Here is a 196489-nt window from a genome sequence, read left to right on the forward strand (position 1 = left end):
TAACCAAGGCTAGAATGAGGTCGAAGTCATTGCGCTTATTGTTGTTTAATAATTGTCTACTCAAGGCTGACGTCACATCGAGTGATACGTCTGGATAGCGCACGCTGAACTCGCCGATAATGCTAGGCAACAAACGAGAAGCAAATTCGCTGGGAATGCCAAGACGCAGACGACCGCGCAAGGTATCTTGTTCTAAGTGTCGGAAGATGTCGTCATTGATCGCCAACATCTGTTTGGCTTGTTCAAATAACCATTGACCATCGGCATTGGCTTGGTAACGTTGACCAACTTTATCAAAGAGCTTCTTGCCGAGCTGACCTTCTAGCTTTTTTATCTGCAGGCTGATAGCGGGCTGTGAACGACCTAATAACTCGCCTGCTTTATTGTAGCCACCTAGCTCGATTATGGTCACAAAGGTGCGCAAATTATCCAGTGATAGTTGTTTCATTAGTTTTCCTTTGTGATATTTCAAAGCTCAAAAGCTCAAAAGCTCAAAAGCTCAAAAGCTAAAAAGCTAATAAAAGCTAACACACTTAAAGCACGGCATGTAGCAAAGGCGCTTCAAGCCCATCCATGGGTCGCTTGGCAATCGGCGTCCTGCCGATTGACACTTTGCTACATGCCGTGCTTCAAGTGCATCAGCTTTTCATCGCAGTATGATGGTCACAAAGCATGCAGCAAAGGCGCTTCAGGCCCATCCATGGGTCGCTTGGCAATCGGCGTCCTGCCGATTGACACTTTGCTACATGCCGTACTTTAAGTGCATCAGCTTTTTACATTTCCGCCTTTGGGATCGCAATGCATGCTCAAAATGCTTCAAGCCCATCGACTTTTCACCAAGGGATATTTTTATCAGTAGTTTTAATGCATTGTAGTGAATACATTTAAAAAGTAAATGTATTCATTAGGACTTTTAATTAGAAAAGTAGGGGGGCACTCCATATACTTTGATGCATTAAATCGATAGCGAGAGATCAAAAATGAACACGACTGCACTATACGACGCGCATATTAAAGCTGGCGCTAAAATGGTTGATTTTTTCGGTTGGAATATGCCGATTAATTACGGCTCACAGATTGAAGAGCACAATGCCGTTCGCCAAGATGCGGGTATGTTTGACGTGTCGCACATGACGATTGTTGATGTGATTGGTGCAGAGGCGAAAGCTTATTTGCGTTACTTGTTAGCTAACGATGTTGAAAAGCTACAAGCCAAAGGCAAGGCGCTCTATAGCGGTATGTTGAATGAAGCGGGTGGTGTTGTCGATGATTTGATTGTGTATCACTTCGAAGCAACGAACTATCGCTTGGTTGTGAACTCGGCAACCAAAGAAAAAGATTTAAACTGGTTGAACAAGATTGCGGATGGCTTTGACGTGACCATTACTGAACGTGATGAATTCGCCATGATTGCTGTTCAAGGGCCAACAGCTCAAGCAAAAGCGCAGAGTTTGTTTTCAGCAGCTCAAAAAGAGGCGGTTGCTGACATGAAACCTTTCTTTGGTGTGCAAGCTGAAGACTTGTTTATTGCAACAACGGGTTATACCGGCGAAGCCGGATACGAAATTATGGTTCCAGCAGCGCGAGCTGAAGAATTTTGGGATCAGTTGCTTGCTGTCGGTGTCGTGCCTTGCGGCTTAGGCGCTCGCGATACGCTTCGTCTTGAGGCTGGTATGAACTTATATGGCCAAGACATGGATGAAACAATATCGCCTTTAGCGGCAAACATGGCTTGGACCGTTACATGGGAACCAGCAGAGCGTGACTTTGTTGGCCGTAAAGCGCTTGAAGCTCAAAAAGCCGCAGGCCACGATAAACTTGTTGGTTTAGTGATGACAGATAAAGGTGTACTGCGTGCTGGTTTGAAAGTAATTGCTGCGAACGGTGAAGGTGTTATTACTTCTGGTACCTTCTCTCCAACATTGGGCCACAGTATCGCCATGGCGCGCGTTCCGGCTGGCACTGAAATTGATGGCACGGTAGAGGTGGAAATGCGCAAAAAATTGGTTACAGTTAATGTAGTAAAACCAAGTTTCGTGCGAAATGGAAAAAGCGTGCTATAGCAAACGACTGTTTGCAATATGCCTAAACGAATAAGAACAACTGACTAATAGCTAGGAAAGATTATGAGCAATATACCAACTGATTTACGTTATGCGAGCACTCACGAATGGGTTCGTCCTGAAGGCGATGGTGTTTTCACTGTCGGTATTACTGAACACGCCCAAGATTTGCTTGGTGATATGGTGTTTGTTGATTTGCCAGACGAAGGTGATGCGGTAACTACCGGAGATGATTGCGCTGTTGCTGAATCTGTAAAAGCGGCTTCTGACATTTACTCTCCTCTTACTGGTGAAATTGTTGGTGTAAACGAGCAATTAGAAGATTCGCCAGAATTGGTTAACTCTGACCCTTACGGTGATGGTTGGTTATTTAAAGTAAAAGCAGAAGATCCTGCTGAAGTTGAAGGCCTAATGGATGCAGAAGCATACGAAGGCTCAATCGAAGAAGAATAAAACGCTTCTTTAGCGGACTTGGTTTTACTTAATATTCTTTACTGAACAACTCCGCAAACAAACATAAAGGCTGCAAGCCTTGAGTCAAGACGCCGCTTTTTCAGTGGCGCTTTGATTTTTATTTTCAAATTTGTTTTTAGGTCGCCAATTTATGAGTACATCAAATACCCCAGTTTCTTTGCTAGATTTAGAGCAACCAAACGACTTTATTCGTCGTCATATTGGCCCTGGCCGTGACGAAATGGCGTCTATGTTGGATTTCATCGGTGCGGATTCATTAGATGATTTAATGCAACAAACTGTGCCGGCCGGCATTCGTTTACCTGAACCTTTAAAAGTAGGTGAAGCGCAAACTGAAGTGAATGCCTTAGCTGAGCTAAAAGCCGTTGCCAAAAAGAACGTCATCAATCGTTCGTTCATCGGCATGGGCTACAGCAATACGCATACGCCTAACGTTATTCTTAGAAATGTACTTGAAAACCCAGGTTGGTATACGGCGTATACACCTTACCAGCCAGAAATTGCGCAAGGTCGTTTGCAAGCGATCCTAAACTTCCAGCAAGTGACAATTGACTTAACTGGTTTGCCATTGGCATCTGCTTCTCTGTTAGATGAAGCAACGGCTGCCGCGGAAGCAATGGGTCTTGCTAAGCGCGTATCTAAAAACAAAAAGTCAAATAGCTTTTTCGTGTCTCAAGGCGTTCATCCGCAAACACTTGATGTAGTAAAAACACGTGCTGAAATGTTTGGTTTTGAAGTGATCGTTGGTCACGCATTGGAAGCAGCAAACCACGATGTATTCGGTGTGTTATTGCAGTATCCAAGCTCAACTGGCGAAATTAAAAATATTTCCAAAGTGATAGCTGACGTTCAAGCAAATAAAGGAATTGTTGCCGTTGCCTCAGATTTGATGGCACTTACCATGTTGACACCTCCCGGTGAGCTCGGCGCTGATGTCGTACTTGGTAGTGCGCAGCGTTTCGGTGTACCAATGGGTTATGGTGGTCCACACGCAGCATTCTTTGCAACTCGTGACTCTTACAAACGTTCATTACCGGGCCGTATTATTGGTGTGTCAAAAGACACGCGCGGCCGTCCAGCGTTGAGAATGGCTCTGCAAACAAGAGAGCAACACATTCGTCGTGAGAAAGCCAATTCGAATATTTGTACGGCTCAAGTTTTACTAGCAAACATGGCAAGCTTCTACGCGGTATATCATGGCCCGATAGGCTTAAAAACAATAGCTAATCGCATACACCGTTTTACCGACATTCTCGCTGCGGGCCTAGTTCAAAAAGGTCTTGAGCTTGCTCACACAACTTGGTTCGATACCATCACTGTGAAAGTAGCTAACAAAGCAGAAGTGTTAAGTAAAGCGACTGCAAAAGGTATGAACTTCAGAGCTGATTTGGACGGAGCCGTTGGTATCAGTCTTGATGAAACCACTACTCGTACTGATATCGATGATTTGTTCGCTGTATTGGTAGGTGACAATCATGGTTTAGATATCGCAGCCTTGGACGCGGCTATCGTTGAAAATGGTTCTGAATCTATACCGCAAGAACTAGTGAGAACAACTGACTTCCTAACACATGAAGTATTTAACAGCTATCATTCAGAAACTGAAATGTTGCGCTATATTAAGTCGCTTGAAAACAAAGATCTTGCGCTTAATCACAGTATGATTTCATTGGGGTCTTGTACCATGAAGCTCAACGCAACAGCCGAAATGATTCCTGTGACGTGGCCTGAATTTGGTCAGTTGCACCCGTTTGCGCCAATTGATCAAGCCCAAGGTTATAAAGAAATGATTGATGAGCTGAGTGATTGGTTGATTGATATTACTGGTTACGATTCACTATCAATGCAGCCAAACTCTGGTGCACAAGGCGAATACTCTGGCCTACTAGCCATTACTCGTTATCACCAGAGTCGAGGTGAAGGTCACAGAAATGTGTGCCTGATCCCACAATCTGCTCATGGAACCAACCCTGCGTCTGCACAGATGCTGAGTCTTAAGGTTGTAGTGGTTAACTGTGATGCAAAAGGTAACGTTGACTTAGACGACCTGCGCACCAAAGCGGAAGAAGTCAAAGATAACTTGAGTTGCGCGATGATCACTTACCCATCAACGCACGGTGTTTACGAAGAAACGGTAAAAGAAATTTGTGACATTGTGCATGAATTTGGCGGACAGGTTTACATGGATGGTGCCAACATGAACGCTCAGGTAGGCATTACCTCGCCTGGTTTGATTGGCTCTGATGTTTCGCACTTGAACTTACACAAAACCTTCTGTATTCCACACGGTGGCGGTGGCCCGGGTATGGGACCTATCGGCGTTAAAGCGCACTTAGCTCCATTTTTACCAAGCCATTCTGTTGTTGGTTTAGAAGCCGGTGGTACAGGCGAAGATTTAGCAAACAATGGCGCAGTTTCTGCTGCACCATGGGGCAGCGCGTCAATTTTGCCTATTAGCTACATGTACATCAAAATGATGGGTAGTGAAGGTTTGAAAAAAGCATCAGAAGTCGCGATTTTGAATGCAAACTATGTGGCGAAGAAATTAGAAGGTCATTACCCAGTCTTGTATAAAGGCAATAATGACCGTGTTGCTCACGAATGTATAATCGACCTACGTCCATTGAAAGAAGCATCTGGCGTAACTGAGATGGATGTGGCCAAGCGTTTGAACGACTATGGTTTCCACGCGCCAACTATGAGCTTCCCGGTTGCTGGCACATTGATGATTGAGCCAACGGAATCCGAAGCTTTAGCTGAATTGGACCGCTTTATTGAAGCGATGATTTGCATACGAGAAGAAATCGCAAAAGTAGAAAGCGGCGAGTGGGATGCAACGGATAACCCATTGCACAACGCACCGCATACACTAGCCGATATCTGTGACAGCAATTGGGATAGAAGCTACGACAGACAGCTAGCTGCTTATCCAGTTGATGCTGTCGCAAAAGACAAGTTTTGGCCAACAGTGAATCGAATTGACGATGTGTATGGCGATAGAAACTTGATCTGCTCATGCCCTGATTTGGATAGTTATCGGGATTTTGCTGAATGATGATGATCTGTAATTAAGTTTGTGACTGTTTTAATAAAGTTTGTGACTTTAATTAAGATTGTGACTTTGTAAAAAGGGCTACTTGTGGTGAGGTAGCCTTTTCTATATCAATTTAAGAGTATTTAGGCGATATCAGCTTTCCATGGATTTAAATCGCAGCAAATGGAATAACACACTCCTTTTCTGTAGTCAGTGATACCATTTGATATAAAAACTGTTTTGGAGACAAGCTTGCAAATTCACTTACTAAAGGCCTCAATTCGCCCTCAAGTAATGATTTAACTTCAAGCGGTCTATACCTAGCAGCACTACCTAAGTAGAACATAGCAAGCAAGGTGTAGGATAACTGGGGTAGTTCCCCTGGGCGCAGGTCAGCATAATATCTATAACCTTGTTTCGTCAATATTGGTACTACGTCCAGCTTCTTGTATTCAGCTAAAATATTTTTATAGATTCTGTGGATGTTAGATTGAGTGAAAGATTTTCTTTTTGCTGCTCTATAGACGATTCTATTTTCTCTGGGAAAACCCTCTTTGAAATAGGTCTTTCTTGAGTTTTTATAAAACTTTGAGACTTCTACCTTTGCTTCTTGCTCTTTTTGAAAAATGATTTCAGTAAATATTTTATCCTTTGCGTCATTAACCTGAAATTCTATTTCCACAGGCAGCAACTTTCGCTTTTCTAAATGGCCTAGGCTTGTATAGATACTGTGCACTTCTGGAATATGGGATAGCGCTTGCTGAAATTGGATGGTTGAAGAAGTTTTAATCGGTTTTCCTAATAGCTTTGTAAATTCATAGAAGATGTTCACAGCTCCTTTCATCTTCCCTTTTACATCAATTTCTTGTTTTTTACCGACTGGTAATATAAGGCCGTGGTGCTCATGAGTGGATTCCAAGGGCACATTATTGAGGCTGAGGTAGCATTTAACAAGGTCGAGCATGCCATAATATAACAGTGCCCCCTTCGCCGGCAGAGGACTGACTGACGCAGCGTTATAAAAATCTTCGGCTAGCCCCGCGTAATATATAGCCCGTTCTATTTTTATTCTGTTATTACCCCTAGTATTATTAAGTCTTACTTGAAGATAAGAGCTTAAAAATGACCAAGGATCACTAGTGAGTATTTGTTGCTCACCAGCGTTCAAAGGCACAAAAGTAAACCTAATTTTATTATACTTAAATAGTGCTAATTCACATTTCTCTATTGCTCTGGCCATAATTTTCCTTAGTTACCCCATAGCCCTTTCAAATCAACATCCCCACTATCAGGTTGATGCTCTTTGGGTAGCGACTTGAATTGCACCACCATCGGAATATCAAATGATGTCCCTGTGATTACCGCGCAGCCTTTTGACAGATTTGGGATCATAGAGCGCGATAATGAATCTAATGTACTTATAGAATTATCAAGCAGTAACAAGTCCCTATCGTTTACCAGTCTATGAATAAAAAAATTGTGTATCTGCGACATTATCGTTGCTGAGATATCAGCAGGTCGTTGGCTTGATAAAGTTAAATAAAAGCCAAATTTTCGACCCTCTTTAATAATTTCTTCAAATAATTCTAATCTATAATCCTTCCAGCTTTCACTTTCTCGATTGGATTGCATTGATAATATATTGTGAGCCTCATCAATGATCATATGAAAGGTGTGCTTTGGTGGACTATCTTCAATAACTCTGTCTTTGTGGCTCCCGTAATAATACTTAGCCAATAAAAGCGGGATAATCTTTTTAACTTCTTGGTTCGTTTTTCGAAGCGATACCACAGTTAGCAAGCTATTTTCAGGGTTGTTTCCAATTGAAAAAACACGTTCGAGTGATTTAATAGAGGATTCAACTCGTTTGAGTAATGGTTGAATATGCTCAAACTGAACGTATCCGCTTATCAAATCAGACAGTAATTGCAGGTTTACCCTTAATTTCAACTCCCGAAAAGGACTTAGTTGTTCTACCTGAATATCCTCTACATGAGCACTAAAATATTGTTGATAAGTGTCATCATCATCGCCACCATTTAAAACAATGCTAGTATTTAAATAATAAAAATTACTATTTTTGCTATGCCAACTTAATTGCATAATTGTGCTCTTCAAATCGTCGGCAGCAACAATGCCAGCAATTTCCCTAATTAGCTCTGCAAATTCCTTTTTGGGTGATGTACTAGTAAGTGCTCTAGTAATAGTTTTCTTAGTATAATGCTCAAGACTATCCTGCGTATCTTTAAACCGTTCCCTGCCCGAAACAATTCGTTTCAAAAAAGGCTTCTGGGTGTTCTCAGTAGCTTTAAACAAAATGCCAAATACTTCTTCATCCCAAAAGACATTTTCACTCAATGGGAACTTATCACCTTCGCTTGATCGTGTGTCTAAGTCGTAAACGTTCTTGTGTTCAGGGTTATCTACAAGTTGGTTACCGGTATATTCACCATTAAAATCAATTACCACAAAATGACTTTTGTCATTTAGTTGCTCTAACTTATTTTTAAATAATGTTGTATATAGGTTTGTCAGGGTATTTGACTTTCCACTACCAGTATTACCAAATACACCTATATGCGTATTGAATAGCTTTGACCAAGGCAACGATATAGGTAATTCTTCTTTTAAAATTTCACCAACAACGAAACTTTCATCCGGCTCACCATATATTTGCCTAACTTGATTTTCATTCATCAAATAAGCAACATCACGGATCATTGGTAGATGTTTTATACCTTCAGAAAAATCATTTTGATGATAAAAACCAATAGGTTTTAATTCGACTTTTCTAACATAACTTTTGCCATCTTTAGACTTAATGCGTTCATCCAAAAACTCGCCCTGCACCAGTGTAACAATATCTTTAAATCCACGTTTAATCAGAATGTGTTCTTGTATTGATACGCCTTTAAATTTTTCACCATCATAAAAAAGGGTTTCTTTATTTGACTCATCATAAAGCTCAATAACAATATTGACACCCTTAACCGATATAACTTCGCCAATAGCAATACTCATTTACTCATCGACCTTTTTAAGAGTAAATACACGTTTATTAAAACGAGTAAAAGTCAAGTCCTCATCAATTGTGATGTATTTAACATTGTTATAACCCTTAAACTTTTTGCGCATTTCACGCTTTTCATCATCGTTAAAACAAGAGATATAAACCGTCAAACTTGGGTTAGAGAGTGAACGCTGTACCAAATGTAATATATGCTCGTCAGCGAACGAGAAGCCAAAAGTTATTAGAGCTGAATTTGGGCGTTCTAGTTCAAAGCTGAGGTGACGAAGTATCTGATAATAAGCTTCTTCAAATACAGTTTCATGGAACTTCCATTTGGTTGGATTAACGATGGGGATAGCATCGTAATGCTCCCAAAATTCGGCAGTCCGTAGTAATGTCCAATCTTCCATAAATTCACCACCAAACTGAATTAAGTCCTCTAAAACCTTGCTATCGTCATTAACTATTTCTTCAAATGCTGTTAGCAACCTTAGTTGTTCAGCATCAAATTCAATTTCATAGGGCGTATGCCCATAATTAACAGCGATGCCCTGCGCCTCTTTTTGCCAATAAACTGAACCATGCGGGTGAAGAATGTTAATTTGAGGTATATATTCAGCGTGTTTATCAAAAATACCTTGCTGCAAAACTCGGTTATTATAGTTTTTAGTGTGAAATCTACGTTGCTGAAAACCAGCACTGCCATCGTTAACCACACAATTGACAGCTTGCTCTGTTAACAAGGCATCTGCTGAAACTTCAAAGCAATAGTCATAATTGGTTGTATAAATATTGCATTTTTTATCATTTCGATTTTGTTTTTCTAACGCTGACAATAAAATAGCTAAAAATTTCTTATACTCATTTAACACAAGACTACGACGTCGTCTTCCAACAACAGGCTTAGGTAGCCCAGGCTGAATACATGTTTTATAATATTGCATGAACAGCAATGTATAGAGGTTGTTCGTATTTTCTTTATCTAACGCTTTTGCCAGAGTCTCAAATGTATAGGATTCTCCATCAGTATTTTTGATACTTAATGCCAATGTTGGTAAAAAGCCGAATGATGCACCAGCACCAAAAAGAAAATTTAAGTTCTGTTCATAAACATCATAAAGGTTAAATTTATCTGACATATTAACGTCCTTGTTATTAGTATAATTAGAGTTGGCCGGAAAAGGCTTTTTGGCTTAGTGATTCAAAAATCGTTTCATTTCTAAACTCCGATAAAGATTTTGCTAAGTTTAAAAATTTTACTTTTAGCAATGTAAATTGTCTTATAGCTTCATCACTTGGTACAGGTATTTGAATATTACCGACAATTGTTTTATTCAAGTTTGCCATGGTTGCCCCTTGTGATTCTGACTCCAAATGATTTTTAATTGCTTGGCTTGAAAGAAGCTTATTTAAGTATTCTGAAAACACTCCCACTTTCTTCGGTCTGATATACAAGCTCCCAGTGCCACACATCCAACCGTTTTCCGCGTCATTGACAATTGCACAACGTCCCATTTCACCTCTTCGACCCATGATTATGTCACCAACTTTCAAATGATACTCCGGAAGAGAGCCGTGCTTTATTTCAGATATGGTTCGGTTAGATTTCGGTACTATATTTCCCTTAACAATATGAGTTGGGTTAATTAATGGGATTCCATTTTCAATATAATCTTCTTTGTGTAACTGAGTACCAAATGGTCCTATTTGAATTTTTGCAATGTCCTTCAAATCCCTAACCTCCCACCCCTTCGGATTGGTAACCGGATCGCCAAACATATCCAAAAACACGGCGCGGAGGAAGTCGTCGGCGAGTAGGATGGCTTGTTGGCGCTTGCGGCGGATGGCGTCGGCTTTGTCGAGTATGGCGGCGATGCGTTTTTGTTCGGCTAGTGGGGGGAGAGGGATTTGTAAAGTACGAATATTTCCCAAGGAAACAAATTTTTGTGTACCTCCTCTAGAATTACTCTGAAACTGCCTGATGGCTAATTCACAGTTTAAGAAATGGAAAATGAAGCGATTATAAACATGATTACTTTTTGTAAATTTAAACAGAGCAACATTCTTAATTGAAAATTCGAATTGTTTTTCAACTACAACAGGATTACCTATCGTACCTATCATGGCATACAGGATATCGCCATTGTCTACCGCTGAACGTTTTGATATGGATTCATGATCTGTTTCTGATATATGAGTACAAGTTGAAAAGTCTATTTTTCCATTAACTAAGTTTTTTGAAGTAACCAAAGGGATGCCTGTGCCCGTTGGTTTTGGCGAATCATGTGTTCCGTCCCGAACATCCATGATTTCATTAGCTTCGCACCATTGCCATCCTTTGGGTAATGATTCGCTACTACCAATCTTTATCACAGCATTCTCTCCAACTCATCAAGATCAGCCATAATCTCGCTTTCCAGAACTTTCAACTTTTCAAGTATGACTTTAGGATTTTCATACTCTTCCTCTTCATAAACCACTTCTTTATAGCGATTGATAGAAAGGTCAAACTTATTGCTGATGATATCTTTGGCATCCACCACAAAGGCTTTTTGCGTTTTATCACCAAAGGCTTTTTCGATGTCTGTTGCTGGTGCATTGCTCATGACCAACTCGCGATATTGCAGCCATTTGACTTTAGCATCTGGCAAGTCGTTACTGCCTTCGCCTTTAAGTTCACTGCGTTTGTCGTCGAGGGAATAACCATCGGCTAATAGGTCGTAAAACCATACGCGCTCAGTACTGCCTCCTTTGGTGAAAAACAAAATAGCGGTGCTAACACCGGCATAGGGTTTAAACACTCCGCTAGGTAAACTGACTATGCCTTCAAGCTGGTTATTTTCAATCAACTCTTGGCGTAATTGTTGGTGGGCTTTTGATGAGCCAAATAACACACCGTCGGGCACAACTACTGCAGCACGGCCACCTAATTTAAGTTGGCGTAAAATAGAGGCAACAAAAAGCAACTCAGTCTTTTTGGTTTTCACCATTTCGATGACTGAATCGCCACAAATTTCCTAGACGCCTCTTAGTTAGATGTATTAAATAATGTGCTACTCTTCAAACCGTGAAGTGTTTATTACTTTTTACATTTAGCAATTTGTTGAATCTCAAGAGAGGGCTTGAGAGCCTAGGTTTTAAAACTCATACAAAGTCCTTAAAAAAATCAAAAAAGAGTGTCTGCTCTTGTATGTCACTAAGTTGTAGTCATTTTTTCCGAGCTATAATCTTCACTAAAATTGCATATTCAAAATCTTCATTTTGAAACGCACCTTCTTCAATAAAGAAGCTTTTAAATGAACGTAATTCTAATTGGTAGTCTTTGGTCACCCCATTTATCGACTCAAGTAAATGCGATGATTCGCTAAAGTCATTACTATACAAATGCAGGACGCACACAAATTGTTTACAATCACTTGAATGTAAGCGAGTCACGTCGCCATTTACATGAAGAATGAAGTAGTCACTCAAAAGCGTCTGCAGCTCATAAGACGATGAGTCTGAATCATCCATTTCATTAAACACTTTATAGTCAAGCCACTCCTGTGCTGATAGGTGGTCTTGTAGCGATTCAAAAGAAGTCCCAATTAATCGAGGGTCAATGTACGAGGTCGCTTCTTTTAGAGCATCCAACCTTGCTTTTGCAGCACGATACCTGTTATTGAGGTTTGTATATTCGCTATTAAGAGTTATAAGTTCGATACGAAGGCGTGTTACTTGTTGCTGATAAGCGTTATCAAGTTGCTGTTTTTGTTGAGTGTCAGTAATCAACCTATTTTCTGTTACCAAACCTTCATGAACTGACTTGGATTGCTCTTTATCAGTCAACTCCTCAATGTCATTACTCAAATTAGTGCTTTCTATTGCTCGTAATGAGGTAACAGCTGAAACAGTTGAAGTCGCCTTGAGATTAGCTTGATGTGAATGGTCCTGCAAATGAAGATTAGCGAAGAACCCTAGTGTCAACGATAAAGAAATTGTACCTAATTGAAATATTCTATTCATTGGTTTCAATTCCTGACGAAGCCGGCAAGAGATAGGACAATATAAATGCCGAGTTCAAAACACCATTGTTATCGTAAGTGTATGACATAAAGCCATTTACAATGAAGTCTGATGCCCAACCCTGTCTTTGTAGTAAGTCTACTGATTTGAATATAGCGTTGCGTTCTGACTCAGAAAGAAAAAGTTTGCATTGTTTTAATCTACAATCCACTTTATGTAGCTCTATAGAATGCTCAGTTTCTTGAGTTGCAAAGAAGTTACCAATTAAAGCCTCATAATTATAAGTTTGTGAGTTTTTTTCTTCAGAACGAAAGAACCCTTTAAATGCCTCATATTCAGTTTGGTTAAACTTAGCTAAAAGTAAATCAAAGGGCTCAGATACATAATCAGCAAAAACTCTTGGAGATATTTCTCCTAAATCCTCTAGACTCCTGTTGAGCGTTTCATGCTTATTTAACAATTCTGCATGCATTGCTTTTCTCTCAATTAAGGCCTTTTTTAGTTTTGTTATGTCTTTTTCAAGCTTGTTTAAATTTGCATTCACGCTTTCATTGATGACGTTTTGTGCGGGTACTCGAAGAGAGCTATTCTCTTGTTCATAGCGAGATGATTTACTTGCATTTACATCTGGATTTTGTGGTTTAATCGCACTTTCTGAATTTTGAGAGTCAGTACTTTCGGCATCGTTTTGATTTATTGACAATTCCGCTACAGAATAGCCTATGAATGCAGCTAGGAAGCAACTTGCGACATGGATATAAATTTTAATAAATACTAATCCTTGTATAAACCAATTATCATAAGTGACAGATTATCATAGGATGAAGCGATAAGCTCATTTTTGTTAGGTTATAATGGGTTGCGCTCACTTTTTATAACAATTGGCAGCCTTAAATTGAGGTTTGTTCAAGCTTCTTTTTCATTCATCCACAAACATTCCAATTCTTTAAAGATATGGTTGACCAGTTAAGCTCTAAGCAAATTGCGCCTGTTGCTCATTGGTCCAATATACCGCGCCGCTAAGCATCAATCATGACATTGACGTAATCGTTTCCTGCGCAAGCGATTCGCAGATAGAAAACCGTAAAATTTCTAATAATCTGATTATTGGGTCTTAATCAGCAATCAGTCTGTTTCATTGATATATATGAAAGTACTTTGGCAAGAACTTAATAAATTAAGCTGTTGAAGATTCATAAGAATAAGCCATATTGCAAGCTCCAAATAAGAAGTCAGACGCAGTCACAAACTTTATTAAAATAGGATTTTTATCAAATTGATTTTTTTGCTATAAAGTCACAATCTTAATTAAAGCTTCCCCCCTGACTTTATTAGCTTTGCGCAACACAATTGTCACAAACTTAATTACAGATTATCAAATGATTGATGTCAGACACAATCAAAAATGAAACCCAGAACCGTCAAAGTTGCAATCATAATGAAAAATGCAATCGAGAGTAAGTTTTGATCTTTGAAAAAACCGCCTTTCGGCGGTTTTTTTATTGATGCTCCTTTTTGAAATATCAATAAGGGGTTGACCTATCCCCGAGATTAGTACCAATCCTCGGAGGAGGTTTAGAGTATATTGCATTATCTTTTTTGTGTGGTATAGACATCTAGACGTCCGTAATTTAGCGTGGTAACATTAACTCCGTCATTAAGAGAAAGTCGCCAGACTTCACCAACCTGCTTGCCTTTATTGGCGAGTAAGGTGGTTTCTGCCGCATCAGGTAGAATGAGCCCCTAAATTTGACCAACAAATTTAGTTTATGGGAATGGTTACTTTCTTCATTGCTAACCATAGATGGAGAAATTAAAAAATGGGTAATGATTTTAACAACCTTTACTTTATTAAAGACAAACGCAACGAGCAGTTCCAACCTTATCTCTTTGTAGAAACTTATTTTGAGCGCAAACGCGAGATGGTTATTGCCGTTGCATTCTGTGAGGGTCAACGTCGCATAAAGCTCTCTAGCAGAGTTGAGCAGATGAAATTCGAAGTTCGCCAAATAATAATAGGTGAAATATGCGCGGTACATTACAAAGCATCAAAAAAGGAGCTTCCTATTTTTGGTAGCATTCAGTGTTACAAATATTTTTATCAACCAGATAAAGCATGGGTATTTGATGTCGCGGGTAATTTCATTGAAACAATATCAGAGGCTGAACCCGACAAAGCAACTGCTTCGGAAGAGTTGGAAATAACATAAACAACACTTATTTAATTACGATATTACTCTATTTTATTGATTTTAATTTTCTTCTTTTACATCGACGCGCGCCTTTACTATGCAATTTCTTTGACCATTCAAGTAGTGTCAGGTAGCGCGTGTTCAGCCATGACCGTAAAGGCCATTTATGAAGAGCGATTGGACAATGTTATTATGTAGTTTTCACGGCTTAACTGTGCGTTAAATTCCTATAAACAAAAAGAACCAATCCCGTAGCAACTTACTGTGTCTTTGATTAAGCAACAAAACCATCCCAGCCTTTCATGTAAGTCACAAACTGATCGCTCAATCCTTCTTTCTTCAAATGAGCCTCACTGACTGGCAATTCTACAGGGGAAAAGTTTGAGTCTGCTATCACACGTTTTGGAAAATCATGGTGCAAGATCGCTGAACGTCCAATTGTCACAAAGTCGACACCGGCATCCATGACCGCACTTACATCTGCGCCAGAGGTGATTTTGCCCGCGACAGTGACTTTTACGTCTTTAAAATCGAGTTCCATGAAATGTGAAAGTAGTGTTTTTCCTTCATGCTCAGATTCATTCGGTTGTTTGAATACATCCCATAAAGATAAGTCTAAAAAGTCGATATTGTGTTCGTCAATTAACACTTGGCATAAGGTTTTTATTTCGGAAAGGACCATTCCAAAGCGCTCTGGCGACAGGCGTACGCCGAGCAAGAATCTATCGCCGCAAGCATCGCGAATGCCTTTGATTATTTCAAATAAAAGTCGAGCTCTATTTTCTAGTGTCCCGCCATACTCATCGTCACGTTTGTTAATGTCTGCACTCAAAAACTGAGTCAATACGTACCCATGCGCTCCATGCACTTCAACACCATCATAACCCGATGATTTTGCGCGAACGGCGGCGGCAATAAAGTCATCACGTAATGTACGAACCTCTTCTAAAGACAAAGCTCTGGTGTTGTGCTTTTCCACTGCCGATGCTGAAACGGGTTGTTGTCCTATTAAGTCTTCTGGTGAGCGCATCCCAGCATGGTGTAGTTGGGCAACAGCGATGCTACCATGGGACTTAATTTCTTCGGCTAAGCGCTTGTGCCCCGGAATATGTTCATCCCCGTAAATCCCCAATTGGCCAGGAAAGCCTTGGCCAATTTTCTGTACGTGAGAAGCGCAAGTCATGGTGAGTCCGAATCCACCTTCAGCGCGCATCGTTAACCAATGAAACTCATCGTCAGATAGCGTACCGTCACTGTGACTTTGTGTGTTTGTGAGTGGTGCGAGCATAAATCTGTTTGGCATTTCATGGCCACTTTTGAACTGAACAGGATTGCTGACTTTCATAGATTGTGTTTGCTTTGGCATAGGTTTCAATGATCGATAAATAATGCTCTTAGCATATAACCACCTACTCAAAACTACGAATTGATAGTGTTTATACACAGATAAAAGTGCTGAAAATATTGATACTTTGGCCGCTAAATCCAAGCGCTTTTTACCTCTAAGAAAACGTCGCTACTGTTGGTTAATCTCACCATAAACGCAATTGCTTTCAGATTTTTTCACCTCTTTTTTAATAAGCCGCGTATAAGCCTTATCACAACAGACAAGGTTGAAAAAAATATGCAAACTTTTGGTCCAAAACTGCTAACAATAGCAACCATTTCTATCATGCTGACGGGTTGTTCTCTGTTCGGAGACAGCGGCGTCGAGTCCGCGCCTTATGAGCTAGTAATGGCAGATGAAACGAAAGAGATTGAAGTACGTAATTACGAATCGATGGTTTTAGTCTCTGCGAGCATCGATGGCACGAGCGACAACAGTGCATTTAGAAAATTATTTAAATACATTACGGGTGCAAATGAGGGTGCAACAGAGATTGCGATGACGGCGCCGGTGTTTATGGATGAAGATCAAAAAGGTACAGAAATTGCGATGACAGCGCCTGTATTTATGGCTGAAAATACAAATGAACCTTCTATGTCATTTGTCATGCCAGCTAGCTTTACGCTTGAAAGCACACCAAAGCCGACTGATCCCAGCCTCACGGTCAGCGAAGTCAGCAATTATAGGGTAGCTGCGATTAGGTTCAGTGGCACACTTAGCGATAGTAACGTTGATGAGCACACTCAGATCTTACTCAATTGGATGCAGAGCAAAGGTCTTAAGCAAGTGGGTGAGCCTGTTAAAGCTGGATACAATGGGCCGTTAACATTGCCGTTTTTAAGACACAATGAAGTATTGATTGAAATAGAGTGATGGTTTACCTGGGCCAATCGTGTCCAATCAGTGGGGCACTTAAGGCTATAGTCATTCAAATACAAGTGAAAAGTGTTTTTAAAAACAAGACTATTCGTGCCCTACTGAATATCGTTTATTTGCTTTAATATCTTTCATGATATGTTGGCTACCATCTGGCCATTGTATTGTTATGTGATCAACGAGTTGGGCTTTACCTAAGCCAAAATATACTGCAGATTCACTATGGGACAAATAGCCTTTTGTTGGCATCATTCGTTTCTTTTGTTCGACACCGTTATACTTTATCGAAATAGTTGTTCCAACCGTCGAGTAAGTCTTAGTTTTTGAATAGAGTGTAAATGCAATCCAATTATTTTGGTTGTCAGTGTCATTTCTATACAATCGTACTCTTTCTTGAATTGAAGATATCGCAAAGTCTAAATCTCCATCATGGTCAATATCGGCATAAGCGATTCCTCTCCCTGCTATTGGATTAGAGAAATCACCTAGTTGGCTAACATCTAATTGAATAAATTGCCTTTCGCAACTCCCGTTACACTGCCAAAAAACTTGTGGAGGTTGCTTATATCTCAAATTGCTTTGTACTTTTTGAATATCAGGTTCTACATTACTATTTATTTGAATAAATTCATCTTGTCCATCAAGATCTAGGTCTGCAAAAACTACTCCCCAAGTAAAGGAAGTACGTGTTGGTCCTCCGATACCAATGAGAGGAGACACATCAACAAAGAAACCATGTGAGTTATAACGATAAACAGAGGTCATCTCGTCTGTAAAGTTACCCATAGCGATGTTGAAGCTCTTATCACGGCCCAACCATGCGCCATCCATACCCATTGCTGCAGTGGGCAGGCCTAAGTTATTATAAGACAGCCCGAAAGAGTCAGCCTGCTCAATAAACTTTCCATTCCCTTGGTTTATAAAAGCGAAATTTTTAATAGAGTCATTGGCTACCACAAAATCGATTAAATTGTCATCATTTAAGTCAACAGGTAACACACCTAGAGCTTTTGTTAATTCTTCTTTTTTGCCAAGATTCAATTCGGTGAATGGTTGAGGGTATTGATTAATATAAATCTTTGAAACAGATCCGCTGAAAGAGTTGGGGTGAGGGTACATTCGATTAGCGCCATCATAGTTGATGTCTAGTTGCTCGTTTTTATCTATACTCCAATTTAAATAGTTTCCAACAAACAGGTCCAGATCCCCGTCGTTGTCAATATCAACGAAACTCGCAGCAGTTGAAAAGTCTCTTTGGTCACCACCAACTTCCATTTCGTCAGTTATGTCTTTAAACCCTTCACCTCTTTCGTTTTTGTACAATTTATTCATTCCGAAAGCCGTGATATACAAATCGTCATAACCGTCTGCATCGAAATCTCCAATTGTCAATCCTTGCCCATACCCTAAAAACATCAAGCCTAAATCTTCAGTTACATTTACAAAACGCTTCCCCTCTTCATTTTTATAAATAGCTATATTATTACTTTTACTTTCTGCGGCATTCTTAACAGAACTACCCGCTACTGCAACGAGATCTGCAAAATCGTCATTGTTATAGTCAATAAACCCAATACCTCCCATCATGCTTTCAGGGAAAAGTTTATCTCCCTCTGCACCATTAGTGTGTATAAATTCGATACCATAGACTTCGGCAACTTCTTTAAAGTCTATAGTAGGCGAATTCAGTTTGTTATTTGAGCTTTTCTGGATTTCAGGTTGTGACGGTAATTCGAAGTTTTGCTTTTCTTTTTTTGAACACCCATTTATTGCAACTATTAGCAAAATAATAAAGGTGAGAGTAAAATTATTTGACGAATATTTATTGCGCATTTTCAAGCTCTATCAATTGAGTGAATAAATTACTACGGCATTGACGATTTTATCAATATAGGAGTCTTTTGCTCGGGCTAGGGTCACAGCACTAGATTCTGAATGTTCGTCCAGCTTATATTTTTTATATAGTGTTGAGTGATAATTTGCCTTATCACTATCTCCTTGAGTTCGGGCTATATTAGCAATACCGAAATGTGCACTTGCGTTTTCAGGATCAAGACTTAATAACCTACTATAAATCATATTAGCTTCCTTGATTAAAGAGTTATATTTCAATATATCTCCTTCGTTTATTGTTGCATATAAAAATAAGGTTTCTGCTAACTTAATTAATAGGTCGTAATCTTTAGAAAAATCAAATCCTCTTTCTTTCGCAGTAGGCCAATTATCAATATTCATTAGTTTATTAAGCGACTGTATACCTTCATTTATAAAACCGTTGTCAATGCTTATTAGCGCAGAATACCACTCTGCTGACCAACTATTGTCAATGCCAGTGCTGTGAAGATAATCGAGCTTTTTAAAAGCTTTCTCTAGTTGCCCTTCGTTGTAATAGAGTCGAACTAAATTCATCGTTCCTTGGGCTTCTCCGTATTGCTCTACCAACTTAAAGATCTCTTCTGCTTGTCTATATTGCTTTTTACTTGGCTTGCGTAACAGACCAATACCGTAATCATTTAATCTTTGAGGTGGAGTTGCTTTCGCGCGACTGTTAGCAATTTTAACTTTGTCGCCCACTATAGATACTGAATCCTGTGAAATAATTGTCGTTGGTAATGCTTGCTCTAATAATCCAGCAGCCTTAAAGCTCTTGTTAGCATAATCTTTGTCGAATTTTCGATAGTTGAGTTTTGCGTCTATTCTTAGTTTTTCTGAATAGCCCGAGGGTAAAGTGAATTTGAAATGAACGACATCAGCCGCTCCAGGTGGGATTTGATGGCTTTTTGCTGATGTAAAAATGTCTTCGACATTTCTCTCTTTGATTCGTTCTCCTTCAGCGTCCACTAAAAAGTTTTTAATGAAATGTGTTTCTAATTCAGGTATTTCGCCTGTTGCAAGTGGCTTACCACTGCTTCCAATCTCTAAATCGTCATCAAATAATTGTAGTTGAACCCATAGCTGATTGGAATCTGCTGTACCATTTGTAAACAGATGACCCAAAGTTTTAGTTCGTATAACAACTTCTATAAGATACGTTTTGTTCGCGGCTAAGTTGACATTACTTTCATTTTGAAGAAATTGAAATTCACCATTGATTTTTCCGTTTTCTCTTATGCCGACGATATCTAACGACACGGATTCCTCAAGAAGATCCTTATGCCTCTGTATAACACTGTCACGATCATAGCTCAATGTCGCTGCAATCGCAGTGTTGCCGCTCGCAAATAGATGGTCTCTTATAGAAAGCTCAGAGGAAATGCTTTGCATTTTTGCACCGCTATCTTCGTCTGAGATTTGATAACTCATATGACAGCTGTTGCAATTATTCTTCGCTTGCTTAGGATAATAGAAACTGTCTACATTATGCCCACTAACTCCGCTTTGCAGAAAAGAATCATAATGGTTTTGACCTCTCAACCATCTATACTTATTAACCTTCTCCGGTATATGTACTTTATGACACGAACCACAAAACTCTGGCGTTTTGTGCAGTGGTTTTAAAAATGTTTCTTTGTGAAAATCCGGATTCGATTTAAGTAAAACATTACTAAATGATTGAAGTAAATCTGAATCACTAAATGCAAATGGATAATGAGTGGGTTTTTGTAAGGTAAAATCAGCATTTCCTTTTGTCGAATCAATACTGATAACTGAGTGGCATACGGTACAAGTTATGCCTGCTTTAGCAGACTTTTCGTTATTAGATGGAAAGCTAGGACTATCGAAAACGCCCGAAATTAGTGGTAAAGGATCATGACATCCAGCACAAAACCTAGAGGCAACAACATCTCCATCTCGCTCTAACATATGCGCCCTCGTGTTGTTCACAGAGAAGCTATAGAACGGATTGTTGAATGATGAAAACTTATGTGCACTACTAGACCATTGGTTGTGAGTATCTTGATGGCAGCCTTGGCAATATTTATCGAGCATAAATGATTCAGATTTAATGACGCTATCAGTTTTCACTTTGAGTAAAGAAGGCAGAAAATCTAAGGTCTGCTCATCTTCGTCGAAACTGATTACGCTAATGCCAGTAAGCGCAATCAAAACTAGAGTAGAGGCACTCAGTTTTGTCCAGAACCATTCTATTTGAATGGGGTGGCGGCCGTTTTTTCGGTGGCGAAAATAGAGCAATATAGCTAGCAAAGGAATTATAATATGCGCGGCATAAACCAAATTTCTCAAAATGGATGCATTTAGTTCAAAATCAAATACACCGCGGATCAAAAGTGCGCCAGTTAATGAAGTTAACACGACACTAAGAGACAAGTATATGCCTGCTGTCCGTGCACGGGTATTTCTAATATGTTTGATGGCAATTAAATGGGACGTTAGATACAAAGCAAATAGAAGAATAAATGGAGCACTAACTAATAGGTGGATAGCAAAGACATATTGAAAGTTTGCTTTTTCAAGGTTTTCTCCTAAAATTCCCTCCCACACCGAAATGCCAGTAAGATATATTCCACTTATGAAAAGCAAAACCGTAGTCACTAATAAAGTTTTAGCAAGTCTTTTGCCTAGACTCGTATTCACGTCATTTCTTGGGGAGATCATTTCTGCGTTGCCAAGCGTGTCAACCTTTCTTTTAATTGGTTTGGAATATTAAACCCCAGTTCTTCAGCTTTTTCTAGGTGAAAAAAAGCTTTTTCAAACCTACCAAGGTCGGCATTTACTCTCATTAAGTCCATTTGAAAAATAGGATTGTCTTTCCATAACGCTGCAGCTTCGTTCAATAGGGAAAGCGCTCGTTCAAACTCTCCTTTACTTGCAATAATTCTAGCAATACCTTGTAATGACCTGGCTTTGTCGTTATCTGATTCCTGCATAGACAGAGCATTCTCATAATGCTCTCGCGCCAACTCATACTTTTTTTCACTTAGCGCTATATCAGCAAAGCCAAGATGGAATGTCGACGAACTAGGAAACCTGTTTATTGCTTTTAGGTAAGTTTTTTTAGCTTCATTTAACCTTCTCTCAAAAGTTAAATAATGTGATAGTTTCAGAAAATCATCTTCTTGAACGCGATCGTTGTAATGTGTAATTAGTAATTTAAGGTACTTAATTGTAGCTAGACTATCCTGTTTGCTAATTGAACGATTTATGTTAAATCTCAAATCGTTCAAAGTCCGTCCTTCAGTCATTACCTCCTCATAATAAGGATGCGGTAAACTTAACTGTGCCTCATTGTAGGCTAAATTTTCTGCTGGTATATCGATACTAATATCGACTATTTTTGATAATCGAATCAAGTATGCTCTCGCAATCGACGACTTTGGTGACAATTGCATTGCTTTTTCCAGATAGTCGCGACTTCTTTCATATTGCCCCATATTAAACAATAGCTTTCCAAGGGCAAAATTGCTCTCAACAATGTCAGGAAACTTAGAATATACAATTTGGTAATAGTGTTTTGCTCGTTCGTAATTTCCTGTTTCTTCCATCAGTCTCGCTTCAAAGAAAAGAGAAGCGATATGGTCGTCATTTAACTGGTTTGCCTGCCTTATGTAATCTAGGGCTTCTTTTGTTTGCCCCAAATTGTGAGATGTTACTGCTAACATTGAAAACCACTTATGTCCACTAGGTTCTATTACAGCCAAAGTCATATACGCATCTTTCGCATCGTTGTAAAAGTAGTTTATAAACAATGCGTCTGCATACCTAGCAAAAGAAGCTCTATTATCATCAGCTTCCTTAGCCTCAATAAATAAGTATTGCAAATGCTCTCTAACAATGTCGGTAGAGTTAGTTAGATCCGGGAGGGTGAAACTTTGATTCAGGGAAGGCTTGCTAGAAGAGTTAGATTTGTTTTGGTTTACATCAGGCTCAACAGCTACGTGTTCATCACAACCGCTTACTATTAATGAGATGATAACGAATAATAATAAGGTTGCGTTGTTGGGCATACTAAAAGCCAATTGGTTGATAATAAAAAAGTGGGCTAATAAGCCCACTGTGTTTAGATGTACTTAATGTCGTAATAGCTATGGCAAAATATTATTTACGCTCGTTTTCTTCGAGCTAAAAGGCCAAGTAAACCAATTGATAAAAGCACTGCGACGCCTGGGGCTGTTACCTCATCATAAGTATATGCAACAGAGATATTACCTCTCCAGTAAGCGTCATTGTATCCACTACAACGGTCTCCATTATCGTTATTGTCGCAATACCCTGTCATAGCCGCATTTATGTTAAAGGAGAAATCTAAATCATCAGATCCAATAAAATCGTTAAGAGAAAACATACTTGTATCTAGGACGCCATTGAATATACCGTCGTCATTAGTACTGTCCGAACAACCAACAGAACCTGAGGTGCTGTAACTGCGTGAACAATTGTCATAATTAGAATCGCGTGTAGCGGAAGTTGATTGGAACGGGTCTATCAAGGACAAAGAGAAATCTGCAGACGAAGTCATGTTCACGAAGGTATCGTTTCTGTATCGATAGTATGTAGAGCAACTGCCCCACCAATTGCAGTCTCTATAAGAAGATCTTTCTGAACTGTTATCGTACGCTGACGCATAGGAAAAATGGTCCCATTCACTAGTGAAGCTGACTTCTACATCAGTCAATGTTCCTAAACCTGAATCGAATCTAGCGAGCGAGAGAGATGAACTTGTTAAGTTAGAGTCGCCAAACGAATATCCATATGTTGTATTATAATTGGACGTGTTATTCGTGGAGAAACTAGAGTTGTACTCAATAATGGCAGCATGACTTGTTAACGACAAACCACCAAGCAGCACTGTAAAAGATAAAGTCTTCAACAATTTACTTAGCATGATATGTTCCCTTGGTTAATTTATGTTTGCAACAAATCAAAAAACCAGATTTGTCGTGTAATGTTTCATATACACCAAGCATAAAGTGTTCCATTTTTAAATTTGCATAGTTATTAGCTGGTTACGCGATTTTCATTTGTTAATAATAATTTTTTGTAAAAAAAACTGACATTTTAAAAGCAGTTCGAGCTAGATTAATTATACAAAAAGAAGCTAGGGTTACTTGTTTTCAGACACACCCATGCAGTTGAATAGTCAAACTTAAAAAAATAGTGATCAAATAGGTAGTCTGCGCAGAAAAGCTAGAAACCTCGAGTCTCTTCGATCAAGAATAGAGCTGACTATAAAACTCACGAATTTACTTTAAAGGGATCAGAATGAGCCTATGGAAGGCAGCACTAAAGACAATATTGATTTTCATCGGATTATTCATATTGTTATTGGCCGGTTTAGCAAGTTACATATTTGTCGACTTTAGCCCAAACGAACCGGCAATAAAGCGTTCGCCCGAATGGGTGAACGATATCACTCAGCTAAATCCCATTTTGGTTAATAATGTTCTTGCCCCAACAACTGTCCAACAAATCAAAGATGCCATCATGGTTTCTTCTGGCAAAATATCCATTGGCGGAGGTCGTTTTAGTCAAGGTGGACAAATTGCCTTAGAAGAGTCGCTTCACCTCGACATGAGGAACTTCAACAAAGTACTATCGCTAAATGTTGAAAGCCAAGAAATTACTGTGCAAAGTGGTATTCGTTGGCGAGATATCCAAGAAGTGATCGACCCCGAAAACCTGTCAGTTAAGATTATGCAATCGTACGCTAATTTCACTGTCGGTGGCTCGCTAAGCGTGAATGTGCACGGAAGATATATGGGCGAGGGGCCGATTATTCGCTCAGTTAAATCTTTCAAATTAGTGCTTGCTGATGGTTCGTTAGTGGAAGCTTCGCCACAAAAAAATTCAGAAGTATTTTATGGTGCAATTGGTGGGTATGGTGCTTTTGGTGTCATCGTTGAAGCAACTCTAACCCTTGTATCGAATACTAAGATCGAACGTCAAAGCGAGGTGATGTCACGAAGCGATTACCCATCATTTTTCGCTAAAAACGTAAAACCGAATACCGGCATTGTGTTTCATAATGCAGTGATTTATCCCCCTGAGTATCAAAATTTGCGCAGCGTATCTTGGATAGAAACAGAGAAAGTACTCACTATTGAAGAGCGGCTTATTGACCATAATACCGACTATTGGTGGCAACCGAAAGTGAGTGAATTTGTTGCCGATCATCGAATCGGAAAATGGTTACGACAGTATGTTTTGGATCCATCTATTAACCATGGTGACGTCGTTCAGTGGCGCAATCGCGAAGCCAGCTTAAATCTATACGAGCTAGAGCCAAATAGCAGGAAAGACACAAGCTATGCCCTTCGAGAATACTTTGTGCCTGTAGATCGTTTTAACAGTTTCGCGGAAAACATGGCTGAGATATTTCAGCGCTATGAGGTAAACGTGCTCAATGTCTCCATTCGTCACGCTTTGCCGGATACCGGTTCTTTGCTTGCCTGGGCAAGAGAGGAAGTCTTTGCTTTTGTGGTTTATTACCGACAGGGCACCAGTGAAGATGACAAAGCGAGAGTGAAAGTGTGGAGCCAAGCACTCATTGATGCTGCCATTGCGGAAGGAGGAGCTTATTATTTGCCTTATCAATTGCACGCAAGCACCGGACAATTTCATGCCAGCTACCCTCGCGCGAATGAGTTCTTTAAGTTAAAAAAGCAGTTTGATCTAAACAATCGATTCAGTAATAAGATGTGGGAACAGCATTATCCTTCTAACAAAAATGCAGAGAGCGAAAACTAAGGCAAAATAAAGATTTGCAGAATTGGATTGCGCAAAAATGGGGTCAGAGTTAATTTTTTCGCGGTTTGTTCAGGCAATTGATAATGTAAACCTTCAAACGGCATGGATGCCGTTTGGGAGCGGGCAGGATGCCGTAAAGCGTGTTTACATTATCAATTGCCTGCTCAAACCTGAAAGGGAAAATTAACTCTGACCCCTTTTTATTTTAACTCTGACCCCTTTTTTTATTTACCGCGGCGGTGCTTCGGTTTGCCTTTGGTTTTTGGCTTGGCTTTTGACGCTTCTTCTGCCGCCTTGTTATGAGGCTGGTTGTCACTAAACCTTGTTAGGCCCTGCTGATGCTTTGGTGTTTTACCTTTCGCAACAGCTTTGTTCACAGAGCGTTTAGCGTAAGCGCGTTGCTCACTGCCTTTGAGTTCATTGCGGCTTTCAAAAGGTACTAGGCACTTGGCGCCATTACCTATTAAGTATCCTTTGCCCATTTCCGTTAACGCTCGGCGGATAAGTGGCCAGTTAGCGGGATCGTGATATCGCAAAAGTGCTCTATGCAGACGGCGACGAATATCTCCCTTAGGTACTTCAACCTCTTCACTTTTATGATTCACTTTGTGTATCGGGTTTTTATTGGTGTGATACATCGTTGTCGCGTTAGCCATTGGCGAAGGATAAAAGTTTTGTACTTGATCCAACTTAAAGTTTCTTTCTTTCAACCATAAGGCCAAGTTCAGCATATCTTCGTCGCTTGTCCCAGGGTGTGCCGAAATGAAATAGGGAATGAGAAACTGTTCTTTACCTGCTTCCTTGGTGTACTTATCGAACATTTCTTTGAAGCGGTCATAAGTGCCCATACCCGGCTTCATCATTTTATCTAATGGGCCTTTTTCAGTATGTTCAGGGGCTATTTTTAAATATCCGCCAACGTGATGAGTAACCAGTTCTTTAACGTAGTTCGGATCTTCAATGGCTAGGTCATAGCGAACGCCAGAGGCAATGAGTACTTTCTTCACGCCCTCGACTTCGCGTGCCTTGCGATACAGGTTTACGGTGGGTGTTTGGTCGGTATCTAGGTGACCACAAATATCTGGCCAAACACAAGATAATCGACGACAAGTTTGCTCTGCTTTTGCACTCTTGCATCGCAGTTTATACATATTCGCGGTTGGGCCACCTAGGTCGGATATCACACCAGTAAAACCTGGGACCTTGTCACGAATTTCTTCAATTTCACGAATAATAGATTCTTCAGAACGACTTTGAATAACTCGCCCTTCATGCTCAGTAATAGAGCAGAAAGTACACCCGCCGAAACAGCCTCGCATGATGTTGACCGACGTCTTTATCATATCGTAAGCCGGTATTTTGGCCTTACCATAACTAGGGTGCGGTACCCGTGCATAAGGCAAGTCGAAGATAGCATCCATTTCCTCAGTTTCTAAAGGAAATGCAGGAGGGTTTATCCAAACCAATCTATCGCCATGGCGCTGCGCCAATGCTCTAGCGCAACCAGGGTTGGTCTCTTGATGCAGTATCCTTGAGGTATGAGCGTAATGTGTTTTTTCAGCACGCACAACATCATAGGGCGGTAAGAGAACGTAGGTTTTTTCCCATGGTTTCACGCGTTTTGTTTTTGATGTGAAGGGCTGAACCACTATTGGTTTAGCTTTTTCAGCATCGATTGCTGCTTGCTTGTCTTCTTCCGATTGAATCGCACACTTGTCTTCAATTATTTCATAAGGACTAACAATCGGGTCTATTTTGCCGATCGTATCAACGTGTGTTGAGTTAACGCCTTGCCAGCCTGGCAGGGGTTCTTTTCTGATAACAGCGGTACCGCGAATGTCCTGCATTTGGTCGATAGTTTCGCCTGCAGCAAACCTGTGTGCCATTTCTAATAGGGGGCGCTCAGCGTTACCAAACATCAACATGTCTGCTTTCGAGTCAAACAAGACAGAACGCCTTACTTTATCTGACCAATAGTCATAGTGTGCAATGCGACGCAAACTCGCTTCTATCCCACCAATAACGACAGGTTTTTTGTAAGCTTCCTTACAGCGTTGGGTGTACACAGTTACCGCGCGATCGGGGCGCTTGCCACCTTCATTGCCTGCTGTGTATGCATCATCATGGCGAAGTTTACGATCAGCAGTGTAGCGATTGATCATTGAATCCATGTTACCGGCTGTCACACCGAAGAAAAGATTGGGTTCACCCAATTGCATGAAATCGTCTTTTGAATGCCAGTTTGGTTGAGAAATAATACCGACTCTGAAACCTTGTGCTTCTAAAGTGCGCCCAATAACCGCCATACCAAAGCTAGGATGGTCAATGTAAGCGTCGCCAGTCACAATAATGATATCGCAACTATCCCAACCGAGTTGGTCCATTTCTTTGCGAGACATTGGTAGGAATGGTGCGGGGTCGAAGCATTCAGCCCAATATTTGGGGAACGAAAACAGGCCTCGTTCAGCCTTCATCCTTGGCGTGTGTTTTTTTCGGGAAGCTGGCTGGATAGAAGGCATTCATTTCTCTTTCGTTGGTGTTACATTACAGTCATTGGTAGCGTGCAGCCAAATTGATAGCTGCGCTAATCAGGCATTCGAAAATGCTAGCGAGTGGCCATTATAATTGAAGGAGGATGGTATGACAGCAAAAAGATTCCCACCCCCGAAGCGTTTTAACGCTGCGGTGTCTGAAAAAGCTTACACTAACTAATCTTCGTTTTTAAATATTCATAATAGGGCATCACTTCGTCGACCACTTTTTGCTGTGACTTATTGAGTGTAAATGACGCTTCTTTTGGTTTTGCAAAACCAGTGGATGCTTCAACACTATGATACCAGTGACTTGCCCAAACACCGTCACTTTCACGCTTGCCTTTGCGCCAAGAAAGCATCTTATCTGAGAAAGGGATATCGAGACTGTCACACAGATGAGGAAGAGCGGTTTCTGGACTGGCTAGAATAGACGCTGAATCGATGACAGGTATTGGTCGCTCACTAAACTGACTGAAGTAGTCGTAGAGTTCTACTTGTCGGCGGATACCAATGTCGTTTGCTGTGCAGTCGCCCCTACTATTTGTGTACGAATTGACAACATAAGCGGGGTCTCTGATTAAAACGCAGTGACGCAGATTTTTTGCCCAAGCTAAGTCACACTCATTGAGCATATGCTGCGTCATGTGTTTTTGATATTGAACAGGCGTATCACACTTACCTTCACTCATCTCGTTCGCTACTTCATTATAAAATCGCGATTGCGAGCTGAGCACCTCCTCAAACATGGGGTGGGGGCTTTGAGTTTGTTGAAGATAATATGCATAAAACGGTTCATCGACGACGCTACAATCCTCCCTGTTTTCCCAACTTCGCATCATTGCTGTGGATATATTTCTTGGACCAGACCACATTGCTATTCGAATTGTCATGCTTTGGTTCTCCTAGCAAAGTTGTGTACGTTGATTTGCCGCGTGATCTGCTTCGATCATTTGTACATACAGGGCTTCTAATTTTTTGGTTAATTGGTTTGTACGTTTGCCAATCGCACGGCCATCTACTTCAGATACGGGTGTTAAGCCTGCAAAAGTACCGGTAATAAATGCTTCGTCTGCGGCATAAACATCAGCAAGTGTAAAATTGCGCTCGTAAACCGGAATGCCATGTTGTTTGCACACATTAATGACATTGCGTCGAGTGATACCATCTAAACAAAAATCACCAGAAGACGTCCATACTTCGCCGTCCCGCACAATAAAAAAGTGAGTGGAGTTACAAGTGGCGACAAAGCCATGAGGATCTAACATCAGGGCTTCGTCTACTTGTGCCTTAGCTGCTTGAATACAGGCAAATATACAGTTCAATTTGGAATGCGTGTTCAATTTTGGGTCTTGCACATCTGGGTAACCTCTGCGCACATGTGAGGTGAACAAGCGCACCCCTTCACCATCAGCTAAACCAAGTGCTTTCTTGTGCTCTGCAATAATTACAATAGTCGCAGGAGAAATAGTCACTCGAGGGTCTTGATAGGGCGTCGCTTTAATACCACGGGTCACCATCAGACGGATATGCACACCATCATGCATGTCGTTTGCCTTGCATGTATCGTAAATTCGTTTCACGAGATCTGTTTGACTGATGCCAATATCTATATCTAGGGCTTTTGCACCATCATAGAGTCGTCGCATATGTTGCTGAATAAATGCAAGGTGGCCTTGATGCAGTCGAATTCCCTCCCACACCCCATCGCCAAGGATAAAGCCACTATCAAATACTGATATTTTGGCTTCACTGCGAGGGAAGAGTTCACCGTTAATGTTAATCAAAATAGTCTCGTTGCGAGGATCGTCTTGATATTGGTGTGTACCTTTTGCCATTATTTATTTCCATGATATTTTTTATCTACGTTATGCAAATTGGCCGAGAAAATAAACATCTTTATTTTCATATACTGCGTAACAGACTTACGTTATTTATAAAAAAGAGGGAAGTGAGTGAAAACCTTAAGACAAGTTCTAAGCATTGCAGTATTAGCTTTGGCGATCAGTGCCTGTGCTAATTATAATTATCCGAGCCAAGTGCAATTGGGGGAGACACTCCCAGAGGCCAAAGGTCAGAGTCTTGAAGGTGAGACTGTGATCATACCTAAGGACTTCGCTGGCGAAATGACCTTACTTTTATTTGGCTACAAACAAGATTCTCAATTCGATATTGACCGCTGGTTGATTGGCCTAGATATGACCGAAACGCCGGTTAATGTTTACGAAATTCCTACAATCCAGGGTATGGCACCAAGAATGTTCAGCGGCTTTATCGACGAAGGCATGCGTAAAGGGATCCCGAAAGAATTATGGAAAGGTGTAATAACTGTTTACGAAGATGGTGACCAAATTCAACGTTACACTGGCAATCAAAACCCGAATAATGCCAGAGTGATGTTGCTGGACGCAGATGGAAAAATCTTGTATTTCTACGACCGTGGTTTTTCTGTTGATGCCTTAAAGGCAGTCAGAAATTTAGTGAAAAGTTAGGTCGTATTTATCTTGCTTAATGTGTAATCTAGGCTCTTCGCAGAAATATAGTACGGAATGCTATGCAAAACAAAGAACCTATTCACGGCGCTGACGCTACGAAAACAGCTCATCCATCAAGTGTCAGCGACCAAAGCGGCTTACTCAGCAGCAAACGTTTTTTACCTTTATTCGTTACGCAATTCTTTTCCGCACTGAATGACAACGTATATAAACAAGCGGTTTTACTTCTATTAATATTCCAAGCTGCGAGCGTCGCCGACGGTGCACTTTACTCTAACTTGGCCGCTGGTTTGTTTATTCTTCCTTTCTTCTTGTTTTCGGGGATGGCTGGCCAACTGGCAGAGAAAAATGAGAAATCGCGCCTGATCCGCATCATCAAGTTTTGTGAAATCCCGATTATGGTAATTGGTGCTATTTCTATTCTAACTCAGCTCATATGGCTTATGTTGGCAACAGTATTCTTAATGGGGTTGCAGAGCACCTTTTTTGGCCCATTAAAATACTCGATTCTGCCTCAACATGTTGCTCGCGATGAGCTTACCAAAGCAAATGGTTTAGTCGAATCTGGTACTTTCGTCGCCATATTATTAGGCACGATTTTTGGCACTTACTACATCACCCAAGAAGCGGGTCCGATGTATATCAGCATTGCAATCTTAGTGCTGGCCACTGTCGGTTTTATTAGTAGCCGATTTATTCCGCTTAGCCCAGCGAACGATCCAGAGCTAAATTTTACGTTTAATATTTTTTCTTCAACCAAAGACGTGTTTAAAACGCTGAACGCCCAGACTGAATCGGTAGGAAAGTCAGTTGTCGGCATCTCTTGGTTTTGGCTGATTGGGGCCATTATACTCACAGCCTTGCCTAACTATGTAAAGCACGAGATGGGCGGGGATGAACTCGTCGTGACAGCTGCCCTAGTGGTGTTTTCGTTGAGTATAGCGATAGGTTCTTTGCTGTGTGAAAAGCTGTCTCGTTCTCGAATCGAATTAGGTATTGTGCCGTTTGGCGCCATTTTGATTACCGTTTTTCTATTCCTACTGAGTCAAGAGCCTAACATTAGCGCTTATCGTGATGTCCCTGAAAGTCTGCTCACAGTGTCAGAGGTGTTTGCCAGCGGCGATATGATTTATCATCTTATTTGGATGGGGGCTATCGGTATTGCTGCAGGGTTCTACACGGTACCTTTATATGCATTGATTCAGCAGCGCACAGAGGAAAACAGTCGTTCGCGGGTCATTGCCGCAAACAACGTGCTCAATGCTTTGTTTATGGTCGGTAGTGCCATCATCAGCATCGTGACTCTATCTGTCTTAGAATGGAGCATTCCACAGCTATTGCTGCTACTTGCCGGTTTGAACCTTCTCATTTCTGTCTATATTTATACTAAAGTCCCTGAGTTTTTCCTTCGTTTCGTTATTTACATGCTTGCTATTTGTATGTATCGAGTTCGCACTAAAGGTGAAAAGAATATTCCGGATGAAGGTCCCGCTGTCATCATTGGGAATCATGTGAGCTTCGTGGATTGGATGTTTATTCTAGCAGCCTCCCCACGGCCTATTCGTTTTGTTGTATTTGCCCCAATCTACTATTCAAAGTCCTTGCATTGGTTGTTCAAGATGGCGAAAGCAATTCCAATTGATAGTGAAAAGGCTAATCCTGTCGCATTTCAACGCGCATTCGATGACGTTGCTCATGCGCTGGAGCGTGGTGAGCTAGTGGGCATATTCCCTGAAGGTAAATTAACGGGTGATGGCAGTATTGATACTTTTAGACGGGGAATAGAAAGAATTATTTCGCGAAGTCCTGTGCCGGTTGTTCCTTTGCACCTAGGTGGTTTATGGGGCAGCATGTTTTCACGCAAAACCAAGTGGCGTCTGCCTCGATTGCGTTGGTCGTTAGTGTCAGTAAGTATCGGTGAAGCCGTGGCACCTAAGGATGTGGAGGCTGATGCATTAAGAGCCAAAGTCATCGCCTTAAAAGAAGAGCATTCGCCAGATATAGATTAGCTTTTGTTTGCTTTTTGTACAATACTAAGCCTTATGTGCCAAAACCCACACAAGGATGTACGAAAATGCAAAACACAGTATTCCACTATAGAACCCTCAGAACACTGATTGGTCTCGCTGCTTTCGCGATCATCATTTTATGTGTCATTCTTTACCATGTGAACGCCTCTGCCGAGGTTGAGACGGCTGCTTATCCCACGAGCTTAAGTTTAACTTATCACTTAGGCTCAAGAGATGTGTTTGTGGGTATCCTATTTATTGTTGGTTCATTTTTATTGGCTTACAAAGGGCACACGTCTTCAGAGAGGAAAGTGGCTTCGTTGGCAGCTATATTCGCCGCATCAGTCGCTCTTTTCCCCACAAGTATGGACAAACTTTGGGTGGTTGAGAACGGTTTTGTTATCGATCAGCGTGTATGTGAAGCGCCTTACTCATTAGAAGAGCTAAGGGCGCTGGCGCCAGACGATGATAGAAAGTATTGCAATGCAAGTCTGGTGAGCGCTGCCCCGACCATTCATATGGTGGCTGCGGTTCTGTTGATTCTCAGTCTTATTTATTTTTGCCGAGTGTTTTACCTGAGAGCTGGGCGAAAGTTAAAGCTCGCGGGGCTTAGCACTAAAGATAAAAGCACCTTGAAAAGCCGAATTTTAATCTATAAAGCGTGCTTAGTTGCCATGGTCGTGTCTATTCCCTTGTTTATTGGAATTGCTTATTTTGTCCCAACTTTCGATACAGCGGTGTTTTGGATAGAAGTGGTTTGTTTATCGGCATTTGGCGTTTCTTGGCTCGTTGCCGGAAAACAACTCATCTTGAAGCTGCCAAACAAAGACGATGAGGGCGATGAAGAAGATCGCTTGAGTTACGCAGTAGACAAATTAACTCAAGAGGCGAAATAAAAAATGAAAAGGGACTGTGAGTTAGTATTCACAGTCCCTTCAATTTAAGACTATCAGCTATTTGGTATCAAACAGCTTAGAAAGAATAGCGAACTGATACTGAAAGCTGTTCACCATCATCGTTTGTTGATACACCAGCGCCCAGTGCTAGTTGCTCATTTAAGTAATAGTGGCCACTTAAACTAAGCGTGTTGTCGCTAAAATCACCAAAACGTTCGTGAGCAAGAGATGCATCCACTTCAATTTCATCAGATAAACGAGCGCGAGTACCTACCTTATACACTGTACCATCGTCATCAGCTTCGAAGTCGTTCACTTCCACATTGATTGATCTGCGACCGATTGAACCATAGATATCAGTGGTTCTTGTAATACCGTAGCGATAACCAATGTTGATATCGAAGTTTGTGATATCAAAATCACTACCGTCTACATCATCAGTCAGGAACCTATATTTTCCGTCGATGAAAATGTTGTCTGTGAGCAAGTATGAACCCTTTAAACCAAAGCCAAATGGTGCAAGCTCGTCTGTATCATCAATATCGAACTTTTCAAGTGAACCCTCTACAAAATTCCAGTCTGGAGATTCAGCCGCCAGCACTGCAGGTGAAGAGATAGTCGCAGTAATTAGAAGAAGTGACGCTAATGTAGTTTTCATATATTTCCTTATTGGATAAAAGTGTGATGCAAGGTTGCAATGCATCATGTTGTTTTCGATAAGGATAATAGGGCGAGATGCCTGAACGATAACTGAATTAAAAATGAATTTTACCTGAATAGTAAAACTTAGATCCCCACCTTCGTGGGGGCGACGGTTTTCTCATCATCGTCATTCCTGCGAAGGCAGGAATCTAATTGGTAATAAGTACAAAGTAAAACCTGAATAGTAAAACTTAGATCCCCACCTTCGTGGGGACGACGAGGTTGTCACCGCTGCAGCTTAGATCCCCACCTTCGTGGGGATGACGGTATTGTGGGGATGACGGTATTGTGGGGATGACGGCTTTCTTATCATCGTCATTCCTGCGAAGGCAGGAATCTAATTGGCATAAGTACAAAGTAAAACCTTACAATTAGTTTACTTTTGTATTATATGTTCCAAAAAATAATAATTTTGAATCAAAACGTCCATTTATAAACACTAAAATTTACCCCATTGATAGAGCAAGACTTAACACATTTTAATTTGCTACTCCGCGGTAGCGCTATCTGGGGAAATGATGAAATCTAATCTTTTACAGTTTTTTAAACACTTTATTGTCGCACTTACTTTCTTTGCAGGGGTTTTGGCAAGTACCTATTCTTTTGCAACTGCAAGCCTTGACTCGGATATTAGCAAATATGCCGTATCGGCTGGCTATATCCACGGCGAAGGTGATGTTCGGGGAATAAAAATCGCGCTGCAATATCATAGCGATTACTTGCAACAATATAATTCAAATCTGAATCTATACTTTGAAACTAGCGTTAACTTCTGGGAATACGGCGTTGAAAACAACTATGACAGCAATTTTGTTCTAGCATTATCACCAGTATTTGAATATCAGTTCTCAGAGTATAAATCGAATCCAATCTTCGTTGAGTTCGGAATAGGTGTGTCCCTTTTAGATGATACTCGCTTTGCTGGTAAAAATGTTAGTACACACTACCAGTTCGAAGATCGTCTCGGTATTGTGATGAAGTTTGGTAAGAACAAGCGTGATTCAATCGCCTTGCGCTATTTACACTACTCGAATGCAGGCTTTAAAAGACCGAACCCGGGTTTAGATTTCATTAGCTTGGCGTATACAGCGTTTTTATGATCTAGGTCTCCGCCTTCGCGGGGATGACGGAAGAGCGGAGATGACGGAAGGGTTTAGGTCCCCGCCTTCGCGGGGATGACGGAAGAGCGGAGATGACGGAAGGGTTTAGGTCCCCGCCTTTGCGGGGATGACGGAAGAGCGGGGATGACGGAAGGGTTTAGGTCCCCGCCTTTGCGGGGATGACGGAAGTGCGGGGATGACGGAAGAGCGGGGATGACGATGGTTTTGCTTAGGGTTGCTTGGTATCGTCGCCTGATGCATCTTTAGGAGCATCTTGCTCTGCTTCGGCTTGTGCCTCTTCATTGCGCAAATAGCCAGCGGCTTCTTCGTCTTCCTTCAAGTCCAAACGACTATCAATCGAACCACTCTCGAATGCTCGAGATTGTTGATTGATTTGGTGAATTTGACTCGCATTAGATAAATCACGTTCGTTAGTGATCGCAGCAATTGCTTCACGTTCGCGTAAGAAGCCTTTGATTTCATCGACGATCGCCGCCATTTCCTGCTCATTTTTGGTCATGGACATTATAAAGCGTGGTTGCTCTAGGTTCTTCATGCCGCTAGTAGCAAAAATTGAAGTTTTGATGCGAGAGGTGATTACCCAAGGTGTGATACTTGAACGCACAACCGTATTTTCTGAGCGGGTGCTGTCATGAATGGACATACCGGTAGAAAGTTTCGACTCTGTATAAGTCCCTTCGGTTTTTAAATACATCAATAAAGAAGTAAAGTGCATTTCGCCCCAGAAGAGGTGAGATGCCGCATCGAGTATCTTTGATGCACTTTTAAACGTTAACCATGCGAACAAAGTAAATAACCCGCCGCTTACTGCTTGCAATAGCAGCGTTAGGTTTTCGTCTGTGCCAAGGGCTTTGTGGTCATTGTAAGCGCCAATGGTGTCGATAACGTTTTGGCCCAAGAAATAGAATGACACAGCGCTAGCGATAAAGAATATTTGCCCAACGAGCGATAAGATACTTTTCTTGCCGTCTTGCTGGGTATTATTTTCTTCTTCTGCCAGAGCCGGTTGTGTTTCTATCAGCAATTCGCCATTGAAGCTACCTTTACCATCTGACTGTTCGTTAAGTTGCGGGTCAAATTCGCGGTAGATACGGTTTGGCATTTCTTTATAGCGGCGATTCGCCAATACGATATTTTCGATATTGATGAATATTTCGTTAGGATGAACAGACTCTTGCATGTTTTCACGGTATTCACTCACCTCTGTTTGCGGAGCAGCCTTGGCCATTCTTGCGAATAAGAGTGGGAGTACAGCACCTAACACTGCAATAGTAGAGATCGCCAACAGACCTAAGTTGCCCCAAGCGCTGAATATGCCACTTGCCTCAGTAAATACTTCTTTCGTGTTGTCACTAACGCTGAGCCATTCATCGAGGTATATACCGGCAATGACGGGAACCAGGATCGATAAAGCAAGCAAGCCACCAAAAGATGCGCCGCCAGCACTTTTCAGAACAGTCTCTCGGTTTGAGTTGATAGCTCTGGCAGCAGATGACCACGTGACCACCAAATAAAGAAGTAGTAAAACACCCATGATAGGCAAAGCAAACAGCTGCGCAGTTTCACCAGCTAAGCCCGTGGTGACAACAAAAAACACGATCAAAAACGACAAGATACCCGTTAAGAAGTTAATGGTAACGCCCGCTATTTCTTGCGCCATTTTACGCAAAGGGTAGGGTAGGAATGTGAGTTTTGGGAAAATAGAGTGCACAAATCGGCCTAAGAAGCCAACCGGTTCGATGAATGTCGTATTTTTACGACCCATCATCATGGAGTGAAGAGACTTTGCACTATAAAGAAGTGCCGGCTTCTCCATTTTCGCTGAATCTTGCTCAGAGCGAGATAAGTTGAATGCTAAAGATGTTGGTACCGAGCGACCAACGAAATATCTAAATAGTTGGAAGAAGCCAACACCTGTGTGTCTAGCACCACTAACTAACAAATAAAAACCGATAATTGCGTAAGTCCAACCAATTATTTTGTCTTCTTTCAACGCGCCTGATACTTGAATTAGCGTATATACGCCAATTAAGGCGACAAGCGTTCCGGCAATAGCTTTAAACAATCCCTCTTTTTTAAAGGGGTTTTTGATTCCGAGGGTTTGTGAGCCAAAATCATATGCCATCTAAGGATTCCTTTGTAATAAATGGAGAAGTCGCTAAGTATGCCTAAGTTACTGGCAGGTGAAAAGGCTAAAAAAGCAATATCCCAAGCTTTTGTTTTCCATTATAATAGTAGGACAGCGCAAGGCCTTTAGCGGGCTGGAATCTTATCTCGATAATTCAAAAGTTGTACCGGATTACACCTAATTATAAAAAAGGAACTACCATGAAAAAAATTACCTCTCTATTGCTCGCCGCAAGCTTAACTTTTTCCGCATCTTCGCATGCTGAAGAGGGTTGGTTCGACTCTTTCAAAAGCATGCTCGGTTTTGGCGATAGCGCTGAAGAAGTTGCCGTACCTGAAATGCCAAGTATCGATGGTATGTTGGGCGCGCTGACTGAAAATCTAGGTGTTACCAGTGAACAAGCAGAAGGCGGCTTAGGTTCAATCATGAACTACGTTAAGAATAATGTATCAAGTGAGTCATTCGGCGATTTGAGCGCGTCATTACCTGGCTTAGACCAAGTGTTGAACTCAGTGCCAGACATTAAAGAACTAGGTTCGTCAGATGGCATATCAGGCCTTTTAAACAAAGCGTCTGAATACAGCGACTCTTTGAAGGGAATAAATGAATTAAAACAACAGTTTGAAGCCCTAGGCTTGAAACCGGAAATGATCACAGACTTCATTGAACAAGCAAAAGCTTATCTTGATACTGAACAAGGTCAAGAAGCGAAGAAAATGCTAACTGAAAGTTTTTCATCTCTAATTTAAATTCATTAGGTGGTAAATAGAATGAAACGAGTAAAACAGCAGCCGTTGATACTGCTTGTCAGTACTTTTTTGCTGTTAGTAGTTAGCTCGACGAAGTTAATGGCCGCTGATATTTACTTGATCCGTCATTTTGAAAAACAAAAGCAGAGTACCTCTGTCGACGTGCCTAACAAGGCGCGTCCTGACAAAGGTCCCTCGCTAACTCAAATAGGCGTGAACAAAGCTGAGAGCTTAGCTGAATTCTTGAAAGATAAGAATATTCGTTTTATTTACTCCACTGACTACACCCGCACTTTTCAGTCCGCTTTGCCTTCTTCTATGCGTTTGGATATAGCTGTTACGCTTTATTCGCCGAAAGACCTGGCTAGTTTTGCAGATGAATTGAAAGCGCTTGATGGCAATGTTTTAGTTCTTGGGCACAGCAATACAACACCGCAGCTTCTTTCGTTATTAGGCGGCCCTGACAAAACCCTCAGTGAAAAAGACTATGGCGATCTGTTTATTATTACGCAAGATGGCCAGCGTTTTCGCCATGTTGTCATAGAGGAATAATGAGCTTTAACGAATTTGTCAGCGGCTTTTTTGGCAGCAATACAATTGAAATAAGTGCCGCGATATGCGGTTTTATTTGTTTGGTGTTGCTTATTCGCGGGAATATTTGGAATTTTGCGTTTGGCTTTGTTCAAGTCACACTGTACGTGTGGGTGTTTTATCAAGCAAAGCTATACTCTGACGCTGGTTTGCACGTGGTGTACATGGCATTGCAGATTTATGGTTGGTGGCAATGGTCGCAACATTTACACACTAAAACGACGGTGAATGTCGAGACGATTTCGGCGAAGCATTTAACCATTTTCCTTGGTATTTCTCTGGTCTCCTTTTTATTGCTTGGTACTGCAATGAAGCAGTATACAGATGCGAGCTTTGCTTATGCCGATGCGTTCACAACCTGTGTGAGCTTAGTGGCGTTTTTCATGATGACAAGGCGATATATATTAAATTGGGCGTTCTGGATTGTGGTCGATATTGTCGCAATTTACGTTTATCTTCAAAAAGCCCTTTATCCAACAGCCATATTATATGCTTGTTTTTTGATTATGGCGTGCGTAGGCCTTTACGCTTGGCATCAACAAAGCAAACAACAATTAAAGAATTAAACGAGTTTATTTTTGAATACATTAGCTTCAAATCCCGTAAAAAAAGTCGTTTTTATGGGCGCACCTTCCACCGGAAAATCGACTATCTGCCAAGCTGCTGCTAAGTACTTCAATACTAAGCATGTTGATGAGTTCGGTCGCACATATTGGGAACAAAATCAGTCTAATCGTCGCTTGAGTCCTGAACAGTTACTGTATATCGCGCAAGAACATATCGCGATTGAAGAACGCACGATTGTTGATGCAAACTCGTATCTATTTGTCGATACAAACGCACTAACAACCTGGCATTTTGCTTTGGATTATCATGACTCAGCACTCCCTGAACTTAGTCGACTTGCCGACGAGAGTAAAGCACGCTACGACCATGTTTTTTTATGTGCAGATGATATTCCTTTTGAGGATACTTGGGAGCGCTCAGGCGATGTAAAACAGAAAGCATTCCAAGACTTCATTTCAAATGAGCTTGTTAAGCGTAAGATCAAATTCACGGTGCTCTCAGGCAGCGTCGAAGAACGCCTTCAAACCATCATTACCACTTTAGAAAGCAACTAAACAATACCGCTGATCTCAGAATGTTAGCGAGAATTGAGCTTATACTATAAAAATGTAAGCGCTTGCATTTTTCTTCACAAATTGTTTACATTAGCGTGAGGCACATAAACGTCGGTGCCCAAAAACAATTAAACATACAACAACAATAAAATATTGTGAAAAGTGAATGGACAAAACAATGCACAGCATAATTAAAATAATATTGGGCGCTGGACTATTGCTCACCCAAAGCGTTTTGGGTGCCGCTCTTGCTGCAGATAAATCAAAAGAGGTTGATTTGATTTACAGCAAATTGGTTTCAGCTCTGCCGAAAGATGGCGCAATCATGATTTCTCCCTATGCAGATAGTTTGCAAACCTTTGGCGAAAATATTCAAGCTGCCTTTAATAGAGAAAGCGATGCTCTCGGTGGTGTCGCTTTGGAAGTGAAAACCAATCTTAGCAAAAACCCATGGGATGCTGGCATATTCAATGTGCTAGGCGCGCCTATTGAAAAAGGTGATGTGATCTACATGGCATTTTTTGCCAAAGCACTAGCACTGCCAAGCGAGGACGACGCGGCAGTCATAAAGAACGTAGGCGTTCAAAAAGGTTCTGAGCCCTATACTACCGTTATTGGTCGTGATTTTAATCTCACCACAACTTGGCAAAGTTTTGCACTAGCTGGGGTCGCGAAGGAAAGCTACGATGCCAAAACAACACAGGTTTCAATGCAAATAGCGACGGGTAATTTTGAACTGGCTGTTGGACCGGTATTTGTGTTCAACCTTGGAAAAGATGTCGATCCAACAGTTTTGCCTTTTATCACGAAATAGAATTACCAGGAAATAGACATATCACAAAATAGAAGTTAGTGAGTAATCGTGACGACAATCTGTCTTGAGCCAGCGTGGTCACGATGCTCCCCTAAGTAAATGCCTTGCCATGTGCCTAACAACAATCGGCCCTTATTGATTGGTATGCTGACACTGCTCCCAAATATAGATGCTTTGATATGAGCAGGCATATCGTCTGGTCCCTCATATGTGTGACGGTAATGTGGCGCGTTCTCAGGTGCCAATACGTTTGCATGGGCCTCTAAGTCACTTCTCACCGTGGGATCTGCATTCTCGTTGATTGTAAGGGACGCTGATGTATGTTGTATGAACGCATGAAAAACGCCGCAATCTATTCCTTTTAAATCATCACAGTGTCGTATGATTTCCTCGGTGACTAAATGAAAACCTCGGCTCTTTGCTGATAATTTGATCGTATATTGAAATGCCATGTTCAAGGTCTCTTGTTTGTATGCAATATTCGTTTTATCAATGGTAGACTCTTAGCCCTATCTTCGACAAGGAATTCAATCGGTGCAAACTAAATTTCAGAATATATGGCCTGTTAAACAAACAATTATCAACTCTTTATTCATGGCGCTGAGTATGGTGATTTTTAGTAGCCATTCTCAAGCGCAGCAGACTGAACTCATCGACTTTCCGAGTGCCGAGAAGAATACGCCATACAAGCTAGTGTCGGCCTTGTCATTTCGCGAGCCAGATCAAACACACAAATATGGTAGCGAACATGCCGATCAATATGCAGCATTTTGGTCACCGCCAGAACGTAGTAGCAAACCCCTTATTGTGTTTATTCACGGAGGTTGTTGGTTGAGCGCGTTTGATATTAAACATTCTTACGCATTAGCAACCGCCTTATCGCAACAAGGCTATCCAGTCTGGTCAATGGAATATCGCCGCGCTGGCAATGGTGGCGAATGGCCAGTTGCTTTGGATGATCTTAGTGCTGGCTTAAAAGCCCTAGGAACCTTAAATGACCAAGGTTATGACACTAAAAATATACATATTATCGGCCATAGTGCTGGTGGTCACTTAGCAGCCATGCTTGGCGCAAAGCTGGAGGATGCATTACCAGAAGAAGTTAAGCGGGTTGATATCGTCGGGCTTGCCGGCATCATGAATGTTGTAGACTATGCTAACGGCAGCAATAGTTGTCAGTCGGCAACGCCCAGTTTTCTATCTGGACTTCCCGCGGAGTCAGTTCAGAACTATTATTTAGCTAATCCACAAAACTATCAATTAAGTGGAGAGAAGTTAAGGTCCTTTATCTTGCTGCAAGGCACGCAGGACAGCATCGTACCGTCTTCACAAGCGAAGCATGTGCGAGCTAAAACAGTAATGCTCGAGGGTGTTGGACACTTTGATTGGATCCATCCTGGTTCCTATGCGTTTAAACAGCTTCTTACCACTTTAGAATCACTGAGATAAAAATACACCATGAGTGAAAATTCGAAATCCCAGCACGTAAGCACACAAAGCCACGCAGCTTCTGCGATCGCAAGAGACCAACAAGACGCGATTGCGCATTTACGCGATCATTATGAGTTGCCAGAAGACACTATTTATTTAGATGGTAACTCTCTTGGCGCTTTACCAAAGGCAGCTAAAAAGCGTGCTCTGGAAGTTGTCGAAACACAATGGGGTAAAGATTTAATTACTAGCTGGAATAAGCATGCATGGATAGATTTGCCAATTAATGTGGGTGATCGCATTGCGCCACTAATCGGCGCAAAGCAAGATATTAAAAACGACCCCGCATCTGCTCAAGTGATTTGCTGTGATTCCATTTCGGTTAACCTTTTTAAACTGCTATGTGCCGCCCTGTCACTGAATAGTGATGATGGCAAGCGCACTAAAATCTTATCTCAGCGCGATAATTTTCCTACCGACCTGTATACCGTAGAAGGTTTGCAAGCATTAATTGGCGCTGGAAAATGTGAACTTGTGCTATGCGAGGAAGAGGAGATTGAACAGAAGATAAAGGAGCTTGGCGACTCACTTATTACTGTTATGTTAACGCATGTAAACTTTCGTTCTGGTTATATCCATAATCTCCCTAAAATCACTGAATTGGCCCATCAGCACGGGGCTTTAGTCATTTGGGATTTAGCTCACAGTGCGGGTGTTCTGCCAGTGAACGTCGACGAACATAAGGTGGATTTTGCTGTCGGGTGTGGCTATAAATACCTGAATGGCGGGCCGGGAGCGCCAGCCTTTGTGTACGCTGCCAAGCGACATCATGCAAAATTACAACAACCCTTAAGTGGGTGGATGGGACATGCCAAGCCCTTTGATTTTGCAGTTGAATACCAAGCCGATTCCGGTATTAAGCAGTTCTTAAGTGGCACGCCTAGCGTGATTTCGATGAGTGTATTGGATGCGGCATTAAGCGTGTTTGATGACGTTAGTATTCAACAAATCAGAGACAAATCGATGGCGCTGACGTCATTTTTCCAACAGGCAGTTGAAGACGCGGATGACCTCAAGGGTTTGAAGTTCGCGTCGCCAGCATTACCTGAACAACGCGGTTCACAGCTCGCTTACACGCATGACAAGGCATATGCCTTGTGCCAAGCGCTTATTTCAAAAGGGATCGTCGCAGACTTCAGAGCGCCTGATATTATCCGTTTTGGTTTTTCGCCGACTTATCTCAGTTTTCAGGATATATTTCAAAGCATCGAAACGCTCAAACAAGTGATGCGAGATAAAACGTACGAACTGCCAGAGTTTAATCGCAAGCAAGCAGTGACATAAGTTTTACTGCTGCTTATCTACTTTACTTTGGAAGCAGACACATTGAATCCCTCATATCAAAAAATCTGGACCACTGTGAACGCTATCCCTCCGGGGAAAGTGGCGAGCTATGGTCAGGTTGCTGATCTAGCTGGTTTGCCTGGACGCGCAAGACTAGTTGGTAAAAGTTTGGGATTTGTCCCCGAAGGACAAAGCGTGGCATGGCATAGAGTATTGCGTTCAAACGGACAATTGGCTTTTCCGAAAGGCAGTGAGCAAGCCTTGAAGCAAACAGGCCTTTTACAAGAAGAAAATGTAGTGGTATTGAATCATCGCGTTAAATTGGCTGAGTTTCAATGGCAGCCTGACTTAGGTGAGCTTTTATTCACTTTGAAATACTGACTCTTCTCACACATTCAAGCTACTAATTTCTATTTTTTCAACTACGCCTGAAATAATTTGAAATATCGCTGGGTCTTATAATCGAATTTGCTAACAAACTACTTCATTCAATACTGAAAAAGTGAACAGAATGACGAGGAAGTAGGGGAAGCAAATAAGATTAATTCAAAACAAAGCGACAACATATTAGGAGCTACCCATGTTTGCCAGATTGAAAGGTTCAAAATTACTTAGCGCTGCGGCATTAGTCATCGCGTTTACTGTGACTTCTTGCGGATTAATTCCGACTCAAGCGCAGTCTTCTATTAATGCAGTTAACGTTGACGAATCTCGTTTGGCGATAAAAGGTTACGACCCAGTTGCCTACTTTACTCAAGCAAGACCGGTGATTGGTACAAGCCAATTTACTTCTGAGCACTTGGGCGCGACGTATCAATTTAGTTCAGCCGAGCACAAGTCCCTGTTTGACGGCAACCCAACGAAATATGCACCACAGTATGGCGGTTATTGTGCGTTTGGTGTATCTAAAGAGTACAAGTTCGATATCGATCCAGAAGCATGGGCGGTTGTTGATGATAAGCTTTACCTAAATTTAGATAAAAAAGTTCAAGCGCGCTGGGTAGGTGAAAAAGAAGAACTTATCGAAGTAGCTGATAGCATTTGGGTAACCATTGCAGATACGCCATCAACAGATTTATAAATTGATATTTAGGCTTCATCCAAGGTAAGTGTGGGGCCAAAGAAGTAGTAATTCAGTAATATTTGTTTAAAAAAATACATAGCGTGAAAGTTTTTGTTTCTTTTCACGGTTTTAATAACTATCCTGTTTCGGCAGGCAATTAATCCAAACAATGAGGATTTTCATATGAAAACGACTAATTTAGCAATGGCCGCAGCCCTAGCAACAGTAATGACCATGGGTGTTATCGACACTGCAGATGCAGCGAAGAAGAAAAAAGAGAAGTGCTACGGCGTTTCTGCAGCAGGTCAAAATGACTGTGCAAACCTAGCTGGAACACACAGCTGTGCAGGTCAATCTACTGTAGACAATGATATCGGCGAGTGGCGTTTAGTGCCAGCTGGTACTTGCAAAGAACTTGGCGGTCACGACCGTAAAGCAGCGAAAAAGCTTTTCAAAGAAATGCAGGCTAAGAAAAACAGCTAGGCCTTTGGCTTAGTATTGTTTAAGTCTTATTCAGAGTGTCTTCTACACTTCACAATAAGCAAGCCAACGACAAGCCCAAGACCTTAATCGGTGTTGGGCTTCGTCATTCTCACTATACCGAAGCACTACAGAACGCTGCAAGTCATTCACACGAAGTTGACTTTGTAGAAGTTCATGCAGAGAATTTCTTTGCTGAGGGTGGCGCGAGTAAGGCCATCATTCAGGACATTGCTCAGGCTTATCCTTTAAGTATTCATGGCACATCTTTAGGCTTAGGCTCCTCAAGCCGAGTGCCTAAATCTATTCTTCAGAAATTTACCAACCTTGTTCAGTTAACCAAGCCTATGCTGGTTTCAGAACACCTTTGTTTCAATCGAGCAAGGGTTCAGGGTAACTTAGTACACAGCGGTGATTTGTTACCCATCCCATATAATCAACAATCTTTAAAGAATATAGTCAGTCACATTCAAGAGGTGCAAGACAATATTCAGCGTCCACTGTTAATTGAAAATTTATCAGCTTATATTCACGCGGCCCAGTTAAACGCGAGCACTCAAGATGACATGAGTGAGTTTGAGTTTTTGCTTGAAATGTGTTCCTCAGCCGGTTGTGGACTGCTATTAGATCTTAATAATCTGATCATAAATGCGCTCAATAAGAAGACGAACAACCCTGTTGAAGTGCTCAAACAAGATCTTTTGCAATTGCCACCTGAAATCGTCGGTGAAATCCATTTAGCGGGCTATACCGATAATGCTTCCCAAACAAATGATTTTATTATTGATGACCATGGTGCTGAGGTTTCGGCACAGTGTTGGGATTTATATGAGTTTGCTATTCAGCGATTCAAAAACACGCCAACCTTGGTTGAATGGGATACACAAATTCCAGAATGGTCGGTGCTATTGGGTGAAGCGAAAAAAGCAAAAGTAATCGCTTTTGGTTCAGAGCGAAGGGATCCCTGAGATGCCGATTCAAAAAGGCGATCATGCAAGCGAACTGAATGAAGCTCAAGAAGAGCAGTCCTATGACGAAATGCTTATCAATGCTATTTTCAGCAAACAAGTGCAAGCAGCAGAAGCCGCAGGGCAGGTGCCTGAGCAGTCAGTACAAACACAAAAAGCACTGAACATTTATCACAATAACTTCATAGAAAATGGCATTAGGGCACTGGCAATCACTTTCCCAAGTGTGGAAGGCCTTATTGGCGCAGATTCTTTTAGGATATTGGCCAAGCACTACTTAATAGATGAGCCTAAAACTCAGTTTGACTGGGGTGAGTATGGTGATAGTTTCAGCGAATATATTGATGAGCAAGAAGCCCTAGCGGAGTATCCCTTTTTAAGTGAAGCTGCAGAGCTCGATTGGTTTATTCACCAGATTCAACGAAAAAGCGATATTGAGTTTCAAGCAGACACCTTTGCCAAGTTAGAAACAGAAGATAGTGATGAATTAAGGTTTGTTCCTGCGCCGGGTCTTAGCCTGATGTTATCGTGGTTTCCTGTGGTCGATTTGTATCAACTTGTGCACGATCCGTATTTGCAATCAAATGAAGGTGTGTTAGCACGGCAAGAATTACTAAAAAACATCACAAAATCAATAAATAATGCAATAAATTCTGAACCTCCTCGGTCTCTTGTAATGTGGCGTGCAGAGTACAAAACCCAGTTTGAATATCTATCGGATGCAGAGGCATTGGTGATACAAAAAATACTGAGTGGAGAGCCTGTAAGCCAAATAATTGAAGCGCTTGGTGAACACAAGGTAGATCTTGTGACTTGGTTGACCAATGCAATCACAAAGAAACTCATTTTTGCGGTTGAACATGTTTAGCTTTTAAAGTCGGCTTGTACCCAAGTCTTTGTTAATGCTGAACAAACATGACACCAATACTAAATAACAGAATATAAGAGAGAAACAGCATGGCGAAGATAATAAACCTATACAACTCAATAATGGGTAAACTTGATTTACTACAACCGGTAGGCTTGCTACTAGCACGTTTCTACGTGGCTTGGGTGTTTTTCAAAGCGGGTTTAACCAAATTGAGAGACTGGGAATCTACTCTGCTCTTGTTTGAATACGAGTATGCCGTGCCGGTTCTAAATTTTGAAGTTGCCGCCTATTTAGCTACCTTCGGTGAAATTGTATTGCCAATTATGTTAGTGCTGGGTTTGTTTGGTAGAAAAGCGGCGATTGGTCTATTCATTGTGAACTATGTGGCTGTATTGAGCTTTGAGGATATGCCAGCAGCTGCGTTGAATGAGCATGTTACCTGGGGCTTATTAATGTTACTCGTTGCAATCTGGGGCTCAGGCAAGTTGTCACTCGATAAGCTCTTCAACATTAAATAAATCACATTTTGTTGAACAAACCTCAACAGACCCTTGAAAGTACTAGGGACTGTTGGGGTTTTTTACTATCATGGTCAGTAACTTTTGTTGATCGGATTTTTTACTATGAGCTTACTTGGCTCGGTAGCTATTTTTCTGGGTGCTACCCTCGTTGCTGTTCCCTTATTCAAGAAACTCAAACTCGGTGCCATTCTGGGCTACCTTATCGCTGGCGTGATCATCGGCCCATCAGCACTCAATCTAGTCAGCGATCCTTATACTATTTTACATTTCGCGGAATTAGGCGTTGTACTGCTCTTGTTCGTTATTGGTCTGGAGTTAGAGCCTGCGACCTTGTGGCGCATGAGAAACCAAATTCTGTTCAGCGGTGGAACGCAGTTGTTAGTTTCAGCTGCAGTGATTGGTTTTTTTTCGTATGCGGTAATAGGTGTGTCCGTTAACGGGAGTATTGTGATTGGTTTGGGCTTGGCATTGTCATCAACGGCCTTTGCTATACAACTAATGAATGAGCAGCGAATTCTGCAAACGCCACCGGGTCAGCAGGGATTCTCGGTCTTGTTAATGCAAGATGTCGCTGTTATTCCTATTTTGTTGGTTGTCGCTGCGTTGGCGCCTGTACAAACCGAAGTAGGACCGGCTTGGTATATTAGCTTAGGCGCTGTCATTGCGGTCCTCTTTGTGGGTCGCTTTCTGATCAATCCCTTTCTACGCATTGTTGCCCGCTACGGAAGCTCTGAAGTGATGACAGCTGCAGCTTTATTCATTGTGTTAGTGACCGCATTGGCAATGGATAAAGTAGGTCTGTCGATGGGAATGGGCGCTTTTATTGCTGGTATTCTCCTAGCCGACAGTACCTTTAAGCATCAACTTGAAACAGAAATTGAGCCATTCAAGGGCTTACTTCTAGGTTTGTTTTTTATTGCCATTGGGATGAATCTCGATTTGCAATTACTGATAAACGAGCCCGTTTTCATCATTAGCATGAGCATGTTACTTGTGGTGGTGAAAGCGGCGATTATCTTTGTGATTTTACGCGCGAGCAAACAAAGCGGAAAAGATGCGATGCGAGTAGCATTGATGCTATCACAGGGCGGCGAGTTTGCGTTCGTGGTCATGACCTTGGCGCTATCTAACGCTGTGTTGGATGCATCAATAGCCGGTCAGGTAAACCTGATTGTTGGTTTGTCGATGGCACTGACATCGCCCATCGTGATTATCTACTCTCTGTTTTTCAATACTCGCCATTGTCCCGCCGTTTACGATAGTTTCAGCGATAATAGCGAACCCAAGGTCATCATTGCGGGCTTTGGCCGTTTTGGACAGATCACAGGCCGTATTCTAGCGGCGAATGGTATTCCGTTTACGGCAATGGACAAAGACGCTGAGCACATTGAATTCGTGAGGCAGTTTGGCAATAAAGTGTATTTTGGTGATGCTACCCGACTCGACCTACTCAAAAAGTCAGGCATTGAAGAAGCAAGAGTACTGTTGGTCGCTATCGATAATGCGGAAGAAATTACTGAGCTAGTGAAGCTGGTTCAACACGAGTTTCCAAAGGTAAAAGTGATCGCCAGGGCACGCAACAGAATGCACGCGATTGACCTTTCTAAACTCGGTGTGAGCTATTTTATTCGTGAAATGTTTGATAGCGCTCTCTCTGCTTCAAAAGAGGTGTTAAAAGCTTACGGCTACACTGAGGGACAAGCAGAGAATATGGCCGCTTTGTTCTCAGAACATGACAAAAAAATGCTGGATAAAGTGGTACAAGAGAATCTAGGCTTACCTGAAATGATCAAATCTACGGAGCAAGGCAGGGCAGAGCTACAGCAGTTGTTCGAGGAAGATAAGCAGTAGAGGAAGGCTCTCTTCAGTTATTTTTCCGAAGAAGCCTCGTCCTGTTTTATAAAGTGCATGTCTCGGTATTCGTGTCGACTGCGCTCTTTTGCGGTGAAAGGGTGCATTTTCATACCGGTCACGTTCCCTTGAAAATCAGTTTCAAATATCAGAAAGGCGTCTGAGGCAGCATTTTGGTTATCCCACTTAACAACAAATTTGTTTGCTTCAAAAGGCCTTAATGTGCCGACCAAGGTAAGCATACGAGAAGAACTCAGTCGTAACGTTTTATCCTTCATTTCAATGTTCATATCTTTAAACCAAACATCGGAATAAGTACCGAGAATATCTTCACTTTCGATGAGCATAGGTTTAGTCGCAACGGGTTCGGGCAATTGACGAGCAAGGTACTTTTGTTCTTGTTCATCTTGGTAATCAACATAGGCCTGGACCCAGTTATCAATCTTGGATTCAGCGAGTTGATTTGCTCGCGGCATGAAGGCCTTCAGTATATGTTGCATTACCGAGCCTCTAACGCCATAGTTTGAACCGTTATTGAGTAATACCACACCTAGCTCTAACTCAGGAACCAAAGCCACATAGGCTTGATAACCCGATAATGTGCCGGTGTGGGAGATCACTTTGTAATTGAACATGTTCGCTAAACGCCAACCATAACCATAGGTTTTAAAGTGAGTGCCATCCCATTCTTCATCCGTTTCCGCTACGCCCAGAATGGTGTGGGCTTGCCACATATCATCTAATACAGATTCAGAAAACGGCAAGGTAGAAGGGTTTAGTAAGGCTTTCAGCCATAAGGTCATGGACTCTGCGTTGCACACTATACCGCCAGCGGCTACTGACATCTGAGCGGTTTCTTGAATACCATTGCGAGGAACAGCATACATTCCTTTTTCATCATTGTGTGCGTAGGGAGTTGCTGAGTTTTTGATAGCAGATTTAGGCACTTCACCCGCATAACACTGCATATTTAAAGGGTTAAAAATAGTATCTTGTAAGAAGTCTGCATATGACTGACCACTCACCCGTTCAATCACTTCGCCAGCAGTGATGTAAAGTACATTGCTGTAGGAGTAAGCGGAACGAAAGCTGTAATCTGGGCTTAAATACTGTAGATTCTGCACCACTTCCTGACGGGTAAAACCAGAAGGTTCTGGCCAGATCATACTATCACCCGCGCCGCCCACCAAGCCGCTTCGATGAACCAGTAAGTCCTCAATAGTAAATTCTCTAGTCACCCACGCATCCTGCATTTGAAATTCTGGCAAATGTTGTATGACTTTGTCTTGCCAATTGAGTTTCCCTTGGTCCACTAACACACCTAACGCCGCTGCGGTGAATGCTTTACTGGTAGAAGCGAGTCGAAAATAGGTTTGCTCGTTTACAGCTCGTTTTTTAGGTGAAAGTTGCCTTGCACCAAAGCCTTTCAGTAAGAGGGTATCGCCTTTATGCACAACACCAACGGCTAACCCCGGCGTATGAAATTTTTCTAAGGCCGACATAATGAGTGCTTCGGTTGTCGCGATATTCAAGTGAGCTTGGTTATCGAGCTGGAAATTAGCCTGTTTATTATCTTGAGGAGCAGTTTCAGTATTAGCATGGGCAACTAATGGCAGAGCACTTAACAGTGACACGGAAAAAAGACTAGCGAGTAAAAGATGCATTGGTTCTAACCTAATTGATGTGAGCGTGCTTATTCGCTCTGTGCTTCCTTGTGATACGTTTTATGATACATGACTAGCAAGAAAGCACCAACGTACATAGTGATGCCATACATTCCGGCGGCGATGCCATAGGCGTTGTTTTCTAAGAAGGTAATGGCGATGAGCATTGCCATTGTGGCATTTTGTGTGCCCACTTCGATGCCCAGTGTTAAGGCATCTTTTTGGCTCAAGTTGAACGCCTTTGCAATACTAACGCCAAGGATTGTGGCACCCAAGTTCAAGCCAAAGGTAAGGACAAAAACATCAGGGAAGGCGGCTTTAATGGTTTCTATTTCTTGGTAACACATCACGACAATAATCAGGATCATGAATACGGTAGCGAAGTGCCTAAAGAAGGGCTCGACTCTACGAGCGGGTTTAGAAAAGAAATGGCGTAGTGTCATCCCAATTATAATAGGGACTAATAGTAAAATGATGAGCTTCTTAGAAATGTCTACCAATGAGAATTCCTGAACTGCTTCTTCTGCGAAGAAATCAATCGCAAACTGAATCAATAAAGGGGTGGTGATAACACAGATAAGCGTTGCTATGGCGGTTAAACTGACCGACAAAGCAAGGTTTGCTTTCGCAATGTGGCTGATAAGGTTTGACGTGGTGCCGCCAGGACAGGCTGCTAATATCATTAAGCCAATAGCAATCTCTGCTGGTGCATTGAATATGAACGCGATGGCAAAGGCAAAAAGAGGCAAGAGCACCAGTTGACCAAGTAGCCCTGCAAATACGCTTTTAGGCACTTTGGCTAAGCGAGTGAAGTCGTCCTTCACCAAGCTCAACCCCATGCCTAACATGATAATGCCTAAGCCTAATGGCAGTAGCGTTTGTGTAAATATAGATTCCTGCAAAATGGCAGCCTAGCTCATTTTCGCTAGCCACGAGAGCGGCGCAATTCGCATCACGCGATTCAAAATAACCCACGGCCAAGATGGCACATAGCTATTGCCGCCTTCTTTTTCTATCGCTTTAATAATTGCTTTGCAGCCAGTTTCGGTATCTACCATGAACGGGACTTTTTCGACCTTTTCATTTATTTCGCTGCGGATAAAGCCTGGGTGAACCGTACTCACTTTAATAGGCGTGCGCATGAGGTCGATGCGAATACCCTCGGTAAGAGATGTGATGGCGGCTTTCGTTGCTGCATAAACAGTAAGCGCGCGTCGGAAACCTCTGACAGCACTGATCGATGAAATAGTGACGAGGTGACCGCTGTTTTGTGCACGGAAAATTTCAACTGCGGCCTCGCATTGCGCCAGTGCAGACACAAAGTTTGTGACGGCAGTTTCCTTATTCGCTTTAAAGTAGCCAGTGCCCACCGATGCGCCTTTACCCATACCGGCGTTAACAATAACACGATCGAGCGAGCCTAATTCTTGCTTAAATTCTTGAAAAACAGTGAAAACCGCATCGTGGTCATTCACATCTAAAGACTTAATAACCACGTTGATATTCGGGTTGATCGCCAAGAGTTCACTTTTTAACTCTTCCAACCGGTCAACGCGACGTGCACACAAAGCAAGGTTCCGCCCCATCTTTGCATACAATAATGCCATGCCCTTGCCTAAACCTGAGCTTGCGCCTGTGATGAGAATATTTTGTCTAACGGATGAGGACATAGAACCTTCTTATTATTGTTGTCTTTTTATTGTTGTTTTATTTTTCTACTGTTTTTTGCTTTTTCAACAACGCCTTAGCGCTGTTGATTAATGATTTTACGGCAACGATGCATCAAGTATTGCACAAAAAACCAAATATGCTTATACGCTGGATTACGTGTTTGTTTGTGGTGATAGCGATAATAGATCTGTTGTGCTATCGCCGCTAAACGAAAAAGCCCATAAACTTCATAAAAGGCAAAGTCCTCGGCCCGCAAATTTTGCTTATTGCAGTAATACTCGATAACTTCTTGACGCGTCATCATACCCGGTAAATGAGTTGGTTGACGGCGTGTACCCTTGGCAATGCGATCATCATCAGCTTGAACCCAGTAGGCTAAACTGTTGCCTAAGTCCATTAAAGGATCGCCTAGCGTCGCTAGCTCCCAATCAAGCACACCAATGATGTCTTGGGGATTGTTTGGGTTGAGTACTAAATTATCAAATCGATAATCATTATGGGTGATACAAATTTTCTCGTGACTGGGAATATTGTCTTGCAGCCAGTCAGTGACTTTTCTGCCCCTTGGTACGTTCCAAGTTTTAGCTTTTTGGTATCGACCCGTCCAACCGCTTATCTGGCGCTGAGTATAACCTTCGCCTTTACCAATATGTGACAAATCCGCTGCTTTGTAATCTACATTGTGCAAATCGATTAAGCCGTCGAGTGCCGATTCGCAAAGTTTGCGAGTATCTTCCGGAGAAATCTCAAAACCACGAGGCATATTCTTGCGCGGGATGACGCCATCGAATTTCTGCATGATATAAAACTCAGCACCAATGACAGACTCGTCATCGGTATAGCCAAGCATGTCAGGCACTTTTGGATAAACCGTTTTCAAGGCCTTTTGTAAGCGGTACTCTCGACCCATATCGTGAGCACCTTTGGCCTTTGTGCCTGCTGGTGGTCGACGTAAAATAACTGACTTATTCTCAAAATCTAAACAATACGTCCAGTTAGAAGCGCCGCCAGAATACTGGGTAACTTTTGGCGTGCCCTCTACATTGGGCACATTCGCAGACAACCATTCTTTCAGAGGTTCAATCGGTAATTCTTCCCCTGGGCGAACGGCTTCTGCAGTATCAATGACATTTTTATTCATAGGAATTTGTTGAGAACACCTTAGCGATATTTTTTAAGTTCAAGGCGTGTCACCATGCCCATATGTACTTCATCAGGACCGTCAGCAAGCCTGAGTGAACGAGCTCCCGCCGCAAAACGAGCGAGTGGGAAGTCTTCACACATACCAGCGCCGCCGTGTATCTGAATTGCCATGTCGACAACTTCTTCCAGCATTTGTGGGATAACCACTTTAATAGCTGAAATATCAACCATAGCATTCTTTACACCTAGATTATCAATTTTCCAAGCGGCTTGTAAGGTGAGTAAGCGAGCTTGTTCGATTTTCATTCGAGCCATCGCAATGCGCTCTCCGTTGCCACCCAGTTTGATAATAGGTTGGCCAAAAGCAACGCGCTCAAAGCCTCGTTTGATAGCAAGCTCGAGTGCTTTCTCTGCAGTACCGATTGCTCGCATACAGTGGTGAATACGGCCTGGACCTAAACGACCTTGCGCAATAGCGAAGCCTTTACCCATGCCAACTAGGAGGTTTTCTTTCGGTACTCTTACATTGGTAAAGTGCATCTCGCCATGGCCAAATGGTGCGTCGTAATCGCCGTAGGCTGTGAGCATGCGTTTGATTTCAATCCCAGGTGTATCCAGTGGTACGATGACCATGCTGTGTTGGTTGTGGCGGTCGTTCTCTGGGTTTGAAAGACCCATAAAAATACATACCTTTGCGTTCGGATGACCTAAGCCAGTGCTCCACCATTTTTTTCCGTTGATAACAATTTCGTCGCCATCTAGCTCAATTCTGGCCGCCATATTCGTCGCATCTGAAGAGGCAACATCAGGCTCGGTCATGCCAAATACAGAGCGAATCTCACCAGTGAGCAACGGCGTTAACCATTCCTCTTTTTGTGCTTCATTTCCAAAGTGGTATAGCACTTCCATATTACCCGTATCAGGGGCATTACAATTAAAAATTTCGGGGGCGAAAATGTAGCGACCCGTTTCCTCAGCAAGTGGGGCATACTCCAAGGTGGTTAGACCTTGAGCAAGCTCAGCATCGGGTAAAAATAAGTTCCAAAGTCCGGCAGCTTTGGCTTTTTCTTTTAATGGTTCAATTGCAGGATGGGCTTTCCATGACTTCCAATCACCCGTTGGATTGAGCTCTGCAAGCTCTCGATATACTTGATCTTCAATTGGGGCAACATGCTCTTCTAGGAAGGCACGAATGCGCGCGAGATAATCTTGAGTTTTAGCGTTATATGAAAAGTCCATGATGAGTCCCTAACAATGTGAATTATTCAATTCATCATAGAGTAAATCGCAGTAACAGCGAACTTTGTTTAATTTTGGTAAATTGATAAGTTTGGTGAATACCCCATTGATGATCGGAGCTAAGTTTAGCTTAGCAGTTTTCTATGGGCAGCTTCATTATTGACTCCCTTCTTGTGGTGGTATGACGAAGCTTTTGAGTGACTAAAGGGATATTTAGGTATGTTTTTCGATTATTAGATATTATATTTTTAATTTTAAGTGGCTGATATAGATGATAATTTTCGAATCCTACAAGTAGTCACTACATATAAATACAAACAAGGAAGAAATCATGTTGAAAAAACTCATCTGCTTATCCATCGCATCCTCATTAGTTGCTTGTTCTGGTGCTGACTCTGCACACAAGGGGATTACACCTTTAGAAGATTCAGTGGTAAGCATTTCTGCATATGCCTTAGATGTGGCAAGAAGAGGAGATGTTGGTTGTCTCATTTTAACTGCAGCGTCGGCAACAGATGTCGCGAAACTAAGCGTAGATCAAACTATATTTGTAACAGAAAATGGGAAAGAAAAGCGCGAAAGATGGGACACAGAGAACAAAGGTAAAATGTATGAAATGTTAAAGAAAGACATGTCAGAGTACGACATTGTTGGTGTCGGTTCGGAAACCATAAGAAGTAGTTGTGCCAATGCTTTTATGGACCATGAATATGCTGTCTATTGGGGAGCCAATAAGGAAGTCGTTCCAGAGCGTGAAAACGATTGTTACATCGAGATGAAAGATGGTGAGAAATTCGCTTTCAATGAATGTGCTGTTAGAGTGAAATTTAACGAGATTAAAAACTTCTCTGACATGGAAGAAGTCTATCCTACTTTGTATAAGTCAATTTATGATGAAGTGTCGAAGAATGCTGATGATAATACCATCAACACATCGCCACTTATTGCAAAGTAGCAGCTTCTCGAAGAAAGTGTCTTAGTGCACTTTCTTCCACCCCAACTTTTCTGGGCAAGCAGCACACGATAACATTGTATGCAATTGACTCTTCTGTAAGTGGCTAGATGGTTTAATTCAAAGACACCTTTTCCGTAAAGTGCTTTCTGCACAACGAAACATATTTCTCATTGCCACCGACATCAACCTGATCGCCTTCTGATATAGGCTTACCTTGATCATCTACGCGAGCAACAAAGTTAGCCTTGCGACCACAATGACACACGGTCTTTAATTCAGATAACTTGTCAGCCCATGCTAGTAAGTAATGACTTCCTTCAAAGGTCTGGCCTCTAAAGTCTGTGCGTAAACCATAGGCAAGTACTGGTACTTTTAAGGTATCGACAATTTGCAAACATTCAATAACCTGTTGTTTGGTGAGAAATTGGGCTTCGTCTATAAACAAACAAGATATTTTGTGTTGGGCGCATTCTGCTTGCATCGCAGCGAAAAGATCCGTTTCTGGTGTGAATAAATTGGCTGGAGACTCTAGGCCAATGCGCGAAGCTATTTTCCCTTGTCCATAGCGGTCATCTAGTGCCGCAGTGAACAGGGTGATGTTCATGCCGCGCTCTTTATAGTTATATGCTGATTGAAGTAAGGAAGTGGACTTTCCTGCATTCATTGCAGAATAGTAAAAGTAAAGTTGTGCCATGTTTAGTTGTTCTTATTATGATATTTATTCACCCAATCATCTAATTCACTATTAGGCATAGGGCGCGCTAAAAGATAACCTTGAATATACCGAATTCCGAGGTCTTTTAGTACCTCCAATTCTGTTTCGGTTTCAATTCCTTCTGCCACGGCACATGCTTCAAATTCATCAGCGATTAATTTCGTTGCAGAAATGATGGTCTTGTCTCGCTTACTCAGGTCTTGCAAGAAGCTTCGATCTATTTTGATAATATCAAACGACATGGTTTGTAATTGATTCAGGGAAGAAAACCCAGTACCGAAATCATCAATAGAAATATGGATCCCTAGGTCAGCTATTTTCTTCAGTTGGCTTTGCGCAAGTTCACCATTTTCTAACATGACACTTTCAGTAATTTCTAAGTGCAAGCGTTCGGCAGGCAGGCCACTGTTTGTTAATGCGTCGATAATAATCTGAATGAAGCTGGCATCGAGTAGTTGAATGGAGCTCACATTGACCGATACTGCAGGTTTGGTCGGATAAGCCCACTGCGCGGCATCTTCACAAGCTTTGTTAAGTACCCAGGCACCAATTTGATTAATGCGCCCAGATTTTTCAGCGATAGGAATAAACTCTGCGGGCGAAATAAACTGGTCCTTGTGTTGCCAGCGCAACAAGGCCTCAATTGCCCAGAGTGAATTAGTCTGCACATCAACGATTGGTTGATAAGCAAGGCTGAGCTCCTTGGTTGCCATGGCGTGCTTCAAGCCATCACGAATAATTTGTTCATGTTGAAACTCTTCAAACAGCGCGGGAGAGAATGCAATCGCATCGCCTTTGCCGAGATTTTTATGGCAATACATTGAAATATCGGCATATTGGATAAGTTGGTGAGGATCTTCGCTGTCGTGAGGAAACTTGGCGATGCCAATACTCGCGCCTAAGACAATGTTATTGGACGATATCTTGATGGTTTCAGCAATAGCGCGTTGAATATTAGTCGTGAGTGTATCGATCACGTTTTCACTGTCATAAGGCATGAAAAGCAAAAATTCATCTCCTCCCCAACGACATAACAGGTTATTCTGTGAATCATCTAGCTCAAGCAGAAACAGTTGCTCGTGCAGACGCATGCCAATCTCACTTAATACCGAGTCACCGGTTTTGTGACCAAAGCCATCATTCACATCTTTGAAACCATCAAGATCTATAAATAACAGGGCAAACTGTTGCTGCAAGCTCTCTGGGCGGCGCGTGACCGTTTTTAACTCGTGCAGAAAAGCGCTACGATTCATTAAATTCGTTAAGGGGTCTACGTTAGAAAGACGGTAGATTTCCTCGGTACGCTTGTTGACTTCAGATTCAAGAGAAAGATTGTATCTATCGAGTTGTTCATTCACTGTGATCAGTTGACTATTCACTCTCTCGACTTCCTTTTTCTCAAGGTCCATCAAGTCCAGCAGTGAGGTGTTTTTACTCTTTAAATCAAGAGCCTCGCTAACAAACTTGCCGGCTTGTTTCGAGGACATCATCATCACAGCCCAAAAGCTAAAACCTAAAAATGAAATATAGTGAAAATATTCGAACTCACTAAAGAAGCCCATGACGGCATACGGTAAAATCAAACTCGACATATATAAAACGGATAGGCGAGTAGATGCAGCTAGAATCGTAATCGCACCTCCGGCTAAGGCAGAGAGTATTATGGCGCTAACAGTAATTTCTATGCCGTCCATAGTGGGTACAAGCAAAAAGCTATAACTCGCCCAAATAGTGCTATTGACAAGAATACCTGTGCTTAAACGCCAAGTGACAGGTTTAGCTCTGAAGTTTGATTTTTTAAACTGTTGAGTCGTGTATACGTTGTCTATTATGCGCAAAAAATGAGAGCACACTAATAAACCAAAAATGAGGGTTTTAGTGCTTTGTTGTTCTGGCGTTTCAAAACCAAAGCATAAGACAGCCATGCACAACAAGGTAATCAATAAACCACCAGGTGCGTTGCCATACAATAATTGTAAGCGCGACTTTGTATCTTGCTCAGTCGAATTGAAAATATCAGTGTGTCGCATCATCTGTAAACGCTACCAAAAGTGAATAAGCTTGCTGGTATAAAAAAAGGCCAATACGTATACGTATCGGCCTTTTTCAGTTTTAGTTGATGCTTACATGCTATGCAGTATATAAGCTCAAATTATTGATTACGCTGCGTTTGCGGCTTCATCTTTTGTTCTACCGGCGCTAGGTCCGTCAGTTTCTTCGGCGCTTAATAAATCCATGTCAAAAGTGAATTCGTCAACGCGTACTGAAAGTTTACGCTTTTCGTTGTACTCAAGCAGCACTGTGCGCTCATCGGTTGTCAACTCACCCGCTTCCAACAACTTGTCAACAGCGTTTTCGAATGACACAAATGGTACAACTGGCGACTTACGAAGTGCTTTCTGTACTTTCGACAATAGCGGCATTGCAGCATGTTTCGCCTTGAATGCTTGCTCGTTAATGTCGTTGCCATCACCTGGCATTGTTTTCACTAAGTGAGTCAGTTGCGCTTTTATGCTGCTATCTTGCAACGATGCCATTGATAATTCACGAACCAAGTCGTCAGAAATACCGCTAACAGATGAAGTATAGGTATTCGTCAACAATCTCATCAAACCGCGAGTAGGCGTGTTCGGGAAGTTGTTGATGAAATTAACAACAGCCGTTTCAGCTTGCTGTAGTGACCATTCCATTGCATAACGGAAGTAAGCTTCTGCTTGTGTACGGTCTTCAACACGCTGCTCATAGAAACGAATAGTTGCCATAGCGGCGTACAAGTAGCTCATTACGTCACCTAAGCGAGCAGACAATAGCTCAGCTTTTTTCAGGTCGCCACCAAGTACCAATAGTGATAAATCTGCTAATGGTGCTAGTTTTGCAGCAATCGCATTCACACGCTTCTCGTAAGGACGCACTATTGGGAAGTTAGATTCTTTCGAACGTAAGAATGGAAGGTAGCTATTTGCTAAACTTCTAAACGCATTCTTCACGCTGAACTTTACAGTCTTACCGAATACTTTATTGAATGCTGCATCCGCTGACTTATCGTCGCTGTGGATCAAATCAACCATTTCTTTCAAGTGTGGGTGACAACGCATTGCACCTTGACCGAAGATCATCAAGTTACGAGTCAGGATGTTTGCACCTTCAACCGTAATTGCAATCGGTAGCGCAGCATAGCCATTCGCTAATGTATTTTGTGGACCACGTTGAATAGCTTTACCTGCCTGAACATCCATCGCAGAGTTCAATACATCACGACCGAGTTCAGTCATGTGGTATTTTGCAATTGCAGTAACAACCGATGGTTTAACGCCTTCGCCCAAACCTTCAGTGGTCAATACTCGCATGGCTTCAAGTAGGAATGTTTTACCAGCAATGTCAGCTAGCTTTTCTTGAATACCTTCAAAACGACCAATTGGTACGCCAAATTGCTCACGTACAAATGAATATTCAGCCGTTGATTTAAATGCTGATTGAGCTGAAGCAACGCCCATAGCTGGTAAAGAAATACCGCGGCCAGCGCCTAAGCAGCTAACCAACATCTGCCAACCACGGCCAATGTTTTTCTCACCACCAATAATAAAGTCCATCGGAATGAAAACATCTTTACCACGGGTTGTACCATTATAGAATTTCACGCCCATTGGGTCGTGACGGTTACCTAACTCAACACCAGGGTGAGATTTTGGTAATAAGGCACAGGTGATCCCTAGCTCAAGTTTGTCACCCAGTAATTGTTCTGGATCGAATACTTTAAATGCCAAACCTAATACAGTGGCAATAGGTGCAAGCGTAATATAACGCTTATCCCAAGTAACGCTTAAGCCGACAACTTCCTTACCTTCCCACATGCCTTTCGTCACAATAGCAGCGTCAGGAATAGAGCCCGCATCTGAACCTGCTTCTGGGCTGGTTAGTGCAAAGCATGGAATATCTTGGCCAACCGCTAGCTTTGGTAGCCAGTAGTTTTGTTGATCTTCAGTACCGTAGTGCATCAATAGCTCACCTGGACCCAAAGAGTTTGGTACCATCACCGTTACGGCAATTGCACCACTTGTCGCAGCAATAGTCGCTACGATAGTTGAGTTTGCATATGGGCTAAATTCTAAACCACCGAATTTCTTCGGGATGATCATTGAAAAGAATTTATTTTTACCTAAGAAATCTAAGACTTCTTGAGGAATATGTTTGCTGTTATTCAGTTCGAACTCATCAACCATTGCTAATAGTTCTTGAACTGGACCGTCTAAAAACGCTTGCTCGTCTGCGCTCAATGTTGCTTGAGGAAGGCTGCGCAGGGCATGCATGTCAGGTTTGCCTTGATAAATAGACGACTCAATCCAAACGTCACCCGCATCAAGTGCTTCTTGCTCGGTAACTGAAATTGGAGGTAATACTTTCTTTAAATTTGTTCTTAAGCTCATTTTAACTTATCCGCTCATCTGACCAGTTGAATTATAGATACTACATGAAATTAAACAAAGATCAAAAATATTTGTCTAAAAAACATGCAGCCGAGCGTGAAAAGTACATGACAGATTGATCTTTAGGGTATTTATTCCCATAAGCCATTATAGCTAATTCGGGTTTTGTATAGTTAAATGAAGGAAAGACCCAAAACTAAACCGGAGTGCAGGTCACATGAAAAACAATTTAGACAGCAAGTTTCTTTTACAAGTGTTTGAGAAGGTGCGCCAGCATGGAGAAAATAAAGAGGGCGCTTACCACCTGAACGGAATTAAAGCCTTTACAGATTTTGATGGTTATACCGTCTATATGGAAGATGCCTTAGTGAAACTGAGTTTCGGCTTTCACAATCAATACCACTTTGATTACGATAATCAATCTCAATTCGATGCCTTCGAAAAAAAGTTACATAGCATTGATAAGGAATATTAAGACCAAGCTGCACAAGTTCGGGCTTTATTCGAATGACGCCGCAGGGTAGAATAATGACAGTATTTATCAATTTCCGAGATAGCTTTGTCATCTAGTAAAACCGACGACCTAAAAAAAATAAAAGCGGTAATGGCACCAAAGTTTACCTGGCGTTTTTTGCTACCAAAATATTGGCTGGTATGGATTGGCGCTGCCATTCTTTACATCATCACTTGGCTACCCTATCCACTGATTAAAATCTTAGGTCGGGGTGTAGGCAAATTAATAGCGAAGTTAGTACCGAAAAGAGTTGCCATTGCTCGTCGCAATCTCGAATTATGCTACCCACAGTGGAGCGAAGAAAAGCGAGAGGAAGTGCTAAAAGAGAATCTCTTTCGCACTGGGATGGCGCTATTCGAAACGGCAATGGGCTGGTGGTGGCCAACGTGGCGAGTACGTATGATTGGTAATGTTGAAGGCTTAGATAAAGCCCTGAACGTGATCAAGTCGGGCCGTGGTGTGTTTGGTTTAGTGTTACATAACGTCAATTTAGAAATCTGCTGCCGCATTATTGGGCTTGCGCATCCGTGTGTGGCGTTTTATCGCAAGCACAACAACCCTTTGATTGATTACATGCAATACCATGGCCGCAATCGTTCGAATAAATACATGATAGACAAACGTAACGCCAAGGCCCTGATCAGAGCGCTTGATTCAGGTGAGATTTGTTTGTACTTCCCAGATCAGGACTATGGAAAAGCGCAAAGTCTGTTTGTGCCATTTGGTGGTGTTGAGCAAACTGCAACAACCACCGGTACCTTAATGTTTGCTAATCGCGCTGATTGCACACCTATGTTTATAACACCGCAATACAGCGACAAAGGCTATTTAGTTAAAATAGGTGAGCCTATCGACTATCTTGCCGATAACGATCCTACTGATGCATTAACAGCATTAAACGAAGACGTGCTTGCGCTAGTTAATGAACAGCCGGATAGTTACTTGTGGATGCACAAGCGTTTCAAAACGCGTCCTGATGAGCAGCCAAACTCTCTTTATTGAGTCCATTTTACTGGTTGCCCCAATCTCGGATAGTTTGACCAGAAGTTGCGTGAACTAGGAGAAATAGAATGGCCGATAAAAATGCTGCTATGTTTTGGATTAAGCACTTAATCCTTGCAGCCGTGGTAATTGCGGCGGCCATTTTTGTGCTTCGCTATAATCCTGAAACTAGCGATCAATCAATTCAAAGCTCTGGCCAAGATAGCGAAGAGCGCTCGAGCATTGCCGAGAATGTGACGAGCTTTTATCAAGAGTTTAGAATGACTTCTCGAGATCCAATTAAAGAACAATACGGTGATTTCGTATTACCCCTAGAAATGCCTAAAGAAACCCAAACAGAGCAACTCGTCGCGATTAATTCTGTAGAACGTCCGCCTGAAGCTTCTTGGGAAGGTGAGTTCAAATTTCGCTCTTTTGCCAAAGGCACGACCATTCGAGTTGAGGCTATGAAGTATGCTGAACAAGAAGGTATGCAATTGATTTGGGACCTCAACCAAGATTTCATTATTCGTCAGCGCTTTCTGACCGAGAGTACACTGCTGGGTTCTTTGCAAGAAATTTCTGGCGCGATAGACGCTAACTTTATTCCTAAAGTTGATATCTACTTTTGCAATAAAAAACGCGCCATTGTGATCACTGATGAAGCCGGTAGCTATGTGCTAGAAAACTGCACTAAAGCGGGTTTTGACAATTATTAGCGTTATTCCGTAAGCGCCGTCGTTCCCGTTCAATTCGTCATTCCCGTTCAAATCGTCATTCCCGTTCAAATCGTCATTCCCGCAAACACTGTCATTCCCGAGTAGTCGGGAACCTAGATCTCCACCTTCGTGGAGATGACGAATACACTAAACACCGTCATTCCCGAGTAGTCGGGAACCTAGATCTCCACCTTCGTGGAGATGACGAATACACTACACACCGTCATTCCCGAGTAGTCGGGAACCTAGATCTCCACCTTCGTGGAGATGACGAGTGAGAGTGGAGATGACGAGTGAGAGTGGAGATGACGAGTGAGAGTGGAGATGACGAATAAAGTAAACACCGTCATTCCCGAGTCGTCGGGAATCTCGCTTCTCAGCCAGTAAAGGTCTCTTCAAACGTCCGTTTTACCAAGGCCATCAGGGCGCTCATTTCTTCGCTGTGCACAATATCCTTATTGGTTAGGTTATGGCGATGTACTTGACTGCGAATATACAGATAAGCTTTCTGCAGGCCCTGCGCTAGCTCCTCATCAATCACCTGATGTGCTGCTAGTTCATCTAAGATCCGTAAGTTATCCGTCCATTTTGATAGTACAGGCACCGTTCGTGTGTTTGCTAAAACCCAAAATTGAGTTAAAAACTCTAAATCGGCAATGCCACCGGAGGTTTGTTTCAGGTCGATTTTATAGTCGTTGGTTTTATCAAGGTGAGTACGCATTTTCTCACGCATATCAGCGACTTCTTTTCTCAATACTGCCTGTTCTCTTGGCCTTGCTAGCACTTGATGTCTAAGCTTGGTAAATTTATTGCCAAGCTCTTCGTTGCCATAAATATAACGAGTACGCACCAGAGCTTGATGCTCCCATGTCCATGCCTCATTTTCTTGATACTGCTGGTATGTATCGATATGGCTAATCAGTAGCCCCGAGTTTCCAGAGGGACGAAGGCGTAAGTCAATTTCATACAACTCATCCAGATAGGTTTTCACGGTAAATATGTGTGATACGCGTTGCACTAGCTTCACGAAAAACTCACTGCAAGAAATGGATTTTTTACCATTGGTAGAAAGTGATAAATCGATGTCATGAATAAACACAATATCCAAATCAGAACCATAGCCTAATTCCAAGCCGCCCAACTTACCGTAGGCGATAACGCCTAAGCCTTTGTTTTGTGCACTCGTGCCTTCAAGCACGCCATATTTCTCACATACTTGGTGCCATGCTAAATCAATGACATGATGCAAGATCACTTCTGCCAACACGCTTAGTTTGTCACTTACTTTGTTAATCGGTAAGGTGCCGCTAATATCAGCTGCAGCAATGCGCAGCTGTTGAGTCAATTTAAAATAGCGCAAACTGTCCATTTGCCCCTCGATATCCTCAGGCTCAATGCGCAGCATTTGAAGTCGCAGTTCAGATTGGTAGTCGTCTCTCCATTGACGAATATCATCGTCGTCGGTCTGCAAATAAGCGGGATGCAGCAATTCGTCTAATAGGAGTGGAAAGCGTTTAATTTGCTCAGCAACCCAAGTGCTGGTGGCCGACAATGTGTATAAACGTTGGCGAACAGCTGGGTTCTCAAGTAGTAGATCTAAGTATGCTGTGCGTCCAAGTATCGTAAGCAAGATCCCAAATATTGCTTTGCTAAGGGCTTCTAAACCCTTTGCGGTTTTTTGCTCTGCGGCATGTTCAGTAAATTCAATTAGCTCTTGCAGTACTAGCGGGATAAGTTTGTTGAGCGTATTGTGACCGCGCTGACCAATGCGGTGTTTAGTACTTTTATGTTTAAAATCTAATAGCAAATCTGTCAGATTTTCAGTGGCCCTTGCATGTTCGCTTGCATCAGCACACTCTAATGCAGAATGGAGTATGACGAATATTTCTTCTTTATCGAGATCAAGTTGCCAAAGGTCCTCAAAACCTTGCCCATTTTCGCTAGATGTGACGGCGGTAATATCTCCTTCACTGGACGCACCCGCTTCATTACTATCTTCTATCAGTGCTGAGAAATGTTGATGTATACGATTAGTATGCTGCAGTATCGTTTGCATATACGCTTCAACACTCTCTTCTGACAGCAGCGCGCACAGACGGCTTTGCTTTATTTTATCGTCAGGTAGCGTTTGTGTTTGTTCATCATTAAATGCTTGTAAGTAATGTTCAACTTGTCGCAAGAATAGGTAGCTTGAGCGAAGCTCTTCTGCAATCTCTGGGTGCAGGAACTCGTGTTTTTGCAACATTTCAAATGATGACAAGATGGATCGAGTTTGACATTCTGTTACTTTGCCAGCATGGATCATTTGTAAGGATTGAATATAAAACTCAACCTCTCGGATCCCACCACGACCTAATTTAATATTGTTTTTCAGGTTCCGCCTTGCCAATTCATTTGAGATAAGCTGCTTCATCGCTCGCAACGATTCGACCGTGGTAAAATCGAGGTACTTGCGATACACAAAGGGACGAATGATGTTCTGTAGTTCGCAGACCGCGGCACTGTCAGCATTTAGCACCCTTGCTTTTTGCATGGCAAAGCGTTCCCACTCGCGGCCTTGCTCTAGGTAATAAGCTTCAAATGCACCCATGGAAACAACCAGAGGGCCACTGTCACCTAACGGACGCAAACGCATGTCTACCCGGTAGGCTTGACCGTCTATTGTCGTCTGGTGAAGCGCGGCAATGAGCTTTTGGGCGAGTTTTGTAAAAAACTGGCTGTGCTCTATTGGTTTGCGAGGGTGTTGAGTTTCACCGGCTTGCGGGTAAACAAAAATAAGGTCGATATCAGAGGAGAAATTAAGTTCACGACCGCCGAGCTTCCCCATGCCAAGAATTAAGAGTTTCTGTGCTTCAGGCGGGCTAACTTCGCCATTCCCGTTTTCACTAATGTAGGGCTCTGGTGCTCCATAACGTTGACACGCTTTTGCATATAACCAGTCATTGGTTTGCGTAATCAACACATCTGCTAATTCAGATACCGCTAGCAGAGACTCTTTTATGTCAGCCTGATAAAGCATATCTCGCCACGCAATTTCGAGCATACACAAGTGACGAAAACGACGAATGTTGGCATGTAATTCTAGCTCGGTATCAGTCGCGGCAAGCAGGTCTGAAAAGGCTTGCTGATAATGTAAAAACTGATGCTCTGGTTGACGACAAAGCTCATCTACGCATTCAATAAATTCAACAGGATATTGAGTCGCAATATGAGAAATGAAATCACTTAGGCTGAATGCAGCAATCATTTGTTTTGAATGTTGTTGAAGAAGTTGCTCAATCGCGGCTTTTTTCTCCTCACTGAAAGCACTGGTAACGCGGGTAAGTTGACTACGAAAACCTTCAAAGTTAGCTTCGCCTAATACGCTTAATTCATTTGGTAGAGATACCGATACGTTGCTTTGATGTGCTTGCTTATTGTCTAACATAGTTTTGCGATCTGTCCCCGCTGGATTTGATGGCTGTTAAATAAGTCTATTTGGCTTATTATGGTATAGTTTTCAAGTAAATGGATAGTAGGGATCCTATAAATATGGAACAACTGGTTAAATTAGTGCCTTTGTCGTCTGACATATTGATTTATTTGGCTATTGATATTTCTATTGCGGTGCTGCTTTTGTTTGCTATACGCTCATTGTCAGGCATGTTTACTAAAATTAGCGTCCGCCAAGAGTTAGGTGAAAAAGATAACTTCGCGTTTGGGATCAGTATGGCGGGTAGAATGTTATCACTCACTATCGTTCTATCAGCGGTAGTTGGCCGACACACATACTTGGGTTTTGAAGGTGCAGCTTTAGGTATGTTGTTATTTGGAACGATAGGTATTCTGCTGGTCAAATTTGGTCGCTTTGCTCACGATAAGGTGGTGCTAAACCGTTTAGATAAAGACCAGATGATCTCTGAGAAAAATGTCTCTGTTGCTTTAGTTGACGCTAGCAGTGCGGTAGCCAGTGCGATAATTATCAAAAGTATCATTGATTGGGCTGACGGTGCAGATGCCAATACACTGATTGCTATTTTGTCTGGGTCGATGGTAGTGCTGGCAATACTGTTGCTCACAACCCGCGTATATGAGCAACGCTATGCTAGAAACAATCAGAATAACAGCTTTCAGAAAACCCTATGCAAAGGCCAAATAGCTTTGGCGATTCAACATTCTGGTACCTTAATCGGGACGGCAATTGTCGTGTCTTCTGCGGGCTCGGTGATTGAGTACACACCAGACGCCTACGTTAGCAATATCACTGGATGGTTTATTGTGGGTACTGGCTTTTCTTTACTGCTGATTGTTTTAAGCAGTATTGCGAAACATATCGTGCTTAGCGGTGTGAATTGGAAAACGGAAGTCGATCTGCAACACAATGTGGGCATTGCGAGTATTGAATTTGTACTGAGTATTGGCCTAGCGATGCTTATTAATGGCTTGTTTGCGAGTTAACTAGACAGCTTGTTTTCAACCTCTTTCTGAATTGCAATCACATCAAGTTCCTGAACGACTGAGGGCACCGTTTTTTGCTGCATGATGATAGCGTCTTTAGTCTTTCGAGTTTGTTTCTTTAACCAAATTTCAGCTTTTAGCGCATCGGAATGCGTTTCTAGCTGCGCACAAAACATCAATCGAAGTGGCCCTTTTCCTTTCAAGGCTCTAGCACACTTAGGTCCGTTACTGGCATGCTCGAGGAAACGTCGTTTAGGATCGACAGAAATTCCCGCATAGAGCTGGTTGAGTTTGTTTTTAACCAAGTAAATAAACCAAGGTTTATCAGACTTTTGGTGATTCGTAACATCATTCATTGCTATACTCTCAGACATTCTCTAATAAATAGCAATTCATAAGAACCACACGCCATGCAAATACCTGATTTTAGTCAAGCAAACATTCTTATTATTGGTGACGTTATGCTCGACCGATATTGGACCGGGCCAACGGCTCGTATCTCTCCAGAAGCCCCAGTACCTGTGGTCAGAGTGGATGATATAGAAGACCGCCCAGGTGGTGCTGCGAATGTGGCAATTAATGCCGCAACGCTAGGTGCCAAAGTCACTTTGATGGGCATGACGGGTGAAGATGAAGCCGCACAAATTTTGAGCGATAGATTGGCTGCTATGAACGTGCATTGTTCATTCTCAAAAGTGGCAGGCCAAGACACTATCACGAAGCTGAGAGTCATGAGTCGTAACCAGCAGTTACTGCGTTTAGATTTTGAAAAGAGCTTTGCTAAAGACGATAAGTCGGATTTGCTCGCGCAGTTTGAAAATGAAGTCCAAAAAGTCGATCTGGTGGTGTTATCTGATTACAACAAAGGTTGTTTATCGGACCCCCAAGCGCTTATTCATATTGCCAATAAGTATCACAAGCCGATTGTCGTTGATCCCAAAGGTAGTGATTTCGCGAAGTATCGCGGCGCCACCATTATTACGCCCAATATGAGCGAATTCGAAGGCGAAATGGGAGAAGTTGAGAGCGAAGGCGACTTATTAAGTAAAGTACAAGCCTTGCAGAACAAGTGTAAATTAGATGCTGTGTTGGTCACTCGTTCCGAAAAAGGCATGTCACTGTTCTACAAGGAAGAAGTGACGGATAAGAAAGCAGACCCAAGCGAACTCAGCGCCTATCATTTGCCTGCACACGCAAAAGAAGTGTATGACGTGACAGGTGCCGGCGACACGGTAATTTCGATGCTAGCGTGTGGTATGTCGGTTGGCTTGAGTTTACCGGTCGCTTGCCAATTCGCCAATCATGCTGCCAGTGTGGTGGTGGGTAAATTAGGCACGTCTACAGTGACCAACACTGAGCTAGCTTTAGCAGTGAATGCACAAGCGCATCAAGATGGTGGCATTGTTAATGCTGAGCAACTGAAATTAGTGGTTAAACAAGCTCAAGCGAGAGGTGAAAAGGTGGTGATGACCAATGGCTGCTTTGATATTTTGCATTCAGGGCACGTTGCCTACTTGAGTGAAGCTGCGCGATTAGGTGACCGACTCATTGTCGCAGTAAATACCGATGAATCAGTTCGTAAGTTGAAAGGTGAGGGCAGACCCATCAATAACGCACAGCGACGCATGGCCGTGCTTGCGGGCTTGAGTGCAGTGGATTGGGTGTTGCCATTCAGTGAAGATACACCACAAGCTTTAATTGCCGATATTTTACCTGATATACTGGTGAAAGGCGGGGATTATCAGATACATGAGATAGCAGGCGGCAAAGAAGTAATGGATAAAGGCGGCGAGGTACGAGTCCTCCTTTTTGAGGAAGGGGTGTCGACAACAGGAATTATCTCTCAAATTGTGAATGCTGACGCAAAATAGTGTATATTACGACCAGTTTTAAAAGGACAGATAACTAATCATGTACGAAAGTTACTACGGACTCAATTCCAAACCATTCCAGCTGACGCCCGATCCAGCTTTTTTCTATGCGAGTAAACTGCATAAAAGAGCGATGTCTTATTTACAATATGGTCTTTCTCAAAAAGAAGGCTTTATTGTTATCACAGGCGGTATCGGCACAGGCAAAACAACTATTGCAAACAGTCTTCTGGATAATATGAAAGAAGATATTTTTGCAGCACAAATTGTGACGCCTAAACTCACCCCAGATGAATTGGTGAAGTTAGTCGCGGCGAAGTTTGAGCTAGATGTTGAAAATAAATCTAAAACACAGATTTTGGAATTGCTTGAACGCTTTTTAAATCAGTTGTCTGAGCAAGGTAAACGAGCATTATTGTTAGTTGATGAAGCACAAAACTTGCCTCTGGAAACGATTGAAGAGCTCCGTATGTTGTCGAATTTCCAGAAAAGTGGCCGTCCTTTGCTACAAAGTTTCCTACTTGGGCAAGACGAACTGCAGCCTATACTTCGCGCTCCCAACATGGAGCAGTTTCGCCAACGTATTGTAGCGTCGTGTCATTTAGCACCACTTAATGCTGAAGAAGCCATAGAATACATTGAGTTTCGTTTAAACCACGCAGGCTATAAAGGTGAGGCATTATTCACCGATGAAGCTTACGAAGCGATTCACGAGTTTTCGTTGGGTGTTCCACGTAGAATGAACACCCTAATGGATCGTATTTTACTGTACGGATTCTTGGAAGAAGTTGAAAGCTTCACTTTAGAACATGTTGAGTCAGTGATTGAAGAAGTTCGTTCAGAAATGTACGTGCCTGACCATCGTGCGTTGCGTCGAACTGATGCCAGTAATTACAACGAAGACCAAGCGCGTTTCACTGCAAACGGTACTGAAATTCACGAACCGCAATATTACCGCGACATGCTTCATGAATTGGTTGACGCTTTAGACGATGCGTTAAAGCATAAGATAAAATTGACGCAGTATATTGATAAGCTACTAAAGAGAAAGTATCAGGCTTACGTTAGATTGAAGTCTGACGATTAGATAGGATTTAGCCAAGTTGTTTTTGGCTATGTCGTTTTAGCCTGAGGGAACGGGTGAGCTAGCTGATTGGTTAGTTATTTATTCAGTGTGTATTTCAAATTGAGTGATATACGGCGGTCTTGGAGATCGCCGGTGATGCCGCCATTGCCTTGTCCAATCTCAAGACCTTCAGTATTCCGGTCTACATAGTCAAAATTCAGAGATAAGTCGAAATATCTGCCCAAGGCACGCGTAATACTTAGTTCACTGCTATAAACCTCAGACTCACCATTTTCGCCCTCAACACTATCGTTGGTAAATGCTGCGTTCATGGTCCATCTGATATTTGTTTTTTGCCCCACATTGAATGACACAGACGTGCCAGCAGAATAGGTGCGTGACAAACGATCAGACTCTAAATATTCATTAGTCGAGTAACGACCGTTGACTGACAGTCTTGTGCGGCGCTGTTCTGTTCCCAATTGCCAACTTAGGCCTTTTCGAAGAATAAGCTCGTCGTTAATTTCAGTGTTTTGCTGACTAAATTGCACAAAAGATTCGTTAGGAGCCAGTTGATAATTCAAAGAATTTGGTTGAAAACATGAGGCTAGGTCGGCGACGCCATCAACACAAACAAATACACCTAAATTGTCTGGATTCGCAATTAAGCGAGAGAAACTCGTCACTTCTTCAGAGTACCGAATTTGCGTTCTAAAGCGTTTGATTCGATGCTGAAACGAGAAGCTACCACTCTCACCAAAGAAACGTCTTTTATATTCAGCGCTCAGGCGTGTACGAGGTGTAAATATCCAGTCTACATCTATCCCTACGAAACCTTCATTATCTTCGTCTTGTTCGATTGCGTCGCTATCAGCTCTATTCCAAGTTAATACAATTTGCTTATTTGCTGACTCTCGCCACATCAAACCAGCACCAGCGGAGTTGAATTCTCTTAACTCACTGAATGTCGATACGTTTGAAGAAACCTGATTCGCTTCATGGCTGCCAGTTAGCACAAAACCTAGTTGCTTGTATAACTGATATGAGGTAACTAAATCAAATTGTCTACTGGTATAGTCCCCCAGTTCATTTCTATCAGATACGGTGAAGCTACTGGTCAACAATGCGCTAAAACGCTCGAAATTATCACCTGTAAATGTACTCGTGTTGTAGCTTAGGACATCGCTGTTCAGTTGGTTGTTAAAAAACTCACTTTTCTCACTTTCGGTCAGTGAATAACTGAGCTGTGATTGATGCCCGAAATAGTCACCTCGAGGCAAATCAAATGTGAAGGCGAACCGATTCGAGCGAGTTTTTGATAGGTTTTCAGCATTTAATAAAAAATCGTCAACTAAAAAGCCAATATTGCTTGAATTTTGATAATTTAAAGCGCCATTAGCGTTGAACGAGAGTAAGTTTTTAACAAGCTCTATTCGGCCACGATAAGTGTAGTTTGTGTAGTTGTTTGTTACCGATTCGTCGTCTAAGTCTCGCCTTACGTGGTTGTGCACCGCAGTCCAATTAAAGTTGGCAATTTTAGATTTAAAGTTAAGTGCTAGACGAGGCTGCAAAACATAATTAGTTGAGTCGATGCGTTCACTGCGTTCCTCCGAAAATAGATTCTGGAATACCGCTTCAGTATCTAGGCCAATAGTATATTTTAACTCATTGGCATGAAGACTAAACGCACTTATGCCGATGCTGAGTAGCGATAGCTTAAAGAGTTGTTTATTGATTGTCTTCCCTGAGTTAGCCATGACGTCTTAGGCCTTAATCGCTCTGACTTGGTTTTTCAGGTGCTTCAGGCTCATCTATCTCACGGTCCGAACCATAGTAACTGTAACCGTAGTAGCCGTTAGTATCGGAGTTATTCACCGATTTGTTAACGACAAAGCCTATCGCCATATCAGGGTTCAATCTTTCAACAGCTTTTTGAATGTCTGACATCTTTGAACGACCTTCCTCAACAACGACTACCGCTTGTCCAGCAAAGTTAGCTAACACCGCCGATTCATTAATACCGATTAGCGGCGGTGTATCGATAACTACGATACGATCAGGGTAACGGGTTGAAAACTCATTGATTAGGTTACTCATTGCTTGGCTTGCTAATAGCTCTGTAGACAAATGGTGTGAACGACCGGCAGGAATAATGCGTAGCTTATTAACATTGGTTCTGAACATGACTTCACCAATTTCGTAGACATCGCCTAATAAATATTCCATTAACCCAGAGCGCTCTTTTAGACCAAGAGTGCGCAAGGTATTTGGTTTTAGCACATCGGCATCAACTAACAGCACTCGCTTATCTTGTTCTGTAGCAATACTCATGGCTAAATTAACTGCTGTGAAGGTTTTTCCTTCGCTTGGACGTGCACTGGTGACCATGATGATGTTTGAATTATTTAAAGTGCTAGAGAGCGTACCAAATGCATTAGCGAGTAGTTTACGCTTAATTTCTCTGTATTCTTCACTAATGTGACTGCGCGCACTGCCTGTTGACACGAAGCCCTTTTTTTCGAGGGCGGCTAGGTCTATTTCAAATCGCTTCTCAGTGTATTGGGCGGGTTTATCCGGTTCTTGTGTAATATCGCGACGAATACGTCTGCCATTTTCATCAAATTCTGGTTGGGTAGTACTTGTTCCTGCTTCCCTTTGGGCGCGCTCAACTTCTTGTTGACGCAACAGCGCTTTTTCTATTGTGTTATTCATATAGGTAACCTGCTTAACAAGTTAATGTTCATGATGTCTAATAAAACAAACATGGCATATATAGCGATGATCGTACCTGAAGACAATGCAAATACCGCGATTCTAAACTTGTTTCGACGCTTTATCCTAACGATATCTAGATGGGATACTGCACCCCAAATAGGGAATCCTGTAAGGTCCTGAAGCTGCTTCCCTCTCACTAACACAGGCGACAGCATACTGGTTAAAAAGGCAATACCAACACCAACACCAAAGCCAATGAAGAGTATTCCTGTATAAAACAATATGCGTTTCGGTCCTGTTGGTTTATCAGGGATTAGTGGTGGGCGAATGATTCTGAATTGAAAGTCGTCGGCAGAACGTTCAGCGCTTTCAGTTAAGTTTGTCGCTTCGCGCCTTGACAGTAATTCTTCATACTGTCCCTTTAGGATGCCATAGTCACGGTTTAGCGCAGTTTGTTCCGCTTCAACTTGTGGAACTAAATCTATTTTAGACTGTAACTCTTCGATTTTTTCTGCAGTATCGTTCTCACGCACTCGCAATGAAGCGACTTGCCCTTCTAAGCGCGTTATCTCTAATCGTAATTGCCTGTCTGATTCAGTTAATAAATTTAATGAATCATCGTCGCCTTCTTGCGACTTGTATACTTGAATTTCACGCTCTCTTGCTTCTTGCAATGCTTCAAGCAAGTTGCTTGATTCCACTACATCGGGATGCTGCTCTGTAAAGCGCAGTTTTAATTCATCTAGGCGTGCTTCTAAGGCAATAATGCGATCGTCGTAACGAGTTTTGAGTACTTGTTCACTCTCGTTTCTTACACCTAATCCATCTGAGGCCTGTTTTGCTTTTCGAGTCTGACTTTTCATCGACTCGATTTGTTTAGTGGTTTCTTTCATGGTTAAGCGTGTATCTTCTAATTGTTGGCGCAAGGCCTGAAGATTGCCGTGAAAGGTGCCTGAACCAGGTAATATATCGCTGTATTGACGCTGAAAATCAGCTAAACGCTGCTCACTTTCAGCTAACCTTGATTCATACTCAGCAATTTGATCATCCAAAAAGCGTGAGGTTGTTTGTGAGTCAGCACGGTTGTTACCTAGTGTCCCTTCTACAAAAAGATCGAGCGTTTCCTGTACAACCGTTCTTGCCAGTTCCGGGCTTTCGTTGCTGTAGACGATGGTATAGATATTGTCATTTCGAGTTGCTTTCAAATCAATATCGTCAGTGAGTTCGGTAATCAATTCGTTATATTCAGCGTCGGTTCTGGTCGTAACGTCCAAGTCAGCCGCTCGAGCTATTTTTTCAACGTTTGCGCGGCTCAGCAGTGTTTTGGCCATCATGGCGACTTCTTGCTCGGGGTTTGAGCCCATGACCATGCCAGCAAGAGAAGATTGGAGTACTGAGCGTGTGTCTACAAAAACTTGTGCGTCTGATTCGTATTGATTAGGCAGGCTGCTTACATAAAGAAAGCCTACTGGGCAAATTAGCCATGAAAAAATAATGACAAATCGTTTCTTTATCCAAATCCCTCGAATAAAGTCTAATGCCATTTGAATGGATTGTTCTAAATCTTGCATGTAAGCGTTTCTCTAAGTGTAGTCTAAAACCAAGCTTCAGGAATAATGACAATGTCTCCAGGGAGCATGTCGACATTTTCCGTAATGTCGCCGTCTTTAATCAGATCTTCGATGTTTAATTCGAAAGTCGTTTGTTTGCCATCAATCACGCGCACTAGCTTAGCATTATTGCCACTTGCAAATTCAGTTAACCCACCGACCGAAATCATTAAGTCGAGAAGCGTCATATTTTGAGTGTAATTCACTGCGCTTGGGTTAGTGGCTTCACCGATTACTCGGACTTGCTCGCTAAACGGCCCGTTGAAACGACCTACACTCACAGTTACTCGAGGATTATTTATATAGGTTGCTAGCTGCTCTTCCAGTTGTCGGGCAAGCATGGTGGGTGTTCTACCTGCAACCTCAATATCTTCTACCAAGGAAGTTGTTACCTTACCGTCGGGGCGAACAACAAAGTTGCCTGATATCTCAGGGTTCCGCCACACGAAGATGGTTAAGTTATCACCCGGACCAATAAGGTACTGGTAGTCATTCACGTTCGTGGTTAACGAAGCTCTGGTTGTTGCCTCGGGCAACGTATTCACACTACAGCCAGTGATTATAAATGTGGCGATAAGCAAAGCTGATGTGCCTAATTGTCGCGCTTTCATCATCCCTAAATTTCCTTCGCAGAAGTTAGCTATTGTCTGTTTATGATTGCTTTTTATTTTGTGCATATATTAACCCTCAATGAGTAAAATTCGCACTAAAAATTTACTATAAACAGTAATCAGTCATTTACCCGAGCGATAAACCTACTATAATGCTCGTCGTTAACCATTAAGTTTATCTTAATTCGATTAATTATCATACGTCTAAAATCAGAGTTTTTTAAGATTCCTTGTATTTGGGGCGTTTGAAAATAATTACAGTAAAAGTACAGGGAATCATGGCTTCTTCGAATAAAAGACAAAACAAACGTTCAACGGCATTAGTGCTTACTGAGGCGGTGCTCGTATCGTATGTGAGCTACATTGCCAGCTTTGTGCTACAAAGCCTTCAGTTAATCCCTAAACCCAACACCGAAGCGCTGACCATCAATATATTTTTATTGATGATTGCGATCCTTGTTTGTTCGCTATCGGTTGGACTTTACGAAACCAAATTGCGCGAAACCTTTCGAGGGATCATAAGGCGCATATTTGTGAGTTTAGTGCTGAGTTACTTTATCGTTGAAATTGTTACCACGGCATTATTCACCCAGCTCGATACACATCCTTATTTCCTGCCAACTGCCGTCTGCTTCAATATTGTTACTATTGTCTTCTTCCGTTACTTTACTAATCGCTTGGGCTTAATGGGTTTAAGCAGTTCTCGTATTTTAATCTTAGGAGCCGGTGTAAGGGCTTCAATTATTGAAAACCGCATGCGACGCGATGTCGACCGCTTGGGATTTGAATTAGTTGGATTCGTTCCGATTCCCGGGGACGACCGTGCTAACGGCGTTCAAAGAGAAAAGATTATTCATGTCAGAATAGATGACGCTTTCAAACAGTTTTTGTTAGACAACGATATTGAAGAAGTTATTGTTGCTTGTGACCAACGTCGCGGCACCTTGCCAGTATCGGTGCTTTTTGATTGCCGTCTTCGAGGCATAGAAGTCACTGATTTACTTGACTTCATGGAGCGCGAACGTGGTCAAATCGTTGTCGACTTAATGTACCCGAGTTGGGTTATTTATTCGAATGGCTTTCATTCGCAGAACTATCTTCGTGAGTCATTAGACTATGTACTCAACATTACGCTTGCTAGTATTTTGATGTTTTTTGTTTGGCCGATTATGTTAATTACCGCCATCATTATTTATATCGATGATGGTTTCCGCACAGGAGCGTCTGTTTTTTATAAGCAAGAGCGTGTGGGTAAAGATGGCAAGTTGTTCAATATACTCAAATTTAGAAGCATGCGACCTGACGCCGAAAAAGATGGGGCAAAATGGGCGACTAAAAACGATAACAGGGTGACTTCAATTGGTAATTTCATTCGTAAATACCGCGTAGACGAGTTGCCACAATTGTTGAATGTATTAAAAGGCGAAATGTCTTTTATCGGCCCACGTCCTGAGCGTCCCCAATTTGTTCAACAATTGGTAAAAGAAGTGCCATATTACAATCAGCGACATAACGTTAAGCCAGGTTTAGCTGGTTGGGCACAGCTGAATTACCCATACGGGGCAAGCGTTAAAGATTCTTTAGAAAAACTGAAATTTGATCTGTATTACGTAAAACATCAAAGCTTGTTGTTAGATATTCTTATTCTCATACGGACTGTCGAAATCGTGTTGTTCGGTAAAGGGCGTTAAATATGCAATCAAAGCCAGCTCGACTAAACGCCATGACGGTGGATGTAGAAGATTACTTTCATGTTTCTGCGTTTGAAAGTGTGATCAAACCGTCCGATTGGTCGACAATATCGCCACGCGTTGGTGACAATACTCATAGGCTTATTGATTTATTTAACGAGCACAATATTAAAGCTACTTTTTTTACTTTGGGTTGGGTGGCTGAGCATTGTCCTGATGTGGTCAAACGCATTGTTGACGAAGGGCATGAGCTTGCAAGCCATGGTTCTAATCACCGAAGAACAACAACCATGACGCGAGAAGAGGTGTTTGAAGATATTCGCGTGAGTAAAGACAAGCTAGAGCAAGCCTCTGGTAAACCCTTGTTAGGTTATCGAGCGCCAAGCTTTTCTATCAATGAAACAAATGAATGGGTGTTCGATATTCTGGTTGAGCTGGGTTTCAAATATTCATCTTCCACCTATCCGATTGAACATGACCTTTACGGTGTGCCGCATTGGCCTCGTTTTTCTCACAAACGGAAGGAAGGTATCGTAGAAATTCCTGTTCCGACTGTGAGAAAAAATGAAAAAAATACCGGGATAGGTGGCGGAGGCTACTTTAGGCTTTATCCATATTGGCTGTCTAAACGCCGTATTGAAAAGTACATGGCCAGCACAACAGAGCCTTATAATTTCTACTTCCACCCTTGGGAAATTGACCCTAAGCAACCGCGAGTTGAAGGTGCGCCCTTTAAGTCAAAATTGCGTCATTATGTGAACTTGCACGTAATGGAGAAAAAATTAAACATGCTCATTAAGGATTATGAGTGGAGTTCGATGTATGAAACCTACAAGGATGTCATTGATGGTAAGTGAGTCTCTTAACATAGACAAAAGAACAGACTTTGGAAAAGAGTGGGGCTTAGGTATTGTCCTATTGTGCCTATGGTTCGGTTTAACGTATCAAGGTTTGGTGTCAGCTATCGGTATTTGGTACATTTCTGAAATTTTTAACCATTGTTTTTTTGTTATCCCAATTAGCCTTTATTTAATCTGGGAGAAAAAAGAAGAAATCAATTGGCATCACCGTCAAATATCATTGCTTGCCACGCCCTTTATATTCTTACAAGTTGTTTTATATGTGATTGGGATAGCTGGTGATATTCAATTGTTTCAGCATGCCGCTATGTTTTCATTGTTACCTACGCTTATTTGGTTCTTTCTTGGTAACAAAATAGCTTGGCAAATTGTATTTCCACTGTTCTTTATGTTGTTTGCTATTCCCTTTGGCGAAGAGTTAATACCTTTTCTGCAAGAGATTACAGCCGATATGGCAGTTGTGATGGTGTCTTGGACGGGTATTCCACTCTATCGCTCTGGGCTGTTCCTAGAAATACCTCAAGGTCGATTCTTAGTTGCTGAGGCATGTTCTGGTGTGAGTTTCCTCATTGCTTCTATTGTGCTGGGTAATCTTTACGCTTATATGAGCTTGCAAGGCATTAAGACACGAGCTGCATTCGTATTGTTGTCGGTAGTCTTTCCTATTGTTGCCAACGCGATCCGTGTGTTCGGTATCATCGTTATAGGCTATGCGTCAGACATGAAGCATGCCGTTGGTGCTGATCACTTAATCTATGGTTGGTTTTTCTTTGCATTTGTTATTGTGTGCTTATTGGGTCTGGGTGAAGTGATACGTCGCTGGGAGAAGCGTCGTTTGGCGAAAGAAGTTAGTAATGAAAGCAATGCCGAATCACCAGAAAACGATGCTACGACTTTGGATAGTGCCAGTTTGAACAGTGTAAATTCGGACAGTGCAACAAAATTTGAAAAAAGCGGGAAAACCCTTACTTATTCTATGGTGGTTATTCTGATTTTAATGGCTGGGGTGGGTAAGTCTATATCACTCAAGAGCGCTGCGTCTACGGTACCCAAATACCCTAATTTTACCCTTCCTTTCCAAGCTAAGACTAACGGCAATCGCCTATCGACTTGGCAACCTGAGTTCGAGAAGGCCGATAAAAGTGATATGGCCACGGTGACTGTTAATGCTGAAAACTTTGTTTATTACTGGGCCTATTTTGATGGGACAGGAGGTGAATTGATCAGTTTTCAGAACAGCGTTTTTGGTGAAAATCGCTGGAGCTTAGAATCTAAAAAGAAAGAAGCATTAAATAGTGAAATAAATGCCAATGTGTGGTCACTTCGTGCAAGTAACGGCAGCCAAATACAGGTTTATCATGCTTATGTTATTGACGGTAAAGTGTTTACCGACAATCGAAAAGCGAAACTCTATCAAGTCTGGTTGAAACTTCAGGGTAAGCCCTATGATGGCGTTTTTGTTGCTATTTCCAGTGCTCCAGACAGCGAAGCGAGTTTTATAAATGATAGAGCTGAAGAGGCTTTCAAGGCATTGATGAAAAGCTTTGAGTTTCGATAGTAGCTCGTTATCGACTCTTAATCACCTTTGCAGGGTTTCCTGCTACGATAACATTATCAGGCACAGGTTTTGTGACAACAGAACCTGCTGCCACCACACAGTTCTCTCCAATGTCAGCCATAATTAAAGCGCAGTTGCCTATCCAAGAGTTTTTTCCAATGGTCACTTTGGTGTAAGTGCCACCCTGATCGCGAATAGGCTTGTCGTTTTGCTCAAAATTATGCTGTTTCGAACCGCTCATTATGTGCACGCCACTGCCAATGATCACGTCTTGTTGAATATCACACATGCCGATATTGCATTGTGGCCCGATATAAACCCCACTGCCAATTGATGTATCTTGCTGAGATAGCAAGGTAGCAAATGATACAACAGCATCTTTGCTGCAGGCACTCAGAGTAAACCGGTAAAATCCAGCACGAAAGTAAACTCCTGTTTTACCCGGTAGCAAACATAAGAGTTGGCTAAAAAAGGTGATGCTCTGGTTTTTATTTACTAATAGCAATGAGATGAAGTAAAGCAATGTGAATGGCGAAGCGAAAAGGGCAAAAATGAAGAATAGGAAAGACTTTAAAGCATTCTTCATGATATCGACTCCAAGCGGTTTGTAAGTGGCTTAAGGACTTCAGGCCATGCGTAGTTTTGCAAGATTGTTTGCCTTGCTTTTAGGCCTATCTCTGCTTTGAGTACTTTGTTTTGCAATAGCAATAAACATTGCTCATTAAAATCTTCGGGATTGTCGGCTATCAAGACATCTTCGCCTTGTGTGTGAATAATTCCTTCAATGCCTCGTGATGTGCTCACAACTGGAAGTTCACATGACATTGCCTGCAAAACCTTGTTTTGCACACCTCTTGCAATTTGAAAGGGCGCAACAAACACATCAGCAGATTGGAAGTAGGGCATGATGTTTTCTACAAAACCAGTCACCGTTATATTGTCACTCGCTAATTTAAGGATAGATGGATTTGGATTCATGCCGGCAATAATGAAGTGAGCTTTAGGGTTGTGCTGAACGATATTCGGCCAACAATGCTCTATAAACCATAAAACGGCATCGATATTCGGTTTGTAATCCATCACGCCAGTGAATAAGAAGATTGCGTCGTCGTCATTTTTATTCTGTTTACTCGCTTGAAAGGTAACAGAATCAATGCCATTAGCTAACACACTGACGGTACCGTCGGTACTAATGTCTTTCTTAAATAATTCGACTTCTGCTGACGCAATTAAATAACATTCTGCAGATAGCTGAGCAGCTTCTTGTTCCAACTTACGTACTAATTTTGCTTCTCGCCTGTACACCCATCTCATAGGAAAAGAAGCTTTATCTGCGTATTGCTCCCATTTGTTTGAATCAACATCCATAAAGTCAGTTAAAATGGGTAAGTTGTATTTGGCATTGTTATCCTTTGCTACATAGTGGAGTAATGAGGATGCCGTGATGAGTATTGCATCAGGCTTAAATGCATTGATTTCTTTGTTAATTGAGGGCTCTACTTTGCTAGTATAAAAGTTCGCTTCACTGAATGAACGATTTGTGAGAAGCGCTTTCAGGAAACGTATTATTTTGTTGCCTAAATTAAGCGGTGTGACTTTGCACTTTAAAGTTTGAGCCAAGCCTTTAGCATGTTCCTCGTCTTCAACTGAATGCAAGGGAGCTAATAAGGATATTTCGTGACCCACCTGTGTTAAGTGCTCTAGTTGATGAAAGGTTCTTAGTTTCTCACCCTTATTCGGTGGAAATGGTATACGGTGAGAAATGACTAGTACTTTCAATTATTGGCTCTCTGTAAAAGCAATCTTGTTGATGCAAATAAACTTCTTATTGCCATTGTACTATACAAATTGTAAGTTACTAGTAGCGTAGCCTGAGTTTATAGATGGTTTAAACATGAACAAATGCCGATTAATGTTTGAACATTGCGATAGCGATACAAAAGCATAAGACCGATTTACAATACAAGGAAAGTAGGAGGACGTTTTTTCTCCGTCATAAAAACATGAAATCAATTTTTTTTATTATCGCTTTTTTGATTGTTTATGGTTCCTTGTACCCCTTCCATTTTTCTGCAAACTCTATGTCTCCAGAGTCGTTGCAAGCCCTTTTGAATTTTGATGTCAGGCAAACTAGCCTAACCGATATTATTGCCAATATTGTTTTATTTATTCCTTTTGGTTTATTTATTCGCCTGGTGTTTCCAAATCAAACTACAAAGATACAGATGCTTAATTTAGCTCTTCTCACCTTTGTTTTTGCCTATGGGATTCAGGCTTTGCAATTGTTTACTGAAGACAGAAAACCATGGGGTGGGGATGCAGTATGGAACATGGTGGGTTATTTTGTTGGCTTGGTGCTTTATTCCTTTTCTCAACTAAGGTTTTTACGTTCAATTCAGACTTTAAGTATCAACGGCCAAATTTGTTTGGTGCTAGCGATATCGATAATAGTACTAGAGCTTGCCCCTTTCGCACCCTCAATAGACTTGGATGTGCTGAAGCAAAATGTAAAAGCGTTATTGAGTAACCCCACAATCGATTGGTATTGGACAGTTGAAGGTACTCTATACTGGTTGGTGCCATTCTACCTCTTGAAGCTTGCTGTGCCGTCATTCGCTTCCTTACCTCGCTTAAGCTTTATTGTTTTTGGTGTATTACTTGCGAAATTTATTATCGTCTCGAGCAATGTCAATTTGACACTTTTAGTGTCGGGTATAAATGCTTTGATTGTTTGGGGTGTGTTTGGAAGACGTATCAACATTGGCTTTTTAGCCGTCTTGATGCTTATAAAAATTGTTAGTAATGGACTTCACCCATTTGTGCTGAGTGAACAAACACAGGCGTTTAATTGGATACCATTCACGGGTTCTATGAATGGTAATATCCTCTTTAATATTGTTGTTTTTGCGAAAAAAATAGCTATCTATGGGGCCACAATCTGGCTATTATTTCTGTGGTCTCAACGCTTACTAATGAGCACCCTAGTTTGTGTTGCAGCACTATTAATGACTGAGCTACTACAAACACGGTTTGTTGATTCGACCCCAGAAAGCACCGATTTAGTGTTAGCTGTTTTTATCGCTTTTATATTGAAGCAAGTGATCAAGCCAAGCTTGAGTCACAACAAAGATAAGCCACTAGCAAGTACAGCAGTAATTAACGGAGAGCAATTGATGAAAAGTTCAAATGCAGATAGTTCTTCAAACAAAGGCCATATAAACTCAAAAACAAAACGTAGCTTGATTGCAATTTCATCGTTTTTGTTGGTGATTGTCTTCGGGACGTTTATTTATTGGTCCAGTGCAGATTCAGGTGAAATTAAAGTTAGACAAGCTTCATGGATAAAGATGAATAATCCACGTTTGATCTTTGACCACCATACCCATTCCACGTACTCAGATGGCTCGTTAAATATTGTAGAGCTAGCAGAGTTAGCTTATATAAAGGGATGCGATGCATTTGCTGTCACTGACCACTCAGACAATATAGATAATTTCAGACAATCAAGGTTTGATGATATTCGTGCAGTTAGAGAAAAGTATCCCGTCATGATGGTTTTTGGTGGGATTGAGGTTGAAATGCCCTCTTATTCGGGACGAGAGCATGTAAATATCCTTACTCTACCAGAGTATGAATACCCGGTTATTCAAGGACTCTTTAAATCGTTACTAAGCATTGACGAAAGACCAAAATCCGAATGGGATTCATCGGTGCTAGATTCTATTTATGAAGTACCGGGGGCGGGTTTAAATAGCGTGGCTATTTATAATCACCCTAGTAGAAAAGATCTAGATAAAGATCAAGATGAAAATTATGTAGATATCCAAGATTGGAATAGAAACTTTCAGCATATTATCGGAGTGTCCGGCGCTCCTGGTCACCAAAATAAAGAAGCAATCGGTTCATATGAAACTAAGATCATGCCGATTGATCGTTGGGACCCGTTCGCCGCGACAGTAGGAGGTACTTGGGACCGCTTGTTGAGTGAAGGCGAGCAAATTTGGGCAGCCGTCGCGTCTTCTGATTATCATAGCGACTCCATGGATTACGCTCCTTGTGAATTTTCTCGTATTCATGTAAACGCGCCAACAAGAGATTACGAAGGGATCATTAGAGCCCTAAAAGCAGGTACTTTTTGGGCTGATCATGGAAAGTTATTACAGGATTACCGACTAACTGTTACTAGCCAAGATGGCAAACAGGTCGCTCATCCAGGAGCGACTATTGATTTAGCCGGCAACAATAATGTACTCGCAGTGGAACTATCGGTAACGAAGAGCCCTGAGTATAGTTCGGATTATTTGCGCTTTGAGTTAATTTCAAATTGTAACCGCGAAGAAACAACTCTTGAAAGCAAGCTATTGCCGCCAGAGCAAGATACAATGTCGGTGGTATTTCCGATTTTCGATAAGAAGAGAGGTGAGCAGTGTTATGTTCGCTCGAGAGTCATTCGAGAGTCCGTTGAAAAGAATAGGCTAAGTGCTTATTCGAACCCTATTTTTATAAAGTACTGAGTTAAAGGTTAACTATGTGTGGCATTGCGGGCTTCGTAACAAAGAATTACGAACAACTAAACGAGCAGGCATTAGTCGAAATGGGCAATGCTATTGCGCACCGAGGACCTGACGCTCACGGTGAGTATCTCGATGAGACAATAGGCCTCTGCCATCGACGTTTGAGTATTCTTGACCTTTCCGACGCAGGCAAACAACCTATGTTCTCAGACGATAACAGCATTGTTATTGTCTTCAATGGTGAAATATATAACTTTTTAGAGTTGAAAGAGGAATTGGTCAAACAGGGTGTCAGCTTTCACTCCGGAACCGATACTGAAGTCATTATTCGATTATATGAAAAATACGGTACAGACTGTCTGAATATGCTCAATGGCATGTTTGCTTTTGCGTTATGGGATACTAATACAAAAAAATTGCTGATTGCCCGTGACAGACTAGGTAAAAAGCCGCTGTACTACTATACCGAAACCGCAGAATATACGGAAGCCGCAGAATCGCAATCTAGTGAAGGTAAAAACAGTTTTACTAAGTTTGCCTTTGCTTCCGAAATAAAAGCGTTATTGACTCTGCCTGATGTCAAAAAAGAGATTCGATTAGATGCGGTACATGATTTCTTTGCATATCAATACATTCCCGACCCTAAAAGTATTTTTCAACACGTCCATAAACTGCCGCCAGCGCACTATATGGTGATTGAGAATAGCCAATTCTCAATTCACAAATACTGGGACTTGAGTTTTGCGCAAACGAACGAAGACAGTGAAAAAGAAAACGTTGAAAGACTCCGACACTTATTATCAGAAACAACAAAAAGGCGCATGATCAGTGACGTTCCATTAGGGGCTTTTCTGAGCGGCGGAGTTGACTCATCTGGTGTTGTCGCAACGATGTCATCGCTTTCTGATACACCTGTAAAAACCTGTACCATTGCATTTGATAATAAAAAGTACAATGAAGCTGAGTTTGCCAAGTCGGTAGCAGAACAATACAAAACAGACCATCATGAACTCCTTGTTCATCAAAACGTAGCCGATACACTTGAAAACATAGTAAGTTATTTCGATGAGCCTTTTGCCGATCCGTCATTGGTTCCGACATTTTTCGTCTCTGAGCTTGCTAGGCAAAAAGTGACTGTGGCTATCGCTGGTGACGGAGGAGATGAGGTGTTTGCTGGGTATGAAAAGTATGCAGGAGATGATCTCGAGAATAAGCTCCGTAACCGTTTTCCAAATTGGTTGAGGAGAGGTGTTTTTCCTAGCGTTTCCAAGTTATTTAGCTTAGTTAACATATCTGTTTTTAGGCGCGCATCGAATTTATTAAATAGCTTGAGTGTGAGTCCAGCCATGGGGTTCTATATCACTAATAGTTTTATTTCGGACAGAGATTGGAAGCGTCTTATAAAGCCTGAGATTAAAAGTGAACTTGATACTTACCACCCATCATCGGTAACCTTAGAAAAATATGCAGAGGCGGATGGCAACGATCATTTAAGTAAGATTTTATACACTGATATGAAGACTTACTTAACAGGGGGGATTTTAGTTAAAGTAGATCGGATGAGTATGGCTAATTCATTAGAAGTTCGCGCGCCGATTTTAGACAAAGAAGTGATCGAGTTTTCAGCCTCCCTTCCTTCCAATATGAAATATAGAGATAAAGAGAAGAAGTACATTCTTAAAGAGGCATTCAAGCCTTTCTTGAGTGACGATATTCTTTATCGAAAGAAAATGGGCTTCTCCGTCCCATTAGCGCAATGGTTTAGAGAGGAAATTAAAGAAATTGCTCAACATTACCTTATCGATGAACTAATTGGTTTAAAAACGGTCTTCAAAGAGTCTCAAATAACCACACTTTGGGATGAACATCTGTCGGGAAAGAAAGACCATGCGACGGTTTTGTGGTCCATGTTGATGTTTGAAATGTGGTGGCAAAGGTATATGCACAAAAATAACTAGCAGAAACGAGTTTCTGGGCTGAACTACTTTCGAAACTCTATCGTACATTTCCCAACAATAACTGTCATCTAATGCATCTATATTAGTGACGTTGGACTATAAAATTTAAAAATCTATTCTCAACAGAGTGGCGCGCTTATTGCTGAACTTGGTTGAGAAGCGCTTGAAAAATATACTATTAAGGTTCTTTGAAGCCGGAGGGGCTTTATTTAATATATATGGTTTTATACCTTTACCCCGCTTTTGATAATACTTTCGGTGAACGAATATACAATAATATACGCTCAATATTAGCCATCCGAATACCTACGCGAAAAAGCTTAGTGTTCGAATTCCCAATAAATGGAGCAAGCTGTGAAAGTACCATACATTCTGTTTATATCCCTTGCAACTGCGCTACTCAGCGCTTGCGGAGGCGGGTCTGATGAAGGAACAGAAGTAACCCAACCAATTGTTGAAAAGCCACCTGAGCAACAACCGGCAAACCCCACATATGAAGTGGGTGGAGTAGTTTCTGGGTTATCTAATGGTCCAATAGTTTTAGCAAATAACATGTCGGATGAAGTAACTCTGCAGAGCGAGGGAGAGTTTTCTTTCACTACTGAATATACAGAAGGTGATACCTTTAGTGTCGCTATAAAGACACAGCCTAACGGCTATTCTTGCGAAGTCGAAAACGGTTCAGGCACCATTGGGACAAACGATATCAATGATGTTTCTGTAACTTGTGAAGAGAGCAATACAGCTGTGACCTACCACTCGGTCGGAGGCAGTATACAGGGGCTAGAGAGTTCACAAGCTGTCTTACAAAGTAGTCTTTCTGAAGAGTTAACCGTGTCGCAAAATGGTAACTTTACATTCTCCAATCAATTTGAAAATGGTAGCAATTATCAAGTGTTTCTCACGGTTCAACCTGAGAACCATAGCTGCGCTATCAGCAATGCAAACGGAACTATAAACGGAGCTGACGTAGCTAACGTGTTGGTTGTATGCGAAAACACTGAAGAAGAGCCCGAACCAGGACCTGAGCCGACAGAATATTCTGTCGGCGGAAGCGTCGCAGGTTTGGGAGAGTCGCCTGTGATTATTGCCAACAACGCGACTGAGGAGCTAAGTGTTTCTGCAAATGGTAGTTTTGTCTTTACCCAGTTATTAATTGATGATGAGACTTATGATGTTACTGTGCAAACGCAACCGACGGATTACACTTGCTCGGTAAGCAATGGTACAGGAACGGTAAACGGCCTGAATGTCACTGACATTTCTATAAGCTGTGAATCAAATGAAGAATTATTTAGTGTGGGCGGTTCAGTTTCGGGCCTTAATCAATCTGAAATTATCTTAGAAACCAACTTAGGAGATATCGCCACTATAGATAGCGACGGAGGATTTAGTTTCCAAGCTAGTTTTACTGACGGTTCTAACTATCAAGTATTTGTACAAACTCAGCCGCAAGCTCAAACTTGTGGAATCGAGAATGCAAGCGGCATAATAAACGGGAACAACGTCAATAACCTATCGGTTACCTGCGAAGATACTACTCACGATATTGTTTATGTGCGTTATCCTAACGAGACAGAGGATGACTTGTTCATTGATATCCCTCAGGGCGAACACGCTTATGACATAGCTGGTGGCGCTGACTTAATGTTATTGAAAGCTGATGGCAACGAGGTGGTACTTGTAGATTGCGACCAATGTAGCGTTATGGATCCATTTATTTCTTTTGACGCAAAGACCGTTTATTACTCCCTCATTGAGGAGCCTACGAGAGAATCTGCCAGCTGGATATATAAAATAAGATTAGATGATCCAGATTATACTCCAATTCGTCTTACTTTTGACGATGGGTTTGATTCCCCTCTTTATGCTCACAATGATTTATCTTCTGATGATCAAGGCAGTGTCCGAGGAATCCGTGATATGGCTCCAGCGCCTCTCGCTGATGGTAGGATTGTGTTTACGTCGAATAGATCGTCTTTTAGTACATTTAGACCGGGACCAGATGCAGTAGTAAGAGGAAGTGTGCAACAACTATTCGTAATGGACGATCACGATGGAACTGCCACAACGAAAGAGCTATCAAACCTTAAACAGTTAGAAACGGGCAGTCTGCATATGGTTCAGCATCCATTTCAGCTTAAAGATGGTCGCATATTATTCTCGACCTGGCAGGATGTAGCAACGAAATATAGCTATTCTATGACGTCTTTATTCACAGTCTATCCTGATGGTAGTAATCTTCAACAGTTTACTGAGCCTCATGAGCATCACAGCAACCTCGATCATTTCGCAACTCAATTATCAAATGATAGTATTGTTTCTGCCTATTATTACCCTTCATTTGATTATGGGTTTGGAATTCTTATGAAGTACCCTATTGCTTCTGATGGACCTGACTTTCAGCGTGAGCGCGTAGGACAAAAGTATACTTGGGGTGAACAAAACATAACGATCAGTACTAGAGAGTTTGACAGAAAAGGGACACAATCGATCACTCCACATACAATCTCTCTTGATAGACCTGCGCCAGATCTTTCAGGTAAGTATTCTATGCCTTCAGCATCCGTTAGAGGGGACCTTTTGGTTTCGTACTCGACAGGAGCCGTCAATCATTTCGCCCCAGCGTGCGACGTTGAAGTTTACCTTTGCGAAGCGCTTAGAGCCGGTATTTATTTGATTAAAGACGCTGCGAACACAGTTATTACCGATCCATCCGAGTTAGTTAAGATTAAGGATGACCCTAATTATAATGAAATATGGCCTCGTGTAGTGGCGAGTTACTACGATATCTTCGGACAGGAAAAGCCAGATTATATTCCAGTTCAAGATTTAGACAGCAGGATAGAGGAGGGCGAAGCTGCCGCAATTGTTGGTTCGTCATCGATGCTAAATCGAGAAGGGTTAAATGAAGATAAGCCCGATCCGTTTAGCCCTAAAACAGGTCGCATCCAAAATGATGGGAACTGGCGAATTGAGGGAGCGGAAGCTGGCGTTTTTAATAATGACGATATATATGGAGTTAGAATTATAACAACGCCCCCTAGGCCATTTACACAGCCAATTAAAAAAGGAGCTAACGCAGACGATTGGAATACTATCAAAAGGCATTTGGAAGATACGAGATTACATAGCGTAGTTGCTAGATACGGCTCTCTTCATCAGGAGCGTTGGGAGATTCTTGGAGAGTTCCCGCTCACAAATAAAGAAACTATTGATGAACAGGGGAACCCGGATACATCTTGGATCGCTAAAATACCTTCGGATACGCCTTTTCTCATCCAAACAATAGACTCAAACGGAATGACATTAGTAAGCGAGCTAACCTGGAGAGGCTTAAAGTCAGGTGAAAAAAGGGTCGATTGTGGTGGATGCCACGCACACTCTGTGGATCCTTTAGATTTCGAAAGCACTCAGGCTGGTAGTAATGTTCCCATTGAAATAGTTGGAGGTTTAGATCTTTCGGATCCAATTATCCAAAATGGTATCTGGGACCTCACGCTTGGCGACGTTCCAATATTAGCAGATGCAGGCGTAGTTAAAAAGCAACCGGGATACACGTTAGGAGTTGAGTTCACAAGAGACGTAGCTCCTATCTTAACAAATCATTGCGCTGCATGTCATACAGCCAGTGGAAGTGCGCCTGGCCTGATTTTAGATGACAGCGTCGAAGGAAAAGATGCCTTTGACGCACTAACTTCGGATACGAATAACGAATATTCTTACCCGCAGGTTAGTAAATATATAAGAACGCCACAAGCTCGACAAAGCTTGCTGACGTGGGTTGCTTGGGGGAAACGCCTTGATGGCAGAAGTAACGAGGAAAGAGATGACGATGTAGATTACCCTAATGAGCATCCGACGTTACAACTTACAGATGATGATAAAAGGACGATCGCACGTTGGATCGATTTGGGCTCCCCCATTGATTTCCCAGAGCTCGAAATTGACGGAGGTGTTGGGTTTAGATATACAGATGACTATCAACTACCCATAATTAACATTTCTAAACCAATCACTGGTAGTAATTTTGATAAAAATGCCAGTATTGGGTTTAATGATGCAATGTCGGGTATAGATTGGAATTCCTTATCGATAACTATAATTCCTCTAGACAGCGCCGAGACTGAACAAACTATTTCAAACTATGTAAGGTCTGCGAATAATGTCGTCGAGTTTGAAATGAGCTCAGTGCAAAGTGGAAATTCATACATTTTGAAAGTCGAGGTGCAGGATAATTATGGGAATACAAATATTCAAACTGCCAGGTTTTTGATTGAATAGTCAAAAATTTTGAACTTCAATTGCATTGCGAAAAAGCAACTGTCAACTAGCCGGTTGCTTTTCTAATTGAGCTTCTATTTTGATTATATTCTGTTTACGCCAGGTAATTATGTCTCTACAATCGTGACATATAGGCACTAAATTATAGATCCCAACTTTGATAAAAATAATTGTATATTTGCTTCTGGCATACTCATGTCTTTCGATCCTTTTTTCGCCTTGGGTTCCCTTGCTTATTTATTATTTAAACGGAATCATGCAGCCTCAATATATTTGGCCTTGGTCATTTCCTACTTTTTCTATATCGGTTTCAAAAATACTGGCAATCTTCGCAATACTAGCGCTTATAATATCAGCTTTTTGGGGGAAGGTATCGGTAGGTGTTTATCGTTCTAAACAGAGCCTTGCTATTTTTTTAATATGGGTTCTATTTCATTTATCTGATTTACTCAGTCCTTTTCCAATCTATATTGCCGATGTTTCTTCCCAGATAGTATTGAGCGCATTAGATACAATTATTATTATGTACTTTGTTGGTCTCGGCGTGTTAAGTAATGTTAAAAGCTATGAGAAAGCTTTTATTGCTATGAGCCTAATGTTTGGACTGATTACTGTCTATTATGCCTACTGGGCGAACGCAAATTACTTTGGAGAAAATTGGTATTTATTCACGAATGGTCGATTAAACAGCCCCGCGGGCACTAGTATAGGAGATCAAAACGCACTTTCAATACTGATAGTCATGGGAATGCCAATTCTTTTGATTGGGTACTTCTATGTTAGTAAAACGCTCTTGAAGATCATTTGTTTGCTCTCAATCCCTCTGATTTGGCATAGTTTATTTTTATTTGGATCTAGAGGAGCTTTAATAGCCCTTGTTGTTACAACGATGTTCACAATGAAAATTTTAATAAGCCATAAAAAGTCTTTCGTTAATTTAACTAAACTGAAACAAGTTAATTTTTTCAGAAAACTAATACTGTCTGGATTGGTTGCTGGCGTTTTGATTCAAGGTGGAGTAATTTTGAACAGGGCTGCTGAAACAAATGAGCGTGTAATTAGCGGCTCGGAAGAACCGATAAATCCAAGGATAATATCTTGGAAAGTAGGTAAAAAATTAATATTAGACTACCCTCTCTTAGGTGCTGGGCCACAGCGCTTTTTGATGGCATCTGAAACTCTTTATCCCGGGGAGTCTGTTCACGTAGCCCATAACACATTTATAAATTTTTCGGCTAATACTGGCCTTCCGGTTGGTTTGTTATTTTTGAGTCTTTTCTGGCTGAATTATAAAAACTTTCAATTCTGTAAGGAAAATAATATATATCTATACCCAGTATTGGATTTTGTGGATAAGAGCTGTGCGGCAGCCCTCACCGCCTACTTTGTAGGTGCACTTTTCTTAGATCTTATTATATTTGAAGCTTTTTACTTCATTTTGATGTTGAATGCGGTCAAGATATTTATATTTAAAAAAGTTTTAACCAGTAGCAATACATTGAAAAAGCCTGCAGATAATTCTCTGGTATAAATCCTTGTACAATCGAAACGGTAAGGATTTTTCTTAGCTACAGAGGTCAGATATATCGCAAAAAGGAATGCTTCAAGAATGAAATTTTCAAATAACTCTTTAATTGACGTTTCTAATAGAGTTTATTATTTAGATTTGCTGAGAGCTCTAGCTATTATGTTGGTGTTCACCGCTCATACCGCCAAAAGCTTTGATGGTCCAGAGGTTTTTAATACTCTATTAGGGTTTGGTGGTACAGGCGTTGACTTATTTTTTCTTTTATCTGGTTGGCTGATAGGGTCACAATTATTTAGGGAGCAGGAGAAGTTTGGGAACATAGAGTTAAAGCGATTTTGGTACCGAAGGTGGATGAGAACGCTCCCAGCATACTTCACTGTATTGTTATTTACTTTGTGTCAGTTGTATTTGACCAAAGAGTCAGTCCCTAGTCCTTTGCCTTACTTTCTATTTTTACAAAACTATTTTCATCTAAGTTATTTTACTGTTAGCTGGTCACTTGCTTTGGAGGAGCAGTTCTACCTTTTCATCGCACCCTTCATATTACTAGTCGTTAAAATTAGCTCTGTCAAAACTCAATCTTTTGTGCTTTTTACTATCTTGGTTTTACCTAGCGTCTTTAGGTTTTTTGAACTATTTAGCACAGGGTTAGAGACTCATGTAAGACTCGACTGCTGTATCATGGGAGTTTATTTGGCTTTCATTTACAGAAGACAACGGGCCTTTTGGGACCGAATTGCTCGGTATGCTACTCCTATATGTATATGTTCAATATTATTGTATGTATCTTTTTTTGTATTTAGGGCATTTCCCCCTTTCGAGAACTATGTTGATCCTTCAAAGTTGATGCTCGCTATTATATTTGCAGGGTTATTACTTAAAGCGGCTATTTCGCCAGTTGAGTCCTTACCGTTTTTCCATAATATCATTATGCATATTTCTACAAGGTCATATTCAATTTACCTTTTACATCCAGATGCACTTGCTGTGTGCAAACGAATTATCGATTCAGATTCATTATTGGTCTATTACTCCGCTGCATTAGCCATATCATTAATAGCATCGGAATTTCTATATAGAATAGTAGAAGTCACATTCATTAATTACAGAGAGAAATTTGATAAAACGAAGAAGCGACGCGCTGCGTTATAGCTGTTCATTTAAACTTATGCTTTGGGGAGATATTCCAAACTAAAGACACACACTTTCTAAGTATACCCATTATTATATGCTTTAGGTGGTTCGCAGAATGATTCTGTCGCAAAAAAAGAACAAACATTAGTATACAAACAAGAACCCAACAAAATAGAAAAACAAAAAATAGAATGGATAACTTAATAAAACTTGGAACCTCAAGCACCAAATGGCCTAACAAATAAGCCAATGTGAATGAAAGAAAGCTTGGTATTATCAAGTAAAAGAATATCGATATTGTATTCTTCTTAAAGATTCTTATATTTCCAATTAATAAAAGTATAGTGACCATAAATATCTCTACTAAAAATTTTCCATATGTAAAGTATTCTAAAGTTCTCTCTTTTAGTAAGTACAAAACTACTCCCATTAATAATAGAGTTAATAAGTCATAGTAAAATAGTACATTGACTCGCCCCATAGAAGTCATTACTGTTGAGCCTAAGTAAGCAAGAGAATGCGGAATTATTAGTAATGATAAAACACCGAACAAGCTTGAATACTCTGACCATTTGTCCCCTAATACTAAATCTACGATTGTACTTGCATTAAAATAAATAAATGCGGTTGAGGGTATAACTGTAACTGCAATCACTAAGACAGTTAATGTAATCTGATGCTTGAAGTTATCAACATTGTCTTTATTTCGAGCGAAAGACGCTAACAGAGGCTCAAGTGCTGGGCCAAAAAAATCTGTTGCAGGCATATTAGAAATATACTTGCTAATATGAAAGCCGCCGAGAGATGAGGGTGAATAAAATGCACTGACAAGTATTGTGTCAAGCTGAGACCTACAATACCCCAGTACACTTCTATACAACATCCATTGACTGAATCCCCATTGCTTTTTAATGTTAATCAAAGTAAGTGACGGCGAGTACTTTAAGAATATATATGAGCATAAAACATGAGTAATATTGGAAGCCAAATGGCTCCATATTAAAGCCCAATAGCTTTCGAAGTAGATAGCTATGCTTATGGCTATAGTAATTGATACCAGCTTTCTAATAACATCAATTTTTAGTATCGGGATATAATTAAGCTCTCTCTGACAAATAACGGTAGCTGGATTGACTAGCGCAGCTATTGGAAGGCTCAGAGCTAATACAGGTAAAAGACTTTGAAGCCTGTTATCGTCGTAAAAATTAACAATCAATGGAGTAAGCAGTAAAACTAACAGATAGATCGCAACCTTCAAACATATATTAAGAGTCCAAAAAGTATCTATGTCGTCTTGGTCAACATCATCTTTTCTAACAATGTATTCTTTTCCGCCGCTATTAGAAACTGTTGCCATAAAATATATAACCAATAATGATATGGCGACAATTCCAAAGTCTTCAGGTACCAATATTCTAGCTAGAATAAGAGTACTTATTAGTCCCAAAGTTTTTTCAGAAAACTTCGTAATGACCAGTATTAATGAGCTCTTTAGAGCAAGCTTAGCTAAAGACAAAGTAATTTATTCTTGATTTGTGAAACATCTTTTATTTCCGCATTTGACTATAAAAACTGAAAAATTGTTACGTCGGAAGCAATTTCTGCAACGCTCGCTAACAAAAGTGAGGGAAAATTACGAAACTATTTTCTTTTAAGATTTTTAAAGAACTCAAAAAACCTGTGCCTGCGCCATTTGTACTGCAATTGTATTTCACCAAGTATAGCCTGATGAATCTGGTAGTAAAATATTCTTAGTTTTGATAGCTTGATCGTATTACCCAACCGTTCATAGCCAAATTCATCCAGCACGTCGCCGGCGACATTTTCTATGACACTAATTTCAAATTTACTCAGCTTCTGCTGCCACTTCTTTGTCAATTTCATATCCGGTTTTTTAAACGTATGTCTATTTTCTGTTTTTATTTCATAAAAACTCTCTTTATTATTGTAATCTAGCATCTCCTCGTCAAAGTCGATATTTAAAAAGTTACATATATTTCTCATTGATGATTCAAGATCCCCGACCATGTCTTCGAACTTGATAAAGAAGAAATTCTCAGGCATTGAATTCATAAATTCTATTTGTTGTCTCACTTCTCTTTTCCATCGCTGCGCTCCGGTATATACGTTAGTACCAAGACCCCATTTATTTTCAATGTAGGAATTGGCTACACCTCGTCCGTCTCTCAGAATAATGATAAATTTAGTGTCAGGAAGGAAGTTTTTTAGTACTTCTATATGCTCCGTAAGCTGAGGGTCTTTTAATCCCCAAATTTTATATCCATCACTTAATAATTTGTCGATATCAATATCATCATGTCTTAATATTTCAGCCTTTATATTCGAAGTAACCTTTGATGGTTCTGTCTCACCATTAAATATTATTGGTAATTCTGCCTCATTCTGCACAAATATTTTCTTGTGCGCAGATAGAATTCGAGTCAGAAGAGTCGTTCCTGACCTCTGTGTTCCCATTACAAAAATTGGCAGTGATTTCATGTGTTTTTGCATGTTTTCCATAGAATTTACTTCTCTATATCTTTTTCTTTAAACGTTTAATTATGCGCTTCTTTAACAGTGGATTTACTTTAACAGTACCAGATTTTATATCCCTTAAGATTCTTTGGTTTATTTCATTTAAGTCTCTGGGCCATTCTAAGAAGCTAATCTTTTCTAAGTGGGTTTGTTGGAGTTTACCGGTCGAATATCTTGAAATCCTATTTATGTAAAGTTTAATATCCGCTAATTTAAAATAATTGAGCTTGGCAAAAAAATAACCGCAATCGATATTAAAAGTCACCCTTTCATGAATAGGTAAATCTATATCTTCAATATCTCTTTTGACAATTTTAGTTATAGCTGAATCTATCCAACCCAAACCTTTAGGAAGGTAAAAATTTTTATCTCTCACAAGCTGCAAAAATTTATTCTTTAGTCCGTAGCAATTTCCAAAAAGTAAATGCTGTTGAGTAACCATCTCTCTGTAAACTTCCATATTTCTGCCAGAGAAAGGCAGTCCGGCTATAGCGGTCGCGTTTTTGGAATCAAGAAGCGTTTGTGTCATTTGATTGAACGCGTCGGCAGTAAATTGCACATCGGCATCAGTAAAAAAATGCACATCTTCATCACAGGAGATATTGTGAACATACTCATTCCATGCATTACATTTGTCGCCTAGCTGAATCTCTACGACACGGAGTCTTGGGAAAAGGTTATCTCGACTAGCCTTGTTTAGAATGTCTACAGTAGAGTCGGTGCATCCATTTGCAATTACAACAACTTGACTAAGATTCTCATCTACGTTCTCATATATGCTCGATAGCGAGCGTTCAATATTATTTTCTTCATTATAGGCAAACATAACTATTGAGTAGCGCAAAATATTAATTCCTTCCTTCATGACGCTGTAACGCAGACATATTATTCTTCAACTAAATAAGTTCGATATGCTCAATTTTTATAAAACGGCTTACAAAATTTTTAGCATTTGGCATAAATTTCTAGGTAGTTATTGACCATTTTTTTCTGTTCGAATTTCTCATAAAATTGACGTAAAGCATTCTGTCCAAAAGTGAGCGTCGTATCGGTATCATTTATTAAGCTTAGCATCGCATTACTAAAGCTTTTCTCGCTATTGTTTTCAGTAACTAAACCTGACACTTTATTCAATATCACCTCACTATTCCCCCCTGCATCAGTAACAATAGAGGGTTTTGCAAGAGACATTGCTTCAAGGATAGTCATGGATGTGCCTTCACTTAAACTTGAAAGTAAATATACGTCGAACATTGCTAAGTATGCTTTGGGGTAGGGAATATAGCCAGTCAAAACCACAGAATCTGCAATATCGAGTATTTGAATTTGTTGTTCTAGTTCATCCATCAACTCGCCATCACCTACAATGAATAGTTTAGCATCAGCTCGTTTCTCTAATACCCTTGCAAATGCATTAAGCATCATTTTCTGATTCTTTATTGGGTCAAGTCGCGCAACAGTACCGAATACAAAATCACCACCCTTGAGCTTGTGCTGTTGCCGAACTTGTTCTATTTCACCTAAATCAACTTGAAGCGCTTTAATGCCATTATAAACAACCTCTATATTACTACGCTTTAAAAATTCATATTCAACTAATGCCTCTTTCGTCGCCTCAGAAATAGCCGTAATACGGTCTGTCATCATTGAGAGAATAGGATTAACGAAGCGTCGTTTCCAACTACTCACATCAGGGTAAAAACGGCCATGTTCAGTGAAAATCACTTTCGTCGATAGGCCCAATACTGCCAATGTACCGTAAACCCAGGGTGTATATTGATGACAATGAATGATATCAATTTCATGGGCTCTGACATGCTTTCTAATTGCAGTTATCAACGAACGGTCGAACCCGTTCTCTCTTGCTTTGGAGTGAATACTATAACCTTCGTCCTGTAAGTCTTTTCCCCAAGGCCCAATAGGTTCTTCAATGCAGAAAATTGACATTTCAACACTGCCATCATTACCTTCAATGATATTTTTTATCACCATTTCTGTACCGCCTATGCGCATGTCATAAGTAATATGCAGTACTTTTTTCTTGGTTGCCTGAGTGTTAGTAAGTTTGGTCTGTTCCAATTATAAGCTCACATATTTACGAATTTTAGGCCCAAGTGCGTTTACCAAGCCCAAAGGGAGCTTTTTCCAGATAGCTTCGACTAGCTGGCGCAACTTTCCATTTTTGCTTTCAGCAGATTCAGGCTGTTCAGTACCATCCTTATAGCTTTGCCAATCTAGATAGCTTGGACTTGCTCCCCATTGCTTTTTAAAATTGTAAGTCCCTTCAAAAGCAGTTGAACGCCCAAAATCAAATGTGCTAGCACCACTATTTATTGCTTCACTAATTACTGTCCAGTAAAGCAACATATTCGGAGCTAATCGATTGTAGTCTGATTTTGTAGAAGCCCAAGGAATAGAAGCTGCGTTGCCATTAAGTAGCACGATACCGCCTCCAACCGCAACATTATCGCTATATACCAAAGCTAAATAAGCCTTGTCTTGATAGTTTTTAAGTACTTGCTTGAACCACTCTTTTGAGTGGACTGGGGAGCCGAGAGAGCGCATATTTAATGAAATTACTTCATAAAACTGCGCTAACTTTTCTTCAAACTTTGCGGAGGATTCAAAGCGAAACACTCCAGCATTCAAGCCGTTTTTCTCGGCCTTCCTGATTTGGCTTCTGAGTTTCGATTTAAAGGCTGCCATTTGCTGTTCAGCATCAGCTTCTAAATTAAGTAGCATTCTTACTTTTTCGCTACCTATTAGCTTTTCAGGGGCAATTATGACGTTGCTAGCATTACGTATTTCAAGAGGCGAGTTAGTGTCAGTTGAAACCTCTACAGCTGCTGTTCTTAAAGCGTCTACAACACTCTGACTTTCTGCCAAAGGCCCAGCAGCATCACAATAGGGTGCCGCAACATATGAATTTCCTTTTAATGGAATTTTCATTTCAACCAGAGGCAAAACCCCAACTAACTTATCACCCTCAAACGCCCCTAAATAATGAGTATCAAACCCATAGCTTGCTTTGACTGCTTGGCCCCAAGCAAAGCGATGGTATGGCGTTGCCTCATCACATTGGTCAACATAGTTGTCCCATATGGCTTGATGTGTGTCGTTTAGTCGTTTTATTTCAATCATGAGCGCTGTAACATTTTTGGGTTTTGAGCGAAGTAGACTTGCGCTTCTTTTAGAGTCATAAAGTTCAACTGATAGTCTTCAGATAATGCGTCAATTACTGCGCTTACGCGGCTGCATATTTCGTTGAATGGGTCTTCCACATTGAAGAACCCTGTCCCGTTTTTGATAAGATTCGAGCTGTGAAAGAACAGATTGATATAGCTTGCACCATTCTTGTAAGTCTTATGGGCGAGCGAAACCATATCTTTTGCTTCCATCACTTCTGGGCTCATATATATTTTGCGCAGCAAATGGGTGTGCCATAAAAAGCTGACGCTTCTTAAATATTTTAACGGAGCCGACGCGGCAAGCTCGTGAACTTTGTCACATAGCGAAAATGCACTACGGTTAAAGCCAACCGATGCCTGAATTTCCATTATATTACGCTGCTCACCGGCGCTCAGGACATTTTGTGCGTCTGGCCAGTAGGCACCAATTGGGGAACCTTGGCAGGTGAAAAATTCGTTTGAGTAATAAGGGTACACGCTTGAATCAACCGTGAAGCCTCTGCTCCAAAGTAGCTGCATAATGTCGGCAGATATTCCCCAGCGGCCTGTGCGGAATGAAGTGGGTTGATAGTCGAATTCATTCACAAAAACCGACACGAGCTCGTCTAGTTTAGCTTCGACATGTTCAATAGGTAAGTTAACCACATGAGAGTTTGCTTCGTTGGGCTTTTCGAAAAAAGGAGGGTTTGCCCAAGGGTGAAGGTGAGCGCCGAGTTCACATGTATTATCCTTTATTGCCTGAGCAAAAACCTTGTTCTCTGCAGCGCCTTTTGCAGCTGCATAATCGACGAAATAACAAGGGCGAATGCCTTTATCGTTACAAAAATCTTGAAAAGCAGGGATCTTGACTAAATTTTTGACCGAAAAGTCTTTTTCGGGGAAGGGACCATCCCAGTCCCATTCCTCTTCGGTATCTATCGTCAAGATAAAGACGAGTTCGGGTTTTGTTTTCACTATGTCACTTCCTTGTTGTCCAATACGTCGTTAAACAGAGTAACGTATTCATCCGCCATTCGTTTGGCAGAGTAATGCTCGTTTACGTAATCACACGCGTTCTTACCTAATTGTTTTGCATAGTCTTGGTCGTTGAGTATTTTTTCCCAAGCCGCTAGTAAATGCTCTTTGTCGCCCAAAGGCGACAGTAAGCCAGTCTGTTCGTTGGTAATCAGTTGATCAATACCTGCAATATCATAGGCTGCAACAGGGGTTTCCATTGCGCAGGCTTCCATCAAACATCTTGGGATCCCCTCAAGGGTAGAGGTCATAGCGAAAAGATCAAAGCTTTTTAAATAGTCTAAGCGGTCATCCCTATAACCTAAATAGTGGATGTCTGCTTTTGACGACAAGGTCTGTGTGTAGGTTTCTAACTCTTCTCTTGACTCACCATCACCCAGCAAGATGAGTTCAAGATCGTCCATTTTTTGGTGCAGAGCATCAAATACATCAAGTAGGTCTTTGATATTTTTGCGGCTGATCATTTGCCCAATAAAGCCCACGCGCTTTTTAGTTTTCTCAAGGGCCATGGGTTTTTGTTTGAATTTCTCTACTTCAGACAAATCAACACCATTTTGGATGTACACCAGTTGTGGCTTTTCGATATTGTATGCTTCGACGTCTTTCACCAATTGTGGTGACAGTGGCACAACATGATCTGCGTACTTCATGGCTTGGCAACCTAGCCAAATGAATAAACGCAATTTGAAGTCTTTCGCATTTTCAAAGCCATGCGGGGTAACGATAACGGGTACTTTGGCTTTACGGGCCGCTAGTACGCCAAGTATGTCTGATTTGTAGCCATGAGTGTGCACTGCATCAATGTTGTTGGCTTTGATGTATTCGGCAAGTCTACTCACTGCCTTAAAGTCAAATTTGTGCGCCATTGGCAATTCGTAAACGTCACCGCAGTCTCGCTTGAAGTGTCTGGCTATTTCTAAGTTCTGAGAGGCCGCTTCATCAGTCACCGCTAAACTGTATTTTACGTTCTTATCGACCGTATTATTGCAAAGAGCCAAAATCCAACGCTCTGCACCGTAGAAACCAGTAGAACAAATAAATTGAAGTATATGCATATTTCTCGACGGTGTTTTCAAGTGTGACTACTCGTTGCAATAGGTTTAAGAAGGCCCAGAATTGTACCCCAAGTTCTGGCTGGAAAATACAGAGCATAAAATTTAATCACTGTGAATAAGCTGATTTTTGGTCGCGCTAAGCGATAAAGTCTTAAGGTATACAAGCTCAACACACCTAGGCTAGCGAGCAAACTGAATAGTGCTAAGCTTGGCAATGATAAAAGGCTAAACATAAGCGCAAATACCAAGCCAAAAGTAAACATCGGCGGGGCAATAAAACTAGGGTATTCAGAAAGACCTATCTTCCTGCCATTCAATGACGCTAAGTTTGACTGGCCACGCCAAATTTCCTTTTTGGCCATTTCTGAAAATACCTTATCCTCTCCTAAGTGCACATAAGTACTTGCTGTGGTGTAGTACAAGTCACCTTGTTCACCTACTTTTTGGGTAAATACGTAGTCTTCACAAGTGACTAGGTGTTCGGGAAAACCTCCTGATTCTATAAATGTTTCGCGCTTCATCAGTAAGTTTCTACCCGGTAAAAATTCGACTGTGCAATCTACATGGGCGTTACTCAATTCGGTCCGCAGAATTTCCAGCGGACTGGCACCATCAGAAGCAACTTGTACCGCACTGACCAGTTTCGTATTGTCATTCAGCATTGGATACAACTGGCTTAACCAATTGGGCGCTAGTTCAATATCCGCATCCAGAAAACCGACTACTGCACCACTTGCACTCTGAAAGCCAATGTTGCGTTGCGCCGATATCGTAATGTCCATTGGTGCATGAATTACTTTAATCGTCAGCTTGTCTTGTAAAGGGGTAAAATCAAAATCAAGCGTGTCATTTTTGGTGACGATAATCGCTTCAAGGCCAAGCTCATCTCCAGCTACCTGAGTTTTCAAGCGATGCAAAGACTCAATTGTCTCTATTAACATCTTTTCCCGTCCATAATGGGGAATGATAAAGCTACAGCACTTTGGATTGACTTCTATCATGCTTGGGCCGCCTCTGTTTTTTTGCCTTTGAGCTGCGGGAAACGAATGAATAAATGCTTTATTTCGCGCTTGATTGAATATTGTTTTAGAAAGCGCCATGCAAAACCCAACAAGCTGTAGGGCTCACTTTGGTAGTCTACTGTGACCTTGGGTGTGTCGGTTCGCGGCTCAATCTTATCCGACATATTATTTTGCATAATTAAGGCAAGTATCCGAGTGTAGTCTTTTTCTTCACTCTCAATCAGTTTCGCTTCAACATACTCGGTAAGGGTTCTTATCTTATCAGCAACTTTCTCGAGAAGTTCTTTGTTACTTACAAGGTAAGGCTCAGCTACTTTCAGAACCATAATTTTTCGGAGATCTTGCGCAGTCCAGGTATCATTTGGATATTCTAGGCGCTCACTATTTTGCAAGTAGGGCACTTCTGATGTCGCGATATATTCAACATAATGCAGAAAGGCTTTTTTAATCGGGGCATAGTCATGACTGATGCCATACACGGTCTCGCAGATCCATAAATACTTGGCAACTGACTGCATAAACACAATGTAGTACCAAGTGTTTTCTATATCCTCGAAATTTCGTTCAGCAATATCATCCTCATGGCTAAATGTATGCAAGATAATATTTGATGCCTTTTCAATATACTGTGCGTCTGAGCTTAGTTCATAGCTGTCTATTAGCGCATTGATATAGTTCGCTACACCACGATCTAAAGGATATTGGCCAGTGAGTGGATTTCTCACAATGGCTTTATTGCGGTACTGAAGTAGGGTGCCGAGTAATGTGCCATCCCCCTCGAAGAAGTAAGAGATCCAAGTGCTTAGTTTCAACACGGCTTCTTTTGCTTTCATATTTCCGCTGAGTTGATGATAAAGCGCTAGACCACTTGTGTAGCAATGATGACTGCCGGGGCCACCGCCGCCAGCATGATCCTCATACACGCCTTGTTGTTGGCGCTTTGAGTATGTTCGATGGGTTGCTGTTTCAGCTTCAACGTAGTGATCAGTGTGCCAAAACAAACCGCCATTGTATTCGAGCTTATCTAATGTTGTATGGTAAATATCAATGTTAACTATATGCTCAAACAAATCGTCAGCAAGTTGCTTCCATTGGGTATCACCGGTAAGTAACCATTGTTTTAAGAAGCCAAATAGCGGGTCATATTGATTATTATAGTGTGATACGAATATATCATCGCCTTTATGACCAACGGCTTCGTGGTCGGCATATATATCCCCAAAATTTCGCCAACCAAACTCATCCAAGGCTTCACGCTTGTTGAAGAAATTACGTTCACCACTCAAGCCCATTTCGACGATGTGTGCTAGGGGGCTTTTTAAAACGCTTTTTCGAAGCCACGGTATGGTATTCGAGTCGCAAAAAAGGTCGCTGCTTGGCACGGGCATTAGTGGAAGAGCAATAGCTGAAGGCTCATTAACCGAGCCTGAAAGCTGAATATTGATCGTATGCGTTTTTATTTCGCCAGCCTGCAATTCGACAAAGCTAGCTATGTCACTGGGGGCGAAATCTACCGTTATTTTGCCAGACTCCCCTAAGACTTTAAGCGGGAAAGCTTCCCAAGTTTGCGCAAGAGACAAGGCATAGGAAGTGTCTTGATTTTTTAATGCGCAAGTAAATTTAGGGCGCATAATACGTGTTTGCTCGGCATCGCCGTTAGTACTTTGGGTCAGTAGTGCACCGCGTTCACCTAGCTTGATTTGGCCGTGTTTATTGACATGGTTTTTTGATTGCCAATTGTCGCCACCACTGTTTTCTATTAGTACAGACCAGCTTTCGTAGGGTTCAAACTCGGTGTCATTATTAGTTGCTGTGCCACTATTTGCTTCATCGATGCAAGATACGCTTAACTCTGCCCCCGGACACTCCAACACAAGCCCAAATTGTGACAACTCTACACTATTCTGATTGCCTAAATCCCACTGACCGCCTTCTTGTACTATTGGCATAGGATTATGCAGTGACAAACGCAGTGTGAGTGCATTGCTTATGTAATCAAGTTGATATTGAAGATAAAGCTGCAGATGTTTAGGCGAATTGGCAAGTTGAATTCGAAACGCTTGCTCAAGTTGCGCATAGATAGGCTCACCAGTATTGGCACTGCGAGTAAAGGAACTTGAATCTAAGGCTTCTATGTTGTGCCTATAGCCGACGGTTTGAAGCAAAAGGTGTGACCTTAGACTGTTTGCACCGGCCTGCTCACTGCTGTCTCGATAATTGCACTCTTGAAAGTGCAGCGCGCTGTGTTTGTCGACACGCAGTTTCTTTTCTTTCGAACTTAACTCAAAGTACTTATCGTGCTTTGTCGCACAATCCACTTTGCGAAACATCTTGGCATTCGTGCTGGTAATAAAACAGCGTATGCTTGGTTGTGCTTTGTCTTTACCTGGCGCCTGCGGACTATCTATCATCGATACGCTATCTGGCGCTTGGCTTTCAATCAAGCACCAGCGTATTGATTTGTCATGCCACAAGGCGGTAGGGTGAATGCTAGCGACTAAGGCTTGTCCACTTTCATCTACTAACTGTAAGTTTTGTTCCGGCCAAAAAGTACCTTGCGGTAGCGGTACGCCGAATGAAAAGGACGATTGACTCGCATGAGTATTATCTAAGTTAAATACATGGATCATTAAGCTACGTGCCTTGCCATTGTTTGCTGAGTCATTACTTACCTTGTTATTGAACTGAGTCCTTGTTGCGCGTCATAGTATAAATTTTAATAGCTCAAACTATAAGCTTTTTTTACTGACGATTATATTCCTGACTTAAACCCTTTTAACCAACGAAATAAGCGGTTTCTGATTGAAGGCGTAGAAATTTCAATATGGTAGACCGGATAATGTGCATTCGACATTTGTTCTTTATAGCGCGCAGGTCCAGCTAAAAAATCATACCGTTCAAAATCCTTCATTTTATAATACTCAATCGCGGCTAAGTGCATACTCATGCCAGGCTTTATTTTATTGTCGTTACTCGAGAACTTAATTGCAGACAAATAAAACAGAGCGTACTGACCTTGTTTTAAAACATACAAATATCCTAAGCACGTATCGCCGGCACGCACCATCAGCAGTTCTGCTTGATTCTCCTGACCAGTACCTTGTTTCAGTATTTTGTCATGAAAAGCCACGAACTTAGGATTCGCAAAGCCACTACCAAACTCACTGTCACCCCAGCGCTGCATATGGATCGCGCCAACTTCATTCAAAATGGTAGAATGGCTAGCTACATCTATTGGGCTAACGCTAATCTCACCAAGCGTATTTTCAATGAGTTTGTTTGAGCGCTTTATTGCTGAGCGAGTGTTTTTTGAAAGGCTCTGTAAGTAATCGCCCTGAGTTAAGTCAACATAAGCACTATTTTCTGCACTGCGTTCACTCGTTGCTTGAATGGAGCAAGGCCAGTGATCCGACAGCGTATTTCGGATAACGATTTTACTGGTGTTTGGTAACGCACTTAGCCGCTCTAGCATTGCGGTAACAACAATGTCACGTTCGTCCTTCAGGCAAATAACATCATTGTGTTCGGTCCACACTTGATCATTTAAGTGATTGCCCGTTTGATTCAGAAAGTAGGTGTTGCCCAGAAAATGTGTTTGTTTACCCCAAAACCCAAAGCCAATAACCTGTTTATCGCGGACACAAATGAGTAAAAGAGGAAGTTTATCGAGTGTTTCTAGCCAAGATACAAGCCAGAACGGACTTAAAAATAGGTTGCCTGTATTCACACTTTCGTGAACAGTGCTAAACAGCTCAGAAACCATCTCGGTAGTATAATAATCGAATATGTCGGTGTTTACCTGAGGCATCCTTTCCCTACTATCTATCTTGGCGCGTTATAGAGTTTGAGCATACAGACTTTTTCGAATGTTCTCCAACATGAACGTGAACTCTTTGCTTAAATTGGCGAACAACATATCTCTGTTAATGTAGTAGGGCGCTCTTTGCCCATGATATTCAATCACAGGACCGATTTGTTCAAACTTGATGCCTACGTAAGACATGCTTTTGGCGAGTTTGGGTTCCATCATCATGTAAGCATGCTTCTTACCAAGCTTTAGGCATAGCGCCGCAGCACTAAAATACAAACCTACTGCGATGAAAGGAAAGCATCGTAGTTCTTTGTCTGAGTCGATGAATTCATTAATGGTGCCGGTTGCCGCGCCAACAAATTTGTCAGACGCACGTCGCCTAAAAGCACTTGGCACAGCCAAACGAGAAATTTCACAAATATCTTCACGCGGGAAGTTCGAAGGTAAATACTCGTGATCTAAAATGCTATCAAGACAGTGCTTTTCGATGGGAAGTAATTGTTTGTCACTTTCAGGTGAAATCACACGCACAGTGCCCGCATAGGTACGAGATTTTATGTGTTGAATGAGGGCATGCTTTGAGTAAGCGTCGAATTCATCGCTTTCTAAGCCATCTTCACGGCAGTCTTCATATTGCAACTCTTCGCAATATACGTCATGTCTTAATTTACTCGACAAATCTTGTTTAAAGTCACTATTTGCAATGACAGGAGTGAGAAATTGAGAAAAATGAAAACTAATTTCTTCAGCTTCTTTACGCTGCTTGCGCATCGCTATCCTGTTCCTAATAGCGCCAAGCAGTCCCTTATTCATTATGTAATCTTGAATATTGTTGATAGAAAACTGCAAACCTGATTTTTGCGTTGATGCCATGTAAAAGAATACCTTTATTATCCAACAAGTATTTTACAAAGTTCGCCGCACAAGGGCAGTATCCCACATCATAACTCGTATGTGGTTTTATACTTTACTGGACGATGTGGTAGCGGATTTGATATTGGTAATCTGGAGTAATTTAGATATGCTAGGAAGATACTGAATAGGGACATATAGTCATGATAACAACAAGTTCTTGCCACTTTGAGCAACGTCATATTTCAACAACATGGCGGGTTTTGCTGACGCTCGTAGTATTCATCGTTTTTGGCAGTACAGGAAATACAGCGTTTGCTTATCAAGGGGGAGGACAAGAACAAGAAACTCGGCTAGTGCAAAACATTAAAAAAACCAAACCGTCGGTAGTTGGTATTGCGATTCTGACACCTTTAGAAGCGAATGCGCCAAAAATTATAGGCACGGGCTTTGTCGTTGGAGATGGTAAGCATATAGTGACGAACTATCATGTTGTATCAAAAGATCTCGACCCTAAGAAGGTTCAACATTATGTTGCCTTGAGTGGTTCTGGTCCGAATCCTCAGGTACATAAGATGACAGTGCTTGCGATTGACCCGGTACACGATTTGGCAATCCTGACAATAGACAAGGCCTTGCCAAGCCTGAGCCTAGCCAATGACGACTTGGTTGACGATGGATCGTCAGTTTTCTTTACAGGCTTCCCAATTGGTGCGGTCTTAGGATTATATCCAGCGACTCACACAGGACTTGTTGCTGCGACCACACCTGATATTAATCCCGCAAATAATGCGAACGAACTAACGGTAGAAATGCTGAAACGTTTGAAAAAGCCCTTTATGATCTATCAGTTAGACGCAACTGCGTATCCAGGTAACAGCGGTAGTCCCTTGTTATCTCTTTATTCAAATGAGGTCATTGGTATCATAAATAAGGTGTTTGTTAAGGAAGGAAAAGAGGCTGCCTTGACGAACCCTAGCGGCATCACATACGCGATTCCTGTGAGAGAGTTGAGAAAGCTAGCAAAGACGGTTGATTTAGCGCTATAATCTGTCGAAGTTTTTTGCACATTGTGCAAAGCAAAGATTTAAATGCATGTAAAACAAATGGTTATGAAGTGGAATACTTTTTGCATTGCAATAGTATTCAATGGGTTGAGGTTCAATACCTCACCCACTAGCAGTTTTATTTTAGTAAGGTAATTTTCAGATGGAAGATAACAACTCAAACTTGCCGACGGAATCGGCGTCAGACAACGCTAAAAGTAGACGTCGCTTTTTAACACGCGCTTCTGCCGGTGCAATGTTGGCCACGATACCAAGTAAATCAGTTTGGGCTACGATGAGCTCGAATAGTATTGCGGCTTCTGGCCATGGTTCTGATTTCGCAGGTGGACATCAACTACATTTGAAAAGCCCACATGACTGGTTGAAAACGCGTGTCGGCCAATTAGCATATAAGTACCTTGCCGTGTGTGGTGGATCTCCAAACATCGATTGGAAATTAAAGCGTTGCTTAGGTAATAAAGTAAACGATTTATTTTTGTGCCATTTGCTTGGTGACACTGCTGAATTGACAAATTTCTTTAAAAAAGTCGGCGGGAAAGTCGGTACGTTTAGAAAAAACAATAATACTTATCACGTGAAGTTGTTTCAGCAATCACGCAATAAGTGGAGATACTACAAGTGGTCTGATATTTTCAACTACTTAGGTGGCAACTCCGAACTGAATAAATATATCGTCAGTGCCTACTTGAATGCAGAGTTGAGTGGTAGATTCCCTGGTGTATTTTACCCAATTGTTAACTCGTTCAACGGTAGCAAGCCACCTTTCCAAAGTGCTGAAGCGTTTATTGCCAAAATACATGCAGCGGCCCAACATGATCCGCATGGTACCTTGCAGTTGTTAAAAGACTTGCATCACAATCCAAATAAGCTACGAACAGCATAGTTAGCGTTGCGTCGTTTCGGCGTACGGATGCATAAAAAGAAAGGTTACAGTGGCAGACGAAACGTTTTCACAAGAACTTGAATTAAAAAAGGGGATGCGCTTGCATCCCTTTTTAGATGGTTCGGGCATTGTGCTCTTTGACCCTACTCGCACATTTGTTAGCTCATTGAATGTCAGCAAAGAAACGTTCTTTGGTTGGTTGCGCTCTCCTGATGAGCTCAATGATAAAAACGCTGAACTGCTTAACACGCTCATTCACCAAGGTTTTGTTGTTGCTGCAGATAATGCTCAAAGCGAGCCGCTATAAATGAAAACCTTTCAACTCTCTATTTCCCCATTTGTTTTTCAAATAGAAACGGATATCCCCTTAGTACTAGAAAACGCCAAGCTGATTTACCAGTCGGGCTATACCGAAGATATCCAAGAAAGCACATATGTGGATTACTTTCTGAGCATTACTTTCTCGAATGGCTTACGACGTTTCTTTCGACCGCAAGCTAGATTTTTATGTGATGATCGTGAGCCTTTTAAGCCGCTTCACGCAAACCAAGCATTTGCGATGTTAGAGTGGGGTATGAATTGGACTGTGGCTGCACATGAACTAGATTATGCGATTGTTCATTCGGCAGTTTTAGCGAAGGATAACAAAGCGATACTTTTCCCAGCACCGCCGGGCTCTGGAAAAAGCACCTTAACGGCGCACCTTTCTCAAAATGGTTGGCGCTTGTTATCAGATGAAATGGCCTTGATACAACCTAAAACAAACCGAGTGAGGCCCTTTGTTCGACCAGTATGTTTAAAAAATTCCTCCATCGAACTAGCAAAAGCTTGGTTTCCAGATGCTACCTATTCAAGTATTGCAAGGCATACTCACAAAGGTGACGTCATCCATATGGCGGCGCCAAGCGAAGCAAGTGCAGCTTGCGATGAAGAGGCTGAGATTGTGGGTATTGTTTACCCTAATTATAAAGCAGACACAACGCTAGATATTTACCCGATGAATATGACGGAAAGCTTCATGCAATTAGTCAGTAATTCATTTAACTTCACTGTGGTAGGTAATGAAAGCTTTGACACCATCACTCAGGTCATAGAGCAATCAAAGCACTTTGAAATATTTTACAATGACCTAAACGAAGTCAGCGCTTTCTTGGATGAGGAAATCATTCATGCAAATTGACTACCATTTCTTAGTTAGTTTGTTCGAGCATCCAGAGCGTTTGTGTGATTTGAAAGCGCATCAACGACCGTTCGTACTTTTGATTTTACGTCAGCAGAAAGTGCTTCCAAAGTTTGCGTATTTGTTTTTTCAATATCAAGAACAGGCTAGCAATCCGAAAGAAATGGATGAGAAGACTTTGCGGCATTTGCGAAATGCGTTTCGCATAGCGGAAAAACAAAAAGAGCAGGTGGCCTTTGAAGCTGATGAGATTGTCAAGGCACTCTCTCCAGTATCTCGCTTTGTCGTGTTTCTAAAGGGCGCAGCATATAGCTTGAATCAAAGTGAAGTAGGCCAAGGCCGTATCTATTCAGATATAGACATATTGGTTAATAAAGACGATCTACATGATTGTGAACAGCACCTTGGTATGCATGGTTGGATTGGCGGAGAGATTACCGATTATGATGAAAAGTACTACCGCAAATGGGCACATGAAATTCCACCGTTAACTCACGTTCATCGCGGAACGAACATAGATGTTCATCATAATATTATTCCTGTGGTGTCAAAAGATGCGCCGAATGCCACTATATTAGAAAAGTATATTGTCAAAAACGACCACGGCATTCAAACACTGACAATTGATGCTCAATTTGTACATTGTTGTGTGCACTTGTTTCGTAACGAAGACTACCAAACCGCATTTCGAGATATCCTTGATCTTCGCTTTATGTTGATTGACGTAAACGATCCTGAACTTAAAGGCGTGATGAGAGTAGCCAAGGACCTTGGTTTTGAATATGAAGTAGGCTTAGCACTGTATTTCGTGCAAGAAATTTTTGGTTTGGCATTACCTCAAGCAGTCATTGATAAATGTTTAAACATGCACCGCTTTAGGTCTCGCATAGATTTGTGGACATTTAGCTCAGTTTTGCTTCCCAAGCACACTCGATTAAAACCAAAATCATCAGGTTTTAAACTCATGCTGGCTGAATTTAGAGGACATCTCATCAAAATGCCATTACCATTATTGGCCTATCATTTAACAATGAAGATGGGACGCGGTATTATACAAAAGGTCATGGGTGAGCACTTCTTCTCCCGTAAAGAAGAGCAGTTCGACCCAACAGACCTCACCACACCACCAAAAGGGTAATACATTGAAAATTCTAGTAACAGGTGCCGCAGGGTTTATTGGGGCACATACATGTCGACAACTACTTGATATGAACATGGAAGTTGTGGGTATCGACAATATTAACGACTATTACGATACGTCACTAAAAGATGCGCGTTTAGACTGGATAGCCGAACATCAAAATGCTGCGCAGTTTACATTCATCAAAATGGACATTGCCCACCGTGAGCCAATGGAAAGTTTGTTCGCTGAGCACAAGTTTGATCGTGTCGTACATTTAGCTGCTCAAGCAGGCGTCCGTTTTTCTATTGAAAACCCTCACGCTTATGTCGACGCAAACATTGTTGGTTTTATGAATATTCTGGAAGGTTGTCGTCACAATAAAGTAGAGCACTTAGTGTATGCCTCCTCTAGCTCGGTTTATGGCGCCAATGAGGCGATGCCTTTCAGTGTCGATGATAACGTTGACCATCCTGTGTCTTTATATGCAGCAAGCAAAAAAGCAAATGAATTGATGGCTCACACTTATAGCCACCTATATGACTTGCCAACGACAGGCTTACGCTTCTTTACCGTTTATGGTCCTTGGGGACGCCCCGATATGGCGCCGTTTAAGTTCACTAAGGCGATAAGCGCAGGTGACCCTATAGACGTATATAATTTCGGTAATCACCGCAGAGATTTTACCTACATTGACGATATCGTTTCAGGCGTTATCAAGACCATGATGCACGTTGCTCAGCAGAACCCTGAATGGGATCCTAAAGCACCATCACCAAGCTCAAGCAAAGGTCCTTGGCGTGTATACAATATTGGTGCACAAACGCCGGTACATTTGTTAACGTTTATTGAAACTATTGAGAAAGCATTGGGCAAAACAGCCGAGAAGAACTTGCTGCCAATGCAACCAGGCGACGTACCCGACACCTATGCTGATGTAGAAGCATTGGTAAAAGACGTAGGCTATCGCCCAAGCACAAGCTTAGATGAAGGTATTACTGAGTTTGTGAAATGGTACCAAGGTTTTTACGCTTAACAGCTAGATAGAAAAAGGGGTCAGAGTTAATTAATTTGCCGGTGGCAATTAATTAACTCTGACCCCTTTTTTAGTTTGCGCACTTTATTAGAGACAAAAAAAAGCCCACATTTGTGGGCTCTTTCATAACAAGAAGTACTTCTTATTTATTTTTTTGTCTGCGAACTAAAGCAAGACCTAGGATTGAAAGACCCATTAGGCCTAAAGCACCTGGTGCTGGAACTTTAATCTCAAACTGTTGAGCAACGCCACCGTTGAAATCTGTGAAAGTCACATTTGGAGTTACAAGGCCATCACCGATGAAGATGTGGCTACCGGCAACGTCTGTGCCAGACATGTTGCTGAACATTGAACCACCAAGTTCAAACTCTAAAACTTCAACAAAATCAGTTAAAGTGAAAGAGAAACCGTCGATACCGCCAGTGTTGTTTGTAAACGCAGTCCAGTTGATGATGTCGTCACCACCTAAGAAGCTCACATCAAGATGTCCATCAACAGAGTCGGCGTACGTGCCAGAGAACTCTAGTTGATATTCGTTAGCACCGCCATTGCTTGCGTCAAACGAAGGATCCAATGTTGATTCTTGAAATTGAATTTTACCGAACCACTCAGGGTACTGCTCAGTAAGGCCAAGACCAGTCCAACGAACATTCCACGTTTGTGGTGAAGCAGTTTCGTTCCAAATATAGTAACCCCAGTCAGTTGAACCAGACGCTGTACCAGCAATTAGGTCAGTAGCGCTGTCTGTGTCACCGTAGTATGTTGGTGTAAATGTTGCTGAAGCTGTGCCTGCGAACAGAAAAGCTGAAGCAATCAGTAGTGTTTTAGCTAGTTTCATCGTATTTTTCCTTTTAAAAACTCATTCTGCAGCTAGGCTACCTTGATGTTGAAGGCCCTTGGCTTTCCGCCCCAGCTTCACAGCAGGTTTGGCTTAATTAGTGATGAACTTGTTGTGTAATGCTTTCTCACATCGCGTTCTCTAACAGTTCAAAGCACGTTGTGTGCCAAAAGTTAAAAGGCCAATATAAACAATGGCTTATTTGTTTTGGTTTGTGGTTTTTGTTTGGTTTTAAGTCCTTGTGTAAAATATTCCGACATCAATTTAAAAGGAAAAAAGGGGTCAGAGTCTGACGTATCCCCACGAAATAAATGAGTAAGACTTTGATTTAAAATAAATTGAACATTCATGGTATCTGGTGATCAGATCAATCGCCAAACCTCACTAAAGACCGATACCATGAATGAAGCAACTATATTGAACAAGTTCCTTGCTGTTGTCACCCCTAAAATGCATAAAGTTAGACGTGCATCCCTCGCCAGTAGTGTAAATAGTTTACTAAGAGGGGCAAACGCGAGCGTCACCAGCATAGGCCGAGGTATTTGTTCTGGTGCTTATGAAAAACATCGAATAAAACGTGCTGACAGATTGTTGTCTAACAAGCATGTACAAAGTGATGCACTGACTATTTATGGTGCCTTATATAATCAATTTGTTGGCAATTCTCTGCGGCCAATAATACTTATTGACTGGTCTGATTTGGACACCCATAAAGGCTGTTTTTTACTTCGAGCTTCGGTAGCTTGCAATGGTCGTGGGGTTGCCATTTATCAAGAAATACATGATGTCAGTACAAAAGAAACACCGCGCACGCACAAAGCTTTTCTAGTTAAATTAAGTACCATCATTAATCAACAAGCCACACCTATTATTGTCACTGATGCTGGGTACAAAACAGTGTGGTTCAGAGAAGTAAAGGCCTTGGGTTGGGATTTTGCAGGTCGCGTTCGAAAACCCATGATGTATGTAAACAAGAAGCAAGAATGGGAGCATATAGACGAGCTATACAAGCAGGCTAAACGACGCCCTAACAGCTTCAATGGCCAAATATGCCGCTCGCGTCCGTTAGCATGCACTTTAGTGTTGTTTAAAGGTAAAAATAAGGGGAGACACAGCCTTACTCAGCATAACATTCGGCGACAATCGAAATGTTCAAAAGTCCATGCCAAAGGCGCGACCGACCCTTGGCTGATAGCGACATCACTTCCTAGAACAAAACATACCGCCAAAAAGCTAGTCACTATTTATAAGATGAGAATGCAAATTGAAGAAGAGTTCAGAGACATTAAAAGCAGCTTGTTTGGACTCGGTTTTGAACATCATAAAAGTCGGTGTATTAAACGCATTGCAGTGTTGATATTAATCGCCACCTTAGCCAGTATTTTAGCCAACATAATCGGGTTGGCTATGACTTTAGCCGGGGTACATAAACGCTATCAGGCCAACACACTAAAAACAAGACGAGTATTATCATTTCATTATTTGGGCTTAAGAGGATATGTGGACAAGTACTTTACATTGCTTACTGGGCAATATGAAATCGCTGTAACCCATATCCGACATATGATTAATGAGAATTCCTATGACTAATTATTCGTGGGGATCCCTCAGGGTCAGAGTTAATTTTTTTCACGCTTTGAGCAGATCCTCACCAATATAAACCTTCAAACGGCATGGATGCCGTTTGGGAGCGGGTAGGATACCGACAAGCGTGTTTATATTGGTGAGGATCTGCTGAAAGCTAAATGATAAATAATTAACTCTGACCCCTTTTTTTGTTTTTTCGAGCACAAAAAAGGACAGCAAAAGCTGTCCTCCAAATCAAATCAAAACCAAATCGCTATTGCGAATTAACCTTTATAAAAGGCCTTTTGGATTTTACTTCTTAAGAAGCTCTTATGGATTTTCGTTGCTTGGTCGCCACGAGATTTTTTCACCATATCCAGCACTCTGCCTAGTTCATAGGTAGAAGCCGCTTGTGCGAAGTTGTCGTACTTGCTTTCTTTCATTAAGCCCGACATTGCAATCAAACGGTCTACGTATTCAACTTGTAGGTTACGACGGTAAGAGTTTACATCGCCTTTGATGTCAGCTTTAAAGATAGCGTCGGTTAAACGGCCCATCATTTTTTCAGCTGTGAATGTATTACCGTAAAGCGTTGTATCTGTTAAACGGATCAATACGTTTGGATGCAATACATGGTCAAGTACGTTCTTCTGAGCACCTAACAACATGTCGTGCAAACGTGGTGATTCATCACGTCCCCAACCACTAAAGCCACGGCGCTGACGCTGAATATAAGCGAACAAAGGCTCCATCTCTTCAATCGCATCTGGCGCAAACACAAAGCTCATTAAGGTATTCATTGCTTTGTTCTGTTCTGATTCAGGCACTGGCGTGAGAGGCTGTGTGTAGCCTTCCTGTCCAACAAAAGCACGGTTTAGGTAAACACCGCCAATATAACGAGATACTACAGACGCTTGACGTGCAAACTCACCAAACAAGACATTCACGCCCACTGCTAAGTCGTTGTGCGAACGACCATCAACAAGGGTTTTGTCTTTTAATTTGCCAGCCATGTGCTTGATTAATTCAAAACGATCTTGTGCGTAATCGACCGCTTCGCCAGACATATCAAAGATATTGATACGTGGGTCAACGTGGCGACCAGCAGAGCGCATATCATCAGCATCGTTACCGAACGCCAGCTCTGGTTCAGCTGAACGATTAAGGATAGCGGTTAAGCGTTTTTCTTCAGCTTCTGGATCGTCTAGTGCTTGTGAGTAGCCGTATAAAATAGCCCAATCATCGTATGGACCTGGCTTTTCTGTGTAGAAGTCACCTTGCTCTTTACCCACAGGCGCATAGTTAACTGAAGGATAGTCCATCACTGAGCCGGCCAAGATACCCTGCGTAATTGAAGCGTCATGCGCTTCGTCATGTCCATGCAGTTGTGACGCCATCATATTATGGTTCAAACCTAGGGTGTGACCCACTTCGTGTAGGATAAGGTAAGACATCGACTGACGTAATAACTTATCTTCTTCAATCTTGCCCATGCCGTCAGCTAGACCAGCATATTGACCAAACATCAAACCTAAGTTTAATTCATGACCAAGTGAGCACAGCATGCGCTCGTCGCCGTGTAAGCTAGACTCTAGGGCGTTATAGCCGTCAGTGAACATTTCAGACGCAATCCAGCGACCTTTCATGAAGCTATACTCAAGCATGATGTCAGAACCGATAATTTGGCCTGTCAAAGGATGCGAGATACTTGGGCCATATCCACCAAAAGGAGGACGCGGTGATGAAGTCCAACGCAAAACGTTGTAACGTACGTCATCTGCACTCCACTCGGCATCATCAGGTTGGATCTTCACTTGAATTGCATTACTAATACCGGCTTTTTCAAATGACGTGTTCCATGCCAATGTCGCATTAATAATGGTTTCACGCCATTCGACTGGTGTAGTATTCTCAATCCACCAAACGATAGGCTCAACCGGATCTGATACTTCAGCGCTTGGATCTTTTTTCTCAAGATTCCAACGATTGATCACGTCACGATAGTTAGCCGTTTGGTCTGATGTTAAATCATCGAACTGCTGAGAGAAGTAACCAATCCTGGCATCATCTCGACGTGGTTGAAAGTTGTTTTCAGGTGCTTTGATGAAAGCATGCTGAACTTGTAAAGTAGTATAACGCGCATCTGATATCTCAGCGCCGCCACCTACTTTCGGCGTGCTATTTTCATAAACATAGCGCACGACAACATGGGTGTTTTCAGGGAAGTTTTTCACTTCACTAATTGCTGTTTTGTCTTTTGACAGTTTTCCAGGCTTGAAGCGACGCTTCTCTGCTTGTGGATTGTCAGACGGCATGGGGGCAACTCTATGCAAATCTTCGTTGGCGAACAGGGCGCTCAAGTCAATCGCGATTTTACCTTCATCTTCGTGCTCAATTTTAGTAGAGACTAAAATAGCTTCACTGATGTTAGCATCTGCAGCACGGCTTACGGCACTTTCAGGGTCGAAGTAAAAACGAGGTGTCTTTGATACTACTTCAATGCGGTCGTAATTACGGCGAAACTCAATTAAACGTGAGCCTCTAAATTGACCTCTGAATGTGCCTGCTGCTACGGCACCGTCAACAGTTGAAACGAAATACAAAAATGGCGTATCAAGTTGGGATTCATCAAAGACGACTAGACCTGAACCGTCTTTTTTGTCGCGATAGATATCAACAAAGCCTTCAAAGGCGTCTTTCTTTTCTAATATCTCAGTGAGTGTTTCTTTCTTTTTCTCTTCGTCTTTAGCGTCTTCTTTTTTGTCTTCAGCAACGGCAGTAAATACCATTGAAGACAAGAAAACCGCTAATAACGATTTACGTGTAAAGTTTACAAACATGATGCTTTCCAAAGCTAGTTAGAATTTGCCTTTCTGTCGAAGGCGCGAATGCCCAAATTGAGCGATTACAACTATAGTACTACTTTCGAATAGAGATTTAAGTTCGTAAGCTGGGTTAAAAACACTTTAATTGTTACAAGGTTTTTCAATTTTGCAGATTATTAGATTATATCTTTTTGCGTGAAGCGTATTAACTCAACTGGAGGTCAACAAACTCTTTGTACACCGGGCTGCTTTTTAACAGTGATTCATGCGTACCTTGCGCGATTAAACGCCCATGCTCTAAAACGATGATATTGTCCGCATTGATGACGGTAGAGAGTCGATGAGCAATAATAATCGTGGTAGTTTGGTTCATTAAGGTATCGAGCGCTTGCTTCACATATTTTTCGCTACTGGCGTCCAATGCACTAGTGGCTTCATCTAGCAATAAGATAGGGCGTTTAGCCAACACTGCTCGCGCAATCGCAATGCGTTGTTTTTGTCCACCTGACAGCTTAACCCCTCGTTCGCCGAGCTGAGTATCGTAACCATTTACAAATCCCTCTATGAATTCATGTGCAAAGGCTAATTTGGCTGCTTCTATAACAGCTTCATCACTGGCATCTGGCGAGGACAAACGAATATTGTCGGCAACTGACATTGCAAAAATAACAGCATCTTGAGGGACGAGAGCAAAATGCCGCCTGACAGTATCAACATCAAGCTCCGTTTGCTTTTGTTTCCCCAATAGAATTTCGCCTGAATCTAGGTTGTAAAAACGCATCATTAGGTCGAACAGCGTTGATTTACCAGCGCCGCTGTGACCGACAATAGCTAGCTTTTGACCAGCTTTTACATTGAATGATAAGTCATGAATGATTTGTTTGTCGGGCACAGAAGGATAGCTAAAGTTCACATTGTTCAATGAGAGAATAGGGTCAGCAGCACTTTGTGCCATTTGAGTAGGTTCTTGCAACAAAGCCGATGAAGTATCTGTAGCCTTATTCGCTTGTGGAATATCCGCTTGGGTATTCATTAATTCTACAATGCGCTCACTAGCGCCAGCCGCTTTCTGTAAATCGCCAATGACTTCACTGATTGTGGCGATTGAGCCGCCAGCTAGCACCGCATAGAAAACGAAAGCAGTAAGTTCACCTGGTGTGACTTTACCGGCAATTACATCCAAAGCACCTATCCAGCCCACAACAAATATGGAGCTAAGACTAATGAACATGATAAGTGCGATGAGCAATGCCCGATAGTGGATGCGCTTGGCCGCGCTGCGCATGATTTGTTCGGCGCTGTTGTCAAAAGCGCTAACGCTTTGTCTTTCATGGTTGTAACTTTGAATGGTATGTATTTCATGTAAATTTTCATCAATTAATGTGCCCATGGTAGCCACATCATCTTGACTCACTTTGGCAAAGTGTCGCACTTTTTTACCGAGTAATTTTATAGGTAGAAGAATGACGGGAACGGCAATGAAGACATAAAACGTTAAGGTGGTGCTAGTAATTGCCATTAAGACTATTGCGCCGATGAACATCACTAAAGAGCGCAAGGCCATCGACACACCGGTTCCCACAACAGACTGCAGTAAGGTAGTATCGCTTGTAAAACGGGAAATGACTTCCCCAGTGCGAGCTTCCGCATAGAAGTTTGGAGACAAGGTAACCAAATGCGAGAACAAGGCTTTGCGAATGTCAGCACAAACCCTCTCACCAAGCCAAACCATGAGATAAAAGCGGCAATAGGTTGCGACGCTGCCTATAAGAGCGATGCCAAGTACCAACAATAAGGATTGAAGCAGCATGGTTTCATCGCCTGCAACAAAGCCTTGATCAACAACTAGGCGAACGCCTTGGCCCAAAATGAGCCACGCCATTGCGCCTACGAAAAGAGCGACTAAAGCCAAGGCAACCTTGGTAATGTATGGTCGAAGATGGGAAAACAGCCACTTCAGGATTGATGTACTACTATTCAATTGCCAAGACTCAACTTTTCTCTATTCTTGTAATGCTAAACGTCTGCTCAGTGCTATTAGCACCAAGGCATTAAATAACCAAAGTGCGCCACCTGAACTGCTTGGTGGTGTAGCCGGCGGTGGCGACACTACTACTGGAGGCTGCACTGGCTCTGCGGCTTCAACTGATACACTAACAGATGTACTGGCTTGTAAACCAAACTCATCAGTTGCGGTAAACTCAAAGCCTAATGTCGCATCGGCATCAGGTGCAGTAAACGTTGCTGTAAGAGCGTCTGCGTCGCTTAAGGTGACATCTGGACCAGAAGTTTGAGCCCAAGCGAAAGTCATTGTTTGGTTTTCTGGGTCGCTCGCCGTTGCAACTAAAGATACCATCGCTCTTGCATTTACGTTTAAGCTCGCTTCAGCGTTCACTTCAGGAGCCAAGTTTGAATCATCATCAAGGATGCTGACTAATACACTACCACTACCTTCAATCGTCACGTTTTCGGGGCTTTCTAAAATGATAGAAAAAGTTTCAGTTTCTTCACTGTCGCTATCATTCACAATGTTCACGTTAACGCTTTTATCACCTAATTCGCCAACGGCCCATTCGAGACTAGTGGCTGCTAGGCTTGCGTCTGTGCCTGCTTGGGCTGTATTACTTTCGATTGACAAAGAAACGCTCGCGGCTTGGTCTGCCGCCCCAGAGCGAGTCACTGTGAGTGCAAAGCTACCGTCAGTTTCTTTAACTTCAATATCATCATCAGGGATAATCACTGAGGACAATCGACCGGTAAGGCTTAAAATATCAATTTTAGCGATATTCGGGCTTAGAAGCTCTGCATTTGGTGATGGGTTTTCAAGGCGAATGAACATACTTTCCGTACCTTCACCGTTTCCGTCGTCAAGGGCGCTGATGGTGATTGTTTGGGGAATTGAATCTCCCGCATCCCACGAAATTGTGCCTGACTCGATTGCTTCAAAATCATTCGAGCTCGTTGCGCCTCTTATGATTTGATAGTCGACGCTGATAGCTTGTGTACCGGAGCGAATCACTGATATTGCTAAATCTTCACCTTCAGTCACTTCATACATGTTGGTAGAGAATTGTAGGTCATCTTTGCCACTACTTTGTGTTTCATCTTTCAGAACATAAAGGCCGCCTTGAATATCACTGGCCAAAATGATGCCACTGGGTAGATAGGGGTAAACGCCCCAAACGCCATTGAATGAAGCATTGGTAATACTTGGAAAGGTATCAAAGTAGCCAATTTCAGTAGGTGATGTTGGATCTGATAAATCGAGTACCGTCACACCTCGAGTATAGTTCGACATGTAGTATTTATTGCCACGAACAAAGCCATTGTGGTCGACGGCTCTAGTCGGTCCCACCCAAGTTGAAACGAGGGTAGGCGCATTCAAATCAGAAATATCAAAAATATGAACGGTGGTGTTTAAGCCGTTGCGCTGCTCATCTAGTTCATCATGTAATATTACATACTGGCGATCTTCGCTCCACCAACCAGAGTGCGTGTACTCTACATTGGGATAGCTTACCGATGACAGCTCAACCGCACCGCCGAGGGCTGAATGATCCCAAAGACGCAAGGTGCCTTCGTTGAAATCGAGCATGACTGTGCAACCTGCTGCTGTTTTATTCACACAGTCTCTATCGGCTCTTTCATCATTAATAAGTAAAGAGGATGCGTCATGTGTATAGTCGGAGCGATTCGCATTAGAAAGGAAGTAGGTCGGGATCGGTGTTTCAGGTGCACTTATACGATAGCTACGCAGTGAGCCGCCTCGCACATTAGAGCCTAGAATATGCGCTTGCGGTTCGGCGAGAGAATTCTTGATATTCAGCCCATAATCAACATTTGATATGTAAATATTGTGCGCAGATCGATCGTTGATATCGCGTGTAACTAAAGCAAGTCCGTCATCAGGATTGCTCAAGTTCATGATAGTCAAGCCCTCAGTAGCACTATCAGCCGTAGCATATGCATAAGCCTCCCATTTATTTAGGTCGCGATTGAAGTATTGGTAAACTTTAATATCACGCCAAGTTGTGTCCTGACCTTGGATTGCATTAATCACGACAGGGTTGACTGGGTCAGATACATCCACCAACGCGACGCCTCTGCGCAGCCCTACTAAGGCATATTCCTTCATTGTATTAAGGTCAACATGGCCCCAAATATCATTTGCTCTCTGGCTCGACGTTGGAAACTCATTTACGGGTACATGTGATAAGAGTGACATATTGTTGCATGGGAATGCCCCTGCAGCACCATTCACGCACGGAGTTTCGGCTTGAGATTGGTACATTACTTCAACTTGCGCCAAGCTCTTGTCTAACTCAGCATCACTTAAGTCAGTTTTGCCCTTACTATCAACAATGACATTGAAGCCCTTATCATTTAGTTGATTAGCATATTCGACCGGAACGCCAACAATGGTCGTCGGGAAGGCATTTGGGTTTTGAACTTGATAATTATCTAAGGTTTGAAAGCCACCGTATGCAGGGACGACATCACTGATAAGATAGAAAACATCTGCAAAAGCCTCTAAGTGATATTCACCCTGCGCGACTAATACGGCATCGCCTTTGTTCGCTTGTTGTGCTGCATAGCCAATGCTTGCACAAGGACGGAAGCGATTCTTACAATCACCTTTGTCGCTACCATTGGCGGCAACAAATCTTGCCTTATCATGGTCCATGTGTGCGTTTGCTTGCTTACAAATCCCTATGGTAATTACAAGCAAGATGCGTAAACTATTGAGATACTTTTTCATGTCGGTTCCGTTTATTGTGTTCTCAGCGCTACATTCAATTCTATTTTTAACATGCCAGCGATGGCATAAAAAGCGCTATGTCCCTTATGCTGGTGGTACTTCTCGTTCACTGTGGCTTTGTTTTTTGCTGTTGGGCCTCAGTGCTTGTTCGCCAACTAAAAATGAGCCGACAAACAAATACATCAAATTTGTGCCGAGCTTTGCTGACCAAAGCCTAGCATGTAACACGCGCATAAGCATTGACGATAAGCTTTGGTCTATTAATGAGTTGGCATTTTTCATCAGTCAACTGAGGATCACCGATGAACATACGTCCTATCCATTAACCTTAGTGGATAATGCGTGGCAAAGCCAGAACGTTGCACTGATTCGTCAATCACCCGACTGTGCAGAAAACCGGACAAACCTACAAGTTTCTTTTAGCGTCGAAGATTCAAGTGACTTGTTTTTGGCCAGTAATGAATCGCTAGAGCTTCGCTTTTCTCTTGGCGTACCTTTTGAGATAAATCATCAAAACCCAGTCACTCAATCATCGCCATTAAATGATTCGTCTATGTTTTGGGCGTGGCGCAATGGGTATAAATTTATTCGCTGGGACATGCAAAATGAAATGAGTGAAGCTTGGTCTTTTCATTTAGGCAGTGTGGGTTGTGAATCAGCCGCAATGGTTCGTGCGCCTGACCAAGAATGTAAGTTTCCAAACCGGATTGAAGTGAGCCTGCCGCTTAAGCTCAACAGCCTGCAAAATAACGAGGTGATGATTAATATGGATCTCTCTCTTGTTTTAGGTGACCTCATGCCAAGCCAATCAACTACGTGCATGTTCTCTAGTATCGACGATCCAAGTTGTCAGAAACTGCTGAACAATAGCGGTAACAATAAGGTGTTTTCTGTAGTGCCGCGTGAAATGACGGAAGGCGAATAGACTATGTTGGGCAAGCGGCGTAAAGGTGCTCTCAAGGTGAGCTTAGTATCCGTAATTCTGATTGGGGTAGGTGCATGTTCACCAAAACCAACACCTTATGAATGGCAAATTCCACCGGGTTTTCCGGCACCCAATGTACCCGAAGATAACCCCATGACAGTAGAGAAAGTCACTTTGGGTGAGAAGCTATTCAACGACGTGCGCTTGTCGGTAAATGAACAGCAATCTTGTGCTTCTTGCCACCTCAAATCATTTGCATTTTCTGACCCTAAAAAAGTATCAATTGGCACAACGGGTGAAGCACTAGCACGAAACTCAATGGCGCTGGTAAATGTGGCCTATAATGGCAGCTTTACTTGGGCTCACAACGGCTTAGGCTCATTAGAGAAACAAATTTTAATTCCCTTATTCAATGAAGAGCCGATTGAGATGGGCGTGAGTGGTTTTGAAACTGAGATATTGGCGCGTCTTGATGAGTATGAAGATGAATTTGCCTTGGCATTCGACAATGCCGAGGTCGACTTTGACAATATTGTGAAAGCCTTGGCTAGCTATGTTCGTAGCTTAACATCCTTCAATTCGGACTTTGACCGTTATGCCTATTTTAACGACGACAGTGCTCTGTCAGAGTCAGCTATTCGCGGTATGGATTTGTTTTTTTCTGAGAAACTTGAATGCTTTCATTGTCATGGCGGCTTCAACTTCACTCAGTCTAGTAAACACGCCTTTCAGAAGCTCGATTTAGTTTCTTTTCACAACACGGGTTTATACAACGAAGATGAAAAAGGAAGTTATGCAAATGGTGATCAGGGACTAGCCGATATTACGTTTAATGACGCTCATCGTGGAAAGTTCAGAGCGCCAACGCTAAGAAATATTGAGCTCAGTGCCCCTTACATGCACGATGGCTCTGTGGCTACGCTGTCTGAGGTCATCGATATATACGCGGCTGGTGGACGCGGCGACGGCATCAACAATCCACTCAAAAGCCCTTTCGTACAGGGCTTTGATATTACAGAAGAAGAAAAACAGGACTTAATCAACTTTTTAACCAGCCTGACTGATGAGTCTTTTGTCGAGTAAAACCAAAAAAGGGGTCAGAGTTAATTAAAAAAGAGGTCAGAGTTAATTAGTTTTTCGGCGGCCTGCCAATGCGGGTACTCTTTAATTTCACTCCAGATAAGTTTTGCACGTGAGCTTTGAATTTCTCGTCTCCCATAACAAGCTCTCTATTGACCGAACTTCTTATTTTCATAGTCATTGCGTCACTTAAACTACTCTCAAATAATTTACGATAGGAGTGCTGTCGGGCTGTTGAGTCGGAGCCAAGATTTAAGTAAATATCATGCGGCTGACATAGTTCAGAGTGTCGGCCATGAGCATTAAAATGATAGCTAGACCATTTATACTGTGCAGGTGAATTCACCATATTGGCGCGCACTGGGTTCAGTTCGATGTAACGATATACACTCAGCATGTAACTGTCTGAGCAAACAAGCGAGGCTTTGAATCGCCCCTCCCACAAAGTACCGGTTTGTTGATGATTGTCATTGAAGTAACGCACATATTTTCGCCCTAAAGACTGCATCATTTTGCTGACACCATTGTTGTCAGCAAACGGTGTGCAGAGCAGGTGGACGTGATTTGACATAAGTACCCATGCATGGATTGCGACATTGTATTTTGTGCTGTATTCCTTTAACCAACTGATGTAAGCGACACGGTCAAATTCGCGAGTAAAACAGAGTTGTCGGTTGTTTCCACGTTGAATAATATGCTGGCTGATCCCTTTCAATCCAAGTCTTCTTGGCCTTGCCATATTCATTCCATTGATTTATTAGCAATACGGGCAATATATCTTATAGAGGGGGCTTTGCAATCCTGTACTTGGGGAAACTGGACTATTGAATTAACTAACTCTGACCCCTTTTTTAATTAACTCTGACCCCTTTTTTGCTTTATTTGAACGTGGTCCAATTGATGTTGGTCGAGAGTAAAAGTTCTCTTAGTGTCAGTGCGCGGGGGATCGTCTTTCCTTTACTATTCCACATATGGCCACTGCATGCGGCACTTACTATAGCTTTGTTGGGTTTCACCATTTGAATGACGGTGTGACTTTTAGCCTCCTCTAAACTGCTACCATCTAAATTAAACCAGCCATGTTTATTGGCGTGCAGCTTTTCGGCAGAAGAGGGGATCATATCAATAGAGTCTAACTCGATGTGTTCATTGCCGTACTCATTTACATAAATGCAGACTACCGCACCGCGATAATGGTGTTGTGCAAACCAGTTATGCGCTTTTGCCAACTCATCTTCATTACCAATGAGTTTGGTCGCTGGGCATTTTGCTGCTTGTTTCGACTTCCACGTACCATTATGTACGTCGACTTCAATGGGGGTGGGTTCGTTAATCAGGAATTCTGCGGCATTTTTTATGTGATAACTAAGACCGCTTAATTTACGTTTTAGGAGCGATGGATCTTTGATGTTGCTTGAGGCGAGATTGATTAATTCGCGCTCATACAAGGCATTGCATAACTCAGCAACATTGGGATATTGCTCGGCTAAGTTAAAAATGTTGGTTTGATCGGGTTGCTGTTCGCTCATCTAATTACATCAAATACTCACAACTTAGCGTTGCATTGGTTAGCTTCATAAAAAACAAAACGGCATCTTAATACATAAAGATGCCGCTTTCATTATTCTTTCGTCAATGTTTCATTGATCTTACAAGATTTTCCAACAAAACTGGCTAAAAATAGTCTTTTAGCCAGGTGGAAAACTCGGCAAGTGTGAAATTATTGTCCTTTTATTTCAGACAAACCATTGTAGGCAGCAGGTGTGCCATTTTCTGCCAATTCAGCTTCGATGCGAAGGAGTTGATTGTACTTAGCAACACGGTCCGAACGACAAAGTGAACCAGTTTTGATTTGACCCGCAGCTGTACCTACTGCTAAGTCAGCAATGGTAGCGTCTTCGGTTTCGCCTGAACGGTGAGAAATAACAGCCGTGAAGCCAGCATCTTTCGCCATTTTAATCGCAGCCAAGGTTTCGCTTAATGAACCGATTTGGTTGAACTTAATCAGGATTGAGTTACCCACACCATTTTCAATGCCACGAGACAAAATCTTAGTATTGGTCACAAACAAGTCGTCACCAACTAATTGCACTTTGTCACCTAAGATTTTGGTCAAATATGCCCAACCATCCCAGTCACTCTCGTCAAGACCATCTTCAATAGATACGATTGGGTACTCAGAAGCAAGGTTTGCTAGATAGTCACTGAAGCCATTTGAATCAAATGATTTGCTCTCGCCACTTAATACATATTGACCGTTTTTGTAAAACTCAGAAGCCGCACAATCAAGCGCTAAGGTCACGTCAGTGCCCATTTTATAGCCTGCGTTTTCAACAGCTTCAACGATGACGGCTAATGCTTCAGCGTTTGAGGTCAAGTTTGGCGCAAAGCCACCTTCATCACCCACTGCAGTATTCAAACCTTTGGCAGACAATACTTTCTTCAAGCTGTGGAATATCTCAGCACCCGTTCTTAATGCTTCAGCGAACGATGGAGCACCAATTGGCTGTACCATAAATTCTTGGATATCGACGTTGTTGTCGGCATGTTCACCACCGTTGATGATGTTCATCATGGGTACCGGCATGCTGTATTGTCCAGATGTACCATTCAAGTTTGCGATATGCGCATATAAAGGTAGTTTTTGGCTGATTGCTTCTGCTTTTGCTACAGCAAGTGACACAGCTAAGATCGCGTTGGCACCCAACACTTCTTTATTCTCAGTACCGTCTAAGTCGATCATGACTTGGTCGACGCCCGCTTGGTCTGCAGCATCTTTACCGCTTAGTGCAGGTGCAATCTTATCGTTAATGGCTGCGACTGCTTTTAATACACCCTTACCTAAATAGCGAGATTTGTCGCCGTCACGTAATTCTAAAGCTTCTCTTGAGCCTGTAGATGCACCAGATGGCGCACATGCGCGGCCCATAGCTCCGCATTCCAAATATACGTCTGCTTCGACTGTTGGATTGCCTCTTGAATCGAGTACTTCGCGACCGACTATGCGAGTAATATTCGCCATTGTTGTTCCTTTTTACTTGTAGTTTACTTGTTCATTAATGTGTCGCAGTCACTGTATTACAATGACTACTTTTCTCTAGAGTACGTTCCTGCAGCTGCAACAAAGCCCTCAAATAAAGGGTGACCGTCGCGCGGCGTAGAATTAAACTCTGGGTGAAATTGACCCGCTACAAACCAAGGATGATCTTCTAGCTCTATTACTTCAACCAATGCCTTATCGGTAGATAAACCACTGACCTTCAGTCCGGCCTGTTCTATTTGATCACGTAGGTTGTTGTTCACTTCATAACGGTGACGATGGCGCTCATGTATTTCAGTGCTGCCATACATCGTAGCTACTTTGCTGCCTTCTTGGAGATGACATAGTTGGCTACCCAAACGCATAGTACCACCTAAATCAGTAGAAAGATCTCGGATCTCTTTGCTACCGTCAGCTTCCAGCCATTCGGTGATCAAGCCAACAACTGGGAAAGGAGTTTCAGGATCAAACTCAGTGCTGTGGGCACCTTCCATACCAGCGACATTTCGAGCGAACTCGATATAGGCGACTTGCATGCCTAGGCAAATACCCAAATAAGGAACGTCATTTTCACGCGCATATTTTGCAGCAGCAATTTTGCCTTCAATACCGCGTTCACCAAAGCCTCCCGGCACCAAAATAGCATCCAGGTCTTGCAGAATATGAATGCCTTTACTCTCAACATCTTGAGAATCGATATATTTGATATTGACTGTGAGTCGGTTTTTCAAACCAGCATGTTTCAGCGCTTCGTTAACTGATTTGTAAGCGTCGGGCAGTTCGACATATTTTCCAACCATACCGATATTGACTTCACCAGTAGGATTGGATTCAGCGTAAAGTACTTGCTCCCACTCTTTTAGGTCTGCTTCAGGACAGTCATAGCCAAAGCGTTTGACGACTAGTTCGTCCATACCTTGTGCTTTCAGAGCGGCTGGAATTTTGTAGATACTGTCAGCATCGCGCAAAGAAATTACCGCTTTTTCATTCACATTGGTGAACAAGGCAATTTTAGCTCGTTCATTATTCGGTAGTGGTACTTCAGAACGACAAACCAAAATATCAGGTTGAATACCCACTGAGCGCAACTCTTTCACCGAGTGCTGAGTTGGTTTGGTTTTAGTTTCGCCAGAAGCAGCGAGGAAAGGCACTAAGGTTAGGTGCATGAACATCGCATGCTCGCGACCCACTTCTGTGCCTAATTGACGAATCGCTTCGATAAATGGTTGTGATTCAATATCGCCAACTGTGCCGCCAACTTCAACGATGGCAACATCGTTACCTTCAGCGCCCGCTATTACGCGTCGCTTAATTTCATTCGTGATATGCGGAATAACCTGGATTGTGGCTCCAAGGTAATCGCCGCGACGCTCACGTTTAAGCACTTCTTCATACACGCGACCAGTGGTGAAGTTATTGCGCTTGCTCATGCGGGTGCGAATAAAGCGTTCGTAGTGACCCAAGTCGAGATCGGTTTCTGCGCCATCATCAGTCACGAAAACTTCACCATGTTGAATTGGACTCATTGTGCCAGGGTCAACGTTTATGTAAGGGTCGAGTTTAAGCATTGTGACCTTAAGGCCGCGAGCTTCAAGGATGGCGGCTAAGGATGCTGCTGCAATACCTTTACCTAATGATGAAACAACACCACCGGTGACGAAAATATAGTTTGTCATGTAAAACCTAAGATACTTGGGTTGAGCTAAACCTGAAAAAAGCACCACATAGTGTTGTGTTTTGAAAGGCTATTAATTTGGTTTACTAGCACATTGAACCTGTGCTTCGATGGGCGGATAGTATACTAAAAAAGAGGGGCCGGAGTAAATGAAAATTGTGTTTCATTTGTTGGGATGAAATAGGGTTACTTACACCAAGCCAATCTTTTTTTGCGGCTAATCCTTGCTAATACACTCTTTGCGCCATTGGTACATCAAGGCTAAGGCTTCTCGCGGGCTCAGATCATCAATGTCGATAGTCAGTAATTTATGCTCTAGCCAATGTTCCTGTTCGTCAAAACTCATACTGAGTTGTGGTAGTTGAGGGATATCATCTGCGTTGATTTGCTTGCTTGAAGGGTCGCTTGTTGCACTGTTAAGCGTTTGCGATGTACTTTGCAGTGGTGCTTCTTCTAAATTGGACACGTTTGCAGTAAGCGCATCAATTTGCTCAAGCTCACTTAACTTGTGCTTAGCCGCTTTAATAACTGCTTTCGGCACACCTGCAAGCTTTGCTACTTGAAGGCCATAACTTTTGTTCGCAGCGCCTTGCTGAACCTGATGCATAAATCGAATCTCATCATTGTGATCAACCGCACTTAAGTGGACATTGCTGATCGTCCCAATTTGCTCAGATAGCGCAGTTAATTCAAAATAATGCGTGGCAAATAAAGTGAATGCCTGCAAACGTTCAGACAACCATTGAGCACAGGCCCACGCTAAACTTAAGCCATCATAAGTACTGGTACCGCGACCAATTTCGTCCATCAGCACCAAGCTATTCTTTGTCGCATTGTTTAGAATATTCGCCGTTTCTGTCATTTCGACCATAAACGTAGAACGCCCGGAAGCTAAGTCGTCGGCAGCCCCAATTCGCGTGAATATGCGGTCGATAGGGCCAATTTCGGCATCTTGTGCTGGTACGTAGCACCCAATATAAGCAAGCAGCACAATCAAAGCGGTTTGACGCATATAAGTTGATTTACCACCCATGTTTGGTCCGGTGATCATGAGCATACGCGTGCTGTCGTTCATGAAGAGCGGATTGGCAATGAATGGAGAAGTCATGACTTCTTCGACAACCAAGTGGCGACCTTCCGAGTAGGATATTTTATTGTCTTCGACCAAACTTGGCTTGCTTAAGTTAAGCGCGTCGGCTCGTTCTGCAAAGTTCGTTAAGACATCGAGTGTGGCGATTGCTACTGCGCTTTGCATCATATCTGCAAGTGACGGCGCTAAAGTATCGAAAAGCGAATCGTAGAGTTTTTTCTCTAAGGCTAAGGCTTTGCTTTGACTGGTGAGCACTTTGTCTTCGTGCGCCTTCAACTCTGGAATAATATAGCGCTCGTTATTTTTAAGTGTTTGTCTGCGCACATACTCAGCAGGAATTTTATCACTATTAGCGCGGCTAACTTCAATAAAGAAACCGTGTACTTTATTGTAATTGACTTTTAAGGTGGGAATACCAGTGCGTTCGCGTTCTCGCAACTCGAGTTGCTCTAAAAAGTCAGTTGCTCCTTTAGATAGAGCACGTAACTCGTCTAGCTCTTCTGAATAACCTTCCGCTATGACGCCGCCATCACGCAGCACAACAGGGGGATTATCAGTAATAGCGCGGTTGAGTAGCTCAGCTGCTTCTGGGTAATGACTGATTTGCTCTGAAAAGGTCGTAAAACAAGGTGTGCCATTTTCGCTTACACTACCGGCTAATACGGCGTGACCTAGCCATTGCTGTAATTCTGGAAACACATTCAGCGCTTCTTTCAATCGCGAAAAGTCTCTTGGGCGAGCGCTACGCAACGACATTCTTGCGAGTATTCGCTCTATATCACCAATTTGTTTGAGTAAATCTTGTAACACAGAGTAATCGTGGGCTTGTATATCAGCAATCGTATTTTGACGAAAAACCAGCTCGTGCTTATTGGTGATGGGACGATGCAACCAACGCTGCAACAATCGACTACCCATGGCTGTGCAGGTATGGTTGAGCACTGCAAATAGCGTGTTCTCTACTTTTCCTGACAAGGTGCGAGTGAGCTCTAAATTTTGCTGGGTAGCAGCATCCATTAGTACCGCTTCTTCTGCGCGATTCTCACTGATCTTACGAATGTGAGGTAGAGCTGTGCGCTGCGTATCTTGCACATATTGCAATACACAACCGGCAGCGCCAATAGCAACCGACTGCGTATTTATGCCAAAGCCATCTAGTGTGCTAGTACCGAATTGACTGTTTAACTTTACGTTTGCTGTTTCAGCATCAAATTCCCATTGAGGTCGACGGCGTAATCCCTTGAAGTTTTCTATTAGATGGAAAAAAGAGCATTGCTCAGGATACAAAATTTCAGCCGGTTGAATGCGTTGCATTTCTGCTTGAAAGGCTTCGTCGGTAGCGGCATCAATGATCTGAAAACGTCCACTCGTAACGTCAATATATGCGAGCCCGTATGTGTCTTTTTCTTTGCAAACAGATAGCAATATTGAGTCTTTGTTTTCTTCTAATAACGCTTCATCAGTAACTGTGCCGGGTGTCACAATGCGCTGCACAGCGCGTTCCACTGGACCTTTACTAGTAGCAGGGTCGCCAATTTGCTCGCATACCGCGACAGACTCTCCCATTTTAACCAGCTTAGCTAGGTAGTTTTCTGCGGCGTGGTAGGGAACACCCGCCATAGGAATTGGCTCGCCACCCGATTTTCCTCGAGCAGTTAAAGAGATATTAAGAAGGTTGGCTGCTTTTTTGGCATCATCAAAAAACAACTCATAAAAGTCGCCCATGCGATAAAACAGCAAGATATCAGGATGGTCAGCTTTAATTTTTAAATACTGAGTCATCATTGGTGTGTTTGCTGGCGCGCTGCTAGCGCTTTTCTTATTTTTATTTGTTTGCATGTAGAGTCAACACAGCCTGATTGAATTTTTTATTGTCGCGACAAGTTCATGTCTTTAGTATAGGGCGCTATTGTAATGAAAACCGAGCGGATATAAACAGTACTTTGCAAAACTTCAAAACAAAAAATATTCAACACTTGGCAGTTAAGCTTGGCGAGCAACTTTTTCACCAAAATGAAAAGGTAGCGACAGTAGAATCCTGTACCGGCGGTGGCGTTGCTTTCGCTATTACTGAAGTGGCTGGTTCGTCACAATGGTTTGAGAAATCGTGGGTGACTTATTCGAATCAAGCTAAACATGAAGAAGTGGGGGTTAGCTTAAGTACCTTAAATGAATTCGGCGCAGTGAGTTCAGAGGTTGTTTGTGAAATGGCGCAAGGCGGTTTACAGAAGAGTAGGGCCGACTATTGCGTTGCGATTAGCGGAATCGCAGGTCCTGGCGGCGGTAGTAAGCAGAAGCCGGTGGGTTTAGTTTGGTTTGCCATAGCAACACAACACCATACGACGAGCTTTTCTCGCTGTTTTAATGGCGACCGCCAAGAAGTTAGAGAGCAAGCCATTAGCCTTTCTTTACAAGAACTGATCGACAGTTCACTTTCAGCGTAATTAACAAAATATTATAATGCTCTTCGTTGCGGTAACTGAGCATTCTATACAGTACTTTTGTTGATTGTGCCGGGCCTATGAACTTAACTTCGTTTAAGAATCATAAGCCCAAAAACAAAAAATCTATTGTTTTCATAAACATAAAAATATTTTTAAATACAGTATTGCAACTGTATGGTTATACAGTATACTTGCGATATAAATGATTAGGTGTGTTGATTTGTCTCTACCACTTTATCGTTGAAAATCATGAAAAAGCGGCCAAAAACAGGCTGTGTTGTGAATGAAACGATAGGCGGTGAGGATTTGGCAAGACATTAACTAAGAGCTTACACAAAAGCTTACCCAAAAGCGTAATAGCGCAGCAAGCAAAAAGCATTGTTGCAACAAAACGAAAAGCATACAGGAGTGCATGTCATGTTAAAAAAATCGGCCCCGAAGGCAGAAAAAACAAGCCCAGCGAGAAGAACCGGTAAAGAGGACAAAAACGTGAATGAGAATAAAAGCCGCGCATTAGATGCTGCTCTTGGTCAAATTGAGAAGCAGTTTGGTAAAGGCGCAATCATGCGTCTTGGTGACAACCAAGCGATGGATATCGAAGCCATCTCTACAGGTTCACTTAGTATCGATATTGCCTTAGGCATAGGCGGTTTACCTTGTGGTCGTGTGGTTGAAATTTACGGACCAGAATCATCAGGTAAAACAACACTAACTTTACAAGTTATTGCGGAAGCACAAAAGAAAGGTAAAACGTGTGCCTTCGTCGATGCCGAGCACGCTTTGGATCCTGTGTATGCTGAAAAGCTAGGTGTAAACATTGACGAGCTTTTAGTCTCTCAGCCAGACACTGGTGAGCAAGCACTTGAAATTTGCGACATGCTTGTGCGTTCAAACGCGGTTGATGTGGTAATTGTTGACTCGGTTGCCGCTCTCACGCCAAAAGCCGAAATTGAAGGTGACATGGGTGACTCACATGTTGGTTTGCAAGCTCGACTAATGTCTCAAGCCCTGCGTAAGCTAACGGCGAATATCAAGCGTTCAAATACGCTATGTATTTTCATCAACCAAATTCGTATGAAGATTGGTGTGATGTTTGGTAACCCTGAAACCACTACCGGTGGTAACGCGTTAAAATTCTACTCATCTGTTCGTCTTGATATCCGTCGTATTGGCGCTATTAAAGATGGTGACGAAGTCGTGGGCAACGAAACGCGCGTAAAAGTGGTGAAAAACAAAGTCGCGCCTCCGTTCAAACAAGCTGAATTCCAAATCATGTACGGCGCAGGTATTTCTAAGGAAGCTGAATTGATCGATTTAGGCGTGAAGCTTAAATATGTCGAGAAAGCGGGCGCTTGGTATAGCTACAACGGCGAGCGAATTGGTCAAGGTAAAGCAAACGTTGTTAAGTACCTTAAAGAGCATGTTGATATGGCAAATGAAATTGAAGGTCGCATTCGCGCAGAGCTTCTATTGCCAAAAACCAAGAAAGAAGACGACGTGGCCGCTGAACCTGCTACAGAAGTCGAATAAAAAAGCGAATATTTACACCTCTCCAAATAGAGCATCTTTTTAGGTGCTCAACACATTAGCGTTGCATGGAGCAATCCCGCAACCCCCTTCGATGGCTGACTTTGTTCAGCCATTTTTTTTTGACTCAAATTAAAGCTACAAAGGCTTTTTTCGGCTTAGAGTCGATTTTATTCAGTAAAATCCACCTTTTGATGAACGTTTTCCCAAGAGTCAGGAAACTTACCTTGTAATACATATGAGAATGCAATGAGTTCGGCTATGACATGATATAAGCTTTCGGGTATTTCCTGTCCTAGATCCATACGCGCGAGCAAATCGCTAAGATACGGATCTTCGTGTATTAGCACATTATTTTCCTTCGCTAAAGCGATGATCTCTTCGGCGAGCTCGCCAAAACCTTTTGCAATAACCGTCGGTGAATTATCCTCGTTTGGCGCGTATTTGAGTCCGACGGCTTTTCGTTGATCACTCATACCTTTGCCTCAAATAGGTGATAGTGCTCTGGCTGAAGCTTTTTCGGTACTTTTCCAATCTGACAGCTTTTCTCGATCAATTCGATCCCCAGACTTTTCAAGCGCCTTTGCAGATAAGGCAATGTATCAAGTGCTTTGATTTTCAGTGCTTCGGTAGATGTGAAGAGTTGCAGTTTGATTTCACTCTCTTGTAACTGAGTTTTTGCTAGCATTTGTCCAAGCTCTCCCACATCTAACTTCATGGTGAGATACCAAGATGAGGCTGATTGTTCGGATTTTGCATTTTTGTTTTCTCTGCTTTCACGCTTTATGAGCAATTCGATATCATCTGCTTTGGGATTAAGTAAATTGGGCAGCGCATAGTAAAGCTGGTCTTGGCCTTGTAATGAAGAGTCTGCGCTTTTCAATTTATGATGTTGGTGGCTTGATAAAATCTTGGCAATTTCTCCTGACAATGCGTGCTTTGAGTCGAACTGACGAAAGTCTTGCATGAGTTTTGCACTTTGTACCTTGCTGATGTCAGGCACCAAACTTTTTACCAAATCAGGTACAAGATCTTGTGCCTTACTCGCTTGTTTATTGGATTGCCGTTGTAGTTTTGAAGCTAAACTGACTTGCAGTAGTGTCACTAACCCGGATAGAAAACCGCCTTGCGCTGTCGCTGTAATTGCGTTTACAGGGGGCGGATTAAGTGGCGTTGAGAGTAAATTTTGAATCGTTCTAGCATCAATACTGGTGCCAATAGAGTCTACTTTCGGGATTTGTTCTTGTACCGTTTTTAACAGCTGACGAAGTTCTGAACCAATGCCGGCTTCTTCTAAGCTTTCGTTAAGAAGGGCGTTAATCGCATTATTTATGTTGTTCAATGCCTGTGTTTGCGATCCAGATAACAGCAAACTCTGCTTTCCTAGTTCTTGCGTGATGCTTTGCAAGTTACTGGTAATTGCTTTGTTTGCAGCCACACTACCGACGGTAAGTTCCCGTAATTGACTGGCTAGTTGTGTCAGTAGAGAGGATGTCTTGCTCGACTCACCCGCATTTGATTGAATACTTGAAATGGCACTGAGTGTATCTGCGACTTGCTTTTGTAGCGCTTGTAACAGTTTATCTGACTGAAAGTTAGCGACTGGCGCAGCACCGCTCGTTTTCGTGTCAAACTTATTATCAATTTGTGCGCTTGTTGATTTCTCTGAATTCGCAGTATTCACTTGTTGAGCGACTTCTTTACTCAAAGCTGCGCCCACCTGTGGACTTTGTTTCCCGACTAAATCCGCTTTGCTTGAAATAAAACCTAACTGATTCACATTAATTTGGCGCTGAATTTGTTGATCCGATACCAGTTTTGACGGCTGAGTGCGGTTGCTTTCTGAGCTTTTATTAGCGGCACTATCTTCTAATCCACTCGGCTGAGTTTGGCTAAGTAGGGTTTTGGCTTGTACTGGATTTAATTCAATCACCGAAGGGCGTAAATTCCCAATGACCGATACACTCAGGGATCCTTTGTTTAAACCGGGCTCTAAGGCCAAGAACAGGACTTTGTTTGCAAGTACATTATTGTCACTTGTAAGGCCACTGGGTGTTTTACTGGCATTAGTTAACGCTTGCTCATTTACTTGAGCAAAAGCATTCTGCAAAGATTTTGGTAGTTGCGACAAGGTGCTGGAATTTAGGGGTAATATCACTTGTTTAGGGGAACCTGCGCTCGTTCCGCTAGAGGCAGAACTGCTGCTCGCGACATTGCTATTAGCTCCTTGCTTACTTAACAGAGAACTCAATAGCGCAGCATTCAACAAGTTGGTGGGTAATGTATTTGCATTGAGGCGTGTGAGCTGAGCGTCCAATGTTAGGGTTTTCCCAAGCCCTTGTCCAAGTGCGTTTGCAGACAATACATTGATAGAGAGTACTTTTGGTTTTTTGGTACTGACGTCGACATTCACCTGCACTTGGCTATTTGTTTTTAATTCGGCGATTTGCTGCGGACTTAAGGTCAATCTTGCTTGCTGTGGTGGCAAGTTTGAGCCCGGGATTTGGAAACTAATACTGACTTGATTAGCAGCAATATTGATGACTCTGCCCGCAATGGCAATGACTGAATTCCCGTTTATGCCCAAGTTGCCGGCGCTGGCTGACTTTGCAATCACATTGTTGAGCTGATTGTCGTTTACGCTAACAGTGTTCGACAATACACTCTTGGGTAATTTACCATTCAAGGCTTGTTGTAAACTTATTGCGCTTGTCGTCGTGGATGATGCATTGTTTATGGCGCTTGCAACCAAAGCGTAAGTGTTGGCTTTGTTCGGCAGTTTAACTAGGTCAAAAACCTGCCCTTGTTTAATGTTTGCAGTATCGAGAGTTTGTGACAGTGACTTGGTAGACAACTGCAAACTTTGCTTGTTCTGTTGGTTGCTCAAGGTTACGGTGTTAGTTGTTACTTGGGTAACCACCACGCGAATAGCGTTATTTACAGCTAAACTAGACTGATTCCCAGAGTCTCTTGCGCCTACAGCCGTATTCTCGCTACCACGAGCAAGTGCATTGGTTTGGTTAGTTACTGGGTTTAAATCAGACATTACTCTATTATCGGCCGCTAAGGCTAAAAAGCAACCACGCTTTATCGACAATTGATGTCTGTCAAAAGCATCGGTATTTTCATACGTTTATACCAGATTAAAGGCGCAAATACGGCAAATATTGTGCTACTATCCCGTTGATTATCATGTAGAAACGAGTGTTTATTTTTGTCAGTTTTATTAGCACACAACATTTCGTGTGAAAAAAGCGACCGCGCATTGTTTTCAGGCCTTCATTTATCTGTTTCTCCCGGTGAACTTGTTTACCTGACTGGAGAGAATGGCGCGGGCAAAACGAGCCTTTTAAGGATCCTCGTTGGGCTCGGTATGCCTAGCAAAAATACCTTCGATGACGTCGACAATGAGTTTGACCCAAACGACCTTAATGATGATGAACACGAAACATCTCTAAAGAATCAGAAAACATACGTAAAAATCAATACTATCGACGTTCACAAAGACATAAATGGTGCGAGCGAGCAGTTATTGTATTTCGGTCATAAACTCGGTTTGAATCAATTGATGAGCCCGGTCGAGAACCTTCAGTCGTGGTGCCACCAACAAAATATTGAAACGAATATAGGCACGATCACGTCGACCTTAGACGAACTCGGCTTAACTGGCTTAGAAGATATCGCGTTAAAAAACTTATCGGCTGGACAGCAACGCAGGGTGGCGCTCGCCAAGCTATGGTTAAAAAGTTACGCAAACCTTTGGGTGCTCGATGAACCTTTTACAGCACTGGATGTCAATTTTATTGCTATGTTGGAAGACAAAATAACGGCGTTCCTAAAGTCAGGTGGGGCCGTTTTAATGACCTCACACCAGAGTCTGAATATTGATTACCCCATGACGAATATGCATTTGGAATACCAATGGTAGGGTCAGCCTTAATCGCAATCTTTAAAAAAGACATCTCCTTGGCTTATCGCCAATTAGCAGAGTTGATGCAACCCTTGATGTTTTTCATTTTGGTGATCACTTTGTTTCCACTGGCTGTCGGTCCCAGTCCGGATACTCTGCAACGCATTGGTGGCGGAATCATTTGGGTTGCCGCCATTTTGTCTTTGCTATTGGGCATGGAACGAATGTTTCGCGATGATTACGCCGACGGCACCCTAGAACAATACATTTTGTCGCCTACGCCTTTGTATTTGATCGTGGTAGTGAAAGTACTAGCGCACTGGTTGATGCACATTGTTCCGCTCTTTCTAATTTCGCCTTTGTTAGCCTTGTTTTTAAACTTAACAATGGACATGTATGTTGCGTTAATGCTGACGCTTTTACTTGGCACCCCTCTCATTAGTTTCGTGGGCGCAATCGGTGTTGCGCTTACCGTTGGCTTGCAAAAAGGCGGTGTGTTACTCGCGTTGTTGTTAATTCCGATATTTATACCGTTGTTGATTTTTGCCACTTCGGCAATTGAATCGGCTTCAATGTTATTACCTTATCATCAGCAACTTGCTACTATCGCATCATTGCTGCTGATTTCCGTGGCCTTGTCTCCAATGGCAGTCGCGTATTCTTTAAGAGTGAGTCAAAATTAATGTGGAAATGGATTAATTCGTTCGCTAAACCAGAAAAAGCTTATTGGCTTTGCAGTATTTTACTTCCTTGGTTCGCCATCGTTGCAGTGGTGAGTTTAGTTGTGGGTATTATTTGGGGCTTGGGCTTCGCACCGTCAGACTATCAGCAAGGTGACTCTTTTCGTATTATCTATATTCATGTGCCTAGTGCCATTCTCGCAATGGGGGCTTATGTCGCAATGGCGATTGGTGCCTTAGTCGGCGTTGTATGGCAATGGCGCACGGCTTTTATGTTCATGGTTGCCATTGCGCCAGTCGGTGCGGTGATGACACTCATATCTCTGTTTACTGGTTCTTTCTGGGGAAAGCCTATGTGGGGCACTTGGTGGATATGGGATGCTCGTTTAACCTCCCAGCTTATTCTGCTGTTCCTCTATCTCGGTGTTATTTCCCTATACGCTGCTTTTGAAGACAAGCAACAAGCTGGCAAAGCGGCGGGTGTAATGGCAATGGTTGGCGTAATCAATATTCCCATTATTCATTTCTCGGTAGAGTGGTGGAATACACTGCACCAAGGGGCCAGTATCACCAAAATTGGTAAGCCATCGATTGCAGAGCCAATGTTATGGCCTCTTCTCATTTGTATCTTAGGCTTCGCCGCTTTTATTGGGTGGGTAACGCTGATTCGAATGAAAAATGAAATTATTTTAAGAAACATGCATCGTCCGTGGGTAGCCAAAATGTTTGGCGTCATCCGTCCTGAAAAGGTCAGAAGAGGCGATAAAATATTAGGTGACAGTGATAAACCACGAGGAGGTCGATGATGGACTTCAAATTTGAAAACATGGCTGCGTTTTTTGATATGGGAGGCTATGCCTTTTTCGTATGGATGTCTTTTGGTCTCACCTTCATTTGCATGGCGGCAATACTATTTCACAGTTTGTTTATGAGCAAAAAGATTAAGCAGGGCGTAGAAAAGGAAAGAGCGAGAGCGGAACGTATTCTGGCTGCTCGTGCGGCACGGAAAGATAAAATGCGAGAAAAACGCAGAATAGAATCTATTGAAAATGAGGATGAATAATGAACCCAAGGCGTAAACAACGTTTATTTGCTGTTTCTTCTATCGGTGTTTTGCTTGTCGCATCTATTGGTTTCATGCTGTATGCATTGCAGGATTCAATTGATGTTTTCTACACACCCACTGAAATTGTTGAAGGTAAAGCGAAAACCGGACAAAAACCTGTCGTGGGTCAGCGCTTACGTATCGGTGGTCTTGTCGTGCCAGGCTCAGTTTCTCGAGATGAGGAAACGCTGGCTGTGAGCTTCGATTTAATGGATACCGGCCCGAAAGTAACAGTGCAATTCAATGGCAGCCTGCCTGACTTATTCCGTGAAGGCCAAGGGATTGTGGCAACTGGGATACTTGAAAAGGAAAACCTTATTGTTGCACATGAAGTCTTAGCTAAACATGACGAAGAGTACATGCCTCCAGAGCTTGCAGAACAGCTTAAAGGCATTAAACACGTAAAGCCTGAGGAGGCAGGGTACTAATGATCCCAGAGTTAGGTAATATATCACTCATCATTGCGCTTGTTCTTTCTATATTATTAGCGGTCTATCCTTTATGGGGCGCGCAAATCCATAACCAAACAATGATGAGAATGGGGCGGCCTTTATCTTTCGCCTTATTCTTATTCACGGCTTTTGCATACATTTGCCTAACCTATTCTTTTTACGTAGATGATTTTAGTGTGCAGTATGTTGCGCAAAACTCTAACAGCGCTCTGCCTTGGTACTACAAAATAACGGCCGTTTGGGGCGGGCATGAAGGCTCGTTTTTACTTTGGTGTTTGATTTTTGCAGTATGGACCGTCGCTGTTGCGTTGTTTTCTAAAGGCATACCTCAGGCCATGATAGCTCGCGTTCTATCCGTGCTGGGTATGGTCAGTATTGGTTTCTATTTGTTCATGTTACTGACATCAAATCCATTCGATAGTTTATTACCGTTCTTCCCGGTTGACGGTCGTGACTTGAATCCACTGTTACAAGACTTTGGCATGATCATTCATCCACCGATGCTTTATATGGGATATGTTGGTTTCTCTGTCGCATTTGCCTTTGCTATTGCGGCGCTAATTGGCGGGCAACTTGATTCGACTTGGGCGCGCTGGTCTCGTCCATGGACGATTGCTGCATGGAGTTTCCTGACGATCGGTATCGCACTGGGTAGCTGGTGGGCATATTATGAACTTGGCTGGGGTGGCTGGTGGTTCTGGGATCCGGTAGAAAATGCATCGTTCATGCCTTGGTTAGTAGGTACTGCGTTAATGCATAGTTTAGCGGTGACCGAAAAACGTAAAGTCTTCAAGTCTTGGACTGTACTACTCGCGATTGCTGCTTTCTCCTTAAGTCTACTCGGTACATTTTTGGTTCGTTCAGGTGTACTGGTATCTGTGCATTCTTTTGCAAGCGACCCGTCTAGAGGTTTATTTATTCTAGGCTTATTAGTCATTGTGATCGGTGGCTCCTTATTGCTTTACGCCATTCGAGCTTCGCAGCTCAAAAGCGTTGGTCGTTATGAAATTTTTTCACGCGAAATGATGCTTATGGGCAATAACGTGTTGCTAGTTGCAGCGACTATCGTCGTTCTTCTAGGAACGCTTCTACCGCTTGTTCACAAAGAATTGGGTATGGGCACTATCTCAATAGGTGCGCCATTCTTTAATCAAATGTTTACCCTATTAATTGTACCGTTTGTTATGTTCATGGCCGTTGGTCCACTCTCTCGCTGGAAGAAACAAAGTGCAAGCGCCTTGAAGAATCAACTTTTAATCGCACTGCTGCTTGGTTTATCAGCAGGTGTCCTGATTAACTTTAACTACGACGAACCCACCTATATGGGTATGTTAGGGATGGTCTTAAGTTTTTGGATCCTAATTGCAGTGGTACTAGAAGTGAGACAACGCGTTGCTTCCACTACGAAGGATGAGTCTCTTTTTCAATCACTACGAAAGTTAACGCCAAGTCATTGGGGTATGGTGTTGGGGCACGTAGGTTTTGCCGTTACACTTATCGGTATTACGTTGGTTAGTAATTACGAGCTTGAGCGAGATGTACGCATGAACGCCGGAGATACCGTTGAAATTGCCGATTATACGGTCAAATTTACAGGTGTCGAACAAGTCGAGGGACCGAACTATACGGCTGACCGCGGCATTTTTGATGTGTACAAAAACGGTGAGTTTGTTAATCACTTAGAACCAGAAAAACGTTTTTATCCGGTTCAGCGCACCTCAATGACTGAAGCAGGTATTCATACTACCTTTACCCGAGACTTGTTTGTCGCGCTCGGAGAACCCCTATCGAACAACGGTTGGGCAGTGAGACTCTATTATAAACCTTTTGTGGTTTGGATTTGGGGCGGGTCATTCATTATGTGTATTGGCGGCATTTTCTCCATGTCAGACAAGCGGTATCGGATCAAAAAGATGGCGAAGTGGAAAAGTATGGTGTCAGGCGCTAAACAAAACAAAGCTAGTTCAGGTGATGACGCTTCACCAGTCATGACGAAAGAAATTAAGGAGCCTAGTTAATGAAACGTATTGTCTGGTTTCTATTGCCTTTGGCATTATTTTTAGGACTGACCATTTTCTTGTTTCAAGGTTTATACTCAGACCCGCGAGAACGAGAATCAGAAGCCTTAGCGAAAACCTTTCCTACCTTTCAACTACCTGATCTGATGGATGAAACTATTACTTATAATAATGACATCTTTGCAGAACAGGTAACCTTGATAAATGTTTGGGGTGTATGGTGCACAACATGTGCAATTGAGCTGCCTTATTTAGAAGATTTGAAAGACCAAGGATACCGGGTCGTTGGCTTGTATTATGATCAAGACCTCGACCCTGACTTTGGTACTAAGACAATCCAGCGCGTGCGTTCTGAAGTACTCACTACCTTGTCAAAGTATGGTGACCCTTACGCATTCAATATTTTCGATGTTTATAGAGACACATCACTCGACCTCGGTGTGACCGGCGCGCCTGAAACCTTTTTAGTTGATAAGGAAGGTGTGATCCGTGTTCACCACCTTGGTGATATTAACGATAGAGTATGGCGAAACAAATTCGTACCGGTACTCACTGAGATGGGTGAGTTGATCCATAAAAATACTGATGAAGTGGGGAGTTAGATGAAAATATCCACTTTTAAACGATTTTCGGTGCTTTTCGCTGCTTTTTATTGCTTGGCTTTATGCTTTCCTGCTAGCGCGCAAGAAGACAGTGGCAATAATACGGCTTCCTCTACTGGTGTCTCTCATGTAAAAGATTACGATGAAAATTATGCCTTTGAAGACCCTAAAGATCGTAAAACATTCTTAGAACTTACCGCAGTCTTGCGATGTCCGATGTGTCAGAACCAGAATATTGCTGATTCTGATGCGATGATTGCTCATGATATGCGTCGCAAAGTATACAACCTTTTGAAAGAGGGGAATTCAAAGCAAGACGTTATCGACTTTATGAAAGAGCGTTATGGCGACTTTGTATATTACCAACCGCCAGTTACACCAGTGACAGTATGGCTTTGGGCTTTACCTGTGATTTTCGCCTTCGTGATGATGGGCGTGTTTATTTATCGTCGTAAGACGGAAGTACCTCAACAAGATATCGCAGCGAAACTTGATGCTGCTGACAAACTTCTAAAGGATGAATAGTGAGTAGTTTCTATCTATATTCTTTTTTATTCGCTGTAATCGCACTGGGCTTTGTTGCCTACCCGTGGTTTAAGGATAGAAATGCCAAGCGTCGCTTTGAAATATCCAATGCGAACGTCATTAAACAACGTATCGAAGAAATTGAACGAGAGGCCAAAGAAGGTCTGATTGATGCAGATGAAATGCAAACTGCCATTGATGAGATGAAACTAGCCTTAGCCGAAGAATCTGCGTTTCAACAAGCACAGCAAGAAGAAGCAGAAAAGACCACAATCGCAGCACGTTCGGCGAAAATACCCTTAATTATAGGTGCTGTTCCGGCATTATTGATCGGTGCATGGACTTATTACGATGCCAATCAGTTGTCGGGTTTGAAGGATTTGGTCGACGCCACCGATAATATAGAGGCACTTAGCCAACGTATTTTGGTGCAGCAAGCAGATAACGTGGCGGCGGAAGAGTTTAATAAGTATGCGTTAGTTATTCGTCAACAATTGCGTAAAGACCCAAATGATGTGAATGGTTGGCAATGGTTAGGTAGACTCAGAATGACCTTGGGTCAAAGCGAAGAAGCCTCCCAAGCGTTCGATAAAGCCTTAGCGTTGAGTCCAGATGACCAAGCTATGCGGATGAAATATGCGCAAGCGCTAATGATGATGGGTGAAGAAGAGAACTTACAAAATGCGCTTAGGCAGGTGGTTTATCTAACGCAAGTTGACCCTCAAAATAGGGATTATCGATTGCTGCTCACTGTGATAGCCGCGCAATTAAATGATGCAGACACTGCATTTGAGAATTTTGCTTTAATTAAAAACCAATTATCGGCTAACAGTACCCTCTACGTTTCTTTAGTGGAGCAGCTGAGAAAGATGGGAGCGCCTGAAACTCTACTAGCCTTGAATGGTGCACCACAAGGAGTTCAGCCCGCTGAATCTGCTGATAGCCAGTTAGATGTTCAAAGAGGGTTCAGAGTCGAAGTATCTATTGCAGACGCATTAAAAGCCAAGCTTCCTGATGATGGTTTTTTAATTGTTTTCGCTCAGGATGCCAATTCTGGCGCTAGAATGCCTCTAGCGGTTAAACGACTGCGATTGCCTAGCTTTCCAATCAGCGTAGATTTAACGACAGCAGATGCAATGATTACAAATTTTTCATTGAAAAATGCTGAACAAGTCACTATAACTGCCCGTATATCCAAGGACGAGGATGTGATGACAAGCCCTGGTGAGCTTCAAGGTTCTCTGGGTAGCTTGCCGGTCATCGACGAATTAAGGTCGATTCAATTAACCATTAACGAGGAAGTTCAGTGACAAATTCATTTAAAGTATTGGCCTTAGGCTTCGCAATTATTTTGGGCGGGTGCGCAAGCAGTGCCGCAGTATCAGAAGCCGATGAACCAATGCCAACTGAAGCGCAAGCAGGCGCAGTTGAAGTGCAAGACGAAGGTGGCGTTAGCGATCCTTTTGAGCCGGTTAACAGGGTTGTTTGGGACTTCAACTATGAAATTCTTGATCGCTTTTTAGTGAAGCCTCTAACCAAGGGCTATATTTATGTGACACCTCAGTTTGTGCGCACCGGTCTATTAAATGCGTCCGAAAACTTAAGTGAACCTGCAAGCGCCGTGAACAACTTACTACAAGGCAAAGGGAACGACTCGCTGGTGAGTGTAGGGCGGTTCTTAGTGAATAGCACCGTGGGTATCGTCGGCATTTTTGATGTTGCCTCAGAGTTGGGTTTAGAGCGCAAAGAAGAAGATTTTGGGCAAGTTCTTGGCGTATGGGGTGTTGGCACAGGTCCGTATTTGATGTTGCCAGCCTTAGGCCCAAGTGACTTTAGAAGCTTCACAGGTGATATTGTTGACAATGTTTATTGGCCATTGACAGTGATCGAAGACCCCTATGTTATTGCATCAAATGTAGTAAAGGTCCTTGAAACCAGAGCGTCGTTGCTGGACCAAGAAGAAACCTTGAATCGTTCATTAGATCAGTACTTATTCGTCAGAGACGCTTACTTCCAACGCTTGGAATTCCAAGTAAAAGACGGCAAAGTCAAAGCTAAAACCGAAGAGGAATTACAAGAAGAAGAAGACGATTTCTCGAACTTCGAAGACCTCCTAAAAGACATGTAAGAAAAAGGGGGTCAGAGTTAATTTAAAAAGGGGTCAGAGTTAATTTCGCAGTGCTCTTCCAAGTCTGAGAAGTCCTTTACCAATAGAAACGCGCTTTTCGGCATCCTGCCCGCTCCCAAACGGCATCCTTGCCGTTTGAAGGTTTCTATTGGCAAAGGCCTACTCAAACTGCGAGCACTAAGAAATTAACTCTGACCCCTTTTTTGCTATTTATAACCGTTGGGGTTGGTCGACTGCCAGCGCCAGCTGTCTTCGCACATTTCTTTTAAGCCTTTGTTGGCTGTCCAACCTAGCTCTTCAGCGGCTAGTTTCGGATCTGCGTAACACGCAGCTACGTCGCCACTACGACGAGGGGTGATTTTGTAAGGGACCTTTTGGCCAGAAGCTTTCTCGAAATTAGTGACCATTTCTAAGACACTATAACCTTGTCCTGTGCCCAAGTTGTATGTCACTAAACCCGCTTTATCTGAAAGCTTATTAAGGGCTTTCAAATGTCCATTCGCTAGGTCATCAACATGGATGTAATCGCGCACGCCTGTGCCATCAGGTGTATCGTAGTCGTCCCCAAATACGCTTAAGAACTCGCGCTTTCCTGTCGCAACTTGGGTGATGAATGGCATAAGATTGTTTGGGATACCATTTGGATCTTCACCAATTAATCCACTTGGGTGGGCGCCAGCCGGATTGAAGTAGCGTAGCAATACGATATTCCATTCGCTATCAGCTTTGTATAAATCTTTGAGCATAAGCTCGACCATTAACTTTGACTGCCCATATGGGTTAGTAGGCGTTCCTGTGGGCAAGTTTTCATTTAAAGGTAAAACGACAGGGTCACCGTAAACAGTTGCAGATGAGCTAAATACAATGTTCTTTACGCCATGCTCAGCCATCGCCTTACATAGATTTAATGTGCCGTAAACGTTGTTCTCGTAATACATCAGTGGCTTTTCTACAGATTCGCCTACTGCCTTCAAACCAGCGAAGTGGATAACACCATCAATTTTGTGCGAGGTGAAAATTGTATTCAGCAAGTCGGAATCTCTGATATCGCCTTCATAAAGCTTCGCCTGCTTTCCAGTCAGCTTTTCGACTCGTTTTAAACTTTCGTCAGAAGAGTTTGAAAAGTTATCAAGGATAATCACCTCGAAGTTAGCGTCTAGTAATTGGAGTACTGTGTGACTGCCAATATACCCTGTGCCGCCGGTGACTAAGATTGATTTCATATTATGCTCCCTGATTAACGATTGAATATTTATATTATCTGATAAATGTGACAAATGTGCTACTGTAAATATTTGGCACTAATAGAATATTGAATAGGTTTCACGAGTATTGGATATAGAAGCAAGATTAGCGCCGCCCAGACCATGGAAGTCCAGTCAGTCGATATACGCAATAGAAAGATAAACACAGGGATCAGTACGCATAGTTTTAATACGTTTAAGAGTGTTTTTTCCGGTACGCTCATTTTTTTAGCTGCGTCTTCTAACAAGGCCATCCTCTCAGTTAGAGGCTTTCCTTCAAGTTTTGGAATATTTTTTGTGGATGTATAGATTTTCAATGGATGTACCTTCAGAAACAATGCTTGGTAAAAGTACTTTTATAGCGCTTTTATTGAAATAAGATCGTTGTTCTTACTTTGAATACCAGTAAGGATACATCAGACACCTGATTAATTGTATGTTTTAGGCACAAAAAAAGCAGTGTCGTTAAACACTGCTTTTTAATTCTTGTTAGCTTTTAGTTTTGTTCGAAAGTGTTAGCTGGCTTCTTCTTTCTCGGCCAACTTCTCCCATTTGCCTGTTTTCAGCGACAATAACAGCAATACAATGCCGATTGCCACACTGAAGTAAGTGATTTGTAAGTACAAACCAGGCATTTGGTCAACTTGTTCTGGGTCGAATTTACCAGCAAAGATACCAGCGATGATACTTCCCATTGAGTAGGTTAGAACGAACACGCCCATCATTTGACCTGCAAAACGCTTCGGAGATAACTTGCTCACAGCACTTAAAGCGACTGGGCTTAACCATAATTCACCCACAGTATGAAGGAAGTATGTTGCCACCAACCAGTAAGGAGCTACTTTCAGGCCGCTTGCAGCAAGCTGTGCAGCAAAGAACATGACGATGAAGCCAGATGCCATGATGATTAAACCAACAGCACACTTCACACTATAACTTGGCTCGATCATTCTCTTACCGAGTGCCATCCACATATATGCAAAAAATGGTGACAGTATAATGATGAAGATTGAGTTCGCGGACTGGAACCATGCAGGTGGAATTTCGAAATCGCCAATCATGCGTTGCGTATAATCTTGACCGAATAAGTTAAGCGACGAACCTGCTTGTTCAAAACCAGCCCAGAAACACGTTGATGCTAAACAGATTAGGAATAGTGCACCCATGCGCTTCTTCTCATCAGCGTTGAGATTACCGCCAAAATAAATGTACGCAAAATAAACCAAAAATATTGTTGTGATTGCCACGGCGACTTGTTTTGCGACGACAACAGGATCGAAACCAATAACGTTTGTGTAAATTAGTACTGTTAATACAGCCAAACCGATTATGAAGCCAACAATTGCAGTGTAAGCTTTCTTTTCTGCTTGTGGGGTGAGGGGAACGACAGGTTTATCAGATACACCTTCGATGTTATTGAGTGTCAATTTGTATTGAATCAAACCGAGACCCATACCAACCGCTGCAGCACCAAATGCCCAGTGATAGCCCATGTTTACTTGTAAGTAACCGCACACACCGTAACCAATCAATGAGCCAATGTTAATACCCATATAATAGATTGTGTATGCACTATCTCGGCGAGAATCTGTTGGTGAGTATAGTTGACCAACCATAGCACCAATGTTTGGCTTTAGGAGACCTGTACCTAAGACTACAAAAATTAATCCGATAAAAAATGTAGATTCAGATGGAATTGCAAGAATAATATGGCCGATCATGATGATTATTCCGCCATAGAAAACTGCTTTTTGACCACCAATTAAACGGTCAGCTATCCAACCGCCGGGTAGTCCGAAGAAATAAACTGCACCGGTATATAGACCATAAATTGCAGAAGCTGTTGCGACGGTTAAGCCTAAGCCACCTTCTTCCAAAGCCAATACCATGAACAGGACTAGCAATGCACGCATACCGTAGTAGCTCATGCGTTCCCACATTTCAGTACCAGCTAGCGTAAGCAGACCCATAGGATGACCCACAAAACGTGTGTCATTTTCTCTTTCTATCGTCATTTTTGTTCCTTGATAACTATTGTTGTTATTTTTATTTGTCCGCTCGCATTATGCAGTGATAGTCACAAGAGTTGCAAGTTTGTTAAAAAATGGCCTTGAATACGTAATCATTCGAAAAAGGGCCAAAAGTTTACGAATAGGTGTGACAATTCGTGTGGTTTTAAGTAGGATCTCGCCCCAATGGAAAAATCTGCAAGGTTGCAGGAATTTTGGAAGTGTTGACAAATGAGAGAGAAAATAACTGTGCATTTTAAGTCTTTGTGTTTGAACCGATTTTTTACTGCTTTAGTTGCAACCACTCTAATTTCGCTTTCATTTGTTCCGCAATCAGCGCTAGCTCAATCATTTTCACCATCGCCACAACAAATAGAGCAATTTAAAAATTTACCTAGAGACCAGCAAGAGCAGCTTGCTAAACAAATGGGGTTTGACTTATCGATCCTGCGTGGTGGTGCTCAGAATGCGAATTCAGACACTGCGAGCAATGAAGTTGATTTTGTTGCTCGCGAGGTTGATACAAAAGAAGTCGCAGGTGAATTAGCAAAGCAGAGCAATATTGAGAGTGCCTCTGCGAAGTTAGAGCCTTTCGGGTATGATATTTTTGAAAACAGACAAGAAGCTGCAAAACCTGCATCCAACACTCCTGTACCATCTAATTACGTGATTGGTCCCGGTGACTCGGTCAAGCTTCAATTGTTTGGCAAAGAGTCTGGGGATTTCGAGTTAACGGTAAATAATGAAGGAAATATTGATATTCCTGAATTAGGCCCTCTTAATGTTGCTGGCACTAGTTTTAATGAACTAAAAGAGTTAGTGAAGCAAAAATACGAACAGCAGAAAATAGGTGTCACACCATACGTCTCAATGGGGCAACTACGCACTATTCAGATTTTCTTAGTAGGTGAGGTTTATCAGCCTGGTCCTTTGACTATAAGCGGCTTGTCCACTATCACAACTGCCCTAATTAATAGTGGTGGCGTAAATAATATAGGCTCACTGCGAAACATTGAATTAAAGCGCAACGGTAAAACTGTTGCAACCTTTGATTTATACGATTTAATCGTTTTTGGCGATACATCAAACGATGCAAGATTAGAGCAAGGTGATGTGTTGTTTGTCCCTACTGCTCAAAATATTGTATCGGTTGACGGAGAAGTTAGACGCCCAGCTATTTATGAAATGAAACCAGGAGAGACTGTTTCTGATCTGCTCGAGTTAGTCGGTGGCTTTTTGCCCAGAGCTGATAGAAACTCGCTTCAACTCGTTCATAACTCTGCTATTGATGGCCTGACAATTAAAACTATTTCTAGTAATGACAAAGCTGCAGTTAGTCAACGTTTAGAGAATGGCGATTTCTTGAGAGTGCCAGCGGCCAATCAAGAGTTCAATAATGCAATTATTGTTAATGGTGCTATTAATGTTCCGTCGATAATCGCGCAGAACGGCCTCAAATTGAACCAAATTATTAATAAAAAGACTATTCTTTCAAACACTGATTTAAGTTATGCCCTTGTTGCGAGAAAAGGACGGTTTGATAAAAAAACAACGGTAATCCAGTTTAGACCAGAGGAAGTCATTACAGGTCAATACAATTTAGAACTACAGGCTTTTGATGAAGTTTTAGTATTTAATCGAGTTGGGCAAGATGTTATTGATGGCGCTGCATCTGACATTACTGACGGTGACATAAAGGCGTCTGAAGACGATCTTAAAGCGGGCGACGCAGATTTTTTACAAAAAATTGAAAGTGATAGGTTTACGACCAAAGCGTTTGAGAGTAAAGATTCAAGAGACTTTTCGAGGAAAGCTCTGTTAGCACCTTTGATAGCTAGACTGAAGAACGAAGCAAGTAGTACTTTGCCTGTGCAGTTAGCTGAAATTTCTGGGCAGGTTAAGTTCCCTGGCGTTTATCCTATTGCAGAGCAATTTGTGGTAGCAAATTTAATCACTGCTGCTGGAGGTGTTAATGAGTCTGCGCATCTTGAGTCAGCAGAGTTGTCACGCGTTACGATGAACGACGGAGTGTCGGGTGTAAAGCATCAAAAGGTCAATCTGCTCAAGCAATTGGCATTATCAAAAGACGAACAAATAGCCATTCAATCAAAAGATACATTTAGCGTAGTTCGTATACCTCAATGGTATGAGAACAACGTAATTGAACTGAAAGGCGAGGTTGTTTTTCCAGGACGCTATCAAGTCTCTGAGGGTGAAACACTCTCTAATATTATTCAAAGAGCAGGCGGTCTTACTAATAAGGCGAGTATTAGAGGTGCTGTTTTTAGCCGTGAAGAGCTGAAGCAAAAAGAGCGAGAAAATATTGATAAGACTGTAGAAGACTTGCGCCAGCAACTAGCAAATAATAATTTAAGCAATAGCCAATTCTCTAAAACTATTGATTATCAAAATGCCACTGACGTCTTGGATGACCTTAGCAAAGTAGAACCAGTGGGTCGTATGGTAATCGATTTACGTAGAATTATTGACGGTGACTCATCTGCCGATATATTGGTCAAAAACGGCGATGTTTTAGCTATTCCAAATATCACACCTGCGGTCTCCGTTATTGGTGAGGTATTTGTATCTACCACCAATATGTTTGACCCAGCACTTTCTGTTAACGATTACATCGACTTAGCGGGTGGTGCCAGAGAGTATGGTGATACATCAAAAATCTATATTGTGAAAGCCAACGGTTCTGTGAAAGTGCCTGATTCGAACTTCTGGTTTTCTTCAGGGCAAGAAAATGTATTAGAGCCTGGTGACACTATCGTTGTGCCTAGAGATGTTACAAACTATGACAACATATCGTTATGGCAGGGTGTTACGCAGATAATTTATCAGACTGCGGTGGCGTTGGCTGCTATTGGGAGTTTGTGATGAGCACTGAGCCTATTAGCGGAGTTTCTGAACATAGCACACCCAATTCTGAGCATGGAAGCGAAGGAATAAGCATACTCTTTGTTTTGGAATCGATAAAATTTTCGTTTGTTCCAGTGTTTTTCTGCTTAGTTTTTATCATGTCTGTTGGTGTTTACGTAGTGATTAATTTGCCAAATATGTACAAAGCGAATGTATTATTGTTGCCCAACTCTGACCCTGGTGCTTTGGCTATACCCGGTCAATTAGGCAACCTCGCCGCATTAGCAGGAGTTGATGTTGGTTCTTCTGGGAATGAAAAAACTACAATGGCATTGGAAACTATCAAATCCAGAGTTTTTCTCCGTAATTTCATAAACGATGAAAAATTAAAGCCTGATATATTAGCAGCAAATAACTGGCAGCCAAGCACAGGTCGAGTTCTTTACGATAACCAGATTTACAATGTAGAAAAAAAAGAATGGGTTAGGGACGTTAATTTTCCTAAAACACAAACTCCAAGTGACTTAGAGGCAATTGAAGAGTTTTTGGAAATTTTTAAGGTTTCTGAAGATAAAACAAATGGAATGGTGAGGCTATCAATTGTTCATTACTCTCCGAACTTAGCTAAGCAATGGCTAGACAAAATTATTGAAAGAATTAACGAAAGAATGAGAGATATAGACTCTAAAGAATCGTTGATGGCTATACAGTTTCTTGAAAGTGAACTGAGCCAAGTAGAAAATTCAGAAATACGTAAAATGCTATACTCTCTTATTGAAGAACAAACGAAAACATTAATGCTCACAAAGGTTAAACGTGACTATGCATTCACAGTTGTTGACCCACCAGTTATTCCTGAAAAAAGGTTTAAGCCTCAACGGGCACTAATTTTAGCAATGATTTTTATTTTGACCTCATTAGTATTGCTAGGATTTAGTTTGATAAGGTATCAATTACACATGAAAAGGTGCTAACAATATGAAGATTTTAGTAACTGGTGGGGCTGGATTTATCGGTTCTGCCGTAATCCGGCATATAATTAAGAATACTGAGCATTCAGTGTTAAATATAGATAGCCTAACTTACGCTGGAAATTTACGAAACTTGGCTGAAGTGAGTAATAATGAGCGCTATCGTTTTGAAAAGGTAGATATATGTGAAAAATCAGAAATAGAACGGGTCTTCAATGAATATAAACCTACGGCTGTCATGCACTTGGCTGCTGAGTCGCACGTTGACAGGTCTATAGACGGGCCTCTTAAGTTTCTTGAGACTAACATTATTGGTACCTTTAACCTTTTACAAGTTAGCGCCGAGTTCTTTGATAAGCTTGGTGTATCAGATAAATGCAAATTTAGATTTCATCACATTTCCACTGATGAAGTTTATGGTGATCTAGAATTAGATGACTCGCTTTTTGAAGAAACCACCCCTTATAATCCTAGCAGCCCTTACTCAGCTAGCAAGGCTAGCTCCGATCACTTAGTAAGAGCTTGGCAAAGAACCTACAACTTACCCACCCTTATTACAAACTGTTCAAATAATTATGGACCCTTTCATTTCCCTGAAAAGTTGATTCCGCAAACAATTATAAATGCGATTAGTGGACAGGCTATTCCTGTCTATGGTGACGGTAAGCAGATTCGCGACTGGTTATACGTCGAAGACCATGCAAGAGCTTTAGTTACTGTTCTTGAAAAAGGTAAAGTAGGGGAAACATATAATATTGGAGGTTTTAACGAAATTGAAAATATTGTAGTTGTAGAAAAGATATTGGACGCAATTGCACAGTTTTCTCCGGAGATTAATAGAGAGGAATTACAGGGGCTGGTTTCTTTTGTAAAAGATAGACCTGGACATGATCTTCGATATGCTATTAACGCTAATAAAATTAAAAAGGAATTAGGTTGGTCACCTGTTGAGACATTCGAAACAGGAATTCAAGAAACAGTTTCTTGGTTCCTATCTAACAAAAACTGGTGGCAAGCAATTTTAAGCAGAATGGAGTCATAAAATGAAGGGTATTATTCTTGCTGGTGGTTCAGGTACTAGGCTTTATCCAATAACCAAAAGTATTTCGAAGCAATTACTTCCAGTCTATGATAAGCCAATGATTTACTACCCACTTTCAGTGCTTATGTTGGCTGGCATCAAAGATGTTCTAATAATCACTACACCTAATGACCTTGACTCCTACAAAAGACTTTTAGGAAATGGGTCAGATTATGGAATTAAAATAACATATGAAACACAAAATGAGCCAAATGGCTTGGCTGAAGCATTTTTAATTGGTGAAACATTTATTGGTGATTCGAACGTTTGTCTGATTTTGGGCGATAATATATTTTTTGGTCAATCATTCGGCCAACAGTTGGAAAGAGCGGCAAAAAACTTAAATGGAGCGACTGTTTTTGGCTATCAAGTATTGGATCCAGAAAGATTTGGTGTGGTTGAGTTCGACTCTTCATTTTCCGCAGTTTCACTAGAAGAAAAACCCAAGAACCCAAAATCAAATTGGGCTGTTACAGGGTTATACTTTTATGATTCAAGCGTTGTTGACATAGCTAAGACGATCAAACCTTCTAGTCGAGGCGAGTTAGAAATTACATCTATAAATCAAGAATATCTGAAACGTAAAAGCCTAAATGTTGAGAGATTGGGAAGAGGTTTTGCTTGGTTAGATACCGGGACTCATGACTCACTGATAGATGCTAGTAATTTTGTACATACCGTTGAGAATAGACAAGGCTTCAAAATCGCTTGTCTAGAGGAAATTGCATTTAGAAAAGGTTGGATAAGCGCTGAACAAGTTGAAAAAAAGGGGCAAGCGCTTCATAAAACTGGTTATGGTCAATATCTGCTCAATCTGACTAAAGGGTTTTAGGAAATGAAAATTGTAGAAACTGGTTTATCAGGTCTTTATGTATTGACTCCTAAGATTTTTAAAGATTCACGAGGAGAGTTCCATGAGTTTTTTAGAGAGACCTTCAACTCTGAAATAGGTGTTGCCGGTGGTTTTGTACAAGAAAACGTTTCAAAATCATCGAAAGGTGTCTTGAGGGGGCTACACTACCAAGTTAGAAAACCACAAGGAAAGCTTGTTAGTTGTCTGAGTGGAGAGGTTTGGGACGTTGCTGTAGACTTGCGTCCGAGTTCAGCAACGTTTGGTCAGCATTTTGGAATTTCCTTAAATAGTGAGACACGACAACAGCTATATATTCCAGAGGGCTTTGCACACGCTTTCTACACGGTTAGTGAGACTGCACTGATTCACTACAAGTGCACATCGTATTATGACGCTTCCGACGAGGGAGGTGTTATCTACAATGATAAGGAATTGAATATACAATGGCCCGACGGCGAAACTCTACTGTCAGATAAAGACAGTGCATTGCCACCTTTAAGTGAAGCAAAACTAGTCTTAGGTGATGTTTGGGGCGACTTATGATTACTGTGGTGGGAGCCAATGGCTTCGTCGGAAAACATTTAGTTTTTGAATTAGAGAGACAGAATCTAGAATTTCAAATTTTGAAAAAGGACTCAGTTTCTAAAGGTCAAATAGAGCTAGGAACACTCGTTTATTGTTCTGGTAACGGAGACTGTGCGAAAACTCCCTTAAATGTGTTGGATGCAAACACAACGTATTTATCACAACTCCTCAAGCAACATCGAATTAGCAAAATTATATACTTATCATCAACTAGACTTTACATGGGCAGTGAGGACAGTGAAGAGGAATCAGATTTACAAGTTTTGTCTTTAGATGAGCGCAAACTTTTCAATGTATCTAAAATAGTTTCAGAAGAGTTGCTGAGGTGCGGGACTACTCCTTATGTAATTTTGAGGCCTAGCAATATTTATGGGGATGCCTTTGAAAGCCCTTTATTCTTGCCCTCTATTGTCAGAGATGCACTGATTTATAAAACGATTTTGATGTATATTTCTCCATCATATTCGAAAGACTATGTTTCTGTTTTTGATTTAGTTGATGTAATCATAATGTCCGCTTTGAATGACCAAATAGTAAATCGAACGATTAACGTTGCGTCTGGGCGAAATATAACAGCTCAGCAAATCGCTGATACTATTTCTTTGGAAACTGGTTGCTCGGTGCTTTGGAAAGGGAGTAGTTCTGATGATTACTTTCCGGAAACGGATATCACTGCAATGAAAGATATATTTTCCATAGAACCAAGAAACGTCCTGGATGATTTACCCGTCATGATTAGTAGTTTCAAAAGAAAATTAGTAGATGCTTAAAATACTTTTTATTTCACCCGAAGCATTTGGATACTATAACAAGATTATTAAAGGGCTGAATCAAGCTGGTTATAGTGTAGATTGGCTTCATCAGATCCCCTCCGAAAACCCTTTTGTAAAAGGCTTTATTCGGCTTTTTCCTTCCTTGGGAGAGAAGCTTTCCAATCGGTACTTCAACAATAATATCGAATGGAATAAATCATACGATATTGTCTTAGTAATAAAGGGTGAGGGGCTATCGTCAGAGATGTTGGAAAAGCTAAGAAAAACAAACAGTGCCGCTCTGTTTGTTTTTTATAATTGGGACAGCTTTGAAAATTCAAAATCAGCTATCAAAAAGTTACGATTCTTTGATACCGTCAAGTCATTTGACAGTTATAATGCCAAAAAAATGAGCAATGTAGAGCTTCTACCTTTATTTCATTCAATTGACGATAAAGACGCGAGAGATATGAATTCTTTAGATTATTCTTCATTTTTTGCCGGGACTGTTCATTCAAATCGTTTTTCGAAAATAAACGAATTATCTAAGTTAATTCAATCTGTGTCTAAAAAGCCTTCTTTTTTGTTCTTTTTCTATCCTAGTCGACTGATTTTTTTAGTTAATAAACTCTTCAAAAAAGAGTTTAGAGATATTCCGATAAGTTCTATTTCCTTTAAAAAAAGAACTACTGAGGACTTAATCGATAAAATGAAATCTGCAACGGTTGTTGTTGATATATGTAATGAAAATCAGCATGGTTTGACGATGAGAACAATTGAAGCCGTCGGATTAAGAAAAAAGTTGATTACAAACAACAAGGAAATAGTTAACTACCCGTTCTACCATTGCAACAATGTTCTAATCACTGAAGGTTTAACGAGCGAACGCCTCAAAGAATTCCTTGATTGTGAATACGTTCATTTAAATATTGACGTATATCAAGACTTATATGTTGAAAATTGGGTTAAGAAGTTGATTGATGCTTAAAAAAACATTCATTCATTCATTCTTAATGTTTGGCTACACTATCGTGGCTAAATCATTTGTGATGTTGGTCAATATTTTTTTAGCTCGAAACTCTACAACATCTGAGTATGGGAGTTTCGTGTTGATTAGGTCGTTTGTTAATTTCTTAGATACTATTTTCTCTTCCTCGGTATTACCTGTTTTGATGAAGGATTCTGCGAAGCATGGATATAGTTATTCTATACTCGTAAAGTTTTTATCGTTGTTAGTAATCTGTCTATTTTTGTTGAGTTTTCAAACGTTAATCATCATGAGCATATCTATTTGGGGGCTAGAGCCAGATTTTAACGAACTTATTGGGAGCTCAGGGGTTCTTGTTATATTCATGTTCATTAACGGTCTTTTCACTGCTTTGCTTATGGGGCGACAAGAATACAAACTATTGCTCAGCATTAGTTCACTATCGGTAGTCATAGGTCTTCTTGCTGCTAAAGTTTTGATTGAGGGTTTGGGGGTTTTTGGTGGGGTGTTAGCTCTTGTCATGTTCCAGTTCTTGGAAATAGTGATCAAAGGGTTCATTACATACAAAAAGTTTTCAGAGGTTAGTGCTGTTTTACAAGCGGTTAAAATCTATTTTCACACTAAGGCTTTGGCTGCTTTTACTTCATTGATGCCATTGATAATAGCTAGTTTAATTAATGCTGTTGTATTCCTAGTTGCAAGATTAATTGTTACTGCGACAGAGGATGGATTGACACAGCTAGCTTATTTTGATGTCGCATTTCAATTTTTTATTGTAGCAATGTTAGTTCTAAATTCTGTTACCAATATATTTTTAACTAAAATGTCAACGTTGCAATTAGAAAGCTCGATTCGAAAAATGTTAATCCAAAAAGTTTCAGTTGTGCTCTCTTTAGCGGTAGTCGGGACAATAATAATCTTTTTTTCTTCTGAGTATTTAGTTTTAATATTCGGTGAAAACTATTCAATTAGTGAAATTAGAATGATTAGCTTTTGTCTAGTTCCATATGGGTTTGCGATTGTCTTTAATCGCTACTTCATCCTTATGAATAACAGAACTAATCTCACAATTGTCTCTTCACTGTCTGGCTTTGCAATGTTATTTTTCCTGTTTTGTAGTGAGAAAACCTCTATTGATTTGACAATTAGTTTTATTGTCTATTACGGAGCTTCAACTGTTATTTATTTATATTTATTTTGGAAGAAAGAAAATGATACTTCGACGCTTAAAGAGTCTAATTAATAATAGTGGATTAATACTTTTTCTAGTAAGGCTGCCATTTCGTACTACTAAGTACGTGATGAATAGAGGTAATACTCTTTTTTATCGTTTTTTCTTGAAAGAGTGTGGAGCAGGTACGGTAATAGAGTTTGGTTGTCATATAGAAAGTCCAGCTAGAGTCTCAGTTGGGAAGAATGTCTTTATTGCTAAAAATACATTTATCAATAGTGAGAACTTTGTTGGCGAGCTCCAGATAGAAGATAATGTTCATATTGGTGCAGATTGCCACATCGACCATACTGGTAATCTACTTATTAAAAGTTGTACTCTTATATCTGAGAAAGTGTTTATATATACTCATACGCATGGTTACGATCCTCGAAGCGCTCCGAGAGCGTTAGATAAAAAAATCAACGAGGGTGTTTGGCTCGGTTCACAATCGACAATTTTAGAGACAGCGAAAGAGATTGCCAGCAATACAATTGTAGCTGCAAATAGTGTACTTACAAAAGATGCATTAGTTCCGAAGTCAATTTATGCGGGAGTTCCAGCTAAGAAAATTAAAGTTTATGCTGATTAATACAGGGGTTTTCGTTTACTTAGCTTGCCTAATCTGTTTTCTGATTGCGGCTAAGCGCTACTCGACAGATAACTTTTCTTTACCAATGCTATTTATATGTTTCGCTTTAGCGGAAATCCCCTATTTATTCTTTATTTATAATAATAGCGATGAGCTTCATCGATACGTTTTGTATAATTTAACGGATCTAGATACAGCCTTTTTCAAGCACATCCTCTATAAGTTCCTTTTTGTTTCCATCGCATTTTATTTTATCCTAAAGACTAAATTCCAATTGGGGTTTGTATCAAATTTTTATGCCATTAACTACTTACCAGTAAACCGTTATAGATATATTTCTCTCTTTTTTTGTTTATTAACAATTTTAGTATTTCTCGCGTTTCTTTCAAAAGTAGGAGGCTTGCTAAATTTAATTCTTAATATAAGTACAAAAACTACAGCGGTGCAAGGCACAGCCTTTTACAGAAATACTTTTCTAATTACTTCAATGTTAACGGTCGGGTTTTATATTTTATACCTCTCCAAAAAAACAACAATTCTATTTGTTGATAAAATTGCTTTGTTTTTTTTAATCACTCTTTGCTTCATAATATTAGGCTCATCTGGTGAAAGAAAGAATCCTATGATGTTGTTGATTTTTGCTGCTATGAGTTGGAATTTTTTGGTTGCTAAAATAAAGCTATTAACTTTAAAAAATGTTTTTCTTTTGGCGTTTTTAGTATTTTTTGCATCTTTAGCTCCAGTCCTGCGAAAAACTGGAGCCATAGAGATCTATATGGAGTCGCCAGGAACGTTGTTTATAGATTCTTTTCAGTACATTGGAGAGGTTTTTAAGAGGTTCAGTGAGATTGACATCTCTCTGTTTATCTTTTCACATTTTGACAGTGTAGACAAACTCTGGTTTGGAGCAAGCCTGTCGGATTTTTTTACTGGCTTTATACCAAGCTCCATTTATCCTGAAAAGCCGCCACTCGATGAGGGGGTTTACATTTATGCACTGGCTCATGGCTATGACGTTTATCCACCGACCGCATTTAACAAAATGCTCCCGGTTGGCTGGCCGTTGAGCAGAATGACAGGGCCCTATGTTAATTTTGGAATTATAGGTGTAGTTGTTTTTGCTGCACTTACTGGGATTGTTTTGAAGGTGTTCGAAAATATTATGATTAGGTCAGCATATTCCCCCCAGACAATACTTTTATATTGTATAATTGTCGTAACAAATTTCGGATTAACCAATGCCTTTGTCTTTAATTTATTAACAGTTATAGTCATGCTGAGTATTCTGACATTACTAATAAAAATTAGAATTAAATAAGGCGAACAATGTATTTAGTTAATTTTTCCAACCAGTATGCTGCGGGTCCCAAGAATATAGCTTTGAATTTTCTAAAAAATGCGTGTTCAAGCGATCATCAGTTTGTATTTTTGTTGCCCGATTTACAAGAGTTTCGAGCAGTAGAGCTCACTTCGAATGTAAAAGTTGTTTTCGTTAAAAAGCGATTCGGTGTTTTAGGCGCAATGTTAAATGCTCTACTAGTGAATAAACTTTATATCCCTAACATGCTCAAAAAGAACAAAGTTGCCGCAATACTCGCGTTTGGGAATTTTTTAGCGAGTGAAACAAATACAAAAAAAATAGTGCTACTGCACCACCCATACTTGGTTGATGAAGAGTTGTTTCAGCGACTCCCAATCGTACAAAAGTTAATAGAAAAACTAAAGCGTATGTTATTCAAAAAGACTGTTGCTAATGTTGATAAAGTAATTGTTCAAAGTACTTATATGGAAAAGAAGTTCTTAGAAAAATACCCTAATGATAAGGGCAAGACCAAGATCATTCCGAATCCATTGAGTGCTAAATTAACAAAATCTAAAGCTGTTTTAAGTGAGAAAGAAACACAATTGAATCATAAGTTTAGAATTCTATATGTTAGTCGTTTTTATCCCCATAAAAATCACTCGTTTCTCGTGAGGCTTAGTGACGAATTAAATCTTAAAGGCTTTCGTCATGAGATTAGAGTTACTGTGGATCATAACTTGCCAGGTGCTCAAGCGTTTTTGAGTACTATACAAAATCGCGAATCGATTGAGAATATTGGTGAAGTAGAGCAAAGTAGCTTGCAGGCTGAGTATTTGTCTGCCGACCTATTTATCTTTCCATCAAAAAGTGAAACGTTTGGGAACCCCATAATTGAGGCGATGTTTTATGCTTGCCCTCTGATGCTTCCAAATTTAGAATATGCGATCGCCTTAGCTGATGGGGCCGCTGAATTCTATAATCCCGACGATGTGCTGGAATGTTGCAACAAAATAATGAAAATTGGAAATAATAGTGCGGTCTTAGACAATATGCGCGAGCGATCTAAACAACAAGGTTTGGCACAAATAGATGCTGATGAATGGTTTGATATTTATCTCCAACAGTTGTCGGAATAACATGAAATATACATACGCACCCAATAATCTTGACCTTTTGAGGCTAATTCTAGCCTCAAGCGTTATTTTTCTTCATCTAAAACATCTAAGTGGAAGCTTATATCTTTACGATATTTTTGGAAGTATCGATTGGTTATCATCTCGTGCTGTGCCGGCATTCTTTGTAGTAAGCGGTTTCTTGATTTTTATGAGTTTTGAGAAAACAAATAATTTGAAGCGATATGTAATCGCTAGATTTCTGCGACTATACCCTGCATTCATAGTGCTAATTACTATCTGTGTAGTTTTTGGCTTTCTCAACTCTTTTGGCAAGGAGCAAAGCGTTTACTGGATAGGGGCCGCAAAATACTATTTAGCTAATATCACGTTTATGAATTTTATTAGCCCCTCATTACCATTTCTATTTGAAGATAATTCGACTTCAGTTGTGAACGGTGCTTTGTGGACTTTAAAAATAGAAGTCATGTTTTATATGTTAGTACCGTTCATTTTTTATATTTTGAATAGGTACAATCAAATCTTAATACTTTCTGTATTATTCCTTAGTAGTGCGATTTATTTGTTAGCTTTATTCATAGGTGAAAATTACTTTGGATTTACTGTGCCGAAAGCACTGTTTAATCAGTTGCCAGCCTATATGCACTACTTTACGTTTGGCATAATAATGTATCTATATTATGGATTCTTGAACAAGTATAAATTCAGGCTATTTATCGCAGCATCGATTATAGTGTTCTTGGGGGGGGGATACTTTGAACCGATAATGATTGGTATGATTATTCTAATTCTATTCGTTCAACCCAGAAATTATTTGAGTTTTAAGAAGTTTGGTGATATCTCATATGGTGTTTACATCTTTCACTTTCCCATTATTCAGCTGTTTGTAGCAAATGTAGGGTTTGATAAATACCCCGTTGTAATTTCTTTTGCCGCAGTCTTTTTAACTTATGTTTTAGCGTTTATTTCTTGGCATTTATTGGAAAAAAGAATGTTGAATTTTAAAAAGGAAGTTTAAGTGGACGGAAAAGTAATAATTTTTGGTGGTAGTGGTTACATTGGTAAGCAAGCAACTATCGCCTGTCTTGAAAAAGGTTGGAATGTGATCAGTGTTTCAAGAACAGGCTCACAAATAAGAAATACAAACCTGATTGATTTAGTGGTAGATTTTGTTGACTTTGACTACAGCAAAGTATCGGAGAACGATTGCGTAATCTATTGTGCGGGAGTAGCGCACAACAAATACAAGAATGAAAGTGCTGAGTATGCTAACAACACCCTCCCAGTAAATGTTGCCACTCAACTTAAAGATAAAGTAAAGAAGTTCGTATTTATAAGTAGCTCAAATGTATTAGGTATTAAGAGAAAGAACAAATTTAATCCTGATTCCTATGATCCTATTGATTCGGCTGCAAAACTTAAAATGAAAACTGAGCGGGCATTACTATCTATATTTGAAAATTCCAAAACTTTATTGTCAATTATTAGATGTCCAATGGTATACGGTAAAGGTGCTCCGGGTAATATCAATATGATATCCAAGTTAGCAAGATTGCCTGTTCCATTTGCAAGCGTGAAAACAACAAGGACTATGTTATATTCGAAAAACTTAACTGACCTATTAACTAAAGTGCTCGAGTTTGACCGGCCTCCGAAAGTTCTATTAGTTGGCGATTCACAGGCGCTTCCGTTTAACGAAATGGTTGCAGTTATTAGTAGTTCAATGGGCTATAAGAGTAAGCAATTCAAATTAAACATTTTTTTTCTGCGCCTACTTTTAACGATTATTGGCAAAAGAGCTCTAGCCAATAATTTATCGAATGACTTTTTAATTGAAAGCTCTATTAAACATGATCGCTTTTGTTGGTCGCCTACCTTTACACATAAGCAGGGTTTAGTCGAAAGCTTTAACCGAGAGAGAGAACGATAGTAATGATTCGTATTTGTGATTTATGTTTTGCCCTTTTAGGTATAATTCTCGGTTTCCCGTTGTTACTTTTAATTGCTCTATTTATTTATTTCGATACCGGTAGCCCGTTTTTTGTTCAGCAAAGAGTTGGGAAGAATAAAACTCTCTTCAATTTGGTAAAGTTTCGAACAATGTCTTTGGAAACGAAGTCTGTTGCAAGTCATTTGGCAGACCCTTCTCAGATAACTAGATTGGGTGCGATATTGAGGAAGAGTAAACTGGATGAGCTTCCTCAATTATTTAACGTGTTATTAGGACACATGAGCTTAGTTGGCCCAAGGCCAAATTTGCAAAACCAACTCGAACTAATAGAAGTTAGAGAAAAGCGCGGCGTTTATAATGTAAGGCCTGGAATCACCGGTCTTGCACAAATTAATAATATAGATATGTCTGAACCAGAGCTCCTAGCATCTACTGATGCAACAATGATAAAAAAAATGAATATTCATAGCTACTTTTACTATATTTTGAAAACTATTACCGGCTCTGGGAGCGGAGATGCAATCTCCTAAGATTCTTGAAAACAGAGCCAGCCTTGTATTAAAAATAGCAATAGCTATACTTAATCATGGCAATTTTGAATGGAAAACAAATTGATAACTAATAGTCTAAATCGAATTTTTAACTCAAAAAGAAGTGTCAAACGAATAATTACATTGACGGTTGATTCTATTTTTATTGTTTTGTCATTTTGGGCTGCTTTAGTTATTCGATTGGATAATTTGAGTGCCTTTTCCAACTTCAATTATTGGCTTATTCTTTCTGGGCTTCTACCATTAAGCATTATTATATTTATAAAACTAGGGTTATATAGAGCCGTATTGAGGTATATGAGCTCTCAAGCAGTTTGGGCGGTTGTTGCCGGCACAATGCTTTCAACGGCGGCTCTTGTTCTTATCGCTTTCTTTTCTACAACAACCGTTCCTCGAACTATGCCTCTCATATATTGCGCTTTGATTCTTCTAACTGTGGGCGGTGCACGACTGCTTGTTAGGGCTTTAGTAACGCAATTTACAGGTTCAGACAAAAGGCCTGTAGTTATCTATGGCGCTGGATCTGCTGGTCGGCAACTGGCTACTGGTATAGCAACAGGACCCGAGTTTTATGTTTCGGCTTTCATCGATGACGATGAGAATAAGCACGGCTCGGTTATTCAAGGTATTCCAGTTACGTCTCTTTCTGGTTTAAAAGATCTCATGATGGCTGGAAAAGCAATTAAAGTCCTTCTAGCTTTGCCAAGCGCATCACGTTCAACAAGAAACAGAATAATCAACTCCTTAGAAAAATACCAAATCCAAGTACAAACAATTCCCGGTATAGCAGATGTAATTGAAGGAAAGGTTAATCCTTCTGAGTTAATTGATGTCGAGATTGAGGACTTGTTGGGAAGGGAGCCCGTTACACCTTTACCGCAATTAATGGCGCAAAATATTACTGCAAAAAACGTAATGGTGAGTGGAGCTGGGGGCTCAATTGGTTCCGAATTATGTAGGCAAATCATAAAGTTCAAACCAGCTAAATTGGTTTTGTTTGAGCTCTCAGAATTCGCGCTTTATCAGATTGAGAAAGAGCTCAGTGAATACATTAAAAAGAATGGTTTAAATATTAAGCTCTACCCACTAATGGGCTCTGTTCAAAGGATTAATAGGGTAGAAAATGTCATGAAAGCGTTTAGCGTTGATACGGTTTACCATGCTGCTGCTTACAAACATGTCCCCCTAGTCGAACATAATGTGGTGGAAGGTATTCGAAACAACGTTTTTGGAACATATTTCGCAGCAAAGGCGGCAATAAATGCGGGTGTTGAAACGTTTGTCTTAGTGTCCACCGATAAAGCGGTCAGACCAACAAATGTAATGGGCGCATCAAAGCGAATGGCCGAATTAGTGCTGCAAGCGCTAGCCCAAGCTGAATGGAATTCAACGACTAGGTTTTGTATGGTGCGTTTTGGTAATGTACTGGGATCTTCTGGTTCCGTTGTGCCTTTGTTCAGGCGCCAAATTCAAGAGGGCGGTCCTATTACACTGACTCACGAGGATATAACTCGCTACTTTATGACTATTCCAGAAGCTGCTCAACTAGTAATACAAGCCGGAGCAATGGGTAAGGGCGGAGACGTATTCGTGTTAGATATGGGCGAGTCTGTGAAAATAAAGGACCTTGCAGAAAAGCTAGTTAGACTATCTGGCCTTGAAGTAAAAGATGAAGATAATCCAAATGGTGATATTGCTATTCAATGCACAGGTTTGCGACCCGGAGAGAAACTATATGAAGAGCTGCTTATAGGAGACAATGTACAAGAAACTTTCCATGAGCGTATAATGACGGCGAACGAAGCAATGCTTTCTTGGGAAGACTTGGAGCCACTTTTAGATGAGTTGGATACGGTTTGCCATAATTTTGATCATGAGAAGATTCGTCAGATACTGCTTGATGCCCCTACAGGGTTTAACCCGACAGATGGGATTTGTGATCTAGTTTGGGAGGCTAGAAATCAAAGTACGGAAAGCAAACCAGAAGTTGCGCAGATTATCAGTTTGCCCAAAAAGTAATAGAGTAAGTTACGTAATATTTCAACTGTGCTGCTTATGTCAAGTGTATTAAAAGCAAGCTTTTCTTAAGTATAAGTAACTTCAAATATAGTATAAGTTTAAAAGGAATATAAATGAAAGTAACAGTCTTCGGCATCGGCTATGTCGGCCTAGTCCAAGCAGCAGTATTAGCAGAAGTTGGCCATGACGTTGTTTGCGTCGATGTTGATCAAAGCAAAGTAGATAACTTGGAAAAGGGAATCATCCCAATCTACGAACCAGGTCTGACACCATTGGTCACATCTAATTTCGAGCAAGGTCGTGTGAAATTTACAACTGACGCTGAAATGGGCGTCACACATGGCGAAGTCGTATTTATTGCTGTCGGCACACCGCCAGACGAAGATGGTTCAGCAGACCTCAAATATGTGCAAGCAGTCGCTAAAACGATAGCTACGCACATGCAGAAGCATAAAATCATCATCAATAAGTCTACCGTGCCTGTTGGCACTGCTGACAAGGTTATTGCAACTGTATCTGCAACCTTAAATGAGCTAAATAAAGACTTCACTTTTGATGTGGTCTCAAACCCTGAATTCTTAAAAGAGGGTGCGGCGGTAAATGATTGTATGCGCCCAGATCGAATTATCCTAGGTACCGAAAGTGAGTTTGCAGAGAAGAAGCTCCGTGAGCTATACAGTCCATTTAATCGCAATCATGACAAAATCATCGTAATGGATGTGCGCAGTGCTGAACTAACAAAGTACGCGGCAAACTGCATGCTAGCAACTAAAATTAGCTTTATGAACGAGATGTCCAACTTAGCGGAACTTATGGGCGCAGACATCGAGAATGTGCGTAAAGGCATCGGTAGTGACCCTCGTATAGGCTATCAGTTTATTTACCCGGGTTGTGGCTATGGCGGCTCTTGTTTCCCCAAAGATGTGCAAGCGCTCGTTCGTAGTGCAAACGGTGTAGGTTACAAAGCAAAGATACTCGAATCAGTTGAAGCAGTTAACTACCGTCAAAAAGAGAAGCTATTTGATTATCTTATGGACTTTTATAAAGGTGATCTCAAGGGCAAAACTATCGCTTTGTGGGGCCTATCATTCAAACCAAACACGGATGACATGCGAGAAGCCTCTTCACGAGTATTAATGGAGAAGCTTTGGGAGCAAGGAGCAAAAGTACAAGCCTTTGACCCTGAGGCTATGGAAGAAACTCAGCGTATCTATGGCAACCGTAGTGACTTGTCATTGATGGGTACTAAGGAAGCTACCTTAAATAACGCAGACTGCTTAGTAATTTGTACTGAGTGGCAAGCTTTCAGAGCGCCAGATTTTGAATTAATCAAATCAAGCATAAAAGACCCTGTAGTATTCGATGGAAGAAATTTATTTGAGCCATCGCTAATGTCGGAATACGGATTGCATTACTATGCCATCGGCAGAGCGCTATCAGTTAAAGCGCACTAAGTAAGTAAAGGAATTAAAAGCAAATGAGTCAAGTAAAGAAAGCAGTCATCCCAGTCGCCGGTCTCGGTACCAGAATGCTACCAGCAACAAAGGCAATTCCAAAGGAAATGCTACCAGTGGTTGATAAGCCACTTATTCAGTACGTAGTAAATGAATGTGTGCAGGCTGGCATAAAGCAAATTGTTTTGGTAACTCATGCAAGTAAAAATAGTATTGAAAACCACTTCGATACATCATTTGAATTAGAAGCCACACTTGAAAAGCGTGTAAAGCGCCAGTTGCTCGAAGCGGTTCAGGCGATTTGCCCTAAAGACGTGACTATCATGCATGTACGACAAGGTGTTGCGAGTGGCTTAGGGCACGCGGTAATGTGTGCGTATCCGTTAATTGGAGATGCGCCTTTCGCTGTAGTCTTACCAGATGTCATTATTGACGATGTGGCAAGTAACCCGAAAAAAGATAACTTAGCAGATATGGTTGCTAAGTTTAATACAAGCCGTGTTAGCCAAGTCATGGTTGAACAAGTTGCTGAGGAGGATGTATCTAAATTTGGTATTGTCGACCTTGAAGGCAAGGAACTTGCTCAAGGTGAGTCAGGTAAGATGCATAAGATGGTTGAAAAGCCAGACTTGGAAGATGCACCATCTGACTTAGCTGTGGTAGGTCGTTACGTTTTGTCTGAGAAAACATGGGATTTACTAGCGAAAACACCTCCAGGTGCGGGCGGTGAAATCCAATTGACTGATGCTATCGATGCGCTAATGGAGCATGAGCAAGTTGATGCCTATTACATGAAAGGCAAAAGCCATGACTGTGGTAGCAAGCTAGGTTATATGAAAGCAAATGTTGAATATGCCATGCGTCACCCTGAGCTGGGTGAAGAATTCACAGAGTATTTAAAATCCCTATAGCTCGACTATAAATGTTTGACTAAACCCCGACAGTAAAAACTGCCGGGGTTTTTTATTGAGAATAAATCCTAAACCTTAACCATCTCGCTGATCTTAGCCACCATCTTCACTCCAATGCCTTTCACATTGACCAACTCATCAACGCTTTTAAATTCGCCATTCAACTCTCGGTACTTCACAATTTCTTCGGCTTTTTTCTGCCCCACGCCAGGCAGCGCCGTTAACTCACTCGCATCGGCTGTATTAATGTTAATTTTGTATTCCATACTCTCACTTGTAGCATTCATTGTTCGAGCGCTAAGAGATGAAGTATCACCGGGTCCGAATGAAGCAACTGCTGGGTTAAAACTGAAAGCAGAAGCTAGAGCAATACTTGCAAGTATTAATTGAAGGTTTTTCATGGGTAATTCCTTTTATATTTAAAAATTCTAAATCGGTGTGCACGTGCACAGATTCATCATATGAGAGCTAAAAGCTTCACGAAACTGTCTACCAGAATGGTTTTTAAAATAGCCTGTCTGTTTTCTATTCGTCAAAACGGTGACCCCGATTATCTCTAGTTTGTTCTAGTCCATAGACTTATGCCTGATATTTGACGCTTACATCTATCACTACAGCTCTATTGGTCTATATAGTGGCAAGATATTTACATTTTATTGGTATGGAATGTGCTACAACTAACCAAGTTTACATTGAAAAAGCATAGAGGTAGGTGAATGATAAGGATTAACAAAATCATCGCCGCAGGAGCTATATGAGCAGTACAAGTTTAAAAGAAAAGGTAGTGCATCTATTGATAGTCGCAATAGGGCTGATATCTAAAAATACTGCTGTTGCTACTTTTAGGTTAACAAATGCGATTAGACTCGTTCCCCTAACGTGGGTGATTGCTTACCTTGGAAAAAAGGTTGCCAAACGTAATATAAAACAGTACATCGACATAGGTACTAACGATGGTTACGAACTTAAACAAATAGTAAAAAGCATTGGACCGTTTCGCGAGGTTCATTGTTTTGAACCTAACCAGACGATTGCAGCAACACTAAAATCGGAACTCAAAGATGTACATGTTCATGCTATTGCGTTGGGGAAATCATCAGGCGAAGCGTTTCTTAGCACTCCAATAAAAGAGGGTGGAGAACATCAATCAAGAGCAGCCTCAATAGTGCTGGATCATGAAAACAATACCTTTGGTAATGATGTCCAAAAGGTGATTGTTAAAAACCCTAGAGATACAACAGTTAATTGGCATATTCCTTCGCTAATTAAAATCGATGCAGAAGGATCGGAGCTAGAGATATTGAATGAGCTGATCGACATTATCGACGAAAACAGTGTTGTTTGTATTGAGGATCATTGGGCTATTTTGGATTTTTCAGAACAAAAAGCATATAAGGCTTCTTTAGCCCATATTATTACACGCCTAGAAGACAATGGCGTTCATGTTCTAAAGTGGATGTGATTATGTTGATGTCTGATGTTGATTTTTCACTGAAAAGTGACTGTTGATGCTTAAAAGTGATTCGATAGAAAGCGTACATTTCATTGAGCCTGGGAAGTCTTATCTCCCAGAGTTAGACGCTTACACTGAATTCCTTACAATGCGTGGCATAGGAGTTTCACGCCATACATCGATCGATACGGTGCCGAGCAATGCCGGTGTCATTTGGGTTATTTGCGGAAGCGCCCCTGCTATTCCAAGCCGTTTCAAAAAAGAACTCATTGTTGTGCATGAATACGCTTCAGCTAGTGTGGGGTGTTTAGCGTTCTTGAAAGATAGATTTAAGTGTTTGTTTCACTCTAAACCCACCTATAGAGTTTTTTTAAATGAATGGGTAGAAAGACAATTTAATTTTAAAGATAATGTACCCTCCTTTTTGAGAGATATGGGTGTTCCCCATTATTTCTTTACTACTGAGCCCTCTGACAAGCGCTTCGACTATATATATGTGGGCGAAACAAGTCGCCTATTGGCTTTTCGTGATGAGCTTTCAGCTTTGAGCCTAGCCGGTAAATCCCTAGTTATTATAGGTAGTTATAGCAAGAAATTAGAAAATCTTGTTTCTACTTTACCTAATGTAAATTTGCTTGGTCGTAAAAACCAATCTGATATTCCATACTTTCTTTCTAAAGCCAAAGCGGGCTTAAACCTGATGCCGCTGCAAAGGCCCTATATATATCAGACTGCCACTAAGGTTTACGAATATTTGGCCGCCGGTTTACCTGTTGTGAGTAACAGCTATAAATGGATTGATAATCTCTCAAATGAACATGAAGAGGCTATTTTTGTGAGGAATAAACTAAGCAGTCCAGAGTGCTGGAATGAAGTCGAAAATGAGTTAATAAACCATCATGCTGAAAAAGACAGGATTGAAAAATACTCTTGGCAAACGCAAATGAGTTCATTTGGACTTTTGCAAGCATTAAACCTTAAACCTTGAATGAAATGAACGGTCAAAATTGAGTATACAATGGGGAGCCTGAAAGTGTTAATCACAAAAGTAAAAACGAAATTTAAGCAGTTTCTGCGTAGCTTGCAGCTCAATAAGCCAGCCCATAATCAGTTTATTTTTGGTCAAAAGCTACTATCTGATATCGCCCTCGATTTTACAATTAAGAATTTGGCGTTTAACAGCGTATTAGATATCGGAAGTGGGGCAGGGGTTCATGCAGACATTTTTGCCTCAGAAGGCAAAAGCGTCACGCGGTTTGATTTTGGTAAATCGAGAGCATACACAGACAAAAATGATGTGATTGTTGGTGACTTCGTCAGCTATGATTTTTCTGATAAATACGACCTAGTTTGGGCTTCGCATGTTTTGGAACACACTATCCATACACACGAATTTTTGACTAAACTTTTGGCAGTGTCGAGTAAGAATGGCTTTGTCGCGATAACTGTTCCGCCAGCAAAATCTGAGTTTGTAGGTGGTCATGTCACACTCTGGACACCTACCTTACTTTTATATCGTATGGTACTGGCCGGTTTTGATTGCAAAGAGGCAGTGGTCCTAAACTACGGTTACAACATTTCTGTTATTTGTCCGGCCAAGCGAAATCAGATGGAAATGAATGATTTGGCATGGGATTTTAATGATATAGAGCGACTGAGTGAATGGTTGCCAGACGATATTGTGCCTAGAATGGATGGTGCTAGGTATGGTAAAACCTATCGTAGCGCGGAAACATATCTGTTTTAGTGATCAATTTAAGGTCAGTTACAAAAAAGGTAGTCTTATTTCAATGACCCGCGCAATAACAAATACTGAAGGAATTGCTGAATTCAATATTCCTGCGTCTCTGAATCGCCCCAATGGCTTATCTGCGATGGTTCGAGTGAGAAATGAAGAACTTATGTTGAAAGAGTCTATTGAATCGATTCAAGGCTACTATGATGAGATTGTGATATGTATTCAACCATCTGAAGACAATACACTATACGAAGCGCAACAGTTGTCGCTACTTTTTGATAACGTCGTTTACTTTGAATATCCATTTTTGTCTTTACCAAACGGTTCAGGCTATCGCTACCAGGATGATAACTCCGTTTTTTCAAGAACTTACTTTTATAATTGGTGTTTGAGCAAGTGCAAGTATCAAACCGTCACTAAGTGGGATGCTGACATGATTGCATTGCCAAGTTATGCGGGTTTAATTGATATGCTGAGAAGTGGCACTCAATTTATCATAGAGTACGGTATTGATCTTGCCATTGACGGGCAGTATATGACTCAAAAAAAATACACTGGCAGCGAAATACGGCACTTTAATGCTCTTAAATCTACCTTTATTAATGGTGATATGTGTGAAGTACTTGGAGTGGACAGTCCCATTGGATCTATCTTTGGGAAAATACTTAGAAAGCAACAAACTCGCTTTTTAAACGAACCTACATACCTGCATTTTAAATGGTGTAAACCGCTGTATTTATCCACTCAAGCTTGGCCGAAGGATTGGAAAGACAATGAACACTTTCAACACTTGGTGAAAAGAACAAATAACCTAATAGAGAGAACCGCGCGCTTCGATTCCGACATAGAGAATACTATTAGCCAAATTTGTCAGAGGATGGCTCGATGAACTCAAAAGTAGCCTTAGGTGTAGGCCTTCCATTCTTCACTTTACTCTCTCTTAGTCGACATTATCGGATGTTAGTTATTCCAATACCGATGACGAAGTTCAGTCGGATGGGTTTTAGCAATCGTTGGGTCAAAAAAATCGTAGCTTGGTGGGGCAACCGACTAATATTTACATGGGGGGCTAGACTGCATGATTTAGATTTATCAATGTCTTCCATTATCGCCTTTGAGGATGGCTTTTATCGTTCCAATGATGTTTGGAAGAAACAACCCGTTCCAGAGAAAATTACCTACGAATTTGGTTACCCATATTACTGTTGCAAAAATGATAGTCGTCTAGCTATTGGCCTGAAATCTTTCGCCAAGTTGGACTCATTACCCAATAGCATTCAAGAAAAAGTAGATAAAGAAATAGGGGCAATTAATGCAGGTCGATGTAAATATGGGTGGAAAAGAATTGGACAAATTGAAGAGTCGATCGCAAACAAAACAATCATGGCAATGCAAACAGAAGGTGACTTCTCCATTACATACTCTCCAAATAAGAATACAAACTTCAAAGAATATGAAAAGGCTTTATCCAAGCATGATGCAGCTCTTATAAAGTTTCATCCGCTAGATCCTAATCGGTCAAATGCGTTGTCAACAATGACTATACAAGAGTTGGCAGCATCTAAAATAAAGTGCTTGTGTGTTTATAATAGCACTTTAGGTTTGGAAGCAATTGCTTGCGGAGTGCCCGTAACATATTATGGAGAAACACCCTTAGAGAATTTAATTGTCGCAGATTCAATTCATTATCCAGTGACGATTTTGCCAAGTGCGGATAACATTCAAAGGATTATTGCAGCATGCTACGTTTGCTATCCCACAAGCTTATAAGAAGCAAAATTAAACGTTATTGCGACATGCATATCTTAGATAACAAGACTGGATTGTTATTCGTAGAGAACCCTAAGGTTGGTTCTACCTTTCTACGCAACATTCTTTATGATAATTACCTTGAAAGAAATGCATCTGCGAGTAATGTCGATGTTCGCAAAATCACGCGGGCTAATTATTCAGTATGTGCTAACAAGTATAATTTCTGTGACTTTTTCTTAAAGTTAAAAATGAAGAAAGACAGTGTTCAAGTAGTTATGTTTCTGCGCGATCCTCTGATGAGACTCAATAGCGCGTACAACGACAAAATAAAGTCTTTTTCTAGCAAGGAATCAGAAGAATCAAAGGCTATCTTTCTTAAGTTAAGAAAGCGATATGAGAATTTTCTCGTTCAAAACAAAGTGAATGATCAATTGGAAAGCTTTATAAATTGGTGTGTGCTTCCAGAAAACGCGAATCCACATTGGGATTTTCAGTATGAAATTGCTCAAAAAGCTTTGTTAAAGCCGACTAAATTGGTGCCGCTGAATAAGATGTCTTCATTTCTATCTCATTACTACACGGTGATAAATCGAGACCCTATTAATCAAAGTAAAAATACGACTGAATGCCTAATCTCGAACGATTTATTAAGTGAGTTAGCGTCAAAGAAGCTCTTAAATGAACAGGAATACTATGAAAAGGCACTTTTAAATGCAAAGTGATAACTCACTCAGTGCCGTAATAACGATGGCCTTCAATCAATGATAAAGTTTGCCTTCCAGTCTTTTGCGTCCTTAAAGTTACCGGTCATTCTTTCGTTTGGAAAATACTTGCCGCTAATGATGGCTCTTTTCTATTTTGGTGGGCTCGAGGAGAAAGGAAACCTATTGCTGCTAGTCACACTATTCGGATTGTGCAGAGTAGTGCCGACCCTCCCGATAGGTGGTTACATTATCCGTTGTGCAGTTGATAAAAAGTTAATAGGGCTGCCCATAAGCTACTTATTTTCTTCTCTGATCGTTTTATTTTTGATAAACATTTATTTTTTTGTAATGCATCCAGCTTTACTTAAAGACATCTTTGTTTTTACGCTTTTGGGTGCCTTAGCAGCAAACTACAATATATGTGTTGGCATTTATCAATCGGACATTGATGAGGGAAATACAAGGCAGCAAACAATTTACTTCTTGTTCTTGGCTTTTTGGTCTGTTGCTATACCCGCTCTAACTTACTCAATGAGTAGCATAGAGACGAGTGTTTTCTTTTACTTTATTTGTGTTGTCACTCTGTGCCAATGTTTTAGCTTTTATAAAGTGTTAAATGTTCGGGAGCTTAAAGCATATTTTCAGCAAACATCATCGCTGCTGGGCTTAACAGTGATTGCCCAATTTATCTACAGTATGGGTATCTTTGCATGGATTTCTGTAGATCGTCTGATTATATTAAAGCAAGGCCCAGACTTAGCAGTTAGTCAAGATCACTATGCAATGGTATCGGTTTTCGCTTCAATTTTTGCGGGAGTTGCTAGTACAGTGATAATCGCTAGTCGCAGTCGCTTTTTAAGGGTAGCGCGCCAATCAAATGTGCAAAAAATTTGTTATGCGATAGGTGGCACTATTATCGCTATTTCTGTTGTCACATATATCATCAACCCTTCAGCAATAATTGCGTTTCCTATTTCTCTAAGCCTTCTCGGTATCGTGCTTAGCTTTCTGATGATTAAGGCTCTTGATACAGAACACTCAATGCTTCTTAGTGGACTAATTTTATTCGGTTTTTCAGTATTGGTGTTTATCTTGCTAGAGTATATCTCGTTGGCAAGTGGGATGTTGATAATTTTAGTTGCGAAGTTTTTACTGCCGCTAGTTGTCGATAAAGTATTACTTTTTTTGAAATCACGAAAGTAAAAATTAAGAATATAAAAGAGCACAGCCTTTAATGAAAATAGCACAAGTAATTACGCGTTCAGACACCCTTGGCGGGGCGAGCGCGCATGTAAGAGACTTGAGCAATGCGCTAATTGCTCAAGGTCATGAAGTGTGCGTGTTTGTTGGAGGCGATGGTCCTTTAATTGAGGTGTTTGAAAGAAATAAAATTCCAATCAAAAGTGTTACTTCACTAGTACGAGAGCTTTCTCCAGCAAATGACTTCAAAGCTTACTTCGAGTTGAAGAAATTATTGGCAGACTATTCTCCAGATATAGTTGCTTGTCATTCTGCCAAGGCTGGATTGTTAGGACGCTTGGCTGCATCAAAGTTAAACCTACCGGTAGTTTACACAGCGCATGGTTGGCCTTTCACCGAGGGTGTACCAAACCTACGGGCTTCTATCTACAGATATGTAGAAACGTTCATGGCAAACTTTTGTAATAATATAATTACTGTCTCGGATTACGATAAAAAGCTGGCTGGAAGACATGCTGTAGCTGATGAATCAAAAATCCGTGTTATCTGGAATGGTGTGCCAGAAGACTCCTTGATTCAAAATCGAGAGTCAAAAGATAGTGCTACGTTAATCCCAACCATTCTGATGATCGCAAGATTCGAGCAACCTAAAAACTTCTCTTTATTACTTAGAGCGCTGAGTGGACTTACCGATTTAAAATGGCAGGCAAAGTTTGTTGGTGATGGACCGGACTTAACTACTGTAAAATCGCTCTGTGATGAGCTAAGCCTCAATGAAAGAGTCTCGTTTTTAGGTTGGCGAAATGATATTGCAAACCTTCTCTCTGAAGCTGATATCTTTACTTTGATTTCTGATTGGGAGGGCTTGCCACTCAGTATCTTAGAAGCAATGAGGGCAGGTCTACCTGTCATTGCTAGCGATGTGGGTGGCGTTAAGGAAGCTGTTGAGCATGAACAGTCTGGCTTACTTGTTTCAAATAAACAGGTAGAAGAAATTACCACTGCGTTACAGCAATTACTAACGGGTAAGGCTTTACGTAAAGATATGGGAAATAAAGGCCGTGAGCGGTTTAATACTTTCTTTACAGTCGAGAAAATGACAGAAGCCACTCTTAGTGTTTATCAACAAGCAATTGCATTCGAGAAAGGCGAAGGCTAAATCTCACCGTTCAAAGGTTAATCAACTTTCTATTCAAAAAAAACAGCGCTTGGCCCAGTTTTTGCGTTCTAATCCATGAGGAGCGAAATCAAACTAGATTTTTCTATATTTTCATTAAAGGTAATCGCGGTTTCTACCGATAAATCACTATAAGATAAACACTGGAACTTAATCATGAACAAATCGCAGACAATATTCGTTACAGGCGCGACTGGTTTCGTTGGACGGCATTTAGTTGCCGCATTATTAAGTAATGGGTTTAAAGTAATCGTTGGTGTCCGCGACACAAGCAACGTCGATCCGCGTGTCGAAACAAAAAGGTTCGTCTTAAATGAACATACTGATGTTGATTTAACCGGCGTTGACTGTGTTATACATTTAGCAGGGCTTGCACACACCGTAAATGCGAGTGCCGAAAAATTAAATGAGATTAACCATGTGGGGACACAACGTATTTCTCAACTCGCTGCGAAACAGGGGGTTGAAAAGTTTATTTTCTTGAGTTCAATTGGTGTGAACGGTTGCTCAAATGAATCGCCTTTTAATGAAGACTCTGCCGCGAACCCGTTTAACGATTATACGGTTTCTAAACACTACGCTGAGCAAGCGTTAACTGATGCAACAACAAGCTCAAAAATGCAAAGCTTTATTATTCGTGCACCGTTGATTTACGGTAAAGACGCACCAGGCAACTTTCAAAAGCTGATTAAGTTCGCTAACTCAAATATTCCTTTACCATTTGGGCGAATTCAAAATGAGCGCAGTTTGTGCAGTATTTCCAACTTGTGCGACTTCATCATGTGTTGCTGTACAACTACGAATACGGATCTTAAACAGATTGAGAACTTTGTTATCGCAGATAACGAGCCAGTATCGACCTCTGCGTTATTTACTGCAATTTCAGGTGCGCTTGGTAAAACACCGAGATTGGTTGGTGTTCCAAAAACATTGCTAAGGGTCATTTTCAAAGCTACTCGTAAGCAGCAACTAGAAACAAGCTTAATGCATGATCTTACGGTAGATAATACATATGCAAAACGAAAGTTGAATTGGGAACCTCGATTAACACTTATGCAAGAGCTATCAGGACTTAATTTACAAGAACGTTAATAAAAAAGCTCAACAATCAAATGTTGAGCTTTTTTAATTCATTAGTACTAGGTTGTTAAAGAAACTTATTTAAACCTACAATCTCTCCAAAACCGCATCAGTAAACTCAGTAGTTCCGTGCTCACCGCCTAAATCACGGGTAGTGCGGTCACCAGATTCAATCACGTCTTTCAATGCCTTACGAATGCGCTCAGCTTTGTCTGCCATATTCAAATATTCAAGCATTTGGATAGATGCTAAAATAACAGAAGTAGGGTTAGCTAGATTTTTACCTGCAATGTCCGGCGCTGAACCGTGAACAGCTTCAAAAATCGCACAGTCTTCACCAATGTTAGCACCAGGCGCCATGCCTAAACCGCCAACTAAACCAGCACATAAGTCTGACAAAATATCACCAAACAAGTTTGTGGTCACAATGACGTCAAACTGGTGTGGGTTCATGACCAATTGCATGCAGCAATTATCAACAATCATTTCATCTGATTGAATATCAGGATAACGTTCGCCAACTTCTCTAGCTACTTTCAAGAACAAGCCTGATGTAGATTTAAGGATATTTGCCTTGTGGACAGCCGTTACTTTCTTGCGGCCTTCACGACGCGCCAGTTCGTAAGCGAAAACTACGATTTTCTCAGCGCCTTCACGAGTGATTTTACTCATCGCTTCAGCTTCAGTACCGTCTTCAGATACAACTTGTCCTAAGCCACTGTACATGCCCTGAGTGTTTTCTCTCACGGTTATGATGTCGATGTCTTCGTAACGCGCTTTAGTGCCTTTAAATGACAGTACAGGGCGCAGGTTGGCATACAACTTAAACTGCTTACGCAAACTTACATTGATGGAAGTGAAACCTTCGCCTACCGGTGTCGTTAATGGACCTTTGAGCGCAACCTTATTCTTTGCAATTAACTCAAGTGTATCGTGAGGAAGAAGTTCGCCGTGATTTTCAAGGGCCATTAAACCGGCATCTGCATAATCGTAGGCGAAGTCGCAGCCGACTTTGTCTAATATTTTGGTCGCTGCATCGATAATATCCGGGCCAATACCATCGCCGCGTATTACGGTAATTCGTTGTTGAGTCATTTGAAAAGCTCCGTTGTTCTGTCGTTGTAGTGTTTTCTAGTCGGAATGTCAGTGGGGTTATTCACTGTGCGAAAGACTTAGTTCTAAGGCGTGGATTTTACCTTAAGGTGATAGGCTTAGATAGTGCCTATCACCAATATTCATATGGCTTATATTACAAACTGACTCGGTAGCACGGTTCGTACTTTGAGCCTGGAAGTTTCATTCGGCCTTGTTCCACAAAAGATGTCAGGAGTACGTCCATTTTTTGCATCAGAGCTGCGTCACCGCTAAGTTCAAAGGGCCCATGATCATGGATCTCTTTGATCCCCTCTGCTTTTACATTCCCGGCAACAATACCAGAGAAGCATTTTCTTAAAGTGGCAGCAAGTGCGGCTTTGGGTTGATCTAGGTGCAAGTCCAGAGTACGCATGTTCTCATGGCTGGGTACAAAGGGCGTTTGAAAATCTTCAGAGATGTGTAGCGTCCAGTTGAAGTTAATTGAATCGCCATTATCTCGACGATAAGCCTCAACGTTTGCTTTCTGTTCAGATAACAGGGTCGCTACTTTGGCAGCATTACCGACAACAATCGTGTACTTTGCCTGCGCTTCTGGACCGAGTGTGTCACCAATGAACTGGTCTATCGCTTCAAAATAACCTTTGCTATTTTCTGGCCCCGTCAGAATGAGCGGTATTTGTTGGTCTTTGTTCCTGTCATCCATTAGCAAGCCTAGTAAATATAGGAGCTCTTCGGCAGTGCCCGCACCACCGGGGAAAATCACTATGCCATGCGCGATACGAACGAAGGCCTCAAGGCGCTTTTCAATATCAGGCATAATAATCAACTCATTTACGATAGCATTCGGTGGCTCGGCCGCAATAATGCTCGGTTCGGAAATCCCTAAGTAACGACCCCCTTTATTTCGCTGTTTTGCATGGCCAATAGTGGCACCTTTCATTGGTCCTTTCATAGCACCGGGACCGCAGCCTGTGCAGATATTAAAACCGCGCAAACCTAACTGATAGCCCACGAGTTTCGTGTATTTGTACTCTTCGCTACGAATAGAATGACCGCCCCAACATACCACCATATTAATTGGTTGATCCTGAAGGATTGCATCCGCATGCCGGAGCATATCGAAAACAACATGTGTTGTGAGATTGGTCGGTGCATCAATAAGGTTTTTGAAGGCCTCACTGTGCTTACTGCCCATGTATAGCATATCTCGCAGCACAGCGAACAAGTGCTCATGCACGCCCTTGATCAAGTGTCCATCTACGAAAGCAACCTCGGGAGGGTTAATCAGTTCCATTTTTACGCCACGTTCGCGACGTATCAAACGCACATCAAAATCACCATAGGGGGCAAATAAATTATGATAGTTATCTTCTTCAACGCCGCTATTGAGAACGGCTAAACAACAATTTCGAAAAGTATCGTACAATTCACTTTCTGTAGATTGCTGGAGTAAGCTGACTTCGAGTTGTGATAATTGACTCATCCAACCAACGGGATTGAGTTGTACTGTGGTCATTAAGTGTCCTTATAAATAGTTTTGTTTCGGCCTGCTTCTTTGGCTTTGTATAAATAGGTATCTGCCTGCTCAAAAGCCTGCTCTAGAGTGATTTTGTTTCCGATCTGACTAAGGCCGCAAGAAATAGTGACCGACACTCTTTCTCCTTTAAACTTAAATGGGAGTCCTGCCACTTTTTTGCGAATAATCTCAATTTTTTCATAGGCTTTTTCAAGCGAAGTGCTTGGCAGAAGTAGCACAAACTCTTCTCCGCCCCAACGGGCAACAAAGTCATCAGCGGGCAAATACTGGCGAATATGCTTGGCAATCACTTGAAGGGTCTTGTCGCCAACCGTATGGCCATAGGTATCGTTAATTTTCTTGAAGTGATCAATATCCATAATGCCAATGCAAAGGTTGTGGCCTTTCTCTTTGGCTTGTTGTACCTCTAGTTGTACTTTTTCTTCATAGGCCATGCGATTCGGAAGCTTAGTTAATTGATCGGAAAGCGCCGCCGAACGTTGGGTAAATAGCTTCTGTTTGTGTGTCACCGCTTCCGCTTCTAATTCTTCTACGCGCTTTTGCATTTGCTTCATTAGCGCGATAGTCGCCTTTTGTTCTTGTTGTTCAGCTTTTGCAGATTTGGCCAAAGAGACCTGCATTTTCTCCAGGTGTGCTGTTGCTTGAAGCTTTAAATCATCCAGAGCGTCACTGTCTTTAACCACACCTTCCATGACTGATATTTGTTCATTAATATCAGCATTGTATTGCTCTCTTTTTTCTTGACGCTTTTCTGAATCTGAAATCGTCGTTTTGATGTTGTCGTTAATGCTCGTTAGTGACTTGTGAAGCGTGTTGATTAGGCGACTTGTTGCACTGGCTTCTTTAATCACATCACGGATCACAAAACGAATAAGGACTAAACAACACTCTAAAAGTTCTTTCTGATCGAGACCTTTGGTCAGTTTTTGATGAATTTCCTTTAGATTTTTATCTGTTTTATTTGCCACATAAAAAGGCGCTATCAGCTCTTTGAGTTCCTGAGTTATTCTCTCATGTAGAGCAAGTTGTTCTGATGATAACGTGGTGCTACCCGTATCATTGTTTTGTAGCGCTTTGTTATATAAGCCCAATGCTTTCTCGAACTGAGCAAGAGGCGCGACAACCGCATTTTTATCTGGAGATAATGACAAAAGGAAGTCGCTGACTTCACTGCGTACGTCTGGTGAAACACCTTTTAAATTGCTGAGTTTTTTGAGTGCATTTTGAAGGTGTGATACCGAGTCTAAATTGCGCTGTTTAAAGAATTTTGTATCTTTCTTCAGGTTAGCGTTTAGTTTGCTGGTAATTTCTGTAGCTGCATCATAGTTAGGCTTCCCAGATAACTGCTTTTTCAATAGCGAAAGCTCTTCATCTAGGCGAGGGTTAGCGCCTTGATAGAAGTTCGCCATGCTCACAATAAAAATAGAAAGCTTGTCTAAATACTGACGAGCAATCATCAATTGTTTTTTAGGCGAAACTTCGGTCATAACGGTAGCCTTATTGTCTAGCCAACCTTGCATCAGCATAGGTGGTCTCAAAATTTGAACGGAAAGGGTTAATATCTAAGCCACCTCGACGTGTATAACGAGCATAAACCGTTAGCTTATCTGGTTTACACATTTGAAGTATGTCGTAATAAATACGCTCTACACATTGCTCATGGAATTCATTGTGTTGTCTGAATGAAATCAAATATCGTAGCAAACCATCTTCGTCTATTTTGTTGCCGGCATACTTTATCAAGATGCTACCCCAATCGGGTTGATTGGTAATTAAACAATTTGATTTTAATAAGTGACTCACTAGAGTCTCTTCAACAGCTATGTTTTCAGTCCTCAATAAATTGGGGCTAATATCGAAATCAGTTATTTCAATATCCAAATCATCAATACATTTGCCTTCAAATAGACCAAACTCGATACTTGAAAATTTCGATGAGGGAATAACAACGACTTCAACCTTCTCTCCAGCACACTGCGATAAGTCGCTCTCTATCGTTTCGGCAACGAGTTGCAGTGAGCCAAACTTACTTTGGTTAAAGCTATTTAAATAAAGCTTAAATGATTTTGATTCAATCAGATTAGGTGAAGTGACAGGGACCTCACAACGCAAGATGGCAACTTGCGGTTTACCCTTTAGGTTGAGCCATGACAATTCGTAGCCATTCCAGATATCGCTTCCATGAAAAGGCAGCTCTGATGGTAATTTAATTGCATCACGGCTCAGTGAACGAGGTACAGCTTGTAGTAAGCTATTATCATATTCTTGTGAGTATGATACTGATTTCCCCAGTGTTAGGTGGTCCAAAGATGTCTCCTATTGGCAGCTTAATTTTATGAGTGTTGTGTACTTAAAATCCGATTCGCTCTGTCTGACAAAAGGTAAATTAGCTTTGTATGACAATATTGTCGGTGTACTTAAGATTACGTGTAATTTATCATAAATGCTCAATATCATTAACTATGGCAACAAAAAACGATGTCTACGAATTCTGCTGATGCACTCATTTCTTCGCTTGAACAATTTCATACTGCTTATATCGACCTAATAGGCAATGGCGATAGTCTAATGATGACAGAGTTTGACAGTGATTGGTTATCTCCTTGTATACAACTCAGTGAAGAATCATTAGAAACAATGGCAAATGGTTCAGAAGTGCCTTGGAAACCGGTGAAAAGAGATGCGAATTTGAATTTAGATAACCTCGCCAGTGCCCTTGAGATAGACATCGATCCTCAACTGTCTGCTCTTTTTTGTCGCTACTTTAGCCACGATTTGCCAGCGAGGGCACAGCGTGGTGATTTAGATATTATTCAAGTTTGGAATGAAGATGACTTTGAACGCTTGCAAAAGAATCTGATTGCCCATGTGTTGATGAAAAGAAGACTCAAGCAAGACGACACTTTGTTCTTTGCCACTACTGATCAGGAAGAATTCATTATTAGCCTAGACGTAAAAACGGGAAATGTCATGCTAGAGCAGGTGGGCAAAGTACCGCAAGAAGTATTGGCACCAGACATTGCTACCTTTATTTCTGGCCTAACACCGCGACCTGTTGTTGCAAGTCTGTAACTTGGTCTTGCAATGTTTCAATTGTTTCGTTTCCTTGCTCAACTTGCGTCGCGAGCTGTTTAACTAACAGCTCAAGCGTTTTTAACCTCTCTGCGGTATCTTTATTAGATGATTGCCCACCTTTGATTTCATTGGTGATCATGACTTTTTTTAGCGAATCTTTGTTTTCTTTCCAGTAACTTAAACCTTTGATTATCAATGGGATAGGTAGGGGAGTTGTTGATTTGGCTTTTATCATACCGACACTCGGTTGCTTTCCTTTTTCACTAAGTTCGATGCAGATATTGACGACCATTTGTATATCAGAATTCATTCTTTGTTTTCCCGGGCGAATAAGCCTTGAATATCATTAAGGAAATAAACCAATTTGTTAGCGAGTTTGACGAATATTTAGGGTAATTAAAAGAGTTTGTTCAGGCTGAATTCATAAAATTTAGCGTAAGCTATTGATGATGTTGGCGATTTACTTGTTGGTCCAATATTTGTTTAAGAGAATTCTATAAAACTAATTAACGTTCAAAATTGAACGTTTTACAAAACAAACTCAAAAGGATGAAAAAATGAAAGCACTTCTTCTTTCAAGCATTATGGCTAGCTCTTTACTTCTTGGCGGATGCGTAATTTCGATAGGCGATGATGAGAGTGGTTATTCTTATGGTTCAAGCTGGGAAAAGCGTGAAGCAAAGAACCGCAACTACATCTCTGAACTAGACTTAGGCGTGTCTAAAGAGCGTATCATTGACACCTTAGGTGCAGCAGACTTTACAGAACTGACCACTAGCAATGGTGAGAAAGTACAAGTTTTATACTATCGAACTCAACGTATACATGATGACAGTATGACCACGAAAGACGAATGTACACCGCTTGTTTTTATTAACGGTGAACTTGTTGGATTTGGTGAATCAGTCGTCCAAAAATACATTTAGGTCCTCGGACCCTTTCCCGCATGATGGCCAATTGGTCATCACACCATGGCTTTGTACATGCAATGCCGATAGAGCGTTTCGCTCTTTTGCCCTCAGCTTCCCTTGCTTGAGGGCTTTTTTCTTTGATGTAGATCGTTTTGCATTCACTTTCTCATCGTATTGTTAAATAAATGTTAGCGTAATTCCCAAAATGTTTTATTGTATAAGTGTCAGCAGACCGAAACGATATAAAGGAATGAAGTATGACAACTGCCGCTTACAAGCCCGAAATAGATGAAATCAGAGCATGTTACCTAGGCGCCGACGACCTAAAAGTAGCTGCGTCGATTCTATACAATGCTTATTTTGACGATCCTCTCTTTAATGACATTTTTGAAGTTGAGAGAGAAGGTTATGAGAATCGCTTACGCTCAGCCATACGCGAAGAGCTGAATGCTTTTTGGGATGGTAAGCAGCCTATGATTGGTTTGTTTGAGCATGGGCGTCTACTCGCTGTTGCATGCTTAATCAGCCCGGATGCTGCTTTTGGAGCTGGCCGTTATTGGCACTGGCGTCTGAAGATGCTACTCACTGCCGGCTTCCTTGGCACTAAGCAAATGATCTCAAAAGAAGAAAAGGTAAGAGAATGCATCCCTGCCAAAGACTATCACATGCTTTCTTTTATTGGTGTTCACCCAGATCATCAAGACATTGGTCTTGGGCATATCTTGATGCGCGGGATTGTTGGTTTGCTTCAAGAAGACAATAAAACAGAAGGCGTTGGCGTATTTGTGACCCTACCTAAATGTCTTTCGTTCTTCGTTGATGGCCAGTTTGAGTTAGTAAAAGAACTAGAAGTGGGCGATATCACTGGCAAAGTGATGTTCCGTAAAAAACTTAAGGGATAAAAGGTGATACTGCTTGTACGACATTTCTTACAAGCGTGTGAGCGAAAGTGCTTTTGTACTACATTCTTTTTCTGCAGCCGAAAAATTAACGCATATAAAACATGGGGTTAAATTTGTCAGTATAAAAAATAAACGACCGGAAATGTAAATATTTTATTTCATCGATAGTAAAAGAAATCCCCCTTGCTAATATAAACCCACCTCAAGGAGACGAGTTCAGGAAGAAATCGTCAAGGTAATGGAAGGTTTCAGGAAGAAGCTCTCAGGATAGGGAAGACAAAGGACAACTTCAGGACGAAGATTTTACGTAGGAAGGACTTACGTAACAAACGGATATCATGGAAAAAGGAACCTACACAAGGAGTGTAGCCTGCTTAGGATGAGTGGGAAAAAAAGGAAAGGGGTGTAAAGGATTTTATCTGGATGATGTTTTAGCAACGGAACGCTGAGAAGGAAGCTCGAAATTCTTGGAAAAAGGTGAAAACCGGATGTTTTCACCTTTTTTTATGCCTGTAACAAATAGTTTGTTACTTTGGCTTTCAATATACTTAATTTTTAGGTGTGATCCGAAAATTATTTTGTAAGCTGTTTTTACCTTCTATTTCAACGCGAATCTCTTTGGCGTTGGGTCTAATCACGTCGTAGCCCACACTATCAACCTCAATAGTATATTCACCCTCTGGTAGATCAACGAATCGATATGACCCCGTTTCATCACTCAATACAGAAATGCTGGACGTCTCTGATATGCGTATCGATACCTTGTGGTTCGCTAAGCCTCTTACGCCATTCTCATCTTGTATTCTGATATTGCCCAATATTCTAAAAATAGAACTGACTTCGACCGTTTTACCTATAACATTTGTATTTGCGGGCACCGATACCGATATTCTAGAATTTGAAGTCGCTTTCACTTTCCAATCAAAAATAGGTTTGAGTGTATAGTTTCCGGGTAGGATGCCTCTAAAGGTAAACTCTCCATATTGGTCGCTGGCAACAACATAACGTGTTTGAGTCCCTTGCATTAATACCACTGCAGTATAGCCTGCGCCTATTTGATCTCCTTGGTCGCCTATTTTAACCACAACCTCACCACTCAGTGTGCTATTGGAAACTTCTGGCTCAGGTCCTGTCGGTAGGATCTCGATTGGATAGAAGAGCTGCCTATCGTTGCGGCTTTCACTGCACTGCGAAAGGCGCAACGGGATTTCATGTAAATAAGCCATTGAGCCGTAGGTAGGCTGATTCACTTCCATACATAGCTCTTCCCCAAAGGCTGTTTTTATCTTGTATTTGCGCTGAGTAGATTCTCCAACAATGTTAGATTTATCAATATTAAAATAGCTTTCTTCAATATCACAGCTTCCTAAGCCAATAATCCTATCGCCCTCTCGTGCCGTGTAGTTGAAATAATTAACTCTAATATTTGTGCTAACCAAGCATTTTTCTTGACCATTCTTTTGATAAGTAAATTGCCATTGGTTTGCGCTGTTCTTTTGTGACATAAAGCCAAGGCTTGCCGCAGCGGGCAAATTAGTCTTCAGTGAATTGCAACTGGTCGCTGCAACTTCAAAATTGTTTGAATTGCTTGGTATTCTCTGAATGCAGCGGCTATTGTCGAAATTTTTCCATGCATAAATAGTTCTGTTGTTCTCACTCAATAGCTTTGGCTCATGCTCAGCAACTCTGACAGGCCAACCCGCCGTCATTACCTGACGCGCCTTATTACTTTCGTTACACTCCTTCAGCACTAGTGCATTTACACCATTTAAGCCATTCCAAGTAGCGCATAAGCCGGTGTCCGTTGATTTTAAGCGGAAGTAAGAAGGCCCACCTTCATCTTCTAGTTTCTGCCAATGTTGAGAAGTATCTTTACTGATACAAGGAGTCGCTTCGACCACTGGATCGTCTACAGGAGGAGCAAAAGCGTGAGGTACTCCCAAGCAATATGTAGCAAGCGGGCTCTGCATGCTTTGCGCCGTGGCGACTCGAGTAATGCCGTCCTCGTCTTCAGGCTCCCATAACCAAAATTGGTAACGCAAGTCCTCCACGATTCTTTGTTCATATGTCACCGCGTTAATACGGATTGTATCTAACAATTGACTGCCTGCATTTAGATTGGTAGCCACGCCAGACTCTACATCCTGTAGCACCTGTTGCAGCCCCTCGTGACAATCGCTAACAAATAATGGGTTTTTGTTATCAGAGCGATAAAAGCTTCGTAAGCACTTGTCAGAATATGGTAATACCATAATGGTCATTTCAGTAGTACTTGACCACGGTTGATTCAAACGATTTAGTAGGGCAGTGATGCCAGCCAGATAAGCTTCTTCGACCTTTTTTGAGGCATTGCCTACTAATCCGATTACATCAATATCAGGGTGCATAGCGCTGCCCTCTGATACCACTTTTACTGATTCATTGAAAAAGGTTTCAATTGCAGTTTCCGCTTCGCTTACTTTTTCAGTAATTTGTTGAAGAGATGCCTCATCCGTTTCGGCTTTTGCTTCTAGCATTCGCAGAGATAGTTCCATTTTGCCCTTCAAATCAGCCAAATATCGAATGTTTCTTGTGATTGCTTCAGTTTGCAAAGTAACCAGCTGCTGGATTGAATTGGCATTTGCCGTTCTCATATTGCTCGCTATGGTCCCAACTGAATTTAATGCGCCATGCAATTGATTATAGGTAAGATAATCAGTGGCTATGGAGTTGTTATGAGTGACTTGTATGCCGAGTGCTACGGCAGCTTGCATAGAGTCGACAACTGCTCTTTGTTTTTCGCAACGGAAACCGGGGTAGTCAGCATTCGGATCGAAATTACTGATTTCCGCCCAGCTTTTTAAGCGAGCAAGGGTCTCTTCAACACTTAGTGCATGTATGTGAGCGCGTTTGCGCAGTTTGTTTTCGCGTTTGATTAGTTCCGAGACAAGTGGCCATGTATTTGTATATAAGGTATTTGTCGTGAACGGTAGTCCGTTCACGTTAGCTTCATGATAGCCGCGAACATATGCTTGGGTTAGCTCACTATCAATTCGTAATGCAACTTGGTTCCAAGGCTCTGAAGCATAGTATAGGGCCTCGAGATCACTACGCATTCTATTTCTGACACTAATATCTAGATCTTGTATTTGTTTGGCCTCTGCACTGCCTTTCCAAATTTCAGCAAAGGGCGTCCATAGCGCTTTTGCTCGCAAGCTGCTCTCAGGCGCAATATTGTCATCACGCATATTTTCTATTAACACGTTGCAATAGTTTCGGCCCGAGCCAAACCAATTACTTAAAGCACCAATGCCTGCGTCTGCAAAGTTTGCAACATTAGCAAATTGGTCTAATGCCGCTGCACCTAATCCACTGGCAAAGGCTGATGGATCGCCACCTAGTAATGCCAGCGCACTTCCAGCTAATTGAGAAGCTGCTTGAATTGCTTCTGCAGCTGCCTGCGCAGCTATTTGATTGGCTAAATCTAAGCCGGGAATGTCCCCTGCAAAATCAGCGACTTGATCTAAACCATCCCCAAGATATCCAGTTCCAGGAATGCTGTTGATAACATCATTCGCTGTATCATTTACATTCTCAATTGCATTAGCTGTTATTCCTAATGCTTCTTCTACCGCAGCGACGCCTTGGTATAGTTGGCGAGTTGCTTCATTGTCAGGTAGTTGATCTAATAGCATTTCACTCGCTTGAAGCACTGCGCCAGCAGCTAACATAGGTGTTGCCGTTGGGTTATCTCTAAAATCTTGCCAAATTTCCAACATTGACTCGGGGCAGGTGAGCAGATCAGCTGCGCTTGGTAGTTGGAATTCAGAGACTGTTAGTATCTTTGATGCGTCGCTCGCTTTGGTAACATTGAACGAACCGTCCAATGCGATAGGCACATCTATGCAACCTTTTGGTGAACTGTAGACTTGAAGTTGACTGCCGCTAATTTTGAAATAAGCTTCCCTCTCGATAAGACCTCCCCCTATTTTTATCGCCGCGTTTACCTCAGTATCAGCACTAAAATCACTTCGCTCAAAATCGAAGTGGCCTTCAGCTAAAACAGGAAAACCAGAGAGCAAAGAGTCCGGTAGTTGAAGGTTTCCGGCTAGTCTGAGGGCTGCAGGGGAAAAGGTGAGTATTGATTGTCGACCGGTCACACTTAAAAATGAATCACTGAATGGTGCCGGTGGTGTAATCTCTCCACTGATCAAATAGCCATCTTTTAAATTGATCCTATATTCACCGCTAGCAAGCTCAGCATTTATATTGCCAGCATGCAAGACCATATCACCAAACGCAATCAGTCCGAGACCAAGTGGCGGTCTCTCTACACCTTCTCGTGCAGGTAAACTATTCCCCGGTGTTACAAAATAAATATTCGGGTTTTTAATACCAATCATTCCAAGGGGTGAATGTTTGAATGCATTCACCATGCTGTCAGATGTGCGTCCAATTTTGTTAGAAAGTGATACTAACGCATCAACTGAATTTAAAATTGTATTGCTGCCTTGTCCTATTGGCCCGGGTATTTGGAAGGTTTCTGACTCAAGCACTGAGAAAATATTTTCCGCTAATGACGAGCCACTTTTCAGTGCGACTTGGAATATGCTATTCACTATTTCTGCTTGAATGATAGGCGAAATAATTAAATCACCTTCCATTGAAGGCGATTTGGCAAATTGAACAGAAAGCTGAGAGGGAGCACCACCAACCCACGCGGTGTCCAAATCAAAAACAAAACGTTTGTCTTTAAAAACAGCTTCTTCGCTGTTTATCGCGACGGTTGTTCCAGTGCCAGCTACACCAATGGAAACCGAAGTGTTTGTGAGTGCAAAATCTTGAAAGCCCATTGGATTTAGCCATTCACCTTCAACCATGGCTTGAATACTGAGACTGCCTGCTGTATCGCCGCCCATGGCATAACCAACACCAATAGTTGTATCAATGCTCTCGCGTATACCAGGTTTGTCTATACGTGGCATTTTCAGCGTGGCTTCTGTACTCAATGTTACTTCGGTTTCTTGACCAGGACCTAGGTTTGTCATTTGAAGTTCTACATCGGCATCCTTGATTTCGATGATTTCTCCCGCAAAATCAGGTAGGGGAGCATCAACCTCACCAAGCGCTACATAAAGATTGATTGAAGGTGGACCGCCAAACACGCCCCCCAAACCACCACCGATAATAAAGTCTCCAGAAATACCAAAGGTTTGCACGGCCTGTTTTATGCCAAGAGGCAATTCATCTGTGTTGGATTTACTTAACAAAGTAATGCCATCTGTTACTCTCAGTTTCTTACCTTTTTCAGGAGAAATGAGACCGCCAAATATGTCATCAAATACTTTAATAGGTAGGTCACCTAAATCAAAATCATCATCTTGTTGTGTACTAATCGCAAAAACGCCTTGAGGCAAAGTGATCTGATCTAAGGGAGGAAGCGGCTCAGTTAACATGTTTCCAATGCTTAAAGGCTGATTGTTTCTGATAAAAAGAGCAAATTGGTCGCCGTCGAAAGCGACCGCTGCTGAACCAACTAAGCTAGTGGTGTTTGCAATATTAAGGTCAATGTTACCCGCCATTGCCTTGTTAGAGATTAGAATTTCACTCATTGCAACATCACCGACGGTATTGAGCAATTGCTCCAAGGCTAGTTCCTGATCCTCTTTCGAACCAGAACCGGTGTAGTTGTCAATGAACCCAGTCGCTTTGCGAAGTAGGGTTGAAAAACGAACCTCATCTTCAACATAAATGATCGGGTCGTAATTAGGATCCTCCAGAGCCATTGATAGTTCACGTCCACCGCAGAGGTCTACTGCTATTTTTGCTTCTACTTTGTCTACTTTGCTTTTTCCTACTAAAGAGCATGTGTACGTATTTTCAACGTTATTACTCGCGCTTACTAGAATTTCGCCAGTGAATCCAAGGTCGCTGACCTCTAAATTAGGAATTAAGGGTGGGTTTTTCCAAATACCTTCAGAAGAAATTTTGTAGTCTGTTTCCGCGTTATCAATCACCATTAGGTCATATGAAATTAATGTACCATCTTGATTGTCTTCAAAGGAAATAGAACCTTTCATAGGTAAACTCAGATCCACTGGAAGTGGTGGCGTCACAGTGGCGAATGACGATATTGTGGCCACGTTGTTTTCTATATTGTTCAGATTGATTGCTGCTGACGTGAAGGTAATGCTAGTGCTTGGAATATTAGGAATTTCCAACGCGCCTAGGGTAAATTCTGCCTCTGAAATTAGTTTGTCATCTGAAGCTATTTCGAAAGTGCCAGACATCAGTAGGCTTGAATCTGTGATAGCGACCACTTCAAAAATAGGCGCCAGAAGGTCTGATTCTTTCAATGTGTCAACATCGCTTAAGCCTAATAAAGTTAGACCTTTAACGACTTTTAAATTTGCATCTAAGGGCAATAAAGCTTGCTGTTGATATTCACGAATAGATTGGCTATCGCCTAATAGCATTCTTTGCAATGGTGCTGGAAGATCTGCGTTAATTGGCAGTATATTACTTGGTGTCTTTGGTTGATATGCAACGAAAGCAGGCGACAACTGCTGGTCAATATGACTCTTTGCCAAATCAGTGTATAACATCGATGGTGTAAGGTAATCAACTCGCCCTGACAGTTGCATATTCCCAGCGAAGTCTTGTTGCAAGTATATAATGCCGCCTGTTCCCTGTTCTGGCCAAGACATTTGCGCGGTGATGCTATTCGGTTCAAAAACTAGGTTGCTCAACTCCCATTGTTTAAGCACTGGTAGCTCACCTAGACCGGGCAAACCACCGACCAAAACTGGCCCTGGCGCTCTGAACTGCCAATCATCATCAACGATATTTCCTTCGCTATCATTGGCGAATTTTCGATAGCCGAACATTTCAATTTCTTCACTGCCTAACGTAATTTTGGCGCTGGTCTCCAAGCCAAACTCACCATTATCAAATGTACTAATCAATAATTTGGATGGCCCAAATATAGGCTTAATACCGAGTACGTCGATTGTCGAGTTCGGCACAATTACCTCAGTTGCAGCGGTGAAGCGAGCCTCATAATTTCCGTTGTCGTGCTGTTCGATAGCCCCAATCATTGAAATAGGCGCAGTTAAACCAATCGTATCGAAGATCGCACTAATGTCAGCGCTAAGAGTGCTATTAGGATCAAACATGCTGAAGACTGTCATACCCTTCGCTAACACTGCGCTTTCGTTCAGGTCTAATACGCTCAACTTTTGGCTAGGTATTGCTGAGTCGGGTGTGCCGGTAAATAAGCGACTTAACATAGTAGGTTGTTGTTCGTTTAGGGTAAAATCTCTGCGCTCCAAGTTGCTCAAAGCGATAACGACCGGACCTAATTGCTGTTCCCATATTGAGCTAGGAATACCGGCAACTTCCACTAGGCCATCTATTTTATCAACGCTAGTTTCGAGCATACTTAAATTAAATTGGTCTAGGCGCGCGTATAGTTCAAAGGCAGTACCCTGTATCGGACTTTCAGAAGTTGGTGGACTTTCTTGGTTGGTGTTTTCCACAGTCGATTTAACTACAGAGGTTTCTGATTCTGGTGTTACCAGATAGAATGCGCCTCCTGAATTTTCACTTTCCCAGTCAAGGTTGCCGTAAAACGCTTGTGTCGAAATATACATATCTCGTAAAGACATTTCGCTTGCCTTCGGGACTTTTTCTAGACCGGGAAGTTTAGAAATAAAAACAGGTCCTGGCACGCTAAAATATGCATCTTCAAAATCATAGCCGTCTTGATTTGCATTTAGACTGAGCGTGACTGCACCATCGGCACTTACCGCTTGTTTCCCTATATAACCGACGCCGAAGAACTTCGAAGTGAGCACCTCGGGTGGCGTATTGAGATTACTATCGGCTGCGATCGAAAACTCCGTGGTGAATGCTGTTTGCAGAAGGGTAAATTGTGGAATCCCAAAAACATTCTGCCAACCTGCTTGTAGTTGGGGGTCAAAATCAGGGGTTGCGTCGGCTTCAGGTAAGCTGGCCAATGCACTTAATCCGAGTTCCCGTGCCGAATTTCTATCTACAATTGTCGAACCAGCAATTGACACTGAGAGGGCCTCTTCATCCCAGCCTAGCTCTATGGCCCCTAGCATTGCTAATGCGATACCAGGATCTTCTTCCACCGGTAAGCTCACTTCCATACCAGTTATAAGTCTCGCTCGGAAGTTCTCACCACTACGTTGTATGTTAATAGCAGAATTACTAAGGCTTAGCACAGAATCAAGACGAGGTATTTCAACATTTGAGACTTGAAACTCAATCTCAAAATCAAACTTTGGGAGAGCGGCGAGAACATCACCGAGATTTTCCGCCTTGTTCGCCGAAGCGCCGATTTCTGTATCAGAACTAGCGTTATCTTCTGGTTGATTCGTTTCCTCATAAATCGCTTGTAATAACATGTCAGCATCGAAGTAAGCTCTCGCTAAGTAGCCTTGTTCAGGCACACCTAAGGTGCTCAATGCTTCCTGAGTTTCTTCTGTGGCTTTGTTCTCACTATTTGGGTCATGAAAAGCGATAGCACTAATGCCGTCCTCAATGGTTAAAGGAAATAAATCAAAATTGCTTTGAAGATAAGGCCTCAAAATATCCGGCAGATCTTCACGTGTTTCAAATACTTCTCCATCGTCGTTTCCTTGTCTTCCAAATACAACCGATTGGCTAAACAAAAGGCCAGCAAAAGGCGTGTCATTTAACTCGGGCACGTATGTTTTAATTGCGAGGTCCTCATGCATCAGTGCTACAAGCGGCGAGCTAAGTGAATCATTGGCAAAACGGGCAACTTTTACATTTTTACCATTTATTTTTACAGAACCCATTAATAAGTCTGAGCTGAGTGTAATATCTCTTAATTCAATATTGCCGAGCACGGGTATTTGTTCACCAAACACATCTGCTAAGGTTAACCCCGTTTCTAGGTACAAACTCGGGATCACAGTGCTGTTGTTTTTGGCGAGTGCGAGCTCTACTCTGAGTTTTATTTGGCGTTCGAGATCTTGTGCAGACTTAAACTGTCCGAAGCCATCTAAACTGAAATTACTCTCAGTCTGGTCGGCTGATTCAAAGAAATACTCACCATTGATATCCAAGTCGGCAATCGCAACAGCGTTGTGACTAGCCACTTTAGCAACTTCATTGGCATTCACACGGCCTGTGATCACAAGGCTTTTTTCAGCATGTTGATAGCGGACGATTGAATCACTAACAATACTTTCATTGCTGCCTTCTACAGGAAAAGTAAGCGCAGAAATAAACGAAAGACTCACGTTATCATCAAGAGACAATTGCCATTCAGCATTAGAAATAACAGCAGGGCCTATTTTTTTATTTTCTAAAGCTTGTGCACTGGCGTACAAGGTAATGGGCTGTTTTATTTCTTCGCCATAAAGTCGAACAAGATCGTCAACGGTACGCTCTGAATCTGAAACAATAGGAGCGGCTGGTGACTCGCTGTAAGTGACATTAGTGAACAGAGTGTTTGGTAACCCGGTTTCTATCGTTAATATTAAGTCGCTGAGTTCAAAAAGATTTGCAAGGCTCGAGCCCTCGGGTATAGCCTGCAAATCGAGCTCACCTATTAATTCAAGGGAGGTAAGTGGAAGATGAGTTTTGAGCTTTTCATTCTGGAAATAGGAGGCTAAAGTGTCTGCTGCAGATTGCGCTGGCAATAGCTCGATGTTTTCATTCGGAACCCACATTATGACTGCATTGAGAATACGCCCCAAATCGGACACACCAGAATCTTGTAAATCAGGTACGTAATCAGCGATCGAAAATGTGTCGTGCCCGAATAAAAGGTTGGGGATGTTAGTATTAGAAGGAGTGTATATAGCCAGTTTTGTTGGCAGCCCATTAAGCATCGTTCGACCGACAGTCACGCCATTACTATTTGAAATATCGCTCACGGGAATGTCGGCTAAGGTTTCGGGGAGTTCGTAGTTGTCACCCAAAATCATTTGTAAGGTGTATTGCTCTTCACCGTTATTGTCGTCAGTTGTTATTGTGCGAATAGGAGTTAACGTGGATGAAATTAACCAGTTAAAACTGTTCACTCCCCAGGCAACATCGTTTTCGCCCGCGGATATGTTAAGCGCTCTGCCAACAACGCTGGACCAAATGCCGGTTATTGGGTTACGCCGAGAAATTTTACCACCACCTAAAGTGGCATCTTCAGGGCTTATCACGACATACACGCTACCATTTTTACCGGCTCCTACATCGATACCGGAGGGAGATAGTGGGGTTTGCCTCCATTGTGCATCTGCAAAATAAAATAGCTGATTGTTAGCATCTAAACCCCATAGCGTAGCGTTTCCATCTGAGTCGAGTCGTTCGAGCTGTCCTTCAATGATTTGCCAAGAAATTGCCTGACTCAGTTCGCCATCGCTTATCATTCGTTCGCGCAATTGGCCACTGAGCACAGAGTCAAAATATTCTGAATTATTCGCACCAGCCAGCCAAATAAAACCGCCACCTAGGCTAATATCACTCGCAGTAATATTTAAATCTGTCCAAACAGCGGTATTAGAAAGTGACAAGTACACCTTTCCGTTCGTTGCAATTGCCGCTACATAGCCGTTGTTAGCATCAATACGAGAAAGTTGACCAATATTACCAAAACGTTTCCACTGACTGTTTGCACTGTCCCACTTATATGGGTAGCCATCAAGCCCGACCAACCATGATCCTCCATCATGAGAAAGTGATATATCAACTGCCTGTGGTGCATTGTCTAAAAGCCAATCAGGTGCTTGCGCAAACGCGTTTTGCATCAATATCAAACATAGTTGTATTGAAAGTACTAGTGTTACAAAAACTAGTTCGATTGGATTGCGTCGCTTTATCATTTCTTGTTCTCACTGCGCTTTGAGTCTGTTTTTTGTTTTATCTTTTCTAAGCGTTTTGCTCGCTCAATCCGTTTTTTCTCAACAATGCTGTTCTTCAATATTTCTTCGTTTTGACTTTGTGTTTGCTGAAGCCTTTTACTACGCTCATTCGATTTTTTATCGATATTTGAGGGCTGCTGTTGTTTACGTTCAGCGAGACGTTTTGCACTCAGTCTGTTGGACTGCAGTGTTTGTACACTAAGTTTATTGGCTCTAAGTTTTCTTGCTTGTAATCGTTCAGTCGTCAATGTTGTTGGTTTTAGTGCCTTCTCTTCCTGCTTGTTATTTAATTCGACAAGCTCTTGATTCTGATGAACCACAAAGCCACCATTAGTTAAGTTCTGGCTTTGAAATGGGTTTCCTAACGAGGAGTTATCAAGTTGGTCATCTTGTGGCTGGTTGGTTTCGCTTAAACCTAAATTACTTTCTTCGGGCGAGCTGGTCTGTGGGTTGTTCAATGATTCAGAAAGAATTTCTAAATCTTGCTCTCTGGTTTGACCAATATCATTTGGTAAATCAAAGTCGGGTTCAAGTGCTATTGAGCGATTGGTGTTGTTTAGCAGGCGTCTAGGCTCACTTCTCACTTGGCCTTGTATCGCATTAGTTCTTTGCTCTTCGATAGAAGGGACAACAGATTTTACATTTGAATCGAGAGTCTCAATGTCATTTACGCTATTTTCTCTTTTTTTAGTGTCTTGCATATTGAGTTCAACGAATGTCGGCTCATCAGTACTCTTGATGATGAGCACTTCTTCAAAAGATTTACTCTTGTTATTCAACTCTTGAGATTGTCTATTGCTACCTGTGGAAAACTTCCCCTTATGTTCTTGTGATTTATTTATTACTTCTCTGTCTGGGGATGCATTTAAATCAGTAACCTGAAGTTCTATCGGTATTACAAGGTCTTCAACTTGGTCAGCAACGGTGCCTGTTATTGTCGCTTGGATTTCACCTGTACGCACGATGCTAGTTGCATCGTTGCAGTTGAATTCTACTCTCATGAACTGAGTGTCAGACAGTCCGCCGGGGCTAATAATAAAGTCAATGATGGAATTAAAGTCATTGCTGATAGTGATATTTGATAGTTCAAATTCCTCGTTAGAACTCACATAAATTTCAATATCAGCAAGAACCTGAGGGCATGAACTCTGACCTACTTCGTGTATTGCGTTTATTGATGAAACGCTTGTTATCACCGTGAATATTTCTGGCTCGACGGTAAGGGTAATAGGAATCGTTACGGGCGCAGATACGCCGGTTTCGGGATCGGTGGCGGTGGCGCTTACGCTGCCATTACGCACACCCGCAGTG

At 41.6% G+C, this 196489-nt stretch carries 156 protein-coding genes, 1 pseudogene and 2 riboswitches (1 of these 159 only partly in view); of the genes and pseudogenes, 89 read left to right on the forward strand and 68 right to left on the reverse strand.

What is annotated here, in order from left to right; genetic code table 11:
* A protein-coding gene (locus tag RM556_RS04580; protein WP_311373956.1) for a LysR family transcriptional regulator crosses the window boundary here: on the reverse strand, positions 1 to 448 show its 5' portion. The gene continues 398 nt to the left of window position 1, outside the view; 448 of the gene's 846 nt are visible here — the first part of the coding sequence; it begins with the start codon at positions 446 to 448; its stop codon lies beyond the left edge, outside the window.
* A gap of 532 nt (positions 449 to 980) precedes the next feature.
* Between RM556_RS04580 and gcvT the strand changes: the two genes are divergently transcribed.
* The 3 genes from gcvT to gcvP all read left to right on the forward strand — a co-directional run bounded on the left by gcvT (position 981) and on the right by gcvP (position 5592).
* A complete protein-coding gene (gcvT, locus tag RM556_RS04585) occupies positions 981 to 2063 on the forward strand; it encodes a glycine cleavage system aminomethyltransferase GcvT (protein WP_311373957.1) in 1083 nt (360 codons plus the stop codon).
* Between the two features lie 63 nt (positions 2064 to 2126).
* Positions 2127 to 2516 (forward strand): glycine cleavage system protein GcvH, encoded by a 390-nt coding sequence (gcvH, locus tag RM556_RS04590; RefSeq protein WP_311362069.1) that lies wholly within the window; start codon positions 2127 to 2129, stop codon positions 2514 to 2516.
* 151 nt (positions 2517 to 2667) lie between these two features.
* Positions 2668 to 5592 carry an aminomethyl-transferring glycine dehydrogenase gene (gcvP, locus tag RM556_RS04595; protein WP_311373958.1) on the forward strand — a complete coding sequence of 975 codons (2925 nt, stop codon included), beginning with the start codon at positions 2668 to 2670 and terminating at the stop codon, positions 5590 to 5592.
* 148 nt (positions 5593 to 5740) lie between these two features.
* Here gcvP and RM556_RS04600 read toward each other — a convergent pair whose 3' ends face one another.
* The 7 genes and pseudogenes from RM556_RS04600 to RM556_RS04630 all read right to left on the reverse strand — a co-directional run bounded on the left by RM556_RS04600 (position 5741) and on the right by RM556_RS04630 (position 13289).
* Positions 5741 to 6811, reverse strand: coding sequence for a YaaC family protein (locus tag RM556_RS04600; protein ID WP_311373959.1), 1071 nt, complete (start codon positions 6809 to 6811; stop codon positions 5741 to 5743).
* 8 nt (positions 6812 to 6819) lie between these two features.
* Positions 6820 to 8592, reverse strand: a complete 1773-nt coding sequence (locus RM556_RS04605; RefSeq protein ID WP_311373960.1) for an ATP-binding protein — start codon at positions 8590 to 8592, stop codon at positions 6820 to 6822.
* A complete protein-coding gene (locus RM556_RS04610; RefSeq protein ID WP_311373961.1) occupies positions 8593 to 9720 on the reverse strand; it encodes an SIR2 family protein in 1128 nt (375 codons plus the stop codon).
* 25 nt (positions 9721 to 9745) lie between these two features.
* Complete coding sequence (locus tag RM556_RS04615) at positions 9746 to 10954, reverse strand: restriction endonuclease subunit S (protein WP_311373962.1); 1209 nt, start codon at positions 10952 to 10954, stop codon at positions 9746 to 9748.
* Positions 10951 to 11571 (reverse strand): annotated as a pseudogene (locus RM556_RS04620) (class I SAM-dependent DNA methyltransferase); the annotation flags it as partial. The gene RM556_RS04615 and the pseudogene RM556_RS04620, both read right to left, overlap by 4 nt.
* A 217-nt stretch (positions 11572 to 11788) precedes the next feature.
* Positions 11789 to 12586: a hypothetical protein gene (locus RM556_RS04625; protein ID WP_311373964.1), complete on the reverse strand. Its 798-nt coding sequence runs from the start codon at positions 12584 to 12586 to the stop codon at positions 11789 to 11791.
* Positions 12579 to 13289: a hypothetical protein gene (locus tag RM556_RS04630; RefSeq protein ID WP_311373965.1), complete on the reverse strand. Its 711-nt coding sequence runs from the start codon at positions 13287 to 13289 to the stop codon at positions 12579 to 12581. Before RM556_RS04630 ends, RM556_RS04625 begins: the two co-directional genes overlap by 8 nt.
* A gap of 946 nt (positions 13290 to 14235) precedes the next feature.
* Positions 14236 to 14357: riboswitch (SAM-I-IV-variant riboswitch) on the forward strand.
* Between the two features lie 49 nt (positions 14358 to 14406).
* On the opposite strand from RM556_RS04630, the gene RM556_RS04635 reads away from it, so the two are divergent.
* The gene (locus tag RM556_RS04635) at positions 14407 to 14796 is read left to right on the forward strand and encodes a hypothetical protein (protein WP_311373966.1); all 390 of its coding nucleotides are present in this window, start codon (positions 14407 to 14409) and stop codon (positions 14794 to 14796) included.
* 256 nt (positions 14797 to 15052) lie between these two features.
* On the opposite strand, the gene RM556_RS04640 is transcribed toward RM556_RS04635, so the two are convergent.
* Positions 15053 to 16144 (reverse strand): NADH:flavin oxidoreductase, encoded by a 1092-nt coding sequence (locus tag RM556_RS04640; RefSeq protein WP_311373967.1) that lies wholly within the window; start codon positions 16142 to 16144, stop codon positions 15053 to 15055.
* Positions 16145 to 16402: 258 nt separating this feature from the next.
* On the opposite strand from RM556_RS04640, the gene RM556_RS04645 reads away from it, so the two are divergent.
* Entirely contained in the window at positions 16403 to 17038 is a 636-nt protein-coding gene (locus tag RM556_RS04645) for a heme-binding protein (protein ID WP_311373968.1), read from the forward strand.
* 90 nt (positions 17039 to 17128) lie between these two features.
* Here the strand turns inward: RM556_RS04645 and RM556_RS04650 are convergent, their stop codons facing one another.
* The 4 genes from RM556_RS04650 to RM556_RS04665 all read right to left on the reverse strand — a co-directional run bounded on the left by RM556_RS04650 (position 17129) and on the right by RM556_RS04665 (position 23825).
* Positions 17129 to 18874, reverse strand: a complete 1746-nt coding sequence (locus tag RM556_RS04650) for a CRTAC1 family protein (protein WP_311373969.1) — start codon at positions 18872 to 18874, stop codon at positions 17129 to 17131.
* Between the two features lie 12 nt (positions 18875 to 18886).
* Positions 18887 to 21577, reverse strand: a complete 2691-nt coding sequence (locus RM556_RS04655) for a multiheme c-type cytochrome (protein WP_311373970.1) — start codon at positions 21575 to 21577, stop codon at positions 18887 to 18889.
* A gap of 17 nt (positions 21578 to 21594) precedes the next feature.
* Positions 21595 to 22947 carry a tetratricopeptide repeat protein gene (locus RM556_RS04660; protein WP_311373971.1) on the reverse strand — a complete coding sequence of 451 codons (1353 nt, stop codon included), beginning with the start codon at positions 22945 to 22947 and terminating at the stop codon, positions 21595 to 21597.
* Positions 22948 to 23042: 95 nt separating this feature from the next.
* Positions 23043 to 23825 carry a choice-of-anchor E domain-containing protein gene (locus tag RM556_RS04665; protein WP_311373972.1) on the reverse strand — a complete coding sequence of 261 codons (783 nt, stop codon included), beginning with the start codon at positions 23823 to 23825 and terminating at the stop codon, positions 23043 to 23045.
* Positions 23826 to 24202: 377 nt separating this feature from the next.
* On the opposite strand from RM556_RS04665, the gene RM556_RS04670 reads away from it, so the two are divergent.
* Entirely contained in the window at positions 24203 to 25687 is a 1485-nt protein-coding gene (locus tag RM556_RS04670) for an FAD-binding oxidoreductase (protein WP_311373973.1), read from the forward strand.
* A 224-nt stretch (positions 25688 to 25911) separates the two neighbouring features.
* On the opposite strand, the gene RM556_RS04675 is transcribed toward RM556_RS04670, so the two are convergent.
* The 3 genes from RM556_RS04675 to RM556_RS04685 form a co-directional block, all read right to left on the reverse strand.
* Positions 25912 to 28206 carry a YgiQ family radical SAM protein gene (locus RM556_RS04675; protein ID WP_311373974.1) on the reverse strand — a complete coding sequence of 765 codons (2295 nt, stop codon included), beginning with the start codon at positions 28204 to 28206 and terminating at the stop codon, positions 25912 to 25914.
* 185 nt (positions 28207 to 28391) lie between these two features.
* On the reverse strand, positions 28392 to 29111 hold the full coding sequence (locus RM556_RS04680) for an HAD family hydrolase (protein WP_311373975.1): 720 nt from the start codon (positions 29109 to 29111) through the stop codon (positions 28392 to 28394).
* A 12-nt stretch (positions 29112 to 29123) separates the two neighbouring features.
* Positions 29124 to 30056 carry an aminotransferase class IV gene (locus tag RM556_RS04685; RefSeq protein ID WP_311373976.1) on the reverse strand — a complete coding sequence of 311 codons (933 nt, stop codon included), beginning with the start codon at positions 30054 to 30056 and terminating at the stop codon, positions 29124 to 29126.
* Between the two features lie 117 nt (positions 30057 to 30173).
* Here RM556_RS04685 and RM556_RS04690 point away from each other — a divergent pair, with 117 nt between their 5' ends.
* The 3 genes from RM556_RS04690 to RM556_RS04700 all read left to right on the forward strand — a co-directional run bounded on the left by RM556_RS04690 (position 30174) and on the right by RM556_RS04700 (position 33618).
* The gene (locus tag RM556_RS04690; RefSeq protein WP_311373977.1) at positions 30174 to 30710 is read left to right on the forward strand and encodes a hypothetical protein; all 537 of its coding nucleotides are present in this window, start codon (positions 30174 to 30176) and stop codon (positions 30708 to 30710) included.
* Between the two features lie 62 nt (positions 30711 to 30772).
* Positions 30773 to 32722 (forward strand): MFS transporter, encoded by a 1950-nt coding sequence (locus RM556_RS04695; protein WP_311373978.1) that lies wholly within the window; start codon positions 30773 to 30775, stop codon positions 32720 to 32722.
* Between the two features lie 65 nt (positions 32723 to 32787).
* Positions 32788 to 33618 (forward strand): hypothetical protein, encoded by an 831-nt coding sequence (locus RM556_RS04700; RefSeq protein WP_311373979.1) that lies wholly within the window; start codon positions 32788 to 32790, stop codon positions 33616 to 33618.
* Positions 33619 to 33694: 76 nt separating this feature from the next.
* On the opposite strand, the gene RM556_RS04705 is transcribed toward RM556_RS04700, so the two are convergent.
* On the reverse strand, positions 33695 to 34276 hold the full coding sequence (locus RM556_RS04705; protein WP_311373980.1) for an outer membrane beta-barrel protein: 582 nt from the start codon (positions 34274 to 34276) through the stop codon (positions 33695 to 33697).
* 562 nt (positions 34277 to 34838) lie between these two features.
* Here RM556_RS04705 and RM556_RS04710 point away from each other — a divergent pair.
* Positions 34839 to 35420 carry an acyloxyacyl hydrolase gene (locus tag RM556_RS04710; RefSeq protein ID WP_311361367.1) on the forward strand — a complete coding sequence of 194 codons (582 nt, stop codon included), beginning with the start codon at positions 34839 to 34841 and terminating at the stop codon, positions 35418 to 35420.
* Between the two features lie 229 nt (positions 35421 to 35649).
* On the opposite strand, the gene RM556_RS04715 is transcribed toward RM556_RS04710, so the two are convergent.
* Complete coding sequence (locus RM556_RS04715; RefSeq protein ID WP_311373981.1) at positions 35650 to 37566, reverse strand: hypothetical protein; 1917 nt, start codon at positions 37564 to 37566, stop codon at positions 35650 to 35652.
* Between the two features lie 203 nt (positions 37567 to 37769).
* Here RM556_RS04715 and RM556_RS04720 point away from each other — a divergent pair, with 203 nt between their 5' ends.
* From RM556_RS04720 to RM556_RS04740, 5 genes are all read left to right on the forward strand, one after another.
* Positions 37770 to 38318: a DUF2780 domain-containing protein gene (locus RM556_RS04720; protein ID WP_311361369.1), complete on the forward strand. Its 549-nt coding sequence runs from the start codon at positions 37770 to 37772 to the stop codon at positions 38316 to 38318.
* Between the two features lie 21 nt (positions 38319 to 38339).
* Positions 38340 to 38870, forward strand: a complete 531-nt coding sequence (locus RM556_RS04725) for a phosphoglycerate mutase family protein (RefSeq protein WP_311361370.1) — start codon at positions 38340 to 38342, stop codon at positions 38868 to 38870.
* The gene (gene pnuC / locus RM556_RS04730) at positions 38870 to 39475 is read left to right on the forward strand and encodes a nicotinamide riboside transporter PnuC (protein ID WP_311361371.1); all 606 of its coding nucleotides are present in this window, start codon (positions 38870 to 38872) and stop codon (positions 39473 to 39475) included. The genes RM556_RS04725 and pnuC overlap by 1 nt, the downstream gene beginning before the upstream one ends.
* A 12-nt stretch (positions 39476 to 39487) precedes the next feature.
* Positions 39488 to 40030: an ATP-binding protein gene (locus RM556_RS04735; protein WP_311373982.1), complete on the forward strand. Its 543-nt coding sequence runs from the start codon at positions 39488 to 39490 to the stop codon at positions 40028 to 40030.
* A gap of 178 nt (positions 40031 to 40208) precedes the next feature.
* Positions 40209 to 40844 carry a hypothetical protein gene (locus RM556_RS04740; protein ID WP_311361373.1) on the forward strand — a complete coding sequence of 212 codons (636 nt, stop codon included), beginning with the start codon at positions 40209 to 40211 and terminating at the stop codon, positions 40842 to 40844.
* A 35-nt stretch (positions 40845 to 40879) separates the two neighbouring features.
* On the opposite strand, the gene RM556_RS04745 is transcribed toward RM556_RS04740, so the two are convergent.
* Positions 40880 to 41296, reverse strand: a complete 417-nt coding sequence (locus tag RM556_RS04745) for a secondary thiamine-phosphate synthase enzyme YjbQ (protein ID WP_311361374.1) — start codon at positions 41294 to 41296, stop codon at positions 40880 to 40882.
* Between the two features lie 82 nt (positions 41297 to 41378).
* Between RM556_RS04745 and RM556_RS04750 the strand changes: the two genes are divergently transcribed.
* The 9 genes from RM556_RS04750 (at position 41379) to RM556_RS04790 (ending at position 49373) form a co-directional block, all read left to right on the forward strand.
* Entirely contained in the window at positions 41379 to 42293 is a 915-nt protein-coding gene (locus RM556_RS04750; RefSeq protein ID WP_311373983.1) for an alpha/beta hydrolase, read from the forward strand.
* A 9-nt stretch (positions 42294 to 42302) separates the two neighbouring features.
* A complete protein-coding gene (gene kynU / locus RM556_RS04755; protein ID WP_311373984.1) occupies positions 42303 to 43619 on the forward strand; it encodes a kynureninase in 1317 nt (438 codons plus the stop codon).
* Positions 43620 to 43661: 42 nt separating this feature from the next.
* Positions 43662 to 44000, forward strand: coding sequence for an MGMT family protein (locus RM556_RS04760; RefSeq protein ID WP_311373985.1), 339 nt, complete (start codon positions 43662 to 43664; stop codon positions 43998 to 44000).
* A gap of 199 nt (positions 44001 to 44199) precedes the next feature.
* Positions 44200 to 44700, forward strand: a complete 501-nt coding sequence (locus RM556_RS04765; RefSeq protein WP_311361378.1) for a YHS domain-containing (seleno)protein — start codon at positions 44200 to 44202, stop codon at positions 44698 to 44700.
* Positions 44701 to 44865: 165 nt separating this feature from the next.
* Positions 44866 to 45165, forward strand: coding sequence for a DUF2282 domain-containing protein (locus RM556_RS04770; protein ID WP_311361379.1), 300 nt, complete (start codon positions 44866 to 44868; stop codon positions 45163 to 45165).
* Positions 45166 to 45200: 35 nt separating this feature from the next.
* A complete protein-coding gene (locus RM556_RS04775) occupies positions 45201 to 46130 on the forward strand; it encodes a DUF692 domain-containing protein (protein ID WP_311373986.1) in 930 nt (309 codons plus the stop codon).
* Position 46131: 1 nt separating this feature from the next.
* Entirely contained in the window at positions 46132 to 46998 is an 867-nt protein-coding gene (locus RM556_RS04780; RefSeq protein ID WP_311373987.1) for a DNA-binding domain-containing protein, read from the forward strand.
* A gap of 89 nt (positions 46999 to 47087) precedes the next feature.
* Positions 47088 to 47519 (forward strand): DoxX family protein, encoded by a 432-nt coding sequence (locus tag RM556_RS04785; protein WP_311361382.1) that lies wholly within the window; start codon positions 47088 to 47090, stop codon positions 47517 to 47519.
* A gap of 105 nt (positions 47520 to 47624) precedes the next feature.
* Entirely contained in the window at positions 47625 to 49373 is a 1749-nt protein-coding gene (locus tag RM556_RS04790; RefSeq protein ID WP_311373988.1) for a monovalent cation:proton antiporter-2 (CPA2) family protein, read from the forward strand.
* A 17-nt stretch (positions 49374 to 49390) separates the two neighbouring features.
* Here the strand turns inward: RM556_RS04790 and RM556_RS04795 are convergent, their stop codons facing one another.
* The 5 genes from RM556_RS04795 to RM556_RS04815 form a co-directional block, all read right to left on the reverse strand.
* Positions 49391 to 51037, reverse strand: a complete 1647-nt coding sequence (locus tag RM556_RS04795; protein WP_311373989.1) for a serine hydrolase — start codon at positions 51035 to 51037, stop codon at positions 49391 to 49393.
* 29 nt (positions 51038 to 51066) lie between these two features.
* Positions 51067 to 51939 carry a bile acid:sodium symporter gene (locus RM556_RS04800; protein WP_311361385.1) on the reverse strand — a complete coding sequence of 291 codons (873 nt, stop codon included), beginning with the start codon at positions 51937 to 51939 and terminating at the stop codon, positions 51067 to 51069.
* Between the two features lie 9 nt (positions 51940 to 51948).
* Positions 51949 to 52707, reverse strand: coding sequence for an SDR family oxidoreductase (locus tag RM556_RS04805; RefSeq protein WP_311373990.1), 759 nt, complete (start codon positions 52705 to 52707; stop codon positions 51949 to 51951).
* A 74-nt stretch (positions 52708 to 52781) separates the two neighbouring features.
* Positions 52782 to 53849 (reverse strand): phosphotransferase family protein, encoded by a 1068-nt coding sequence (locus RM556_RS04810; RefSeq protein ID WP_311373991.1) that lies wholly within the window; start codon positions 53847 to 53849, stop codon positions 52782 to 52784.
* A 20-nt stretch (positions 53850 to 53869) separates the two neighbouring features.
* Positions 53870 to 55090, reverse strand: coding sequence for an acyl-CoA dehydrogenase family protein (locus tag RM556_RS04815; protein WP_311361388.1), 1221 nt, complete (start codon positions 55088 to 55090; stop codon positions 53870 to 53872).
* A gap of 331 nt (positions 55091 to 55421) precedes the next feature.
* On the opposite strand from RM556_RS04815, the gene RM556_RS04820 reads away from it, so the two are divergent.
* On the forward strand, positions 55422 to 56045 hold the full coding sequence (locus tag RM556_RS04820) for a hypothetical protein (RefSeq protein ID WP_311361389.1): 624 nt from the start codon (positions 55422 to 55424) through the stop codon (positions 56043 to 56045).
* A 112-nt stretch (positions 56046 to 56157) separates the two neighbouring features.
* Here RM556_RS04820 and RM556_RS04825 read toward each other — a convergent pair whose 3' ends face one another.
* From RM556_RS04825 to RM556_RS04835, 3 genes are all read right to left on the reverse strand, one after another.
* Positions 56158 to 56739 carry a thymidine kinase gene (locus RM556_RS04825; RefSeq protein ID WP_311361390.1) on the reverse strand — a complete coding sequence of 194 codons (582 nt, stop codon included), beginning with the start codon at positions 56737 to 56739 and terminating at the stop codon, positions 56158 to 56160.
* 2 nt (positions 56740 to 56741) lie between these two features.
* Complete coding sequence (locus RM556_RS04830; RefSeq protein WP_311373992.1) at positions 56742 to 58793, reverse strand: EAL domain-containing protein; 2052 nt, start codon at positions 58791 to 58793, stop codon at positions 56742 to 56744.
* A gap of 126 nt (positions 58794 to 58919) precedes the next feature.
* Positions 58920 to 61184 (reverse strand): acyl-CoA dehydrogenase, encoded by a 2265-nt coding sequence (locus tag RM556_RS04835; protein ID WP_311361392.1) that lies wholly within the window; start codon positions 61182 to 61184, stop codon positions 58920 to 58922.
* Positions 61185 to 61401: 217 nt separating this feature from the next.
* On the opposite strand from RM556_RS04835, the gene RM556_RS04840 reads away from it, so the two are divergent.
* From RM556_RS04840 to RM556_RS04850, 3 genes are all read left to right on the forward strand, one after another.
* On the forward strand, positions 61402 to 61659 hold the full coding sequence (locus RM556_RS04840; protein WP_311361393.1) for a DUF3081 domain-containing protein: 258 nt from the start codon (positions 61402 to 61404) through the stop codon (positions 61657 to 61659).
* Positions 61660 to 61743: 84 nt separating this feature from the next.
* Positions 61744 to 62700 (forward strand): LpxL/LpxP family Kdo(2)-lipid IV(A) lauroyl/palmitoleoyl acyltransferase, encoded by a 957-nt coding sequence (lpxL, locus tag RM556_RS04845; RefSeq protein ID WP_409220047.1) that lies wholly within the window; start codon positions 61744 to 61746, stop codon positions 62698 to 62700.
* A 68-nt stretch (positions 62701 to 62768) separates the two neighbouring features.
* Positions 62769 to 63398 carry a TcpQ domain-containing protein gene (locus RM556_RS04850; protein WP_311373993.1) on the forward strand — a complete coding sequence of 210 codons (630 nt, stop codon included), beginning with the start codon at positions 62769 to 62771 and terminating at the stop codon, positions 63396 to 63398.
* 376 nt (positions 63399 to 63774) lie between these two features.
* Here the strand turns inward: RM556_RS04850 and glnE are convergent, their stop codons facing one another.
* Positions 63775 to 66825 carry a bifunctional [glutamate--ammonia ligase]-adenylyl-L-tyrosine phosphorylase/[glutamate--ammonia-ligase] adenylyltransferase gene (glnE, locus tag RM556_RS04855; RefSeq protein WP_311373994.1) on the reverse strand — a complete coding sequence of 1017 codons (3051 nt, stop codon included), beginning with the start codon at positions 66823 to 66825 and terminating at the stop codon, positions 63775 to 63777.
* Positions 66826 to 66929: 104 nt separating this feature from the next.
* Here glnE and RM556_RS04860 point away from each other — a divergent pair, with 104 nt between their 5' ends.
* Positions 66930 to 67835, forward strand: coding sequence for a DUF350 domain-containing protein (locus tag RM556_RS04860; RefSeq protein WP_311361396.1), 906 nt, complete (start codon positions 66930 to 66932; stop codon positions 67833 to 67835).
* Here the strand turns inward: RM556_RS04860 and RM556_RS04865 are convergent.
* Positions 67832 to 68191: a GIY-YIG nuclease family protein gene (locus RM556_RS04865; RefSeq protein WP_311373995.1), complete on the reverse strand. Its 360-nt coding sequence runs from the start codon at positions 68189 to 68191 to the stop codon at positions 67832 to 67834. The two genes, RM556_RS04860 and RM556_RS04865, sit on opposite strands and share 4 nt — an antisense overlap.
* Positions 68192 to 68245: 54 nt before the next feature.
* Between RM556_RS04865 and hldE the strand changes: the two genes are divergently transcribed.
* A complete protein-coding gene (hldE, locus tag RM556_RS04870; RefSeq protein WP_311373996.1) occupies positions 68246 to 69706 on the forward strand; it encodes a bifunctional D-glycero-beta-D-manno-heptose-7-phosphate kinase/D-glycero-beta-D-manno-heptose 1-phosphate adenylyltransferase HldE in 1461 nt (486 codons plus the stop codon).
* A 40-nt stretch (positions 69707 to 69746) separates the two neighbouring features.
* Positions 69747 to 70793, forward strand: coding sequence for an XrtA/PEP-CTERM system-associated ATPase (locus RM556_RS04875; protein ID WP_311361399.1), 1047 nt, complete (start codon positions 69747 to 69749; stop codon positions 70791 to 70793).
* 74 nt (positions 70794 to 70867) lie between these two features.
* On the opposite strand, the gene RM556_RS04880 is transcribed toward RM556_RS04875, so the two are convergent.
* From RM556_RS04880 to RM556_RS04895, 4 genes are read right to left on the reverse strand one after another with little or no spacing between them, the layout of a single operon-like run.
* On the reverse strand, positions 70868 to 72529 hold the full coding sequence (locus RM556_RS04880; protein ID WP_311373997.1) for a TIGR03016 family PEP-CTERM system-associated outer membrane protein: 1662 nt from the start codon (positions 72527 to 72529) through the stop codon (positions 70868 to 70870).
* A gap of 13 nt (positions 72530 to 72542) precedes the next feature.
* A complete protein-coding gene (locus RM556_RS04885) occupies positions 72543 to 73484 on the reverse strand; it encodes an XrtA-associated tyrosine autokinase (RefSeq protein WP_311373998.1) in 942 nt (313 codons plus the stop codon).
* Positions 73481 to 75058, reverse strand: coding sequence for an XrtA system polysaccharide chain length determinant (locus RM556_RS04890; RefSeq protein WP_311373999.1), 1578 nt, complete (start codon positions 75056 to 75058; stop codon positions 73481 to 73483). The genes RM556_RS04885 and RM556_RS04890 overlap by 4 nt, the downstream gene beginning before the upstream one ends.
* Positions 75059 to 75081: 23 nt before the next feature.
* Positions 75082 to 75711 (reverse strand): XrtA/PEP-CTERM system exopolysaccharide export protein, encoded by a 630-nt coding sequence (locus tag RM556_RS04895; RefSeq protein WP_311361403.1) that lies wholly within the window; start codon positions 75709 to 75711, stop codon positions 75082 to 75084.
* 275 nt (positions 75712 to 75986) lie between these two features.
* Between RM556_RS04895 and RM556_RS04900 the strand changes: the two genes are divergently transcribed.
* Genes RM556_RS04900 through xrtA form a run of 3 tightly spaced genes read left to right on the forward strand, consistent with a single transcriptional unit; the run spans position 75987 to position 79817 of the window.
* Positions 75987 to 77399, forward strand: coding sequence for a TIGR03013 family XrtA/PEP-CTERM system glycosyltransferase (locus tag RM556_RS04900; RefSeq protein WP_311361404.1), 1413 nt, complete (start codon positions 75987 to 75989; stop codon positions 77397 to 77399).
* Positions 77400 to 77401: 2 nt separating this feature from the next.
* A complete protein-coding gene (locus RM556_RS04905; protein WP_311374000.1) occupies positions 77402 to 78256 on the forward strand; it encodes an XrtA system polysaccharide deacetylase in 855 nt (284 codons plus the stop codon).
* Positions 78222 to 79817, forward strand: coding sequence for an exosortase A (gene xrtA, locus RM556_RS04910; protein WP_311374002.1), 1596 nt, complete (start codon positions 78222 to 78224; stop codon positions 79815 to 79817). The genes RM556_RS04905 and xrtA overlap by 35 nt, the downstream gene beginning before the upstream one ends.
* 7 nt (positions 79818 to 79824) lie before the next feature.
* Here the strand turns inward: xrtA and RM556_RS04915 are convergent, their stop codons facing one another.
* Positions 79825 to 80403: an acyltransferase gene (locus RM556_RS04915; protein ID WP_311374003.1), complete on the reverse strand. Its 579-nt coding sequence runs from the start codon at positions 80401 to 80403 to the stop codon at positions 79825 to 79827.
* The gene (locus RM556_RS04920) at positions 80400 to 81596 is read right to left on the reverse strand and encodes a TIGR03087 family PEP-CTERM/XrtA system glycosyltransferase (RefSeq protein WP_311374004.1); all 1197 of its coding nucleotides are present in this window, start codon (positions 81594 to 81596) and stop codon (positions 80400 to 80402) included. The genes RM556_RS04915 and RM556_RS04920 overlap by 4 nt, the downstream gene beginning before the upstream one ends.
* A gap of 224 nt (positions 81597 to 81820) precedes the next feature.
* Between RM556_RS04920 and RM556_RS04925 the strand changes: the two genes are divergently transcribed.
* The 5 genes from RM556_RS04925 to RM556_RS04945 all read left to right on the forward strand — a co-directional run bounded on the left by RM556_RS04925 (position 81821) and on the right by RM556_RS04945 (position 93253).
* Entirely contained in the window at positions 81821 to 84331 is a 2511-nt protein-coding gene (locus RM556_RS04925) for a VanZ family protein (RefSeq protein ID WP_311374005.1), read from the forward strand.
* A gap of 14 nt (positions 84332 to 84345) precedes the next feature.
* The gene (gene asnB, locus RM556_RS04930; RefSeq protein ID WP_311374006.1) at positions 84346 to 86289 is read left to right on the forward strand and encodes an asparagine synthase (glutamine-hydrolyzing); all 1944 of its coding nucleotides are present in this window, start codon (positions 84346 to 84348) and stop codon (positions 86287 to 86289) included.
* 354 nt (positions 86290 to 86643) lie between these two features.
* Complete coding sequence (locus RM556_RS04935) at positions 86644 to 90573, forward strand: hypothetical protein (RefSeq protein WP_311374007.1); 3930 nt, start codon at positions 86644 to 86646, stop codon at positions 90571 to 90573.
* A 256-nt stretch (positions 90574 to 90829) separates the two neighbouring features.
* Entirely contained in the window at positions 90830 to 92104 is a 1275-nt protein-coding gene (locus RM556_RS04940) for an O-antigen ligase family protein (protein WP_311374008.1), read from the forward strand.
* Between the two features lie 78 nt (positions 92105 to 92182).
* Positions 92183 to 93253 carry an acyltransferase gene (locus RM556_RS04945; protein WP_311374009.1) on the forward strand — a complete coding sequence of 357 codons (1071 nt, stop codon included), beginning with the start codon at positions 92183 to 92185 and terminating at the stop codon, positions 93251 to 93253.
* A gap of 4 nt (positions 93254 to 93257) precedes the next feature.
* Here RM556_RS04945 and RM556_RS04950 read toward each other — a convergent pair whose 3' ends face one another.
* From RM556_RS04950 to RM556_RS05000, 11 genes are all read right to left on the reverse strand, one after another.
* On the reverse strand, positions 93258 to 94751 hold the full coding sequence (locus tag RM556_RS04950) for an oligosaccharide flippase family protein (RefSeq protein ID WP_311374010.1): 1494 nt from the start codon (positions 94749 to 94751) through the stop codon (positions 93258 to 93260).
* A 125-nt stretch (positions 94752 to 94876) separates the two neighbouring features.
* Positions 94877 to 95755: a sulfotransferase gene (locus RM556_RS04955; RefSeq protein ID WP_311374011.1), complete on the reverse strand. Its 879-nt coding sequence runs from the start codon at positions 95753 to 95755 to the stop codon at positions 94877 to 94879.
* 13 nt (positions 95756 to 95768) lie between these two features.
* Complete coding sequence (locus RM556_RS04960) at positions 95769 to 96635, reverse strand: glycosyltransferase family A protein (RefSeq protein WP_311374012.1); 867 nt, start codon at positions 96633 to 96635, stop codon at positions 95769 to 95771.
* Between the two features lie 80 nt (positions 96636 to 96715).
* Positions 96716 to 97849, reverse strand: coding sequence for a glycosyltransferase family 4 protein (locus RM556_RS04965; protein WP_311374013.1), 1134 nt, complete (start codon positions 97847 to 97849; stop codon positions 96716 to 96718).
* Positions 97850 to 98911, reverse strand: coding sequence for a FemAB family XrtA/PEP-CTERM system-associated protein (locus tag RM556_RS04970; protein ID WP_311374014.1), 1062 nt, complete (start codon positions 98909 to 98911; stop codon positions 97850 to 97852).
* A complete protein-coding gene (locus RM556_RS04975; protein ID WP_311374015.1) occupies positions 98908 to 99912 on the reverse strand; it encodes a WalW protein in 1005 nt (334 codons plus the stop codon). The genes RM556_RS04970 and RM556_RS04975 overlap by 4 nt, the downstream gene beginning before the upstream one ends.
* Positions 99912 to 101027, reverse strand: coding sequence for a glycosyltransferase (locus tag RM556_RS04980; protein ID WP_311361427.1), 1116 nt, complete (start codon positions 101025 to 101027; stop codon positions 99912 to 99914). The genes RM556_RS04975 and RM556_RS04980 overlap by 1 nt, the downstream gene beginning before the upstream one ends.
* A gap of 17 nt (positions 101028 to 101044) precedes the next feature.
* Positions 101045 to 102127 carry a glycosyltransferase family 2 protein gene (locus tag RM556_RS04985; protein WP_311361428.1) on the reverse strand — a complete coding sequence of 361 codons (1083 nt, stop codon included), beginning with the start codon at positions 102125 to 102127 and terminating at the stop codon, positions 101045 to 101047.
* Positions 102025 to 104679 carry a hypothetical protein gene (locus RM556_RS04990; RefSeq protein ID WP_311361429.1) on the reverse strand — a complete coding sequence of 885 codons (2655 nt, stop codon included), beginning with the start codon at positions 104677 to 104679 and terminating at the stop codon, positions 102025 to 102027. Before RM556_RS04990 ends, RM556_RS04985 begins: the two co-directional genes overlap by 103 nt.
* A 122-nt stretch (positions 104680 to 104801) precedes the next feature.
* Entirely contained in the window at positions 104802 to 105857 is a 1056-nt protein-coding gene (locus RM556_RS04995; protein ID WP_311361430.1) for a GNAT family N-acetyltransferase, read from the reverse strand.
* A 27-nt stretch (positions 105858 to 105884) separates the two neighbouring features.
* Positions 105885 to 106733, reverse strand: a complete 849-nt coding sequence (locus RM556_RS05000) for a PEP-CTERM/exosortase system-associated acyltransferase (protein WP_311361431.1) — start codon at positions 106731 to 106733, stop codon at positions 105885 to 105887.
* A 182-nt stretch (positions 106734 to 106915) separates the two neighbouring features.
* On the opposite strand from RM556_RS05000, the gene RM556_RS05005 reads away from it, so the two are divergent.
* The 6 genes from RM556_RS05005 to RM556_RS05030 all read left to right on the forward strand — a co-directional run bounded on the left by RM556_RS05005 (position 106916) and on the right by RM556_RS05030 (position 111998).
* Positions 106916 to 107761 (forward strand): serine protease, encoded by an 846-nt coding sequence (locus RM556_RS05005; RefSeq protein ID WP_311361432.1) that lies wholly within the window; start codon positions 106916 to 106918, stop codon positions 107759 to 107761.
* 160 nt (positions 107762 to 107921) lie between these two features.
* Positions 107922 to 108662 (forward strand): hypothetical protein, encoded by a 741-nt coding sequence (locus RM556_RS05010; RefSeq protein WP_311361433.1) that lies wholly within the window; start codon positions 107922 to 107924, stop codon positions 108660 to 108662.
* A gap of 49 nt (positions 108663 to 108711) precedes the next feature.
* Positions 108712 to 108969: a hypothetical protein gene (locus RM556_RS05015; RefSeq protein WP_311361434.1), complete on the forward strand. Its 258-nt coding sequence runs from the start codon at positions 108712 to 108714 to the stop codon at positions 108967 to 108969.
* Complete coding sequence (locus RM556_RS05020) at positions 108970 to 109842, forward strand: HprK-related kinase A (RefSeq protein ID WP_311374016.1); 873 nt, start codon at positions 108970 to 108972, stop codon at positions 109840 to 109842.
* Positions 109832 to 110980 carry a nucleotidyltransferase family protein gene (locus RM556_RS05025; protein WP_311374017.1) on the forward strand — a complete coding sequence of 383 codons (1149 nt, stop codon included), beginning with the start codon at positions 109832 to 109834 and terminating at the stop codon, positions 110978 to 110980. Before RM556_RS05020 ends, RM556_RS05025 begins: the two co-directional genes overlap by 11 nt.
* A gap of 4 nt (positions 110981 to 110984) precedes the next feature.
* On the forward strand, positions 110985 to 111998 hold the full coding sequence (locus RM556_RS05030; RefSeq protein WP_311374018.1) for an NAD-dependent epimerase: 1014 nt from the start codon (positions 110985 to 110987) through the stop codon (positions 111996 to 111998).
* A 142-nt stretch (positions 111999 to 112140) separates the two neighbouring features.
* Here RM556_RS05030 and RM556_RS05035 read toward each other — a convergent pair whose 3' ends face one another.
* The gene (locus tag RM556_RS05035; protein ID WP_311374019.1) at positions 112141 to 112836 is read right to left on the reverse strand and encodes a PEP-CTERM sorting domain-containing protein; all 696 of its coding nucleotides are present in this window, start codon (positions 112834 to 112836) and stop codon (positions 112141 to 112143) included.
* 24 nt (positions 112837 to 112860) lie between these two features.
* A riboswitch (cyclic di-GMP riboswitch) is annotated at positions 112861 to 112939 on the reverse strand.
* Between the two features lie 296 nt (positions 112940 to 113235).
* Between RM556_RS05035 and RM556_RS05040 the strand changes: the two genes are divergently transcribed.
* Positions 113236 to 114426 (forward strand): IS4 family transposase, encoded by a 1191-nt coding sequence (locus RM556_RS05040; RefSeq protein ID WP_311374020.1) that lies wholly within the window; start codon positions 113236 to 113238, stop codon positions 114424 to 114426.
* Between the two features lie 260 nt (positions 114427 to 114686).
* On the opposite strand, the gene RM556_RS05045 is transcribed toward RM556_RS05040, so the two are convergent.
* The 3 genes from RM556_RS05045 to RM556_RS05055 all read right to left on the reverse strand — a co-directional run bounded on the left by RM556_RS05045 (position 114687) and on the right by RM556_RS05055 (position 121986).
* Complete coding sequence (locus RM556_RS05045) at positions 114687 to 117242, reverse strand: zinc-dependent metalloprotease (RefSeq protein WP_311374021.1); 2556 nt, start codon at positions 117240 to 117242, stop codon at positions 114687 to 114689.
* Positions 117243 to 117432: 190 nt separating this feature from the next.
* Positions 117433 to 119109 carry an ABC transporter transmembrane domain-containing protein gene (locus RM556_RS05050; RefSeq protein ID WP_409220048.1) on the reverse strand — a complete coding sequence of 559 codons (1677 nt, stop codon included), beginning with the start codon at positions 119107 to 119109 and terminating at the stop codon, positions 117433 to 117435.
* Between the two features lie 120 nt (positions 119110 to 119229).
* Positions 119230 to 121986 (reverse strand): choice-of-anchor B family protein, encoded by a 2757-nt coding sequence (locus RM556_RS05055; protein ID WP_311374023.1) that lies wholly within the window; start codon positions 121984 to 121986, stop codon positions 119230 to 119232.
* Here RM556_RS05055 and RM556_RS05060 point away from each other — a divergent pair.
* A complete protein-coding gene (locus RM556_RS05060) occupies positions 121985 to 122911 on the forward strand; it encodes an MbnP family copper-binding protein (RefSeq protein WP_311374024.1) in 927 nt (308 codons plus the stop codon). The genes RM556_RS05055 and RM556_RS05060 overlap by 2 nt on opposite strands.
* A 3-nt stretch (positions 122912 to 122914) precedes the next feature.
* Positions 122915 to 123994: an MbnH family di-heme enzyme gene (locus RM556_RS05065; RefSeq protein ID WP_311374025.1), complete on the forward strand. Its 1080-nt coding sequence runs from the start codon at positions 122915 to 122917 to the stop codon at positions 123992 to 123994.
* A 46-nt stretch (positions 123995 to 124040) separates the two neighbouring features.
* Here RM556_RS05065 and RM556_RS05070 read toward each other — a convergent pair whose 3' ends face one another.
* The 5 genes from RM556_RS05070 to mutS all read right to left on the reverse strand — a co-directional run bounded on the left by RM556_RS05070 (position 124041) and on the right by mutS (position 131635).
* Positions 124041 to 124730: a transposase gene (locus RM556_RS05070; RefSeq protein WP_311374026.1), complete on the reverse strand. Its 690-nt coding sequence runs from the start codon at positions 124728 to 124730 to the stop codon at positions 124041 to 124043.
* 139 nt (positions 124731 to 124869) lie between these two features.
* On the reverse strand, positions 124870 to 125520 hold the full coding sequence (locus RM556_RS05075; RefSeq protein WP_311374027.1) for a hypothetical protein: 651 nt from the start codon (positions 125518 to 125520) through the stop codon (positions 124870 to 124872).
* A gap of 191 nt (positions 125521 to 125711) precedes the next feature.
* The gene (eno, locus tag RM556_RS05080) at positions 125712 to 127013 is read right to left on the reverse strand and encodes a phosphopyruvate hydratase (RefSeq protein ID WP_311374028.1); all 1302 of its coding nucleotides are present in this window, start codon (positions 127011 to 127013) and stop codon (positions 125712 to 125714) included.
* A 65-nt stretch (positions 127014 to 127078) separates the two neighbouring features.
* Positions 127079 to 128707: a CTP synthase gene (locus tag RM556_RS05085; RefSeq protein WP_311361445.1), complete on the reverse strand. Its 1629-nt coding sequence runs from the start codon at positions 128705 to 128707 to the stop codon at positions 127079 to 127081.
* 216 nt (positions 128708 to 128923) lie between these two features.
* Entirely contained in the window at positions 128924 to 131635 is a 2712-nt protein-coding gene (mutS, locus tag RM556_RS05090) for a DNA mismatch repair protein MutS (protein WP_311374029.1), read from the reverse strand.
* 137 nt (positions 131636 to 131772) lie between these two features.
* On the opposite strand from mutS, the gene RM556_RS05095 reads away from it, so the two are divergent.
* Positions 131773 to 132240: a CinA family protein gene (locus RM556_RS05095; protein ID WP_409220049.1), complete on the forward strand. Its 468-nt coding sequence runs from the start codon at positions 131773 to 131775 to the stop codon at positions 132238 to 132240.
* A gap of 489 nt (positions 132241 to 132729) precedes the next feature.
* Positions 132730 to 133770, forward strand: a complete 1041-nt coding sequence (recA, locus tag RM556_RS05100) for a recombinase RecA (RefSeq protein ID WP_311374085.1) — start codon at positions 132730 to 132732, stop codon at positions 133768 to 133770.
* 167 nt (positions 133771 to 133937) lie between these two features.
* Here recA and RM556_RS05105 read toward each other — a convergent pair whose 3' ends face one another.
* Entirely contained in the window at positions 133938 to 134243 is a 306-nt protein-coding gene (locus RM556_RS05105; protein ID WP_311374030.1) for an EscU/YscU/HrcU family type III secretion system export apparatus switch protein, read from the reverse strand.
* Positions 134240 to 136813 (reverse strand): flagellar hook-length control protein FliK, encoded by a 2574-nt coding sequence (locus RM556_RS05110; RefSeq protein ID WP_311374032.1) that lies wholly within the window; start codon positions 136811 to 136813, stop codon positions 134240 to 134242. Before RM556_RS05110 ends, RM556_RS05105 begins: the two co-directional genes overlap by 4 nt.
* A 168-nt stretch (positions 136814 to 136981) precedes the next feature.
* Between RM556_RS05110 and RM556_RS05115 the strand changes: the two genes are divergently transcribed.
* From RM556_RS05115 to RM556_RS05160, 10 genes are read left to right on the forward strand one after another with little or no spacing between them, the layout of a single operon-like run.
* The gene (locus RM556_RS05115) at positions 136982 to 137695 is read left to right on the forward strand and encodes an ATP-binding cassette domain-containing protein (protein ID WP_311374033.1); all 714 of its coding nucleotides are present in this window, start codon (positions 136982 to 136984) and stop codon (positions 137693 to 137695) included.
* On the forward strand, positions 137689 to 138360 hold the full coding sequence (gene ccmB / locus RM556_RS05120; RefSeq protein ID WP_311374034.1) for a heme exporter protein CcmB: 672 nt from the start codon (positions 137689 to 137691) through the stop codon (positions 138358 to 138360). Before RM556_RS05115 ends, ccmB begins: the two co-directional genes overlap by 7 nt.
* Entirely contained in the window at positions 138360 to 139163 is an 804-nt protein-coding gene (locus RM556_RS05125; protein ID WP_311374035.1) for a heme ABC transporter permease, read from the forward strand. The genes ccmB and RM556_RS05125 overlap by 1 nt, the downstream gene beginning before the upstream one ends.
* Entirely contained in the window at positions 139160 to 139420 is a 261-nt protein-coding gene (gene ccmD, locus RM556_RS05130) for a heme exporter protein CcmD (RefSeq protein ID WP_311374036.1), read from the forward strand. The genes RM556_RS05125 and ccmD overlap by 4 nt, the downstream gene beginning before the upstream one ends.
* The gene (ccmE, locus tag RM556_RS05135) at positions 139420 to 139890 is read left to right on the forward strand and encodes a cytochrome c maturation protein CcmE (protein WP_311374037.1); all 471 of its coding nucleotides are present in this window, start codon (positions 139420 to 139422) and stop codon (positions 139888 to 139890) included. The genes ccmD and ccmE overlap by 1 nt, the downstream gene beginning before the upstream one ends.
* A complete protein-coding gene (locus RM556_RS05140; protein WP_311374038.1) occupies positions 139890 to 141932 on the forward strand; it encodes a heme lyase CcmF/NrfE family subunit in 2043 nt (680 codons plus the stop codon). Before ccmE ends, RM556_RS05140 begins: the two co-directional genes overlap by 1 nt.
* Positions 141932 to 142534: a redoxin family protein gene (locus tag RM556_RS05145; protein WP_311374039.1), complete on the forward strand. Its 603-nt coding sequence runs from the start codon at positions 141932 to 141934 to the stop codon at positions 142532 to 142534. Before RM556_RS05140 ends, RM556_RS05145 begins: the two co-directional genes overlap by 1 nt.
* Positions 142535 to 143059, forward strand: a complete 525-nt coding sequence (locus tag RM556_RS05150; protein WP_311374040.1) for a cytochrome c-type biogenesis protein — start codon at positions 142535 to 142537, stop codon at positions 143057 to 143059.
* Entirely contained in the window at positions 143059 to 144369 is a 1311-nt protein-coding gene (gene ccmI / locus RM556_RS05155; protein WP_311374041.1) for a c-type cytochrome biogenesis protein CcmI, read from the forward strand. Before RM556_RS05150 ends, ccmI begins: the two co-directional genes overlap by 1 nt.
* Positions 144366 to 145187, forward strand: a complete 822-nt coding sequence (locus RM556_RS05160) for a VacJ family lipoprotein (protein ID WP_311374042.1) — start codon at positions 144366 to 144368, stop codon at positions 145185 to 145187. Before ccmI ends, RM556_RS05160 begins: the two co-directional genes overlap by 4 nt.
* Before the next feature lie 206 nt (positions 145188 to 145393).
* Here RM556_RS05160 and galE read toward each other — a convergent pair whose 3' ends face one another.
* The 3 genes from galE to RM556_RS05175 all read right to left on the reverse strand — a co-directional run bounded on the left by galE (position 145394) and on the right by RM556_RS05175 (position 148446).
* Positions 145394 to 146410, reverse strand: a complete 1017-nt coding sequence (gene galE / locus RM556_RS05165) for a UDP-glucose 4-epimerase GalE (protein ID WP_311361460.1) — start codon at positions 146408 to 146410, stop codon at positions 145394 to 145396.
* Positions 146411 to 146469: 59 nt separating this feature from the next.
* Complete coding sequence (locus tag RM556_RS05170) at positions 146470 to 146748, reverse strand: DUF6170 family protein (protein ID WP_311361461.1); 279 nt, start codon at positions 146746 to 146748, stop codon at positions 146470 to 146472.
* Between the two features lie 198 nt (positions 146749 to 146946).
* The gene (locus RM556_RS05175; RefSeq protein WP_311361462.1) at positions 146947 to 148446 is read right to left on the reverse strand and encodes a peptide MFS transporter; all 1500 of its coding nucleotides are present in this window, start codon (positions 148444 to 148446) and stop codon (positions 146947 to 146949) included.
* A 225-nt stretch (positions 148447 to 148671) separates the two neighbouring features.
* On the opposite strand from RM556_RS05175, the gene RM556_RS05180 reads away from it, so the two are divergent.
* The 17 genes from RM556_RS05180 (at position 148672) to galU (ending at position 167659) form a co-directional block, all read left to right on the forward strand.
* On the forward strand, positions 148672 to 151323 hold the full coding sequence (locus tag RM556_RS05180; RefSeq protein ID WP_311374043.1) for an SLBB domain-containing protein: 2652 nt from the start codon (positions 148672 to 148674) through the stop codon (positions 151321 to 151323).
* Positions 151323 to 152279: an LPS O-antigen length regulator gene (locus tag RM556_RS05185; RefSeq protein ID WP_311374044.1), complete on the forward strand. Its 957-nt coding sequence runs from the start codon at positions 151323 to 151325 to the stop codon at positions 152277 to 152279. The genes RM556_RS05180 and RM556_RS05185 overlap by 1 nt, the downstream gene beginning before the upstream one ends.
* Before the next feature lie 4 nt (positions 152280 to 152283).
* Positions 152284 to 153318, forward strand: a complete 1035-nt coding sequence (gene rfbB / locus RM556_RS05190) for a dTDP-glucose 4,6-dehydratase (RefSeq protein WP_311374045.1) — start codon at positions 152284 to 152286, stop codon at positions 153316 to 153318.
* 1 nt (position 153319) lies between these two features.
* The gene (gene rfbA / locus RM556_RS05195) at positions 153320 to 154189 is read left to right on the forward strand and encodes a glucose-1-phosphate thymidylyltransferase RfbA (protein WP_311374046.1); all 870 of its coding nucleotides are present in this window, start codon (positions 153320 to 153322) and stop codon (positions 154187 to 154189) included.
* A 3-nt stretch (positions 154190 to 154192) separates the two neighbouring features.
* Positions 154193 to 154753 carry a dTDP-4-dehydrorhamnose 3,5-epimerase gene (gene rfbC, locus RM556_RS05200; protein ID WP_311374047.1) on the forward strand — a complete coding sequence of 187 codons (561 nt, stop codon included), beginning with the start codon at positions 154193 to 154195 and terminating at the stop codon, positions 154751 to 154753.
* A complete protein-coding gene (locus RM556_RS05205; protein WP_311374048.1) occupies positions 154750 to 155565 on the forward strand; it encodes an SDR family oxidoreductase in 816 nt (271 codons plus the stop codon). The genes rfbC and RM556_RS05205 overlap by 4 nt, the downstream gene beginning before the upstream one ends.
* Positions 155558 to 156535 carry a hypothetical protein gene (locus tag RM556_RS05210; RefSeq protein WP_311374049.1) on the forward strand — a complete coding sequence of 326 codons (978 nt, stop codon included), beginning with the start codon at positions 155558 to 155560 and terminating at the stop codon, positions 156533 to 156535. The genes RM556_RS05205 and RM556_RS05210 overlap by 8 nt, the downstream gene beginning before the upstream one ends.
* 289 nt (positions 156536 to 156824) lie before the next feature.
* The gene (locus tag RM556_RS05215; RefSeq protein WP_311374050.1) at positions 156825 to 157778 is read left to right on the forward strand and encodes a hypothetical protein; all 954 of its coding nucleotides are present in this window, start codon (positions 156825 to 156827) and stop codon (positions 157776 to 157778) included.
* 58 nt (positions 157779 to 157836) lie between these two features.
* Positions 157837 to 158337: an acyltransferase gene (locus tag RM556_RS05220; RefSeq protein ID WP_311374051.1), complete on the forward strand. Its 501-nt coding sequence runs from the start codon at positions 157837 to 157839 to the stop codon at positions 158335 to 158337.
* Complete coding sequence (locus tag RM556_RS05225; RefSeq protein WP_311374052.1) at positions 158327 to 159655, forward strand: O-antigen polymerase; 1329 nt, start codon at positions 158327 to 158329, stop codon at positions 159653 to 159655. Before RM556_RS05220 ends, RM556_RS05225 begins: the two co-directional genes overlap by 11 nt.
* Positions 159656 to 159663: 8 nt before the next feature.
* Entirely contained in the window at positions 159664 to 160776 is a 1113-nt protein-coding gene (locus tag RM556_RS05230; RefSeq protein WP_311374053.1) for a glycosyltransferase, read from the forward strand.
* Position 160777: 1 nt separating this feature from the next.
* Positions 160778 to 161791, forward strand: coding sequence for an acyltransferase (locus RM556_RS05235; protein ID WP_311374054.1), 1014 nt, complete (start codon positions 160778 to 160780; stop codon positions 161789 to 161791).
* On the forward strand, positions 161792 to 162703 hold the full coding sequence (locus RM556_RS05240) for an NAD-dependent epimerase/dehydratase family protein (RefSeq protein WP_311374055.1): 912 nt from the start codon (positions 161792 to 161794) through the stop codon (positions 162701 to 162703).
* 2 nt (positions 162704 to 162705) lie between these two features.
* A complete protein-coding gene (locus tag RM556_RS05245) occupies positions 162706 to 163254 on the forward strand; it encodes a sugar transferase (protein WP_311374056.1) in 549 nt (182 codons plus the stop codon).
* 69 nt (positions 163255 to 163323) lie between these two features.
* Entirely contained in the window at positions 163324 to 165294 is a 1971-nt protein-coding gene (locus tag RM556_RS05250; protein WP_311374057.1) for a nucleoside-diphosphate sugar epimerase/dehydratase, read from the forward strand.
* A gap of 113 nt (positions 165295 to 165407) precedes the next feature.
* On the forward strand, positions 165408 to 166748 hold the full coding sequence (locus RM556_RS05255) for a UDP-glucose/GDP-mannose dehydrogenase family protein (protein ID WP_311374058.1): 1341 nt from the start codon (positions 165408 to 165410) through the stop codon (positions 166746 to 166748).
* A gap of 23 nt (positions 166749 to 166771) precedes the next feature.
* Positions 166772 to 167659 (forward strand): UTP--glucose-1-phosphate uridylyltransferase GalU, encoded by an 888-nt coding sequence (gene galU / locus RM556_RS05260; RefSeq protein ID WP_311374059.1) that lies wholly within the window; start codon positions 166772 to 166774, stop codon positions 167657 to 167659.
* 68 nt (positions 167660 to 167727) lie between these two features.
* On the opposite strand, the gene RM556_RS05265 is transcribed toward galU, so the two are convergent.
* Positions 167728 to 168060: a helix-hairpin-helix domain-containing protein gene (locus RM556_RS05265; protein WP_311374060.1), complete on the reverse strand. Its 333-nt coding sequence runs from the start codon at positions 168058 to 168060 to the stop codon at positions 167728 to 167730.
* Positions 168061 to 168413: 353 nt separating this feature from the next.
* Here RM556_RS05265 and RM556_RS05270 point away from each other — a divergent pair, with 353 nt between their 5' ends.
* From RM556_RS05270 to RM556_RS05310, 9 genes are all read left to right on the forward strand, one after another.
* Positions 168414 to 169121 (forward strand): FkbM family methyltransferase, encoded by a 708-nt coding sequence (locus RM556_RS05270; RefSeq protein ID WP_311361480.1) that lies wholly within the window; start codon positions 168414 to 168416, stop codon positions 169119 to 169121.
* Between the two features lie 46 nt (positions 169122 to 169167).
* On the forward strand, positions 169168 to 170100 hold the full coding sequence (locus RM556_RS05275; RefSeq protein ID WP_311361481.1) for a glycosyltransferase: 933 nt from the start codon (positions 169168 to 169170) through the stop codon (positions 170098 to 170100).
* A gap of 45 nt (positions 170101 to 170145) precedes the next feature.
* Positions 170146 to 170859, forward strand: coding sequence for a methyltransferase domain-containing protein (locus RM556_RS05280; protein WP_311374061.1), 714 nt, complete (start codon positions 170146 to 170148; stop codon positions 170857 to 170859).
* 43 nt (positions 170860 to 170902) lie between these two features.
* Positions 170903 to 171739 carry a hypothetical protein gene (locus tag RM556_RS05285; RefSeq protein WP_311374063.1) on the forward strand — a complete coding sequence of 279 codons (837 nt, stop codon included), beginning with the start codon at positions 170903 to 170905 and terminating at the stop codon, positions 171737 to 171739.
* Positions 171736 to 172620, forward strand: a complete 885-nt coding sequence (locus RM556_RS05290; protein ID WP_311361484.1) for a hypothetical protein — start codon at positions 171736 to 171738, stop codon at positions 172618 to 172620. Before RM556_RS05285 ends, RM556_RS05290 begins: the two co-directional genes overlap by 4 nt.
* Before the next feature lie 26 nt (positions 172621 to 172646).
* On the forward strand, positions 172647 to 173324 hold the full coding sequence (locus RM556_RS05295; RefSeq protein ID WP_311374064.1) for a sulfotransferase family 2 domain-containing protein: 678 nt from the start codon (positions 172647 to 172649) through the stop codon (positions 173322 to 173324).
* A gap of 39 nt (positions 173325 to 173363) precedes the next feature.
* Complete coding sequence (locus RM556_RS05300) at positions 173364 to 174509, forward strand: hypothetical protein (RefSeq protein ID WP_311374065.1); 1146 nt, start codon at positions 173364 to 173366, stop codon at positions 174507 to 174509.
* A gap of 31 nt (positions 174510 to 174540) precedes the next feature.
* On the forward strand, positions 174541 to 175665 hold the full coding sequence (locus RM556_RS05305; RefSeq protein ID WP_311374066.1) for a glycosyltransferase family 4 protein: 1125 nt from the start codon (positions 174541 to 174543) through the stop codon (positions 175663 to 175665).
* A 174-nt stretch (positions 175666 to 175839) separates the two neighbouring features.
* Positions 175840 to 176775 (forward strand): NAD-dependent epimerase/dehydratase family protein, encoded by a 936-nt coding sequence (locus RM556_RS05310; RefSeq protein ID WP_311361488.1) that lies wholly within the window; start codon positions 175840 to 175842, stop codon positions 176773 to 176775.
* Positions 176776 to 176850: 75 nt separating this feature from the next.
* Here RM556_RS05310 and RM556_RS05315 read toward each other — a convergent pair whose 3' ends face one another.
* The 4 genes from RM556_RS05315 to queF form a co-directional block, all read right to left on the reverse strand.
* Positions 176851 to 177858, reverse strand: coding sequence for an isocitrate dehydrogenase (locus RM556_RS05315; RefSeq protein WP_311374068.1), 1008 nt, complete (start codon positions 177856 to 177858; stop codon positions 176851 to 176853).
* Between the two features lie 154 nt (positions 177859 to 178012).
* Positions 178013 to 179374 carry a nucleotide 5'-monophosphate nucleosidase PpnN gene (gene ppnN / locus RM556_RS05320; protein WP_311361490.1) on the reverse strand — a complete coding sequence of 454 codons (1362 nt, stop codon included), beginning with the start codon at positions 179372 to 179374 and terminating at the stop codon, positions 178013 to 178015.
* Positions 179374 to 180882, reverse strand: a complete 1509-nt coding sequence (locus RM556_RS05325; protein WP_311374069.1) for a diguanylate cyclase — start codon at positions 180880 to 180882, stop codon at positions 179374 to 179376. The genes ppnN and RM556_RS05325 overlap by 1 nt, the downstream gene beginning before the upstream one ends.
* Positions 180883 to 180892: 10 nt before the next feature.
* Positions 180893 to 181702 carry an NADPH-dependent 7-cyano-7-deazaguanine reductase QueF gene (gene queF / locus RM556_RS05330; protein ID WP_311374070.1) on the reverse strand — a complete coding sequence of 270 codons (810 nt, stop codon included), beginning with the start codon at positions 181700 to 181702 and terminating at the stop codon, positions 180893 to 180895.
* 171 nt (positions 181703 to 181873) lie between these two features.
* On the opposite strand from queF, the gene syd reads away from it, so the two are divergent.
* Positions 181874 to 182467 (forward strand): SecY-interacting protein, encoded by a 594-nt coding sequence (gene syd / locus RM556_RS05335; protein WP_311374071.1) that lies wholly within the window; start codon positions 181874 to 181876, stop codon positions 182465 to 182467.
* Here syd and RM556_RS05340 read toward each other — a convergent pair.
* Positions 182424 to 182780: a hypothetical protein gene (locus RM556_RS05340; protein ID WP_311361494.1), complete on the reverse strand. Its 357-nt coding sequence runs from the start codon at positions 182778 to 182780 to the stop codon at positions 182424 to 182426. The two genes, syd and RM556_RS05340, sit on opposite strands and share 44 nt — an antisense overlap.
* Before the next feature lie 247 nt (positions 182781 to 183027).
* Here RM556_RS05340 and RM556_RS05345 point away from each other — a divergent pair, with 247 nt between their 5' ends.
* Both RM556_RS05345 and RM556_RS05350 read left to right on the forward strand, forming a co-directional pair.
* The gene (locus RM556_RS05345) at positions 183028 to 183396 is read left to right on the forward strand and encodes a DUF3192 domain-containing protein (RefSeq protein ID WP_311374072.1); all 369 of its coding nucleotides are present in this window, start codon (positions 183028 to 183030) and stop codon (positions 183394 to 183396) included.
* A gap of 242 nt (positions 183397 to 183638) precedes the next feature.
* Positions 183639 to 184283, forward strand: a complete 645-nt coding sequence (locus tag RM556_RS05350) for a GNAT family N-acetyltransferase (protein WP_311361496.1) — start codon at positions 183639 to 183641, stop codon at positions 184281 to 184283.
* 548 nt (positions 184284 to 184831) lie between these two features.
* On the opposite strand, the gene RM556_RS05355 is transcribed toward RM556_RS05350, so the two are convergent.
* Positions 184832 to 195139: a tectonin domain-containing protein gene (locus RM556_RS05355; protein ID WP_311374073.1), complete on the reverse strand. Its 10308-nt coding sequence runs from the start codon at positions 195137 to 195139 to the stop codon at positions 184832 to 184834.
* Positions 195136 to 196489: hypothetical protein (locus RM556_RS05360; RefSeq protein WP_311374074.1), on the reverse strand; the 1354-nt coding region annotated here is incomplete at its 5' end. The genes RM556_RS05360 and RM556_RS05355, both read right to left, overlap by 4 nt.

Source organism: Alteromonas sp. W364 (assembly GCF_031846205.1).
Classification (GTDB): domain Bacteria; phylum Pseudomonadota; class Gammaproteobacteria; order Enterobacterales; family Alteromonadaceae; genus Glaciecola; species Glaciecola blandensis.

Bases quoted from the DNA above. Each gene is read 5' to 3' on its own strand.
- gcvT (WP_311373957.1), top strand. From the start codon at position 981: ATGAACACGACTGCACTATACGACGCGCATATTAAAGCTGGCGCTAAA.
- gcvH (WP_311362069.1), top strand. From the start codon at position 2,127: ATGAGCAATATACCAACTGATTTACGTTATGCGAGCACTCACGAATGG.
- gcvP (WP_311373958.1), top strand. From the start codon at position 2,668: ATGAGTACATCAAATACCCCAGTTTCTTTGCTAGATTTAGAGCAACCA.
- RM556_RS04600 (WP_311373959.1), bottom strand. From the start codon at position 6,811: ATGGCCAGAGCAATAGAGAAATGTGAATTAGCACTATTTAAGTATAAT.
- RM556_RS04605 (WP_311373960.1), bottom strand. From the start codon at position 8,592: ATGAGTATTGCTATTGGCGAAGTTATATCGGTTAAGGGTGTCAATATT.
- RM556_RS04610 (WP_311373961.1), bottom strand. From the start codon at position 9,720: ATGTCAGATAAATTTAACCTTTATGATGTTTATGAACAGAACTTAAAT.
- RM556_RS04625 (WP_311373964.1), bottom strand. From the start codon at position 12,586: ATGAATAGAATATTTCAATTAGGTACAATTTCTTTATCGTTGACACTA.
- RM556_RS04635 (WP_311373966.1), top strand. From the start codon at position 14,407: ATGGGTAATGATTTTAACAACCTTTACTTTATTAAAGACAAACGCAAC.
- RM556_RS04640 (WP_311373967.1), bottom strand. From the start codon at position 16,144: ATGCCAAAGCAAACACAATCTATGAAAGTCAGCAATCCTGTTCAGTTC.
- RM556_RS04645 (WP_311373968.1), top strand. From the start codon at position 16,403: ATGCAAACTTTTGGTCCAAAACTGCTAACAATAGCAACCATTTCTATC.
- RM556_RS04650 (WP_311373969.1), bottom strand. From the start codon at position 18,874: ATGCGCAATAAATATTCGTCAAATAATTTTACTCTCACCTTTATTATT.
- RM556_RS04660 (WP_311373971.1), bottom strand. From the start codon at position 22,947: ATGCCCAACAACGCAACCTTATTATTATTCGTTATCATCTCATTAATA.
- RM556_RS04665 (WP_311373972.1), bottom strand. From the start codon at position 23,825: ATGCTAAGTAAATTGTTGAAGACTTTATCTTTTACAGTGCTGCTTGGT.
- RM556_RS04670 (WP_311373973.1), top strand. From the start codon at position 24,203: ATGAGCCTATGGAAGGCAGCACTAAAGACAATATTGATTTTCATCGGA.
- RM556_RS04675 (WP_311373974.1), bottom strand. From the start codon at position 28,206: ATGCCTTCTATCCAGCCAGCTTCCCGAAAAAAACACACGCCAAGGATG.
- RM556_RS04680 (WP_311373975.1), bottom strand. From the start codon at position 29,111: ATGACAATTCGAATAGCAATGTGGTCTGGTCCAAGAAATATATCCACA.
- RM556_RS04685 (WP_311373976.1), bottom strand. From the start codon at position 30,056: ATGGCAAAAGGTACACACCAATATCAAGACGATCCTCGCAACGAGACT.
- RM556_RS04695 (WP_311373978.1), top strand. From the start codon at position 30,773: ATGCAAAACAAAGAACCTATTCACGGCGCTGACGCTACGAAAACAGCT.
- RM556_RS04700 (WP_311373979.1), top strand. From the start codon at position 32,788: ATGCAAAACACAGTATTCCACTATAGAACCCTCAGAACACTGATTGGT.
- RM556_RS04705 (WP_311373980.1), bottom strand. From the start codon at position 34,276: ATGAAAACTACATTAGCGTCACTTCTTCTAATTACTGCGACTATCTCT.
- RM556_RS04710 (WP_311361367.1), top strand. From the start codon at position 34,839: ATGAAATCTAATCTTTTACAGTTTTTTAAACACTTTATTGTCGCACTT.
- RM556_RS04715 (WP_311373981.1), bottom strand. From the start codon at position 37,566: ATGGCATATGATTTTGGCTCACAAACCCTCGGAATCAAAAACCCCTTT.
- RM556_RS04720 (WP_311361369.1), top strand. From the start codon at position 37,770: ATGAAAAAAATTACCTCTCTATTGCTCGCCGCAAGCTTAACTTTTTCC.
- RM556_RS04725 (WP_311361370.1), top strand. From the start codon at position 38,340: ATGAAACGAGTAAAACAGCAGCCGTTGATACTGCTTGTCAGTACTTTT.
- pnuC (WP_311361371.1), top strand. From the start codon at position 38,870: ATGAGCTTTAACGAATTTGTCAGCGGCTTTTTTGGCAGCAATACAATT.
- RM556_RS04740 (WP_311361373.1), top strand. From the start codon at position 40,209: ATGCACAGCATAATTAAAATAATATTGGGCGCTGGACTATTGCTCACC.
- RM556_RS04745 (WP_311361374.1), bottom strand. From the start codon at position 41,296: ATGGCATTTCAATATACGATCAAATTATCAGCAAAGAGCCGAGGTTTT.
- kynU (WP_311373984.1), top strand. From the start codon at position 42,303: ATGAGTGAAAATTCGAAATCCCAGCACGTAAGCACACAAAGCCACGCA.
- RM556_RS04765 (WP_311361378.1), top strand. From the start codon at position 44,200: ATGTTTGCCAGATTGAAAGGTTCAAAATTACTTAGCGCTGCGGCATTA.
- RM556_RS04770 (WP_311361379.1), top strand. From the start codon at position 44,866: ATGAAAACGACTAATTTAGCAATGGCCGCAGCCCTAGCAACAGTAATG.
- RM556_RS04780 (WP_311373987.1), top strand. From the start codon at position 46,132: ATGCCGATTCAAAAAGGCGATCATGCAAGCGAACTGAATGAAGCTCAA.
- RM556_RS04785 (WP_311361382.1), top strand. From the start codon at position 47,088: ATGGCGAAGATAATAAACCTATACAACTCAATAATGGGTAAACTTGAT.
- RM556_RS04790 (WP_311373988.1), top strand. From the start codon at position 47,625: ATGAGCTTACTTGGCTCGGTAGCTATTTTTCTGGGTGCTACCCTCGTT.
- RM556_RS04795 (WP_311373989.1), bottom strand. From the start codon at position 51,037: ATGCATCTTTTACTCGCTAGTCTTTTTTCCGTGTCACTGTTAAGTGCT.
- RM556_RS04805 (WP_311373990.1), bottom strand. From the start codon at position 52,707: ATGTCCTCATCCGTTAGACAAAATATTCTCATCACAGGCGCAAGCTCA.
- RM556_RS04810 (WP_311373991.1), bottom strand. From the start codon at position 53,849: ATGAATAAAAATGTCATTGATACTGCAGAAGCCGTTCGCCCAGGGGAA.
- RM556_RS04815 (WP_311361388.1), bottom strand. From the start codon at position 55,090: ATGGACTTTTCATATAACGCTAAAACTCAAGATTATCTCGCGCGCATT.
- RM556_RS04820 (WP_311361389.1), top strand. From the start codon at position 55,422: ATGTTGAAAAAACTCATCTGCTTATCCATCGCATCCTCATTAGTTGCT.
- RM556_RS04825 (WP_311361390.1), bottom strand. From the start codon at position 56,739: ATGGCACAACTTTACTTTTACTATTCTGCAATGAATGCAGGAAAGTCC.
- RM556_RS04830 (WP_311373992.1), bottom strand. From the start codon at position 58,793: ATGATGCGACACACTGATATTTTCAATTCGACTGAGCAAGATACAAAG.
- RM556_RS04835 (WP_311361392.1), bottom strand. From the start codon at position 61,184: ATGAGCTTAAGAACAAATTTAAAGAAAGTATTACCTCCAATTTCAGTT.
- RM556_RS04840 (WP_311361393.1), top strand. From the start codon at position 61,402: ATGAAAAACAATTTAGACAGCAAGTTTCTTTTACAAGTGTTTGAGAAG.
- RM556_RS04850 (WP_311373993.1), top strand. From the start codon at position 62,769: ATGGCCGATAAAAATGCTGCTATGTTTTGGATTAAGCACTTAATCCTT.
- glnE (WP_311373994.1), bottom strand. From the start codon at position 66,825: ATGTTAGACAATAAGCAAGCACATCAAAGCAACGTATCGGTATCTCTA.
- RM556_RS04860 (WP_311361396.1), top strand. From the start codon at position 66,930: ATGGAACAACTGGTTAAATTAGTGCCTTTGTCGTCTGACATATTGATT.
- RM556_RS04865 (WP_311373995.1), bottom strand. From the start codon at position 68,191: ATGAATGATGTTACGAATCACCAAAAGTCTGATAAACCTTGGTTTATT.
- hldE (WP_311373996.1), top strand. From the start codon at position 68,246: ATGCAAATACCTGATTTTAGTCAAGCAAACATTCTTATTATTGGTGAC.
- RM556_RS04875 (WP_311361399.1), top strand. From the start codon at position 69,747: ATGTACGAAAGTTACTACGGACTCAATTCCAAACCATTCCAGCTGACG.
- RM556_RS04880 (WP_311373997.1), bottom strand. From the start codon at position 72,529: ATGGCTAACTCAGGGAAGACAATCAATAAACAACTCTTTAAGCTATCG.
- RM556_RS04885 (WP_311373998.1), bottom strand. From the start codon at position 73,484: ATGAATAACACAATAGAAAAAGCGCTGTTGCGTCAACAAGAAGTTGAG.
- RM556_RS04890 (WP_311373999.1), bottom strand. From the start codon at position 75,058: ATGCAAGATTTAGAACAATCCATTCAAATGGCATTAGACTTTATTCGA.
- RM556_RS04895 (WP_311361403.1), bottom strand. From the start codon at position 75,711: ATGATGAAAGCGCGACAATTAGGCACATCAGCTTTGCTTATCGCCACA.
- RM556_RS04900 (WP_311361404.1), top strand. From the start codon at position 75,987: ATGGCTTCTTCGAATAAAAGACAAAACAAACGTTCAACGGCATTAGTG.
- RM556_RS04905 (WP_311374000.1), top strand. From the start codon at position 77,402: ATGCAATCAAAGCCAGCTCGACTAAACGCCATGACGGTGGATGTAGAA.
- xrtA (WP_311374002.1), top strand. From the start codon at position 78,222: ATGAAACCTACAAGGATGTCATTGATGGTAAGTGAGTCTCTTAACATA.
- RM556_RS04915 (WP_311374003.1), bottom strand. From the start codon at position 80,403: ATGAAGAATGCTTTAAAGTCTTTCCTATTCTTCATTTTTGCCCTTTTC.
- RM556_RS04925 (WP_311374005.1), top strand. From the start codon at position 81,821: ATGAAATCAATTTTTTTTATTATCGCTTTTTTGATTGTTTATGGTTCC.
- asnB (WP_311374006.1), top strand. From the start codon at position 84,346: ATGTGTGGCATTGCGGGCTTCGTAACAAAGAATTACGAACAACTAAAC.
- RM556_RS04940 (WP_311374008.1), top strand. From the start codon at position 90,830: ATGCAGCCTCAATATATTTGGCCTTGGTCATTTCCTACTTTTTCTATA.
- RM556_RS04945 (WP_311374009.1), top strand. From the start codon at position 92,183: ATGAAATTTTCAAATAACTCTTTAATTGACGTTTCTAATAGAGTTTAT.
- RM556_RS04955 (WP_311374011.1), bottom strand. From the start codon at position 95,755: ATGGAAAACATGCAAAAACACATGAAATCACTGCCAATTTTTGTAATG.
- RM556_RS04960 (WP_311374012.1), bottom strand. From the start codon at position 96,635: ATGAAGGAAGGAATTAATATTTTGCGCTACTCAATAGTTATGTTTGCC.
- RM556_RS04970 (WP_311374014.1), bottom strand. From the start codon at position 98,911: ATGATTGAAATAAAACGACTAAACGACACACATCAAGCCATATGGGAC.
- RM556_RS04980 (WP_311361427.1), bottom strand. From the start codon at position 101,027: ATGCATATACTTCAATTTATTTGTTCTACTGGTTTCTACGGTGCAGAG.
- RM556_RS04985 (WP_311361428.1), bottom strand. From the start codon at position 102,127: ATGGCGCTTTCTAAAACAATATTCAATCAAGCGCGAAATAAAGCATTT.
- RM556_RS04990 (WP_311361429.1), bottom strand. From the start codon at position 104,679: ATGATCCATGTATTTAACTTAGATAATACTCATGCGAGTCAATCGTCC.
- RM556_RS04995 (WP_311361430.1), bottom strand. From the start codon at position 105,857: ATGCCTCAGGTAAACACCGACATATTCGATTATTATACTACCGAGATG.
- RM556_RS05000 (WP_311361431.1), bottom strand. From the start codon at position 106,733: ATGGCATCAACGCAAAAATCAGGTTTGCAGTTTTCTATCAACAATATT.
- RM556_RS05005 (WP_311361432.1), top strand. From the start codon at position 106,916: ATGATAACAACAAGTTCTTGCCACTTTGAGCAACGTCATATTTCAACA.
- RM556_RS05010 (WP_311361433.1), top strand. From the start codon at position 107,922: ATGGAAGATAACAACTCAAACTTGCCGACGGAATCGGCGTCAGACAAC.
- RM556_RS05020 (WP_311374016.1), top strand. From the start codon at position 108,970: ATGAAAACCTTTCAACTCTCTATTTCCCCATTTGTTTTTCAAATAGAA.
- RM556_RS05025 (WP_311374017.1), top strand. From the start codon at position 109,832: ATGCAAATTGACTACCATTTCTTAGTTAGTTTGTTCGAGCATCCAGAG.
- RM556_RS05035 (WP_311374019.1), bottom strand. From the start codon at position 112,836: ATGAAACTAGCTAAAACACTACTGATTGCTTCAGCTTTTCTGTTCGCA.
- RM556_RS05040 (WP_311374020.1), top strand. From the start codon at position 113,236: ATGAATGAAGCAACTATATTGAACAAGTTCCTTGCTGTTGTCACCCCT.
- RM556_RS05045 (WP_311374021.1), bottom strand. From the start codon at position 117,242: ATGTTTGTAAACTTTACACGTAAATCGTTATTAGCGGTTTTCTTGTCT.
- RM556_RS05050 (WP_409220048.1), bottom strand. From the start codon at position 119,109: ATGGCGTGGCTCATTTTGGGCCAAGGCGTTCGCCTAGTTGTTGATCAA.
- RM556_RS05060 (WP_311374024.1), top strand. From the start codon at position 121,985: ATGTCGGTTCCGTTTATTGTGTTCTCAGCGCTACATTCAATTCTATTT.
- RM556_RS05055 (WP_311374023.1), bottom strand. From the start codon at position 121,986: ATGAAAAAGTATCTCAATAGTTTACGCATCTTGCTTGTAATTACCATA.
- RM556_RS05065 (WP_311374025.1), top strand. From the start codon at position 122,915: ATGTTGGGCAAGCGGCGTAAAGGTGCTCTCAAGGTGAGCTTAGTATCC.
- RM556_RS05070 (WP_311374026.1), bottom strand. From the start codon at position 124,730: ATGGCAAGGCCAAGAAGACTTGGATTGAAAGGGATCAGCCAGCATATT.
- RM556_RS05075 (WP_311374027.1), bottom strand. From the start codon at position 125,520: ATGAGCGAACAGCAACCCGATCAAACCAACATTTTTAACTTAGCCGAG.
- eno (WP_311374028.1), bottom strand. From the start codon at position 127,013: ATGGCGAATATTACTCGCATAGTCGGTCGCGAAGTACTCGATTCAAGA.
- RM556_RS05085 (WP_311361445.1), bottom strand. From the start codon at position 128,707: ATGACAAACTATATTTTCGTCACCGGTGGTGTTGTTTCATCATTAGGT.
- mutS (WP_311374029.1), bottom strand. From the start codon at position 131,635: ATGCAAACAAATAAAAATAAGAAAAGCGCTAGCAGCGCGCCAGCAAAC.
- RM556_RS05105 (WP_311374030.1), bottom strand. From the start codon at position 134,243: ATGAGTGATCAACGAAAAGCCGTCGGACTCAAATACGCGCCAAACGAG.
- RM556_RS05110 (WP_311374032.1), bottom strand. From the start codon at position 136,813: ATGTCTGATTTAAACCCAGTAACTAACCAAACCAATGCACTTGCTCGT.
- ccmB (WP_311374034.1), top strand. From the start codon at position 137,689: ATGGTAGGGTCAGCCTTAATCGCAATCTTTAAAAAAGACATCTCCTTG.
- RM556_RS05125 (WP_311374035.1), top strand. From the start codon at position 138,360: ATGTGGAAATGGATTAATTCGTTCGCTAAACCAGAAAAAGCTTATTGG.
- ccmD (WP_311374036.1), top strand. From the start codon at position 139,160: ATGATGGACTTCAAATTTGAAAACATGGCTGCGTTTTTTGATATGGGA.
- ccmE (WP_311374037.1), top strand. From the start codon at position 139,420: ATGAACCCAAGGCGTAAACAACGTTTATTTGCTGTTTCTTCTATCGGT.
- RM556_RS05140 (WP_311374038.1), top strand. From the start codon at position 139,890: ATGATCCCAGAGTTAGGTAATATATCACTCATCATTGCGCTTGTTCTT.
- RM556_RS05145 (WP_311374039.1), top strand. From the start codon at position 141,932: ATGAAACGTATTGTCTGGTTTCTATTGCCTTTGGCATTATTTTTAGGA.
- RM556_RS05150 (WP_311374040.1), top strand. From the start codon at position 142,535: ATGAAAATATCCACTTTTAAACGATTTTCGGTGCTTTTCGCTGCTTTT.
- galE (WP_311361460.1), bottom strand. From the start codon at position 146,410: ATGAAATCAATCTTAGTCACCGGCGGCACAGGGTATATTGGCAGTCAC.
- RM556_RS05175 (WP_311361462.1), bottom strand. From the start codon at position 148,446: ATGACGATAGAAAGAGAAAATGACACACGTTTTGTGGGTCATCCTATG.
- RM556_RS05180 (WP_311374043.1), top strand. From the start codon at position 148,672: ATGAGAGAGAAAATAACTGTGCATTTTAAGTCTTTGTGTTTGAACCGA.
- RM556_RS05185 (WP_311374044.1), top strand. From the start codon at position 151,323: ATGAGCACTGAGCCTATTAGCGGAGTTTCTGAACATAGCACACCCAAT.
- rfbB (WP_311374045.1), top strand. From the start codon at position 152,284: ATGAAGATTTTAGTAACTGGTGGGGCTGGATTTATCGGTTCTGCCGTA.
- rfbA (WP_311374046.1), top strand. From the start codon at position 153,320: ATGAAGGGTATTATTCTTGCTGGTGGTTCAGGTACTAGGCTTTATCCA.
- rfbC (WP_311374047.1), top strand. From the start codon at position 154,193: ATGAAAATTGTAGAAACTGGTTTATCAGGTCTTTATGTATTGACTCCT.
- RM556_RS05205 (WP_311374048.1), top strand. From the start codon at position 154,750: ATGATTACTGTGGTGGGAGCCAATGGCTTCGTCGGAAAACATTTAGTT.
- RM556_RS05210 (WP_311374049.1), top strand. From the start codon at position 155,558: ATGCTTAAAATACTTTTTATTTCACCCGAAGCATTTGGATACTATAAC.
- RM556_RS05215 (WP_311374050.1), top strand. From the start codon at position 156,825: ATGAGCATATCTATTTGGGGGCTAGAGCCAGATTTTAACGAACTTATT.
- RM556_RS05220 (WP_311374051.1), top strand. From the start codon at position 157,837: ATGAATAGAGGTAATACTCTTTTTTATCGTTTTTTCTTGAAAGAGTGT.
- RM556_RS05225 (WP_311374052.1), top strand. From the start codon at position 158,327: ATGCTGATTAATACAGGGGTTTTCGTTTACTTAGCTTGCCTAATCTGT.
- RM556_RS05230 (WP_311374053.1), top strand. From the start codon at position 159,664: ATGTATTTAGTTAATTTTTCCAACCAGTATGCTGCGGGTCCCAAGAAT.
- RM556_RS05235 (WP_311374054.1), top strand. From the start codon at position 160,778: ATGAAATATACATACGCACCCAATAATCTTGACCTTTTGAGGCTAATT.
- RM556_RS05245 (WP_311374056.1), top strand. From the start codon at position 162,706: ATGATTCGTATTTGTGATTTATGTTTTGCCCTTTTAGGTATAATTCTC.
- RM556_RS05250 (WP_311374057.1), top strand. From the start codon at position 163,324: ATGGAAAACAAATTGATAACTAATAGTCTAAATCGAATTTTTAACTCA.
- RM556_RS05255 (WP_311374058.1), top strand. From the start codon at position 165,408: ATGAAAGTAACAGTCTTCGGCATCGGCTATGTCGGCCTAGTCCAAGCA.
- galU (WP_311374059.1), top strand. From the start codon at position 166,772: ATGAGTCAAGTAAAGAAAGCAGTCATCCCAGTCGCCGGTCTCGGTACC.
- RM556_RS05265 (WP_311374060.1), bottom strand. From the start codon at position 168,060: ATGAAAAACCTTCAATTAATACTTGCAAGTATTGCTCTAGCTTCTGCT.
- RM556_RS05270 (WP_311361480.1), top strand. From the start codon at position 168,414: ATGAGCAGTACAAGTTTAAAAGAAAAGGTAGTGCATCTATTGATAGTC.
- RM556_RS05275 (WP_311361481.1), top strand. From the start codon at position 169,168: ATGCTTAAAAGTGATTCGATAGAAAGCGTACATTTCATTGAGCCTGGG.
- RM556_RS05285 (WP_311374063.1), top strand. From the start codon at position 170,903: ATGACCCGCGCAATAACAAATACTGAAGGAATTGCTGAATTCAATATT.
- RM556_RS05290 (WP_311361484.1), top strand. From the start codon at position 171,736: ATGAACTCAAAAGTAGCCTTAGGTGTAGGCCTTCCATTCTTCACTTTA.
- RM556_RS05295 (WP_311374064.1), top strand. From the start codon at position 172,647: ATGCATATCTTAGATAACAAGACTGGATTGTTATTCGTAGAGAACCCT.
- RM556_RS05300 (WP_311374065.1), top strand. From the start codon at position 173,364: ATGATAAAGTTTGCCTTCCAGTCTTTTGCGTCCTTAAAGTTACCGGTC.
- RM556_RS05305 (WP_311374066.1), top strand. From the start codon at position 174,541: ATGAAAATAGCACAAGTAATTACGCGTTCAGACACCCTTGGCGGGGCG.
- RM556_RS05310 (WP_311361488.1), top strand. From the start codon at position 175,840: ATGAACAAATCGCAGACAATATTCGTTACAGGCGCGACTGGTTTCGTT.
- RM556_RS05315 (WP_311374068.1), bottom strand. From the start codon at position 177,858: ATGACTCAACAACGAATTACCGTAATACGCGGCGATGGTATTGGCCCG.
- ppnN (WP_311361490.1), bottom strand. From the start codon at position 179,374: ATGACCACAGTACAACTCAATCCCGTTGGTTGGATGAGTCAATTATCA.
- RM556_RS05325 (WP_311374069.1), bottom strand. From the start codon at position 180,882: ATGACCGAAGTTTCGCCTAAAAAACAATTGATGATTGCTCGTCAGTAT.
- syd (WP_311374071.1), top strand. From the start codon at position 181,874: ATGTCTACGAATTCTGCTGATGCACTCATTTCTTCGCTTGAACAATTT.
- RM556_RS05340 (WP_311361494.1), bottom strand. From the start codon at position 182,780: ATGAATTCTGATATACAAATGGTCGTCAATATCTGCATCGAACTTAGT.
- RM556_RS05345 (WP_311374072.1), top strand. From the start codon at position 183,028: ATGAAAGCACTTCTTCTTTCAAGCATTATGGCTAGCTCTTTACTTCTT.
- RM556_RS05350 (WP_311361496.1), top strand. From the start codon at position 183,639: ATGACAACTGCCGCTTACAAGCCCGAAATAGATGAAATCAGAGCATGT.
- RM556_RS05355 (WP_311374073.1), bottom strand. From the start codon at position 195,139: ATGATAAAGCGACGCAATCCAATCGAACTAGTTTTTGTAACACTAGTA.